Source organism: Pedobacter nutrimenti (genome assembly GCF_003208655.1).
GTDB lineage: Bacteria > Bacteroidota > Bacteroidia > Sphingobacteriales > Sphingobacteriaceae > Pedobacter > Pedobacter nutrimenti.
In genome coordinates this window covers 88,560-319,245 of record NZ_QKLU01000005.1, presented here as the reverse complement: position 1 = coordinate 319,245, position 230,686 = coordinate 88,560, and the positions used below count along the sequence as shown (strand labels likewise).

203 protein-coding genes, 4 tRNA genes and 1 pseudogene (2 of these 208 only partly in view) are annotated in these 230,686 nt (G+C 40.6%); 93 read left to right on the top strand and 115 right to left on the bottom strand.

What is annotated here, in order from left to right; genetic code table 11:
- Positions 1–1,095 carry the 5' portion of an Asp-tRNA(Asn)/Glu-tRNA(Gln) amidotransferase subunit GatB gene (gene gatB, locus B0O44_RS16275; protein ID WP_110832791.1) on the bottom strand. 369 nt of this gene lie to the left of the window's left edge, so 1,095 of the gene's 1,464 nt are visible here — the first part of the coding sequence; it begins with the start codon at positions 1,093–1,095; the stop codon falls past the left edge of the window.
- A gap of 191 nt (positions 1,096–1,286) precedes the next feature.
- Here gatB and B0O44_RS16270 point away from each other — a divergent pair, with 191 nt between their 5' ends.
- Entirely contained in the window at positions 1,287–1,784 is a 498-nt protein-coding gene (locus B0O44_RS16270) for a hypothetical protein (protein ID WP_110832789.1), read from the top strand.
- A gap of 560 nt (positions 1,785–2,344) precedes the next feature.
- Positions 2,345–2,689, top strand: coding sequence for a TfoX/Sxy family protein (locus B0O44_RS16265; protein ID WP_110832787.1), 345 nt, complete (start codon positions 2,345–2,347; stop codon positions 2,687–2,689).
- Between the two features lie 8 nt (positions 2,690–2,697).
- On the opposite strand, the gene B0O44_RS16260 is transcribed toward B0O44_RS16265, so the two are convergent.
- On the bottom strand, positions 2,698–3,759 hold the full coding sequence (locus B0O44_RS16260; protein ID WP_110832784.1) for a FecR family protein: 1,062 nt from the start codon (positions 3,757–3,759) through the stop codon (positions 2,698–2,700).
- Positions 3,760–3,941: 182 nt separating this feature from the next.
- Here B0O44_RS16260 and B0O44_RS16255 point away from each other — a divergent pair, with 182 nt between their 5' ends.
- Positions 3,942–5,078: a histidine decarboxylase gene (locus tag B0O44_RS16255; RefSeq protein WP_110832782.1), complete on the top strand. Its 1,137-nt coding sequence runs from the start codon at positions 3,942–3,944 to the stop codon at positions 5,076–5,078.
- A 54-nt stretch (positions 5,079–5,132) separates the two neighbouring features.
- Here B0O44_RS16255 and B0O44_RS16250 read toward each other — a convergent pair whose 3' ends face one another.
- Together B0O44_RS16250 and alaS are read right to left on the bottom strand one after the other, a co-directional pair.
- On the bottom strand, positions 5,133–6,116 hold the full coding sequence (locus tag B0O44_RS16250; protein ID WP_110832780.1) for an energy transducer TonB: 984 nt from the start codon (positions 6,114–6,116) through the stop codon (positions 5,133–5,135).
- 118 nt (positions 6,117–6,234) lie between these two features.
- Entirely contained in the window at positions 6,235–8,934 is a 2,700-nt protein-coding gene (gene alaS, locus B0O44_RS16245; protein ID WP_110832777.1) for an alanine--tRNA ligase, read from the bottom strand.
- Positions 8,935–9,050: 116 nt separating this feature from the next.
- Between alaS and B0O44_RS16240 the strand changes: the two genes are divergently transcribed.
- The 7 genes from B0O44_RS16240 to B0O44_RS16210 are packed head-to-tail and all read left to right on the top strand — an operon-like array spanning position 9,051 to position 18,848.
- The gene (locus B0O44_RS16240) at positions 9,051–9,386 is read left to right on the top strand and encodes a MerR family transcriptional regulator (RefSeq protein WP_110832775.1); all 336 of its coding nucleotides are present in this window, start codon (positions 9,051–9,053) and stop codon (positions 9,384–9,386) included.
- A 56-nt stretch (positions 9,387–9,442) separates the two neighbouring features.
- A complete protein-coding gene (locus tag B0O44_RS16235; RefSeq protein ID WP_110832774.1) occupies positions 9,443–11,506 on the top strand; it encodes a helix-hairpin-helix domain-containing protein in 2,064 nt (687 codons plus the stop codon).
- Positions 11,507–11,508: 2 nt separating this feature from the next.
- Positions 11,509–13,299 (top strand): ComEC/Rec2 family competence protein, encoded by a 1,791-nt coding sequence (locus tag B0O44_RS16230; RefSeq protein WP_110832772.1) that lies wholly within the window; start codon positions 11,509–11,511, stop codon positions 13,297–13,299.
- Between the two features lie 28 nt (positions 13,300–13,327).
- A complete protein-coding gene (locus tag B0O44_RS16225) occupies positions 13,328–14,107 on the top strand; it encodes an enoyl-CoA hydratase/isomerase family protein (RefSeq protein WP_110832770.1) in 780 nt (259 codons plus the stop codon).
- Between the two features lie 15 nt (positions 14,108–14,122).
- Positions 14,123–14,800, top strand: a complete 678-nt coding sequence (locus tag B0O44_RS16220) for a DUF4412 domain-containing protein (protein ID WP_110832768.1) — start codon at positions 14,123–14,125, stop codon at positions 14,798–14,800.
- Between the two features lie 6 nt (positions 14,801–14,806).
- The gene (locus B0O44_RS16215; RefSeq protein ID WP_110832767.1) at positions 14,807–16,672 is read left to right on the top strand and encodes an LTA synthase family protein; all 1,866 of its coding nucleotides are present in this window, start codon (positions 14,807–14,809) and stop codon (positions 16,670–16,672) included.
- A 1-nt stretch (position 16,673) separates the two neighbouring features.
- A complete protein-coding gene (locus tag B0O44_RS16210; RefSeq protein ID WP_110832765.1) occupies positions 16,674–18,848 on the top strand; it encodes a S9 family peptidase in 2,175 nt (724 codons plus the stop codon).
- A 33-nt stretch (positions 18,849–18,881) separates the two neighbouring features.
- On the opposite strand, the gene B0O44_RS16205 is transcribed toward B0O44_RS16210, so the two are convergent.
- The gene (locus B0O44_RS16205) at positions 18,882–19,598 is read right to left on the bottom strand and encodes a pirin family protein (RefSeq protein WP_110832763.1); all 717 of its coding nucleotides are present in this window, start codon (positions 19,596–19,598) and stop codon (positions 18,882–18,884) included.
- A 186-nt stretch (positions 19,599–19,784) separates the two neighbouring features.
- On the opposite strand from B0O44_RS16205, the gene B0O44_RS16200 reads away from it, so the two are divergent.
- A complete protein-coding gene (locus B0O44_RS16200) occupies positions 19,785–20,300 on the top strand; it encodes an Lrp/AsnC family transcriptional regulator (protein WP_110832760.1) in 516 nt (171 codons plus the stop codon).
- Between the two features lie 315 nt (positions 20,301–20,615).
- Here the strand turns inward: B0O44_RS16200 and B0O44_RS16195 are convergent, their stop codons facing one another.
- Both B0O44_RS16195 and B0O44_RS16190 read right to left on the bottom strand, forming a co-directional pair.
- On the bottom strand, positions 20,616–21,056 hold the full coding sequence (locus tag B0O44_RS16195) for an NUDIX domain-containing protein (protein ID WP_110832758.1): 441 nt from the start codon (positions 21,054–21,056) through the stop codon (positions 20,616–20,618).
- The gene (locus B0O44_RS16190; RefSeq protein ID WP_110832756.1) at positions 21,053–22,030 is read right to left on the bottom strand and encodes a cation diffusion facilitator family transporter; all 978 of its coding nucleotides are present in this window, start codon (positions 22,028–22,030) and stop codon (positions 21,053–21,055) included. The genes B0O44_RS16195 and B0O44_RS16190 overlap by 4 nt, the downstream gene beginning before the upstream one ends.
- A gap of 136 nt (positions 22,031–22,166) precedes the next feature.
- Here B0O44_RS16190 and B0O44_RS16185 point away from each other — a divergent pair, with 136 nt between their 5' ends.
- Entirely contained in the window at positions 22,167–23,363 is a 1,197-nt protein-coding gene (locus tag B0O44_RS16185) for a pyridoxal phosphate-dependent aminotransferase (protein WP_211321396.1), read from the top strand.
- Between the two features lie 69 nt (positions 23,364–23,432).
- Here B0O44_RS16185 and B0O44_RS16180 read toward each other — a convergent pair whose 3' ends face one another.
- On the bottom strand, positions 23,433–24,677 hold the full coding sequence (locus tag B0O44_RS16180) for an ABC transporter permease (protein WP_211321398.1): 1,245 nt from the start codon (positions 24,675–24,677) through the stop codon (positions 23,433–23,435).
- 184 nt (positions 24,678–24,861) lie between these two features.
- Between B0O44_RS16180 and queA the strand changes: the two genes are divergently transcribed.
- Positions 24,862–25,911, top strand: coding sequence for a tRNA preQ1(34) S-adenosylmethionine ribosyltransferase-isomerase QueA (gene queA, locus B0O44_RS16175; protein ID WP_110832752.1), 1,050 nt, complete (start codon positions 24,862–24,864; stop codon positions 25,909–25,911).
- Positions 25,912–26,024: 113 nt separating this feature from the next.
- A complete protein-coding gene (locus B0O44_RS16170; RefSeq protein ID WP_110832750.1) occupies positions 26,025–26,702 on the top strand; it encodes a 2-C-methyl-D-erythritol 4-phosphate cytidylyltransferase in 678 nt (225 codons plus the stop codon).
- Between the two features lie 21 nt (positions 26,703–26,723).
- Here B0O44_RS16170 and B0O44_RS16165 read toward each other — a convergent pair whose 3' ends face one another.
- The 6 genes from B0O44_RS16165 to B0O44_RS16140 form a co-directional block, all read right to left on the bottom strand.
- Positions 26,724–26,882 carry a lmo0937 family membrane protein gene (locus B0O44_RS16165; RefSeq protein WP_110832748.1) on the bottom strand — a complete coding sequence of 53 codons (159 nt, stop codon included), beginning with the start codon at positions 26,880–26,882 and terminating at the stop codon, positions 26,724–26,726.
- A gap of 127 nt (positions 26,883–27,009) precedes the next feature.
- Positions 27,010–27,231, bottom strand: a complete 222-nt coding sequence (locus B0O44_RS16160) for a DUF2795 domain-containing protein (RefSeq protein ID WP_008240955.1) — start codon at positions 27,229–27,231, stop codon at positions 27,010–27,012.
- Between the two features lie 84 nt (positions 27,232–27,315).
- Entirely contained in the window at positions 27,316–27,864 is a 549-nt protein-coding gene (locus tag B0O44_RS16155; RefSeq protein ID WP_110832746.1) for a cob(I)yrinic acid a,c-diamide adenosyltransferase, read from the bottom strand.
- Between the two features lie 6 nt (positions 27,865–27,870).
- Positions 27,871–28,629 carry an ABC transporter ATP-binding protein gene (locus B0O44_RS16150; protein WP_110832743.1) on the bottom strand — a complete coding sequence of 253 codons (759 nt, stop codon included), beginning with the start codon at positions 28,627–28,629 and terminating at the stop codon, positions 27,871–27,873.
- Between the two features lie 48 nt (positions 28,630–28,677).
- Positions 28,678–28,968: an Asp-tRNA(Asn)/Glu-tRNA(Gln) amidotransferase subunit GatC gene (gatC, locus tag B0O44_RS16145; protein ID WP_110832741.1), complete on the bottom strand. Its 291-nt coding sequence runs from the start codon at positions 28,966–28,968 to the stop codon at positions 28,678–28,680.
- On the bottom strand, positions 28,969–29,700 hold the full coding sequence (locus B0O44_RS16140; protein ID WP_110832738.1) for a lysophospholipid acyltransferase family protein: 732 nt from the start codon (positions 29,698–29,700) through the stop codon (positions 28,969–28,971).
- Between the two features lie 77 nt (positions 29,701–29,777).
- On the opposite strand from B0O44_RS16140, the gene trpS reads away from it, so the two are divergent.
- The 10 genes from trpS to B0O44_RS16090 all read left to right on the top strand — a co-directional run bounded on the left by trpS (position 29,778) and on the right by B0O44_RS16090 (position 42,877).
- Entirely contained in the window at positions 29,778–30,776 is a 999-nt protein-coding gene (gene trpS / locus B0O44_RS16135) for a tryptophan--tRNA ligase (RefSeq protein ID WP_110832735.1), read from the top strand.
- Positions 30,777–30,835: 59 nt separating this feature from the next.
- Positions 30,836–31,450 carry a deoxynucleoside kinase gene (locus tag B0O44_RS16130; protein ID WP_110832733.1) on the top strand — a complete coding sequence of 205 codons (615 nt, stop codon included), beginning with the start codon at positions 30,836–30,838 and terminating at the stop codon, positions 31,448–31,450.
- A gap of 1 nt (position 31,451) precedes the next feature.
- Complete coding sequence (gene kdsB / locus B0O44_RS16125; protein ID WP_110832731.1) at positions 31,452–32,177, top strand: 3-deoxy-manno-octulosonate cytidylyltransferase; 726 nt, start codon at positions 31,452–31,454, stop codon at positions 32,175–32,177.
- Between the two features lie 44 nt (positions 32,178–32,221).
- A complete protein-coding gene (locus tag B0O44_RS16120; RefSeq protein WP_110832728.1) occupies positions 32,222–32,755 on the top strand; it encodes a hypothetical protein in 534 nt (177 codons plus the stop codon).
- A 510-nt stretch (positions 32,756–33,265) separates the two neighbouring features.
- Positions 33,266–34,885, top strand: a complete 1,620-nt coding sequence (locus B0O44_RS16115) for a CTP synthase (RefSeq protein ID WP_110832726.1) — start codon at positions 33,266–33,268, stop codon at positions 34,883–34,885.
- 17 nt (positions 34,886–34,902) lie between these two features.
- Positions 34,903–36,702 carry a membrane protein insertase YidC gene (yidC, locus tag B0O44_RS16110; protein WP_110832723.1) on the top strand — a complete coding sequence of 600 codons (1,800 nt, stop codon included), beginning with the start codon at positions 34,903–34,905 and terminating at the stop codon, positions 36,700–36,702.
- A gap of 107 nt (positions 36,703–36,809) precedes the next feature.
- Positions 36,810–37,388, top strand: a complete 579-nt coding sequence (locus B0O44_RS16105) for an outer membrane beta-barrel protein (RefSeq protein ID WP_110832721.1) — start codon at positions 36,810–36,812, stop codon at positions 37,386–37,388.
- Positions 37,389–37,484: 96 nt separating this feature from the next.
- On the top strand, positions 37,485–40,322 hold the full coding sequence (locus tag B0O44_RS16100) for a S9 family peptidase (protein ID WP_110832719.1): 2,838 nt from the start codon (positions 37,485–37,487) through the stop codon (positions 40,320–40,322).
- Positions 40,323–40,407: 85 nt separating this feature from the next.
- Complete coding sequence (locus B0O44_RS16095) at positions 40,408–41,577, top strand: M14 family zinc carboxypeptidase (protein ID WP_110832717.1); 1,170 nt, start codon at positions 40,408–40,410, stop codon at positions 41,575–41,577.
- Between the two features lie 28 nt (positions 41,578–41,605).
- Entirely contained in the window at positions 41,606–42,877 is a 1,272-nt protein-coding gene (locus B0O44_RS16090; RefSeq protein ID WP_110832714.1) for a nucleoside recognition domain-containing protein, read from the top strand.
- 11 nt (positions 42,878–42,888) lie between these two features.
- Here B0O44_RS16090 and B0O44_RS16085 read toward each other — a convergent pair whose 3' ends face one another.
- Positions 42,889–43,140, bottom strand: a complete 252-nt coding sequence (locus tag B0O44_RS16085) for a hypothetical protein (protein ID WP_110832712.1) — start codon at positions 43,138–43,140, stop codon at positions 42,889–42,891.
- A gap of 102 nt (positions 43,141–43,242) precedes the next feature.
- Positions 43,243–43,683 carry a PaaI family thioesterase gene (locus tag B0O44_RS16080; protein WP_211321395.1) on the bottom strand — a complete coding sequence of 147 codons (441 nt, stop codon included), beginning with the start codon at positions 43,681–43,683 and terminating at the stop codon, positions 43,243–43,245.
- Between the two features lie 41 nt (positions 43,684–43,724).
- Here B0O44_RS16080 and B0O44_RS16075 point away from each other — a divergent pair, with 41 nt between their 5' ends.
- The 4 genes from B0O44_RS16075 to B0O44_RS16060 all read left to right on the top strand — a co-directional run bounded on the left by B0O44_RS16075 (position 43,725) and on the right by B0O44_RS16060 (position 47,128).
- Positions 43,725–44,135 (top strand): OsmC family protein, encoded by a 411-nt coding sequence (locus B0O44_RS16075; protein ID WP_110833053.1) that lies wholly within the window; start codon positions 43,725–43,727, stop codon positions 44,133–44,135.
- Positions 44,136–44,188: 53 nt separating this feature from the next.
- On the top strand, positions 44,189–45,571 hold the full coding sequence (locus B0O44_RS16070) for an exonuclease domain-containing protein (RefSeq protein ID WP_110832710.1): 1,383 nt from the start codon (positions 44,189–44,191) through the stop codon (positions 45,569–45,571).
- Positions 45,572–45,654: 83 nt separating this feature from the next.
- Positions 45,655–45,728 (top strand) — tRNA-Arg (locus tag B0O44_RS16065).
- A gap of 500 nt (positions 45,729–46,228) precedes the next feature.
- A complete protein-coding gene (locus B0O44_RS16060) occupies positions 46,229–47,128 on the top strand; it encodes a methyltransferase domain-containing protein (RefSeq protein ID WP_110832708.1) in 900 nt (299 codons plus the stop codon).
- A gap of 171 nt (positions 47,129–47,299) precedes the next feature.
- On the opposite strand, the gene B0O44_RS16055 is transcribed toward B0O44_RS16060, so the two are convergent.
- Positions 47,300–47,437, bottom strand: coding sequence for a JAB domain-containing protein (locus tag B0O44_RS16055; protein ID WP_262512046.1), 138 nt, complete (start codon positions 47,435–47,437; stop codon positions 47,300–47,302).
- A 128-nt stretch (positions 47,438–47,565) separates the two neighbouring features.
- On the opposite strand from B0O44_RS16055, the gene B0O44_RS25400 reads away from it, so the two are divergent.
- Together B0O44_RS25400 and B0O44_RS16045 are read left to right on the top strand one after the other, a co-directional pair.
- Entirely contained in the window at positions 47,566–47,814 is a 249-nt protein-coding gene (locus B0O44_RS25400; RefSeq protein WP_170123353.1) for a winged helix-turn-helix transcriptional regulator, read from the top strand.
- Between the two features lie 92 nt (positions 47,815–47,906).
- On the top strand, positions 47,907–49,223 hold the full coding sequence (locus B0O44_RS16045) for an alpha/beta fold hydrolase (protein ID WP_110832702.1): 1,317 nt from the start codon (positions 47,907–47,909) through the stop codon (positions 49,221–49,223).
- 116 nt (positions 49,224–49,339) lie between these two features.
- On the opposite strand, the gene B0O44_RS16040 is transcribed toward B0O44_RS16045, so the two are convergent.
- On the bottom strand, positions 49,340–49,906 hold the full coding sequence (locus B0O44_RS16040) for a Crp/Fnr family transcriptional regulator (RefSeq protein ID WP_170123352.1): 567 nt from the start codon (positions 49,904–49,906) through the stop codon (positions 49,340–49,342).
- A gap of 204 nt (positions 49,907–50,110) precedes the next feature.
- Between B0O44_RS16040 and nagA the strand changes: the two genes are divergently transcribed.
- Positions 50,111–51,226, top strand: a complete 1,116-nt coding sequence (gene nagA / locus B0O44_RS16035) for an N-acetylglucosamine-6-phosphate deacetylase (RefSeq protein WP_110832698.1) — start codon at positions 50,111–50,113, stop codon at positions 51,224–51,226.
- Between the two features lie 13 nt (positions 51,227–51,239).
- On the opposite strand, the gene B0O44_RS16030 is transcribed toward nagA, so the two are convergent.
- The 13 genes and pseudogenes from B0O44_RS16030 to B0O44_RS15970 all read right to left on the bottom strand — a co-directional run bounded on the left by B0O44_RS16030 (position 51,240) and on the right by B0O44_RS15970 (position 65,782).
- A complete protein-coding gene (locus B0O44_RS16030; RefSeq protein ID WP_110832695.1) occupies positions 51,240–52,115 on the bottom strand; it encodes a protease complex subunit PrcB family protein in 876 nt (291 codons plus the stop codon).
- Positions 52,116–52,182: 67 nt separating this feature from the next.
- Complete coding sequence (gene dnaA / locus B0O44_RS16025) at positions 52,183–53,613, bottom strand: chromosomal replication initiator protein DnaA (RefSeq protein WP_110832693.1); 1,431 nt, start codon at positions 53,611–53,613, stop codon at positions 52,183–52,185.
- A gap of 258 nt (positions 53,614–53,871) precedes the next feature.
- A pseudogene (locus B0O44_RS25305) lies at positions 53,872–54,219 on the bottom strand (carbohydrate porin); the annotation flags it as partial.
- Complete coding sequence (locus B0O44_RS25300; RefSeq protein WP_317047155.1) at positions 54,210–54,998, bottom strand: carbohydrate porin; 789 nt, start codon at positions 54,996–54,998, stop codon at positions 54,210–54,212. The pseudogene B0O44_RS25305 and the gene B0O44_RS25300, both read right to left, overlap by 10 nt.
- A 377-nt stretch (positions 54,999–55,375) precedes the next feature.
- On the bottom strand, positions 55,376–56,743 hold the full coding sequence (locus B0O44_RS16015) for an ATP-binding protein (RefSeq protein ID WP_110832691.1): 1,368 nt from the start codon (positions 56,741–56,743) through the stop codon (positions 55,376–55,378).
- Positions 56,744–56,752: 9 nt separating this feature from the next.
- Positions 56,753–57,439, bottom strand: a complete 687-nt coding sequence (locus tag B0O44_RS16010; RefSeq protein WP_245943682.1) for a response regulator transcription factor — start codon at positions 57,437–57,439, stop codon at positions 56,753–56,755.
- Positions 57,440–57,553: 114 nt separating this feature from the next.
- Complete coding sequence (gene dinB / locus B0O44_RS16005) at positions 57,554–58,657, bottom strand: DNA polymerase IV (RefSeq protein ID WP_110832687.1); 1,104 nt, start codon at positions 58,655–58,657, stop codon at positions 57,554–57,556.
- A 77-nt stretch (positions 58,658–58,734) separates the two neighbouring features.
- A complete protein-coding gene (locus B0O44_RS16000) occupies positions 58,735–58,914 on the bottom strand; it encodes a histone H1 (protein WP_110832685.1) in 180 nt (59 codons plus the stop codon).
- Positions 58,915–59,385: 471 nt separating this feature from the next.
- A complete protein-coding gene (gene uxuA, locus B0O44_RS15990; RefSeq protein ID WP_110832681.1) occupies positions 59,386–60,561 on the bottom strand; it encodes a mannonate dehydratase in 1,176 nt (391 codons plus the stop codon).
- A 114-nt stretch (positions 60,562–60,675) separates the two neighbouring features.
- Positions 60,676–61,521, bottom strand: a complete 846-nt coding sequence (locus B0O44_RS15985; RefSeq protein WP_394340874.1) for a S66 peptidase family protein — start codon at positions 61,519–61,521, stop codon at positions 60,676–60,678.
- A 280-nt stretch (positions 61,522–61,801) separates the two neighbouring features.
- On the bottom strand, positions 61,802–63,397 hold the full coding sequence (locus B0O44_RS15980; RefSeq protein WP_110832676.1) for an MFS transporter: 1,596 nt from the start codon (positions 63,395–63,397) through the stop codon (positions 61,802–61,804).
- Positions 63,394–64,455, bottom strand: coding sequence for an HlyD family secretion protein (locus B0O44_RS15975; protein ID WP_110832674.1), 1,062 nt, complete (start codon positions 64,453–64,455; stop codon positions 63,394–63,396). The genes B0O44_RS15980 and B0O44_RS15975 overlap by 4 nt, the downstream gene beginning before the upstream one ends.
- Position 64,456: 1 nt before the next feature.
- A complete protein-coding gene (locus tag B0O44_RS15970; protein ID WP_110832672.1) occupies positions 64,457–65,782 on the bottom strand; it encodes a TolC family protein in 1,326 nt (441 codons plus the stop codon).
- Between the two features lie 83 nt (positions 65,783–65,865).
- Here B0O44_RS15970 and B0O44_RS15965 point away from each other — a divergent pair, with 83 nt between their 5' ends.
- Positions 65,866–66,663 carry a helix-turn-helix domain-containing protein gene (locus tag B0O44_RS15965; protein ID WP_110832670.1) on the top strand — a complete coding sequence of 266 codons (798 nt, stop codon included), beginning with the start codon at positions 65,866–65,868 and terminating at the stop codon, positions 66,661–66,663.
- On the opposite strand, the gene B0O44_RS15960 is transcribed toward B0O44_RS15965, so the two are convergent.
- Together B0O44_RS15960 and B0O44_RS15955 are read right to left on the bottom strand one after the other, a co-directional pair.
- Positions 66,657–68,594: a KUP/HAK/KT family potassium transporter gene (locus tag B0O44_RS15960; RefSeq protein WP_110833050.1), complete on the bottom strand. Its 1,938-nt coding sequence runs from the start codon at positions 68,592–68,594 to the stop codon at positions 66,657–66,659. The genes B0O44_RS15965 and B0O44_RS15960 overlap by 7 nt on opposite strands.
- A gap of 157 nt (positions 68,595–68,751) precedes the next feature.
- Entirely contained in the window at positions 68,752–69,681 is a 930-nt protein-coding gene (locus tag B0O44_RS15955) for a helix-turn-helix transcriptional regulator (RefSeq protein WP_110832668.1), read from the bottom strand.
- Positions 69,682–69,788: 107 nt separating this feature from the next.
- Here B0O44_RS15955 and B0O44_RS15950 point away from each other — a divergent pair, with 107 nt between their 5' ends.
- Positions 69,789–71,204, top strand: coding sequence for an MFS transporter (locus B0O44_RS15950; protein WP_110832666.1), 1,416 nt, complete (start codon positions 69,789–69,791; stop codon positions 71,202–71,204).
- Between the two features lie 5 nt (positions 71,205–71,209).
- Here the strand turns inward: B0O44_RS15950 and B0O44_RS15945 are convergent.
- Both B0O44_RS15945 and B0O44_RS15940 read right to left on the bottom strand, forming a co-directional pair.
- Positions 71,210–71,280: transfer RNA gene (locus B0O44_RS15945), tRNA-Cys, on the bottom strand.
- 124 nt (positions 71,281–71,404) lie between these two features.
- Entirely contained in the window at positions 71,405–72,889 is a 1,485-nt protein-coding gene (locus B0O44_RS15940) for an aminotransferase-like domain-containing protein (protein WP_110832664.1), read from the bottom strand.
- 20 nt (positions 72,890–72,909) lie between these two features.
- Between B0O44_RS15940 and B0O44_RS15935 the strand changes: the two genes are divergently transcribed.
- The 11 genes from B0O44_RS15935 to nadC all read left to right on the top strand — a co-directional run bounded on the left by B0O44_RS15935 (position 72,910) and on the right by nadC (position 86,052).
- Positions 72,910–73,560 (top strand): hypothetical protein, encoded by a 651-nt coding sequence (locus B0O44_RS15935; protein ID WP_317047154.1) that lies wholly within the window; start codon positions 72,910–72,912, stop codon positions 73,558–73,560.
- The gene (locus tag B0O44_RS15930; protein WP_110832662.1) at positions 73,560–74,699 is read left to right on the top strand and encodes an aminotransferase class I/II-fold pyridoxal phosphate-dependent enzyme; all 1,140 of its coding nucleotides are present in this window, start codon (positions 73,560–73,562) and stop codon (positions 74,697–74,699) included. The genes B0O44_RS15935 and B0O44_RS15930 overlap by 1 nt, the downstream gene beginning before the upstream one ends.
- Positions 74,700–74,704: 5 nt before the next feature.
- On the top strand, positions 74,705–75,322 hold the full coding sequence (gene bioD, locus B0O44_RS15925) for a dethiobiotin synthase (RefSeq protein ID WP_110832660.1): 618 nt from the start codon (positions 74,705–74,707) through the stop codon (positions 75,320–75,322).
- A gap of 38 nt (positions 75,323–75,360) precedes the next feature.
- A complete protein-coding gene (gene bioB / locus B0O44_RS15920) occupies positions 75,361–76,350 on the top strand; it encodes a biotin synthase BioB (protein ID WP_110832658.1) in 990 nt (329 codons plus the stop codon).
- Positions 76,347–77,612 (top strand): adenosylmethionine--8-amino-7-oxononanoate transaminase, encoded by a 1,266-nt coding sequence (gene bioA, locus B0O44_RS15915; protein ID WP_110832656.1) that lies wholly within the window; start codon positions 76,347–76,349, stop codon positions 77,610–77,612. The genes bioB and bioA overlap by 4 nt, the downstream gene beginning before the upstream one ends.
- A 59-nt stretch (positions 77,613–77,671) precedes the next feature.
- On the top strand, positions 77,672–78,070 hold the full coding sequence (locus B0O44_RS15910) for a BlaI/MecI/CopY family transcriptional regulator (RefSeq protein WP_245943680.1): 399 nt from the start codon (positions 77,672–77,674) through the stop codon (positions 78,068–78,070).
- Between the two features lie 29 nt (positions 78,071–78,099).
- Positions 78,100–80,073, top strand: a complete 1,974-nt coding sequence (locus B0O44_RS15905) for a M56 family metallopeptidase (protein ID WP_110832654.1) — start codon at positions 78,100–78,102, stop codon at positions 80,071–80,073.
- Positions 80,074–80,116: 43 nt separating this feature from the next.
- Positions 80,117–82,570 (top strand): TonB-dependent receptor, encoded by a 2,454-nt coding sequence (locus B0O44_RS15900; RefSeq protein WP_110832652.1) that lies wholly within the window; start codon positions 80,117–80,119, stop codon positions 82,568–82,570.
- A gap of 176 nt (positions 82,571–82,746) precedes the next feature.
- Positions 82,747–84,753 carry an HD family phosphohydrolase gene (locus B0O44_RS15895; RefSeq protein ID WP_110833045.1) on the top strand — a complete coding sequence of 669 codons (2,007 nt, stop codon included), beginning with the start codon at positions 82,747–82,749 and terminating at the stop codon, positions 84,751–84,753.
- Positions 84,754–84,820: 67 nt separating this feature from the next.
- A tRNA-Ser gene (locus B0O44_RS15890) sits at positions 84,821–84,907 on the top strand.
- A gap of 305 nt (positions 84,908–85,212) precedes the next feature.
- Positions 85,213–86,052, top strand: coding sequence for a carboxylating nicotinate-nucleotide diphosphorylase (gene nadC / locus B0O44_RS15885; protein WP_110832649.1), 840 nt, complete (start codon positions 85,213–85,215; stop codon positions 86,050–86,052).
- Between the two features lie 109 nt (positions 86,053–86,161).
- Here nadC and B0O44_RS15880 read toward each other — a convergent pair whose 3' ends face one another.
- From B0O44_RS15880 to B0O44_RS15870, 3 genes are all read right to left on the bottom strand, one after another.
- Complete coding sequence (locus B0O44_RS15880) at positions 86,162–87,007, bottom strand: sialate O-acetylesterase (protein WP_110832647.1); 846 nt, start codon at positions 87,005–87,007, stop codon at positions 86,162–86,164.
- Positions 87,008–87,129: 122 nt separating this feature from the next.
- Positions 87,130–87,366: a helix-turn-helix domain-containing protein gene (locus B0O44_RS15875; protein WP_110832645.1), complete on the bottom strand. Its 237-nt coding sequence runs from the start codon at positions 87,364–87,366 to the stop codon at positions 87,130–87,132.
- A gap of 3 nt (positions 87,367–87,369) precedes the next feature.
- Positions 87,370–87,909 (bottom strand): DUF2975 domain-containing protein, encoded by a 540-nt coding sequence (locus tag B0O44_RS15870; RefSeq protein ID WP_211321393.1) that lies wholly within the window; start codon positions 87,907–87,909, stop codon positions 87,370–87,372.
- A 202-nt stretch (positions 87,910–88,111) separates the two neighbouring features.
- Here B0O44_RS15870 and B0O44_RS15865 point away from each other — a divergent pair, with 202 nt between their 5' ends.
- Positions 88,112–88,510, top strand: coding sequence for a hypothetical protein (locus B0O44_RS15865; protein ID WP_110832640.1), 399 nt, complete (start codon positions 88,112–88,114; stop codon positions 88,508–88,510).
- A 105-nt stretch (positions 88,511–88,615) separates the two neighbouring features.
- Here the strand turns inward: B0O44_RS15865 and B0O44_RS15860 are convergent, their stop codons facing one another.
- A complete protein-coding gene (locus B0O44_RS15860) occupies positions 88,616–89,605 on the bottom strand; it encodes a collagen-like protein (protein ID WP_146229854.1) in 990 nt (329 codons plus the stop codon).
- Positions 89,606–89,861: 256 nt separating this feature from the next.
- Between B0O44_RS15860 and B0O44_RS15855 the strand changes: the two genes are divergently transcribed.
- The 5 genes from B0O44_RS15855 to B0O44_RS15835 all read left to right on the top strand — a co-directional run bounded on the left by B0O44_RS15855 (position 89,862) and on the right by B0O44_RS15835 (position 95,182).
- Entirely contained in the window at positions 89,862–93,113 is a 3,252-nt protein-coding gene (locus tag B0O44_RS15855; protein ID WP_110832636.1) for a S41 family peptidase, read from the top strand.
- Between the two features lie 154 nt (positions 93,114–93,267).
- Complete coding sequence (locus B0O44_RS15850; RefSeq protein WP_110832633.1) at positions 93,268–94,203, top strand: ketopantoate reductase family protein; 936 nt, start codon at positions 93,268–93,270, stop codon at positions 94,201–94,203.
- Between the two features lie 52 nt (positions 94,204–94,255).
- On the top strand, positions 94,256–94,636 hold the full coding sequence (locus tag B0O44_RS15845; RefSeq protein ID WP_110832630.1) for a VOC family protein: 381 nt from the start codon (positions 94,256–94,258) through the stop codon (positions 94,634–94,636).
- Between the two features lie 22 nt (positions 94,637–94,658).
- A complete protein-coding gene (locus B0O44_RS15840) occupies positions 94,659–94,850 on the top strand; it encodes a hypothetical protein (protein ID WP_110832627.1) in 192 nt (63 codons plus the stop codon).
- A 38-nt stretch (positions 94,851–94,888) separates the two neighbouring features.
- A complete protein-coding gene (locus B0O44_RS15835; protein ID WP_110832625.1) occupies positions 94,889–95,182 on the top strand; it encodes a hypothetical protein in 294 nt (97 codons plus the stop codon).
- Positions 95,183–95,271: 89 nt separating this feature from the next.
- On the opposite strand, the gene B0O44_RS15830 is transcribed toward B0O44_RS15835, so the two are convergent.
- Positions 95,272–96,078 carry a DUF3108 domain-containing protein gene (locus B0O44_RS15830; protein ID WP_110832622.1) on the bottom strand — a complete coding sequence of 269 codons (807 nt, stop codon included), beginning with the start codon at positions 96,076–96,078 and terminating at the stop codon, positions 95,272–95,274.
- A 228-nt stretch (positions 96,079–96,306) separates the two neighbouring features.
- Here B0O44_RS15830 and B0O44_RS15825 point away from each other — a divergent pair, with 228 nt between their 5' ends.
- From B0O44_RS15825 to B0O44_RS15815, 3 genes are read left to right on the top strand one after another with little or no spacing between them, the layout of a single operon-like run.
- Complete coding sequence (locus B0O44_RS15825) at positions 96,307–97,335, top strand: sensor histidine kinase (protein WP_170123351.1); 1,029 nt, start codon at positions 96,307–96,309, stop codon at positions 97,333–97,335.
- Positions 97,332–98,042, top strand: coding sequence for a LytR/AlgR family response regulator transcription factor (locus B0O44_RS15820; RefSeq protein ID WP_110832616.1), 711 nt, complete (start codon positions 97,332–97,334; stop codon positions 98,040–98,042). The genes B0O44_RS15825 and B0O44_RS15820 overlap by 4 nt, the downstream gene beginning before the upstream one ends.
- A 54-nt stretch (positions 98,043–98,096) precedes the next feature.
- Positions 98,097–98,579 (top strand): hypothetical protein, encoded by a 483-nt coding sequence (locus B0O44_RS15815; RefSeq protein WP_110832612.1) that lies wholly within the window; start codon positions 98,097–98,099, stop codon positions 98,577–98,579.
- 69 nt (positions 98,580–98,648) lie between these two features.
- Here the strand turns inward: B0O44_RS15815 and B0O44_RS15810 are convergent, their stop codons facing one another.
- From B0O44_RS15810 to B0O44_RS15800, 3 genes are all read right to left on the bottom strand, one after another.
- A complete protein-coding gene (locus B0O44_RS15810; RefSeq protein WP_110832610.1) occupies positions 98,649–99,281 on the bottom strand; it encodes a DUF6266 family protein in 633 nt (210 codons plus the stop codon).
- A gap of 376 nt (positions 99,282–99,657) precedes the next feature.
- Positions 99,658–100,368 (bottom strand): DUF3667 domain-containing protein, encoded by a 711-nt coding sequence (locus tag B0O44_RS15805; RefSeq protein ID WP_110832608.1) that lies wholly within the window; start codon positions 100,366–100,368, stop codon positions 99,658–99,660.
- Between the two features lie 168 nt (positions 100,369–100,536).
- Entirely contained in the window at positions 100,537–101,364 is an 828-nt protein-coding gene (locus B0O44_RS15800) for a hypothetical protein (RefSeq protein ID WP_110832606.1), read from the bottom strand.
- 128 nt (positions 101,365–101,492) lie between these two features.
- Here B0O44_RS15800 and B0O44_RS15795 point away from each other — a divergent pair, with 128 nt between their 5' ends.
- Together B0O44_RS15795 and B0O44_RS15790 are read left to right on the top strand one after the other, a co-directional pair.
- Entirely contained in the window at positions 101,493–101,837 is a 345-nt protein-coding gene (locus B0O44_RS15795; RefSeq protein WP_110832603.1) for an iron chaperone, read from the top strand.
- Between the two features lie 105 nt (positions 101,838–101,942).
- Positions 101,943–102,434 (top strand): hypothetical protein, encoded by a 492-nt coding sequence (locus tag B0O44_RS15790; protein ID WP_211321392.1) that lies wholly within the window; start codon positions 101,943–101,945, stop codon positions 102,432–102,434.
- On the opposite strand, the gene B0O44_RS15785 is transcribed toward B0O44_RS15790, so the two are convergent.
- The 4 genes from B0O44_RS15785 to B0O44_RS15770 form a co-directional block, all read right to left on the bottom strand.
- Positions 102,372–102,893, bottom strand: a complete 522-nt coding sequence (locus tag B0O44_RS15785) for an FUSC family protein (RefSeq protein ID WP_110832601.1) — start codon at positions 102,891–102,893, stop codon at positions 102,372–102,374. The genes B0O44_RS15790 and B0O44_RS15785 overlap by 63 nt on opposite strands.
- Before the next feature lies 1 nt (position 102,894).
- The gene (locus B0O44_RS15780; RefSeq protein ID WP_110832598.1) at positions 102,895–103,332 is read right to left on the bottom strand and encodes a low molecular weight protein-tyrosine-phosphatase; all 438 of its coding nucleotides are present in this window, start codon (positions 103,330–103,332) and stop codon (positions 102,895–102,897) included.
- A gap of 10 nt (positions 103,333–103,342) precedes the next feature.
- Positions 103,343–104,365 (bottom strand): Gfo/Idh/MocA family oxidoreductase, encoded by a 1,023-nt coding sequence (locus B0O44_RS15775; protein ID WP_110832596.1) that lies wholly within the window; start codon positions 104,363–104,365, stop codon positions 103,343–103,345.
- Between the two features lie 132 nt (positions 104,366–104,497).
- Entirely contained in the window at positions 104,498–104,974 is a 477-nt protein-coding gene (locus tag B0O44_RS15770) for a hypothetical protein (RefSeq protein WP_110832594.1), read from the bottom strand.
- A gap of 367 nt (positions 104,975–105,341) precedes the next feature.
- On the opposite strand from B0O44_RS15770, the gene B0O44_RS15765 reads away from it, so the two are divergent.
- From B0O44_RS15765 to B0O44_RS15740, 6 genes are all read left to right on the top strand, one after another.
- Positions 105,342–105,896, top strand: coding sequence for a GNAT family N-acetyltransferase (locus B0O44_RS15765; RefSeq protein WP_110832592.1), 555 nt, complete (start codon positions 105,342–105,344; stop codon positions 105,894–105,896).
- Positions 105,897–106,002: 106 nt separating this feature from the next.
- Positions 106,003–106,569 carry an RNA polymerase sigma factor gene (locus B0O44_RS15760; protein ID WP_245943679.1) on the top strand — a complete coding sequence of 189 codons (567 nt, stop codon included), beginning with the start codon at positions 106,003–106,005 and terminating at the stop codon, positions 106,567–106,569.
- The gene (locus B0O44_RS15755; RefSeq protein WP_110832590.1) at positions 106,550–106,819 is read left to right on the top strand and encodes a hypothetical protein; all 270 of its coding nucleotides are present in this window, start codon (positions 106,550–106,552) and stop codon (positions 106,817–106,819) included. The genes B0O44_RS15760 and B0O44_RS15755 overlap by 20 nt, the downstream gene beginning before the upstream one ends.
- An 80-nt stretch (positions 106,820–106,899) precedes the next feature.
- A complete protein-coding gene (locus tag B0O44_RS15750) occupies positions 106,900–107,595 on the top strand; it encodes an ATP-dependent Clp protease proteolytic subunit (RefSeq protein ID WP_110832588.1) in 696 nt (231 codons plus the stop codon).
- Between the two features lie 124 nt (positions 107,596–107,719).
- Complete coding sequence (locus B0O44_RS15745) at positions 107,720–108,013, top strand: type II toxin-antitoxin system HigB family toxin (RefSeq protein ID WP_110832587.1); 294 nt, start codon at positions 107,720–107,722, stop codon at positions 108,011–108,013.
- Positions 108,014–108,023: 10 nt separating this feature from the next.
- The gene (locus B0O44_RS15740; protein ID WP_110832586.1) at positions 108,024–108,410 is read left to right on the top strand and encodes a helix-turn-helix domain-containing protein; all 387 of its coding nucleotides are present in this window, start codon (positions 108,024–108,026) and stop codon (positions 108,408–108,410) included.
- A gap of 42 nt (positions 108,411–108,452) precedes the next feature.
- On the opposite strand, the gene B0O44_RS15735 is transcribed toward B0O44_RS15740, so the two are convergent.
- The 7 genes from B0O44_RS15735 to B0O44_RS15705 form a co-directional block, all read right to left on the bottom strand.
- Entirely contained in the window at positions 108,453–108,656 is a 204-nt protein-coding gene (locus B0O44_RS15735) for a hypothetical protein (RefSeq protein ID WP_146229853.1), read from the bottom strand.
- 129 nt (positions 108,657–108,785) lie between these two features.
- Positions 108,786–108,977 carry a hypothetical protein gene (locus B0O44_RS15730; RefSeq protein WP_110832584.1) on the bottom strand — a complete coding sequence of 64 codons (192 nt, stop codon included), beginning with the start codon at positions 108,975–108,977 and terminating at the stop codon, positions 108,786–108,788.
- Positions 108,978–109,089: 112 nt separating this feature from the next.
- On the bottom strand, positions 109,090–109,530 hold the full coding sequence (locus tag B0O44_RS15725) for a hypothetical protein (protein ID WP_110832583.1): 441 nt from the start codon (positions 109,528–109,530) through the stop codon (positions 109,090–109,092).
- 24 nt (positions 109,531–109,554) lie between these two features.
- A complete protein-coding gene (locus tag B0O44_RS15720; protein ID WP_110832582.1) occupies positions 109,555–111,150 on the bottom strand; it encodes a SusD/RagB family nutrient-binding outer membrane lipoprotein in 1,596 nt (531 codons plus the stop codon).
- 7 nt (positions 111,151–111,157) lie between these two features.
- On the bottom strand, positions 111,158–114,472 hold the full coding sequence (locus B0O44_RS15715; RefSeq protein ID WP_110832581.1) for a SusC/RagA family TonB-linked outer membrane protein: 3,315 nt from the start codon (positions 114,470–114,472) through the stop codon (positions 111,158–111,160).
- 71 nt (positions 114,473–114,543) lie between these two features.
- Positions 114,544–115,566, bottom strand: coding sequence for a FecR family protein (locus B0O44_RS15710; protein ID WP_110832580.1), 1,023 nt, complete (start codon positions 115,564–115,566; stop codon positions 114,544–114,546).
- Between the two features lie 62 nt (positions 115,567–115,628).
- Positions 115,629–116,273, bottom strand: coding sequence for an RNA polymerase sigma-70 factor (locus B0O44_RS15705; RefSeq protein WP_146229852.1), 645 nt, complete (start codon positions 116,271–116,273; stop codon positions 115,629–115,631).
- Between the two features lie 230 nt (positions 116,274–116,503).
- On the opposite strand from B0O44_RS15705, the gene B0O44_RS15700 reads away from it, so the two are divergent.
- The 4 genes from B0O44_RS15700 (at position 116,504) to B0O44_RS15685 (ending at position 124,511) form a co-directional block, all read left to right on the top strand.
- Positions 116,504–119,599: a SusC/RagA family TonB-linked outer membrane protein gene (locus B0O44_RS15700; protein WP_170123350.1), complete on the top strand. Its 3,096-nt coding sequence runs from the start codon at positions 116,504–116,506 to the stop codon at positions 119,597–119,599.
- 17 nt (positions 119,600–119,616) lie between these two features.
- Positions 119,617–121,248: a RagB/SusD family nutrient uptake outer membrane protein gene (locus B0O44_RS15695; protein WP_110832577.1), complete on the top strand. Its 1,632-nt coding sequence runs from the start codon at positions 119,617–119,619 to the stop codon at positions 121,246–121,248.
- Between the two features lie 73 nt (positions 121,249–121,321).
- Positions 121,322–123,514 (top strand): GH92 family glycosyl hydrolase, encoded by a 2,193-nt coding sequence (locus B0O44_RS15690; RefSeq protein ID WP_110832576.1) that lies wholly within the window; start codon positions 121,322–121,324, stop codon positions 123,512–123,514.
- 28 nt (positions 123,515–123,542) lie between these two features.
- Positions 123,543–124,511, top strand: a complete 969-nt coding sequence (locus tag B0O44_RS15685; protein WP_211321391.1) for an endo-beta-N-acetylglucosaminidase H — start codon at positions 123,543–123,545, stop codon at positions 124,509–124,511.
- A gap of 74 nt (positions 124,512–124,585) precedes the next feature.
- Here the strand turns inward: B0O44_RS15685 and B0O44_RS15680 are convergent, their stop codons facing one another.
- The 9 genes from B0O44_RS15680 to B0O44_RS15640 form a co-directional block, all read right to left on the bottom strand.
- Entirely contained in the window at positions 124,586–127,636 is a 3,051-nt protein-coding gene (locus B0O44_RS15680; protein ID WP_110832575.1) for an efflux RND transporter permease subunit, read from the bottom strand.
- Between the two features lie 16 nt (positions 127,637–127,652).
- Positions 127,653–128,687 (bottom strand): efflux RND transporter periplasmic adaptor subunit, encoded by a 1,035-nt coding sequence (locus tag B0O44_RS15675; RefSeq protein WP_110832574.1) that lies wholly within the window; start codon positions 128,685–128,687, stop codon positions 127,653–127,655.
- 15 nt (positions 128,688–128,702) lie between these two features.
- Positions 128,703–130,046 carry a TolC family protein gene (locus tag B0O44_RS15670; protein ID WP_110832573.1) on the bottom strand — a complete coding sequence of 448 codons (1,344 nt, stop codon included), beginning with the start codon at positions 130,044–130,046 and terminating at the stop codon, positions 128,703–128,705.
- A 129-nt stretch (positions 130,047–130,175) separates the two neighbouring features.
- On the bottom strand, positions 130,176–130,790 hold the full coding sequence (locus B0O44_RS15665; RefSeq protein WP_110832571.1) for a TetR/AcrR family transcriptional regulator: 615 nt from the start codon (positions 130,788–130,790) through the stop codon (positions 130,176–130,178).
- Between the two features lie 80 nt (positions 130,791–130,870).
- Complete coding sequence (locus B0O44_RS15660) at positions 130,871–132,181, bottom strand: sensor histidine kinase (RefSeq protein WP_170123349.1); 1,311 nt, start codon at positions 132,179–132,181, stop codon at positions 130,871–130,873.
- Between the two features lie 158 nt (positions 132,182–132,339).
- Positions 132,340–133,392 carry a phytase gene (locus tag B0O44_RS15655; RefSeq protein WP_110832566.1) on the bottom strand — a complete coding sequence of 351 codons (1,053 nt, stop codon included), beginning with the start codon at positions 133,390–133,392 and terminating at the stop codon, positions 132,340–132,342.
- Between the two features lie 24 nt (positions 133,393–133,416).
- A complete protein-coding gene (locus B0O44_RS15650; RefSeq protein WP_110832564.1) occupies positions 133,417–134,670 on the bottom strand; it encodes a right-handed parallel beta-helix repeat-containing protein in 1,254 nt (417 codons plus the stop codon).
- A 51-nt stretch (positions 134,671–134,721) separates the two neighbouring features.
- Positions 134,722–137,484: a TonB-dependent receptor gene (locus tag B0O44_RS15645; RefSeq protein ID WP_110832561.1), complete on the bottom strand. Its 2,763-nt coding sequence runs from the start codon at positions 137,482–137,484 to the stop codon at positions 134,722–134,724.
- A gap of 235 nt (positions 137,485–137,719) precedes the next feature.
- Positions 137,720–139,363, bottom strand: a complete 1,644-nt coding sequence (locus B0O44_RS15640) for a tetratricopeptide repeat protein (protein WP_110832559.1) — start codon at positions 139,361–139,363, stop codon at positions 137,720–137,722.
- A 445-nt stretch (positions 139,364–139,808) separates the two neighbouring features.
- Here B0O44_RS15640 and B0O44_RS15635 point away from each other — a divergent pair.
- The 4 genes from B0O44_RS15635 (at position 139,809) to B0O44_RS15620 (ending at position 143,506) form a co-directional block, all read left to right on the top strand.
- Positions 139,809–139,882: transfer RNA gene (locus B0O44_RS15635), tRNA-Pro, on the top strand.
- A 247-nt stretch (positions 139,883–140,129) separates the two neighbouring features.
- Positions 140,130–141,644, top strand: a complete 1,515-nt coding sequence (locus B0O44_RS15630; protein WP_110832556.1) for a serine hydrolase domain-containing protein — start codon at positions 140,130–140,132, stop codon at positions 141,642–141,644.
- Between the two features lie 134 nt (positions 141,645–141,778).
- Positions 141,779–142,180, top strand: a complete 402-nt coding sequence (locus B0O44_RS15625; protein WP_110832546.1) for a hypothetical protein — start codon at positions 141,779–141,781, stop codon at positions 142,178–142,180.
- Between the two features lie 33 nt (positions 142,181–142,213).
- Positions 142,214–143,506 carry a hypothetical protein gene (locus tag B0O44_RS15620; RefSeq protein WP_110833031.1) on the top strand — a complete coding sequence of 431 codons (1,293 nt, stop codon included), beginning with the start codon at positions 142,214–142,216 and terminating at the stop codon, positions 143,504–143,506.
- Positions 143,507–143,646: 140 nt separating this feature from the next.
- On the opposite strand, the gene B0O44_RS15615 is transcribed toward B0O44_RS15620, so the two are convergent.
- On the bottom strand, positions 143,647–144,393 hold the full coding sequence (locus B0O44_RS15615; RefSeq protein WP_110832543.1) for a hypothetical protein: 747 nt from the start codon (positions 144,391–144,393) through the stop codon (positions 143,647–143,649).
- 369 nt (positions 144,394–144,762) lie between these two features.
- On the opposite strand from B0O44_RS15615, the gene B0O44_RS25095 reads away from it, so the two are divergent.
- Together B0O44_RS25095 and B0O44_RS15605 are read left to right on the top strand one after the other, a co-directional pair.
- Positions 144,763–145,830: a sensor histidine kinase gene (locus B0O44_RS25095; RefSeq protein WP_110832541.1), complete on the top strand. Its 1,068-nt coding sequence runs from the start codon at positions 144,763–144,765 to the stop codon at positions 145,828–145,830.
- Positions 145,830–146,597, top strand: coding sequence for a LytR/AlgR family response regulator transcription factor (locus B0O44_RS15605; RefSeq protein ID WP_245943678.1), 768 nt, complete (start codon positions 145,830–145,832; stop codon positions 146,595–146,597). The genes B0O44_RS25095 and B0O44_RS15605 overlap by 1 nt, the downstream gene beginning before the upstream one ends.
- Positions 146,598–146,615: 18 nt before the next feature.
- Here B0O44_RS15605 and B0O44_RS15600 read toward each other — a convergent pair whose 3' ends face one another.
- Positions 146,616–148,007, bottom strand: a complete 1,392-nt coding sequence (locus B0O44_RS15600) for a S41 family peptidase (RefSeq protein WP_110832539.1) — start codon at positions 148,005–148,007, stop codon at positions 146,616–146,618.
- Positions 148,008–148,083: 76 nt separating this feature from the next.
- Positions 148,084–148,785: an MgtC/SapB family protein gene (locus tag B0O44_RS15595; RefSeq protein WP_245943677.1), complete on the bottom strand. Its 702-nt coding sequence runs from the start codon at positions 148,783–148,785 to the stop codon at positions 148,084–148,086.
- Positions 148,786–149,034: 249 nt separating this feature from the next.
- On the opposite strand from B0O44_RS15595, the gene B0O44_RS15590 reads away from it, so the two are divergent.
- Positions 149,035–149,400, top strand: coding sequence for a VOC family protein (locus tag B0O44_RS15590; RefSeq protein WP_110832537.1), 366 nt, complete (start codon positions 149,035–149,037; stop codon positions 149,398–149,400).
- Between the two features lie 27 nt (positions 149,401–149,427).
- Here B0O44_RS15590 and B0O44_RS15585 read toward each other — a convergent pair whose 3' ends face one another.
- On the bottom strand, positions 149,428–151,773 hold the full coding sequence (locus tag B0O44_RS15585; protein WP_110832534.1) for a mechanosensitive ion channel family protein: 2,346 nt from the start codon (positions 151,771–151,773) through the stop codon (positions 149,428–149,430).
- A gap of 346 nt (positions 151,774–152,119) precedes the next feature.
- Between B0O44_RS15585 and B0O44_RS15580 the strand changes: the two genes are divergently transcribed.
- Positions 152,120–152,521, top strand: coding sequence for a hypothetical protein (locus tag B0O44_RS15580; protein ID WP_146229851.1), 402 nt, complete (start codon positions 152,120–152,122; stop codon positions 152,519–152,521).
- Positions 152,522–152,594: 73 nt separating this feature from the next.
- On the opposite strand, the gene B0O44_RS15575 is transcribed toward B0O44_RS15580, so the two are convergent.
- The 9 genes from B0O44_RS15575 to B0O44_RS15535 all read right to left on the bottom strand — a co-directional run bounded on the left by B0O44_RS15575 (position 152,595) and on the right by B0O44_RS15535 (position 166,483).
- Positions 152,595–153,332 carry a superoxide dismutase gene (locus B0O44_RS15575; RefSeq protein WP_110832530.1) on the bottom strand — a complete coding sequence of 246 codons (738 nt, stop codon included), beginning with the start codon at positions 153,330–153,332 and terminating at the stop codon, positions 152,595–152,597.
- 144 nt (positions 153,333–153,476) lie between these two features.
- Positions 153,477–155,876, bottom strand: a complete 2,400-nt coding sequence (locus tag B0O44_RS15570) for a glycoside hydrolase family 3 N-terminal domain-containing protein (protein WP_211321390.1) — start codon at positions 155,874–155,876, stop codon at positions 153,477–153,479.
- A gap of 62 nt (positions 155,877–155,938) precedes the next feature.
- Positions 155,939–157,678: a hypothetical protein gene (locus B0O44_RS15565; RefSeq protein ID WP_110832526.1), complete on the bottom strand. Its 1,740-nt coding sequence runs from the start codon at positions 157,676–157,678 to the stop codon at positions 155,939–155,941.
- The gene (locus tag B0O44_RS15560; protein WP_110832524.1) at positions 157,678–159,468 is read right to left on the bottom strand and encodes an alpha-L-fucosidase; all 1,791 of its coding nucleotides are present in this window, start codon (positions 159,466–159,468) and stop codon (positions 157,678–157,680) included. The genes B0O44_RS15565 and B0O44_RS15560 overlap by 1 nt, the downstream gene beginning before the upstream one ends.
- Positions 159,465–160,889, bottom strand: coding sequence for a GDSL-type esterase/lipase family protein (locus tag B0O44_RS15555; RefSeq protein ID WP_110832522.1), 1,425 nt, complete (start codon positions 160,887–160,889; stop codon positions 159,465–159,467). Before B0O44_RS15555 ends, B0O44_RS15560 begins: the two co-directional genes overlap by 4 nt.
- Before the next feature lies 1 nt (position 160,890).
- Positions 160,891–162,066 carry an SGNH/GDSL hydrolase family protein gene (locus B0O44_RS15550; protein WP_110832520.1) on the bottom strand — a complete coding sequence of 392 codons (1,176 nt, stop codon included), beginning with the start codon at positions 162,064–162,066 and terminating at the stop codon, positions 160,891–160,893.
- 18 nt (positions 162,067–162,084) lie between these two features.
- Positions 162,085–163,503 carry an alpha-L-fucosidase gene (locus B0O44_RS15545; protein WP_110833025.1) on the bottom strand — a complete coding sequence of 473 codons (1,419 nt, stop codon included), beginning with the start codon at positions 163,501–163,503 and terminating at the stop codon, positions 162,085–162,087.
- A 91-nt stretch (positions 163,504–163,594) separates the two neighbouring features.
- On the bottom strand, positions 163,595–165,472 hold the full coding sequence (locus B0O44_RS15540; RefSeq protein WP_110832518.1) for an alpha-L-fucosidase: 1,878 nt from the start codon (positions 165,470–165,472) through the stop codon (positions 163,595–163,597).
- Between the two features lie 141 nt (positions 165,473–165,613).
- Positions 165,614–166,483, bottom strand: a complete 870-nt coding sequence (locus B0O44_RS15535; protein ID WP_110833021.1) for an AraC family transcriptional regulator — start codon at positions 166,481–166,483, stop codon at positions 165,614–165,616.
- Between the two features lie 217 nt (positions 166,484–166,700).
- On the opposite strand from B0O44_RS15535, the gene B0O44_RS15530 reads away from it, so the two are divergent.
- Complete coding sequence (locus tag B0O44_RS15530) at positions 166,701–167,600, top strand: helix-turn-helix domain-containing protein (protein ID WP_110832516.1); 900 nt, start codon at positions 166,701–166,703, stop codon at positions 167,598–167,600.
- Here B0O44_RS15530 and B0O44_RS15525 read toward each other — a convergent pair.
- From B0O44_RS15525 to B0O44_RS15470, 12 genes are all read right to left on the bottom strand, one after another.
- Positions 167,597–170,152 (bottom strand): glycoside hydrolase family 95 protein, encoded by a 2,556-nt coding sequence (locus B0O44_RS15525; RefSeq protein ID WP_110832513.1) that lies wholly within the window; start codon positions 170,150–170,152, stop codon positions 167,597–167,599. The genes B0O44_RS15530 and B0O44_RS15525 overlap by 4 nt on opposite strands.
- Positions 170,153–170,164: 12 nt before the next feature.
- Positions 170,165–170,752: a LutC/YkgG family protein gene (locus B0O44_RS15520; RefSeq protein ID WP_170123347.1), complete on the bottom strand. Its 588-nt coding sequence runs from the start codon at positions 170,750–170,752 to the stop codon at positions 170,165–170,167.
- Positions 170,752–172,119 (bottom strand): lactate utilization protein B, encoded by a 1,368-nt coding sequence (locus B0O44_RS15515; RefSeq protein WP_211321389.1) that lies wholly within the window; start codon positions 172,117–172,119, stop codon positions 170,752–170,754. The genes B0O44_RS15520 and B0O44_RS15515 overlap by 1 nt, the downstream gene beginning before the upstream one ends.
- The gene (locus B0O44_RS15510) at positions 172,116–172,856 is read right to left on the bottom strand and encodes a (Fe-S)-binding protein (RefSeq protein ID WP_110832509.1); all 741 of its coding nucleotides are present in this window, start codon (positions 172,854–172,856) and stop codon (positions 172,116–172,118) included. Before B0O44_RS15510 ends, B0O44_RS15515 begins: the two co-directional genes overlap by 4 nt.
- 2 nt (positions 172,857–172,858) lie before the next feature.
- Entirely contained in the window at positions 172,859–173,647 is a 789-nt protein-coding gene (locus tag B0O44_RS15505; RefSeq protein ID WP_110832507.1) for an SDR family oxidoreductase, read from the bottom strand.
- Between the two features lies 1 nt (position 173,648).
- Positions 173,649–174,485 carry an amidohydrolase family protein gene (locus B0O44_RS15500; RefSeq protein ID WP_110832505.1) on the bottom strand — a complete coding sequence of 279 codons (837 nt, stop codon included), beginning with the start codon at positions 174,483–174,485 and terminating at the stop codon, positions 173,649–173,651.
- Positions 174,472–175,329, bottom strand: coding sequence for a fumarylacetoacetate hydrolase family protein (locus B0O44_RS15495; protein ID WP_110832502.1), 858 nt, complete (start codon positions 175,327–175,329; stop codon positions 174,472–174,474). Before B0O44_RS15495 ends, B0O44_RS15500 begins: the two co-directional genes overlap by 14 nt.
- A gap of 46 nt (positions 175,330–175,375) precedes the next feature.
- Entirely contained in the window at positions 175,376–176,140 is a 765-nt protein-coding gene (locus B0O44_RS15490) for an SDR family NAD(P)-dependent oxidoreductase (protein ID WP_110832500.1), read from the bottom strand.
- A gap of 10 nt (positions 176,141–176,150) precedes the next feature.
- Positions 176,151–177,815, bottom strand: a complete 1,665-nt coding sequence (locus B0O44_RS15485; protein WP_110832497.1) for a UxaA family hydrolase — start codon at positions 177,813–177,815, stop codon at positions 176,151–176,153.
- Between the two features lie 3 nt (positions 177,816–177,818).
- Positions 177,819–178,148, bottom strand: a complete 330-nt coding sequence (locus B0O44_RS15480) for an L-rhamnose mutarotase (RefSeq protein ID WP_110832495.1) — start codon at positions 178,146–178,148, stop codon at positions 177,819–177,821.
- Positions 178,149–178,168: 20 nt separating this feature from the next.
- Complete coding sequence (gene fucP, locus B0O44_RS15475) at positions 178,169–179,365, bottom strand: L-fucose:H+ symporter permease (protein ID WP_110832493.1); 1,197 nt, start codon at positions 179,363–179,365, stop codon at positions 178,169–178,171.
- A 151-nt stretch (positions 179,366–179,516) separates the two neighbouring features.
- Positions 179,517–180,650 carry a glycoside hydrolase family 88/105 protein gene (locus B0O44_RS15470; protein WP_110832490.1) on the bottom strand — a complete coding sequence of 378 codons (1,134 nt, stop codon included), beginning with the start codon at positions 180,648–180,650 and terminating at the stop codon, positions 179,517–179,519.
- A 240-nt stretch (positions 180,651–180,890) separates the two neighbouring features.
- On the opposite strand from B0O44_RS15470, the gene B0O44_RS15465 reads away from it, so the two are divergent.
- Complete coding sequence (locus B0O44_RS15465; RefSeq protein WP_110832488.1) at positions 180,891–182,417, top strand: hypothetical protein; 1,527 nt, start codon at positions 180,891–180,893, stop codon at positions 182,415–182,417.
- Positions 182,418–182,452: 35 nt separating this feature from the next.
- Here B0O44_RS15465 and B0O44_RS15460 read toward each other — a convergent pair whose 3' ends face one another.
- The 9 genes from B0O44_RS15460 to B0O44_RS15420 all read right to left on the bottom strand — a co-directional run bounded on the left by B0O44_RS15460 (position 182,453) and on the right by B0O44_RS15420 (position 193,794).
- Positions 182,453–184,897, bottom strand: coding sequence for an outer membrane beta-barrel protein (locus B0O44_RS15460; RefSeq protein ID WP_110832248.1), 2,445 nt, complete (start codon positions 184,895–184,897; stop codon positions 182,453–182,455).
- 21 nt (positions 184,898–184,918) lie between these two features.
- The gene (locus B0O44_RS15455; protein ID WP_146229850.1) at positions 184,919–185,749 is read right to left on the bottom strand and encodes a DUF4097 family beta strand repeat-containing protein; all 831 of its coding nucleotides are present in this window, start codon (positions 185,747–185,749) and stop codon (positions 184,919–184,921) included.
- A gap of 11 nt (positions 185,750–185,760) precedes the next feature.
- Entirely contained in the window at positions 185,761–186,627 is an 867-nt protein-coding gene (locus B0O44_RS15450; protein ID WP_110832244.1) for a DUF4097 family beta strand repeat-containing protein, read from the bottom strand.
- An 11-nt stretch (positions 186,628–186,638) separates the two neighbouring features.
- Positions 186,639–187,448: a HEAT repeat domain-containing protein gene (locus B0O44_RS15445; protein WP_170123346.1), complete on the bottom strand. Its 810-nt coding sequence runs from the start codon at positions 187,446–187,448 to the stop codon at positions 186,639–186,641.
- Positions 187,429–188,010 carry an RNA polymerase sigma factor gene (locus tag B0O44_RS15440; protein WP_211321388.1) on the bottom strand — a complete coding sequence of 194 codons (582 nt, stop codon included), beginning with the start codon at positions 188,008–188,010 and terminating at the stop codon, positions 187,429–187,431. Before B0O44_RS15440 ends, B0O44_RS15445 begins: the two co-directional genes overlap by 20 nt.
- 131 nt (positions 188,011–188,141) lie before the next feature.
- Positions 188,142–189,323 carry a glycoside hydrolase family 88 protein gene (locus B0O44_RS15435; protein WP_110832238.1) on the bottom strand — a complete coding sequence of 394 codons (1,182 nt, stop codon included), beginning with the start codon at positions 189,321–189,323 and terminating at the stop codon, positions 188,142–188,144.
- A 10-nt stretch (positions 189,324–189,333) separates the two neighbouring features.
- Entirely contained in the window at positions 189,334–191,487 is a 2,154-nt protein-coding gene (locus tag B0O44_RS15430) for a glycoside hydrolase family 31 protein (RefSeq protein WP_110832236.1), read from the bottom strand.
- 140 nt (positions 191,488–191,627) lie between these two features.
- Complete coding sequence (locus B0O44_RS15425; protein ID WP_110832234.1) at positions 191,628–192,059, bottom strand: CBS domain-containing protein; 432 nt, start codon at positions 192,057–192,059, stop codon at positions 191,628–191,630.
- A gap of 208 nt (positions 192,060–192,267) precedes the next feature.
- Complete coding sequence (locus B0O44_RS15420) at positions 192,268–193,794, bottom strand: hypothetical protein (protein ID WP_110832232.1); 1,527 nt, start codon at positions 193,792–193,794, stop codon at positions 192,268–192,270.
- 67 nt (positions 193,795–193,861) lie between these two features.
- Here B0O44_RS15420 and B0O44_RS15415 point away from each other — a divergent pair, with 67 nt between their 5' ends.
- The 6 genes from B0O44_RS15415 to B0O44_RS15390 all read left to right on the top strand — a co-directional run bounded on the left by B0O44_RS15415 (position 193,862) and on the right by B0O44_RS15390 (position 200,811).
- The gene (locus tag B0O44_RS15415) at positions 193,862–194,275 is read left to right on the top strand and encodes an EamA family transporter (RefSeq protein ID WP_110832230.1); all 414 of its coding nucleotides are present in this window, start codon (positions 193,862–193,864) and stop codon (positions 194,273–194,275) included.
- A 41-nt stretch (positions 194,276–194,316) separates the two neighbouring features.
- Positions 194,317–195,495 (top strand): acetyl-CoA C-acyltransferase, encoded by a 1,179-nt coding sequence (locus B0O44_RS15410; RefSeq protein ID WP_110832229.1) that lies wholly within the window; start codon positions 194,317–194,319, stop codon positions 195,493–195,495.
- Positions 195,496–195,499: 4 nt separating this feature from the next.
- Positions 195,500–196,420, top strand: coding sequence for a hypothetical protein (locus tag B0O44_RS15405; protein WP_110832227.1), 921 nt, complete (start codon positions 195,500–195,502; stop codon positions 196,418–196,420).
- A gap of 229 nt (positions 196,421–196,649) precedes the next feature.
- Positions 196,650–198,419, top strand: a complete 1,770-nt coding sequence (locus B0O44_RS15400; protein WP_110832225.1) for a peptide MFS transporter — start codon at positions 196,650–196,652, stop codon at positions 198,417–198,419.
- Between the two features lie 53 nt (positions 198,420–198,472).
- Complete coding sequence (locus B0O44_RS15395) at positions 198,473–199,963, top strand: peptide MFS transporter (RefSeq protein ID WP_110832223.1); 1,491 nt, start codon at positions 198,473–198,475, stop codon at positions 199,961–199,963.
- A 116-nt stretch (positions 199,964–200,079) separates the two neighbouring features.
- The gene (locus B0O44_RS15390) at positions 200,080–200,811 is read left to right on the top strand and encodes a polyprenol monophosphomannose synthase (RefSeq protein ID WP_110832221.1); all 732 of its coding nucleotides are present in this window, start codon (positions 200,080–200,082) and stop codon (positions 200,809–200,811) included.
- A gap of 5 nt (positions 200,812–200,816) precedes the next feature.
- On the opposite strand, the gene B0O44_RS15385 is transcribed toward B0O44_RS15390, so the two are convergent.
- From B0O44_RS15385 to proS, 4 genes are read right to left on the bottom strand one after another with little or no spacing between them, the layout of a single operon-like run.
- Positions 200,817–201,323, bottom strand: coding sequence for a YdeI/OmpD-associated family protein (locus B0O44_RS15385; RefSeq protein WP_110832219.1), 507 nt, complete (start codon positions 201,321–201,323; stop codon positions 200,817–200,819).
- Positions 201,324–201,337: 14 nt separating this feature from the next.
- On the bottom strand, positions 201,338–202,201 hold the full coding sequence (locus tag B0O44_RS15380; RefSeq protein WP_110832217.1) for a TIGR02757 family protein: 864 nt from the start codon (positions 202,199–202,201) through the stop codon (positions 201,338–201,340).
- A 6-nt stretch (positions 202,202–202,207) separates the two neighbouring features.
- Positions 202,208–203,347, bottom strand: coding sequence for a cystathionine gamma-synthase (locus B0O44_RS15375; protein WP_110832215.1), 1,140 nt, complete (start codon positions 203,345–203,347; stop codon positions 202,208–202,210).
- A 45-nt stretch (positions 203,348–203,392) separates the two neighbouring features.
- A complete protein-coding gene (gene proS / locus B0O44_RS15370) occupies positions 203,393–204,865 on the bottom strand; it encodes a proline--tRNA ligase (protein WP_110832213.1) in 1,473 nt (490 codons plus the stop codon).
- 104 nt (positions 204,866–204,969) lie between these two features.
- Here proS and B0O44_RS15365 point away from each other — a divergent pair, with 104 nt between their 5' ends.
- Together B0O44_RS15365 and B0O44_RS15360 are read left to right on the top strand one after the other, a co-directional pair.
- Positions 204,970–205,842 (top strand): hypothetical protein, encoded by an 873-nt coding sequence (locus B0O44_RS15365; RefSeq protein WP_110832210.1) that lies wholly within the window; start codon positions 204,970–204,972, stop codon positions 205,840–205,842.
- A 23-nt stretch (positions 205,843–205,865) separates the two neighbouring features.
- A complete protein-coding gene (locus tag B0O44_RS15360; protein WP_110832208.1) occupies positions 205,866–207,401 on the top strand; it encodes an OmpP1/FadL family transporter in 1,536 nt (511 codons plus the stop codon).
- A 44-nt stretch (positions 207,402–207,445) separates the two neighbouring features.
- Here B0O44_RS15360 and B0O44_RS15355 read toward each other — a convergent pair whose 3' ends face one another.
- Together B0O44_RS15355 and B0O44_RS15350 are read right to left on the bottom strand one after the other, a co-directional pair.
- Positions 207,446–209,257 carry a UbiD family decarboxylase gene (locus tag B0O44_RS15355; RefSeq protein WP_110832205.1) on the bottom strand — a complete coding sequence of 604 codons (1,812 nt, stop codon included), beginning with the start codon at positions 209,255–209,257 and terminating at the stop codon, positions 207,446–207,448.
- A 100-nt stretch (positions 209,258–209,357) separates the two neighbouring features.
- On the bottom strand, positions 209,358–209,837 hold the full coding sequence (locus B0O44_RS15350; protein ID WP_110833016.1) for a Dps family protein: 480 nt from the start codon (positions 209,835–209,837) through the stop codon (positions 209,358–209,360).
- Between the two features lie 175 nt (positions 209,838–210,012).
- Between B0O44_RS15350 and B0O44_RS15345 the strand changes: the two genes are divergently transcribed.
- Together B0O44_RS15345 and B0O44_RS15340 are read left to right on the top strand one after the other, a co-directional pair.
- The gene (locus tag B0O44_RS15345) at positions 210,013–211,383 is read left to right on the top strand and encodes a LysM peptidoglycan-binding domain-containing protein (RefSeq protein ID WP_245943676.1); all 1,371 of its coding nucleotides are present in this window, start codon (positions 210,013–210,015) and stop codon (positions 211,381–211,383) included.
- Complete coding sequence (locus B0O44_RS15340) at positions 211,373–212,014, top strand: uridine kinase family protein (RefSeq protein WP_110832203.1); 642 nt, start codon at positions 211,373–211,375, stop codon at positions 212,012–212,014. The genes B0O44_RS15345 and B0O44_RS15340 overlap by 11 nt, the downstream gene beginning before the upstream one ends.
- On the opposite strand, the gene B0O44_RS15335 is transcribed toward B0O44_RS15340, so the two are convergent.
- From B0O44_RS15335 to B0O44_RS15320, 4 genes are all read right to left on the bottom strand, one after another.
- Complete coding sequence (locus B0O44_RS15335) at positions 212,011–212,670, bottom strand: CoA transferase subunit B (protein ID WP_110832201.1); 660 nt, start codon at positions 212,668–212,670, stop codon at positions 212,011–212,013. The genes B0O44_RS15340 and B0O44_RS15335 overlap by 4 nt on opposite strands.
- A gap of 10 nt (positions 212,671–212,680) precedes the next feature.
- Positions 212,681–213,382: a CoA transferase subunit A gene (locus B0O44_RS15330; RefSeq protein ID WP_110832199.1), complete on the bottom strand. Its 702-nt coding sequence runs from the start codon at positions 213,380–213,382 to the stop codon at positions 212,681–212,683.
- 75 nt (positions 213,383–213,457) lie between these two features.
- Positions 213,458–215,833 (bottom strand): endonuclease MutS2, encoded by a 2,376-nt coding sequence (locus B0O44_RS15325; RefSeq protein ID WP_110832197.1) that lies wholly within the window; start codon positions 215,831–215,833, stop codon positions 213,458–213,460.
- A 3-nt stretch (positions 215,834–215,836) separates the two neighbouring features.
- Positions 215,837–216,298 carry a DUF4296 domain-containing protein gene (locus B0O44_RS15320; protein WP_262512047.1) on the bottom strand — a complete coding sequence of 154 codons (462 nt, stop codon included), beginning with the start codon at positions 216,296–216,298 and terminating at the stop codon, positions 215,837–215,839.
- Positions 216,299–216,488: 190 nt separating this feature from the next.
- Here B0O44_RS15320 and B0O44_RS15315 point away from each other — a divergent pair, with 190 nt between their 5' ends.
- The 5 genes from B0O44_RS15315 to B0O44_RS15295 are packed head-to-tail and all read left to right on the top strand — an operon-like array spanning position 216,489 to position 220,932.
- The gene (locus B0O44_RS15315) at positions 216,489–217,178 is read left to right on the top strand and encodes a YggS family pyridoxal phosphate-dependent enzyme (protein ID WP_110832193.1); all 690 of its coding nucleotides are present in this window, start codon (positions 216,489–216,491) and stop codon (positions 217,176–217,178) included.
- Positions 217,175–217,657, top strand: coding sequence for a GNAT family N-acetyltransferase (locus B0O44_RS15310; RefSeq protein ID WP_110832191.1), 483 nt, complete (start codon positions 217,175–217,177; stop codon positions 217,655–217,657). Before B0O44_RS15315 ends, B0O44_RS15310 begins: the two co-directional genes overlap by 4 nt.
- An 11-nt stretch (positions 217,658–217,668) precedes the next feature.
- Positions 217,669–218,484, top strand: coding sequence for a DUF3298 and DUF4163 domain-containing protein (locus B0O44_RS15305; protein WP_110832189.1), 816 nt, complete (start codon positions 217,669–217,671; stop codon positions 218,482–218,484).
- A gap of 2 nt (positions 218,485–218,486) precedes the next feature.
- Entirely contained in the window at positions 218,487–219,764 is a 1,278-nt protein-coding gene (locus B0O44_RS15300) for an aspartate kinase (protein WP_110832187.1), read from the top strand.
- Positions 219,757–220,932, top strand: a complete 1,176-nt coding sequence (locus tag B0O44_RS15295) for a THUMP-like domain-containing protein (protein WP_110832185.1) — start codon at positions 219,757–219,759, stop codon at positions 220,930–220,932. The genes B0O44_RS15300 and B0O44_RS15295 overlap by 8 nt, the downstream gene beginning before the upstream one ends.
- 71 nt (positions 220,933–221,003) lie before the next feature.
- Here B0O44_RS15295 and B0O44_RS15290 read toward each other — a convergent pair whose 3' ends face one another.
- The 5 genes from B0O44_RS15290 to B0O44_RS15270 all read right to left on the bottom strand — a co-directional run bounded on the left by B0O44_RS15290 (position 221,004) and on the right by B0O44_RS15270 (position 224,686).
- Positions 221,004–221,201 (bottom strand): cold-shock protein, encoded by a 198-nt coding sequence (locus B0O44_RS15290; protein ID WP_110832183.1) that lies wholly within the window; start codon positions 221,199–221,201, stop codon positions 221,004–221,006.
- 91 nt (positions 221,202–221,292) lie between these two features.
- Entirely contained in the window at positions 221,293–221,928 is a 636-nt protein-coding gene (locus tag B0O44_RS15285) for a peroxiredoxin (protein ID WP_110832181.1), read from the bottom strand.
- A gap of 53 nt (positions 221,929–221,981) precedes the next feature.
- The gene (locus B0O44_RS15280; RefSeq protein ID WP_110832179.1) at positions 221,982–222,908 is read right to left on the bottom strand and encodes a DUF72 domain-containing protein; all 927 of its coding nucleotides are present in this window, start codon (positions 222,906–222,908) and stop codon (positions 221,982–221,984) included.
- An 84-nt stretch (positions 222,909–222,992) separates the two neighbouring features.
- Positions 222,993–224,087 carry a S1C family serine protease gene (locus B0O44_RS15275; protein ID WP_110832177.1) on the bottom strand — a complete coding sequence of 365 codons (1,095 nt, stop codon included), beginning with the start codon at positions 224,085–224,087 and terminating at the stop codon, positions 222,993–222,995.
- A gap of 26 nt (positions 224,088–224,113) precedes the next feature.
- A complete protein-coding gene (locus B0O44_RS15270; protein ID WP_110833009.1) occupies positions 224,114–224,686 on the bottom strand; it encodes a sigma-70 family RNA polymerase sigma factor in 573 nt (190 codons plus the stop codon).
- A gap of 210 nt (positions 224,687–224,896) precedes the next feature.
- On the opposite strand from B0O44_RS15270, the gene B0O44_RS15265 reads away from it, so the two are divergent.
- The 3 genes from B0O44_RS15265 (at position 224,897) to B0O44_RS15255 (ending at position 227,283) form a co-directional block, all read left to right on the top strand.
- The gene (locus B0O44_RS15265; RefSeq protein ID WP_110832175.1) at positions 224,897–225,121 is read left to right on the top strand and encodes a hypothetical protein; all 225 of its coding nucleotides are present in this window, start codon (positions 224,897–224,899) and stop codon (positions 225,119–225,121) included.
- Between the two features lie 169 nt (positions 225,122–225,290).
- On the top strand, positions 225,291–226,637 hold the full coding sequence (gene purB, locus B0O44_RS15260; RefSeq protein ID WP_110832173.1) for an adenylosuccinate lyase: 1,347 nt from the start codon (positions 225,291–225,293) through the stop codon (positions 226,635–226,637).
- 97 nt (positions 226,638–226,734) lie between these two features.
- The gene (locus tag B0O44_RS15255) at positions 226,735–227,283 is read left to right on the top strand and encodes a NifU family protein (protein ID WP_110832170.1); all 549 of its coding nucleotides are present in this window, start codon (positions 226,735–226,737) and stop codon (positions 227,281–227,283) included.
- Positions 227,284–227,766: 483 nt separating this feature from the next.
- Here the strand turns inward: B0O44_RS15255 and B0O44_RS15245 are convergent, their stop codons facing one another.
- The 3 genes in view from B0O44_RS15245 to mtaB are tightly spaced (at most 31 nt apart) and all read right to left on the bottom strand, a layout consistent with a single transcriptional unit that may run on beyond the window.
- Positions 227,767–228,558 carry an inositol monophosphatase family protein gene (locus tag B0O44_RS15245; protein WP_110832166.1) on the bottom strand — a complete coding sequence of 264 codons (792 nt, stop codon included), beginning with the start codon at positions 228,556–228,558 and terminating at the stop codon, positions 227,767–227,769.
- An 11-nt stretch (positions 228,559–228,569) separates the two neighbouring features.
- A complete protein-coding gene (locus B0O44_RS15240; RefSeq protein WP_110832164.1) occupies positions 228,570–229,724 on the bottom strand; it encodes a prolipoprotein diacylglyceryl transferase in 1,155 nt (384 codons plus the stop codon).
- A gap of 31 nt (positions 229,725–229,755) precedes the next feature.
- A protein-coding gene (gene mtaB, locus B0O44_RS15235) for a tRNA (N(6)-L-threonylcarbamoyladenosine(37)-C(2))-methylthiotransferase MtaB (RefSeq protein ID WP_110832162.1) crosses the window boundary here: on the bottom strand, positions 229,756–230,686 show its 3' portion. It continues 389 nt past the right edge of the window; only the last 931 of its 1,320 coding nucleotides appear in the window; the start codon falls outside the window, past its right edge — the gene reads right to left on this strand; the stop codon is at positions 229,756–229,758.

Below are 230,686 nucleotides of genomic sequence, written 5' to 3'. Positions count from 1 at the left end.
GTTCAGCAAAGACCTGACCGGTCCAATCAACCAGTTGATCAGGCTTTTCTTTTGTCTGGTCAGACCTGAGGCCTGATTAAAATAAGCAAGCAGTTCAGTGTCTTCAGCAAATACTGCAGCCTCGGATGCGTTAATTCCATATTCGGCCATCAGATTTTTACTGATCTGGGCTGGTAAAGCGGGCATGGACAACTGTAGTTCTTTTAACCACTGATCTGAAATGACAATTGGCGCCAGATCGGGGTCCGGAAAATAACGGTAATCGTTTGCTTCTTCTTTACTGCGCATGGGTGAAGTACTCCCCTTTTCCGCATCAAAATTCAAAGTGCTTTGTACAATTTCCCCGCCCTTTTCAACCAGTTCCAGCTGGCGTTTAAATTCAAATTCCATTGCCCGGCGTACGTTTCTGATGGAATTGAGGTTTTTCACTTCACATCTGGTCCCAAATTGCTGCTGCCCTTTGCGGCGGATAGAGATATTTGCATCACAACGAAGACTTCCCTCTTCCATATTTCCATCACTTACACCGAGATGCCTGACCAGTTTTCTGATTTCTGTAAGCAAAGCAGCGGCCTCTTCAGCACTGCGTATATCGGGTTCAGTTACAATTTCAATCAAAGGAACTCCGGCGCGGTTCAGGTCAACAAAAGAATAATCATCATGCTGGTCATGCAGGCTTTTCCCTGCATCTTCCTCCAGGTGGATCCGGTTAATGCCAATCCGTTTCAGACTGCCATCGCCCAGGGTCAGTTCCACAAAACCTTCCCGGCAAATGGGCTGGTTGTCCTGCGTAATCTGATAACCTTTGGGCAGGTCCGCATAAAAATAATTTTTACGGTCAAAATAGTTCACCTGATTGATCCGGCAGTTTAAAGCAAGCCCCATTCTGACGGCTTTCTCCACAACTTGTTTATTGAGTTTTGGCAATGCACCCGGCAAAGCCAGGGAAACTGCAGAAATATGATGATTGGGTGCTGCTCCAAAAGCAGCACTGTCTGATGAAAAGATTTTGGTCTTTGTGTTAAGCTGTACGTGGATCTCTAAACCTGATACCAGTTCATATTCTGAAGGGGAAACTGCATTGATCGTACTCATTTATCGCATCAATTTATTATACAACATCATTTATAGCTCATGATGAAATTTAAATCTATACCAGCAAATATAACCAAAATAGTGGTATGAGCCGACTTATATAAAATAGTTACACTAAGCTGATCTTCTGATTAACATTCTTGGCATAAACTTTGAATCTCTTTATATACACACAAATAATAAACAAGGTTATGAAAAAATTAATCGTATTCGCATTGCTTGGTTTTGCTGCAGTAGCTGCAGTCCCAGCCAAGGCACAGGTTAGCCTGAGTATCAATATCGGTTCACAGCCGGACTGGGGACCAAGGGGTTACAATCACGTGGATTATTACTATTTACCGGAAGTACAAAGCTATTATTATGTACCCACCCGCCAGTTTATTTACCTAAGCGGAAGCAGGTGGATCCATGCACGCTCCCTCCCTTCCATGTACAGAGGATACGACCTATATGGGGGCCGGAAAATTGTAATCAACGGTGACCGTCCTTATTTAAGACATGATGTTTACAGAACCCGCTATGCAACAAATTATGTATACAACAGACCTCAACGGGTGGTTTACCGGGATTATGACAAACACGAATATAAAAGATACGAAAAGGAACAACGTCGTTGGGAAAAACAGGAAAGACACGACAGGGGCCATGACAATGGACGCGGCTGGGGCCGCGGTCGGGACCGTGATTAAGCTGTAAACAAAAAAGCATCCCTAGGGATGCTTTTTTTATGTCCTATCCATAAAATACCTCCGGTAAACAAAGCACTAAACAGGTTAATTTCTTTTTTAAAATAACCAGGTGGTCACTAGGTGCTAACAGGGTCTTAACAGGGTGATAACAGGGTCGTTTATATTGTTATTATCTAATGATCACCTGGTTATTTTACAATAAGTACATTGTTATTTTTAAACCATTCCACATACCTGATAAAAGCATTATTCCGCTGGGTATAGATTGCCTCTTTTCTACTGTTCTAAGCATTGAAGTGGCCTTCTATAAAATAAAAATGGCTTTCACCAAAAAATAATTATTTGAAAATCAATTAATTAAAAATTATTTTAAATTATCGCAAACTTTTTTGCAATGTGCTGCGTTATAGTTGCAGTTTGTTTGGTTTAGGTTGATCTGTGGTGGATTAACCATCTTTAAACAGGGATGACGCCCAACGTTCATCCCTGTTTCCTTTTTGGTAAAATACATGGATCTAACCAGCCTCATTTGATGACCTTTATCCTTAGACGTAAAAAATATGGCCTACGATGAATTATTTGCAAACCGCATCCGGGAAGCATTATTCGAACTGAGAGATTGTGAAGAAAAAAGAATGTTTGGCGGACTTTGTTTTATGCTTGAGGAAAAAATGCTGGTCTGCATCCGCGAAAACGATCTGTTGTGCAGAATAGGAAAAAGTCAGGCTGAGCTTGAACTACAGAACGACAGTTGCAGGCAAATGATCAGCAGAGGAAAGGTGATGAAAGATTTTGTCTATGTAGATACCATAGAAGTTAAAACCAGTCATGACCTTCAGTACTGGATAACCTTGGCTTTAAACTTCCATCAGGAAAATAAAATTGTGAAAAACAAAAAGGCCTGATCACCAGGTCATTTACTTTTTGCCGGTCTGACCACCACCTCTCTTCGTCCATCCTCCATTTTTCTGATCTTAAACCTCAGTTTCAAATAAGCCATCATTTCTAAAAATGTAGATGCACTGGCCTCTCTTCTCACTTCCCCACTGAATTTCAGGTCCGGCACCTCACCTTCATAAATTACATCTGCGTCATACCACCTTGACATCTGTCGCATAACATTTTTAAGGGAAGCGTTATTAAATTGAAAATATCCGTTTTTCCAGCTGACCGCTTCTTCTGGATGAACTTTTTCCAGCTTCAAACCTTTCTGATCCAGGACCGCCTGTTCCCCGGGCTCAAGAACAATACGTTTTTCAAGTCCCTGCGCCCTAAATTCTTCTAATTTTTCAGGAGACATCAACCGTGCCTGGCCACTGACCAGGGTAATGCTGGAAAAATGGTCATCCGCATAAGTGCTGATGTTAAAATTTGCATTTTCTGCTTCAATAATCTGTTTAGCCACTTTCACTTTAAAGGGGCTATGGCCTGTTTTTGCAATTTCAAAATAAGCTTCTCCCTTAAGCTCTACAATTCTGGCCGTATCCGAAAATTTCGCGGGATAACGCAAACTGGAAGCCGCATTAAGCCATACTTTTGTTCCATCTGCAAGAACCAGTTTATAGGTCCCTCCCCTTGGGGTAAAAATTTCATTATCGGCTACAGCAGAAGTTTCTGTAACCTGCCGGGAAGTATCGGCATCAGATAAACCCCTATTCAGCTCATAGATCAATTCTCCATTGATTTGACGGATCCGGACACCCTGTTGTACATCAATTTCTCCCCTGGATTGGGCTGTTAAAGAAATTTTAAACCCATTGCCAAGAATGAGTGTCGCTTTGGGCCCGCCAGCTTTAAAATCTGTATCTGCAGTATAGGATATGTTATCAAGATCAGGGTGGTTTTTATAAAAAGCCGCACCGATGGCTGTAGCCAGCAGGGCCAGACAGGCAATCAGCAGATACCTGAAAGACCAGCGCTTGTAAAAAGGGGGTAGCGGTGCCCCCGGGTTTTCTTCATTAAACTCTTCCTGCACTTCTGATTTTTTTTATTTGTCCAAAAATAAACAAATTTTCTTCTTTACCTACCTGGATTTTAGCGCTAAAAACAAATAAATATTTCGAATAAAATAAATATAAAAAATAATATACTTATTTTAAAAGCAAAAACAATATATCATTCTGATTTAACTAGCTTTGAGGATTAAATTTACGTAAAATGAAATCATATTCTCTATCTGAAGATGAAAATCAGCGGTTAGCAGTCTTGCTGGAAGAAGTTAAACACAATACGGAGTTATTTATGGGTTATCCGGTCTCCAAAGATTTTGACTACACCAGTTTATTGCCCTTTCTGAAATACCCGATGAACAACCTTGGCGATCCATTTGTGCCATCCACCTATGCCGTGGGTTCCAGAGCGCTCGAAAAAGAGGTTGTGGAATTTTTTGCTGAACTGTTCAGGGCAGAAAAAGACAACTGGTGGGGATATGTAACCAATGGGGGCTCTGAGGGCAATTTATATGGCCTCTATCTGGCCAGAGAACTCCATCCAAAAGGAATGGTTTACTATTCCGAAGCCACCCATTACAGCGTACAGAAAAATCTTCATTTGCTGAATATGGAAAACATCACCATCAGTACCCAGACCAACGGAGAAATGGATTATGAAGACCTTGAAAATACCATTCGAATGAACCGTCAGCTGCCAGTAATTATTATGGCAAACATAGGCACCACCATGACCGAAGCAAGGGATGATATTGGAAGGATTAAAGCTATTCTTAAAAAACTGGCCATTAAACATTATTACATTCATGCAGACGGTGCTCTTTCAGGAAGCTACAGTGCTTTTTTGGAACCCCGTCCTGCTTTTGATTTCGCCGATGGCGCAGACAGTATTGCCATTAGCGGTCATAAATTTATGGGAACTCCTATGCCTTGCGGGGTTGTCGTGGTTAAAAAATCTAACCGCGACAGAATTGCCCGTTCAGTGGCTTACATAGGCAGTATGGACACCACCATTTCCGGTTCCAGAAATGGGCACAGTCCTTTATTTCTTTGGTATACCATCAAAAAGCTTGGTATGGAAGGCTTAAAACAAAGGGCCTTACATTGCCTGGACACTGCCCGTTATGCAGAAGAAAAATTACATGAAATGGGAATACCAGCCTGGAGAAACCCCAATTCAATTACAGTGAACTTTCCTGAACCTGCTGCTGCCATCCGAAAAAAATGGCAGCTGGCAGCAGAATCGGGTTCTTCTCATATCATCTGTATGCCAAATATAGGCAAAAACCAGATTGACCAGTTGCTGCAGGAAATCAGAGAGAGCCAGTTCGAACTGACTACATAGGCCGACTAAAGTTTTACCCGGGAAAGATCAGCCAGCTGGTTTTTCCCGGGCCGCTTATCGGCCAAAGGAGAAAGTAACCGGCAGGTTGTACCTGACCCTTACCGGTATCCCATGTTCTTTGCCCGGCTTCCACTTGGGACAGTTTTTTAGGATTCGAAATGCTTCCTGATCTAAGGAAGGGTAAACCGAATTGCTCACAAGCAGATCCGTAACCTGTCCGTCTTTTTCCACCACAAAACTTAACCCAACCGTTCCGCTAATTCCTTTTTCTACCGCATCAGCCGGATACCTCAATCCTTTGCCAATGTATTTGTATAAGTCTTTTAATCCGCTTTCAAATTCAGGTTTTTCTGTCTCTTGCGTGTACACATAGGTATTTCCGTCTTTAACCCGTTCCCCCTTCTGCATTTTTCCATCCTCAAAAAATTCCTTATACTGGTCATTTCCAGAAAGACTTTTCATCTTCCATTCCCCAGTCTTATATCCGTTTGCATACTGTCCTTCAACTGTAAATTCATCCTTTTCTCCTTTTTGGTAAGTTTTTATAAAATAACCATTTCCGGCCCTAACCAATACCTTTCCTGTTGAGTCTGCCCAGTATATTAATTTTGACTTTGGCGGAGGTGCCATTTCCTGACCAGAATTACTTTCGACTTGGGGGGCTGGATATTCCCGCAATTCACGCAACTGCCCATCTGGGTAATAATATGAAGCCTGTCCGGTTATTTTTCCATGCAAATAATAAACAGAATCCATTCTTTTCCCCTGTTGGTTAAAAGTCCGGTAACTTCCTTCATAGACCAGAGGGAAAATTCTGGAAATATAACCCGCGACCTTTTCTGTTCCATCCGTATAATATTCTTTCAACTTAAAATGAGTGGAACCTGGATCAGGTTCCTGGATAATCCGGATAAAATCGGCACTGTCCCTTAATGTAACCTGGCGGCCATTATTTTTAAAAAAATAAGTATTCTGCCGCTGTGCCCTCACGGTATTCATCAAAAACAGCAATAACAATAAACTGAGTGTTTTTTTCATAAGAAACTGGCTTTATCCAATACAAATGTATTTTCCTTATATCAATAAATATTTAACAAAATATAAAAAAACCGCATATCTTTTAAGGGATATGCGGTTTTTTTATATTATGGAAACCTTAAGGGACCAATGTCTCAGCTTTTTTCAGCACAGCGGCAAGTCCGTCTTTATTTTTACCGCCGGCAGTTGCATAGAAAGGTTGCCCTCCCCCTCCGCCTTGTATATCTTTGGCCAGTTCCCTGACTATATTCGATGCATTCAGGCCTTTGCCTTTCACCAGATTTTCGGAAAGCATTACTGTAATTCCAGGTTTATCTTCTATTAAAGTTGTAAAAACCAGAAACAGGTCATCGACCATATCCTTCAGGGCAAAAGCAAGGTTTTTCACCGCATCAGCGCTTGGAAGGTCCACATGCACTGCAATCAGGTTAATTCCATTAATCGTTTTCAGGTGATGCACGATTTCATGTTTCAAATTGGCCGCCTGCTCTACAATGGATTTTTCAGCTTCCTTCTTCAATCTTGAATTTTCCTCTATCAGTGCGGACACCGCAGCGTTAAGATCTTTGTTTCCTTTTAGTAGCGCACGCAATTCGCTCAGTTCCCTGTTTTGCTCCAGGATAAATGCTTCTGCTTTATCTGCTGTAATGGCTTCAATCCTTCTTACCCCCGCTGCAACCGCACTTTCAGAAATGATTTTAAAATATCCGATCTGACCGGTGGCCTGCACATGGGTACCACCACAAAGCTCCTTGGAATAATGATCATCAAAAGTGATCACCCGAACAAAATCGCCATATTTTTCTCCAAACAAAGCGGTCACTCCACTGGAAATGGCTTGTTCATAAGGCACATCCCTTTCTTCCTTAAGCGGTATATTTTCCCTTACTTTCTGGTTCACCAGGTGTTCTATTTTGGCAAGATCTTCTTCGCTGATTTTCGCAAAATGCGAAAAATCAAAACGCAAATAGTCTGGATTGACCAGTGAGCCTTTCTGATTGACGTGGTTTCCAAGTACCTTTTTCAGGGCTGCATGCAGTAAATGCGTTGCAGAATGGTTGTCTTGCGACAATAAGCGCTTATCTTCATCAATAACTGCCCACATATCTCCTTCCAGGTCCTCGGGAAGGGTATCGGTATAATGTACGGTGACCCCGTTCTCTTTTTTGGTATCGGTTACTTCTACAAAAAACAAACGGCTGTGGTCTTCAATACGGCCTGTATCACCTACCTGACCACCACTTTCTGCATAAAAAGGGGTTTTACTTAATACAATTTGGTATTGTTCTTTGCCTTTAGCACTTACTTTACGGTATTTGATGATTTTTGTGGGTACTTCAAAATCATCGTAACCCACAAATTCGGTTTCCAGATCAGGATGAACAGCTACCCAGTCACCGGTATCGATGGCCGTTGCAGCCCTGGACCTGTCCTTTTGTTTGGAAAGCTCTTTATTATAGCCAGCCATATCAATGCTCCAGCGTTTTTCCCTGGCCATCAGTTCGGTAAGGTCAATAGGAAAACCATAAGTATCCTGCAGTTCAAAGGCAAATTCCCCTGAAATCAACATCTGATCCTTTAATATGCTGTATACCCAGGCATCTTCAAAAGATTTTTCCAGCTCAATGGCGTTTTCTGCCATCAGCGCTTCTCCCTGTTTTTTAGTATAATTTTCAAAACGCTGAATGCCGGTCGCCAGGGTCCTTAAAAAGGAGACTTCTTCTTCCAGGACCACTTTCTGCACAAAATCCTGCTGCGCCTGAAGTTCATCAAACACGCCTTTGAACTGTTCGGCCAGAACTGGCACCAGCTGGTTCAAAAAAGGTTCTTTCAAATCCAAAAAAGTATAGGCATAACGCACCGCGCGGCGCAGGATCCTTCGGATTACATAACCGGCCTTGTTGTTGGATGGCAATTGTCCGTCGGCAATGACAAAAGAAATTGCACGGATGTGATCGGCCATAACCCGCATGGCGATGTCTGTCTGTTCAGCCACTCCGTAAGCAATTCCTGCTTTTTTGGAAATAAACTGGATCAGGGGCTGAAAAACATCTGTATCGTAATTGGAAGCTTTACCCTGTAAAACCCTCACCAGACGTTCAAAACCCATTCCGGTATCTACGTGTTTTGCAGGCAATTGTTGCAGTGAACCATCTTTTAAACGGTTAAACTGCATAAACACGTTGTTCCATATTTCAATGACCTGAGGGTGGTCTGCATTGACCAGTTCTTTTCCTGAAACCGCGTTTCTTTCTGCTTCTGTTCTGCAGTCTACATGAATTTCAGAGCATGGCCCGCATGGTCCGGTATCGCCCATTTCCCAAAAATTATCTTTTTTGTTGCCCAGTATAATACGGTCTTCGGGTACAAATTGCTTCCAGATTTCAAATGCTTCAGTATCCCGGGGCAAGCCCTCTTTTTCATCTCCTTCAAAAATAGAGACGTATAATTTATCCTTTGGTATTTTGTAAACTTCTGTCAGCAACTCCCAGCTCCAGGCAATGGCCTCTTTTTTGAAATAATCTCCAAAACTCCAATTCCCCAACATTTCAAACATCGTATGGTGATAGGTATCAATCCCTACTTCTTCCAGGTCATTATGTTTACCTGAAACACGAAGACAACGCTGAGTATCGGCAACCCTTTTGTATTTTACCGGGGCCTCACCTAAAAACAAATCCTTAAACTGGTTCATTCCCGCATTGGTAAACATTAGTGTAGGGTCATTCTTGACCACTATGGGTGCAGAGGGAACAATATGGTGCTGTTTAGATTCGAAAAATTTTAAATAAGCGTTTCTGATTTCTTTTGCTGTCATCCTTCTAGTTTATGATGCAACAAAATTAAAATTTTATTGCGGTATTCTACTAAAATCCCTTTACATTTGAATACTTTAAATAAATGCTATAATCATCTAATAATCAACATCAAATTATGCCGTACAAAGAAAGGGAAATCAATAAAATGTATTACACTATGGGGGAAGTGACGGAAATGTTTGGTGTAAATGCCTCTCAGATCCGCTTTTATGAAAAGGAGTTTGATGTCCTTCAGCCTAAGAAAAATAAAAAAGGAAACCGTCTTTTTACCCCGGCCGATGTAGAAAACCTGAAAATCATTTTTCATTTGGTAGATGATAAAGGCTTTACTTTAAAAGGTGCCAAAGAGCATCTGAAAAACAACAGCTCTGAAGTCAAAGAGAACCAGAAAATCATCGATTCCCTCGAAAAACTGAAAGATTTTCTCCTTAAGCTGAATGAGGAAATTTAAATTTTAACAAAATTATTTTTTTTATTGAGAAATAAAGTATTGCTTGGAGTGTACATATGCTCAAAGCAATACTTTTGTACAGGACCTATGTGGTCCTTATTTTTTTCTATGGCCTGCCGATTTTTAACCTGCAAGCCATAGCGCAGCAAGGCAAAACCCTTGCCGACATCCTGCCTGTCCAGCAGCTGGAGCACCTTGAAGAAGATGATCTGGCCGACCTGGCAGAAAGATTGGAGGCTTATAGGAAAAGGCCTCTTGATTTAAATCACTGCAGTGCAGAGGAACTAAAAAAACTGCTGCTGCTTTCTCCCTTGCAAATCGCCAACCTTTTCAGGCACCTGCAGGAAAGCGGGCCCCTATTGGCCCTGGAAGAATTGCAGTCTATCGATGCATTTGAGGCTCAAACCATTGAAAACCTGCGTCCTTTTGTTCATTTGGGCACTTACTTCGGCCGGCATCCAATCCAGCTGAAAAAAGGTTTGCAGCAGGGGTTCAGCAGTCTGAACATCCGGTACGCACAGGTTCTGGAACAACAAAAAGGCTTTAAAAACCTGAGCAACAACAGCTACCTGGGCACAGCCGAAAAGATCCTGATCAAGTACAGGTTTAATTATGATCAGCACTTTCAGCTTTCCCTACTTCTGAAAAAGGATGCCGGAGAAGAACTTTTCAAAGGAAAAAACAAATATGCTTTTGACTTTATGTCCTTTAGTATCGGCCTTTCTGATGTAGGCCGGGTCCGAAAGCTGGTTATTGGTGACTACAGTCTTCAGTTTGGACAGGGCCTTAGCCTATGGTCTGGTTTTTCTTTTGGAAAAGGCCCTGATGTAACTGCCCCTGCAAAAAAGGATACGGGCCTGGATACCTACACCTCCAGCAATGAATATTCTTTTTTCAGGGGAATTGCCTCGACAATTGAGCTCTATAAAAAACTCAGCATCAGTCCTTTTATCTCTTACCTAAAAAAAGACGCCTTATTAATAAAGGAAAAAACCGGTGAATGGGGGCAACGCAATATGATCAGTAATGGATTGCACCGGACAGTTGCAGAGCTGGAACATAAAAATACACTGGGCCAATTGGTTTACGGAACAGTATTGCAATACCAGGACCGGCAATTTAGTTTTGGCAGCATCGCTTACCATTCCAGTTATGAACACCGCTTTACCAAAGGAACTTCTCTATACAAGGCTCAGGATTTCACCGGAAAAGACCTCAATAATTTGGGGCTTTATTATAATTATGCCATAAGAAATATGTATTTCTTCGGCGAATTTGCAAAAAGTTTGCCTGGGGGATTTGCAATGCTCCATGGTCTGCTGACCAGCATCAGCCCCCGCTGGTCGGCCGTATTGGTCCAGCGTTATTACACCGCCGATTACCACAGTTATTTTAGCCGGGCTTTTGGCGAAAACCCTCAGGCCTCGAACGAAAGGGGTTGGTACATCGGGGTCAATTACAACCCCAATCTGCGCTGGTCTTATGCTGCTTATGCAGACCTTTTTTATTTTCCTTCAAGCAAATACAGGGTTAACGGGGCTTCTTCCGGTATGGAAATAATGGGCAGGGCCACCTATCAGCCCAAGAAATCAATCCGCGTACGACTCAGCATAAAAACCCGAAAAGCACAACAGAATACAGATGAAAAAGTAAAAATAAAATACCTGGAAGAGCTGAGCAAACAAAACTGCCTGGCAGAAGTTGACTGGCGCAGCAGCCGGAAATTCAGTTTCCAACACAGACTGGAATTCTGCACCTATCAGAAAGGGAGATCCGCCCGGGAGTCTGGTTTTTTACTCAGTCAGGATGTGGCCTATTCCTTCAGTTCCCCTGCCCTGGTTACAAATCTGCGCCTGGCTTATTTTCATACCGATAGTTACAACAGCCGTTTATATGCGTATGAAGATGATGTGCTGCAAAGTTCTGGTTTTGGCATGTACAATGGAAAAGGGTTGCGCTTTTACCTGAACGTCCGCTATCGTTTCTCTAAAAAAATGAGTTTTTCGGGTCGATATGCCCTGTTCTTTTATCCTGGCCAGACCAAACTGGGTTCTGCAATGGATGAAATTGAGGGGCCTAAAAAATCTGAGGTCAAATTTCAGTTCAATTATCAGTTTTAGACATGAAAAGATGGCCTGTTTTTGCATATTTACTTCTTTTGCTGACAAGCGGTCTGCTCCTTGCTGCGGCTTTTCCGGTAAGGTTGTTCCCATGGCTTTCCGGATGGTGGTTGCTACTGGGGTATAGTTTATTCCTGTTTTTAAACCTTCGTTATACGGCCCTAAAACTTTATCATTTTAAAGGGCTCGTCCTGCTGACCGGCAGTTTACTTGTTATTGTGCTGGGCGCTTACCGCTACCTGCAATGTAAACAAGACCTTCAGTCAGATTATTTTCCCAACTATAAGCCCGATTGTATTAAAGTTTGCATAAATACAGAACCACAAATTAAAAATGGAGTAACCATTTTCAAAGCTAGGGTCTTGGAAGCCTTTGGCAAGGGGCACCATTACCCCTGCAGCGGAACACTTCTTGTAGCCCTTAAATCCAACTCATCTCCTGCACTGCAATACGGGGATGAATTGCTGATCAGAGCCAAATATAAAATTGTAGGGTCACCGGCCAATCCTTTTGAATTTGATTCTAAAGCCTGGCTAGGGGGCCAGAATATTTACACCCGATGTTTTCTGCAGCCCCGAGACTGGATATTAAAAAAACGGCATCAGGGCAATCCTTTGGTTGAATTCGCCTTAAATCTTCGCCAGCAGCAAATACAGGTCTACAGGAAATTGCTTAAAAATGAGGAAGCCTTTACCATTGCCTCCACCCTGATTCTGGGCTACCGCTCCGAGTTGAGTAAAGAAACCCTCGATACTTATTCCAGAACAGGAACCATACATGTCCTGTCGGTTTCAGGGATGCATGTGGGATTGATTTATCTTGTACTGCACTGGATGTTAAAGTTTATGGACCGCCGCAAAATACTAAAGCTGTTTAAATCTTTACTGATCGTGGGCCTGATTTGGTTTTACGCCTTACTGACTGGTTTTTCTCCTTGTGTTTTAAGATCTGCCATTATGATTAGCCTTTTTATTTTATCTAAAACGCTGCAGCGCCAAAGCAATGGCCTTAATGTGCTTGCCTTTTCGGCATTTTGCCTGTTGTTTTATGATCCTTTTATATTTTTTGACATTGGTTTTCAACTTTCTTTTTTATCGGTATTTGGCCTGATGTACCTCCAGCCCCTCATCCAGGCCTGGCTTAAGAGCAGACACCTGTTACTCAGAAAGGGTTGGGCCCTTATCGCCATGTCCCTGGCTGCTCAAACCGCTACCTTTCCCTTAAGTATCTATTACTTCCACCAGTTTCCGCTATACTTTATGCTCAGCAATCTTTTCATCATGCTGCCTGCCAGCCTGTTGATGTACCTTGGCATCGTATTGCTTTTACTGCGTATGCCCTTTCTGGCCACAATTTTTGAATGGCTGATCTGCAGCAGTAACCTGGTCTTAAAATGGATTGCTGAGCTCCCTTTTTCAAGCCTATCTGGCTTATGGATCACAAAAACAGAATTGTTCCTGCTTTGTTGCGGCCTGACCCTGATGGTACTGGGCCTGGAACATTATCAGAAAAAAACACTATTTGCCGCACTGACGGTATTGATCTTTCTGGAAATTTCTGTCGCCACGGCCAAAATTGACCATTACTGTCAAAAAAAACTTGTGTTGTTTAAACTTTCAAAAAATTATGCTGCTGCTTATATCAAATCTGACAAAGCAACGTTATTTACTGATGTTGATCCTAAAGGCATTGCATTCACCTATTCCATTAAACCTTGTCTGGATCAGAACCAGGTTACAGAAATTCATTTTAAATTTCACTACCCTGATGTAAAGAAAATAAAGCATCTTTGATGACACAAAGGCTTATTATTAATTTTTTATGACACAACCACTGGTTCTTTATTCTGTAGAAGACCGCATTGCTACCATATCTTTAAACCGGCCCGAAAAACGGAATGCCTTAAATCCTGAACTGGTTGCCTTGCTTACAGAGAGATTTTTGGAGGCTGCTGGTGATGAGCAGGTAAAAGTGGTGATCCTAAAGGCCGAAGGGGAAACCTTCAGTGCTGGTGCTGATCTGGCTTATCTGCAGCAGCTGCAACAAAACACCTATGAAGAAAACCTTCAGGATTCACAAAACCTCAGAACCCTGTTCAGCACCATTTATCATTTGCCAAAAGTGGTTATTGCCCAGGTAGAAGGACATGCCATTGCAGGTGGCTGCGGGCTGGCAAATGTTTGCGATTTTGTTTTTGCTGTTCCGGAAGCTAATTTTGGTTATACTGAAGTTAAACTGGGTTTTGTACCGGCAATTGTTTCTTGTTTTTTAATCCGTAAAATCAATGAAAACCTGGCCAGACGAATTTTGCTTACTGGCGAACTGTTTAATGCCCATCAGGCTTTGGATTATGGTTTGATAAATTTTGTAACAAAGAAAGAAGACATTCATCAAAACGCAAGAAATTTTGCATTAAATTTGTGTGGCAGTGCGTCTTTAAATTCACTTGGGGTTACTAAAGAATTGTTGGGCAAAACCACAAACGCCGGATTGGAAAAAAGCCTTGACCTGGCTGTAGGGATCAATGCCAGGGTAAGGGAAAGCGAGGACTTTAAAAAAGGCATTGCCTCTTTCCTTCATAAAGAAAAAATTAATTGGTAAATAAATAAGTATATTATGTTTAAATCAATAAAAACCGGCGTATTATCGCTCATCTTAATTAGTTCTGCCATTTACGCTCATGCGCAGAAGAAAATTGATCAGGGATCAATTGTTTATGGTATTGAATATGTTCTGACCCCGGAACAAAAGGCCGCGGTGGATGTATCTACGCTCCCTAAAGAAAACAAACTGGAGTTTAATGGCAATATTTCCAAACTGGGTATGGAAATGGGACCTGCAATTCTGACCATTTATAAGGACGGACTGAACAATACAGGCCTGCTTTTAATTGATATTCCAATTGCCCAGAAACAATATGCTGCAAAAATGTCTAAGGAAGACATGGAAAAACAAACCGGAGGCATTAAATACAGTGACTTCAAAGCGACAGGTGAAAAACAAACCATTTCAGGTTACAATACAGAAAAGTTTACTTACAAAGACAACAATGGCGTCGCTTATGAACTTTGGGCGACCAAAGACATCGAATTGACCCCAGGGGCAAACAATGTTGAATTTAAAGATGTAAATGCAACACCTATTAAATTTACAGTTACCCAGGGTGGTGTTAAAACGACTTTAACCATCAAAAGTATAAAAGAACAAAAAGCTGGTCCTTTCTCTTTGGATGTTCCTTCTGGCTATGAGCAAAAAACCATGGCAGAACTGGAGGCAATGAAAGGAGGGGGCTAATATTTAATGCTAAAAAGTCTTTTATTTTTTTTGCGGCTCTATTTGTTCTGGCTGCTGTTTTTTTTTACTGACCGTCTTTTGTTTCTGGTGTTTTATCACCAGAAACTTAATGCCATAGGTTTCGGGGAAATCCTTTCGACCTTTTACAATGCCCTTCCGATAGACCTTTCCACAGCAGGTTATATCACGGCTATTCCTTTGCTGGTTTATATTTACTGGTTGTTCAGGGGAAGGTTTGAAGTCGGGATGAAATGGCTCAGTGTATATAATATTGTCCTAATTGTGCTATTTAGTCTGATCTCGGTGATCAATTTTAACATTTACCGGGAATGGGGCACCAAACTAAATGCAAAAGCAATTGGGTTTGCATTTAGTTCACCAAATGAATCCATTGCCTCCGGCGCTTCCTCTCCTGTGGCGCCAAATCTTCTGCTGCTATTTTTAATGATCGCAACAGGATTAGTCCTTCAAAGGTTCCTGGTTTCCAAAAAATTAAAATTTGTCACCTTCCCGCTTTGGGCAAAAACAGGTGTGAGCTTTCTACTGCTGTTTTTTAATTTTTTCCTGATCCGCGGAGGCTTGGGAGCAACTGTCATGAACCAAAGTTCAGCTTATTTTTCTGACAAAATCATTTTAAACCATGCTGCTGTAAATACAGAATGGAATCTATTTGCCAGTGTAGTAGCTTCATTAAGCGCCCATAAAAACAAATATCTGTTTTACGACAAAGCGCAATCGGAACAAGAAGTCGCCGATTTGTATACAAGCACCAGTGACAGTACTATAAATATACTGAACACAAAAAGGCCTAATGTGATCCTTTTCATTATGGAAAGTTTTACTGCAGACCTGACCAAAACACTGGGGAACTATGATGACGTTACGCCTCATTTCGATAGCCTGGTCAATAAGGGTGTACTTTTCAGTAAAATTTACTCTACAGGAAACCGGACGGACAAAGGCATTATCGGAACCCTTGCGGGTTTTCCAAGCCTGGCTGCAGGGAATCTTGTAAAATACACTTCTAAAATGACCAAACTGCCCGCCATCTCTCAGGAATTTAGAAAAGCAGGTTATTCGACCGCTTTTTATTATGGAGGGGAATCGGAGTTTGACAATTACAAAGCTTTTATACTCAATCATGGCTATCAGAAACTGATTGACAAAAACAAGTTTAAAACCGAAGAACTGACCTCAAAATGGGGCGCCTATGATGGGGTTGTTTTCAACAGACAACTTACTGAGTTAAAAAAAACGGCAGAACCTTTCTTCAGTACAACCATGACGCTGACCAATCATGAACCCTTTGAGGTTCCCGGCAGCTACAAATTTGGAAAAGAAGATAACATTCAGCGTTTTAAAAGCACGGCCTTCTATACAGATTCCTGTATCAATGATTTTTTGCTAAAGGCCAAATCACAACCTTGGTATAAAAACACACTGTTCATTTTTATTGCAGATCATGGTCATATCCTTCCTAAAGAAACCAATGAAGTTTATATGCCTCAGCGTTATCATATCCCGCTGTTGCTTTATGGAGAAGTGATTAAACCAGAATTCAGGGGCAAAAAATTTGATCGGATTGGCAGTCAGATAGACCTCGCCTCTACCCTGCTCGGGCAACTGCAAATGAACAGCAAACAATTTACCTGGAGTAAAAACCTTTTGAACCCAAATACGAAAGAATTTGCATTTTTCAGCTGGGACAATGGTTTGGGCTTCGTAAAACCCGGACAGACCGTAACTTTTGACAATACCGGTAAAACAGTATTGTATAACGACGATAAAAAGGATAAAAAAAAGACGGATGAAACCCTTCGGTCGGGCAAATCCTATCTTCAAAAAGTATATCAACAATTTATAGAACTTTAACATGAAACTCTTAAACATTGCTTTTAAATTCGCCTTTGGGATTTGTGTGTTCTTTATATGTACACAGGCCAAAGCGCAAGGAAAAGGTGACCTGAACTGGACCAAAGAGGGGAACTCCTATTATGAAGTATCCGGTGGAGAAATTGTATCCATTGAACTTCCAAAAAGCGAAAGGAAAACAATTGTTCCTGCAAGTATCCTTTCTTTAAAAGGCCTATACCAGGGGAACATCAAATCTTTTCAGTTCTCGGAAGATGGTAAAAAAGCGCTGATTTTTACCAACAGCAAAAAGGTGTGGCGATACAAAACCAGAGGAGACTATTATGTTGCAGATATGACCACAGGTACCCTGGTCCAGATCGGAAAGGACAAGCCTTCTTCTTCCCTGATGTTTGCCAAATTTTCACCGGACGGTTCTAAAGTCGCTTATGTAAGCCAACACAACATTTATGTGGAAGATTTGCAAGGCGGCGGCAGTAAAGCCCTGACTACTGATGGCACAGACCGGATCATTAACGGGACTTTTGACTGGGTTTATGAAGAAGAGTTCGACTGCCGGGATGGTTTCAGGTGGAGCCCGGACGGATCTTCTATCGCCTACTGGCAGCTTGATGCCCGTAAAATCAAAAACTTCCTGATGATCAACAATACCGATTCTATTTATCCTTTTGTCATTCCGGTGGAATACCCTAAAGTAGCCGAAGATCCTTCTGCCTGCAGACTGGGCATTGTTGAGGTCAATACGGCAAAAACCAGCTGGTTACCGGTTCCAGGAGATAATGTACAGCATTATATTCCAAGAATGGACTGGATTCCCGGCAGCAGTGAGGTCATTCTGCAGCAGCTGAACCGTGAACAAAACGTGAGTAAATTATTCGTGGTTAATGCGAAAACCTTAGCGGTAAACAACATTTATACTGAAACAGATAAAGCCTGGGTGGATGCAGGAGAAGCCTGGAAATGGCTGAATGGCAATAAAGAGTTTATCTGGCTGAGCGAAAAAGATGGCTGGAAGCACTATTACAGGATCAGCAAAGATGGAAAATCACAGATACTGATCAACAAAGGGAATTATGATGTTATAGAAAGCTCCCTGATCGATGAAAAGAACAACATGTTCTATTTTATGGCCTCACCTTCTAATGCGACTCAAAAATATTTGTACAAAACCAAACTGGATGGAAAAGGAAAACTGGACATGGTTACCCCATCAGTTTTGCCTGGTACACACAGCTACGATATTTCACCAAGTGGCACCTATGCTTTCCATGTTTACCAAAATGCCAATTTAAGGCCAATCTCAGAATGGATGAACCTGAGTACAGGAAATCCATTGACCATGCAGGGCAGCATTACCAACCAGTTGGGCAAAAGCCATCCTCCTAAAAACAAAGTTGAATTTTTCAAGATAAAGACAGACGAAGGCATTGAGCTCGATGGCTGGATGAAAAAACCTGACAATTTTGATCAGACCAAAAAGTATCCTGTTGTTTTTTATGTGTATGGCGAACCCGCCACTCAAACCGTAACAGATACTTATGGGGCCGGCCGTAACTTTTTATATGCAGGAGATATGGCACAGGATGGTTATATCTATATTTCCCTGGAAAACAGGGGCGCTCCTGCACCCAAAGGAAGAGAATGGCGCAAAAGCATTTTTCAAAATATAGGCAGATTGAACATTAAGGACCAGGCTATGGCAGCAAAAAAAATATTGGAATGGTCATTTGTAGATAAAGACCGCGTGGCGGTATGGGGATGGAGCGGAGGTGGCTCTTCTACCCTAAACCTTATGTTTCAATATCCTGAAATTTATAAAACGGGTATTGCCATTGCTGCCGTTGCCAATCAACTGACCTACGACAATGTCTATCAGGAAAGGTACATGGGTTCTCCTTTAAAAACAAAAGAAGCCTATGTATTGGGTTCTCCAATAACTTATGCAAAGAACCTCAGGGGAAATCTGTTGTATATCCATGGCACCGGAGATGACAATGTTCATTACCAAAACGCAGAAATGCTGATCAACGAGCTTGTTAAAAACAGAAAAGTATTTCAGCTGATGTCTTATCCTAACCGAACCCATAGCATTAATGAGGGGGAAGGAACCAGTGAACATCTTGCTTTAACCTATACCAAATTTCTTCAACAGAATTGTCCTGCGGGAGGTAGATAATAAAAAAGGCAGCCCTGGTGGCTGCCTTTTTTATTAAACATGCATGGGGACTTCCATAAGCAACAACTCTGTACCCGGCTTTGCTTTAATTGTAAAATTTTCTGCATCCCAAATTCCGTATCCATCCCTGTCCTGCAATTCCTGTCCATTGATGGTTACCTCCCCTTTTAATACAAAAGCATAAACACCGTTTTCTTTCATTTTGATCTTATATTCCAGCTCGGTCTGCTGGTCGAACTTTCCAAGATGAAACCAGGCATCCTGATGGATCCATACACCAGCATCCGAAGGATTCGGAGATAGGATTTGTACCAGTTCGTTCGTTTTATCCCGATTTTCTATAACGATCTGATCGTATCTAGGCTCTACATTTTGTTCATTGGGAATGACCCAGATTTGCAGAAATTTAACAGCGCTTTTTGGGTCTTTATTAAACTCTTTATGATAAATACCTGTCCCTGCACTCATCACCTGGATTTCACCAGGTTTAATCACAGCCACATTCCCCATACTGTCTTCATGCTGAAGTTCACCTTCAAGGGCTATAGATATGATCTCCATGTTGTTGTGGGGATGTTCTCCAAATCCCATTCCCCCCTCTACATAATCATCATTTAAGACCCTTAATGCACCAAACTGCATTCTTTCGGGATTAAAATAATTCGAAAAACTAAAAGTATGATAACTTTTTAACCAACCGTGATCGGCTTTGCCACGGGTTCCGGCTTTGTGCAAAATTGTTTGTGCCATATCTTTTTTAAATTATATACACAAAGATACCAGGGCCCATTGGTATTCACATTGACATAGGATAAGAAGCAAGCACTCACATAAAGAAAATAAATTTTATAATAAATAAAAAAAATATTTTTATATTTAAAATTCAATTGATCCCCGTCATTGTAAAACCAGCAAATTTTTATTTAAATCAAACATATGGGGAAGTTTCAATTAGACAGCACAGACATATTTATTCTTAATTTACTACAATATGATGGTCAAAAGGTACAAAAAGAACTCGCAGGCCTTTTGAATATATCTGAAAGTTCAATTAATCAGCGTATAAAAAAACTCAAAAACGCAAATTACATCAAGTCAACGGTAGCCATTTTAAATCATGAAAAAATTAAACCTTGCATTGCATTTATTGAGATTACTTTAAAAAGCAATACCGCCCAGAACCTGCAGGATTTTAAAGAAACCATAAAAAACTATGTGGAAGTGCGCTTTTGCTATCACCTCACGGGCTCGGTAGACTTTTTATTAAAAGTGTTGACAAAGGACCTCTATACACACCATGAGTTTATTCAAAAGAAAATAAGAAAAATACCTTATATCGAAAAAATGAATGCCATGCTTATGCTTTCAGAAGATAAAAATGAAACAGCCCTTCCCTTAAACTTATTAATGGGGCTTTTTATGCTGATCAACAGCAGTATCTTTATGGACTAAGCTGTCCTTTCTGCCGGAATCTGCAGGTGTTTTCTCTTTAACCGGCTCAGGGGCACGCAGTCGTATTTTTGTATGGTCGCAGCTTTGAAGTGTAATGAACAATGCCAGAGCAGGTAACATCTTTTTCATAGATGGTTTATTTGTGAAATTCAAAATCCATGGCAAAGCTACTAAGTAAAATCCGAATAAACACCTTCCTTAAATAATTTTAAACATCTGTATATCAGAAAAATAAAACTGACTACAAAACTAATATTGTCAATTAAATATATTATTCAGCTGGATCATAAAATTCATAGATCAAGCTTGTCGCGTTTAAAAATCCACCTGCTGCAACAGAAGTTCTACCACTGTACGGTCAGTTTTAAAGGTTACATCCTCGGGCTTTAAATCTTTGAGTTTTATCCATCGGAAGGACTGTGTGCTGTTTTCAGCAAAATCAAAAACATCCGTTTTAAATGCCATCTCCAATGGGTCCAACGCTTTAACAAAATAATAAATACTTAAAATCTGGCTGTCGTTAAAAGAAGACTGTTCATAAAAATCGGTGGTATAAAAATGTTCCAACACTTCAATTCCGGCATTACATTCTTCCATAAACTCCCGTTTCAATGCATCTCTCAAGCCCTCACCAAGTTCAAGTCCACCTCCTGGAAATTTACTGAAACTTTTTTTTTCGGAATATTCATCGCTAATGAGCAGTCCTTTATCCGGATCAATCAATAAACCATATACCCTTACATTAAAATAACTCATTGGTCAAAATGCTTTTTATTTTTGGTTGCGTTTTCTATTGTCCATTTGATCTCTCCACTAAAATTTTGCTCACGGACCGGGCAGTCTTTTACTTTACAATAATGACAGCATTCCGGCAAACAAGGATCTGCGTGGATAAACAATTCTGTTGTCCGCCCGGCATGGCCATTGATCAAATGGTCAATCGCTGAAATTTCTTTATGCACATGGTTCAGGTCCAGATAATAAGGAAAGGTAAAATGACAATCGATGTGAATATCGGCCCCATATTGCTGTGCCCTTAAATTATGTACATCTATCCAGCCATCTTCCCTATTGTTCTGTAATACTTCAACAATATTTTTAACCAGGTCCACATTACTTTCATCCATCAGTCCCCCAACAGATTTCCGGGTAAGCTTGTAGCCATTGTACACGATAAAAATGCCCAGGAGAATGGAAATCACACCATCGAGCCAATAAATGGCTGTCAATTTGATTAAAATAACCCCCAGGACCAATCCACCACTGGTTACCGCATCGACCATTAAATGTTTACCATCGGCTTCCAGGGTTAATGAATTATGTTTTTTACCTGTATTGATCAGAAAATAACCGGCAAGAAGATTGACGACACCGGTTGCCCCGATAATCAGAGCCCCTTCAAAAAGTTGTTTAATAGGTGTGGGATAAATCAGGTCATGACTTGCTTTAAAAATAATAATGATACCGGCGATCCCAATAAGTACACCTTCTACAAATGCAGAAAAAAACTCTACTTTTCCATGCCCGTAAGGATGGTTCTCATCCTTGGGTAAAGTGGCCAGGTAAATGCTGTAAAAAGCAAAGGTGCTGGCCATCACATTTACAATGCTCTCGGCCGCATCCGTCAGTATGGCATTGGAATTGGTGATAAAATAAGCCGCAAATTTTGCCAGCATTAAAATTACACTAACACATAATGCGATCAGAATGGCCTTTTTTTTCGGGTGCAAGGTGTTTAAATTAGCTTATAAAAATACACTTTAACAAAGTAAATACACGAAAAAGTATTTTTTTTAGACTAAAATTCCCTTAGGTTTATATATTTGCTATCTCACAGAATTATATTTTGCTTTCGCACAAATCATTATGACATTTTTATCCAAGAGAATCAACAACCTCTCAGAATCACAGACCATCAAAATGGCCAAACTCGGCAGGGAATTAGCTGCAAAAGGGATTGATGTAATCAACCTGAGCTTTGGTGAACCAGACTTTTTTACCCCCGAGCACGTTAAAGAAGCTGCAAAGACAGCTATTGACGAAAACTATTCTTACTATACCCCGGTTTCCGGCTATCCGGAACTACGAAAGGCAATTGCAGAGAAGTTATCCAGGGAAAACGGTTTGTCTTATGGTTTTGATCAGATTGTGGTCTCTACTGGTGCCAAACAATCCCTGGCCAATGCGGTCATGTGCCTGGTAGACCCAGGAGATGAAGTCATTGTCCCAACACCATACTGGGTATCTTACTCTGAAATGATCAAGCTTGCAGAAGGTAAAACTGTTTTTATCGATGCAACCGTTGAACAGAATTTTAAAATTACCCCTGCACAGCTGGAAGCCGCTATTACGCCAAAAACAAAACTATTTATGTTTTCTTCCCCATGCAACCCAACGGGCTCTGTCTACAGTCGGGAAGAAATGGCAGCTCTGGCAGCTGTTTTTGAAAAACATCCGAACATTTTCATCTTATCGGATGAGATCTATGAACACATCAACTTTGTTGGTAAACATACTTCTATTGCCTCCTTTGATGCCATTAAAGATCGCGTAGTAGTGATCAATGGCTTTTCTAAATCTTATGCCATGACCGGCTGGAGGGTTGGATACATTGCTGCAAATAAAGAAATTGCCAATGCCTGTGATAAAATGCAGGGACAGATTACTTCTGGAACCTGTTCAATAGCACAAAGAGCAGCCTTAAAGGCCTACCAGGATGGCCTGGATACGGTACATGAAATGGTTGCCGAGTTTAAAAAACGCAGGGATGTGGTTTATGACCTTCTCAAGGCCATTCCAGGCATCAAAGTAAACCTTCCTGATGGTGCTTTCTATTTCTTCCCGGAAGTCAAAAGCTATTTTGGAAAAAGCACTACTGAAGGGCAAGTGATCAGCAATGCAGAAGAACTTTGCCTTTATTTATTGAATGAAGCTCATGTTTCTACCGTTACAGGCGAGGCCTTTGGCAATGACGACTGCATCAGGATCTCCTATGCAGCTGCAGAAGATAAACTAAGGGATGCTGTTTCCAGAATTGCGGCAGCATTGGCCAAATTAAAATAAACCATTCTTATTTTCAATAAAAAAGCCTGTTTTAATAATTAAAACAGGCTTTTTTATTGAAAATTCCCTTTAGGAACGTATGGCTTCAACCGGGTCGAGTTTAGAGGCAGAGTAAGCAGGCCAAAAACCTGAAATAGCTCCTATAAGTGCTGAAATTGTAATTCCGGTAAGGATATTTTTAAGGTCAAGAACAATCTTAACATCTACCAGATAGGTAAATACAAGGGTAATCATGTATACTAAAAACAAGCCCAATGCTCCTCCAAGCAAACATAAAGCAATTGCTTCAAACATAAACTGCAACAGGATAAAATAATTTTTTGCCCCAAGGGATTTCTGTATTCCAATAATATTAGTTCTCTCTTTCACAGAGACAAACATAATGTTGGCGATTCCAAAGCCACCTACCAGAATGGAAAAACCACCAATCACCCAACCTGCTATATTGACCATTTTAAACATCACGTCCAACTGATTGGAAAGAATAGTTGCTTTATTTAAAGAAAAATCATCTTCAGCCCCTGGTTTCAGACGGTGTATAGAACGCATCACTCCCCTCAATTCACTTTCTACTTCTTCCTGGCCTACATTTTCCTTACCCCTTACGGTAATTTGAGGTCCATACCTTTCATTTTCAACATCAAATAAACTTTTAGCGAGGTTAATCGGAATGAGAATATTTTTATCCTGGGACACCCCAAGCATGTCTTCTCCTTCTTTTTTAAAGACCCCCACTACAGTTAAACGGCGTCCCATCGTTTTAATCTGTTTGCCAACCGCAGATTCTCCCCCAAAAAGTCCCTCGGCAATATCTGCCCCAAGAATAACAACCGGTGAACCGGACTGTCCCTCTCCTTCCGTAAAATAACGTCCTTCCTGAAAGTCAAAATTCCAGGTTTTATTGTAATCCTGGGAACCGGCATTTAAGTTGACATTTTCAACAGAATTACTCCTGTATTTAACAATTCTTCCTCCGGATGAGGCCTCAAAAGCAATACCTTCGATATTTTCAAGACGATCTTTTAAAGCCATGAAATCTTTCATACTCGGTTGAGGCCTGTTTACATATTTCCACCAGGGATAATTGTCACCAAAGATCCAGGGCCATTTCTGAACGAACAACGTATTTGAGCCCAGTTTATCAACACTTTCCTGAAGCTTGTTGCGCAAAGTATCGACTGCCGAAAAAACAGAAATAATGGTAAAAATACCAATTGTAATGCCCAGCAGGGAGAGCATGGTCCTGAGTTTGTTTTGACGCAGGGCATCTGCAGCAAACCAGAAACTTTCACCTATAAGTCTAAAGATCATCATCATTTAGCATTTAGACCAAAACTACCTGAAAAGGTTACAGCTTATTTTGGTATATTAAGAAATACCTTAAAGAATTTGCCTCAAGATAAGAATTGTTTATAAATCATCGACCTATATAAGTATTATTTATAAATTAGGAAATTTATTTTGTAAATTTGCGCCCTTAATTATTACATCGAAAAATATGAAGTTATCTCAATTTAAGTTTAATTTACCTGAATCATTAGTTGCCAATAATCCTTCAGAACAAAGGGACGAAGCCCGTTTAATGGTTTTGCATAAGGATAGTGGCAAAATTGAACATAAAATATTTAAAGATGTTTTAAATTATTTTGATGATCATGATGTCATGATCCTGAACAATACAAAAGTTTTTCCTGCGCGTTTATACGGAAATAAAGAAAAAACCGGTGCAACTATCGAAGTGTTTTTATTAAGAGAACTCAACAAGGAACTTCGTTTATGGGATGTACTGGTAGATCCGGCCCGTAAAATCCGTGTTGGAAATAAATTATACTTTGGTGATGACGACCTTTTGGTTGCAGAAGTTGTGGACAATACGACTTCAAGGGGTCGTACCATCCGTTTCCTGTTTGACGGAACCGATGAAGAATTTAGAAAAAACATCGAAATTCTGGGCGAAACCCCACTGCCTAAATATATTAAACGTAAGGCGACTGCCCAGGATAAAGAGCGTTATCAAACGATTTTCGCAAAACATGAAGGCGCTGTTGCTGCACCTACTGCAGGTTTACATTTCAGCAGGGAACTGATGAAAAGACTGGAACTCAAAGGTGTTAATTTTGCTGAAGTTACTTTACATGTTGGTTTAGGTACATTCAGATCTGTTGAAGTAGAGGATCTGACCAAACATAAAATGGATTCTGAGCAATTTATCATTGAGCAAAAGGATGCAGACATTGTCAATAAGGCATTGGAGGAAAAAAGAAAAATATGTGCAGTAGGTACCACCTCTATGCGTGCAATTGAATCGGCTGTTTCTTCAGGCAGAACCTTAAAGGCCGCCAATGACTGGACAAGTAAGTTTATCTTTCCTCCTTATGATTTTAGTATTGCCAATTCCATGATTACCAATTTCCATACACCGGAATCAACTTTACTGATGATGGTAAGCGCTTTTGGTGGTTATGATTATGTAAGAAATGCTTATGAAGTCGCTTTAAAAGAGAAATATCGTTTCTACAGCTATGGTGATGCGATGCTGATCATCTAATTTGGCATTTAGTAAATTTTAATTAAATAGGAGATTCAGGCATCAGGCTTTAATCTCCTATTTTTGTATAAGCACCAGCTTAAGCTATTCCATAAACGAACAAAAGGCAAAGGATGAAATACTACGCAATAATTGTAGCCGGTGGCTCCGGAAACAGAATGAAAGCAGCGCTTGCAAAACAGTTTCTTTTGCTGCAGGACCTGCCCATATTAATGCATACCCTGCGTGCTTTTCATCATTGCAGCCTGCAGCCCGAAATTTTACTGGTATTAAATATACACCAGCATCAATATTGGGAAGATTTATGTGTAAAGTATCATTTTGACGTTCCTCATCAAATTATTAAAGGTGGTGAACAGCGCTTTCACTCTGTAAAAAATGGATTAAAGAACATTAAGGGTAAAGGCATAATTGCCGTTCACGATGCAGTCAGACCAATGGTGTCCCCGGCTTTAATTGAAGCTGCTTTCCATGCTGCGGAAGAAAATGGAAATGCCATAGCCGCCATCCATCCAACAGACTCCATACGCATTCAGACAACAGGAACTCATAATGAGGCCCTAAACAGGGACCAGGTATTCCTGATACAAACTCCTCAGGCCTTTCATTCCGATCAATTGAAAAATGCCTATAAATTACCTTACCGGAATGAATATACGGATGATGCCTCCGTTGTCGAGCGGGCTGGTTATCCAATTCATCTCATTGAGGGTGAACGCGAAAACATTAAGATAACCTATCCTCTGGACCTTGAAATTATCTCTTTATTAATGCATAAAAAAAGCTCCTGAAATTCAGGAGCTTTTTTTATGCTAAGCGGCCCGGTTAATGACCTTAAGGATAATTGCGATAACCGCAATAACCAATAAAATGTGAATCAAACCTCCCACGTCTCCAAAGCCGTGGAAAAAAAAGCCGATCACCCATAAGATGACCAATACAACTGCAACTAAATAAAGTAAGTTTCCCATAGTTTTAATTTTTGGTATTTATTTCAGTAGATTCTGGCATATGTTTAACAATTGCCAGTATTAGCTAAACAATCTTCGTTCCAAAAATAAAAAAGGCCCCGGTTCGCGGAGCCTGTAATGGGATTACTTAATATTCATCTTCATTAAAGAAGAAGTCATCCTTAGTTGGATAATCAGGCCATATCTCTTCAATAGTTTCATAAGGCTCACCATCATCTTCCAATGCTTGTAAATTTTCTATAACCTCTACAGGGGCACCAGATCTTATACCGTAATCAATTAATTCGTCTTTTGTTGCAGGCCATGGAGCGTCTTCCAAATGCGATGCGAGTTCTAATGTCCAATACATATCTTATACTATTAGTTATTCTATTTTATTTCCGCAAAAGTATATTAAAAAACTTGATGAAAACAAACTTTTTTTTCCACTTTTTTACATGCGCGGTATCCAGATGTTTTCTTCTGTTTTTGCATCCAGATTTAGTTTTCTTGCCAAAACAAATAAATAATCACTTAATCTATTCAAATAAATGGTCATTTTTTCGTCAACAAAACTTTCGGCAGCCAAATGAACGGTCAACCTTTCTGCACGACGGCAAATACATCTTGCAATATGGCAATACGAAACAACCGTGTTCCCTCCGGGCAATACAAAATGTTTTAAGGCCGGCAGAATTTCATTCATCTGATCCATTTCCTTTTCCAGCAGCTCGATGTCATCATCATGAAGATCAGGGATTTTCATTTTAGATTTTTCCGGATCAGCTGCCAATGATGCACCTACTGTGAACAGCCTGTCTTGTATCTCTTTCAATACCTGCTGGTGGTGCGTTTCAATAGATTGACACATGATTAAACCGATATAGGAATTCAGCTCGTCTACTGTACCATAACATTCAATACGAAGATGGTATTTTGGTACACGGGTACCTCCAATAAGAGAAGTTTGCCCTTTATCACCTGTTTTTGTATAAATTTTCATGCTGGTTTAACCTATGGTTTCAAAGTCGTCTCCTTTTTCATTCAGCACAGTGAGTCTGGGAGAAACCATTTTGATGTCTGTATTTTTGTAGTCATTTTCGATCAGTCCGTCACGCATACGCACAATACGGTGTGCGTGCTGTGCGATATCTTCTTCATGGGTCACCAGAATAATGGTATTGCCTTTACTATGGATTTCTTCCAGCAGCCCCATAATTTCTATAGAGGTTTTTGTATCCAGGTTACCTGTTGGCTCATCTGCCAGTATAATGGATGGATTGTTAATCAATGCCCTGGCCACCGCAACTCTTTGTCGCTGCCCCCCCGAAAGTTCATTGGGTTTATGCGTTACACGATTTCCCAGGCCAACGTTTTCCAGAGCCTGTTGTGCCCGTTTATCTCTTTCACTTTTACTTGCTCCGGCATAAATCAGTGGTAAAGCTACATTATCCAGGGAAGTCGATCTGGGAAGCAGGTTAAAGGTTTGAAAAACGAAACCAATCTCTTTGTTCCGGACTTCTGCCAGGTCATTATCGGTCATATGACTGACATTTGTACCATTCAAAAAATAATCCCCTTTACTTGGGGTATCCAAACACCCCAGAATATTCATTAAGGTCGATTTTCCCGACCCGGAAGGTCCCATAAGCGCCACAAATTCACCTTTATGAATATCCAGCGAAACTGACTTTAAAGCATGGATAACTTCTGTTCCAATAACGTATTTACGGCCTATATCTTTAATGTGGATTAATGGTTTTTCCATAGCTTTTCTTTGTTAGACAATCATCGGTATCTTTATGTTACAGGCCTTTTATTTTTCTATGATCTTAGGTACCATGAAAAACGACTCATTATGTTTTGCCGAATTCATTAGGCCTTCAGATACATTAAGGTCTGATTGAACAACATCTTCACGCCAGACATTCTGGTCGGGATTCATATAAACCAATGGTTTTACCTCATCGGTATCCAGTTCATTGAGTTTCTCCATAAAGGTAAGGATCTTACTCATTTCGTTCACCAGTCCCCCAATCTCTTCTTCCTTAACCTCTATTCTTGCTAAATCGGCTACTTTATATATGGTTTTCCTATCAATATTCATTTATATATGCATTTTACTGTTTATCATTTCAAAAACTTTCATTTTTAGCAGTTCGGTATCCTTTGCTCCAAAATTTTCGGTAGGAATTGCTTTATGGATGTAAATATCGCAAATCCCGGGACTACTTCCATATTTAGCACCATCGTCCCACATTTTCTTCCATACGTTACACATGGTTACCGGAACCAGTGGTGTTTTTTTCTCTATTGCAAGACGAAAGGGACCATTTTTAAAAGGAAGAAGCTTTGGCGGATAATGTTCCTCATCAATTTTCCCTTCAGGAAAAATAACCAGACTCATTCCTTTTTCCAGGTCCTCACCAGCCCTTTTAAAAGCCCTGAATGCAGATCTGTTGTTTTCCCTGTTTACCGGGATATCTATGGTACTGAAAAAGACCCTAAACATCGGATTACTTAGTAATTCCTCTTTTCCCATAAAATGAAACTTTCCACTGGCCAGCACACAAAAAATCATGATATCAAGATTGGAACTGTGATTGGCACAGTAAATATAAGTTTGCTCGCTGTTTAATTTTTCTTCATAAGTTAAACGGAAAAATATTCCTGTAAAAAAACTGCAAAGCAAGCTATTGAACTTCCTCAGCTTGTTCAGGGTCTTATATCCTTCGGGCTTTCTCGAAAAAATGTAATAGAAAGGATACAACAGCAGGAAGAAAAAGACAATGACAAAGACAGTATAAATCCGGTGAATTTTTTTTAAGCCCTTAATCATCAATTTCAAAAATAGTAAAAAACGGGATATGAGGGTAAAATTGCAATCCAAATCTTTTTTTTATTAATTTCGGCCTCATGAAAGAAACGGTTGTTAGTGGTATTCGTCCAACAGGAAAACTCCACCTTGGGAATTATTTTGGTGCAGTAACTAATTTTGTAAAAATGCAGTATGATTACAACTGCTATTTTTTTATTGCAGATCTTCATTCTTTGACTACACACCCTACTCCACAGGACTTACACGGTTATGTAAGGCATGTTTTAGTAGAATATCTTGCCTGCGGAATTAATCCGGAAGAAACCACCATATATATACAGTCGGATGTTCCGGAAGTTGCAGAACTCTACCTGTATTTGAACATGAATGCTTATATGGGTGAACTGGAACGTAGTACCTCATTTAAAGACAAAATCCGTTCGCAGCCAGACAATGTAAATGCAGGCCTTTTGACCTATCCGACTTTAATGGCCGCAGACATCCTGATTCACAAAGCAACAAAAGTTCCGGTAGGAAAAGACCAGGAACAACACCTTGAAATGACACGGACCTTTGGCAACAGATTCAACAGGCTGTACAATGCAGAATATTTTCCAGAAGCTTATGCCTTCAATTATTCAGAAAACCTGGTGAAAGTACCGGGCCTGGATGGAAAAGGAAAAATGAGCAAATCTAATGGTGAGGGAAGCTGTATTTATTTATCAGACAGTCCTGAGATTATACGTAAAAAATTATCAAGAGCGGTAACTGATGGCGGTCCGACCCAAGAGCATCAGCAAAAACCAGAAGCTATTCAGAACCTGTTTGATTTGATGAAAATAGTTTCCAGCCCCGATACTTTGGCTCATTTTGATGAACTTTACAACAAAATGGCCATCCGTTATGGCGATTTCAAAAAACAACTAGCAGAGGATATGATCCTAGCAAATGCACCAATACGGGAACGCATTGAAGAACTTTCCAAAGATACACTGTATTTGCGTCAGGTTGCCAAACATGGTGCTTTAAAGGCAAGGGAAAGCGCCCAGAAGACAATTAAAGAAGTCAGACAACTGATTGGCTTTAAACCATTTTAAACATCAGAAACAGAATACCGGGTAATTTACTATCTTAAGACTCTTCAAAAAAGTAAAATATGCACATAGCAATAGTTGGAAATATTGGCGCAGGAAAAACGACGTTAACAGGCTTACTGGCTAAAAATTATGGTTGGGAAGCCTTATATGAAGCGGTAGAGAATAATCCTTATCTGGAAGACTTCTACAGTGACATGAAACGCTGGAGTTTCAACCTTCAGATTTATTTTCTCAACAGCCGGTTCCAGCAAATTGTTGAAATTGACCACTTAAAGAGAAATGTAATCCAGGACAGGACCATTTATGAGGATGCGCATATTTTTGCGGAAAACCTTCATGAAATGGGCCTGATGACCACCCGGGACCACCAAAACTACAGGTCTATTTTTGACAACATCACTTCTTTTATTAAGCCACCAGATTTATTGGTCTATTTAAGGGCATCTGTTCCTACCCTGGTCAATAACATCCAGCGAAGGGGAAGAGAATACGAGGCAAGCATACGCATAGATTATCTTTCAAAACTAAATGAAAAATATGAGGCCTGGATCAAAGATTACCAGTTGGGTAAACTACTGGTATTGGATAAGGACAAATTAGATTTCACCAATAATCCCGAAGATCTTGGTACAGTGATCCAAGCAATAGAGGCCGAGATACACGGACTTTTCTAAAATGAAAACGCTAGGGATAATACCGTCAAGATATGCTTCTACCCGATTTCCGGGCAAACCTTTGGTAGATATCAAAGGCAAGACCATGATCCGAAGGGTTTATGAACAGGCCTTAAAAGCAAGTTCTCTTGATCATGTTGTTGTGGCTACAGACGATCAGCGCATTGCCCAGGAGGTTAAAAATTTTGGTGGTGACTTTATTTTCACCAGCGGCAGCCATCAAAGTGGTACCGATCGCTGTGCGGAAGTCATAGCTAAATTTGAGGGCTATGATACAGTGATCAATATTCAGGGTGATGAACCATTTATTGATCCTCAGCAAATTAACCTTGTAACCGCTTGTTTTCTGGATACAAATGTGCTTCTGGCCACATTGATTAAAAAAATTACAACCACCGAGGAATTGTTCAACCCCAATATCCCGAAGGTAATTCTGAATGCTGCCGGTGAGGCCATATATTTTAGCAGACAAACCATTCCTTACCTAAGAAGCCATCCCCAACAGGACTGGCTGGAGCACCATCATTTTTACAAGCATATTGGAATATATGGCTATGCCAGTAGTACTTTAAAAGAGATAAGTACATTAAAACCCTCTTCCCTTGAACTATCAGAAAATCTGGAACAGCTCCGGTGGATCGAGAACGGCTATAAAATAAAAACCAATATCACTACATTGGAGACCCTTGCCATTGACAGTCCTGAAGATTTGAAAAAGATCTTTTAATATTTAATTTAGTATCTTAAGGGCATAGCCATAAATATCAGCAGATGAAACCGGTCTTCTCTCTATTTCTATTATCACTGTTCTTTTTTGCCTGTACCTCTTCAGGTACCAAACAGCCATCAGAAAATACTTCTCAGGAAAAAACCGTGCTTAAATCCTTTAGTGATTCAAGTAAACTTGACACCTTTAAAGTGGGTCTAAGTGGAAATAAACCTAAGGATATGCTGCTGACTTTCCGCATCATTTCTTCGGATGGGAAAGAACTTTATCAAAAAGTCCTTAAAGCAACAGAGCTATTGGATAATTATAAGGAAACCCTGGACCTAAGTAAAGAAAAAGACCAGAAAAACTTTATGACAGAAGAATTAAATGAATTTCTGGACGAAGAAAATTTCCTGGAACCTGCAGTAACCCCCGAAGAAAAACCAGATCAGTATACCGCCGATAAATTGTTCTACGAAGAATTACAGAAATCGAGACTAAATGGCTTTAAATACAGGATCAGCAAAGAAACTAAAGTTTATATTGCCTGGTCGGTCAAAGAGCATAAAGTCAAAATTTATTACAAATGCTGCTGACACTTAGTGTAAGCTGACCAGCTTTGTTCCGGCAAATTAAATTTGGCAATCAAATGCCTATTTTGGCTTAAAATTCATTCGTATATTCCAAACATGCCGTAAAATTCAAGTTACAAACAAAATTAAAACAACTATAAATCAGACAGATACATAAAATAAAGACTTATGTTATAAAAATGTCAAAATAACTTATTAAAATTATATTAGTTTTACCTTAGTGTAATAAAAAAACAGGAACCAAAATCACAGTCAACCAAAACCGCATATTCTAACCAAATATAAATTAAAAGAGCGCCTGGATTCATCCAGGCCTTTTTTTTAAGAAAACCGACCTCCCCTCATATTTTACATAAATTCTTTATTTTATTTTTAAATGCCTGTTTTATTGGGCGTATTGATATATTTCAAAAAAGAAAAGTCTGAGTTCGCTTTTATTTACTAACTTTGTATCCCGTACAAAAGCGATAAGTAGAGCAAATTATTGCCCTCTTGTCTCACAAATTCACAAACATGACTAAGTATATTTTTGTTACGGGCGGTGTTACTTCCTCATTAGGAAAGGGCATCATCTCCGCCTCTTTGGCCAAACTTTTACAAGCACGGGGTTACAGGGTAACCATCCAGAAATTTGACCCCTATATCAATATCGATCCGGGAACACTAAATCCTTACGAACATGGTGAATGCTACGTTACTGAAGATGGTGCGGAAACGGATTTGGACTTGGGTCACTATGAGCGTTTTTTAAATGTACCAACCTCTCAGGCGAATAACATTACAACCGGACGTATTTATCAGAATGTGATCAATAAAGAGCGTCAGGGCGAATATCTGGGAAAAACAGTTCAGGTTGTTCCACACATCACCGATGAGATTAAAAGAAATATGCGCATACTGGGTGAAAGCGGACAGTACGATATTGTCATCACAGAACTTGGTGGTACAGTCGGTGATATTGAATCCTTACCTTTCATTGAAGCCGTGCGTCAGTTCAAATGGGAAGAAGGTGCAAATAACGCCATTGTGATACACCTTACCCTTATCCCTTTCCTTGCGGCGGCGGGCGAGCTGAAAACCAAACCGACACAACACTCTGTTAAAGCGTTACTGGAATACGGTATACAACCGGACATCCTGGTTTGCCGCACAGAGCAGCACATTACAATGGATATCCGTAAAAAAATCGCTTTGTTCTGTAATGTGAATATTAATGCGGTTATTGAATCCATTGATGCTTCCTCGATTTACTCTGTTCCATTGCTGATGATGAAGGAGCAACTGGACAAAACAGTATTGAGCAAATTAAAACTTGCCCAGAAAAACGAGCCTGATATGGAAAGTTGGAAAGATTTTCTGGGGCGTCTTAAAAACCCGACTTCTGAAGTCAGGATTGGTCTGGTTGGAAAGTATGTGGAATTACCGGATGCATATAAATCTATTATAGAAGCCTTTATTCATGCAGGAGCTAAAAATGAATGTAAAGTAAGGGTAGAATTCATCCATTCTGAAGGCATTTATCCCGATAACGCTAAAGAGAAACTAGGTCATTTAGATGGCGTATTGGTTGCTCCTGGCTTTGGAAGCCGGGGCATTGAAGGAAAAATCGATACCATTAAATACGTCCGGGAAAGTGAAACCCCGTTCTTCGGGATTTGTCTGGGTATGCAGTGTGCAGTAATTGAATATGGCCGCAATGTATTGGGGCTTGCCGGTGCGAATACCACTGAAATTGATGAGGACACCAAACACCCTGTCATTAACATGATGGAAGAACAAAAGAAAGTAACCAATAAAGGCGGCACCATGCGGCTGGGTTCTTATCCTTGTGATGTTAAAAAAGGGACTAAGGCTTATGCAGCTTATGGGAAGACGCATATTGCCGAACGTCACAGACACCGCTACGAATTCAATAATGCTTATTTAAAGCAATATGAAGATGCCGGTATGATCGCTTCTGGACACAATCCAGACAGCAATCTGGTAGAAATTATCGAGTTAAAAAACCATCCATTTTTTGTAGGTGGACAATTTCATCCGGAATTAAAATCAACAGTTGCTAATCCTCACCCACTTTTTGTTAAATTTGTCGCCGCTGCAATGGAGCATGCAAAGAAGAAAACAAACAAATAAGCGTTTAAATAACAATAATGGATAGAAATACATTTACAGGGTTGTTCCTGATTATGATCGTTCTGGCAGGTTCCTTTTACTTTTTCAAGCCAAGTGAGGCTGAATTAAAAAAAGAACAGGCCAGGGTCACTGCCGATTCAATAAAAAAGGCAGGGGTTAAAACTACACCTGCGGCTGCTCAGGCCGCAGCTGCCCCAACGCTGGACTCTGCAGCTTTAAAAGGACCTTTTGGTGCAAACATCAGTGGTACTGAAACCAAAAGTGTTTTAGAAAATGAGAAATTAAAATTAACCTTTACCAATAAAGGTGGTAAAATATTATCTGTAGAAATTAAAGGTGAAAAAACCTACAGGGGCCAGCCCGTTATTTTATTTGATGGAAATGCAAATAAATTTGGTCTTAACCTGAATATTGGCGGCAAACTGATCAGTACCAATGACCTGTACTTCAGCCCTTCAAAAATTTCAGGAACATCTCTAAGCATGCGTGCGACCTATGGAGAAGGCAAATACATTGAATATCTTTACGACCTGAAACCGAACAGTAACAATGTAGCTTTTAACATTAACCTGAACGGATTAAACCAGGTGATCCAAAGTAATAACGTTACTTTGAATTGGGAGACTGTCCTTCTGGAACAGGAAAAATCACTGAAAAATGAACAACGTTATTCTGCACCATATTACAAATATGTAGATCAAACGCCTGATCATTTAAATATCGCAAAAGATGTTAAAGAAGATCTGACCAAAGGAAAAGTGGAATGGATTGCCTTTAAACAACATTTCTTTTCGGGTGTTTTGCTTCCTAAAGATGGTTTTGAAAAAGGAAACCTGGAAGTGAAAGTAAGTACCGAACCAGGTCAGGTAAAATGGTATGCTGCAAATATGCAGATGCAATTTAACCAGCTGGCTTCTCAGAATTATGCCATGGAGTTCTATTTTGGCAACAACAAATTCTCTGAACTGAAAAAACAAGGACATGAAATAGAAAAACTGGTTGAAATGGGTTACTGGCCATTAAAGTACATCAACAGATTTGTGGTGTTACCGGTTTTCAACTTCCTGGAAGGTTTTGGCTGGAACTATGGATTGATCATTTTGGTGTTAACTATATTGTTAAAGCTCGTATTATCGCCATTGACCTATAAATCTTACGTATCCATGGCCAAGATGAGAATCTTAAAGCCTGAAATGGATGAAATTAAGGCAAAAGTTGGAGAAGATAACCCTACCCTGCTTCAACAGGAATACCTGAAATTGTATAAGCAGGTTGGCGTTAACCCACTGGGCGGTTGTTTGCCTATGCTTTTACAATTGCCTATTGTAATGGCCTTCTTCTTCTTTTTCCCTAACTTGTTCGAACTCAGAGGGCAAAGTTTCCTTTGGATGCATGACCTTTCTACTTACGATGACTTTATTAAGTTTGGTTTTCACCTGCCATTTATAGGCGACCACCTGAGCTTAATGTGTATCCTGATGACTGTATCCACATTGATTTATACCTATTTCAACAATCAGATTTCAGGAGCAACAGGACAAATGAAATACATTGGTTACATTATGCCAATTATTTTCCTTGGTGTGTTGAATGACTATCCTGCCGGTTTGAATTACTATTACTTCCTGGCTAACATGCTTACTTTTGGTCAGCAGTTCCTGATCAAGAAAATGGTTAACGATGAAAAAATTCATGCCATTTTAAAGGAAAACAAAAGCAAACCACAGGAGCCTAAGAAAAAATCTAAGTTCCAGTCCCGTTTAGATGATTACATGCGTCAGCAGCAACAAATCAAAGCTCAGGACAAAAAGAAATAATTTTAAGCTAAAAAATGACTGTAAAAAGATGCCCCAAAAGGGCATCTTTTTCTTTTTAAGCACTGCTCTACGAATTATAATATTATTTTTGAAAAAAAACACATTCAATGAAATTTTTCAGACTATTAAGTACCGGACTGCTTCTAAGCAGCATGATTAGCCTGAGTGCCATGGCCCAGGATAAAGGACAGGAAAAACCTCCGCGTTTTATTTTTTCACCTTCTTTTGAATTTCTAAGGTCAACTCACGGAAACTTTTTCAATGGCCCTTCACTGAAAGTGAATTACAATTCTTCCTCGAAGTTTAAACTTGGTATGGGGATAGAATATTCCAGCTCAGCGGTACACCATGATAATGGTTTTGTTTTATACGATGTCCGTTTTATTCCGGTTTACGCAAACCTCAAATATGAATTTTCTCAAAAAAGTAAATTCACCCCCTATGCAGAAGCTTCCCTTGGTTTGACTTTTGCCAAATACGATGAAGCCCCTGATGCCAACCCTACTGCCAAAACCAGGATTACTGAACAGGGATTTTATGCTTACGGTGGTTTTGGGCTAAAATATGCTGTTACGAACCGCGTTAAACCTTTTGTAGGTGTCGGATTGAAAGGCTTTCAGAATTCCTTTAACGACCTTGATGTGAACCCGCATGGCATTACCTTTCACGTTGGTGTCAGTTTCTAAAAACCATTGTAATATTTGCCATACATTTTCCTCTGTTCGGTAAAATATTTACAATTTTAACATTTACGTTTCCAACATTAAATTTAAAAATCAACTATGCAAAGAAACCTTACCTTTTTTCTACTCCTGTTTGTCAGCATGGCCTATGCGCAGAAAAGGCCTTTGGACCACAGTGTCTATGATACATGGGAAAGTATTGGTTCCAAACAACTCTCCAACAACGGGCAATGGGCAGCTTTTGGTGTCCTTCAGCAAGAAGGAGATGCAAATTTTTATTTTAACAACCTGATCAACAATACAAAAAAAGTAGTTCCTAGAGCAGAACTGTCTAGATTCAGTACAGACTCCAAGTATGCAGCTTTTTTAATTAAACCTTTATTTAAGGAAACCAGGGCTGCAAAAATCAAGAAAAAAAAGGCAGATGAAATGCCTAAAGACAGTCTTGGTATTTTAAACCTGAGCAACATGGCCCTTACAAAGGTGGCCAGGGTAAAATCCTTTAAACTCCCTGAAAATGGGAACGCCTTTCTTGCTTATCTACTTGAAAAACCTCAGGATACTTCAAAAAAAGTGAAAGCCGCTGAAGGAAGTAAAAAAGATGCAGCTGATTTTGCAGCAGAAGACGATAAAGAAGATAGCAAAGCAAAAGAAGGTACCGATCTTATTTTTAAAAACCTGGTTACAGGTACCGAAAGGAGTTTTAAATTTGTAACAGAATATGCCTTTAGCAAAAATGGAAAACAGCTTGCTATTGTCTGTTCAGGTTCTAAAAAAGACAAATCTGCCCCTACTGGCGTATTTCTTTTGAATACAGAAAAAGGAAGTTTAAAAAATCTCGTTTCTAAGAAAGGCAATTACAAAAACCTTGTATTCGACGAAGACGGTGAACACCTGGTTTTCTTGGGTGAAAGCAGTCCTGAAAAAGCAGAGATTAAAGATTTTAGCATTTATTACAACTCCCTGACGCTGGATACGGCCCAGGTACTGGTTGAAAAAGATTTTCCAGGCATGCCTTCCAAATGGGCGGTTAGTGGCGATGGAAAACTGACCTTCAGTAAAGACGGTGATAAATTATTTTTTGGTATTGCACCTGTTAAAAAAGCTAAAGATACTACACTCGTAGAATTTGAACATGCTAAACTGGACGTTTGGGGTTACAAAGATGATTATCTTCAGCCCTTGCAATTAAAAAATGCAGAAAGAGAAGCCAAAAGAAGTTACCTGACCTTTATTGACATTTTTAACAGTGATCCAAAAATTGTTCCGCTTACAGATCTGAAATTACCGGATGCAAGCATTGTGAATGAAGGCAATTCTAAATTTGTACTGGCTTCTACTGATTTTGGAAACAGGATCGCCTCACAATGGACAGGTTCTACGATCCGGGATTATTACCTGGTAGATGTTAAAACCGGAGCCAGAAAAAAAGTTATTGAAGGACTAAGTGGTTATGCGATGGCTTCACCGGGTGGAAATTATATCCTTTATTTTGACAAAAAAACTTCCAATTGGTACACCTATAATGTATTGACCACTAAAGTAACCCACCTGAACAATGGCCTGAATATCAAATTCGCTGAAGAAGACAATGATGTTCCGGATGATCCTGCAGCTTATGGTGTGGCTGGATGGACCGAAGAAGACAAAAATGTGTTGATCTATGACCGTTATGACATCTGGTCCTTTTCGCCGGACGGAAAATCTGCTGCCAAAAACATAACCAATGGGTCGGGAAGACAAAGCGGAATTACTTTCCGTTACCAAAGTACAGATCCAGAAGCACGCTTTATTAGTAAAAAAGGAGAAGTATGGTTGGCTTCTTTTAATAACAACACCAAAGAAAATGGGTTTTACCGCGCCAATATCAGCGACAATAAAAACCCTCAGCTGGTGGTTATGGCGCCTTTTAAATATTCCGCATTGGTTAAAGCAAAAGATGCTGAACGTTATATTTACGACAAAGGAAGTTATACGGCATCTCCGAATGTATTCGTATCAACAGATTTGAAAACAGAAACCAAACTGAGCAACACCAATCCTCAACAGCAAAACTACAACTGGGGTACAGCTGAATTGGTTAAATGGACTACACCAAAAGGCTTTAAGTCTGAAGGTATATTGTATAAACCGGAAAACTTTGATCCAAATAAAAAGTATCCGATGATCGTCTATTTCTATGAAAAACTATCGGATGGTCTGTACAGTTATAACGCCCCTGCTCCTACACCTTCAAGATTAAATATTCCGTTTTTCGTAAGTAATGGATATCTTGTTTTTGCACCTGACATCAGCTACGAAACAGGTCATCCGGGAAAATCTGCGATAGAATACATCAATTCCGGAGTGGAATCCCTTAAAAAGAACGCCTGGGTAGATGGAAACAAGATCGGTATTCAAGGTCAAAGCTGGGGCGGTTATCAGGTTGCTTACCTGATTACGCAAACCAATATGTATGCCGCAGCCTGGGCCGGTGCTCCTGTAGCCAATATGACATCCGCCTACGGTGGCATCAGATGGGAAAGTGGTATGAACCGTCAGTTCCAATACGAAAAAACACAAAGCAGAATTGGTGCAACTTTATGGGAAAAACCCGACTTGTATATTGAAAACTCACCTTTATTTGCATTGCCAAAAGTAAACACTCCACTGGTGATTATGGCAAATGATGCTGACGGTGCAGTGCCATGGTATCAGGGTATTGAAATGTTTACTGGTTTAAGACGTCTTGGAAAACCCGTATGGATGCTGAACTACAACAACGAAGCACACAACCTGGTACTCCGCCAAAACAGAAAAGACATTCAGATCAGAGAACAGCAGTTTTTTGATTATTACCTGAAAGGTGCTAAAGCTCCTGTCTGGATGGTTGGAGGTATACCTGCAACAGAAAAAGGAAAAACATGGGGTTTTGAGCTCACCGACGAGAAGCCCTGATTAAATAAAACTCATTAGATCATCGTCATTTCAAACAAAAATTATAGGTTTGAAATGACGATTTTTTATTTTAAAGCAATTTTCCATGCATATCCCTGCCATTCTTGAAGCTTATCCAAAATTTATCGAAACAAGGCTGCATAACCGTTTCTTTAAACACCATCATTTGCAACCCATCCTGGACGAACTTCCTTCTGAATTTGAATGTACAATTGCCGGCAATTCCTTTGAACACCGTACGATTAAACTGATAAAATGGGGCTATGGTCCTGTAAAAGTATTTTTATGGAGCCAGATGCATGGTGATGAAGCCACTGGTACTATGGCCTTGTTTGATTTGTTTCGCTTTTTACAAAATGATCTGTTTAACGAATTCACACAAAAATTAGCTGCGGACTGCACTTTGTATGTACTTCCTATGGTTAATCCGGATGGAGCCGAAAGGTTTAACAGAAGAAATGCACAAAAAATTGACCTCAACAGGGATTTCAAACAAACACTTTGCCCTGAAGCGCTCCTACTCAAACAACTCCGTTCCCGGCTAACACCTGAATTTGGGTTTAATCTTCACGATCAGTCCAGCTTATGGAGTGTAAAAAAAACCGGCAACCCAGCTTCCTTATCCTATCTTGCACCTGCTTTTGATGAATCTCTAGGTATAAATAAAACCCGTGAAAAAGCAATGCTGGTGATCGCAGATATATTTAAAACCCTTACTCCATATCTTCCCGGCCAAATTGGTCTTTTTGACGATGAATACGAGGCCCGGGCTTTTGGTGATAATTTTCAGCAGGCAGGAACATCAACAATTTTAATTGAAGCGGGTGGGCTTAGAGATGATCCGGAAAAACAATTACTCAGAAAATACTTTTTTCTGTCTATACTTTCTGGCCTGCATTCTATCCAAACAAAAAGCTATACAGCTCAGGGCTTGCAGGGCTATAGCTGTATTCCGAAAAACAATAAAGAAATTTTTCACCTGCTGATCAGAAATATTGTTGTTGATCAACTTCTGCTCAGTATTGGAATCAATTATGAAGAAACACCTGAAAAGGACGGCTGTTCTACCTTAAAATACTATTGTGTCCAGGATTTGGGTGACCTATCAGGATGGGGTGCTTATCAGACTTATGAAGATCCCGGCTATACCCTGGAAGGGACTATTGAACTTTATGAAAAAGCAAATTTTGACCTGAAAAAAGGAGAAAAAATAATTTTATCTTTCCGAAAGGGAATTTTACAATCAAAACTATAAATTTAGCCCCTTAAACTAAACCAAACGCATGGCATTAAGCAGAATCTGGTCAGCCTTTATCCTGGTCGCTATTGTAGTCGCAAGTATAAAATGTTTCTTTCTGGGTCAATCAGAAATTTTCAACTGGATGATCATAGGAAAAGCTGGCGATCCGGGCAATCCTTTAAAAGTGGATGGGGTCATTGAAACCTGCTGGACCGCCGTTAATATATGTTTGAAACTCATAGGAATCATGGCTTTGTTTATGGGCTTTATGAGCATTGCAGAAAAAGCTGGTGGCATTCGTTTATTATCCAGAATTGTTGGGCCTTTTTTTGCAAAACTTTTTCCTGAGGTACCTAAAGGCCATCCTGCTACCGGGCATATGGTAATGAATTTTTCGGCTAACTTACTGGGACTGGACAATGCTGCAACCCCTTTTGGCCTTAAAGCAATGGAAAGCCTTCAGGAGTTAAATCCCGACAAAAATACCGCCTCAAATGCCCAGATCATGTTCCTTTGCCTGCATGCCTCTGGTCTGACCCTTATACCGGTTAGTATTATAGCCATCAGGGCTTCGCTAAATTCAGCAAACCCAACAGATATTTTTGTTCCCTGTATGATTGCCACTTTTGTTGCAACCATAGCTGCCATGCTCATCGTGTCCTTTAAACAAAAGATCAATATCTTTCAACCCGTTATTCTGGGCTGGGTATTGGGCATATCGGCCATTATAGGCCTCATGGTTCTGTATCTTACTACCCTGAATACGGCTGCCCTTCAGTCTTTTTCAGGAATACTCAGCAATGGAATACTGTTGTTGATTTTCTTTTTGATCATTTTAGGGGGCTTGTATAAAAATATTAACATTTTTGAGGCCTTTGTAGAAGGTGCAAAAGGGGGCTTTGAAACAGCCATCAGGATTATCCCCTATCTTGTAGGCATGCTCATTGCCATTAGCCTGCTGAGAACCAGCGGTACATTTGACATGATCATTAATGGTCTTAAACACTTATGTACCATTATAGGTGCCGATTCCCGTTTTATAGATGGTATTCCAACTGCGCTGATTAAACCACTAAGCGGTGGCGGTGCAAGGGGAATGATGGTCGATACCATGACTACCCATGGGGCAGATTCTTTTGCAGGAAGATTGTCCAGCATCCTGCAAGGATCCTCAGACACTACTTTTTATGTAATTGCGGTTTATTTTGGTGCAGTCAATGTAAAAAACACACGTTACGCAGTAGGTGCTATGCTACTCGCAGATCTTGTGGGAATTATTACGGCCATATCCCTGTGTTACCTGTTTTTTGGATAAGTTTTCCAGATTCAGAAAGCCGGATTTGTTTCTTCTTTGCTGATGGTCAGGTGTCCGATAATCCGTTCCAGTACACCTGGTTCGACATTGGTGTACTTTGATGACCTCCAGGTAGCACTGGAGTCCAGCCATACACAAAAAGAATGATAGCCCTCTACAATCACAGCATAGGTTTCATGAAAATCATCATGAATTCTCATACAAAAACCTTTGACAGGTTTGCCCTGAACATTAAAATCGAAGTTCAAATAATTGCTTAACATCTTATATCTGGCTGTTTAACTGTATAACAAATCTTGGATTAAATTGTTTAGTCAATCTTAAGCCAGCAACAAGTTATTGTTAAGCACAAAAACAGGTATTGATTAACCTACATTAAGCATATTAGAATATCCTCTGGCAATTAATCTGTTTTTGGAAGGCAGGAATATTTCACACTGAAGATTAATGATGGCCCTTCCCTTTTTCACAATAGTGCTTTCCGCTTCAATCACATCACCCTGTTTGGCAGGAGCAAAATAATCGATCGCATTATTAACTGTAGTGTAAGCATTGGCTAAGCCCAAAGTGTAAACCGTAGCCCCAATAAGATCATCAATAATACCTGCTGTTACCCCTCCATGTAAAATCCCATAGGGATTGGTCATTTCCTTTCTGACGGTATAGCGGCACCTGAGCGACCCTGCTTTGGCAAAAACAACAACAGGTCTCAACCAGTTCATGTAATGGGAAGGCGAATTTATAACCTCCTGGTCAATAAAGTTTTGAAAAAATTTTAAACGCTCATTAATTTCTATTTGTTCCATTGCTCCTGATTAATCGTAAATTTAAACAATTAAATTCCATTATGAGAGAGAAACAAATTACCGCGGTAACAGAACTGGACAAATCACATTATAAAACAAAAGTTTTTTCGGGAGGCCATCTGATCTATGCTGATGAACCTGCAGACCTGGGTGGGACAGATGAAGGAATGCCTCCTGCTGCGCTTTTGCTGGCTAGTCTGGGCAGCTGTACAGCCATCACTATTCGAATGTATGCCGACCGAAAACAGTATTCGCTTGAAGCCATAAAAATTGAACTTGCAATTTGTAGTGAGGATCAGATTGATAAAAGCACCACGATAAGCAGACAAATTGAATTTACAGGATCACTCAGCCAGGAAGAACGTCAGCGCCTTTTACAGATTGCTGATAAATGTCCAATACACAAAATTTTAACAAATCCTATAAAAATAGAGACGGTAATGAAAGCATAAATAATATACTAAAAAAATTAGTATATTTACACAGAATTTAATCCTTTTTATTCATGCTATTTGCTGTTGTAGATATAGAAACGACCGGAGGTTATGCATCTCAAAACGGGATAACTGAAATTTCCATACAAATCCATGATGGCAATAGGATCATTGAAAGTTTTGAAAGTCTTGTCCGGCCCGATCATGCGATCCCCCCATACATAGAAGCTTTAACCGGGATCAGCAATGACCTGGTTTCAACAGCTCCAAAATTCGAATCGCTCGCAGGTAAAATCTACGAATTGTTACATGATAAGGTTTTTGTTGCCCATAATGTGAATTTCGATTTTTCCTTTATCAGACACCAGCTGGAGGAATCGGGTTATAAACTTCAGTGTAAAAAACTATGTACGGTTCGTTTAAGCCGCAAAATATTTCCCGGTTTCCCGTCCTACAGTCTTGGAAAGTTGTGTTTATCTTTAAACATCGAGCTCAATAACCGCCACCGCGCGGGTGGCGATGCAGCGGCAACTGCTGTACTGCTGGGCTTGCTGCTCAGGGCCGATCAACAAGGTTACATCTCCCAATCCCTGAACAAAGCTTCAAAAGAACAAGCTATTCCCCCAAATTTATCCGGATCTGCAATAGAGCGTCTGCCAGAAAATCCTGGTGTTTATTATTTTAAGGATCAAAAAGGCAAGGTCCTGTATATAGGTAAAGCTAAAAATCTAAAAAAACGGGTCTGCTCACATTTTACCGGAAACAACTCTGGAAAACAACGCCAGGAATTTCTAAAAAATATCTATGACATAGATTTTGAAATTTGTGGGACCGAGTTGATGGCTTTTATATTGGAAGCCACTGAAATAAAAAGATTATGGCCTGAAAACAACAGGGCTATGAAGCGTTTTGAACAAAAATATTCCCTTTTTTCTTATACAGACCAAAGAGGCTATATAAGACTTGGCGTGGACAAATTTAAAAAACAAGGCCCTTCCCTGTACAATTTCAATAGTCTTTCAGAAGGACATAGCCTGCTCAGAATGCTTATAAAGGAGCATTTTTTATGTGAAAGATTATGTTTTATACAAAAAAACAGGCTTGCCTGTACGGGCCATGAGGAAGGAAAATGTAGTGGTGCCTGCATTGGTAAAGAATCGGCCGCAGCCTATAATGTAAGGGTTAAATATGCCATCCGGCAACTGGAAGATATGCTTCCGACTTTTGCTGTCATTGACCAGGGCAGAACCGAAGATGAACAAAGCTGCCTTTGGGTAGAAAAAGGACAATTTTATGGCATGGGTTATATTTCTGCCTATACGGATGTAAATAATGCCGCGTTGCTGAAATCTACGCTATCTCCGCTTCCTTCAAATGATTATATCCTTAACCTCATCCTCTCCTACACAGCAGCCAACCCTGGAAAAAAGTTTAATGTAGAATTTTCGCCTTAGTATCAATTCCTTATAGACAAATCACAAAATAGATTTGCGGTTTTAAGGCATATCTCCTATCTTTGGCGCTCCAAGAAGGAAATGCCTTGGTAGCTCAGTTGGATAGAGCAACGGTTTTCTAAACCGTGGGTCAGGGGTTCGAATCCCTTCCAGGGTACAAAAAATGGCTAAAGCCACATTTGATTAAGGATTGCTCATCAAAAGCGATCCTTTTTCTTTATTGGACTGCTGCTCATTTTTATAAATGAAATTACAAAATTCCTATTAAAGGTCTCTGAAGATTTGCTGGCCTGTTCTCTTCACAATCAAAACCTCTTCCGTTAACACTTCTCGCCCCCAAGAACATATAGTTCCCTTTTACATATAGCAAATCATACGCCTTAAATATTTGACCTACTTTTAGCTCAAATGGGACAATTTTTTTTAAAAGGCTTTGTGCTTTTAACAAAGGAGATTGGAAATGATCCAAAAATACAAACCTATATTTTTAACAGGTGCTCCACAGCTTTAGATAGTGATCTCATTTTTTTGTTCTTCTTAAAATAATAAAGAAAAAATTTAGGAGGCACTAGTCTTTAGCCAGTTGACAATTGTACTTGTAGTAATATTATAGTACATTCAGCTTATAAGCTCTTTTTATTTAAAATTTAAAAATTTATGAAAATATTAAAACAAGATACCCCTCTTGATCGGATTAAAAAAAATGCAAAGAAAAAATTCAAAGCACTAAAAATTGACATTTTAAAAAAAGACATCAGCTATTTGTGTCCTCCAAATATCTTAAATGAATTTACCGCTGAAATAAGATCTATGGATGCTTTTTCAAAGTATAATTCACATTATGATTTTTTGAAAAATTTTGAAGATGCCATATTGAAAAATGTAAAGTCCAAGTATGTCCAGATTAATGGGAATAAATATCAACTTCATCGGTCTAATAGTGGAATCAACTTTAGGGAGTCATGTATTGATCTTAACAGCCATTTATCTTCTAGAATGAGATTCTGCCTTGAAGTAATTAATACTTATTTTAGTAAATCAAAGAATGTCTATCTTTCAGAACATCAGACTACGTTTCATAAACGTTTATCTGAATTAAATAACTACAATATTACAAGCAGTTGGTTTAATTCTGAGAGTATTTATTTTCAAGACTTAACGCAATTAAGTTATCCGGATAATCATTTTGATCTGTCACTTACTTTTGAAGATCTGGAACATATCCCAAATTATAAGCTAGCTTTAGCAGAATTATTTAGAGTAACCAAACATGGAGGAGCGGTACTATTAAGTGCACCATTTGCAACAAATAGCCAACAAAATATAATTCGCGCAAAATTATCAGATAAGGGTGAAATTGTTCATCTAATGAAGCCTGAATATCATGGGGATCCACTAAAAGAGGCAGAAGGAATATTGTGTTTTCAGCATTTTGGATGGGATTTTTTGGATGAATTAAGAGACGCCGGTTTTAGTGATGTATTTGCAGTAATAGGATACAATATCAACAAAATGATGCTTGGAAGACAGTTATTTATTATAGGAAAAAAGCAATAAATATTTCCAGATAAAATAAACCGCAGGTGAGCGGCTTGAATCCCCTTCCAGGATAACTTAAAAAGCTTTCAATGAAAATTGGATGCTTTTTTGTTTTTCAATGTCCGTTATTATTTGTTTTATTTAGCGTGCAAGTTTGTAAAATCTATTGGTTATTCAAAGATCAGAACTTTAAATCAATCCTTCATCATCAAAACTATAAAAAGCATTTTTGCTTACGATCAAGTGATCGAGTACCTGAATATCCAGCAACTTTGCACCCCGCTGAAATTTCCTTGTAAGTCCCATATCCGATTTGCTCGGCCGCAATTCTTCAATGAGTAATTGTCGCTCCCTTCATCAAGCATCGTGCCTGCGCCTTCTACCATTTCCAGATCATCAATTGAACCTCCCCTATTCTGGCAGATCAGCTTACGATCTGTCTCCTCTGGTCCTGCTTGGGATCAATCAGGACTATAATCGTCTTAGCACGCTGCAAAGGCCATCCTTTTATCAGCAGGCAAATACTGATCAATCAGTTAAGAGAACTGGAAGAAGATAAGATCTTAGAACACATTGTTTTTGCCAAAATTTCTCCCAAAGTAGACCATAAGGATGGAAAAACTCTTCTGCCGCTTATAAGTGTTATTCAGGAATGGGGGCTTGTCCGACTTGAAGCAAAATTAGTTTTGAATAACCTTCTATAATTTAACGAATATTAACTAATTCATTAGTCAGCCTTAAAACAAATAATATTATCTTTGGTACAGAACCAACAACTTAAATTTTTAAAAACTAAATGAAAAAAATACTTTTCCTAGTTTGTGCACTTCTCATCACTACAACTGCATTTTCTCAAAATATTTTAGGACTTATAGGCCGCTCACAGGATTTCTTCAAATTAATGGAAGACCAAAAATTTACTGAAGCTTATGCTTATCTGGATCCTTCGTTTCAATCAAAAGTTTCCCAGGATGATCTGGTTAAATTATGGACCAAATTAGCAGAAAACCTAGGTACAATTAAATCTCTGGATATGTTAAGCACTAAAACCGAGGGGGAGTTTTACGTGGTAACACTGGAAGGTAAATTCAGTAAGGCCGATCAGGATTTCATTTTGGGATACAATAAAGCCGAAAAAATAGTTGGCCTATTTTTGAAACCAAAATCAACTGCGGTATCCTATATCAAGCCGGCCTATGCCGATACTTCTTTATATAAAGAGAAAGAAATATACATTAAAACACCAGGTCATAGTCTGGTTGGCATATTGACCAGCCCAAAAAAAGGAAATAACTTCCCGATTGTAGTCCTGGTTCATGGTTCAGGGCCAAGTGATATGGATGAAACTATTGGTCCAAACAAACCTTTAAAAGACATCGCTGCCGGTCTTGCCGCAAAAGGTATTGCGTCCATTCGTTATGTTAAAAGAACCATGTTGTACCAGGCAGAATTTGGTAAATCTTTTACAGTTAAAGAAGAAGTTTTAGATGACGCGCTCGCTGCAGTTGCTTTGGCAAAGACCATTCCGACAGCAGACAAAAAGCAAATTTATGTTTTAGGTCATAGTCTGGGCGGTATGCTTGCTCCAAGAATTGCAACATTGGCGCCCGATCTGAAAGGTATTCTGTTACTGGCTGCACCAGCAGTTAAATTACCTGATCTGATCATTGAACAGAATAAATATATTGTGGAAGCTTCCAAAGACACCACGCTGGCCATGAAAAAACAGTTAGACACTGCAATAATGGAGGTCAGTAAGGCTAAGATATTTAAATTAGGAACGATAAAAGCAGACTCGGTTATCCTGGGGCTTCCTGCATCTTACTGGGTGGACCTGAATTCTTACAATCAGGTTGAAACCGCAAAAAAAATGGTAGCACAAAGAATTTTTATAGCACAAGGAGCCTATGATTTCCAGGTATCAGCAGAAAACTACAACATCTGGAACAACGCACTTGGCAAAAGAAAAAATGTAATGCTCAAGTTGTACCCGGACCTGAACCATCTTCTGAGTTCCCAACAAGAAAAGGGTACAGCAAAACAATACGATACCCCGGCGAACGTATCTCCAGTATTGATAAATGATATTGCAACGTGGATTAAGGCCAAATAAAAAACTTTTCAATACTTAGACTCAAAAAGAGCTTGTTGTGTTTCATTTAGATGAAACACAACAAGCTCTTTAAGTTTTAATACCAATTTTAGTTTATTCTTTATTTTTATAAAACATCAGCTTACTTTAAAACCGCTCAAAATTTCTTCCCGGACATCTAAATAGGAAGCCAGGATCTTGTCGGAAAGCCGATGGGCATATAAAGGATGTTCGGTAAGCAATTTCTCATAACGCTCTTTTTCTGAAAGTGTTTTCAGGTATTCTATTCTTTTGTCCTGATAAACATACATATACTCCAAAAGGCGCAGATAAAATCTTTTCCAGGCCGGAACCGTTTTAAGCACCTGGTAAAAATCAGAATAACCAATTGCCAATAATTCTGTATCCTCAACTGCTTCCACAAATTCCAAAGAGGGCCGCTGGGAAATAAAACTGGATATCGAAGTAACCATTGAATTTTCAAATCCTATATAACGGGTCATCTCTCTTCCATATTTATTCACATAATAGGTTCTTAAGCATCCCTTATTTACAAAGAAGAGTTCAGTACTGATCTCCCCTTCCGACAGGAGTACTGTATGAGAACTAACAGACTTTATATAAAACAAATCCACTATTTCATCAATCTCCTTCCCTGCTAAAGCAATATTTGTATTTAAGTAATTTCTTAATGTCTCTTTCACGATGATTACAATAATGAATAGATTAACAATACAATTATTAAATGCTAATTAGTCTTAACGACACCCGGCAATCTTTAAACTAAAATAATGATTTAAATTAGTCAGAACATTTCTATTATACAAAATGCCATGCATATTATACAAAATAAAAGCGCTTGTTTAAGCTACATTGTACTTTTGAACACGATAAATTTAGTTTTATAAATGGACCATATAATTTTTGCTTCGACGGTATATACAGGATCCTCCGTTCTTTACAATCAACTGATCCAAATAAAAAACGGGAGGATAACCGGCATCAATCCAGGCAACAAAACCGATGGCATAATTTCGGTCCATAGTATTTCTTCAGGTTTTACGGACATACATATTAATGGAGGAAGCCATTTACACTTCACTAAAAATCCGGAAGTAGCATCTGTCAGAGATATTGACAACTCGTGTAGTGCCTTAGGTACGGCCTATTCCCTGCCATCATTGATTACGTCTCCTCTGGAAAATATCATCAAAGGAATTGAAGCCATTAAAAACTACCAGCAGCAACACCCTAATGGTGGTGTTTTAGGAATGCACCTGGAGGGACCTTTCATCAATCCCTTAAAGCGGGGCGCCCACCTGCTGAAATATATACGGCTCCCCACTGATGGGGAACTTAAGGAAATTATCCACCACGGCAAGGACATTATAAAAGTAATGACTATTGCTCCTGAATTGTTTAACCACAAACAACTCGAACTGCTTTTGGATTCAGGGATTACCATTTCGGCCGGACATTCCAATGCAAATTTCAGCGATGCTTCCATGGCTTTTACGCAAGGTATCCATATGGTCACCCATTTATATAACGCGATGTCGCCGTTTTCCCATAGGTCACCGGGTTTAGTGGGCGCAGCATTTGACGCGGACCAGGTTTATACCCCCATCATTCCTGACGGTTTTCATGTTGATTTTGCAGCAATCAGAACAGCTTACCGCCTAAAAAAAGACAAACTCATCCTTATTTCAGATGCCTTGTTCACAGGCCAAAAATTACATCATTTTCAATGGGAAGAATTTAATGCTTCCCTGATCAACAATCAGTATATTAACTCAGAAGGGAATCTGGCCGGTTCAGCAATTTCTATTGGAGAAGCGGTGCATAATGCCGTATATAAGGTTGGTATCCCCATTGATCAAGCCATAGAAATGGTGACCATCCGCCCAGCAAAAGCACTGGGTATGGACCATTCTTTAGGCAAAATAGCGACTGGATATCCTGCACGTTTTACCGTTTTTGACGACTCCTTAAAAATTTTTAAAGTTTTGAATTACCGGGACTAATCAGAAATGCCTTTCAGTTTTTCTTCAAACCTACTTTATAAGCTGAAGAAATGAAAGTCTCCGCCTTCGGCTCGGTAACCACCTGAAGGTAAGCATTTCCCGGGGCAGGATTTATGAGCTTATAACGGACAACCGCTTCAGTTTTACTGATAAAATCAATACCTGAAATTTCAATCCCATAACCCGAATTTGGTTTTGGCCCTCTTGAAATCAGAATACGGTTGACCTCTGCATTTACAGCAGCAGAAGTTAAAACCACCTCATCCTGAACAGCAGTATCGGGATCCTCATTTTTAGGTCCGGAAGAATGCACAAATTTTTCTGCATTTTTTACCATTTTTAAAGCCTCCGCCTGAGTTATTGCAGCCTTAGGCCTGAAGTATCCTTTTTCCAGTGCAACCACATTATATTTAACCAAATCCTGCACAGCAGATGAATTTGATCCGGAGGAAAAAGCTGCAGCATCCTTAATGACAAGAAACATCATATTGGTTGGGTAATTTCCAGTCGATTGAATGACCTGCTGCAGCAATAAAGCAAACTGTTCTCTGCTCATCACAGCTGTAGGCTTCATATTACGCGGCAGCTTCATTCCATTATTTGCGGCGATGATGAGCGATTGGGCATAAGCAGACTGATCATCAGCATAAATAAAATAATCAGTTGCCTTTGGGGCCTTAATAAAGCGGATATGATCTATATTTAATTTAAGTCCTTTAACAATCATATCAATCCCTTGTTCATAAGAGACCGATTTTTTGGGCTTAGGCACCTCTTTTAAAAAAACTTCCGAACGAATCAGAGGTGAATTATTTTTTAGCTGGGTATCCTGATTATTTTCAAACATCAGGAACGCTAATGGCAGGATCAATACTGAAGATAAATTCATATTCCGGTAAATAATTATACAACGAATATAGTTATTTACCGGAAAATCACATTGCGATGAATCTTTCTTAACTCATTTTTAGTTTTTTCTCTATGTCATTGACATAGGTTCTGAATTTCTTATCGGTCTGGATCAAGTCTTCAACCGTCTGGCAAGCATAAATTACAGTGGAATGATCCCGGCCTCCAAAAAATGCGCCTATGGTTTTTAGGGATGACCTGGTCATTGCCTTTGAAAGGTACATGGAAATCTGGCGGGCCTGAACAACTTCACGTTTTCTGGTTGATGCCTTAAGAAGATCCATTGGAACTTCAAAATAATCGCAAACAAGTTTTTGAATGATGTCCATTGAAATTTCTTTGTTTGTATTCTTGATGAAGTTTTTCAGCATTGATTTAGCCAGCTGAAGGTCTATTTCCTTTTTATTTAATGTGGAATGGGCCAACAGGGATACCATCGCCCCTTCCAGCTCACGGACATTATTATTGATGTTATGTGCCACATATTCGACCACTTCTTCCGGCAGGTCAATACCATCCACATACATTTTCTTTTTCAGAATAGAGATTCTGGTCTCCAGGTCAGGTAACTGCAAATCTGCTGAAAGTCCCCATTTGAAACGGCTTAACAAACGTTCTTCCAATCCGGACAAATCTTTAGGTGCTTTATCGGAAGTAATGATGATCTGTTTTCCCGATTGATGTAAATGGTTAAATACATGGAAAAAGATATCCTGAGTTTTTTCTTTTCCTGCAAAATTGTGGACGTCATCCATAATAATCACATCCATGGCCTGATAAAAGTTTACAAAATCATTTATCGTATTGTTTTTTAATGATTCCACAAACTGCTGGCAAAACTTCTCACAGGAAACATAGATCACCAATTTATCAGGAAGTGTATGTCTAATCTGATTTCCAATTGCCTGGGCAAGATGGGTTTTCCCCATACCTGAAGGTCCGTAAATCATCAACGGGTTAAAAGATGTCTCCCCCGGTTTGGCGGCCACAGCAAAGCCTGCTGAACGTGCAAGGCGGTTACAATCACCCTCCACATAGTTCTCAAAAGTATAATTTGGATTCAGTTGAGGATCTACCTGGATCTTTTTTAGTCCTGGAATCACGAAGGGGTTTTTAATATCCCTGTTGATGTTTACAGGAACAGGCATACTTTGTTTTCTGTTGTCGGAACCATTACCGCTGGATGGCATTTTAGTTGTATAAGGTAAAACTCCGTTCGAAGACTGATCTACTACAATATTATATTCCAGTCTTCCCTCATCTCCTAATTGCAATTTTACAGTTCTGCGCAGTAAACTCACATAATGCTCTTCCAACCATTCATAAAAGAATAAACTTGGCACTTGTATGGTCAGAACTTTATCTTCAAGCTTAAGTGGTACTATCGGATCGAACCAGGTTTTAAAGCTCTGGGCCGGGATATTATCCTTAATAATTTGGAGACAGTTAGTCCATACTTGTGTACAAGTGTTATGCATATATATTCTTTAATTTTATTGATTTATTACTCAGTGACGCGAGGTCTGTCCCGTTGTTTGGGGATGCGAAGATCACAAAATTTACTAACATTGACTAGGAAAATTTTGTCTTTTTTCTAACTGATTCATTTGCAAAAGCATAGAAATTAATACAAAAAAATATTGTGGATAAGTTCCTGAAATCAGAAAAAATGTTAAGAATAATCCACAAAAAAAGCGGTCATAAAAGACCGCTTTCCCATAGCTGAGTAGAGCTATTTAAAACTCAATATGCCCCCTCAAGGCAAACACATGTACAGGCCCCCTGTCTTTATTATAGGCAGGATTATTTACAAACTGATAATCCCCTGTCAGCCAGAAATTTTTAGCCAGATGTGCATTATAATAAGTTTCTATAATCATTTCCTTTGCATAATTAAGCCTTCCGTCGCCAATAATAAACCCATATCCACCGGCAGCAATAAAGTCCTTATGTGGTGTCGAAAGACCATTGATTACAGCCGCCAGTCCAAATACATCTTCGGTACGCTTCCATTTTGTCCCTTTTAAAGACAAGCCAAGGCTTAAGGTATGGTCAATTTCTGTAAATGCCCAGGTTACATATTTTCCATCATTCCAACCGGCCCTGGCAAAAACCCCAGGTCGGCGGTCAGCTCCTGATCGCCACTAAATCCAAGTCCAAATTTACTTCCTCCATAAACCGTCCCTTCCGCCTGTCCGGAAATCACATTCAGTATATTGGTATTCCCATCTTTTAAAGCCTGCATGCCCTGCCCGTAAGAAGGGGCCCTGGATTGTGTATTGGTGACCAGCAAGCGCAATGTACCGGGTCTTTTAAAAAGATTGTTTCTCTCAATCTCAAATGTTTCAGAATGTGCCTCCCCAAATTTATATTCCATTTTTGGCGCATTGGCAATTTTCGGTGCTGCAACACTGGATAACCTTACAGCCCAGTTGGATTTCACAAATTCAATAACCACTCCCATGGTATAGCCCCTGGTATTTGCAGGGTAATCCCAAGCGCCATTGCCCATTAAAGACCAGTTGAAAAACTGGCTTCTTGGATCATGACTGTATTTATTGTTGTCAAAAAAATCACTGGCCGCAAATTTACCCGCACTAATGGTAATCCTGTTTTTAGGAATCCGGTCGGCAACCTGATTCACATCATCTGCAACCTCTTCATAGCCGGTATCTCCCAATGGAATGTGCTGCTGAAAATAAGCTCTTGCAATAAATATAGAAGGCGCAGCATTACCGACCCGGTATGTTTCGCCATTTAGAGCGCCAGCTACACCCACCGCAGAACTCAGGCCCCTGCCACCGGAAATCTCGGGGTTAAAATACAAAGCAGCCCCTTTCCAAAGCTTCCTGCCCAGAAACATGGTCGAGGTAATACTTGTCGCAGCGATTTCTGCGGTATCTGCAAGGCTGTTTTTACCAGAGTAAGGCGCTTTAAAGGCAGCATGATATTGGGAAATTACAGTGAGTTGAAAATGATTGGTCCAATTGCTCTTTTTAACCGTATCTGCTTTCTGGGCATAAATTGACCCTCCGGTAAAAATGAACAGTAAAATCGCTGTGTATTTTTTTTTCATCCTTAATATTTCTCTAATTTGGAACGCTTTATTAAAGTTTCCGGCTTTTTATTTTTAATTCTTTTCAGACCTCAGAAAATGCCTTTTCTGAATTGCCGCGCAAAGGTATAACAGTTAAACAACAGCTATTATTAGAAAATCATTAGAATTTTATTAGAAACAACCTAAAGATGAGGAATCTCTATGGTAAATACAGTTCCCTTGCCAATATCAGATTGCACAAAGATATTTCCTTTGTGCAGGGCAATTATTTTTTGCGTCATGGGCAAGCCTATTCCGTTGCCCTCTGCCATTTTCTGATTACTCCCCCGGTAAAATGGCACAAAGATATGAGAAAGGTCTTCCGGAGGAATCCCAATGCCTTTATCCGAGAATTTAAGAATTACATTGGCCTCCTGGAAAGAGATGGCTACCACACATTGCTTATCCGGTGAAAACTTACAACCATTTTCTATTAAATTCACAAATGCAGTCTGCAACAAATAGGCATTACCTTTAACAGAAATCAGGTCATCATCATCAAATTCCTTTTCGAATAAGATGTCAATATCATAATCCGGGTTGGTTTTCTGTAATTGCAGCTGAGCATCAAGGAGCAATTCATCCAAACGCAGCGCTTTGAAATGGATTTCAGAAAGATCATAGCTCGCTTTTGCAAAATCCAGCAGACTGTTAGATAATCTTGCCAGTTTTTTTGCATCCGATAAGGCCTGCTGCACAACAGTTTTATACTCTTCCAAACTTCTTTCCTTAATCTGGGAAAGTTCAAGCTCCGTAATAATGGCCGACAAAGGCGTCCTGAGTTCATGAGAGATGTTTGCGACAAAATGCTTTTGTGCATCAAAAGAATCTTCCAGCCGGTTGAGCATTTCATTAAAGGTACTGGAGAGTTGTGAAAGTTCATCCTTACTTTTATTTGTATCCAGCCGCAAATCAAGATTTGTAGCTGAGATGTTTTTCACCTTTCTGGTAATTTCACTTACCGGGGCAAAGGCTCTTTTTACAAAAAACCATCCGGCCAGGTAAATGATCAGGATGGAAAGCACAAAAACAATACAGATATTCGTCAATAGGTTTGACAATTTGCTATAACCATATTCGTCATAACCCGCCGCAGTAATGACATAATCCTTATCCTTAAAATGGTAAGAAATTCCAATCACCTGCCAGTTTTCCTGATAAAATCGTATTTCTTTTTTCTTTACAATTTCATCAATCATCCCTCTGGTCTCTTTCACAAAGTCCAGGTCTACGGCATCATGATACAATAGGTTAAAGGAAGTATCATATATCGCGACTTCTACTTCATTGAGAATTTTACGGTTATTACGGTATATGGTATGCAATGTACCGGCATCCACATGTGCATTCAAAAAAAGATTTACCTTGGTCAGTGCTTCTTTATTGAGCAGGTTATAAAACTCCTTTTCCCGGCTTTGTTTAGCAGAAAGATAAATATATGCTGCAAAAACCAATAATATCGCCGCCGTAATGAAAGTAAATAAAATGGTTAACCAGAGCCTGATTTTCATGTTTTTTAACTATGGTTCAGTTCTAAGTACAAAACCCATTCCTGATTTTGTATGGATCAGTTTCTGGGAAAAATCTTTATCTACCTTCTTTCTAAGGTAATTAATGTATACGTCAATAAAGTTGGTGCCTGTATCAAAATGTGTTTCCCATACATTCTCTGCAATTTCCATCCTGGACAAAACCTTACCCGGATTTTGCATCATGTATTCCAACAGCTTAAACTCTTTTGGGGTCAGGCCAATTTCCAGGCCATTTCTGGTAACTATTTTAGTATGAAGGTTCATTTCCAGGTCGGCCGTTTTCAAAACAGAGCCAGCAGGGTTTTCAATAGCCCTGTTGCGTTTGAGTAAGGAGCGGATCCTGACCATTAATTCGCGCATTTCAAAAGGTTTTACCAGATAATCATCCGCGCCTGCATCAAAACCTTCTACTTTATCGTCGGTTGTGCCCAGTGCAGTAAGCATTAATATAGGAACATCAGGGTTCTTTCTCCTGATTTCTTTACAAAGTTCCAGGCCACTGATATGGGGCACAATGACGTCTGTGATGATCAGGCTGTAGTTGTGATTTAGGGCCAGCGTTCTTCCAGTCAGACCATCGGTAGCCAGGTCTACTGTAAAATCGTGTTCTTCCAGGCCCCTTTTTATCAGTTCAGCCATCCGCTGATCATCTTCTATCAGTAAAAATTGCATCATAGCCTTTACGTTTATTCAACAAATAATTTGTCGCGACCCGACAAAAGTAGAGAATCTCCAGGCAAAATCAGTAAGACCATCTCCAATCCTGACAAATATTCTCTGCATCGAAAATCAGGGAAACAATCTGCCTTGATAACCTCTTCGCTCAAAAGGCAAAATGTCTTCGTCAAAATTAGAAACGGTAATTCCCAATAAACGTACAGCCTTTTCGGTCAGGTCTGCAGCGGCCAGCAGGTCCCTTGCTGCAGTGAGAATCACATCCCTACCAGAAATGGTTACAGGAAAAGATTTACTGCGGGTAATGGTTTTAAAATCACTGAATTTGATTTTTACAGTCACCGTTCTCCCCCTAAGCTGATTTTTTTCTATACGATCGGCAACTATTTTTGAAATTTTATCCAGTTCGGCATTCATTTCCTCCAGGTCGTAAAGGTCTTGTGCAAAAGTATCTTCGGCACCCACCGACTTTGTCTCCTGACGGCTTTCCACCTTCCGGTCGTCAATACCGCGCACAATTTTAAAAAAGAAATGACCGGACTTACCAAATAAAGTTACAAGTTCCAGTTCAGTCAGCTTTTTCAGGTCAGCACCGGTATGAAGGCCCCTGGCTTTCATTTTTTCAGCAGTTACCTTTCCCACACCATGAAATTTTTCTACTGGCAACTGCTCCATAAACCTTTCTATTCTTGAAGGTCCGATAAAAGTCAGACCATCGGGTTTGTTCATATCAGAGGCAATCTTGGCCACAAATTTATTAATAGAAACACCTGCTGAAGCCGTAAGCCGCAACTCGTCCCGGATCATTTTTTTTATCTGTCCGGCAATTTCAATAGCAGAACCTATTCCTAATTTATCCTCCGTTACGTCCAAATAGGCTTCGTCCAGTGAAAGGGGTTGTATTTCATCTGTAAAACGACTAAAAATTTCTCTGATGTGCATGGAAACTTCCTTATAGGCTGCAAAACGGGGCCTGACGAAAATTAACTGGGGGCAAAGTTGCTGGGCCCTTTTAGAAGTCATTGCAGAGCGTACCCCATAAGCCCTGGCTTCATAGCTTGCTGTTGCCACCACACCACCCCTGCCCTCCGGAGATCCACCAACAGCAATAGCTTTGCCCTGGTACTCGGGATGGTCCCTTTGCTCTACAGATGCATAGAATGCATCCATATCAACATGAATGATTTTACGATATGGTTTATCATCGCTGTGATCCATCACGGGCAAGGGATTCAAATATTCTTTTAACAAAAAAAGGTCCACTAATGCGGACCTTTTTTTAATTCTTTTTTAGCTTACTTACCGCTGTTTTTTTTGTCTGTTACTTCGGTACGGATTTCCTGAGCAAGAACTTTTAAGTCTTGCATTGCTTTACGCACTCTTGTACCGGCAGCGCCGTTACCTGCGTTATAAAATTTCTCTGCGTCTGCCTCAACTCCGGCAACTAGTTCTTTTAATTTTGAAAATTTTTCCATCGGATTTTGTTTAATTATATTTAATTAATGGGTTTAAAGATAATAATTATTGGATTTCAAACAAATCAATAACGTTGTTCCTGCAACTTTATGTTGCATCCACACAAAATTCCAAAAGCCATATTTTTTTAGCTTCACAGAACTTTCCCACCTTTCTGCATCCCTTCTGATGAAAACAAAAAACGAAGGAAACCTAAGCAAAACATCTGATGCTAAGAAAGATAAGAAAAAACAAACGCAAGAACAAACTTTGACCAAATACCACAATTCTAAAGGGTAAAAACAGGATTAACAAGTCCGTCTGGTTTAAAATTAAATTTTGAACCAGACGAAAAATAAAAACCATAAAATGAAAAAACGACCTCAAAGTGCCTAAAAATGATATTACACTTTCTAGTCAATGGTCTAAAATTGGCCTAAAAATAAACCCGAAACAGATTAAAGAAAGCGAAAAAAGCATCCGGACTTCATTTAATAAAGTCCGGTAATTCCAAGTTCCAATCCCCGTAATTCTGCCAAGCCACGTAAACGTCCAATGGCCGAATAACCCGGATTGGTTACTTTATTCAAATCGTCAAGCATTTGGTGTCCATGGTCCGGCCGGAAAGGAATTGGTATTTCCCTGCGCTGGTTTTCGGCAACAACCACTTTCATCACTTCATACATATTCACATCGCCGCCCAGATGATCCGCTTCATAAAAATTCCCTTCTTCATCTTTGGTTACGTTTCTCAGGTGCAGAAAATACACCCTGTCTTTAACCAGATCAAAAATATCACAAAGATCATTGGATTGTCCCGCCCCTAAAGAACCCGTGCAAAAACAAACGCCGTTAAAAGCTTTGTCTACACTCTTTAGAATATATTCAAAATCAGCTTTGGTACTTGCAATTCTGGGAAGTCCCAAGATCGGATAAGGAGGATCGTCCGGATGGATAGTCATTTTAACACCTTCCTGTTCACATACCGAGGCTATTTCATTTAAAAACCAACTGAGATTTTGTCTCAATCCCTCAAAACCAATGTTTTTATATTCGTCTATACTGTTCTGTAAGGCAGAAAGTTCAATTTCCTTTTCATTTGGAATCCCCATCAGCACATTGATTCTCAGCTCCTCCAATTCCTGTTCGGTTAAGGCCTCATATCTTTTTTTTGCTTTTTCAAGTATCACTGCCGAATAATCTGCTTCAGCTCCCTTGCGTTTCAAAATAAAAAGATCAAACACGGCCAGATCTGTCCAGTTGAAGTATAAAGCTTTTGAGCCATCGGTCATGGTCAGGTCCAACTGAGTCCTTGTCCAATCCAGCACGGGCATAAAATTATAGCAAACCGTTTTAATCCCACATAAAGCCAGATTTTTTAAACTGGCCCTGTAGTTCTCTACGTATTTTCCTGCATCAGCCCGACGCGTTTTAATTGCTTCATGAACAGGCACACTTTCCACCACTGTCCATTCCAAACCAGCAGCTTCAATAATAGCTTTGCGCTCTTCAATGTCTTTTACAGGCCAAACTTCTCCATGTGGAATGTGATGCAGTGCGGTTACAATTCCTGTTGCACCCGCTTGTTTAACGTCCTGAAGGCTAACCGGATCGGAAGGACCATACCAGCGCCATGTTTGTATCAATTTATGAGGTTTAATTGCCATAGTTTCAGTTTGAATTCAATAATACTCAAATTTTGATTGGCCGGAAGCCTGAAAATTTTAATTATTTACGGAAACGTTTCCGCGTAGAACCCCTCTAAAAGCTTATAAAATCAATTAACCAATGGATTTTAAACTGCTTCGGTCCCCTTCTACCTTCAGTAAATGTTTAACCCCACATTTCAGCGCAACATTATTCCGCTGATGTCCAACCGGAAAATCAAAACAGACCGGATAGTCGAATTCCTTTATTTTTTCCAGAACGATTTCCTGGACAGTTCTTCCGAATTCCTCGCCTGGATCATCTGGTTTAAGTTTGAAACCACCAACCACCAGACCCTTCAATTTTGAAAGTTTTCCATTGCGTTTTAAATTCCAGAACATCCGGTCTATGCCATACAAGTATTCTCCTGTATCTTCTACAAAAAGGATCTTTCCATCGGTTTGCAAATCTGAATGACTTCCGGCAAGGGTTTCAATAATGCTCAGGTTTCCACCAACCAATAAACCTTCAGCAGAACCCAGTTTGTTATGCGCATTAAAAGGCGCCAGGTAGCTCAGGTCATCACCAGCTAAAGCCTGTCGGATAGAAAGTATGGTTTCAATTTGTACAGGTTCCGCCAGGCTCCAGTCTGAAGGAAAACTATTACACATTTTAGAATGAAGAGAAGCAATTTTAAAGTTCCGGTCAAGATGACAATGCAAAACAGTGATGTCACTAAAACCAATAATCCATTTGGGCCTGGAAACAAAATTCTTAAAATCAAGTTGGTCAATGATCCTAACTGCCCCATACCCACCTCTGGCACACATAATGGCTTTCAGCCCCGGATCATCCAGCATCTGTTGAAGATCGGCTGCTCTTTCCGCATCAGTTCCTCCAAAGGTAAAATCCCTGGCGCCCACAGTTTTGCCTATTTTGCAATGAAAACCCCAGCTTTCCATCAGTTTAACCGCAGGCATGATCTCCTCAAGGGTAATAAAGCCGGCCGGACAGGTAATGCCAATCACATCTCCGCTCTTTAGATAAGGTGGAATCCGGTAAACCAATCTGCTTTCTTCTTTAACAGTGTTCCCTGCTGTCCAGCCTTCCAGCGAAGACAATGCGGCCGTAGCAAACACTGCAGAAGACAAAAATTTTTTTCGGTTCATGATTATTGGTCTGGTTAATCTTCCTTGCAATAATAATGAAAAACAACAAAATACCTTGGTCCGTCAATAAATCTGGTCGCTGTTCATCTTTCTAATAGGAAATGGGCGAAGGTTGTCTGGATTTTAGGTTAACAATGGTTCTGCTGATGTAAGGCGTCAATGCAATAATCAGGATCACCCCAATCAGCAGATAACTCACAAAAGTATAATAATCTACGGCCGACTTCATCTGCGCCTGAACCTCCACAGAACGGTTCAACAGGCCTTTTGCGATCTTCGTGGCCTGATCAGAGGGCAGCCCCTTTGTACCAAGCATTTTACGATAAAATTCCATACGGTCAACAGCAATCGTATTCAGGGTACTGAGCTGTTCCTGAAAACGATTGATATGGTTACTTCTGTTATAAAGCTGATAAAAGTTGATCAGGGCAATGCTGCTGCAAAATCCCAGAAACCTGAAAAACACCCCGACTGCAGAGGCCGTGCCCCCTAAACGGTCGGGCACTGCGGAAATTGCAAAAACAATGATCGGCGTCATCAGCATCCCCGCCCCAAGCCCCTGGACAACCAATGGCAAAACAAAGGAAGAAGCGTCTGCCTGTGCATTAAAAAGAAAGACCATCCAGACATGAAAAACGAGCAGCAGTAAAAAACCATAAATCCAGATGAGTCTTAATGGCCTTTTTAGGATCAGTAACCTGGAGGAAATGAGTACACTCAGCCCTATTCCAATAATATTAGACAACATCAGGTAAGCAATATGAAAAGGATCCATACCCAATACATTTGCAAAATACAAAGAAGTCATTGTCAATGCACCTCTTGCAATATACAGCACAAAAATCAGGAACATGCCCAGCACATAATTCCTGTACCGGAAAACCTCCAGGTTCTGGCTAGGCCTTTTGAGCTTTAACTGCCTGTAAATATGCAACAAGAATAGAAAAAAAATGGCTATGCAACTCCAGCGTATCCGCTGATCCTGTAACCAATAGTATTGCTGACCGTAAGACAACACATATCCGATCAGGGCAAGCAACAAAGCATACAACACAAAACTTGGCCAGTCCACCTGGTATAGAGGGATTTTTCGGTTCAGCCTTACCGAATTCATGATCATCAGCAATAAAACTGCACCAGGGACATAGCAAAACATAATTCCTTTATACAAAAAATTATAATCAAAGTTATCTACCACAGGGGCTGTCAACAGAATGGATATTGGTGTAATGCACAACAACATCCCATAAAAAACAGAATAGCCAATTTCTCTTGATCTTTCGTTCTCCAGCCTGCTAAAAATTAAAGTAATACAAATGCTTGTGGTACCACAATTTGCCATCCCTTGTATAAATCGAAATAGAAACAATACCGGTAAGCTCCGTGTCCTGTAACAAACATAAGACGTCAGTACCTGTAGCGCAATTCCCACGATAAAGTATTCCTTGCTGGCCAGATAAATAAAAAAACGTCTTTCCAAAGCAAAAAAACTGGCCACGGCAGCGTAAAACAAAATCATTGAATACTGAACATCTGCAGGTTCTATCCCATAAAAACCTGCGGCTGCCGTCGCATTTGCTGTAGATAGACCAAAAAGGAGCAAGCAAGGAAGAATCACCAGAAAAATCGTGATCCGGATTAACCATTCCGGAGCCCAGTGTTTAAATACAGGGACTGGCTTTCTCATTGATGTTTTGCAATTATCACATTGGCATTCATACCTGCCCTGAGTTTCTCTGCCTGATGCCCGTCTGTCAGCCTGATTTTTACAGGAATACGTTGTACAACCTTTACGAAATTACCTGTGGAATTATCTGGTGGCAATAAAGAGAATCTTGCACCTGTGGCCGGAGAAAGGGAAACAACCCGTCCTTCAAAATGCTCTCCCGGAAATGCATCCGTTTCAATGGAAGCTTTGTCCTGTAAATGCATGGCCGCAATTTGCGTTTCTTTAAAATTGGCAATTACCCATTTGCCAGCCTCCTGGTCCACAATAAAAGCCAGGGTCTGTCCTGCCTGGATCAGCTGGCCTTCCTGTATGGTCCTTCTTCCCATTTTTCCATGGTAAGGTGCAGTAATGACCGTATAACCAACATCAAGCTTATTTCTTTTCAATAAAGCTTCCCTCCTTTTGATCTCGGCCAGATAAACATCTTTTTGCGATTTAATGTCATTTACTTTTGAAACCGATGCCTGGTAACTGTTCAATGCCGATTTATACTCAGAATTTGCGACCTCCAAAGCGGCCTTACTGTTTTCAAGCTGCTGAAGTGTGGCAGATTCAACTTTAAATAATTTAAGATAACGATCATAATCCTGTTGTTGCTTCCAAAGTTTTGCTTTCGCCGAAGCGATTTGCGACTGACTGACATCAGCCACCTTTGCAGTGGTTTGTTCATTGCTTTCCATTACCCTGATCTGGGCTTCCGCATTCAGTAAAGCCGCTTCGGCTTCCTGTTCACTCAGTTTATATTCACTATTATCTATAATCAACAAAGTATCTCCTTTTTTCACTTCCTGGTTCTCTTCATATTTAATACTTCGGATATAGCCCGTCACCCTGGAAGTTACCGGATTGATGTACTCTTCTACCTGGGCATCGTTGGTTTCTTCATAGTGGTACAGGTCCCAAAGGGAAATACAGCCCCATCCCACAAGGATCAAAACAATAATGCCGGCAATCCAGGCGGTAATTTTAGTGATCAACTGATCGGTTCTGGTATAATTTTTTTTCTTAGCGCGCATGTTAAAGGTTACCTATAGCTTTTTGTAATTGATAATATTGTAATTGGGCTGCAATTTGTGCAGCAGCAAGATCAAAGCGGGTTTGCAGCAATTGTGTATCTGCATCCAGCAGATCTGTCAGCAGCGACAGCTGGTTGAAATACGTATTGTTTACAATTCTGAGGTTTTCTGTTGCCTGACTGATATTCTGTTTTGCAACCTCAATTCTAGTCACCGCCTCTTTATATCGCAGATAAGCTTCCTTCACCTGCTGACGGACTCTATCGGAGGTCTCTTCATGTTCTACCTCCTGACGCAGGTAGGCTATTTCTGCTGCTTTGGTTTTATGTTTATTGTGATAAAAAGCAGAAATTGGAAAGCTTGCTTTAATACCGCTCAAACCAAGACCATACATGGCAATAGAATAAGGGTAAAACTGAATCTGGGGATAAGAATAGGCATAATTTGCAAACAGGCCCAGTTTAAAAGATACATTTGCCTTTACACTCTTTAATTCCAACCTGGAAAGCTCGGTTTCCTTTTCGGAGATCCTGTACTCATAAGAATGATCTATAGCTTCCTCGAGGTATTCCGGATAAGTTTTTACCTTCAGTTCCTGCTGACCCGCAGCATCCGGTTCGGTATAAAAATCATCCCGCTCCCCCATCAGAATCGCTAGTTTCTGATTGACTATGGTGATATCATTTTGAATCTGGATCAGAGACATTTTCTGGCGGGACAATTTCAGTTCTGCCCGCAGCACATCGCTTTTCAGGACCACCCCATTTTTCATCAGCTGCCTGATCTCCTCGAGTTGTTTCTGCTGGTCCTGTATATCTTTCAGCATTAAAGCCTTAAAAATGTAACTTCTTTGAAGGTCCAGATAATAGGCGGCTGCTTTTAACCTGACTTCCGAGAGGCTAAGGTTTAATTGTTCCTGGGCAAGGGCCATTTTTTCTTTCTCTGTTTCTATTTTCAGATTGGTTTTATGACCATTATACAAATTCAGATAAGCCTTTGCTCCGAAACTATAAGAAGTATGGACTACTTCGAACTGGCTGTGGGCATGAAAAAGACCATTGTCATAGACAGGCATATTACTAACCCTGGCATATTCTCCTTCTGCTTCTATATCGGGCAAACGTTCGGCTTTGGCATCTTTAACCCCTTCTTTAGCCACCTCGACCCGAAGGTCCTGCATTTTTATATTTTTATTGTTGACTTCGGCCCTGCTCCATACCTCAGCAAGGGAAAGATGCGTTTTAACTGGATTTTGCTGAGCTTTGGTACAATTTATACTTAAAAAGAAGAGCCATAAAAGAGCGCAATATTTTTTAAAGGAATACATATTATTTATAGAATGTGCAAAGGTAAACAGAAGCCAATCCTGTAATTTTATCTATATTGCCAATTATTTGTCCATTCCAGCCAATGAACCTCCTGCAAACCGAAGAATATCTTCATGCGATAGACAGCAACCCGGATAGCATTTATGTGCTTCATGAAAAAATCGAAAGGAAACTACCTGCGCACGCTCATGTAAAAGGCCAGCTCACCTATGTTCAGGGGGGAATTGCTTACATCCACACCAAAAACATCAGTTACATTATACCCGCCAGACATTACATATGGGTCCCCTCCGGTTTAGAGCATTACCTGGAAGTACGTCACCAGGCCACCGTAACCAGAAATATTTATTATTACCATGATGGACAGGATAAGGACCCCTTTTATAACAACATGGGCATTTACCCAGTCAATAACCTGTTACTGGAAATGATAGTTTTTACAGAGAGGTGGAACGGACATATTCAGCCAGCCGATATTGTTCCCTTTCAATTTCTATCTTCCCTTAAAAATGTATTGCCCCAACTTAGTGTCAGAGCCTTCCCCATTACCCTTCCCACCACCTCGAATGAAAGGTTAAGACCTATAATTATTTACCTGAGCCAAAACTTTCATAAGCCGCTCAGCCTAGAAGAGATCAGTAAAAGATTTGGGATCGCTGAAAGGACACTTTCCAGGCTTTTTCAGGCAGTCATGAACATTTCTTTTTTGCAATACCTGAAAATGCTCAGAATGGTCCGTGCCATTGAGATGATGCTGCAAACCCAAAAATCAACCAGTGAAATTGCCTATGCAACAGGCTACAATAGTCTGGCGGCCTTCAGCAAGGCCTTTTATCAGCTGACCAATATCCGGCCTTCAGATTTCGGGAAAACTTACTGAATCCTTTTCAGTTCAAAATCAGTTGGAATATCGACCACCAGAGGGACTTTTTCAACAGTCACAAAACTCAGGTCAAGTCCAAAACCTTTTTCCTCCGGAACACTAAAGGCTTTCAGGATCTGGTAATAAACCATGGTACACCTTTCAATAAATTTCAAACTGTATGAAGTAGACATCACTTTTTCCACCACCACAAACCTGAAATCCCCGGCAATTTTATGTTCTCTTAAAGAATCGTACTTACTGGTAATGTCTATTTCAGAATTTTTAACCATATCTTCCACCACTTTTCTAAAAAGCACATTAATGCGCTGCTCCACCCTAAAGCCCAGTTTAAAATCCACCCGGATCAGTTTTCCTGCAATTAAAGGATCTACTTTATATTCCATGGTGTAAGGTTCATCAGTCACATCCACATGCAGCAACCAATAGACATCTGCCCGTTTAGGCAGTTTTTGGATAATGGAATACATAATGGAAGATTCAATTTCGGAATTAAAATTTGCACTGGTCAGATACACCAGCTGAGAAGCATATTTAGGAATACTGGTATCCTCACTGATTTTTTCCAGGATCGGATAATACTTTTCAATATCCACAAATTTCATATAACGGTTCCGGATCCGGCGCCCGTTGGCCCAGGCATACATGATCGAGAACAAAGACATCCCCAATAAAACAGTAAACCAGCCTCCGTGAAGAATTTTTGCTGCATTTCCCACCAGGAAGGTCAGCTCAATCACTCCATATATGGTCAGAAAGATGACAATCAGGTACATAGGGACTCTTTTGCGCATCAGGAAAATCGAAACCAGAATGGTGGTCATGAGCATCGCTACGGTAATGGATAAACCATAAGCAGCCTCCATATTTGTAGATTTTTGAAAGATCAGTACGACAATGATACAACCTACGCACAATACCCAGTTCATTGAAGGCACATAGAGCTGTCCTTTTTGGTTACTTGGGTAATTGATTTTCACTTTAGGCCACAGATTTAAACGTACAGCTTCTGAAATCAGCGTAAAGGAACCTGAAATCAAAGCCTGACTGGCAATCGCTGCAGCAACTGTGGCAATCGAAATGCCATAGATCAAAAACCAGTCCGGCATCAAATGGTAAAAAGGATTCACATCACCAAGGTGTGTGCCCTGAAGTTTCCAAAGCCAGACCCCCTGTCCCATATAATTCAAAATCAGACAGAGCTTTACATAAATCCAGCTGATCCGGATATTAGAACGTCCGCAATGTCCAAGATCTGAATAAAGGGCTTCTGCTCCAGTGGTACATAAAAAAACCGCACCGATAATCAGAAAAGCCTCCGGGTTGGTGGTTAAAATATGATAAGCATAATAAGGATTGATTGCCTTTAAGATGGCCGGATACTGCGCAACATAGACCAGACCAAGTACTGCAATCATGGTAAACCATAGCCACATGACCGGTCCGAAGGCCTTTCCCACCAAAGATGTTCCAAATTGTTGTAAAACAAACAGGATCAGGATAATACCAAGCACAATAGGAACTGTGGGTAAATCCTGATAAATAATACCTAAACCCTCAATGGCCGAAGATACCGTCACCGCAGGCGTCATAATCCCGTCGGCCAGTAAGGCCGCCCCGCCAATCATTGCCGGAATAATTAGCCATTTGGCCTTTCTTTTGACCAGGGAGTACAGGGAAAAAATTCCCCCCTCCCCTTTATTGTCTGCCTGAAGGGTAATGACAACATATTTTATCGTGGTCTGCAGGGTCAAGGTCCAGAAAATACAGGACAACCCACCCAGGATCAGATCGGCAGTAATGAGCCTTTCTCCGATGATTGCTTTAAAAACATATAATGGTGAAGTACCTATATCGCCGTAGATGATACCAAGGCTGATTAATAAACCAGCGGCGGATAGTTTATTGACATCTTTATGATTTGACATGCGTCCTTTTTTTTTAAAGTGGCCAAAGGTATAAATAGAAAAGTTATTATGAAGACTTTTTGTTTGAATAATTTCAAAGGAAAAAAACAAGTCCTTTCTTTCAACCAGCAAGCATAAATATCTATTAATCTGAGAATTCTATAACAACAGGGATAAATCACCTGCGAAGCGATCCGGGCAGATATCCGAAGTATTTTTTAAAAGCAGCAGTAAAGTGCTGTGTATGTTTATAACCTGAAAAGAAGGCAATTTCACCAATCTGTAACGGGCTTTCCAACAATAACTGTCTTGCTGCCTTCATCCTGAGCCCGGTAATATAACCAAAGACAGTTTCTCCAAACAAGGCTTTAAATCCGCATTTAAGTTTGGTCTGATTAATTCCTGCCATTTGTGCCAGCGAAAGGATAGAGCAATTTTCCATAAAATGAATGTCCAGATGATCCTTTATAAAAAAGAGAGCCTCTCTGTCCCCGGGATAGAGTTTAAAAGTACCATCCGTTTTTTCTGCCTGCAGCAGCTGGGATTGTAACAAAAGCAATTCGACCATTTTGCTTTCCAGATATAATTTCCTCAAAGCCCCCTTATATTCATTACAACCTACAAGCTCGGTCAGGAGCGAAAGCATTTTTGGATTTATAAAAGCCTTTTTCTGAAGATCTACGGCATCCAAAAAAGACACTTCGGTTCCAAACCAGGATTCAAAATACTCCATAGCAATAGAAATTTCAAAAAATGCGCCTTTGCCCTTGGCATTTGTAAAAACCTCATGATGATATTCCTGCCGCTGCTCCTTAAAAACAACAAACTGGCCCTGGTTCATATTGAGTTTTTGATGATCTTCGGTTAAACATGAACCAGACAAGCAGAAATGAGATACAACTGAGTCCACAAGCGGTACAACTGTATAAGATTTTGGTTTGGGGGATTGATATTTACCCCATTTCAAATGCCCTTTATCCAGAAATATATTGTGCAAATCCATCTTAAATCCATCCTGATCAGATTGCTCAGATTTTTGCAAAACACCAGAATCTGTACAGTCTCCGACCAGGTACACCTGCTGCCCCATTCTCATTTCATATTTCATAAAAACCCTTTCACGTCTTTATTAATTCTTTTCCCGTTAATCACAACCCTCAATAACTGCTCACTTTTGTTCAAAAATACACATTATTTAGAACAATTATAAACAACATGATTGAGGCTTTACCTAAATCCCACAAGTACCTTGCTTTATCGGCTCTTTTAACAGGAGCTTTCCTTCCTCCTGTTGACTTTTATGCTGTAAATCTTGCTCTCCCTTCCATTGAACATCACCTGCAGGCAAAACCCTCCGAAATTCAACTCATTATCTCTTTATATGCCTCTGCTTATGCGGTATTTCTCATTACAGGAGGAAGACTGGGAGACCTTATCGGACGAAAAAAAATGTTTATGCTGGGCCTGGCAGGCTTTATCGCGTCCTCTTCTCTTTGTGGCTTTGCCACCGACAGCGGCATACTGATCCTGGGCAGAATGTTACAAGGTATTAGTGGAGCTATCCTGGCTCCCCAGGTCATTTCCATTATCCGTGTTCTTTTTTCAGAAAAAGAACAGCCTTTTGCCATGGGCCTGTACAGTTTTACATTTGGGCTTGCGGCGGTGGCAGGTCAGCTGCTCGGAGCTGCTTTAATCCGCCTGAACCTGATGGGACTGGGCTGGCAAAGTATTTTTTTGATTAATATTCCCGTGGGCATTTTTGCCCTTTTGGGTTCCGCAAAATATTTACCCGAACAGCGGGCCGCTGAAAAAACCACTATTGATTACCTGGGTGTCCTGTTGCTTTCTATTACCCTTGGTTTACTGGTTTATCCCCTAACCCGCGGACAGGAAAGCGGATGGCCCCTATGGACCTTTATCAGTGCTTTATTGAGTATCCCCTGCGGGGGCTTGTTTATTGCTTATGAAAATCATTTGAATAAAAAGGGAAAAATTCCTCTGGTGGATTTCCGTTTGTTTAAAAACCATCATTTTAATCTTGGACTGATCATCTGTCTGTTGTTCTACAGCAGCAGTATTTTTTATCTTGCTTTTGCCCTACTCTTACAGGACGGTATGGGTTGGGATGCCTGGAAAGCAGGCCTGGCCATCCTTCCATTTGGTATTGGTTTTATCTCTTCCTCCCTTTATGCGGCCCCGTTAAGCCGATATACCGGCGACCAGATTTTAAACATTGGGTTGCTCTGTTATGTCTTCGGATTTGCTGTTCTTGCTCTACTGTTGTACAAAAACCAAATCATCAGCCCGGCGTTTTATGCCGGGCTGATGGCCTGCGGCACGGGTATGGGGTTAATTATTTCTTCCCTGGTCAGGATTATCCTCAAACGGGTCGAAATTAAATTGATTGGTCTGGCATCAGGACTGATCAGTTCCACACTCCAGATTGGTGCTGCCATTGGAGTAGCCGCAATTGGCAGTATTTTTTTTAAGGTGCTCGGTCAGGACCATAGTCTGAAATCCTATAGCCTTTCCTTTCAATACGTACTGTGGGTCCTGGTTGTCCTGCAGCTCTTTGCCTTTACCACAGGACTGGTGCTTATAAAAAGAACAAAACAAAAAACGCACCTTTAATTTCGACGTCATGGGTGGATTCGAACCACCGTGGAAGGTTTTGCAGACCCCTACCTCTCCTCTCGGCCACATGACTATATTGTGTTTTAGCAACACCGGGACAAATATAAAAAGATTAAATAATAAATACTACTAAATTAGTAGTATTTATTAAAACAAACTAAATACCAGACATTTAATTTTTAAAAAAGACAAAAGATTTAGTTTTTTTTAACGGCCCAGGTCAAAATTTCGACCGAACTTTCCAGCTCCTTCACAGACAAATTTCCAAAACCAAGCCGCATCGCGGTTACACTTTCTGTCTGATACAACAAAGTTTGGGGCAAATACAGATCTCTTGCTGCACAGTTTTTACTGATCCGCATCAGGTTCAAGCCAGGTTTCCATCTGGTCCACATGGCCAGTCCCCCTGGTGGAGCAGAAAAAGAAACTTCCTGTTCCAGCTGTGATTTTAACAGTTCACAAAAAATGTCCCTTCTCTCATGGTAAATCTTCAGGGCTTTTTTCAGGTGCCTTTGAACTTCCCCTTCTTCCAGCAATTCCGCCAGAGCTTGTTCCATCAGTACGTCCCCTTGCCGGTCTACAATCCCCCGGAGCTTGCTCAATTCAGTAATGAGATTTTCCGGAGCGACCAGATAACCAGACCTGAAACCCGGAGCAAGTGACTTACAAAAAGAACCAATATAAACCACCATTCCATTTCCATCTGCACTGGCCAGTGGTAAAACCGGACTGCTGCTGTAATGAAAATCATAATCGTAATCATCTTCCAGAATAATAAAACCATAAGTCACCGACAAACTTAACAGTTCCAACCTCTTCTTGGCACTCAATGTCACTGTAGTGGGATAATGATGATGGGGCGTAAGATATAGCATTCTTATTTTATGCTTTTTACAAAGTTGCCGTACAGCATCCACCGAAATCCCATCTTCATCTACCGGAACAGAAATCATCCTGGCTCCTGCTTTCTGAAAAATCATATTGGCCACATAATAACTCAAATCACCTACCACGACCAGATCACCCGCTTCCAATAATAAATCAGCTGCCAGATAAATCCCCATATCTATACCCCTGGTGGTCATCACGTTATTTTTCGAAATGTGAAGTCCCCGTGTATTGTTCAGGTATGCCGCCAGCATTTCTTTAAAATAATCACTCCCTTCAGAAGAAGAATACCCCAAATATTTCTGATTACTTCTTCTTTTCAGATTGGTGCCATATACCCTGGAAAGCTGGTCCAGTGGCGCAAGACGAACATCAGGCAAACCGTCAGTAAATTCCAGCCCATTACCTTTTATTCTTTGAGGAAGGTCAAGCAACATGCTTTTTTTAAAAGCATAACCGGTTGACTGCGGGTAGCTTGCCAGAAATTCTTTATTATACTTCAAGGGATCCGCTTCTTTTACCGGTGATTTTGTACCAATAAAAGTTCCCTTATTCGGCCTGATCTCTGTCCAACCCTGGGCATCCAGCTCATCATAAGCTGCAATAACTGTTTTACGGTGCACTTCAAGGCTTTCAGAAAGCAAACGGCTTCCGGGAAGTTGTATACCAGGCACCAGTACCCCCCTTTGTATCGCATTGATCAGCTGGTAAGCAATTTGCAGGTAAACCGCAGTACCTGACGTTCTGTCAAGATGTATTAAACTTTTGAAGGGTATTTTAACCGGACTACTCATAAACTAAAAACTGGAGCACTTTGACCATCCGGCAAGGTAGTAATTTTGAAGAAAAAAAGAATATGCCACTTCAGCAATTAATTGCATCACTGATCAGCAACGACATCCAGCATGCTAAATTTCTAAACACCTTATCTTATATGGAAAACAGCGGCGCCCGTAAAATCTCGGCAAGTGAGCATCCACAAAGTGTAAACAGAATGATTTTAAAGCATGCTGCAGAAGAACACCGTCATGCCTACTACCTCAAAAAACAGCTGGACAAATTAGGGCCACAACTTTGTGCCACCTATGCACCAGAAGAATTAATTGCTCCATCAGAAAGTCGGTTTTACCTGCATAAACTGGACATTTCAACTTCCAGATATTTAAAAAACAAGCTCGGCCTTAGCGGAAATGAACTTCGTTATGCAGCCTACCTGTTTGTCACTTATGTGATAGAACTTCGCGCAGACGAGCTTTATCCGGTTTACCAACAGGAATTAACCGCAGCACAAAATAAAATTACCGTTAAATCCATCATTCTGGAAGAAGCAGGGCATCTGGAAGAAATGACCGCACAGCTTCAGCATTTTTCAAAGGACTGGAAAAGCCATGCAGACCACATCATCGCCATAGAACAGCAGTTGTTCCAAAACTGGGTAAAGGCCATGCAACAAGCGATCAACTGATGTCCAAAGCACTTGCTAAATCCATGGAAATTTTAAGCAGCAGACTCCGGCAACGAAAAGAAAACGGCCTGTTCCGAAAACTGGACTTGTTACAGGGACTGACGGATTTTTGCTCCAATGATTACCTTGGTTTTTCGCGGAATGAAGCGTTGTTCAGACAGATAGAAGCTGCCAGAGCACAGTACAAACCTCAGGGACTGGGTGCTACGGGCTCAAGACTGATTTCAGGAAATTCAATTTTTGCAGAAGAATTGGAGCACTATCTTGCCGATGCCCAGGGCGCAGAAACGGCCTTATTATTCAATTCAGGTTATGCGGCCAACCTGGGCCTTTTCTCTGCAATTGCTCAAAAGGGAGATACCATTATTACAGATGAACTGATCCACGCCTCTGTGATTGATGGCTGCAGAACTGGTTTTGCAACAAGACTTAAATTCAAACACAATGACCTTCAAAGTCTCGAAGAAAAATTAAAGGCCGCAAGAGGCATTTGTTATGTAGCCGTAGAAAGCCTTTATTCAATGGATGGAGACATTGCCCCTTTGAAAGAAATTAACGGGCTCTGCAAAAAATACGGCGCATTGTTGCTGGTAGATGAGGCACATGCTTTCGGTGTATTTGGTAAAGGCCTTGTCTATGAACTGGGTTTAAGCAAAGAAGTCTTTGCAACTTTGCTGACTTTTGGAAAAGCCCTGGGTGGTCATGGCGCAGTTCTTCTTGGGCCCGAACTGCTGTACCATTATCTGATCAATTTTGCCCGTTCCTTTATTTACAGCACAGCTTTACCATTTGAACAACTGCTCCATATCCGTTGTTCCTATATATATCTGCATCAAAACAGGCAATTACAAACCTCGTTAAACCAAAAAACAGAATTTTTTAAAAACCAATTTGTGGGTACGGCATTTGAATACAGGCTTAAAAGCGGCCCGATACAACCTGTGCTTATTCCTGGCAATGAAGCCGTTAAAAAGGCCAGCAGGGAACTTCGAAAAATGGGTTTGGCGGTCTGGCCGATCCTCAGTCCGACGGTTGCCCCAGGCGCAGAAAGACTTCGCATTTGCCTGCACAGTTACAATAGTGCTGAAGAAATTGAAATGCTCGCTCATTATTTACTTCAAAACCCCTTGCCTATTTAATAATTATGAACAAAGATTTATTCGTTACAGGCATAGGCACCGGAATCGGAAAGACGATTGTATCGGCCCTGCTTACCGAGCAGCTCAAAGCCGATTACTGGAAACCCGTTCAGGCCGGAGATCTGGAACAAAGCGACAGCTTTACTGTAAAAAAACTCATTTCAAATACAAAAAGTATTGTTCATCCTGAAGCGTTCCGGTTTAAAATGGCCGCCTCCCCACATAAAGCTGCTCATTTTGAAGGGGTTCAGGTCCGCAGGGAAGATTTCAAGAAACCTCATACCCATAACCAGCTGGTTATCGAGGGGGCCGGGGGCCTCATGGTCCCTCTTTCCAATTCTTTTTTAATGATCGACCTGATCGAGTGTTTACAATGTGAGGTGGTACTGGTGATCCGGAACTATTTGGGTTGCATCAACCACAGCCTGCTTTCTCTGGAAGCATTGACCAGCAGAAATATACCCATCCGTCAAATCGTTTTTAATGGTGAAATGGATCCCCAGACAGAAGAAATTCTGCGTTTTCATTTCCCTGCCCATATACAAGCGGTAAAACTGCCTGAATTTGATATCCTCAACAAACAAACCCTTTTAGCCTGTGCTGCTAGTGTACCAATTCTTTAACGGGACACCTGCTCAGACTAAATAAAAATTTAAAAGCAATGACAACAGAAAAAAACATCAGGACCGACTGGAGCCTGGACGAAATCAAAGAAATCTATAATCAGCCTTTAATGGACCTGGTTTACCAGGCCGCTACGATCCACAGAACCTGGCATAAAGCCTCAGAAGTACAGGTTTGCACTCTTTTATCCGTAAAAACCGGTGGCTGCCCCGAGGACTGCTCTTATTGTGGTCAGGCTGCCCGTTACCATACAGACATTAAAGTCAAAGCCTTAATGTCCAGGGATGAAGTGGTATCTATTGCCAGCCGGGCTAAAGCAGCAGGCTCTTCCCGTTTTTGTATGGCTGCTGCCTGGCGCGAGGTCAGGGACAATAAAGATTTTGACCGGATCATTGAAATGGTACAAGGTGTGAATGAGCTGGGCCTGGAGGTTTGCTGTACGCTGGGCATGCTTACAGAAAACCAGGCAAAACGTTTACAGGAGGCAGGTTTATATGCTTACAACCATAACCTGGATTCCTCTGAAAACTATTATGATGAAATCATCACGACCAGAACCTACGGTGACCGTTTGAATACGATAAATCATGTGCGTAAAGCAGGAATTACGGTTTGTTCCGGTGGAATTATTGGTCTGGGTGAAAGCCACCAGGACCGGATCGGCATGCTGTTTACCTTATCGACCATGCCAAAACATCCCGAGTCAGTCCCTGTAAATGCACTGGCCAGGGTGAAAGGCACCCCTCTGGGTGACCTTCCTAAAACAGACACCTGGGAAATGGTCAGAATGATTGCCACGGCAAGAATATTAATGCCTGCATCCATTGTCCGTTTAAGTGCGGGCCGTGCTGAGATGACAGAAGAAGAACAAGCCTGGTGTTTTATGGCCGGTGCAAATTCTATTTTCACCAGTGAAAGTGAAACCCTGCTGGTTACACCAAACCCCGGATTACAACAAGATAAAAAAATGTTCGAAACCCTTGGACTGAGGCCAATGAACAGGGAAAAAACACCAGCTGCCCTATGACCTTATCCCAGCGGGACCAGAAAAGCATCTGGCATCCCTATACACAAATGTTAAGCGCCCCGCCTGCCATTCCAATTCTCAGGGGGCAGGGCGCTTACCTGTACAGCGATGAAGGAAAGCGTTACATTGATGCTGTATCCTCCTGGTGGGTTACCCTTCATGGACATGCCCACCCCTATATTGCCGGGAAAGTAAGCGAGCAGCTGCTTGAACTCGAACAGGTCATCTTTGCTGGTTTTACGCACAAACCTGCAATTGAACTCGCAGAGGCCTTGCTGGCACTACTTCCCGAAAAACAAACGAAAGTTTTTTATACCGACAATGGTTCCACAGCTGTAGAAGTAGCCTTAAAAATGTGTCTGCAGTTCTGGTCAAATCAAGGCCAGGTCAGGCAAAAAATTATAGCTTTTAAAAATGGCTACCATGGAGACACCTTTGGTGCCATGTCTGTTAGCGGAAGAAGTGCCTGGACAAAAGCCTTTGAAGACCTGCTATTTGACGTTATGTTTATCGACACACCAAATCAGGACAATTTGGCTGCCTTAAAAACATTTATTTCTACCCATGCCACAGATACCGCCTGTTTTATTTATGAACCTTTAGTTCAGGGTTCGGCCGGCATGCTCATGCACGAACCCGCAGCACTGGATGAATTGCTTGTACATTGCCATCAAGAAGGGATATTGTTGATACAGGATGAGGTTTTTACCGGTTTTGGCAGAACAGGACGCCATTTTGCTTGCGATTACCTCCGGCAGGCACCCGACCTGATGTGCTTTTCCAAAGGATTAACCGGCGGTACGATGCCTATGGGAATCACCACCTGCAGTGCTGAAATTTACGAAGCCTTTTTATCTGCTGACAAAACCCGAGCATTATTTCATGGTCATTCTTTTACCGCCAATCCCCTGGCCTGCAGGGCAGCACTGGCCAGTCTGGACTTGCTGCTCCAAAAAGAAACACAAGAGAATATTTCCCGGATTTGCAAGCAGCACAGGCAATTTAGAAAGCACATCCAAAATCACCCTAAAGTAAAGCAGATCCGTCAATTGGGGACAATCCTTGCACTGGAATGGGAAACGGGTACAGATTCATCCTATTTCCACGATCTCCGGGACCGCTTGTATACCTATTTTCTTGAGAATGGTATTTTACTAAGACCCCTTGGAAATATCATTTACCTGCTCCCTCCCTATTGCATTACAGACAAAGACTTGAATTACATCTACTTTACTATAGAAAAAGCGTTAAATATTCTGTAATTTTAAAAAATATTTTACCTAAGTATTGTTTCGTACGAAAACTTTCCTACCTTTATAACATGAAAGCTGGAAAAATGGAAGAAACAAAGAATTTCGAACCGACCAAAGCCGAACTGGAAATCCTCCAGGTGCTTTGGTCTTTTGGTGCTTCGACGGTAAGATTTGTAAATGACAAGCTCAATGAACAACGGGAAGTCAATTATACTTCTACCCTTAAGCTCATGCAGATCATGGCCGAAAAAGGCATTTTAAAAAGAGATGAAAGCCAAATGAAACACATCTATCATGTGGCCGAAAAAGAAGAGAAGACAAAGGATTTCCTGCTTGAAAAGTTTATTGATACGATGTATAATGGCTCCGCCGGACAACTGATGATGCAGCTGATGGGCAATAAAAAAACTTCAAAAGAAGATCTTCAGGCCATTAAAAGCCTGCTGGATCATTTAGATAAAAAATAAGAATTCAGAATAATTTAAGAACCACAATTATGGAATTTCAATTTATAAACCTGTTCCCCTCTAACTGGGTAAACGCGCTGGGACTTACCTTGTTCCATTCGCTTTGGATAGGGATTCTTCTGGCCCTTGTGACCAGTGCAATCATTTTATTCACTAAAAAAAGCAGTGCCCGTCTGCGCTATAACCTGCTCACGGCCACACTATGCCTTTTTGTCCTGGTCATGGGGCTGGTATTCATCCGTTCTATCGATGCACCAAAACAACAAACCGTATTGCCGCAAATCACCATGAACACGCCTGCACAGGTTTTGGCCCAACCTCCGGTTATTCCATCTTCAGAATCAGGTCTGGCCGAGCGGGCCAAAGAGGTGCTGAACTTATGGAGTCTTTATTCCTATCAAATTGTCATGATCTGGTTTCTGATCATCTGCGCAAAATGTATCCAGCTGGTTGCCGGACTGCACAGTGTACATTACCTTAAAAAGAACAATGTATTTGACCCGGGCCGTTATTGGGAAGATAAAATAACAGAGCTGTCTGAAAAACTGGGCCTGCAAAAAAGCATTCGCCTGCTGCAATCGGGGCTTGCCAAAGTCCCGATGACCGCCGGACATTTAAAGCCGGTGATCCTGATGCCCCTTGGTATGCTCAATGGTCTTTCTTTAGCTGAAGTGGAAGCTATTTTAAGTCATGAACTGGCACATATTAAACGCAGGGACTATCTGGTTAACATTTTACAGAGTCTTATTGAAATCGTCTTTTTCTTTAATCCGGCTATCCTTTGGATTTCCAGGTTAATCCGCGAAGAAAGAGAAAATTGCTGCGATGATTTGGCTTTAACCTGCACAGATAATAAACAAACCTATATTAAAGCCTTAATTTCCTGTCAGGAGTTTCAAAGTTTAAACCCTGAATATGCAATGGCCTTCAGCGGAAAAAGAGGCCAGCTATTAGGGCGCGTGAGTCGTATGGTCTTTAACAAAAGTGCTTCATTGAACAAAGTCGAAAAAACAGTACTGACCATCGTATTGATTTCCTCGGTTCTGCTCACTGCAGCATTTACAAAGGACAGCAAAACTGCTCCTGTCAAATTGGTTAAAAAGGAAAAAGCCCTGGAGTCTGTTGTAATCTTGCAGGACAGTACCAGAAAAATCAACAGCACCAAAACCTCAAAAACAATTACACCCGGTGCCCATAAAACAACAACAGCCACGCACAAAGAATACCAAAACGAAACTACAGTACAGCATAAACAGGAACAGATCAGGCTGCATCAGGAACAAATCAGGCTCAAACAGGAGCAGATCAGGATGGCACAGGAAGATTTGAGGATGGCAGCCGAGCAAAAAAGAGCGGAAGCAGAAGCCTTGAGGGCACAACATAACTCCAATGCCAATTACAATAAAGATTATCAGCGTTACGCCAAAGACATTGAACATTACAACCAACTGATCGCTGAATACAGTCACAAGACGGCTGCAAATGCAAATAAATATGCAGAAAAAGCCAATCAATATGCCAGGGAAATGGCTGTTTATACAAAACAACAGGAGAAATACAACAGGAAAGAAATTTCGGTCCCACCAACTGAACCGACGCCGCCAACACCACCGAGCCCATTAACCCCACCAACACCACCGACTCCGCCAACATTTTCAACACCTCCTAGTCCCCCTACACGTCCTGCGGGTTACAGGGCCGGAGACAATAACACTTCCAAAACGCGAAAAAGTTCCTCCCTTAGCACATCAAATACAAGTACTTCTGCTTTAGCCAAAACAAAAACTCCGGAAAAAGAACCCTCTATGGCCGATGCCATTGCCAGGACTTTATTAACAGACGGGGTAATCAGCCAAACCAGAAACCTGTCCTTTAAGTTTGACAAAGAAGAACTGATCGTCAACGGCGTCACCCAGCCAGCGCAAATCCATAAAAGATATGTTCAGAAATTTCTCAGGGACAACGTCAACAGAAAAATTGAAAGTACCACCACCACAGATTAATCCATAACCCAGAACGATACTTAACCGCTAAACTTCCAGACCGATGATCAAAAAATTAATGACCTTAGTTGTCATAGGGCTTTGTATTGCCCAATTTTCCAGCCTGGCCCAACAGAACAACCTCTCTATCTCCGGACAAATTAAGGACGACCAGGGAAAGGCTTTTGATCTGGCTACGGTCGCTTTATTTACCCTAAAAGATTCCCTTCTGGTAAAAACCATGTTTACAGAAAATGACGGGAAATTTATTTTTAACCAATTGAAACCAGGCACTTACCAGATCCGGGTCTCCTCTATGGGCTATTCCACTTACCGGAGCACTGCCCTTAATTTAAATACGACCACAGGCAATCTGAATCTGGGTGACCTAAAACTAATGAGCAGCTCCAAAGCCCTCAAAGAAGTCAATATTAATTTCCAGAAAGCCTTTGTGGAACGGAAAATAGACCGGACAGTGGTCAATGTAGATGCCCTGATTTCCAATGCAGGCACAACAGCCCTTGATGTACTGGGCAACGCTCCGGGGATCAGTATTGATCAGAATGGCAACATCAGCCTCAAAGGCAAGCAAGGGGTCAATATTTTCATTGATGACAAACCTACTTATCTTTCCGGGGCAGATCTGGAAAATTACCTCCGCTCCCTACCTTCTTCTGCCCTTAACCAAATTGAAATCATGACCAACCCTCCGGCAAGGTACGATGCTGCTGGTAATGCAGGGGTTATTAACATCAAAACAAAAAAAAGCAAACTTTCGGGCTTTAATGGTGGTTTAAATCTGGGCTTGACCCAAGGGGAAAAAACCAGGTCCAACAACAGCTTTAACTTTAATTACTACAAGGATAAGGTGAATATTTTTGGGAATCTCAGTTATAACCTCAACAACAGTTTTACCGATCTGGACCTGAACAGAACTTACAAAAACAGTGATGGCAGCCCAAAATCCTATTTTAATCAGAATTCTTACTTTAAAAGACATGGGAATACTTACAACATTAAAACAGGTTTGGACTATTATCAGTCAGACAATACCACCTGGGGCATTGTCCTGACCGGAATGAACCGCATCTCTTCCCAAATCAACGACAATACCAGTAATTTACTAAATCTTGATCATCAACCCTACTCTATTATCAAGGCAAAAAACCTCGACGATATCCATTATAAAAATGGTGCTGTAAATTTAAATTACAGACATAAATTTGGAAAAAGTGGTAAAGAATTAACTTTTGATGCAGATTATTTGGTTTACAGAAATCAAACCGATCAAACCTATTATAATGATACCTACTCCGGAAACAACCAATTGACTGATCAGGACAGGCTTAATGGCGATTTGCCTTCCAATATTGACATTTATACCTTTAAATCAGATTACTCACAACCTTTAAACAAGGAATGGAAGCTGGATGCGGGTGTAAAGTCCAGTTACATTAAAACCAATAATACCGCGACCTATCTCTACACCTATAAAGGGCTGACCTCACCAGATTACGAGAAAAGCAATCATTTTATTTACAAAGAGAACATCAATGCGGGCTATATTAACCTGCGAAAAGAAGGGAAAAGATTCTCTGTTCAGGCCGGATTAAGACTGGAGAATACTGTTTCAGATGGCCATCAGCTTGGAAATGTCCTAAAACCCGATTCCAGTTTTAGAAGAACCTACACCAGCTTGTTCCCAACCGTATATCTTTCTTATAAACTCGATACCATGGACCGTCATCAGTTTGGGCTGAATTATGGCAGAAGGATCGACAGGCCTTATTATCAGGACCTGAACCCTTTCTTTAATCCACTGGATAAATTTACTTATTATGTCGGAAACCCATTTCTTAAACCCGCCTTTACCCAAAGTCTGGAATTAAGCCATACTTACAAAAACAAACTCACCACAACAATAGGATATAGTAAAACAAAAGACGATTTCAATGAGACTATAGAAATTGTAGATGGTATTTATTACAGTCGTCCGGGTAATATTGGTACCAGGACACAAAAAAGCATTGCCATGGACGGCGGGCTAGACATCACCAAATGGCTTACTTTTCATGTCTATGCCGAGTACGGACAAATTCATTCTGAAACCAATTTTTACACAGGCTTTCTGGTTACAAACGGTGATTATTTCAGATCAAACGGAAATGTACAGTTTAAATTTGGCAAAGACTGGAGTGCAGAACTGAACTACAGATACCAGAGCAGGCAAAAGGAAGTCCAGTTTCTGATCGGTTCCGTTCATGATTTCGGAGCGGGTATACAGAAAAAACTATCTCCGAGTACCACTTTAAAACTGAGCATCAACGACATTTTCCGGACCCGAATTTATACCGGAGTTATTAACAACCTGGCCAATGCAGAAGCCAGCTGGCGGAACAGAGGCGATTTCAGAAATGCAGTACTCAGTTTCAGTTACCGTTTTGGAAAAGCCATTTCCAACAATCGCAAGCACGATGCCTCTGGTGCCGAAGCAGAACAAAACCGTGTAAAAAATTAAGTACTAACCACGCTTACAAGCTCATGCGAAGGTCATGAGCTTTAAAAAAGCCGTATATATTGATGAAATTATGTTAATTTTGAAAAAACTCAATCTTCATCATTTTGGCCAAGATCAAAAAAAATTCCCATAAGGTTCTTTACCGTAAGTACTCCTCCAATATTAAATATATTATGATGGGACTTACGGTATTGATCATTACCTTCTTTTTACCAAAGCAGCCAAGGTTCAGGTATGAATTTGAAAAAGGCAAGGTTTGGTTAAATAAAGACCTGATCTCTCCATTTAGCTTTGCCATTCTGAAAACCACACCACAGGTAATCATTGACAAGAAGGACGCACTGGATAATGTGTTGCCCATTTACAGGTACAATGCCGAGATGATCAATGGTATAGAAGAAGCATATGGGAATGAATTTGATGTAAAATGGAGTTCCAATACCTTTCCTGAAAATGAACGTCAATCTTATAAAACGAGTTCTTCAAACCTGTTAAGGGCGCTCTATGCCAAAGGCATAATTGCCCTTAACCCCAAACACCTGAACGGAAAAAAACACTATGACCTTTCTCTGATCAGCAACAATATTTCCAGGACCATCAGCAGTCAGGACATCTATACCGTCCAATCTGCGCTGGATTACTTTAAGAACAATTTTAAAGCCACCAATCTTAAAGTTAAGGAAGTAGTAGAGAACCTGGTAGAAGATCACCTGCAGCCTAACGTTATTTTCGACGAAAAATTAACCACGGTTGTCCAGAACAATACGGTGAACAGTTTATCGACCACACATGGCATGGTGCAAAAAGGCGAACTGATCATTGCAAAAAACAACGTGATAGACGACGATGCCTATCAAAAACTTCAGTCTTTTAAGGCCACTTATGAAGCGCAGACCAAAACCATCGGCGACAGCAAACTGGTATACCTGGGGCAGATTTTACTGGTCGGTTTTGTATTAAGCCTGCAAATGGTTTTCCTGTACCTGTTCAGAAAGGATATTTTTGCCGACAACAGACAGCTTTCCCTCTTGTTGCTGGTCATTACTTCCATGCTTTTGGCTTTAACCTGGGCCATAAAATTAAACCTGCCCAGTTTATACTATATCCCCTTTTGTATTGTGCCCATCATTATCCGGATTTTGTTTGATACCAGGCTTGCGCTTTACCTGCATCTACTGGTTATTTTAATTGCCGGCTTCTTTGTACCCAACAGTTTTGAATTTGTATTTTATCAGATCACAGCAGGTATGGTGGCCATTTACAGCATCCGCAACCTGATCAAAAGAGAGCAATTGCTTTTATCTGCCTTGTTTATCCTAAGCGCGTATTTCATTTCTTTTGTTGGCATCGGCCTGCTAAGAGAGGGTTCCTTCCGGGAAATTGAATGGGTCAATTTTGTACCATTTAGCGTAAGTGTATTGTTGTCACTTCTGGCCTATCCACTCATCTATGCTTTTGAACGGGTATTTGGAATCACTTCCGACGTTGCCCTTATTGAGCTGACCAACACCAATAATAAACTGCTTCGCGAACTTGCTTTCAAAGCACCGGGAACTTTTCAGCATTCCCTGCAGGTGGCCAATCTGGCCGAAGCGGCCATATTTAAAATTGGAGGAAATTCCCTGCTGGTCCGTGCCGGCGCCCTTTATCATGATATTGGTAAAATTGAAAACCCCCAGTATTTTATTGAAAATCAAAATACAGGTGTAAGCCCGCACGACAAACTGCCTTATGAACAAAGCGCACAGATTATTATTAAACATGTTCATAAAGGAATTGAAATTACCCGAAAACACCAATTGCCTGAAAGTGTAATTGATTTTATCCGCACCCATCATGGAAACACCAGGGTAGATTATTTTTACCAGAGCTTCCTGAAAAATTCTCCGGAAAAATTTGTGGACGAAAATACTTTCCGGTACCCGGGTCCTATTCCTTTTTCTAAAGAAACAGGTGTCTTAATGCTCGCAGATTCTGTCGAAGCCGCCTCAAGAAGTCTAAAAAATCCGGACGCCCAGAACATAAATGACCTGGTTGAACGCATCATTGACTACAAATTGGAACAAAATCAATTAGACAACTGCGATTTGACCTTAAAAGACCTTGAAACTATAAAGCTGATTTTCAAGACGATGCTCATGAGCATCTATCATGTGCGAATAGATTATTTACAAAGTGTGTAATTTTCTTTTGCAAATATCAATGAATTACTATATTTGCACTCCCTCAGCACGAGTAGCTGAGTAAAACGGAGGGATGCCTGAGTGGCCGAAAGGAACAGTTTGCTAAACTGTCGTACTGGCAACGGTACCGAGGGTTCGAATCCCTCTTCCTCCGCTAAAAGAGATGTTCAGAACTGAACATCTCTTTTTTTGTTTTAGATAAACGCCCGTTTATGTCTGCTTTAATACCGAATTTTTAGATAAAAAGCGGTTCGAAAAATCCCATGATTTCGTTAGATGAATGCTTTTTTGCTCAGCAAAAGGCTTAAAAAGCTTACAACCGACAGGTATTCAAAGGCCCTTTAAGCCTCAGCGTAATTTATTGGCTTAATCTCTGATTTATTTAAAGCCTTTACAAGGTGACAGTTATTATCATTAAGCCAATATTTACTAATTTTACCACCAAAAACAACAAGGCGCATGACAACACAGGAATTCATTGCTGCAGCATTGCTGGAAGATGTGGGCAGAGGCGATTACTCGACACTGGCATCCATCCCGGCCGGCACAAAAGGTAAAGCAGTACTCAAAATAAAGGAAGGGGGCATACTGGCGGGTATGCAGGTGGCACAGGAAATTTTCCATCACCTGGAGCAAGGCGCAAAATTTACCCCCTATAAAAAGGACGGCGATGCGGTGAAAGATGGCGAAACCGCATTTACCGTTGAAGCCAGTGTGCACACCATACTAAAGGTCGAACGCCTGGTGCTGAATTGCATGCAGCGCATGAGCGGAATTGCTACCCTAACCAATAGCTACGTTGACAAAATAAAAGGCTACAAAACCAAAATACTCGATACCCGGAAGACCACTCCGCTGTTCCGTGAATTTGAGAAGCAGGCCGTACGCATAGGTGGTGGGTACAATTTGCGCATGGGGCTGTACGATATGATCATGCTTAAGGACAACCACATAGATTTTTGCGGGAGTATTGAGCAGGCCATAAAGAAGACCAATGAGTACCTGCTCGCCAATAATCTCGACCTGAAAATAGAAATAGAGACCCGCAACCTGGATGATGTTCGCCGCGTACTGGAAACAGGCAATGTATACCGCATTATGCTCGATAACTACTCACCGGAATTACTGGAAGAGGCCATTGAAATGATAGGTGGCAGGTACCAGACCGAAGCATCGGGCGGTATCAACCTTGATAACATCCTATCCTATGCACGTACGGGTGTCGATTATATATCCTGTGGAGCGATCACAAATCAAGCAGTAAGTATGGACCTGAGTTTAAAAGCACAACTGGTATGATGCAAAAACACCTTATGCCTGTCATCAACCCGAAATCAGGTGTGGACAGGCATAAGGAAATAAAGAGCGCTATTGAGATGCACCAGGATCAGGGAGAACATCCATTCGGTTAGTCTTTCAACAGGGCCAGTTTTTTTTCCAGATCACTTAAGGATATTTGACCACGGGCAAAATCAATTTCCAACAATGAGCCCTGCTCTTTTTTCGTTAAAGGCCTGTCCTGTATCTTCTCGATGAGCTCCATCTCTTTAGAAAGTGGTGTCAGAATATTTTTCTTTTCGACGAAAGATTCGAAATACCGGATTCCAAATCTACGCTGCGATACCGCATCAAAATGAAGTCCATCCGCGTTGGCCGTTAATCCACTTGCTGTTACAAAATAGCAGTTGGGCATGGTTTCAGCGAATTCCAGAAGGAATTGATTGACCTGTTGATATTCAGAAAAATAATGGCCATATCTACCACTGCTTAAAAAATCGCCAAGGCCGCCAGCGATAAAAGGAATACCTGGTGCGTCAAGCTCCCGGCGGAAGGCCTCAACGATACGCTTCAACTTATCGTAATAAAGTGCAGAAAATCCAGCAAAACTATCATTTTCACCCTGATGCCATAAGATCCCAGTCAGTTTACTGGTCCTTAAAGCAAGTTTGGTCTGGAACACAGCGTTTTCAAAAAGTACTCCACCAACAGCCCAATCATCCAGACTGCTGCCCCCTTCAGCACAAGGTATTAAACCAATTTCTTCCTGATCGTTTTTTAATCTCCAGGCACCCGCAAATGATGCAGCAAGCCCTATGCCGGATGTAGGCCGGTCAAAATTAATTGGTTCTGTCATCGTTTGCCAGCGGCCATTCACCAACATTTTGATTTTATCATCATAGATTTGTTTAACATCATTCAAATATCCCCGCCCTGCCATATTGGACTGGCCGACCATTAAAAAGGAACTTATCATACTCTTTATATTTATATCAACTATTATTAGAGCGGCTATTTTTTCAAAGCCACAAAGCTATTTCGATTTTATTTATTATTTATTTAAAATCTCTTCATTACAGAATGAGATTCTCCAGAAAATCACCTCAGTTGCAGGGTGTTCATCCCCTCATTTTCTCTTTTATACTCTAAAATATCGGCCGGTTGGCAATCCAGTACTTCACAAATTGTTTCAAGCGTACTAAACCGTATAGCCTTTGCTTTACCTGTTTTAAGTATAGAAAGATTGGATAATGTCAAACCCACTTTTTCTGAAAGTTCATTTAATGACATCTTTCTTTTGGCCATCATCACATCAAGGTTTACTATAATTGCCATAATTTATATCGTTAACTCGTTTTCTGTTTGAATTTCAATTCCTCTTTTAAAAATATGGGCAATTACAAAAAGTATCACTGCCATAAACAGCCAGACATCAGCCCCGCCAATACGCAGGTCCTGTGAATCCGGCATCTTCACACCTTGTGCCGCGATCCATGCGCTATATTTGATCCCGTATGCAGAGAATAAGCCAATTCCTAATGCCAAATAAGATAAATAAAAAACAAAATGTCTAAGTTCTTTATTGAAAGGTTGATGAACATTCAGGTTCTTATTGTGCAAGGTTTTTATCATCAGAAAAAACAGCCAGGCCTTGATGACAGACACAATACCAACAATCAGGGTGAGCACAAAGAAATACCCGTAATTGTATTTATAGAGTTCAGATAAATCTACCTGTTGCCAAAGCCGCGGAATTATAGCGGGATTTATTATTGCAAAAACAGCATTTGTTATAAAAGCGCCGGCTTCAATACACAAACCAACAAATATAATCCAACAGAAGATCAGGAGCAGGTTCAATACCTGTTTTGTATTCATTTTTAATTCCATAACTGTTTAAATTTAATTTCGTATTCAAACATAATCAATATTTATTGATAATCAATAAAAAATAAACTTAATTCAATAATTTATTATTCCATAACAAAAAATAAACAAAACAACTACAACAATAAGCAAAGCCATTTGACCCGGCACGGATTTTGAACGCAAAAATGCATACCATCTAATCTTTAGGAAAATGAAAACCAAATTAATTTTTACCAGCGCATGTTTATTATTAATGTCTGCGATGAGCTATGCTCAATCCGTTGGCGGTAAAAAAGACAAACATGGCTGTTTGACTTCAGCAGGCTATACTTTTTCGATTCTGAAAAATGATTGCGTAAGGCTTTTCGAAGAAAAAATAAAACTAGATGAAGTGAAACCCAAAAAAAGCTACACTTCCTTTGCAGCAGTTATTTTTAGCGATGATCAAAAAAAAGCTGAAGTTTTTTTACCTGGCTTAAAAAGCAGCCTGATCCTGGCCAGAACAGGTACTAAGGGAAAATACGCCTGGAAAAGAGGAAATTTGACATTAAGTGACCAAAATGGATACGAGCTAAAACGGGGCAATGCCTTGATTTATAAGGCCAAATAAAAAAATGGTCTAACCAATGATTGTTCACCGGTTAGACCATAGTTTCTCTCTTATTGTCCTGTTGGGAAGAATTTATATAAGCAGAAAAACGAAAGATCAAATACCTTAATTATTCTTATTTGCCATCACCCCAAGAAATTTTGCGACGGCAAATCTGTCGTTTGGATCAATGCCGGCCTGGGAAAGTGAGCTGACTACAGTCCCAGTTGCCAGCACAATTTTAAATTTATAATTGTCCATGATATAAGTACTTAAAGTCGGGCTTTTCCCCTTAATCTCGGTAAAGAAAAAATGCAGCCGTACTTTTCCCACGAAAGTATCATAATAAAAATTGTAGTTAAACTGGTTGTCAAAACCTGGAAAAATAAAAGGAAGCGGAATCCAGGCATCGGTATTGGTCTGAGATTGGGAAGAGATATAGATCATTACAATACCGTTTCCACTCAGAAAATCTGAAGTAAGGGCAGCAGCTTTCCGGTCATAATACCTGCTGAACCAATTCGTATATCCCCCTGAACCAGTACTCATGCTGTAAGAAGAATTCCATAACCAGTCGCTGCTGCTTGTCGAAAAAACATCCATTTTGATGTTTGCATTTCCCATTGGCCCCTGCGGTCCCTGTAAAGCAGTAGGTACACCCCATCCGGAGCTTATTTTTGGCCCATACAAATTGTATGTCCCTTTATCCAGATAATAATCACCTGTTGTACCCAAATCTGGTGCTGGAATTCCTGTTCCGGATAAAATCGTTTTGCCATTGGTTCCCGCAGCTCCGGTTGCACCAGTCTGCCCAGTGGCCCCATTACTCCCGTTTAGTCCCTTTAGGTTTAACGAACTCCCCCAGCCAGCACTTGTTTTGGGACCATAAAGATTAGCTGTGCTTACATCCAGATAAAAGTCACCGTTATTGCCCAGTGTAGATGCAGGAGCACCTGTACCATTTAAAATCGTACTACCTGCTGGTCCGGGTATTCCCTGATCCCCTTTTGTGCCAGGATCGCCCTGCGGCCCTGTTTCCTTTTTACAGGAAGAAATTAAGGTCGTCCCGCAAATGAACATCGTTAAAATGAAATAAAGTAGTTTTCTTGTTTTCATAAATTCAGGTTTATTTAAACCATAAAATTCATCAAACAAGCCACCTTAAAATAGTACAAAAACGCCAATGATACATTTTGTTTTTCCTCTTCTATACAAAAACCCTGCAACATCACTCAAATACATGCGGTTAAACCGTAACAAATTCACGATCTGTATCTCTAATTTTTACAATTAATATCATTTAATCTTACTCCAATTAAAATATATTAATTGCATCTTTGTTGCATCTATAACTCTTAAAAAACTAACCTACATGAAAAAACTTATCCTAACTACCCTGTTTTGTTTTTCCATCGGCGCCTTGTTTGCCCAAATTGACCCCTTATGGCTCCGTTATCCGGCCATTTCCCCTGATGGAAAAAATATTGCCTTTGGCTACAAAGGAGATATCTATCTGGTGAGCTCAAACGGAGGGCAAGCCATTCCGCTCACTTTAAATGAGGCCCAGGATATGATGCCGGTATGGAGCCGGGACAGTAAAACAATCGCCTTTGCCAGCAACCGTTATGGCAATTTCGATGTCTTTACCCTACCTCTTACCGGGGGCACCCCTACCCGCTTAACCTTTAACAGTGCAAATGACTATCCCTATGATTTTGGCCCGGACAATAAAACGGTCATCTTTGGAAGTTCCAGAAATGCACCGGCAAAAAACGTCCGTTTCCACAGTCCCAGAATTTTTCAAAACCTGTATAGTGTAAATGTCAAAGGAGGAAAACCCATTCTAATCAGTGCAGCCGGTATGGAGCGTGCACATTACAATAATGATGGTTCCCAACTGGTGTTCGAAGACCGCAAAGGCTATGAAGATGCCTGGCGCAAACACCACGTCTCTTCTGTAACCCGGGACATCTGGACCATGGATATTAAAAAAAATACCTATACCAGGATCACCAGCTTTGAAGGTGAAGACCGGGAGCCCATTTATAGTGCAGATGATCAGTGGATCTATTTCCTGAGCGAGAAACAAGGGAACCAGAATTTATTTAAGATTTCGGTCAAAGCATCAGGAAATTACCAGCAGTTAACCACCTTTAAAGAGAACCCTGTACGTCATCTGAGCCGGGCATCTGACAATACCTTATGTTTTTCACAAGATGGGGAAATCTACACCTTAAAAGAAAATGGAAGTCCCAAAAAGGTTAAAATCAGTATTCTCAACGATGGCAGGGACAATATTGCCAGAAGAGAACCCGTAAACGGAAATGTAAGTGAATTTGCCCTGAGCCCCAACGGTAAAGAAATCGCTTTTGTAAACCGTGGAGATGTTTTCGTTACAAGCGTGGAAAGCGGCCAGACCAAGCAGATTACCCGCACTCCTGCACAGGAAAGAATGATCCAATGGTCCCCTGACAGCAAAAGCATTATTTATGCTACAGAACGTAACAACAGCTGGGACATTTACCGCAGCACCATCCTGCAAAAAGATGAGCCTTATTTCTTTGCCGCCACAGTCATCAAAGATGAGCCCGTCATAGATGGGCCTGAAGAACAATTCCAGCCCCTGTATTCTCCCGATGGCAAGGAAATAGCCTATGTAGAAAACAGAAATATACTTAAGGTCTACAACATCGCTTCAAAAAAGACCAGGACCTTGTTGCCTGAAGGTCGCAACCATTCGTACAGTGATGGGGACTGGAGTTTCCAATGGAGCCCGGACAGCAAATGGCTGATCACCGATGACCAGAACGGCCATATGTTTATGACCCATACGGCAATGATCAAAGCCGATGGCTCTGGAAAAATTTTCTATCCGGTCAATAGTGGTTTTGGTGAAGGGGGAAGCAAATGGGCATTAAACGGTAAGATGATGACCTGGCTGAGCAGCAGAAATGGATTAAAATCCCTGGCCACTTCAGGCAATGCAGAGGTAGACATCTATGGCGTATTCTTTGACCAGGAAGCGTACGACAGGGCCAATATGTCTAAAGACGACTTTGCCCTGCTTAAAGAACGTGAAGAGCGAGAGCAAAAAGAACAAAAAACCACCAAAGACAGTGCCGCCGTTAAAAAAACAAAAATTAAAACCGATACAGCGAAAAAGGCCTTCGAACCCGACTTTGACAACCTGGATAACCGAAGGGTAAAATTGACCATCAACAGCAGTTCTATCAGTGATTATGCCCTTAACCCAGATGCAAGCAAACTTTATTACCTGGCTTCTTTTGAAAACGGCTATGACCTTTGGGTAACCGATACCCGAACCCATGAGACCAAAATCCTGGCAAAAATGGGCGGTAGTCCAAGCGGTATTGAAATGAGCAAAGATGGAAAAACACTCATTTTGGGCAATAACGGGCGCCTGGTAAAGGTTGAAGCGGAAAACGGAAAAGTAACCCCTGTAGCCATCAATGGAGACATTACCATCGATGCAGCTGCTGAAAGAAATTTTATTTTTGAACACGCCTGGAGACAAGTCAAAGAAAAATTTTATGACCCAAAAATGGAGGGTGTAGACTGGAAAAGATATAAAGAAGTATACGCTAAGTTTCTGCCCTATATCAATAATAATTTTGATTTCCAGGAATTGCTAAGTGAAATGCTGGGCGAATTGAATGCTTCGCATACTGGCGGCAGATATAGCCCTGCTATTGCCAATGCAGACCGGACTGCAGCACTTGGACTATTGTATGACGAAACTTCAGCAGCTGACGGCTTAAAAATTACAGAAGTCATTGCTGGTGGCCCTTTAAGCGTAAAAACCAGTAAAGTAAAAGCCGGGGACGTACTTGAAAAAATTGACAATATGCCCTTAACTGCAGATACAGACTGGGCCCAGTTTTTAAACAATAAAACGGGTAAAAACATACTGCTGAGCTTTTACAACGAAGGAACCAAAAGCAGATGGACTGAAAAGGTAAGACCAATCAGTACCGGTGAAGAAACTTCATTGATGTATAAGCGCTGGATTAATAAAATGACTGAAATGGTAGACCGCTTAAGTGAAGGTAAAGTGGGCTACGTACATGTTGAAGGTATGAACGATGCCAGTTTCCGGGAAGTATATGATGTGGTGATGGGTAAAAACCTGGACAAAAAAGCGCTGATCGTAGACACCCGTTTCAATGGTGGAGGATGGCTGCACGATGACCTGAATACATTCCTCTCAGGTAAAAAATACCTCGAATTTGCGCCTCAGGGCAACCGCACGAAAGATGCAGAGCCTGCAAACCGCTGGCAAAAGCCCAGCTGTGTGGTCATGAACGAAAGTAATTATAGCGATGCCTTTATTTTTCCATACATCTATAAGCAAAATGGTATTGGTAAATTGATTGGAATGCCTGTTGCCGGAACCGGAACTGCTGTCTGGTGGGAAAAACAAATCGACCCGACCCTGGTTTTCGGAATTCCAATGGTTGCTACCTTAGGGAAAGAAAACCGTCCGACTGAAAATTTGCAGGTAGAGCCCGACATCAAGATACAGGTTCCTTATGAAGCTTATTTAAGCGGTTCCGATTTACAAATAGAAGCTGCTGTTAAAGAAATGCTTAAAGTAATTAAATAAGAAAATGCTGACCTCCAAAAAAGCAAGGCTGCCAAAATTGGTAGCCTTGCTTTTTTACCCCCCTTCCACAAATCTTACATCATTCTGAAAATTTTGCAAACTGAAACAGTTATTATTGATGTAAATCATTTCATCTCTTTAATGACCAAATCTCATGACCAAGGATCATATTTATATCATCGGCGCCGGTGCAGTAGGAAAAGTACTGGCAGTCGCACTTAAACTTAGCGGAAAAAAAGTAACCCTGCTCCGGGGAAGTGTAGACAAACAATCTGCCTACCTGGAAAAAATCCAAATTCTGCAAGACAACAAGACCGAACTGGAAGAAACTATTGAAATCAGTACCTTAAGCCATTTCCCGGAATTGAATGGAATTGTCATCCTGACCAATAAATCCTATGGCAACAAACAACTCGCAGAAACACTCCAGCAAAAAACCGGAACCTCACCCATAGTCATTTTACAGAATGGCCTGGGGATTGAACAGCCTTTTCTTGACCTGGGCTTTCCTGAAATTTACCGCTGCGTGCTTTTTATGACGAGTCAAAATACAAATGGTCAAAAGATCAGTTATAAACCCGTATCGGTTTCTCCCATAGGGACCATAAAAAGCAACAACAACCACTTACAGGAAATTGTGGAACAAATCAATACGGTCCACTTTCAGTTTAGGGCCGAAACTGATATTCAGCCTGTGATCTGGAAAAAAGCCATTATAAACAGCGTATTTAATTCCATTTGCCCACTGTTGGAAACAGATAATGGCATATTTCACCGTGACCAGGAAGTTCTGGAAATGGCAAAAAGGGTTATTGGAGAATGCCTTGCCATTGCCAGGGAAAAAGGCATTTTATTGAACGACCATCAGGTGCTGGAAAATCTCTTGCTGATCAGCAAATTTTCAGATGGACAACTGATTTCTACCCTTCAGGACATCAACAACAACAGAAAGACAGAAATAGAAACGCTCAATTTTGAGATTGTCCGCATTGCAGGTACCCTGCATAAAGAAAACCTGGTCAGGGAAACGAAATTACTTGGAGAGCTGACCAGAATCAAATCAGATTTAAAAAGAAACCCTGAATTGTAAACGGCAAAGATAATATCTATCTTAACCTCATAAAAACCAATCCATTCCGTTAATGAAACTGCAGCTGGAAACCATCATCATTTTTGTTCAGAATATTAACCGGCTTAAATCTTTTTATGTTGATCTTTTAAAACTCAATATCCTGGAGGAAATTCCCTCAGAATGGCTCCTTTTACAAGCTGGTGGCTGCAACATCGGACTTCATAAGATGGGTGAACACTACCCTAATAAAAGCGAAGGGGATTTCAAATTCGATAACAATACGAAAATTGTTTTTGAAACAGATCAGGACATCCGCAGCATCAGAGCAAGCTTGATGAATGAAAAAGTCCCCATGAAAGAGGTAAAAACCTTTGACAACTATCCATACTGGCTTTGTGATGGAGAAGATCCCGAAGGAAACGTATTTCAAATCAAACAAAGAAAAGTCTGATGAATTAAAATCTAAGATCAATATGAAAACAAAAATCCTGCTGTTTCTGCTTATTATTGCCCCTTACTCTTTTCTAAGTGCAAAGAAAACTGTTCCTGCAAAATCTTCGGCCACTAAACCCTGGCCAAAATCCCTGAGTACCCTGATTAAAGAGATCACACTGCAAAATCCCAATATTCATTTTTCAAAAAGGGAAAAACACACGACAAACTGAATAGTTATGTAGCAAATTATGGTGGTAAATTAAGCCTGATGATCTATGCAGACCATGACAGGCCCAAACTCGTTTTTTATATGGTCATTATGGATGATAAAGACCCGGGAATAAATGGTCGTTTAAAGGATGCGCACAACCTGATCCTGGCTACCTGGGGCGCCTCACGGGCAGACTGGATCACTGCAGAACTAAACCAGGTCAAGCAAAATGACCAACAATATCTTAAGATCCGCATGCCCGACAAGGAGGTTAAACTTGAGTTTGAATATCAGCCCGCGCGTAAATCCGTAGAGATCACCTTCAACCAAATACTTACCAAAAAACCTTGATAAAATCCTCTAATACAAAGGACATCTAAAGCAGCAGATGACCTTTGTATTAGAGAACAACAAAATAGGGACAGCAAATTTCTGTAATTTTATTTTTCAAATTTCCCTAAAAAATCTGCAGCACCCACTGGCAATTTGACCTTATAACCATACATGCCTGCATAAAAACTCTCTGATTTTAAGAACTCATGTTCCTTTTTACTGATCCAGAAAGTTTGCGTATAGTTCCCTCCTTTTGCAGAACCTTCAGTAAACAACTTCCAGCAATCAACTTTTTTATTGTCCAGTGTAGACAATAGCTCGGACCCGATTACTTTATACACCACAAATTTTGGTGGGTCCAAAGCCGCATCGTAAAAATTAATGGCAAAGGCCTTACCTTCGGCCAGGGGCAGCATTTCAAAGGTTTCGATATCCAGGTTCCAATTATAACTGGCTTCTTTAAAATCCAGAGAAAAAGCCTTGTGCACATTATTGGCTACGGTATCTGCTCCTGTGATTTTCTGATCGTTCCAGTTGTAGGCCCTAATTTTACTGATGCCGTGCTCGGCATGATAAACCGGCCCGAAATCGCTGGTCCGGTTAACAGAATAAAGTGATCGGTAAGCATTTGTATCGGCTCCAAACCACTGCTGGGAAATCGTAAAAACAGGCTCCCCATTTCTGTTTTCTTTCCGGACATTACGTGTCCACAACCAGAAATTAAGATTTTTGTTTTTTTTGGGAAACTGATAATAGATCAGGTATTGTTTTAAGCCCGGTTTTAAAACTGATGTCATTAAACGTTTATCCTTAACCCGGATGGTGTCCACCTGAGCCTGAACACTAAAACTTGCCAGGGCAAGCCATAAAGCAACCGTAAATAACCCAGCCGCATTTCTTAAAGTGATTTTCATATTTTTTGTTTTTGATGAATTGACCTGAAGTTTGTTTAATTTTCAAAACCTTCACAAGGATTTCAACATCTAGCTTAGTATTTACAACCACTTAACGGGAATTTTTAATCTTTGCTCAAATAGGCTTCCAGCTTTCAAAAAAAGGTCCTTGGGCCTCAATTATTGAATAGATCGGGCAAAGCATTGAAAAAGATGCTTCACAGCTCAAAAAGATCATTAAATTTGGGAATGCAGGTATTTTCCGGTCAAATAAAGGTTGTACAGGTACAATGGCTCATCTGGGTCACCGTCGCTTTATTAATTTTTTTCTCTCTGTTGCCCGGCGATGGTTTTGCCCAGTCTGCAGTTTATTCCCTAATCAATACCTTAATCTATGCAGCCATCATTTATGGCAACATCAGCTGGCTTTATCCCCGTTATTACGAAAAGGGAAATTACCTGACCTATCTGGCCGCTTCCATCGCTTTACTGCTGATCACCGGAATGCTAAGGGGATGCATATCCTGGGCCATCTATAATGCTTATTTTGCTCCAAAGCCCATTCCAATGAGCCCAAAAATCATGTTTAATTTTGTGATTGCCGGACTATTGGTTTTCCTGCTCAGCCACATTTTCCGGATTGCTATTGCTTATTTTAAACTGAAGCAGCAAACCGAAGATATTTTGCTTCAAAAAGGACAAGCTGAACTCCAGCTCCTCAAGGCGCAGGTACAGCCTCATTTTTTGTTCAACACCTTGAATAATATATATTATGAAGCTTACCGGGAAGCACCCCGTACGGCGGGGCTGATTGAACGCTTATCAGACATTATGCGTTATTTCGTAGACCAGAGCAATCAGGAACTGGTCTCCCTTCGAACAGAAATAGAATTTATTGAAAGTTATATAGAACTGGAAAAAATCCGCATCAGAAACAGTGCAGAGATTCATTTTGAAAAAAAATACGATCCCCAAACCCTTATTCCCCCCATGCTTTTAATGACCTTTGTGGAAAATATATTCAAGCACGGGATTGACAAATCAGGTCAGTCTAATCAGGTCAGCCTTTCCTTAATACAATCAGAAAAAGAACTGCGCTTTGAAACCTGTAACAAAATTCCTTACCGGCAGGAAGATTCCCTTTCCCTTGCAACCGCCGGTTCGGGGATCAATAACCTTAAAGAACGATTGCACCTGCTCTATGGCGGACGGGCAGAACTCCGCGCCCTGGCTGAAGATTCCTGTTATCGGAGCTTTTTAAAAATCCCATTATCATGAAACTTAGCTGTATCATTATTGATGACGAACCTAATGCAGTCGATCTGTTGGAACTGCTCATTCACCAAAGCTCAGAGTGGGTGTTGAAAGCCAAGTGCTATGACGCCCTGGAGGCGATGAATTTTTTAAAAAAGCAAGCGGTCGATTTTATTTTTCTGGACATCAATATGCCCCATCTTTCCGGAATGGAACTGGCCGCACTGCTTCCTAAAGAAACTAAAATTGTTTTTACAACGGCCTATTCGGAGTATGCTGCAGACAGTTACGCTTTCCAGACCATAGATTACCTGCTTAAGCCCATTACCCTGAAACGTTTTCTGTCTGCCATGCAAAAGATTGAAAACCATTTTCAGCCTGTTAAAATTCATTTACCCAGAATCGAACAAAATTCTTCTGACTATTTTTTTGTCAGATCAGGCAAAACATTTCATAAGATCCTGATGCGGGACATCCTGTATGTGGAGGGTGAAAGGGAATACATCAAACTGGTCAGTACAGACGCCCGTTTATTGATTTACCGCAGGTTAAAAGAAGTCGAGGTACAGTTGCCCCCACCTTTTATACGTGTCCACAATTCTTTTATCGTGAATACAGAGCGTTTAGATAAAGTAGAGGACAATCACATTTATATTGCAGAAAAACGAATTCCGGTTAGCAATAAATTCAGAAACCAATTCATGCAAATGATCAACGGACGCTTGTTTTAACAAAGAATCTGCAAAAGGTGCAACCTTCAGATAAAGCTTTGCGTCCTATGGGAAATGAGTATACACCTACCTTATCCCTTGAATATACACCGTCTTGATGATTATAAATCCAGGCCAGACTTGCAAAGCACTAACTGCTACAGGCTCCTTTGGCTGGATGATGGCAGTGGGCTCATCTTTTTGCAGCCCCATACCGATCTGTCCCTGAAGTTAATAGGCTCAAAGGGCTGGGCGATTCTATTTGGAGAGCGCCAATATTCCCGTTTCAAAAACCATTATGCCTTTTACATTCCTTTTCTTGAAAATAAACTGGCCAAACAGCAAATTATTATTCCATTAAAGAAGCAAATGCTTAGCCTGTTGGAAACTTATACCGGACAATTAAAATATACCCTTGATCAAAACCTGTCCCCGCTTAAGGCCCAGACCGAATTAAATCAGCTTTTAAAAGTAAGCAGTGAAGCCTATGATCAGATGCAAAGTATAATGACAGGCTTAAGTATAGGTTATGCTTTAAAACAGCCGCTTCAAAAATAAATTTTAAATCAGCATTCCAATCTTTTGATTGGAATGCTGATTTAAAACGCGCGGAGTTAACTCTAAAAATTACAGTTGTCCTAAATATAAACTGTCTGCACTTTTTTTTGCATTCAGAGAGACTAAGCCGACATATACCTCCAGGACTTTCCCTTTCATTTTTGGATTGAACTTAAACCGGCAGCAAAGGTCAGCCCTTTTTGTTCCGCCTATAAAACCATCCGTCATTTTAAGTTCCGGGCAAAACAGGACCACCAGGAGCTGATCATCATAACTTGCATGGGGAACCTGCTCTGATGCCCACTGCAATTCCAGCTCACCCGGGGTTTTTAGCTGTGCTGTTAACCCTGTTAAGCCGGGCAAAGAACCTTTGCTCAGCAGTACTTTTGAATAATCTACCCCAAGATTTGGGTAACAGCCTGTAACGGCATTTTTGTAATTGAAGGAAAAAGCTTCATTAATTTCTGTTCTGTTGCCTGTTATCTCTTTAAACCCAACCGTCACAAAGGGATGAAAAGGTACCAGCCATTCGGTAACAAACTTAAATTTCTGTTCATTCGCCAGTTGAGCAGCTGTTTTTGAAGAGTTCTTTTTCTTTTTAGGTAATGCGCGAAGGTAATACGTTTTTTTCCAGCTTGCACCTACCAGCGGACCGAGTTTACCTAAAATTGGTCCAAAAATTCCATTTTTCAATTTAGCCATGATCTTTTGTATTAAATGATTTAATGTTTAAACCGCATTTAAGACAGACGTTAAGGGTGACTTTAATGTTTACTTACTTGATGCTCATGATTAAGTCTGTATTCTACGGTTTTTTCCGCAGGAGATACGGCGCAGGTACGGCCCACACCAGGGACATCTCCGGCTTAGTTACCAACCAAACCTGAAGCATTCTTTAAATATTTTAAGCCGGCCGTTTCCATCTTCTTTTTGTACGGTATTCAAACTTATCCCTTTAAAGATTAATGGTTTTCGTTTTATGCGCTTTTTGCGTTACATGCGCTTTTTGCATTTTTTGCGCTTTTTGCATGACAAAAGAACACCCACCACAATAAATCACGGTTATTTCAGGATTATTTTAGAAGAGTTCGGCTAAAAAGCCTAAAAACAGGATGGCAAGGGAAAAAGTAACCACTCCCAATACATAAGCACAAAAAGCGATCAAATAGCTGCTTAATTTCTGTCTGTTAAAAAACTGTCCAAAGGCCCAGCAATAATAGATGATCATTAAAACACCCCCAATTTGCATTAAACCTAGTTTTGTTATTCCTTCAAGAAGAACAAACAGAGAAAGGATCAGCATCCCCATACCTATGGAGAAACACAACAGAATTAATATTTCAAAAAAATTATAGCCAGATTTTTTAAAAAACAATTTGAGCCAAAGGGATATAAACACCCCCATAATAATATTTGCATAACCATAATGATTTTGGATCCAGCTAAAAATTAAGCTTGTTTTTGATACTTCTGCCCCTTTAAAACTAATATACCCGTCTTCCATATGAAAAAAATGGGTGGTTAAGGTGTATATCAACGAGCAGATCACAATAAACAGAACTGGCTTTACAAGTTTGGCCCTCTCGTGGCTAAGAAATTCCCTTATACTTTGTCCCGGCCTGAGCAACAATTCTTTTATCGTAAACAATATACCTTTTTCAAAATGCAAAACATGTTCAATTTCATGTAGAATATAATGGGCGTCAATTCTTTTTGTGATGGCGGGCCTTCCACAATTGACACAATATTTACCTGTTAGTTGATCATTACAGCCGGTACAGTTGTTCATTAATATTTTTGGTTTGTTATTTACCTATCGCGTTAAAACTACAGAGACCGTTTAATGGACCGGTACTTTCATACCATTTTTAAACCCTCTTTCTGCTGCAATAAAAGTATTGAAAAATTACTAAATCCATAAGATCCATCTTTAAAAAAGATAGTATTGCAATACCCATCAATTCCTCTGCCTGATCCAACAACTGACTGACCTTACACTGGGCTCTCCTCTATCAAAACCAGCTTCTATAAATTTGAACTCCAAAGGCACATTGGATTGAACCCGAGGGGCTATATACAAAACAATGGCTTTGTTCAGCAGCATTAATAAAGCAAAGGAGCTGGCCTCTCCTATGCTGGCATGCGGGTTCACCTCCTCGCTGCTGTAAGTACTTGCCGCTTGTCTGTACAGATCTAAATAGGCTTTTCTGTCTTTGTTATAAGTTAAAAAGGCCTTTTCAAGCTCATCCCAGTCCCTTACCATCACGACATAAGTTGCATGCTGGGTAATCACCGTTGTGGAGACATTACTTTTATAATAATCAATCATGTGTTTAGGGCTCTTTGCCAAATCGAGGCTCCTGTTCAATTGATCTATCAGAATAAATACGTCATCCGGAGAGGGTGCGCCTTCTCCCGGGTGCAGATAAGTCCGGCCAATGGTATAACCATCTTTAGGGTTCCAGTAAAAATCAGCGTCCCAGGTATCTGTTATGCCTTGCTTTACCTTCGCCTGTTTATAGTTTAAATTTGTATTGTCTTTGCCCGGCAAAGCATCCAGATTGTGGTTTACCCCCCACTCTATACCATCCTGAAGGGTAAGTATATGTGCAGCTATAGATTTTAACGCCTCATTATTCTGCACAACAGACATTATTTTCATCTGTTTGCAGGGATCTGTTGGTCTCTTTACTTCATTGATTTGTCCCTGTGCCGACAGGTAAAAAAACATGGAGATCCAGCCAATGGCAATGAATTTCGGGTAGGTATTCTTGCTTGGTATCATGGAGGCAAAGTTAAGCCCGGACAGCCCGGCCGCTTGCTAAATAAAGTTAAAAAAAGTTAAGGAGCTGTTAAATTTAAAAGCTGTTCTAATAATTTTTTGATTAATTTTAAGAAAAGGAACCTAAATCAATGAATAGTGTAGATCAATATATACAAAGTTTTCCCGGTCCCATCCAGTTGATTTTAACACAGGTAAGGGAAACCATAAAAAAAAATGCGCCTCAGGCAGAAGAAAGCATAAGTTATGCGATGCCCGCTTATAAACTTAAAACCAGGCCGCTGATTTATTTTGCCGCTTTTAAAAAGCATATTGGTTTGTATGCGACGCCTTCTGCACACCGGGCTTTTTCCGACGCCTTGTCAAATTATAAAAAGGGAAAAGGTTCTGTTCAATTTCCAATTGACCAGCCCATGCCTTTGGACCTGATTGCCGATATGGTCCGGTTTAAAGTAAAAGAAAACTCCGGATCCTGAAAAAAACTGTTTTCATTTTATGAATTAAAAAGTAACCCTGCAGGTATATCTGAAGATTTATCGTAAATTCAATTAAAGCAAATTTGAAAGCCGGAAATCTGCATTATGGAAAAAAAAACACCTTCCTTCTCAGCAACCATCCTGTTTAATGTACTTTCTTTAGGTTTACTGGTTGGTTCATTTGACATTGCCACCCAGCTGATCAAATATTTTATTTCCACAGGAAAAAATCCGGTTATCATTTTTAAATACATCAGCAGTGGGATTTCTGGCCCCGGTGCAATTACAGATCAGGGTACAAATGTTATTTTGATGGGATTGTTACTACATTATGGCATTGCAATGTCCTTTACCATACTCTTCTGTCTGCTCTATTATCGCATAAAATGGATGTCAGCACATAAAATACCTACCGGAGTGATTTATGCCCTTTTTATCTGGTCGGTCATGAACCTTATTGTTGTTCCACTGAGCCAAACTCCTAAAGGACCTTTTAATGTCCTTCATGCCCTAACCGAACTGCTGATCCTGATTTTAATGATCGGACTGCCGCTTTCTTTTCTGACCGGTCGCATTGTTCCGGTTAAAGGACATTAATTTATTAAAAACAAGCGTCACCAGCAAGCCGGTCATACACCCAACCATTACACAACCCATGCGTTCCAGGGCGATGTGCCAGGTACTGTGCAACTGCTGTTCATGCACCATGACAATGACCAGTGCTGACAGCGAAGACCGCATAGCCCCTTTGAGTTTAAAACCGATCCCAATCAAAAGGGTAAGGGCAATTCCCACGCAAATCAGAAATAGATTTGGACGATGAAGCAGAAACAAGAGCAAACCAACTGAAGAACCCAGCACATTGGCTTTCATCCGGTCAAAGGCCAGCTGATTGGAATCGCTGTCGCCTGGCGCAATGACCAATACCACAGAAACCATGCTCCAGAAAAACTGCTGCCGGGGAAAATAATAATACAATGCATAACAAATGCACAAACCGGTAATACATTCCAGGATGTATATCAAATCGCTGCGTTTATAAAGTTTCTGTATCATTTTAAACCGAGGCCTGTTCAACAATCGTTCTGCAACGTTCTTCTATCAAACAAAACACCGGTTCAAACTGATCATCTTCCCAATAAGGATCGGGCACTTCTGCCCCCGGCAAAAACAACTGTACTTTTTCCCGTTCTGCATCTGTTCTGGCTTGCTGCAATACATCACGCAGGTTATTTTTATCCATGACATAAATCCGGTCAAAAGCATCGAACAGTCCGGCATTAAAATGCTGCGCCCGCTGGTTACTGATGTCAATATGGTGTGAGCGGGCTACTTTTACCGAGCGTTTGTCGGGTTGCTGTCCCACATGCCAGTTTCCGGTTCCGGCAGAGTCAATTTCCCAGTTTAACCCTTTTTGATCTGCCATATGCTGGAGTATTCCATGGGCCAGAGGTGAACGGCATATGTTTCCTAAACAAACCATTAAAATTTTCATACCTGTATGCTTATGTATTTTCTGAATCCAGTAACCGCAGCTGCAATAAGATCTCTTCTTCCTTTACAGGAAACAATGTATCGTTCCTGATGGTTTGGTAAACCGCATTAAACAGGGCATTATAATCGCCCTTTTCAGCAGGCACCCAGGTGGTGTTTTTTTCCTGGCCCAAACCCATTTGCACCAGCTTTCCTTCGCTGCCAGCAGGCTCCAGACCAAAAACCGCGTCCGAGGGCATCATACCTGCGTCAAGCTGGGCTTGTTGTACATCTGCAGACATTTTCACAAAACTTCCCAGGCTGCCATGGGCTACAAAAGCCGGCTGGGGATCTGCAATGAGCATCGCTGAACTCAGGTACACGTTTAAACCTTCCGGATAAACTAAATGAAGGTGAAAATAATCGTCTACCCTGGTAGCCGGCCGGTGCTTTGCCGTAGTTTTATGAAATTCAACGGGCTTGCCAAACAGTTCTATGGCATGGTCCAGCAGATGCGGACCAATATCATAGAGCAGGCCATTCCCCGGTATTTCCGGGTTCTCTTTAAAGGGTTTTGCCCCAATGGCCATTCTGTAGCGGTCCAGCCTCAAATGAACTTCCAGAAGTTTGCCCAAGCAGCCACTTTCAAGAACTTTTTTAAAGGATAAAAAACTACTGTCATAGCGCCGGTTCTGGTACACCAGGACTTTCAGGTCCAGTTTCTTCCCCAGTTCAAACAATGTTTTTGCTTCTGCCACATGGATGGCAGCAGGTTTTTCAATCAGAACATGCTTACCCGCTTTTAATGCGCTTTTGGCCAGATCAAAATGGGTATGATTTGGACTGTTGACAACAATCAATTCGATTTCCGGATCATTTAGCAAGGCTTCAACACTGCTGTAACTGATGACATCAGGATAATGCTGAGTAGCCTTTTTCTGCCCACGTTCCAATACCGCTTTAAACCTGAAAGCTGTATTGGAAGCCAAAAATGGTGCGTGAAATAGCCGGCCCGACATTCCATAGGCCATCAAACCGGTTACAATTGGATTCATTTTTTTTAATTTTATGCTATTTTCAGATGGAAATTTAACCTCCCTCCGGCATCAGACAAATATATAATATAGAATTCCTTCAGCAATAAAAAATAAAGCCTGCAGTTTTGTTTCTGCAGGCCCTAATCCGGCTCAGGCCGAATTGATTTTAAAGTGTTCTTTTAAAATCAAAAATACAAGCTGGTAAGTGTCAAGGGTTGTTTGTCCAAAACCAAGCCGCATTCTGGTCACTACTTTTTTTTGATCAAAAGCACAGTTCTTTGAAGGGTTGTATACACCCAGGTCCTTTAATCCGGGGATACAGGTGGAAAAATTTCTGGCTTTGAGCAGGCGGACCCAAACACTTAATCCTTTGGCGGGCAATTCCAGATTGCCAAAAAGCTTTAGTTGCAGGTCAAAAATTTCTTTAAGCCTCAACAGTTTTTCCCTGTAATACAGATCGAGCCGGTCCTGGTCCGGATCAAACGGATCTGACCGAATGGTCTGGACAAAAAAAATCAACCGTTCTTCTTCAGTTAATTGACGTCCCGGGTGCTTAAATTGTTTAAATTTTTGTAAAACCTCATGATTATAATCAGGGGTTTCATCTCCGAGGAAAAGAGAGTTCATAGTGGTTTATATATAAAAATAGAAATGATTTAGCGTTAAAAAGGCAATCACAGCTTTCCCATGGCAACAAAATGCCTTGTTGTTCTGAAAGAAAGCAGGGATAATCCTGTGGTGTTTTAAGCAGCGTTTAAATTCGTATCTTCATACAAAGTATATTCAATTACTTTGTTAAGAGCATCTCTGGTTTCACTAAAATAAAAATTATTGCTTCCTAAAGCACAAACCTGGATATATTTTAAATAAAGTTTAATATGAAGCTCGTTTTATACTTTCTATTTGATTAAAATTTCATCTCAAAAACCTAAAATGACAGTTTTCAAAAGGAGGACCACTAGGGCTTTTTACAAATTGATTTACCCATATTGTTATGATCAGCATTAAAGTATTAAACAGTTTCAGCCGCCAAAAACAGCTATCCTTTGGTTTCAATGGTTACCATTCCACAGAAATTTATGAACTTTCCAGGTCTGTCACTCCAAATGGCTTTAGGTTTGAGCTTGGCAGAACGGCTTTAAAAGAAGCCTACACCAAACAATGGACTTATACCAGGCAAGACAGCCTCCATTATCAGGAACTCATTTCGCAGGGGCTTTCTTTTGGGGCCTACGAAAATGATCTTCTGGTGGGTGTCGCCATTACCGAAAAAAAAAGCTGGAACAATTCCCTCTGGCTTGATTATCTGGAAATCGCAGATAGCTATAGAAAAAAAGGAATTGGAACCTTACTTTTAAATCACCTGACCCAAACAGCCAAAACGCATAAGTTTCGGCTGATCGAACTGGAAGTACAAAATACGAATGTGCCCGCTATAGATTTTTATTTTAAAAACGGGTTTGAGCTTAGTGGCCTGCACCTTTCTCTTTATGATCCCTCGGAAGTCCCTACACTCGAAAAAGCCCTTTTTCTGTCAAAAATTCTTTGATTGTTGTGGTTTGTCCATGGTGTAAAGGGCAACAAATTTTAATTATTTTGCAAATTTGGGTGATCTTTTGTCTTTAAAGCGCACTTATTATAAAAAGCAATTCATAATGACTGCAAAAAAAATAAAAGCAAATGAAAAAAGGACCGAGCGGGGCGCTCTTTTTTTAATGCTTTACAAAAAGGCCTTCCCCCTGGTGGCTGCGTACATCAGCAAAATGGGTGGCTGCGTTGAACAGGCCAGGGACATTTTTCAGGATGCCCTGCTCATCTATTACGAAAAAACAATAGCAGAACCGACATTAAACCTCAATTATAGTGAAAAGGCTTATTTGTTTGGTATCGCAAAACACCTCTGGAACAAAAGGTATAAAGAAAACCACCTGCAATCTTCTGTTGAGCCGATGCTTTTACCTTTTCTGGAATCTGATGTTGATGAACTGCCTGAAACAGAAATTTCCTCCCAAAAATTACTCCGGCTCCTCAGCAAGGCCGGGGAGAAATGCATGGCCTTGCTGAGTGCTTTTTATTATGAAAAACTGGACATGAACAGCCTTGCTGAACGTTTTGGTTTTTCTGGAGCACGTTCTGCTGCTGCCCAAAAATTCAAATGCCTTGAAAAGGTAAAACAAACCGTTAAACAAAAATCATTAAGTTATGAAGACATCCTGGATTGAACTGAGCTGGATTGAGGAGCAGCTTCTGGGTGATCCGAAACCGGAAGAAAAGCTCCTGTTCCAGGCTAAACTGCTCCTGCAGCCAAATCTAAAAGGAAGCGTGCAATGGCAGCAAAAAACCTATCAGCTGATCAGGGATTACGGACGTCAGCAGATAAGGCAGGAAATTGCCCAGGTGGCCCAGGAATTGTTTAGCGAACCTGAGCACTACTCTTTCAGACAAAAAATTAAACGTCTGTTCCAAAAATAATTAATCAAATTTTTTATCCTGTTTTAATTCCCTCTATAGGGGAACAGGATCCCCTTTGTGTAAATTTTAATCCATCTGACATGAACAATACTAAAGAATTTCGCTTGTATGCGGTAAAACACCATCGTTTAAATGGTTCCTATGTGGACCATTTTATAAACAAAACCAGTGCTTATGCCCCTGTTTTGGCAATGACCCCCTATATTACCGAAGAACGGCAAATGAATGTAGCCCAAATGGATGTCTTTTCCAGGCTGATGATGGACCGTATTATTTTTTTAGGAGAAGCGGTTGACGACAGAAATGCCAATGTCATTCAGGCGCAACTGCTTTTTCTACAATCTCTGGATGCCACAAAAGACATACAGCTTTACATCAATTCCCCTGGGGGCTCGGTTTATGCTGGTCTTGGAATTTATGACACCATGCAGTACATCGGCCCTGATGTGGCCACCATTTGCACAGGTATAGCCCTTTCTATGAGCGCGGTACTTTTATGTGCGGGCGCTGCAGGTAAACGCTGTGCTTTGCAGCATGCCAGGGTAATGATCCATCAGACTTCCGGAGGTGCCCAGGGCACAGCTGCGGACATGGACATCAGCATCCGGGAGGTCCTTAAACTCCAGAAAGAATTATACACCGTACTGGCCACGCACAGCGGGCAATCTTATGATACCATCCATGAAGCTTCCGGCAGGGACTACTGGATGACCGCCAATCAGGCGCTGGATTTTGGAATGATCGATGAAATTCTGCAGCGCCAGGGTCAGGGCTAAACGATTTTATACGTAAATAAAATGACTATCAATTCTGATAGCCTGATATTTACGGCATCACTGCAAAGTGTAAATTTCAAAATATGAAATTTATTTTATTTGTAAAAATACCTATACCTTTGTTATGGTTATACTATTTAAAAGAAAAGTCAGCAGCTTTGCAGAGCAGCATCCTGAATCTGAAAAAGCACTAAACAACTGGTACAAACTCGTTAAAGAAGCAGATTGGAGCAAACCGGCTGATATAAAAAGAACGTATAATCATGTGGATTATACAGGTAATGACAGATATGTATTTAACATTAAAGGAAACGAGTTCAGGTTAATCGCTATGATTTTTTTTGATAAGCGCACATTATTTATACGGTTTATCGGGACGCATGAAGAATATAGCAAGATAGATTGTTCAACCATTTAACTTCGTAAGTATGATTACAAAAATAAGAACTGAAGCCCAATACCATCAGATACTAGCCATTATAGAGCGTTACATTGAAAAGGCGACAGAGGGAAATGGTTTTCATTCACTTTCTAAGATTGAATCCGCTGAACTTGCAGCGCTAAGTCTTCTTGCAGAGCAATATGAAGATCACATTCTTAAAATTATGCCCATTCCTCTGAGCATAAATGTAGTGGTGCAACATAAAATTAAAGAACTTAACCTTACCCAGGCAAAACTTGCTGATTTGCTTGGCCTGGGTGCTTCAAAATTATCCCAGATCCTTAATGGGAAACGTGAACCAGATGTATCTTTTCTAAAGGCAGTCCATACCAAATTGGGTATCAGTGGTGATTTTTTATTGGAAAATGTTTAATATGCTGTACAAAAGGCCTTCTGTCCAGGAAGGCCTTTTTAATCAGTAAATATCGTCATCATCAAAATCATCATCCTCATCCCAATCGTCATCTGCATCCAGATCATCGGGATAAAGGCTATCCTCTTCTTCATCTTCGTCCCTGCCCGGGCTTCGTGAATTTCCGTTTTTTCCATCCAGATCTTCGTCCGGATCACTGTCCCGGCGCGGCCCCGGGAAATTAAGTTCAATTGACAGATTTTTCATGGCATTCCGATTTACATACAACATAAAAACAAATGGCTTTCCCACAGGTTTTAAAAGTGTTTAAAAAATAAGCAAACGGCCCTCCTGTGATCAGAAATTCAGGTGTTCTTTCTGCAGCAGAGCTATTTTTTAATCATTAATGGCGTCTTCAAGGCTGGAACCATCTTTAGTTAGTACCTCAAAGTGATTGGCTTTGGCCAATTTCAAAAGGGCTTTGATAAAATCCGTCGCACTCGGATAAGCACTCTTGTCGAATTTAAGAATGGTTTCGATCTTGTTGACGGCCTGAATGTATTCATCATTGATTTCTTTCTGGTTCATGTCTTTGTTTTTTAAGGTTTTTATGATGATTAATTGTATCTACAAGATACGAATTAAAATTTCCGAACCCGAAAAGGAAATCTATGTTTTACCAATTTTTAAAATAAAAAGCTCAGTAACGCTTCTTTGTCCAATGGATAAGCAGTCCGCTAAAATTTCCTTGAAAATAGTTCAAAAAGTCTTCGAGGTTCTCAAAACCATCGTTAACGGCCAGTTCCCGGATCTGTACTACGTCTAGTTCATGCCCGTCTATGTGAATTTCAGGTAGTGAATTTCCTATAGCACAAATACAGATGTTCTGTATGCCGGTACAGCGGATTTTCGGTCCGAAAGGAATTTCCTGACCTGCCGCAGTTGAAATACAAAAATCAATGACCATTCCTTGCTGCCACTCCGGGGCCCTGGGGTCGCCTGTGGCCTCCGCCCTGGTTCTTCGGATGGTATGGAGTTTAGGCTTTAAATCAGGCAGCCCCACAGTGCCCAGGGAAAGAAGGATTTTTTCCTTAAAAAAACTGGGTTTTCCATCAATTTCTGCAGTAAAGGATAAGTTCATTTGTACAAAATTAATCAATCCGGATTATTTGTCCCACCATACCCTGGAGGTCAGCACATCCCCTCCAGGCAAACGTGCCACCGCTGCTTTATAATTATCCGGATTGTTCAGGATCTCTGTAGAAAGATAAATCATCCTGCGGGGAATAGTCCCCCCTGTCACATTTCCCGGATAGTTAACCGGAACTAAAGCCGGATACCCCGAACGTTTCCAGTTGAACCAGTTTTCAATAAAGTTAAAGGTCGATCCGGTCAACAGCCAATACTGGGTGTTGATCATTTCAAATGCTTTTTCCGGAGTACTTTCGTCCAGCGGATGTCCGTTTACATAATCGGTAATGACCGAAGGACTGATCGCCGCCTGGCTGTCCAGCTGTGACATGGTTTGCAGGGCGGCTGAAAGCCCCTTTGCATAATGCTGTGCCGCCGTCCCAGAAATGTTCCAGCCCCTTTCTTTTGCTTCTGCCAGCAAAAATTCTGTTTCTGCGTAAGTCATGACAAAATTAGGTCCGCCCAACTTCAGATACACCGAAGTCACCGGACGGGAATATTTTCCAAGGGGTGCCACATCTGCTCCGGTCCCGCTTCCTCCTGGATATCCCGGACTGTTGCGGATGTCGGTTGCCCCACCCAGCAGGTCATAGCCATTGGGTAGCCCTGTTTGAAGGGCCGGATCCCGGTCTCCAGCAAGGTTTTCATTAATGTTATTGGCCAGGCCGGGCTGGGAAACCTCCGCAATAACCCCAAGACGGGGGTCACCTGTATTTCGCAGGCCATCAATAAAAGTTTTACTCCAGCGAACTTCCCTGTAATCGGATAAAGTTCTTAACGCCAGGGAAGTTCCATTTTGGCTATTGTAGTTGGAAGCATCTGTAGGTACAATGGCATTGTCCCCGATGTTTTCAAGCGTACCGCCGGCACTGGCTTTTTCTGCCCATTTCTGCGCAGTAGCTGCATCAATTTTAGTTAAACGCATGGCCATCCTGAGCATCAGGGAATAGCCGAATTTTTTCCATTTAACCACATCGCCCCCATAAATCAAATCGGCAGTGGCTTTCGGTTTTGTAGCATCCAGTTGCTTTATGGCATTGTCAAGATCATTAAACATCGCGTCATAAACCACTTTCTGCATGTCATATACCGGATATTTAACGCCAATCTGTGCCTGATTGGCTTGTAAATATGGAATATCACCATACATATCGGTTACCCGGTGCAGAATTAAAACCACCATGATGTCTCCGATACTGATCAGATTGGAATAAGCATCGGTGCTTTTTTGCAGCGCCAGACGCTGCATTTGCCGGATGGTTGAAGACTGTGTAAATCCCTGATCAAATATTCTCCCCTGATAATCTGTAAAATTGGCTGCATTGATGTATTTGTCACCATTGTTATAATAGTTATAGGTAGAAGCCAGGACCTGCATCATTGTACTTTGGTAGAGCAATTGGTAATAACCAATATTGGCATAGTTAAACTGGGCGGTGGACAATAAATTATTTGGATCATACTGATCGGAGGTCGATTTGGTCGGATCTGTATTGATTTTATCCAGCTGGCTTTTTGTACAGCCGGACCAGATACAAGCAAAAAACAAAAGGGTTAAAAATGGTTTCATCGTCTGCTTATTTAAATTTAAAATTCACATTAATTCCTATCGTCCTGGTCACCGGAAGAGAAGCCCCTTCAATTCCCGCATAATTTAAAATAGGTGAAAACTGCGATTCCGGGTCAATATTGTGGGTATATTTTAATAAAGTAAAAAGGTTGCGCCCAACCAGGTCAACAGCAATTGTTTTAAAGATCCTGGCCTGCTTAGGGATAAATGTATAGCCAAGGGTCAGTTGACGAAACTTAATGAAACTCCCGTTTAACACCGACAGGGCCGAAATGTTACTGGCCAGTTGCGGATAATACGTATAGGCCGGTACATTAATCGTGTTGACAGTGCCATCTTCCCGCACACCTTTGGCCACCACGCCATTTTCCCGTCCTTCAAGCGTGGCTTTGTTCAGGCCATAGGTATAAGAATAATTTTCACTAGCGGAAAGCACCTTATTCCCGAATTTAAAATCTGCCAGAAAGGACAGGCTAAAATTCCGGTAACGAAAGGTATTGCTCAGGCCACCAAAAAATGTGGGCAGTGTACCGCCCATGGGTTTAAATTCCCCACGTTCGGGGATACCGGTATTGTCAATAATAATATTGCCCTCAGCATCCCTTTTATAGTCATAGGCCATAATCTGGGTAATAGACTTTCCCACCACCATGGCCGTATTTGCATTCAGGGGTCTGTATTTTCCTGTCAGTATATACTGACTGGACCCATCGATGGAAACCAGCTTATTATGGACATGGCTAAAATTAAAAGCCAGGTCCCAGCTTAGGTTTTTATTTCTGACCGGGCTGCCGCTCAGCATAACTTCTACACCGGTATTCCGGGTTTTGCCCAGATTGACAAAAGAAGAGGTAAAACCTGTGGTCACCGACTGCTCTACATTGGTAATTTCATTTTTGGTAATGCGGTTGAAATACGTAAAATCCAGGCCCAGGCGATTGTTAAAAAAAATAAGATTGACGCCCGCTTCATATTCGTTGAGTACGAAGGGTTTCAGGTCAAAATTAGGCATAGACCTGGAAAAATTCCCTACTGGTATGCCATTAATACTAAAATCGGTAGAATAATAAGTCTGGGTAGTATAGGGCAGTGATGGCTCTCCACTGGTTTTGGCAAAACTCATGCGCAGTTTCCCATAGCTCAAAACAGACCATTTTAAAAGTTCTGAAAAGACTAAACTGCCTGAAACACCCGGCACAAAAATTCCACGGTTGCTGGAGGGCAGCGTGGAATAAATATCGTATCTGCCAGTTGTTGAAAAATTTAAAAAGTGTTTGTAAGAAAGGTCAGCAGTATAATAAACAGATTGAGTAACCAGTTTTGGAATTTCAAGCGTGGAATTAACACTTTGCAGGTTAGAAGGAATGTAGAGATACGGAATAATAAACTGTGAGCCAATGTAACTCAGTACCTCTGCCCTTCTTTTGCGGAAACTGCCTCCGGCAAAAACATCCAGCTTCAGATCCCCGGATAAACTTTTGTTCAGGGCCAGCAAAAAATCGGCATTCAATTCTGTTGTAGTTGCCTGCTTTTGTCCGTTTAAAGCCCCCTGCTGATTCACCGTAAAGGCAGTACCTGTTGGCACTACATTTAATAAAAAATCATCACTGTTGTCAAATCCAAATCGGCCTTGTACAGACAGTTGTTCCGAAAATTTATATTTTGCCGTTGCAGAAGTGATGAAACGGTTTCTTTTGGTTTCATTCACCTGCTTATTAATGGCAAAATAAGGATTGGTCTTATATTCATCATTGTTCCAGGGGGTTTCTTTACCTGTTTTGGGGTCATAGCCCGGGGCCAGACTCGCCTGATTGGCACTAACGGGAAGAAATTCTATACCGTAATTGGCATTCAAAGGCCCGTCGCTAAGGTAAGACCTGTTTTTTGTCCGCTCATAAATATAATTGCCGTTCAGGTTAAAACTTAACCTGGGGCTAAGATCATAAGAAAGGTTCAGGTTAAGGGTTTTGCGGTTTAAACCGCTATTTGGAAGAATAGAAGCATAATTCAGATCAGAAACTGATAAACGGTAAGTGGTGCTGGCCCCTCCACCCGAGGCAGAAAGGGTGTTGGTCACTGCTGGTGCATTGCGGTAAAATCTGTCTGCATTGTCTTTAACAGGTGAATAAGGATAAAATTTCCCATCAGACTGGATCACTGGTTTTCCATCCATTTTCTCTCCCCAGCTGAGCAAACCTGAAGAAATGGCCGTCCCCAGGTCGGAGGGTCTTTTATTCTGGGCCCCCTGTCCGTACACCTCCTGGAAGTCGGTATTGTTCACTGCGTGATCAAAAGAAAGATTAAAATTGTACTCAACAGATAAAGGTGAATGCTTACTGCCAGTTTTACTGCTGATCAGAATAACGCCATTTGCTGCCCTTGCCCCATAAAGTGCGGAAGCTGCAGAGCCTTTAAGTATGGTGATCGATTGAATGTCATCCGGATTAAGGTTACTGATCCCATCGCCGTAATCGGATCCGCCATATTCAGTTGGGCTTCCCCTTTGGGTATTGTCTACCGGGATGCCATTAAGGACAAACAAAGGAGATCCGGCACTCATACTGGCGGCTCCGCGAAGCAGCAAACGGGAAGAAGGGGAAGGTCCTGCAAAGGTCCCGCTGGTATTCAGACCTGCAACCCTTCCCTCCAGGCCGAGCACAAAATTGGCTTCCCGTGCTTTTGTCAGTTCTTCGCCCTTTATGGTGGCCACAGCATAACCAATTTTCTTTTCTTCTTTGGTGATGTCCAGTGCAGTCACCACAACTTCATGCAAGCGGTTGGAATCTGTTTTTAAAACCACTTCCGGCTGCTGTTCCAGTTGTTTAAAAGAACAGTCCCGGCTGATGTAACCGACGTGGGATATTTTAAGCAGCTGGGTACTTTCCAGGTTAATGCTGAATTTGCCTTCCGCATCTGAACGGGTTCCGTAAGGGCTCCCGATAATCCGGATGGTCGCATTTGGCAGCGCGTTCCGGTATTCATCCAGTACTTTTCCGGAAACGGTGTTTTCGACCAGTTTTTCGTGGGCTTCACTAATTACAATGAGATTATTCTGCAAAAGTGTAGAGGTAAATCCGGTATTTTCCAGTAAATCGTCCAGCACTTTCAGGGCTTCTTCATTTTTCACCTGCAGATTGATCCTCTTTTTAGGCAAATGGTCCTGGTTGTATACGAAATGATATAGCGTTTGTTTTTTAATGGCGTAAATGACCTTTTCAAAATCGCTGCCGTGCAAGTTTAGTGTTACCTTTGTCTGTGCATAAGCACCATCAAAAGAAAACGAAAGCACAAAAACAAGAAGCAGGATTTTGCTCAGCCTCATTGAGGAATTTTTACAGGTTAGAATTCCTGCCTAATTTCAACAATAAGAATGAATTCCGCTAAAGAAAATTTTTAATACAAATAAACACTATTGCCTTTTATCTTATAATTAAAAGGTGTGACGATCTTCAGGGACAACAACGCCTGTTCGAGGTTTTCTTTTTCAAACTCCCCGCTGAATTTAAAGTCCCGGATAGAATTTTTATTGAAAATGATTTTTACACCATACTTTCTTTCCAGATCATTGGCCAGGGATTCGAAGCTTTCATTTCTGAAAGCCAGTTTATTACTCATCCATAAGGTTTCCATTAAACTGCCTTCTGCTTCATTGTAATAGGTTTGGGTCCCCAGTTCATAGGTCCCGTCCTTAATCAGGATCTTGTCTTTGGGTTTCAGCATGACCGTAGCCGGGTTGTCCGGAAAGGTTACCTGTATACTTCCCCGGAGCAGGGTCGTCTGTTTTTCCCGGTCGTTTGCATAAGAACGGATATTAAATGCCGTACCCAGCACCTTGATTTTCATCTTTTCAGTATGTACAATAAAAGGATGCTGATGATCGGATACCACATCAAAAAAGGCCTCTCCGCTTAGATAAACCTCCCGGTTGCTGCCTTTAAAACTTTCGGGATATTTCAGTTTCGATGCAGAGTTCAGGGTTACTTTTGTTCCATCCGGAAGCGTTATTGAAGAAATCAGGCGGTTGGGCACCTGGATTTGTTTCCAACTGTATACGGTGTCTTCCGCAGAAAAGAACCTGGACAACGTAAAATGATACAATACGGCCAGCACACCAAATACCAGAAATACGGCAGCAACTTTAGTGATCCAGGAAAAATTAAACCTTGGAATTTTAATTTGTTGTTGCCCTTCTGCTTCTCTCCTGGGGATGTCTGTTTGACTTTTGATTTTTTCAAAAACCTTCCCTATATCCTCATAGGACTCCTCATTCTGCTTCCAGTAGCTTTTTAAAGATTCGTATTGCTTACCGTAAGACGCATTTGCGGAGATATAACCCTTGAATTCTGTCAATTCTGATGGTGATATTTCTCCTGCGAGCTTCCTGCTTAACAATTCTGTAAATCTTTCTTCTGTCATTCTGTTTTTATGCTTTTTAATCCAATATTAAAAAGCCTTTTTAGTATGAATACCTTTTTTATCTAAAAATGCCTACAAAGCTCAAAAAAAATATGCAGCATACATACCAGGGGCAATAAACTTATTGTTTTATTTCTGTTACTTTCTTTTTCATGGCCCGGGCTTAGATGCTGAAGTACAAGCCTCAGTTTATCTATTGCCCGGAACAATTGGGTCTGCACTGTTCTGGGAGAAATTCCAAGGATGTCAGCCACTTCCTTATATTTAAGGCCATTTTCCTTAATCAGCCGGAAAACCATTCGGGCCTGCATAGGCAGGGTTTCTATGGCCTGGTCCAAACGGTGGTGTAGTTCTTTGCGTTCCAGGATAGCAGAAGGATCAGCAACATCCACCAGACGCTGGTCTGTCGCATCCTCAATTTCCACCACCTGCAAACTGGAATATTTTTTATTGTATTTTAAGGACTGGTTTTTAACCGCAACAAAAAGATAAGTTTCCGGGTAAGTAATATGTTCCAGTGATTTACGGTTGTTCCAGCATTTGACAAAAATCTCCGAAACAATTTCTTCTGCAGCCTCCCGGTGCCTTGTATAATACATACAAAACTTAATCAGTTTGCCAAACATGGCATAATACAATTGCTCAAAAGCTTTTGTATCATCCTGCGTACAAACCTTTAGCCAAAGCCCATTGAGGTCCGTTTTCAATTTTATTACCTGGTTATTTTTGTGCAAAGTACAAGATTATATGCTCATGTACAAACTCCAATGTAAACGATTGCCCCTCAGGCACTAAGCGGTAAATTAAAATTATTTTAAAAAAAATGAAATTTCTTGTAGGCAATTTCCAGTTAAAGTGGGTCTATGACTTTATCACCCGTGCTGCGTCCCGGACAGCCGCCCGGGCTTATCAACAAAACAAATATAAACTTACGAGTATGAAAAAAACATTACAATGTACTTTTTTGCTGCTCTGTGCGACCGCAAGTACTTTTGCCGGTACTGCCACGGAAGCATCAGCAAAGGCCTTCATGCACCGCTCTGCAAAAATTGCTGCCAATTCCACTTTGGAGTTTAAACAAGATGCAGTTCAGGGAACAGTAAAAGACAATACCGGAACAACCCTTATAGGGGTTACCGTTGTTGTGAAAGGCACAAAAAATGGTACCCAGACCGACACCAACGGAAAGTTTTCCCTGATGGCCAAACCAGGCGATGTTCTGGTCTTTAGTTATCTTGGATACACCAGCCAGGAAGTCGTTGTAGGCACTACTAAAACGATTAATGTAACTTTAAACGTCAATGACAATGTACTCAATGAGGTGGTGGTTACTGCCCTGGGTATCAAAAAAGCCAGCAAATCTTTGACCTATAATGTACAGACACTAGGTTCCAGCACGGTTAATGATGTTAAAGACCCTAGTTTTGTCAACAGTTTAACCGGTAAAGTAGCCGGCTTGACTTTAACACATTCCTCTGCACCCGGCGGATCGACCAAAGCAGTTTTAAGAGGAAACAAATCTATTACGGGAAACAACAATGCCCTGTATGTTGTGGATGGTGTACCTTTGCCGAGCCTTTCCAGTTCGGCTTTATCTGATGGGTTCCAGCTTTCGGACAATGGAGACGGTATCTCCAATCTTAATCCCGATGACATTGATGAAATCAGTGTCCTGAGTGGTGCTTCGGCTGCAGCTTTATACGGTGGGCAGGCATCTAACGGGGTTATCCTGATTACCACAAAAAAAGGTAAAGCAGGTAAAACGACGGTAAATTACAATTCAAGTGTGACTTTTGACAAGCCGTTTATATTGCCTAAAGTCCAAAACACTTATGGTGCTTCCGCTCCGGCAGCTTTTGACGGATGGGGCTCAAAAGTAAGTACCCCGGGCAGCTATGACCCTAAAACATTTTTTAATACGGGTAAAACCTATACCAACTCGCTTTCTATTTCCAGTGGAACAGAAAAAAACCAGACTTATTTTTCTGCTGCGGCAACCAATGCGACGGGAATAATACCCAATAACAAATTAGACCGGTATAACTTCACTTTCAGAAATACAACTTCATTTTTTAATGACAAACTTACCCTGGATGCGAATATTGATTATACCTACCAAAATATGCTAAACATGCCCGGACAAGGTACATATTACAACCCTCTGGTTGGTGTATACCTCTTCCCTGGTGCTTCAGCAGATTTTAACCAATATAAAAATTTCGAAACTTTTGACGCGGTCAGAAACATTAATGTCCAGAACTGGCCATATGCCAACAATGACTTATCCCTTCAAAATCCATACTGGGTGGCCAACAGGAATCTTTTTGCAAATGAGCGAAACAGAGTAATGGGCTCCATGACTGCAAAATATAAATTCACCAGCTATTTGAATTTACAAGGCCGGATTAAGATGGACAAAACAAATGATTTTGGAACCAATAAAATCTATGCCAGTACAATTGGTACTTTAGCGGGCGCAAGTCCAAATGGTTTTTACAGGGAAATTAACGATTTAAACAGTCAGACCTATGCCGATTTATTGTTAAACTTTAATAAAACATTTGATCAGTTCAGTTTAACAGCCACTTTAGGTACCAGCATTCTGAACAGCAAACAAAGAACTACAAATATTGGCGGCCCTATAGATATCTATAAAACTCCAAATTTTTTCAGTCTTTATGCCCTCGATCAAACCAAACTGCAGATCAACAACCCGCCTTTTGGATTTGACCCACGCCCAGAATACCGCGAGCAAAATAAAGCTGCTTTTATGACCGCAACTTTAGGTTACCATAATTACCTGTTTTTGGATATGACTGCCCGTAATGACTGGAACTCTTCTTTGCCAAAATCATTTTTTTACCCTTCGGTTGGTTTAAGTGCTGTTGTTAGTGACATGGTTAAATTACCGGAAGCCATTTCCTTTGCCAAATTAAGATTATCCTATGCCCAGGTAGGTAATGCCATTCCTCCTCAATATGCTTATGCCGCAGCACCTGCAACCTACCCGATTTCTGGCGGCGCCATAAGCCTAAGCAGCGGAAAACAATTGGAAGGGCAATTAAAACCCGAGAAAACGAACTCTTTTGAGGTTGGGGCCGACTTGAAATTTTTCAGTAATAAACTGAACGTAACGGCCACATACTATACCACAAATACAACCAATCAGTTTTTCCGTTTACCAGCCCCTCCTTCAACGGGTTACACCTATGTTGATTTCAACGCCGGAAAAGTTAGAAACCAGGGTATGGAAACCTCTGTAAGTTCCAATGTGAATTTTGGTGAACTGATCTGGACGCCAACCGTCAATTTCTCTTTTAACCGCAACAAAGTTATTGAGTTGCTGCACAAAATAGATCCAACGACCGGACAGCTGGTAAATTATACTTCTTTTAAATTGGGAGGCAATACTTTTATTGAAGAAGGTGGTGCTTATGGAGACATCAAATTGAACGACTACAACCGTGATGCAAACGGCAATATTGTCCTGGACCAGGCTGGCCTTCCTACTTTTTCGAATAACCTGATTACGGTAGGTAATGTTAACCCTAAATATCAGTTAAGTTTCAATAACGGTTTTAATTATAAAAACTTTAAGTTGAGCTTTTTAGTGGATGGCCGTTTTGGCGGTCAGGTTGTTTCCAATACAGAAATGAAACTGGATCAATATGGTATATCACAGAGAACTGCTGATGCCCGTACCAATGGTACCTTAAAATATAATGGTAATGACATTACGCAGGCTTATTACAACCGCATTTCCAGCCAGTTGTCCCCTACCTATATTTATAGTGCAACCAATGTACGTCTGCGTGAGTTATCGCTGGGTTATACCTTCCCCGCTAAAGTGTTTAACAACAAAATCCAGGCCCTTCAATTGTCAGTTATCGGCAGAAACTTATGGATGATTTACAATAAAGCACCATTTGATCCTGAGGTCATTACTTTGACAGGAAATGCCTTCCAGGGTTTCGAAAACTTCTCTTCACCTAGTCTTCGCAGCTTTGGTTTCAGCTTAAAAGTTACTTTATAATACCTAAAGACAAACAGATGAAACACTTAAATATATTCAGTAAGCCAACCGCAATTTTTGCGTTGATGCTTGTAGTGCTATTTAGCGCTTGTAGAAAAAACTATGATTTGTACAATACAAATCCAAACGCATTAAGTCCTGACGACCTGAAAAAGGACAATCTGGGGGCCGGTACATTTATTCCGACCATGCAGGTCAATGTATTTTATAACTTTAAAAAAGACGACTGGAAGTATCAGGTCCAACAAAACCTAAATGCAGATGCATTTTCAGGATATTTTGCACCTGTTGGATTCGGGGACCAGAGTAATGCCAATTACAATTTAAATGTAGGCTGGAATACCTGGCCATTTAAAGTGGCTTATGAAGGAATTATGGGAAACTGGAAAGCTTTAAAAAGCTTTGCCTCAGGCGCCCAGGTTATCGCCGTATCGGATATTATAAAAGTAGAAGGCATGCACCGGGTGACCGATATTTATGGCCCTATTCCTTACAGTAAATTTGGTGTTAATGCTTTGGTTACTCCTTATGACAGCCAGGAAACCGTTTACAATACCTTTTTTCAGGAACTGGACAATGCGATTAAAGTCCTGAGCGATTATGTGGTTAAAAACCCTTCAGACAATACTTTGGCTAAATTTGATTTGGTATACAATGGCGATTACAAACAATGGATTAAGTTTGCAAATTCATTAAAACTACGCCTGGCCATCCGTATTGCTTACATTAATCCGGGCTTGGCCCAAACCAAAGCAGAAGAGGCAGTAAAAAATCCATATGGTCTTTTAACCACCCAGGCAGATAATGCCCTGGTAGTCGGTGGAAAAGGTGTGGTGACCAATAATGGTTTAAGGGTTGCAGATATTGATTACAACAATTCCCGTATGAACGCCTCTATCGAATCCATCCTTAAAGGCTTTAATGACCCCCGCTTACCAAAATATTTTCAGATCAATCCGAGTGCGGGCTTTAAATACGATGGAGTTGTAGGTGATTTCAAAGGCCTCAGGACCGGTATTGTGATGAACAATAAAACCTATGAAACCAGGACTTATTCTGTTAATCTAAATGAAAACACCCCTGTACAGTACATGTGTGCAGCGGAGGTTGCCTTTTTACGGGCAGAAGGTGCGTTAAGGAACTGGAACATGGGTGGTTCTGCTCAATCTTTTTACGAACAGGGAATCAGATTGTCCTTTGGACAATACGGACTAAACGGTGTGGATGCCTATATTGCCGACAACAGCAGTACACAGGCCAGCTATACCGATCCAACAGGTGTTACAGCAAATAACGTTGCCGCGGGTTCTCCATTATTAAGTACAACGACCATAAAATGGGACGAAGCGGCTTCCAAGCAGGTTAAATTAGAAAAAATCATCACACAAAAATGGATTGCCATTTACCCTGATGGACAAGAAGCCTGGTCTGAATTCAGACGTACAGGTTTTCCTAAAATATTCCCGGTGGTCAACAATGCCAGTGGTGGGCTGATCAGTACTCAAACGCAGATCAGAAGATTACCTTTTTCTGATGATGAATACAAAAGCAATACTGCCGAAGTTCAAAAAGCAATTGCTTTACTCGGTGGTGGCGCAGATAACGGAGGCACCAGACTTTGGTGGGACGTACCAAATAAAAATCTATAAACAGATACAAAAAGCGGTCCTAAACAGACCGCTTTTTGTGTTAGAAGCCCTATAAAAACCTAAACCGGCCTTCATGAAAAAAATCTATAAACATCTTTTATTCTTTGCTGCCCTCTTGCCTGCTTTGGCTTTGCATGCGCAAACTAAACTGACCCAATACGTAGACCCTTTTATTGGAACTGGTGGTCATGGCCATACCTTTCCAGGGGCAACGGTGCCTTTTGGGATGGTACAGCTTAGCCCCGACAACCCCAAAAAAGGAACCTCAGCATGGGACTGGACCAGTGGTTATCATTACAGCGACCACAATATTACGGGTTTTAGCCATATGCATTTAAGCGGCACAGGTATTGGTGACTGGTATGATATTTCTGTAATGCCCCAAACCAGGCTGACCAGGGACACCAGTGATTACGGGCTGGTGAGCTTTGACCATAAAAATGAAAAGGCCAGTCCAGGCTATTACCAGGTTAAACTGGACAATGGTATCCAGGTAAGTCTGACGGCCTCAGAACGTTGTGGCTTGCACCATTATAGTTTCCCGGCAAAAACAAATCCTGTAATTAAAATCGATCTGGGCTACCACATCAATTGGGACAAACCAACTGAAGCTTTTGTCAGGCAGCTCAATGACAGTACCCTGATTGGTTACCGCTATTCAACAGGCTGGGCAAAAACACAAAGGGTTTATTTTGCACTGAGAACTTCTGTTGCTTTTAAAAAGCTGGTTTTACAGGCCGATGGACTACCTGCTGCAATAGAAGTTAAAGGCAGTTCGGTTTTAGCCCAGCTCGTTTTTGCAACGCAAAAAGACATCCGGATGAAAGTTGCCTTATCAACTGTAAATACAGACAAGGCCCTTTTGGCTTTGGCAGAAATTAAAGGGTGGAATTTTGAAAAAGCAAAACAACAGGCAGAAGCCAAATGGGAAAAGGAACTCTCTAAAGTACAGATCCTCAGCAATGACCTTAAACTAAAACGTGTTTTCTACACCGCCTTGTACCATACCTGTATTGCTCCTACCCTTTATTCAGATGCAGACGGGACCTATCAGAACGCTAAAGGGGAAATTCACCAAATGCCAGCCGGACAACAACGCTATACCGTCTATTCCTTATGGGATACTTTTCGTGCCCTGAACCCTTTATTTACCATTACCCAAAAAGAACGTTATGCCGGAATGTTGAATACCATGCTGGCTTTTTATAAAGAAAATGGCTTGTTGCCTGTATGGGACCTGAGTTCGGACGAGACCAATACCATGACCGGTTACCACGCAGTACCCGTACTGGCAGATGCAATTTTAAAAGACATCAGAGGAATTGACCCGCAACTGGCTTATCAGGCCATGAAAAAAAGTGCCATGCAAAACATCAGGGGCAGTAATTTCTACAGAACCTATGGTTATCTGCCCCAGGATAAGTATGGCAGCAGTGTAACGATCACATTAGAATATGCCTATGACGACTGGTGTATTGCCCAGGTCGCCAAAAAACTGGGTTTCCCAAAAGACTATGAACTGTTTATGAAACGTTCTGCCTACTGGAAACCACTTTTTGATACCAAAACTGGCTTTGCCAGGGCTAAAAATTCTGATGGTTCCTGGGTGATTCCTTTTGATCCCTATTATTCAGAACATGATCCGGATAAAGCCATGTTTACTGAAGGAAATGCCTGGCAGCATACTTTTTTTGTTCCTCAGGATGTCAAAGGCCTTGCCGTGATGTATGGCAGTACTGAAAATTTTGTAAAAAAACTAGACTCCTTGTTTAGTGTCAGTTCAAAAATGACTGGGTCAAATCAGTCGCCTGATGTCAGTGGAATGATTGGGCAATATGCACATGGAAATGAGCCCAGCCATCACATTGCCTATATGTACAATGAAGCTGGCCAGCCCTGGAAAACGCAACAAAGGGTTAGAATGATCGTAGATTCCATGTATCATGATGCGCCTGATGGTTACGCTGGCAATGAAGATTGTGGACAGATGAGCGCCTGGGCGGTGTGGAGCATGGCAGGCCTGTATCCCATGAACCCGGCAAGTGGCGTTTATGAGTTTGGCAGTCCTTCTGCAGATGAAGTCCGCATTAGGATACCTTCAGGAAAGTTTGTCATCAGGGCATTAAACAATAGTAAAAAAAACATCTATATCCAGCAGGTAAAGTTAAATGGAAAAGCTTATAAAGCCCATTCTATCACCCACCAGGAACTGATGAAGGGAGGTTTGCTCGAATTTACCATGGGACCACAGCCAAAACTGAAATAACCAAATCCTTATACCTAAAATGAACAACATGAAAAACACAAAATCATCCCTTAAAATGGTTGCTGTTTCAACCACAGCGATCGTTTTAATGTTGCTTTCTTCCTGTAAAAAAGAAAGCAGTCAAAACGCCACAGCAATTGCGCCGGGCAGTGCTGCCACAGGCCAAGCGGTCCCCAATGCCCTGCTCATTGCAAAAACAGGCCCTAAAGGAGTTTGCTATGTAGAGGTCAACAGCAATGACCTGCGCAATGTCGGCAAGTATACCCTAAGCACAGGTGGACAACAACTATTTGATATTGCAATTATCTTTGCAGCCAATATCAATTACAACACCAGTACCAAAAAAGCCGTTTTGTTTTTTAATCCACAGGTGACCAATGTTTTAAACAATAAAGCAACCTATATTCAATCGCTGCAAAGCAAGGGGATTAAGGTTTTATTGTCTATTCTGGGAAATCACCAGGGTGCAGGAATTTCTAACTTCCCGAATCAGGCTGCTGCGCAGGCATTTGCCCAGCAATTAAGCGATGCAGTGACCACTTATGGTCTGGACGGAATTGATTTTGATGACGAATATGCAGATTACGGCACCAATGGTACCGGACAACCAAATTCAAGTTCATTTGTCTATCTGGTCACTGCATTAAGACAACTCATGCCGGGCAAGATTATTTCTTTTTATTATTATGGTCCTGCGGCTTCACGACTTTCCTATAATGGGGTAACAGTTGGTTCTAAAGTAGATTACAGTTGGAATGCCAATTACGGTACTTATTCGGTACCCAATGTACCCGGACTGGCCAAAAGTAATTTAGGACCGGCTGCCATTGACATTGCGAGCACCAGTTCATCTACAGCAAATTCACTGGCTACCCAGACTGTCAGCAATAATTATGGCATTTATTTGTATTACAACCTCACCAATAACGACAGCCACACCTATCTTTCCGGAATATCACAGGCCCTGCATGGCAGTGCCACTACTTATACACCCTAGATCTATCCCTGTTGAAAACAAAAAACCGCTTTCTGCAACCCAGAAAGCGGTTTTCTTCTTTTAAAGCCGGCTGTTTATTCCTGCACAACAGCGGGCGGCAGTAATTTATACATGACCGGAGTAACCAGTCTGGACAATAAGGTGGAACTGATTAGTCCTCCAATAAGTACCAGGGCCAAAGGGGAATACAGTTCACTATATTCTATAACCAATGGCAACAAGCCGCCAATAGCAGTTAATGAAGTGAGCAGAATGGGTACAAAACGTACCTCTCCCGCCTCGACAATAGCTTCTTCTATGCTCCTGCCCTGGGCACGCAGCTGGTTGGTAAAATCGACCACCAGCAGGGAATTTTTCACTTCTATGCCCACCAGTGCAATAAAACCAATGGTAGCAGTGAAGGATAGGGTCTCCCCGGCAAAGTAGAGCATAATCAATCCGCCCACAATCCCCAAAGGAATAACAGACAAAACAATGAGAATGCTTTTAAATGTTTTGAACTCCAGGATCAGTACACCCAGAAAACCAAATACCGTAACAATAAGGATCACGCCCAGATTTCCAAAACTTTCTTCTTTGCTTTCCTTTTCTCCTGCCACCTTAAAACTGAAACCTTTAGGGAATTTAAATGCTTCCAGCTGCGCTGTGATCTGTTTGTCCAGCTGCTGTACATTATACCCGGGCTTTACAAAGGCAGAAATGGTTACATAACGGTCCTTATCATAATGCCTGATCTGATTGGGTGAACTTTCAAAACCAACTGAGGCTACATTTTTGAAAGGGATGTTCGTCCCTGAAGCCGAAGGAACATATAAACGGTCAAACATCCCTACGTCCTGTATTTCTGCATTTCTGGGGATAGACACATTCACATTATAATTATCGGCTTTACCGGCATCTTCCCGGTAAGTGGCCACATTCAGTCCTGCAGCACCCAACCTGACTGTCCGGTCTATATCTGCTGAGGCAACGCCAAGCACTCCGGCTTTTTCTTTATTGATGCTCACCTTAAGATCCGTTGGTTTCACCAGCAAAGGATTATTTACATAGATGGTACCATCTACTTTGCTGATCAGTGCAGCAATTTCAAATGCGGTTTTGCGAAGGGCGGTCAGGTCATCGGAATAAATCCGGTAGGCCAATGGTGCCTCCTGTGGGGGGCCCTGTTCAAAATCTTTCACTTTTATTTTTGCTCCCGGATAATTTTCCAGTTTCTTTCTCAGCTTTTCAATTACAGCTACTTTTTCCCTGGTATGCAAACCCTCTACTTGCACAAAGATCTCTGCATAATTTTCGCTTTCATTATGCTGGCCTACATTGTAATAGATCCGGGGATTTCCCTTTCCAACGTTTGAGGCAAAAGAGCTGATTTCCGGGATTTGCTTTAAAACAGATTCTGCATATCTGGTGACCTTATCGGTGGCTTTCAGATTGGTGCCCTCCGGGGTTTCAATCTGGACCATAAACATCGGTTTTTCTGACTTTGGAAATAAACTGCTGCCAATAATGGGCACAAGAGCCAGGGAGCCTATAAAAATAGCCCCGATAATCAGTAAGGTAGGTAAAGGTTTATTCAGTGCAATGGAAAGCACTCTTCCATAAGTCGTGTGTATTCCTTTTTTCATGGCCCTGAGTAAAAAATTTCCTTCTTCACTTGCATGAGGCTTAAGGATAATACTGGCTAGAAAAGGGACTACCGTTAAAGATACGATCATGGAGGCCAAAATGGTCGTAATCACCGACAATGGCAGGCTCCTGATAAAATCCCCTGCACCTTCGGGAAGAAATACTATTGGCAGGAAGGCAAAAATAAGCAATACCGTACATCCGACTACAGCAATACCGATTTGTGAAGTCGCTTTAACGGAGGCTTCCACCTTACCATATCCCATCCGAAGGTAACGCTCTATATTCTCTACGACCACAATGCTGTCGTCCACCAGGATACCCAGTGCAACAATCATCCCTACAATACTTAACTGGTTAATGTTATAGCCCAGAAGGTTCATCAGGGTCAGTCCTATGGCCAGTGAAAGTGGAATAGAGATCATCACCACTACAGAGGCCCTGGTTCCAAGGGGCAGCAGGGTGAGCAGCACCAACAGAATCGCAATGGTAAAATCCCTTGTAAAATGGGAAAGCCGCACATCCACACTTTTTGCCTGGTCAAATACCTTAATCAGATCAATGTTATGGGGCAAAGTCTTTTTAAAGCTCGCCATTACAGGTTCTACTTTATCCTGCACACTTATAATGTTTTCCTTATCCTTCAGACTGGCATTTACAAAAGCACATCTGTAGCCATTGAGTCTGGTCAGGTGTGTTTCATCCTGATAACCCAGGCTAACATCCGCTACATCTTTCAGGTAAACAATTTTGCCGTTTGCAGTATAAACTACCGTATTTTTAATTTCATCCAGATTGCTGTAATTACCACTGGTTTTAATGTTCAGTTTACGGTCTGCAATGCTTACGCTTCCTCCCGGGATATTTACATTTTCACTTTGCAGGGCCGCAATTATAGTATTTTGAGTTAGTTTTTCCTGGGCTATTTTTTGCAGGTTCAGTTTTACGTTTACCTGATGTTCGGGAACACCGGCATAAGCGACTTTTTTTAAAGCCTGTATTTTTTCCAGGCGCTCTTTAAGGTCCTTGGCATATTTTTTTAAACTGGCATTAGAAGCATTTTCACTAACCAGGGCATACTGATAAATACTCACATCAGATGGCGTTTGTTTTTCTATACGGATTGCAGAAATATCCGCCGGAAGATCTCCCCTGAGACTATTGATCTCCCGGACAACTTCCTGGTATTTATCATCAGGATTGGTTCCGTATTTATAGATGACCTGCATCACAGCAAGCCCGTTGCTGATGTCGGTGGTCACATGTTTGATGTCGTCGAGCTCGTGGATCTTTTTTTCCATAGGATCAACCACCAGTTGTTCAATATCTTTTGGATTGGTACCCGGATAAACGACAATTACTGAAAACTGTGGGGCATGGACCTCAGGGTCCTCACTCCTTGGCATGGTCAGTAAAGAATAGATCCCAAGAGCCAGTACCGCAATGAAAACAATAAGGGTAAACTGATAATTTTTGACAGAAAATTCTGGTAATTTCATTTTTGAAATCTTTAGGTTATTGAACAATTTTTAGGGCTGATCCTTCAGTCAGGTAAGCTGAGCCTTCCCGGATCACCTGGTCGTTTGGAAGCAGTCCCCCGGATATAAAAGCTTTATCTCCTTTCAAATAAGCTATTTTAACTGCTTTTTTAAAGGCTTTATTGCTTACAGCCGTATAGACGAACGCACTATCGTTTTTTCCTTCCACAAGCGCATCCACAGGGAGGGACAATAGGTCCGTTTTTCCTGAAGGATAGATTTTTACTTTGGCAAACAGGCCTGAAAGTAATTTAGCTGAAGATGGCTCGAGCCTGATCTCTACCTGGTATAAACCTGAACTGCCGTCACTACCTTGTGCAATAGATTTCACTTTGCCGGAAAAGTTCTGATCAAAGGCATCAAAACTCACTTCTGCACGTTCATTCCCCTGGAGCCTGGCCCGGTCTTTATCTGTAATACCGCATTTGATGACCCAATCTTTACTGGCTATGCTGCTGACATACACAACAGGTGCCCCACCTGCAACCTGTTCACCTTCATTTGCCAGTTTTTTAAGGACCACCCCATCGGTATTGGAAATAATGTTCGATTGGCTGCTGTTGAAACGGGCAATATCCAATTGCTTTTTTGCAATGTTCAATGCAGTTTGTGTATTTTCCAATTGTTCCCTTGTACTTACACTGTCCCTAAAGAGGTTCGCTGTCCGCTTTGCATCTCTATTTGCTTTTGCATAATTTTCTTCTGCCTGATTAAGCTGGGCATCCACTTCTGTTCTGTTCAACAAAGCCAACAATTGTCCTTTTTTAATATGGTCCCCTTCCTTGACAAGAATTTTCTGAATAATCCCCCCGACCTTAAAGGAAAGATTGCTTTGCTGCTCGGAAGAAAGTAAACCAGAACTCTCCAGCGCTTCACTTTCATGAAGGGCTGCCGCCGATATGACCCTTACTGAAATGGCCTGGTTTGTTTTTTCAACCGGTTTAGCCGGGCGGCAGGCGGCAAATAGCACTCCGCTAATTAATATCAGGAGGATGTAGTTATTCTTTTTCATGATTATCATTAATATTTAAAGTTTGTAACTTGCGTTTGCCCTTTCCAGCTCCGTTTCACGGGTCTGTACATTGAAGTAGGCAATACTTTCTTTAAGCTGGTCATTGATCAGCCGGGTCTGGGCATCCAGTAATTCAAGATAAAGGGCCTGCCCCTCTTTATACAACCTTTGCTCATCTTTAAAATATTGTCCGGACAGCAGACTTTGACTTTTTGCCGCTTTATAGCTTTGCAATGCGGCCCTGAGTTTGTTTCTGGCAGTTTCAACTTCTAACTCCAGTTGTTGTTCTGCCATGTCTTTTTCAGCCCGTGAAGATCTGAGTTCCAGTTCAGCTTGTTTGATTTTGTTTTTATTTCTGTTGCCTGAAAAGATTGGCCAGGAAAGGTTGATTCCAAACAGATAATATGGAACATCTCGGTTTACTTTCAGAAAATCACCCTGAGCACCCAGGTCCAGGAAAGTGGAAAGCTTTGGGCGTATAAAAGATTTGTTTAGCCGCAAGGATAAATCATTAATTTGACTGACGGATTCCAGTGCCACCAATTCTTCCCTTTTCCCCGTAGCGGAATCTTGTCCCGCCGCCTTTCCTGCAGCTTCTACTTCAATTGCCACATTTAATGGCCGGTTCAGTAAAAAATTGAAATAGGCGGCAGCATTTAAAGACTGTGCTTTGGCATCCTCGAGTTGAGCCTGTAAGCCGGTCAGTTCGTTCTCTGCTCTGCTAATTACAGTACGGATGGCTTTTCCGTTTTTAACCAGGGTTTGATTGATCCTCAGGTTCTCCGCGGCAAGAGACAATCCGTTTTCCAGCACCTTTAAGGCCTCCAGGCTTTGCAGATAACCATAATAGGCCAGTTTAACATTTTTTATAAGTTCTCTTTTATATACAGCAAGCTCTGCCTGGCGCAAACTGATCTGCTCTTTTCGAATGCGACTGTTGTAAATAATTTCTGCATTGTAAAGGGGCAAAGTGGTGTGCAGCTTCGCATCGTAATAGTTGTTTGGGTTAAAAGTCTGACTTACATTTTCAACCTGTGGAAATTTCCCTGTACCGGTTAACGCATTTAAAGAATTATAGACAGGATTAAGCAGATCACCTATAGGAATCTGGATTTTACGTCCCCCACCGGAAGTCAGGTAAGAAGTATTGAATTCTACCTCTGGCAGAAACAAACCCTTCGCCTCTTTTAGGGCAAACAAGCTCTTTTCTACTGCAAAATCCTGTTTTTGCAGGCCAATATTATTTTTCAGGGCCTGCTCAATATAGCCCTGAAGAACATGTTGTGCAAAACCCACGGCAGGAAAACAATAAAGGCAAATACACAGCAGTATAGCCTTAATATTGATTTGTTTTATCATGATTTTATCATTGTTTATAAAATGAACACTGTTTATTTAGAGTTGTATTTTTTTCAGTTGTTACGGTAAAATTCAAAAAAAATAATCGATGGTTATTTAGTGAACACTGTTCATTTGATTACAAATTTTTTAGATTCTTAAATTTGCAATCAAATATTCCAGACTTTGGGACAATAAGATTTTACTTTGCTCATCGTCAATATCCAGGGACTTAAACCGCTCACGGATATGTAAAGAAGCCAAACCATGAACAAATGACCATACAGACATGGAGATCACTTTTGGATCTCCCGGTTTAATCAGTTGCTGATCCAGACATTCTGTTATGGTATTGACCAGATATTGAAAAGCATTGTCGCCGGCATCCCATTTGGAATGGCATTCGATTTCAGCCAGTGGAGCACGCATAATAAACATCAGGTCATAATAATCCGGGTTTTCCATTCCAAACTTAAGGTAGGTTTTTCCCATTTCCAACAGGCGGTCAAGCGGGTTAATGATGTCATTAAGGGTTGTAAATTCTTTACCCAACAACTCAAAACCATGCTCGTGTATGACGTAAAAAATCTCGTCTTTTTCTTTAAAGTACAGATAGATCGTGGCGGGGCTGTACTCAATATCATCGGCAATATTACGAATAGAGGTTTTATCATAGCCCTGTTCCAGAAAAAGACGCGTAGCTGATTCAATGATCAGTTTTCTTCTGTCAAGTTTATCCCTTTCTTTTCTGTCTTTAATTGCCATAACTATAATAACACTGCAAATATACTGAACACTGTTCATAAAATGCAAATAAAATATCCAACTGGTGTAAATTGGCCTTATTATCTATTAAAACAGATGGTAAATTCAGTACCTTTTCCAGGTTCACTGCTCACTGAAATCTGCCCTCCCATTGCCTCTATCTGGGTTTTGGTGATGAACAGCCCCAGGCCTTTGGCCTGGGCATGTGGATGAAAAGTCTGGCGAAGACCAAACACCTTATCTTTATGCAGGTTGAGGTCTATTCCTATCCCGTTATCCTTTACCCTAAGTATCACATGCTGTTCATTCCTACTGGATTCTAATTCAATAACTGGTCTTCTGTCTTCGGCTCTATATTTCAAAGCATTGGAAATCAGGTTAAGCATAATGCTCTCGAGGTACATTTTAGGATACAGGAATTCCGGCGCTTTAGAAAAATCTCCCTGGATAATGGCATTGGTTTCCATAATCTGTCCAATCAGAATGTCTTTGGCATTTCCCAATACCTGCTCGAAACTTAAAAGTTCAAGGGTTTTTCCGGAGTCTTCCTGGATTTTAAGGCTTTCTATCAGCTGGTCCAGGGTCACATTAAGGTGAGAAATCACTTTTTTAAAGTTTGCCCAGATGACTTCTTTTTCTTCCTTATCCTCTGTGCTTTGGTAAAACTGAAGTAAAATGTTCAGGTTGCCTACCGGTGAACGGAGGTTATGGGAAATCACATGGGCAAAATTCAGTAATTGTTTATTCTGATTGGTTAACTGGTCTGTCAGGATTTCCAGTCTTTTTTTACCTTGATTTAAACGGTCCTCAGAAGATTTTCTTTCGGTAATGTCGTAAACAAAGGACATCAGGTGGTCTTCCCCATCGAGTTTTACAGTTTCAAGGGAAACCAGACAATATTTAAAATTATTATCCCGGCCTTTGATGGTCAGTTCTTTGTTTCTGATGGCCCCATGAAGGTTGACCTGATTGGCAATGTCTTTCAAGTCTTTTTCCTCTATAATTTCCAGTTCAGAAGAGCGCCTGTCAATAATGTCTTCCGGAAAATAACCCAGAATATCCAGAAGGGCCTGGTTTACATCAACATAAACCCCGGTATCGCTTTTACTAATAGCGATACCGACCGGATTGGAATTAAAAATTTTTGTAAAGTTTTCACTTCCCTGTTTTAGATTTTCAATCCTTTGTTGTTTCAGATCATGCAGTTCCTGTTGCATATGTTTCAGAACCTGCTCTGTCTGGAGTCTTTCTGCATCTTCCAGCCATTTTCTTTTTCTCAGAATGGTGGTTAACAAAATTCCGGCAAAAAAGAAAAAAAGACTGCTCAGAAATACGGCATAGCCATTGCCCAGCAAAGTGCCTAAGAATCCAGCCAATACTAAATTAATCATTCTGTTATTTGTAGGGAACGCAATTAAATATCTGATCATCAACGACCATATAAATCAAAACTAAGCATTTAGATCCTTCTTTGAAAACAATTTCTCTGATATTCCCCACAAAAAAGCCTGCCTTCTATGGAAGGCAGGCTTTTTTGTGGGGAGAAAACTTATTTTCCTTTTATGCCTAAATCTTTACCGGCAATATCTTCCCAGCGGTAATAATGAAAAGTTTTATCGTCACTCATCACCACAAACAAACCATGTTTAAAGGTTTCGTTCAGTGGTACTGCCACCACATCAGAACCATCGCTGTGGGAAGCATTTACATTTACCGTTTTAAGAAGGCTATGCTCAAATGGTTTTCCGGGACTTCCTTCCCTTCTGAAAATCTGAAAGCGGTTGGCCCCCTGATCGGAAACCAGAATATACCCGGTTGTATCTGTCAATTTGTAAATGGAAATCCCTTCATGGTCTTCTGCAAAACCGCTGGTCCCGAACATGGAAAGTTCATCATTTCCTTTTTCAGGATCCGCATAGTACTGGCGTACACCGGTCTGCTCATCGGAATAATAAATATAGCCCAACTCATTATCCACCGCAATGGCTTCAATTTCTTTTTTACCACTGTATTTACCAAATTTTCGGACCAGACTAGCCTTAACATGACCTGTACCGTCATCTTCAAGCAGGTATTGCCATAAATATCCTCCTGTAGTCGGACCTGTTTTGCGTCCGGCAATCGCATACATTTTACCGTTTTTTGCGGTGTAAATGGCAATCCCCATTAAATCCCTGAAACCTTTTCCTTCTTCTCCTTCAAAAGCTGGGATACCGCCATTGTCTACAGGTTTCATATCAGGAAGTGAAAAAATACGCAGTTTATGGGTAATGCGTTCAGTGGTAATGGCTATATCCACAGGTTTTCCCCCCAATTGTAAGCCATAAGCAATGTCAACATTATTCGGCCGTTTCAAATCTTTGACAACCTGCACAATTTTTCCCTGAAGATCATAAACATAAAGTGCCCCTTGCTCCGATTTGTCGGTACCAACCACCAGGCTTTTTGAAGGATCGGCCGGATTTACCCATATGGCAGGGTCATCTGAATCGAACTGAACAGGCTCAGTGATGATTACGGGTTTAATGCTGGTATTATTTTGTGCGCAGGCCATATTTAAATGGAAAAGTAAAATGGCCCCGGTTATGATTAATTTATTCATTGATTTTAGTTGATGTAGATATGATTATTTTGTTCCGAAAGCGCCAATATAGGTGGAAGGTTCAGGAGATTTGTAAACCGTTCCGTTCATTTCCATACCAGCAGCGTGGTTGCGGGTAAAATTCGTTTTCCCTTTCGCCAAAGCAGGTGAGCCCGCATTTAGATGAAAATCCCAGGCCGTATTAAAATTTGGACTGCTTACCGGGTTATCCAAAGGGAAATTTGCAAACTTAGGGTCATTATCCCCGGCTTTCTTTCCAATTACATCATTTGTTCCTCCAATGATATCTGCCGAGGGCTGAAACTGGTTAACTGTAGTCTGGTCGTAACCATAATAATAGTTGTTGCTAAACAGGGACCTGGAATCTTCTGGTTTCTTGGTATCTCTTTTCACTCCAAAACGGGTATTTACAAACATGTTATTATAAACCTCCACTCTGACAGTTGCTTCTACCCAAATAGAACCACCTTTTGCTGTTGGTCTTCTCCAGCCGGTATTAACCATGGTATTGTTATAGGCAATAACATAAGCTTGTGGTGTACGGTCTCCAGCATTGGATAATTTTAAAGCATTGGTATTTGCACTGTATATTAAATTATAGGCTACATCGGCTACACATCCCGACTTAAGGTTAATGGCTTCTCCTCCAGTTAAACCTGTTGTGTAAAAAGTATTGTTTGCAAAAAGGACCCGCCCTCCGTCAATATAAGTACAATCCTCCTGCATATTTCTAAAAATGCTATTGGTGACAACCAGCTTGCCTTTTACATTGGAAAACCATAAAGCTGGTAGATTTTCGCCGGCAATGGCTTTATATAAACCCTGTTTCACCGAGGTCGATGCATCGGAAGTTGTTGAGCCACCATATTCTATAATAGCATGATCTAAAAGCAGTTCTGAACAACTTGGTGCCGCTAAAATTCCGCCCCATAATTTACCAAATTTCTTTGCATCTGTTCTAAAGGCAGGGTCCACGGTAAACCTCACCGGAAGTTCGGCAGTACCCTGTACATACAAATTACCTTTTATAATAATCTCTGGTTTGGCAACCGTATCCATCAGCACAGTTACGCCTTCTTCAATAATCAGAGATTTTCCTTCCGGAACAATAATGTCCCCTTTAATTACCTGAGTACTTCCTTTTTGCCATACCCCGGAGATTTCCCCGGTTACTGTACCATTCCCTGTATCTGGGTCTACATCACTATTTGCTTTTTTACAGCCAGTGGCGCCCATGATCACAAGAGCGGCACCTATTATTATCTGTTTAAATTTCATCTGTTCTTTTTTTGTTAATTTCAGTGGAGTTTTAAGCGCTCTCCTTGATTATTACAGTTTATAGCGTATTCCCAGCAAATAAGTTTGTTTATACTGGTCATCACGAATAATGGTTCTTCCCTCTTCTTGTCTGGCTATTCCGGCATCTGTGGGATTAATTCCTTTAATAAAAAGTCTTGACGGAGTGTTCAATAGGTTCCCGCCTTTTATAAAGACACTCAAGCCATTTTTAAAACCTTTTTCGACAGAAGCATCCAGTTGTATAAACCCTTCCTGCCATAAATCATTATCTAAAAATTGTGATACTGTGTTTATCCTTGGGCCCGTATAAGAGGCTGCAATTTGTGCATCCCATTTTTTCTTAGCGCTTTTATAAAGGAAAGACAGATTGGCCACATGCGCTGATTGTCCATAAAGTGGTCTTGTTTGATCCACCAGAATGTTTTTTGGCATTTGGTTTTCATCTATAATCTTTTTGCTCTTTGGCGTGGTAATACTGGAATGGGTGTAGGTGTAATTCGCCTTGATTCCGAATTTATGAATGAACTTGATGTAGTCAATTTCTAATCCATAATTACGCGCCACACCGAAATTACCCGGACTATAATAGGTATCCTGTCCGCGGGTTTCATCAGGTTTAAATATATATTCAATAGGGTCTTTTATCTTTTTGTAAAAAGCACCCACCAGGAGCTGGTCCCCGGCATTTGGAAAAAGTTCATAACGGATATCCAAATTGTCGGCAAGGGCCCTTTTCAAATCCGGGTTTCCTCTTTCCTGATATTCTTCGTTGACCACCTTTCCCGGAATGATTTCATAAAAACCCGGACGGTTTAAAGAACGAAAATAGGATGCCCTAAGGTTTTGGTGCTTGTTTAATTCATATTTTAAATTCAGACTTGGCAAATAATCCGTGTACACCTGGCTCCCTTTTGGAAATTTTTCTCCTGCAGGAAAAAGAAGATCATAACCCTGATTGGTGTGCTCTGCCCTCAGACCTCCAACAACCTGTAAATCTTTAACTGTAAATTTAAACATACCATATACCGCACTTGTCTGCTCTGAAGCATTATTCGTTAATGGATTACTTACACCCCCTGTCGGATTTTGAACCTTGAAATCAATTTGGGTGTAATTGTTAAAATCAACACCATACTTTGCAGCTGTATTTACCGGCGTTAGTGTATAGTTGTTGTAAAAACTGCTTCTCTGCTTATCCCGGTATAATCCGCCTGCAGAGAAATCTACTTTCGTTCCTGCAATATCTGCTGTATAAGTCACATCAAGATAAGCGGCCTTATCCTCGTCGGTATTACGTTCCCATCTGCTGCTGCTTGCATTGGTTTTAGCCACTGTCCTGCGGTCCTGAAAATTAACACGCTCACCGCTTAAACCAATAATAGTATTGTCCGGAACATCATTTTTTGCTGAGGAATACACACCAGACCACTGAATTTTTAAACGGCCATCCAGCAATTTATGGTCACCATGAAGGGTACTGTTGTAAATTTGCTGCTCTGTTAACCTAGAACGTGTGGTATAGCTTAACTGGGCATTTCCTTTAACCGGATCATAATCAGAGGAGAAATCGGTAGACAACACATCTCTTACCTGCTGATTGACTAAATTCAGATAAACATTGTACAGGCTAATTTTATGGTTTTGATTAAAAACATAATCAACTTTAGCATTCAATCCATAGCGTTTTTGCTGTTCTGAATATTGCCTTTCACTCAGACCGGTAACTCTGGCGTATTTGTTTGACGCATCCACAACAGCGGAATTGTAAAAAGTACTGTTTGAGCCACGATAGGTATTCTGATAACTTCCTGCAACAATAACACCCAGTTTATGATTTAAAAAACGTTGACCAACGGATAATCCTCCAATCAGGTTTGGTGCAGGGCTTTTCCATTTATAATCCCTTACTCCTTTTGGAAAGTCATTTTGTGTTGCATTGTAATTTTTACCATTAATCTCATAAGGGGATTTATAATTAATCCCTGAAGCATCGTAACTCATAAAGTTACGGTCCAAAAACATCTGGCTATAACCCGCTGCAAAATTTGCATTGACCTGCAAACGTTCAGGCGCATCTTTCATCACCATATTCACAACACCCCCCACCGCATCAGCCTCCATATTTGGGGTTAAGGTCTTATATACTTCTAACCTTTCCAACAATTCTGAAGGAAAAATATCCAGCGGAACATAACGGTATTTATTATCCGGACTGGGAATTTTAACGCCATTGACAAGGGTGTAATTATAGCGTTTGTCCATACCCCTTAAAATCGCATACTGTCCGTCACCGTTACTGTTTCTTTCAATGGAAACTCCGGAAACCCGCTGAATTACATTGGCAACAGTCAGATCCGGTGAAATTTCCATTGCTTTTCCCGACACCATATTGACCATTGGCACAGATTGCTGCTCTAACCTCCTAGCGGTTTTTTCTGCAGAACCGTCATGTTTGGCCTGAATAACCACTTCATTTAAATCTTTGCCATTTTGTTCTTCCAGATAGATCTTCAATTTGTCATTGTCTTCTTTCTGAATGTTCAGTTCCATAACCACCGTCTTGTACCTCAGGTAAGAAACCCTGAGTAGCTGGGCACCAAGTGGTACATGTTTTAATTCAAAAGAGCCATCAAGCCCTGTAGAAGTTACCAGACCTGTTTTATCCAGTTGGACAGTCGCCCCGATTAAGGTCTCTCCTGTTTTCCGGTCGTAAACCCGGCCTTTAATGGTCGTTGCATGGGCAGCTGTGAGCCCCATAAACAAAAAAAATACTGTTTGTAAAAGTCGATTCATTTTTTGAATAATTGATTGCCGTTTATTTTGACGTGGACAAAGGTGGGAAGCAGAAAGAGTGCTTTGAAAAAAGCACCGTATACAAAAAAGATACACTTCTGAAATGGGATATATGGGAAGGCAACATTAGTAAAAAAAACATCATAAAAAACTGAAAATCAAATCATTACAAAAACAAAAAACGCCATTACCATTTAATTAAGAGGGTGTTAAACAAATGTTAAGTTGCTTTTGATCAAATGGTCTCTACGAAGGAACTCAGGTTCTCCCCTGTTGGAATATTGAGTTTTTTGCGAAGCCGGTACCTTGCAATACGCAAACTATCCGGAGAAATCCCAAGAAGAAGGGCGATGTCCCTGGAGGCCAGGTTCATTTTAAGCAAAGCCAGTAGCCTCCTATCGTTAGCAGTGAGCTCTTCACTGTATTTTTTAAGATTGTCATAAAAACTTTGATGCACCTGTTCAAATATATTGGCAAATTCTTTCCAGTGCTGGTCGTTATTAAAGCTCTGCGTAATTTGCTGGACCATTTGCTGGAGTTGTTTTTTCTGATCTCTTTTATCTTCTTTAACCAATTTCTGGAGTTTTTCCCTGAGCTCTTCCAGCAATTGGTTATTCTGAATCAAGTTTAAAGTATGTGAGGTCAATTCTTTGGTTTTAAGTTCTAGTTGCTGCTTGAGGTTATCTTCTTCCAGTTGTTTGTTGCGCAGTTCAACCTGCATCAGGACTTTTTGCGCTTCATAAACATCCCTGCTTTTTTTTGCGATCAGCTTCTCATCTCTGATTTTAAGTTTTTGCCTGCTGAAAATGACCAAGCCCAATGTTACCAGAAGCACCAGTACAATACCTACAGAAATGGAAATGATGCGATTGGTTTTTCGGATGTTCTGTAAACGGATGATCTCATCGTTCTTTTTATCGGTATCGTACAGAACTTGTAAAAAAGAGGTTTGCTGGGTACCCTCCTTGGAATAAACTTCCAGGGCATATTTTCTGCTGAGCTCCAGATAATCGTAAGCACTGTCCAGCTGGTGCATGAGCCTGAATGTTTTTGCAATATCCCTGTAAGCGGCACCAATCTGATACAAATTATTTGTCTTTACTGCTAAATTCAGTGCCCTTCGGGTCTCTTTCATCCCTTCTGCGTATCTGCCCGTTTTTCTTAAAATATCCCCCAGGTTATTGATAACCTCTATACTGGCTACTTCATTATGATCTCTCTGATAAAGATTTATCGCTTTATTAAAACAGTAATGTGCAGAGTCATATTTAGCGAGATCTTCATAAATACTGCCCAGGTTCTCATAAATTTTAGCGGTCCCATTTTTGCTTCCTGCTTTCTGATATTCAGAAAGGGCCTGGTGCTGATAGTACTGGGCACTGTCATATTGCTGACGTTTTTCAAATAAATGCCCCAGGTTCCCTAAAGATTCAGCTATTCCAATCCTGTTGTTTACCTGCTTGTAAAGTATTAAGGCTTGCTGATAATGTTTCCAGGCCTGGTCATTTTGTTTATTATAATAAAAAAGCAGCCCCATATTGTTCAAAACAGAGGCCAGTTGCTGCATGTCTTTGTACTGTCTGAAATTCTTTTCGGCCCTCTGATAAAAATCAAGTGACTGGGCATAATGCCCCTGGTTAAAACAAACCTGTCCCATTTGCTGAAGACATACGCCTGCATTGTGGCTGTCCTTATTATTTTCCGCTGTTGCATAAAGTTTCCGGAGCAGCAGGAAAGCAGAATCGGGATACTGCCGCCCAAGTTGTTCTGTTATTTTTAAAATAGAACCATTTGCAGATTGTGCTGCACTCTTTAGTGTACAGAATTGTACCAGAGCAGCCCATATAAAAAGAAGCAGCCAGGGGTAACGGTTCGCCATAAGAATGGATTTGAATTTAGATCGGACAACTCCTGCAAAAGAAGTAATCCTATGTTACCTTTACATAAATTAAACTTAACCTCAACATTAAATTAATGTTTAGAACCTCTTTTATCCTAAAATAAACTCTGGTTTTCAGGAACGCTAAATTTATAATAAAAATTTTCTCCTTGAAAAAGAATGAATTAGCAATTCATCCCTTCAAAAAATGCGTTTAGGTATAAATATGTCCCTTTTTTATTTACCTTTGCATCGCAACATCGGGAAAGATATGCAGGAATAAACTAAACATTTATTCTATTTTGAAATACCAGTGAGTAATGTAAATCATCAGATTTTCTAAACCTCAAAAATATTTTAAAAAATATTTTTTTATTAAAGTAAAAGTTCTACTTTTGCAATCCCAACAACGAAGTAATTTAAAAAACAAGTTGTAAAACAAGTTCGGGGTGTAGCGTAGCCCGGTATCGCGCCACATTTGGGATGTGGAGGTCGTAGGTTCGAATCCTGCCACCCCGACTTAAAAAATGCTAACAAGCATCAAAAAACCTTAAAATCAATGATTTTAAGGTTTTTTTGTTTTGACAGATTATGGTCTCAAATTCTCATAGATAAAAAAAACACGTAAGGACGGAAAAGGTAGTAGAATAAAAAGGCTGAAACCTAAGCTGAGCATACCATATTCAAAATCAAGGTCTATTCCATTAGAACATAATGGAAACTAGTTTATAAATAGGTATAGTTAATTTAACGATCAAAAACGATAATGAAAAAGAAGCTTTTACTATGTCTTATCTTAGTTTTCGTTTACTCGGAACACGTTTTTTCACAGTCACAAAATATTAAAAACAGCAATGAGTTTTCTGATTTTAAAACAGGGGAACCTGAAGAAGAAGGTTTTTCCTCTCTTAAATTAAACGAGATATTCCCCTATGTCAGGACACAACAGGTAAATGTTCACAGCCTTATGATCATAAGGAATGATAAGATAATCTTTGATGCCTACTTTTATCCTTTTACTAAAAGTTTGCAACATGATATCGCATCCTGTACAAAATCAATCACCTCTTTATTAGTAGGCATTGCCATAGATAAGAGGTTTATCCCTAACGAAAATGAATTAGTCAAAAATTATTTTCCGGAAATTAAGTCCTACAGCAAGAACTTCCAAACTTTAACCATAAAAGACTTACTTACCATGACCTCCGGTTTGGATTGCGGATCTGACAATGAGGAAACTGTATTATCCGGGCTTTTTAAAGCATCCGATTGGCCGGCATATATTTTTAACATTCCAAGCACCAACACACCTGGGAAGCATTTCTCTTATTGCAGTTGTAATTTCTACCTGCTTGCCGAGATCCTATACCGTTCTACAAAGTTATCTCCGGAAAAATTTGCAGATAAATACCTGTTTAAACAAATGGGGATTAAGAATTTCTATTGGACGAAAAATAATAAGGGTGTTAATTACGGGTGGGGAGATCTGGCCCTCAAGCCATATGATATGGCTAAAATAGGACGTTTATTATTGAATAATGGGAAATGGAATAGCGCCCAGCTTATTTCAGCGAATTATATCAAGAAAGCAACCAGCATACAAATCCAATTTAGTAACCATAAAGGCTATGGCTATGGATTTTGGGTTGATAATGACCATTCCTTCAATGCCGAGGGCCGGGGCGGGCAAAAAATTCACATAGATAGACTATATAATGCCATTGTCATTGCTACCGGAGGTGGTTATAACTGGGATGAAAAAGGAGGATTAAGTGATCTTATTGGAAATTCAATTCACTTGGATGCTTTAAGTAAAAATCAGCTTGCCTACGATAGTTTAAAAGTAGCTGTTGCCTATGCAGCAAAAATGAGCGGCGTTCTGCCCGTTGAAAGTTTAACAAACACTCGTCAGGATAGCTTATTCAACCGTACGCTGATTTTTGAAAAAAACAGCCTGAATATTTCGACGGCCCGGATCATCACCTCTGGTTATACTGATACGCTATTCAGGATCACCAACTCAGCAGGGAAAGTTGTCAATTATCCATTAGGTATAGGAACAAAATATCGTTATTTTAAGGATCCTTCTTCGAACCATATCTATGCAATTAGAGGTTATTGGAAATCGCAAGATGACTTCGTAATAGATTTTAATACGTTAACAAAAATTAATAACTATACAATTAATTTCATATTAAAACATGAAGAGAATCAGGTAACGATTAAAGAAGGGACTCAGGCCATAAATGATACAGTGCGAGTTCACTTTGACGGAAATTAATAAGTTTGCCATTCACAATGGTCAATACTGAATTCCCCCTTTGTTTAGTATTTTTAGAGAAAATAACACTTGTGAATTCACTATGCCGCCCGTGATGTTGCGAAAACCAAAAACGAACAAAACAAGAATAAAAAATGAAATTTAAACCTCTCCTGCAAACTAAATATTTATGGATTACCATAATTGTCCTTTCCATTATTGCAATAGCATTTAAATCCGCTTACAGACAATATATCTACGCAAATAAGATTAACGATTATGGAATTGCAGATTCTTCACCCAATTTTTTTGCAGGACTGATTATTGTATTCTTCTATTTCACTCAATACCAAAAGTTAACCTTAAAAAAGCACGCAATATTTACCGTTGTAGGGCTTGTTGGCTATGAACTCATTCAAGGAAGCATTTTTAAACATAATTTCTTTGACTATAAAGATATTTTTGCTTCACTTTTTGGCGCTTTTATAGGTTACTTAATAGGTTCGAAATTTAAATCCGGACCTATTTTCAATGATCTGGAGACTGAAAAAAAGTAATAAGCACCCATGGTAAAAACAAACAATTCAACAATGAAGCAGACAATTTTAACAGGTCTGTCCTTTTTACTTATACAAAGCGCAAGTGGACAAGAAAAGCAATCTTTACAAAAGAATATCCCCATTTTATTTAACGAGATAAAAGTCGAAACAAAAAGGGGTTATGGTCTCTGGAACAAAAATTTATACGGTCCTATACTTTTGGTTGATCCTAAAACCCGGGAAGTGTTTGCAAACGAACCCGATACAGCTGGTCTTTTAAAATACCATGGGGGTACCTTTTCAGGGGTATTACCTCCCAACATCAATATTGCGAATACCGCTGTAAATTTTAGTGGAAAAAGATGGGCAATGCTCATGCTACCACTTTCTCAAAACAAAAAAGATAGAATCAATTTACTTGCCCATGAACTATTCCATACTGCACAACCTTCCTTGGGCTTTGTTCTTTACAATCCCGAAAACAATCATCTTGACCAAAAAAATGGGAGAATATACCTACGTTTAGAATTAGAAGCACTTAAAAAGGCTGTCCAATGCTTTACAAAAAAAGAAGTACAGCAATATTTGACCAACGCCCTGACCTTTAGAAAGTACAGACATCTACAGTACCCCGGATCGGACACCACAGAAAACCTATTAGAAATAAATGAAGGAATTGCGGAATTTACAGGAGTAATTGTTAGCGCAAGAACTAAAAAAGAGCAAACAGAACACTTTGTAAATGGTTTAAGTACTTTTTTAAACAACGCGACTTTTGTTCGTTCTTTTGCATACCAGACAGTCCCTATTTATGGTTATTTGCTTTTCGGTAAAAACAAGAACTGGAATAAAGAAATCACAATTAAAACAAATTTAACCGATTATTTTATTAAGGCCTTCAATATTACCCTACCCAGCAACTTAAAAGAGTCCGTAGAAAGATTATCCAACAGCGATGATGGAAAAATGATCATTCAACAAGAGACAGCAAGGGAAGAAAAAACAAAAAAGCTAATTGCTGAGTATAAATTCAAATTTATTGAACAACCTCATTTTGAAATACAATTCGAGAAAATGAATGTTTCGTTCGATCCAAGGAACATTATGCCAATAGAAGATAAAGGAACCGTTTATCCCAGTATTAGGGTTACTGACTTATGGGGTATTCTGACCGTTGGAAATGGAGCCTTAATGAGTGCAAACTGGAATAAAATCTCCCTAACAAATCCAGTCAAAATAGAAGAAAAAAAAATAACAGGTGACGGTTGGACCCTTGAACTGAATGATCGTTATACTGCTAAAAAAGATGAAACCAGTGGTAATTATAAACTGATTAAGAAATAGAAGCCTATTTGGAAACAAGTACAAGCCATATCTTTTCAATTCATTCTGATTTCTGAGCTCCCTCCTCTGTCTTTTTGGCTTATAAAAAGCCTTTAAACCATGGGTTTAAAGGCTTTTTATTTCAAACCCAATGGTAGTTGTTACTTTTTGGTATAATTAGAATACTCAGAAGTTGTCTGTACGTTGACAGCCTGTCCAATAAACTTAGCTTGTATATTAAGGTCCTGGCTTATTGGAAAATAACGTTTCGCCTGTTCATTCCTTGTATATTTTATAATAAGATCAAATTTTTCTGCATTTAGAATTTTAATTTTTATTGGTCTTTCATTAATGGCCTGAACTTGCTCTAGCTTCTTTGTCCTAAGATTTATTGTCATATATAGCCTACAGTCTTTCATAAAAGCAGCGTCTTTGGAAACAGTATTTGCATCTTGTTTATAGCTGATCACCAGATAATCTGATGATTCTTTCTCAATCTTGTAGCTTGACTCATCTGCCTGTTCAGATCCACTGGGTTTACTTTGATTTTTTCTAAAGGTCTTGATGTCTGATTTTGAGGGTGATTTCCCATCAACAGAAACCACATTCCATTGCTCTTCCCCGGCACCGGATGGATCAAATCTGGCTACAGTAGTGGTTTGTTTTCCTGCTGCCGTGGTCGTTTGCCTAAAATCGAAAGCATAGTCTTCCGGTGGCTGAAGATTACCCGTATTGAGCATCCCCGCATCAATACCGTGTTTAGAAAAAGCATCCAGTACCACCGATTTCTGAGCAGACACAGTAGGTGCAGAAATCACTAAAAGAAAAAGAGCTATTAATGTTTTACGTAGACCATCGGGTAATCCAAACTCCATTTTCGTCATTGTAATTACGTTTTTGTTTTTCATTTTTTATGTTATTTATTGTGCTGCAAAACTAGATCGGGTTAAAACCAATTGACTTTATTTTTTGAATGAAACAGCAAAAATCTTTAGTGAATCGTTGATCGAAGGAATTGAACTGATGGTCGATTCTTTGAAGATATTCTACTTTATAAGCCAGATGTCTTTTAACTACAGTTATCTAATAAAAAATTTAAAAAGAAGACAAATAGAGCATAATTTTGGTCTTTCAAGCCCGAGAATAGCGGACACGATCAAACATCAAGACTTTACATATGTAAAATCTTAAAATAAAGCAGAGCTATCATTAAAGGGCTTTGACTTTGGAAAAGCTAAAGAAAACAATAGACTACACAAAAAACAAATTATGTATTGATGAAAAAGACCAGACAAAAGCGTTTACTAATGATTGTATTCACTTTTATAAGTTCGTACCTAACAACCTTCATTACATTGCCTTATTCCTATTGGAAAGAATTTGCTGCTTTGCCTGTTCGCTATATCGTCATGGATATTACGATCAATCTGTTGTTTTGTATTATTGTTCTGGAATTAAGTTTGTGGATAGATAAGAGGTTAAACAAAAAAATCCCCTGGACGGTGAAGCCCTTAAAACGTTTATTCACCCAAACCTTTTTCCAAATTCTAGGTGTACTCTTCCTCATCATTTGTCTGACATGTATTTATTTTCTATTTGTTAACCCCCAAAACACTCATCAACCTCATGTTAGCTTAAGGCAAGGATTATACACGCTTATTTCTATCATTGTATGGGCTTTGATGATTAGTGCCTTTAATACCGGAGATTATTTGCTGACCAACTGGAAAACGGCTACTAAAAAAGCAGCGGATTTTGAAATAAAGGCTGCCCAAAACAAACAACTTGCTGCAGAAACAGAATTGCTGGCCCTTAAACTTCAACTTGATCCCCATTTTGTTTTCAATAATCTAAGCGTACTTTCTGAGCTCATACTGAAGGATCAGCAGTTGGGATATGAGTATACCGAAAATTTCGCAAAAGTTTACCGGTACCTGTTGATCAATTCAAAAAAACAGCTGATCTCTTTACGTGAAGAACTCAAATTTCTAAATGCCTATCTTTTTCTGATTAACAACCGGATGGGAGGAGGAAGCATTTTCCGGATTAATATCGATGAATCCAAACTGGATAGACTGATCCCCCCTGTCACACTTCAACTTTTCATTGAAAATGCCATCAAATACAATAGGACCGAAGAAGAAAATCCTTTGGTTGTAGATATCTATTCTAATGATTATGATGAATTGGTTGTATCAAATACTTTGCTACCTTTGATTAAAAAGCCCCACTCTACTGGCTTAGGTCTAAAAAATATCGCCGATCGTTACGCTCTATTAAGTAACATAAAGCCAACAGTAGAGAAAACCGACAAAACTTTCACTATAAAAGTACCCCTTATCTAATGAATATACTAAATAAGGTATTGATCCTGGAAGATGAGAAACCCAATTCCGATCGTATAAAAAGACTAATTTCCGAAATAAGGCCAGACTTAGAAATCGTTGGTGTTTTAACAAGTATTCAGAAGACAATAAACTGGCTCACAGAAAATAGCTGTCCTGATCTGATCATGATGGATATTCAATTGGCGGATGGTATAAGTTTTGAAATATTCCATCTGGCAGAAGTCAAATGCCCGGTTATCTTTACAACCGCATATAACGAATACGCTGTCCAGGCATTTAAGTATAATAGCCTGGACTACCTCCTCAAACCAGTTGAAAAGGATGAACTGGAAGCTGCGTTTACAAAATTTGAAAATTCTACCAAGACATCGGGCCCTCAGTCCTCTCTGATCGAAGAATTACTGAGCCGCATCCAAACAAAAGAATACAGATCCCGTTTTTTTCTGCCCTACAGAGATGGCTATAGAAAGATCAATGTACAGGATATTGCTTTTTTTTCGTCGCAAATGACCATTACATATGCAAATCTGGCCAATGGAGAAAAAATTGTCGTCCCTCAAACATTGGAAACCCTTGAACAGGAATTGGAACCTAAAAACTTCTTCCGGGTAAACCGCCAGTATATCCTACATGTAAATTCCATTGAAAAAGTTCACAACTTTTTTAATGGAAAATTAAAACTAACGGTAAAAAATTGTCCGGATACAGAAGTTATAGTCAGTAGAACAAAAGCACCTTTGTTTAAAACGTGGTTAGATTATTAGTTTAAGATGGTTTTATTTTTATCTGCTCACTTTACCAGAGATTTTATCAAGTGCAAGGTCAGTAAAATAACCTCCAACATAAAAACTATTATAAAACTCCGTTCGGTTTCTCGGATAATTCAACTCGTAGTTTACCGGAAGACCTATTCCTTCATAAGTTTTTCCATTTGGGTCAGTGTAAATTTCATTCGACAAACTAAATTCCCATCCATTGGGAAGTTTTTTCCACAATATTTCTGAGAAAATGCCTGCTGTACTTGAGCCTATTGTTATAATATTGGGATAGCCATGTGCACCTAAAGCAAAAATTTCTGCAGCACTTGCTGTTCCGGCACTTAAAAGCAGATAAACTTTGCCTTTATAATTTTTGTTAGCTTTTTGCAGTATATATTCCTGCTGTGTGGTATAACCAAAAGGAGTTTTAGCCTTTATGGAAAGAACAGGTTTATTTTCATTAACAAAATAACTCAAAAGCTTCAAAGCCACCGTCTCTAAGCCACCCCCATTAAACCGAAGATCTATAACCATGGAATCAGATTGCCCTATATCATTCAAGACCTTCTCCATAATCTTATCCACCCCGGCACACTCGTCATCAAATTGGACAAGCGCTTCTTTGGATGCCCTGACCCTATCATAGTTTTCTGTAAAAGTGGAATGATGCTGTTCAACAGAAGAAATGTAGTCAGAAAAATTGTTCATATCCTTAATAAGCACATAACCGATCTTACTGTTTTTTATTTTCCCCCATTTGATAACCCCGTCATTATAGGATTGTACGTTTGTTAGATACCTATCCTGTATATCCATGATGATATTATCCTTCTTCCTTAGCATTCCAGGATTTTTTACAACTATTTTCGTTTTCAGGGAATCCGGAATTTCCATTCTGATATGACCATCACCTATTTTTTTGACAATTTCAAGCAATATATCTGCGAATTCTTTTTCTGTTCTTATTTTTCTTACCCTTGGCAAGTAATTTTTATAAACTTGCTTCCAGTTCAAATTTCTCTCCCGGAAAAAGGCATAATTATCGTGAAAGGTTTCCCAGAAGACCTTAAAATTCTCCTCATACGAAGTAGGCATTTTGACAACAGTCCTGCACGTGGACGGCAATGAATCAATCCTTTTAAAATGATAATTTACAATTCCACCTGGATTAAGAATAAGTTTGTCTTTATTTAAAGAAACGACTTTAAATCTTCCACTGAATTTCCCTTCTACCAGCTTTTTACACTCCGTCTGGTTCGTATTGTAATAGGTATAGGTAGAATCATCAATTTTCAGGTATCTTCCATAACCCTCTTGGATCCAGTTTGTATTTTTCAGGAGATTTTTGAGATTTTGCTGAGCTTCGGCACATAAGCTGATCAGAACTATACAAACAGTGAGCTTGAAGTTTATCATATTTTTAAAGGATAAATACGTGTAAATTATCGATGTTCCTATAGGACACCGTCTTAAACATTTTGTTGCATTTTACTTACCGCATTTTTGAGGTTATTTCATTTATTCCCGTCGTTATTTTTAATTCATCGATAGCCTGCAGGATTTTAGATATTGGAGTTTTATGATCAAAAGTCAGGGTTAACTCATCTGTGGCATTTTCATTGCTGCAATGAATCAGAATTTCACTGGCAACCAACTCATTTTTGACCATAATTCCTTCTATTTGTGCCAATTTTATGATCTTTGAATTGTACAGAACGACCAATGTTCTCCCCTTTATACTTTTTAAAAATCTCTTCTCAAATGGTTTTATCAATGCCAATATGACAAATATTAACGCAGTGGCAATAATAGCGGCGACATACAATCCTCCACCCACTGCCAGTCCTATACCGGCAACACTCCATAATCCAGCTGCAGTAGTCAACCCTCTTATGATTTGTGGCCTGAGAAATAAGATAGTGCCCGCTCCGAGGAAACCTATTCCACTAATTACCTGAGCGGCAATACGGGATGGATCCAAGACAACTGAAGGTTGTCCGAGAATATCCTTAAATCCAAATGCAGACACGATCATCATCAAAGAAGCCCCAACACAAACGAGCATGTGCGTTCTCAACCCTGCTACACCATCTTTTCTTTCCCTATCCCAACCGATCAGTCCACCAAGTGTTGCTGCAACAAGTAATCTGATTACTATTTCTTCATTACTTAAACTATAATTATGTACCATCATACTTTTCCTTTATTGTTTTCTTTGAAAAGACAATCCCAAAAATCTTATATCTCCATCCATATCCCGCAGAGACATCTTGTTTTCATTTTTTATTAAACAAATGAAACGTTTTAATGTGTTCAACAGATAAACAAATACAAGTGCCTGACACAATAAAATCTTAAATATAATGCTTTGAAAAAATCAAGAAGAGATCGTCATAATAACGCATTTAAAAATTTTATTTGTTAAGTTTATGATCATTTTTTTATGAAAGCTTTAAGTACCGCAATTGTCGTTCATGTTTCTGATTTGAATACCTCCTTACAGTATTACAAATCTGTTTTAGGTTTTAAGGAAGATTTCAAATTGGAAACCTATGCCGGTCTGGTTATGGATGAGGTCTGTATCCATTTAAGCGGCCCGACAAATCCAGGTAGAAAAAAAACAATTGGCCAGGCCCATTTTTGCATAAACTGTGATGAAGTTGACACTTATTTTAATGAAATCTCAAAAAATGGTGCAATTATAGATGTTCCACTTGAAGACCGTTACTATGGAATGCGCGATTTTGCTGTCCATGATCCAGATGGGAATACCCTCGTTTTTGGCACCGAACTGCAAACCGGTTATTAAAGTTTTCTCTGGCCCGCTGAATGGCCCTTAAGTTAAAACAACATTACTTAACTTAAAATTCCTATAGAGCGCAAGACGAACATTACTGATCCCCTCTTCTGTTCTATAAATGTTACACCAGAATTTCAAACCAATTTCATAGTTGTCTTCTGCAACAGCATGATAAAAAATCTGTGGCTCTTTTTCTGAATAAACCATTGGAACTTCTCCGAGGCTTTGTTTAATAACTTCAGAAATACTTTCTGCCAGAATCAGCCCGTTAAGCTTGAACCTTAACTCCACCATTTTAAAATTATTAGAATAGGTCCAGTTTGTGATATTCTGAGAAAGTATATTGCCATTAGGAATAATAATCTCAGCCCCATTGGCCGCATCTATTTTGGTGGTTCGAAGGCCCATTGATTTGACCCTCCCGGATTGTGAGCTCACTTCAATCACATCTCCCACGTGTATTTCCCTGTCAAAAATAAGAATCACTCCTGAGACGAAATTGTTTACTATGTTTTGAAGTCCTAGCCCCACCCCAACTCCTAACGCACCTATCACAATGCTGAGTTTATCCAGAGGCATGCCTGAAGCGGCTATGGCTAAAAGATAACCTGACACAAGAACAATCAACCGGGTTACAAGAAGTTTTGAATGCTGACGTTTATTGACATTTTCTGCATCTTGATCATCTACTTCTCCAAAAAAATAAGCGACATACTTTTGAAGCAGGTGTGCAATCCATACAATGATAAAAAAGAGCAGCACACTCCCCATGCTAAAAGTAATGTTACCAATGGTAATGGCTTTACCCAAAAGATCAGAAAGCGCCCCTCTAAGTGCCTCCCATGTATTCAGATTTGCGGCTATTACAATAACCCACATACTGATGATCAACAATAAAAATGGTTTTCTTAAATTCCGGGACAGGCTTTCGAAATCAAAAATGTTTTCTATTCCTCTTTTTATCCTTATGGAATAGATTTGAAGCAAAATTATTTCAATGGTAATTTTAAGAAAAACAGACAAGATAATGATTTGAGTTAATGTAATCATTGCTGTCAGGCTAAGTGTATTTGCCAATGAAACTCTTCCAAAAAGATTAAAGACCAGAGCAAGGAAATTGAATACAATAAAAATCCAGTTGGCCAACCTGAACAAGACAGGTAACCCAACTTCTTCTTTAAGAGATTTTTTCAATTGCAGCCGTCCATAAAACAAACAAAAGAGATTAATAAGCAAAAGTAGGCTACGTTGCCAGAAACTCACTTTTACAAAAAGATCCAGAAAGCAGATCAGGAGAAACAACAAACTTAAAATTGCCCAATTCCGTGCCAGCAAAGATTTACCTTCCTTTTTAAATAAAAAGAAAATCACTATTAATAAAACCAGATGTAAAAAATCTATATAAATTGCTGGTGCATATAAATTACTAACAATCAACAAGTTCAAACCAAATGCAAATAGAGGAAGTAAAATTCCTTTATCGAGATAGGAAAAATGAAACATTTCCAAAGATTTTAGTTTTTCTCTTTTGTCTAAATGGCGCATATTTCGTCTTATCCAGACATAAAAAAGGGCCAGCACAAGCAACAAAAAAAACAAATTACCAGAAGTATAGGAAAAGTAATAGGAAAAAGCAGCCTGCTCCAATTCAAATTTACCTCTTATATTAGATGCACTCAAAGACTTCTGTAAACCAGTTCCGGTATCCCATATGGATGGATACTCATCTCCGAAAAGGGTAATACCAGACTTGCCTAGTTTATCTTTCACCTGCATCTGGGCTTTTGAAACCGTCATTTTTCGACGTACAGTTTCTCTTTTCTTCAAATTCAAAGTCCTCATGTTATTTTTAAATAGGCTATCCGTGCTTTTGTATTTAAGCTTCAAACCATTCAGTTCGTTCGCAAATTGCCCACGGATGAGACTATCTTGAATTAATTTGATAAAAACCGCGTCTTTCCCTATGGCAGTAACCTTGTCCATAACCTTTTCCAAATTTCCCGTTATTGAATTGAGTGTTTTATTCTGTCCTTCAATCTGTGTTTGGAGTTCCTGTAAGACTTTCCTGTACATCTGCTGATTACGTACATTGTTGCTTGTTTCTCTTAAGTTGCCGACAATTAGATGGAGACTTTTTTGAGTTTCCTCCATTTCTCCAAATAAGAGGAAAGTCCCGGCCCCGAATTCAGCTTCCGTATAGGAGGCATCCAACAATTCGCTGATTCTTTCAATAGACAACAAATAGTCATTATAACTTAAGGTATCCTTTTCGGCAAATAGGTTTGGCCGGTGCTTTTTGGAAGAAATTGTCTGAGCAAAGCCTGTTTTAACAAAAAAAACCAGAAGAAGAAAAACAGCTAAACTGAAAAAATGCTTTAACATAAGGCCCTAAGATTTACTGGTGAGCCGCAATTTTAATGGAAATCCTGTTTAAATGAACGATCTAAAACTGTAATTTATACGAAACACTATTTCAAACAGAGAAAACCCTATATTTTAAATGACAAACTCAGTAAAACAGTATATGTTTAAACAATTCAGTTTAATTGAAATAAGCCAATCTACCAACATTTAACATTTTCTTAACAAACCAATACTTTGAAAATGAAATTATTAATCACTACATTTGACTTATTAAATAATTATTTAACAATTTAAATAAAAACAAAGTTATTCTCAATTTATGCTCCCCGGCCATTAATGGAGTATGCTTATTAAACTAAAAAAAATGAGAAAAACAACGTTAATCCAGCTATTTGGAGTACTGTCCCTGGCCATCACCTCCTGTGCCCCGACTTATTACGGAAAAACCTATGCGCCCACCCAAAATGTGGATGTTTACATGGATGCCGCCGATGTGAAAAAGCCATACACAACAATGGGAACGGCGGATAATGACATCGGCCCGGAATCTATGGAAAAGTCTCAATCCCGTTTAATGCAAATGGCCCAGCAAAAGGGTGCTGACGGTATGATTATAAAGGTAATAGAGAAAGTAACTGGTTCTACCGAAACCACTTCAGGAACAACAAAAAAGGGCGATCGGGAAAATAAACACAATTCCCAAACCCAGGTCAGCAATCATACAGAGAAAAGAATGATTGCCACCTTTATCAAATATGGCAATTAAGTAAAAACAAAACAGGTATTGACCTTAAAGTGGCCAATACCTGTTGTTAATGGTATTTATCTTAAAAGAGACTTTAAACGAAACGTTTGGAAACCGCATCCCAGTTTACGACATTCCACCAGCCTGCAACATATTCATTTCGTTTGTTTTGATACTTGAGATAATAAGCATGCTCCCAAACATCAAGCCCAAGTAATGGTAGCCCTTTAACGGGAACATCATCCATAAGAGGATTATCCTGATTTGGGGTAGAGGTAATTTTAAGATTTTTATTCTGATCGCTAATTAACCAGGCCCAACCAGAACCAAAACGGCCCATTGCAGCCTGGCTAAACTGGTCTTTAAACTGATCAAAAGAGCCAAAGGATTTATCGATCGCCTGTTTAAGTAAACCCGATGGCGCAGCTGCCCCACCCCCCTTCATGGATTCCCAGAAAAAATTATGGTTCCAGGCCCCTCCTCCATTATTTCTGGCTTTTGCTGAAAGGCTGGAAGCCTGCGCAAAAAATTCGCCCTCATTTTTAAAATTAAGATGCTCGGCCACTATGGCCTCATTTACATTTTTCACATAGGCCGCATGGTGTTTGGTATAATGGATTTCCATGGTCTTTGCATCAATGTAGGGTTCGAGGCCATTATAACCATAAGTTAAAGGAACCTGTGCAAATGCAAGTGCATTTTTTTTCTCTGTTTTTGTTTTTGGAGTTTCGTCTGCAAAGACATCAAAAGGCTTTAACATTGGTAAAACAGCCGCTCCAATGGACAACTTAAAAGTGTCTTCCAAAAATTTCCGTCGATTATTTGTTTTCATCTATCGATATTTATGAATGTTCCTTCTGTTCGCCGGAACCATGGATCATCCAAACACCGGCTTCTACTCAAATTTAAGGTATTCAATTGAAAACAAATTCTTCACACTAAACTATTCAATACTATGACTTTAGCATTACAAAAACTACTTCAGGATCACTCCGGGCTCAACTACAGTAAACTCTTTTTTTAACCGGATATCCTCAGATGAATTCCCAATCATGACCTGAAATCTTCCAGGCTCTACTGTCCAGTTCATATTCTTGTCCAATAAGGCAAGATCATCCGGATGCAGGATAAACTTAAGTGTTTTACTTTCACCTGGTTCGAGGCTCACCCTTTCAAATCCCCTCAATACCGACTCATAGGTGGTTACGCTACTAACCTCATCTTTTAAATACAGCTGCACCACTTCATCTCCCTTTCTCTGTCCCGTGTTTTTCACTTCCACGCTCACCTGAACATCGCCCTGCGCATGAACTTGCTGGGGTCCCACCTGAAGGTTGCTAAATTCAAAAGTAGTATAACTCAGCCCATAACCAAATGGGTATAGCGCCCCAAGAACCCTTGTTTTTCCAGTGCCATTGGGGTCGTCCTTTTTACTTTGTCCGGCCTGTGAACCTGGTTTAAAAGGAAAGTTCAATTCAATCTGACCGATAGATTTTGGAAAGGTCATAGAGAGTTTTCCGCCAGGGTTGTAATCTCCAAACAAAGTTTCCGCAACTATCTTTCCTGCAGAGGGGCCGGGGAAACCAGCCTGAAGTATAGCGGGTAAATACCTGTTTTCCCAGTTAATGGTCAGTGGCCTTCCATTGACCATAACCATTACTACAGGTTTACCAGTCGCATACAAAGCTTGCAGTAATAAAAGCTGATGCCCTGGTAAGTTTAAACCTGTTCTGGATTTGCTTTCGCCAACCTGCTGATCACTTTCACCAACTACTGCAATAATAACATCGGCATTTCGGGCTTTGACAACCGCAGCTTGAATTTGCTCTTGCTCTGCCTTTGTCAGTTCGGCCGGAATAATTTCCGATTCCGGCCATTTGGCATCAATGACTTCACATCCCTTTTCATAACTAATGATGGCCTTGTCTTTCGCATAGGTCTTAAGTCCCTCCAGGATAGAAGTTACAGGATTGTTGGAAGGTCCGTAACGACTTGTTGTATAATTCACTTCTTCGGCTAAAGGGCCCGTCACCAAAATGTTTTTATAACGGCTTATATCTAAAGGAAGGAGACCTTTATCATTTTTCAGTAGCACCATAGACTCTCTGTTCAGTTGCAGGGCGATTTCTTCATCCGCTTTGGTATGTACCTTCCGGTCTGCCGAACCCGGATCCTCTACATAAGGCCGGTCAAACAGCCCGAGCTTAAACTTTACCCTCAATACATCCCCAACCCGTTCATCCAGTGTCTTCATGGATACTGCACCCTCTTTAACAAGTGCCCGTAGCGGCATAATAAAAGTATCTGGCATATTAAACTGTGTCCTTACATTCAGGCCTGCTTCAATAACCTGCCTCACTGCTTCCTTATAATCTCCGGCCACATGATGTTTGCTGGAAAGAAATTCCACAGCTTCACTATCCGAAACCACATAACCATTAAAACCGTACTGTTTACGCAGCAATTCTGTCAGAAAATAATAACTTCCACTAACAGGTTCCCCGTCCCAGTCGTTATAACTGCTCATTACGCCCATTGGATGTGCTTCCTGGATCACCCTTCTAAAAGGATAAAGAAACATCTGATGTAGTTCCCTTGGTGCCACATGCGGGTCCGTACGGGCATTTCCGTCTCTTCCACCCTTTGGAACACTATAAACGGCATAATGTTTTAAGGTAGCTGCAGCCCCCTGGTCCTGGATCCCCATGGTCATTTGTTTGCCCAGCTCTGCAATCAAAAAAGGATCTTCAGCATAACATTCCACCACCCTGCCCCAACGCTGGTCTCTGGCTACATCAAGAATAGGTGCATATACATTGGTATAGCCCAGTGCCCTGGCTTCCCGCCCTACAATGCTTCCTGCCTTATAAACCAGCTCCCTGTTCCAGGTACAACCTATGTTAATCGGCGCAGGAAGAGGAGTGGCACGATCATGACATAAACCATGAATTCCTTCATTGGTAAAATCCACCGGAATACCCAATCTGGTTTCTTCAACAAACCATTTTTGTATGGTATTAATGGCATTGGCATGCTTGCTGAAAGGATAAGAATAAGTTGTTACCGCTTTTTTGTTATACGCAAGACTATTGAGTTCTTCGTCTATGTTCGCAATACCATCTTTCCATATTTTTGTCTTCCATTCTGCAGTAGGCATTTCATCTTTCAGAAATCGTCCGTAACCATAAAGTGTTGCCGTTTGGCAGGTTTTTTCATCAAGTGTCATCTGACTTAACAAATCTTTTATCCTCAACTCGACCGCCTTGGAAGGATCTTCAAAAACATCCATTTTTCCATTCTTATTAAAGTCTACCCAACCTTTATGGTAGATATTTTTTTGCTGACCAAATAATATTTGGCTTGTAGTCAGTGCCATACAGGCAAGGAGAAATGTTTTTTTACAAAAAATCATATATATTTAAAAATCAAATATTTAAATCAATCAACTAAATTACTAATTAGTCTGTATTTATTTACTGCCGCTTCCATCCCAACTGAATTGTGATAGCCCGGAGACTTAAAATCAAAAGCGTAAGGCTGGTATAAAGTAGCACAATCCGCATGGTCTTTTTTTAACTGACGGTACATTTTCCAGGCTTCATCATACCGCAGAACAGCGTTTCGTAATGCTCTTTTATCGTATGTTCCTGTCTGGTCCCCGACATAGCCCAAAGCCATAATGCTCCAGCCTTCTGCAATGATCTGGTGCAACAATAACCCATAATCAGAAGATACGGAAAGATAGGATTGATCTGCTCTATTTTTCAACTTTATCTCCCGGCTCAGCTTACTGATCTGTTCCCATAACCGGACTGCTTCATGTTTTTCTGAAACAGCTTTATCAAGTTCTCCCCGCTGATACAATGTTTTAAATGCTGTAACCAAACGACCTGCATCTGTACCGCTCAGGAATTCGTCGCGCATCCACCAAACCCAATTGTTATCCCAGTTTAAAACGGCGCTATTGTGCCCCCTTAAAACCGCTCCTGCGGAAAGCAAGCAAAGTTTCCTGAATTTTTTCCGGTCTGTCCCCAGTATGCCATTTTCATCCATAAATTGATTGAACACCTCCAGTTCTGTTTGTCTGGTGTTTTTTGCCCAGTGGCTCAACACATAAGTATTGAGTTTCATCCAAAATTCATTACTGACATAAGGTCCCAGCCATCCACCTCCTCTGGACCAGGTCCACACTCCCCTGAAATTGGGATTATCCTTCAGATCATTCAAAGATTTATAACCTGACTGAGGTTTATTTGTACTGTATTCCTCAAAACCATCAATCACACCCTGAGCAATATAATTTGGATAAGCGCCTTTACCTTCATATTCCCGTTGGCATTGTACTTCAACAATTTGAGAATGGTCTCCTATACCTAAAGTACGGTTAAAATCTAAAGTTCTTTGGTAATCACCAGATGTATGTTTAATGGAGAACACCAAATCCGGATGAGGCTCAATCTGACTGGTCACTTTCAGATAAACATCTGGTTTTTCATGCATCCCTGCAGACAACCAGGTCCGGTAAAAAATCATTTTATGGTGCTTTACACAAACTTCTTCACGCAACAGACGAATGAGTTTCAAATGACTTTCAATTCCTTTTGTAATGGGGTTATTTCCTGTATGATAAGGTACATTATTCAAATAGGTTTCACCCGTGCGGATCACCAGTCCGTCGAGTTCCGGAAAAGTCTCAAACAATTCCTCCAGCATTATTTTATGAATTTCTATCGTTTTAGGCCGTTCAAATGAAATCTTCCCTTTCTCATCGCAAATTTCATCTTTATATAATTCCACCAACCTCTTGGGCAACACAATAATATCTGTAAAATAATAAGCTTTAAGACCTGCCTGGTGTGCTGCTTTAATATTTTCACGGATACGCCTTGCAGCTTCCATTACCCAAACCCTCTGCTTTGATCCTTCAGGAAAAATTTCAGGGTTCAGCTTGTCAAAAGTCAGGGCAGCGTGGGCAAAAACAAAATCGTTAAGCACCTGACCATTGAAACCATAACTCTTTAAATAGGATGGATTTGAAAAGAGGGTTTTGGTCAGCGGCTCTCCCGGATTGTGATGCACCATATCCAGGATAAAAAAGGGTTTTGCTACCTGGGCTGTGCCTTTGACACCAAACAAACAGAAGGCAATAAGACAAACTAAAAACAGACTCCTTGGCATTATTTAATGGGTACTAATAAAACAGACTTCAATTTAAATAACTCCTTTCCGTTTTGGACTGGGCTTATCGATAAGCTATATTCTCCAGCCCGTTCCACAGAAATGATTGCAATGGCATGGGGAATAAACAGTGGAGCGCTTTTTTCAAATTCTGAAGTACGAAGGGTCCTGAACAGATATTCTTTTCCGTTAAAAGCCATTTTCCCCTCCTGTCTGGAACTTTCTTGAGGACAAGCATACTCGAGTTCCACCTTGTAATCTCCGGGCGCCGTAACCCTTATTTTAAAGACCGCACTATCATTGGTTGTTTTCAACCCCGTAATACAGGTGGTATGCTTCCAGTCCCCATAGTAATGGCTATAGGTCAAACTCTTTACTTCCGCTGATCCATTTACTTTAGCGGAAACGGCATTCAGGCTGTTCTGTTCAAACTCCGGAGACACGGTGCTGGTCTGATCCTCTGAACGATCTGTCATCTTTCCCTGGTATTCCACAACAAATACCCGGTCTGGGCTTATGACCTGGAATTCCGACAGGTTGATCAGCAGGTCTGATCCTTTTTTTATCCATTTTACCTTAGCTCCTCCATCCAGGGCATAAACAGTTTTCACCATTGCGTTAAAACCAGGCACCAGCAACTGGCCATTGTCAGGCCGGTTCAGTACATGAAGAAATTGTTTACCTGCTTTACTTGTGGTCACGCCCCAGGGCTGTGCCGGCACCAGACCATAGCTAGTGGCATAGATACTTTCTCCATTTTTTTTCAACCAGGCCCCGGTTTCCAAAAGGTACTTAACGGAGTAAACAGGTATATTTCCGGTACCATCAGGTCCTACGTTGAGCATAAGATTTCCTCCTTTTGAAGCAACCCTGGCCAGAAGCTGAATAAGTTCTTTCGGAGATTTAAAGTTCATGTCATGCTTTATATAACCCCAGGAATCATTATGAGTATAAATAGATTCCCATACCATATCCTTCACAGGGACATCCGGAATTTCAGAATCTCCAAAGTCCCGGTAATCACCCAGGCCCTGTCCTACCCTGCTGCTGAATAAACTTCCTGGCTGCAACTGGTGCAGGCTGTCCACCAATTGCTGGGTCTGCGCTTTGCTAAGCCCTCCAGGCATATCAAACCAAACGATGCCTAATGGTCCGTAATTACTCAGCAACTCTTTCAGTTGTGGTATGGCTTTTTGCCTGTAGTATTTTTGATAGTCCTTTTTCGATTCTTCAAAATCCCAGCTGTTCTTTCCTCCGTCGGGCTCATGCCAGTCAATAAACTGGGAATAATAGAAACCAAAGGGAATATGTTCTTTTTTGCTGGCTTCTGCCAACGCTTTCATAGGATCCTTTTTATAGGGCGTCGCTTTTACAATATTGAAATCACTTACCTTTGAATCGTACATCGCAAAGCCTTCATGATGTTTTGCGGTAATCACCATGTATTTAATGCCGGCATCTTTTGCCAGTTTTGCCCATTGATCTGCATTAAAATTAACCGGATTAAAACGCTCTGCTTCCTTTGCATATTCAGCAGCAGGTATTTTAGCCTGGTTCATAATCCACTCCCCACTGCCATAATATCTTTTTCCCTTCCACTCTCCTGCCAGTTTAGAATATAGCCCCCAGTGAATAAACATGCCAAATTTCGCTTCCTTAAACCACTTCAAATTGGGATTTTCTTTTCCGCTGACCCTTTTATCCCACATCGCAGGATCCTGCTCCTGGGCGTACAACTGCCCGGTTAAAAGTACAGATAAGGCCAGTACAATTTTTATTTTTCGGTTCATAAAGATGAATTTGACTTAAGGATAAAACTTATAATAGGCTCCGGATTGGGAAGGCTATGGGGATGATGTTTTCCTCCCGGTTTATGAATCAGGGTAATCTTTCCACCGGCCTTCAAAATGAGTTTTTCAAAGACAGCCGTATTCTCTTCAAATGGAACCAGTTCATCTGCATCTGCACAAACATGCAACAAAGGATAACCACCTTTCACAATCAGACTGGTTTTATGGATGGGACTTTCCAGAGAAGCTTTTGCCAGCTCATCGGTAGCATAGCCATAGTCCCTTTTAAAAATTTCCCATTCTTTTTTACTTCCCGGGCCTTTTCCAAAACCACCCGGCCAGCTGTTCATGTCCAATACCGGATTGTCCGCATAGACACAAGCTACTTTTTCCGGATTGACCGCAGCCCAATTATACGCATATACTGCTCCCCGGCTCATTGCCTCTAATACGGCCTTAGGACCCAGACCTAATTTCCTAAGGTATTTGTAAAAATCATTCCACACCAAACAGGCCTGGGCATTGCCAAACAATTCTGAAACATCACAATACACCAGGTGATACCCTCTTTCCAACAAAGCAATATCGGTTTGGGGCTCATGTCCCCAAAAGCGGGAACGCCAGACCCAGGGCTGCCCTTTGGCTGAAAACTTAGGCTGAACTAGATGTGCCTTATGCCCCTTAAATAAAAATTCGTTATCCTTAAAGCCATAAAAAGAACCTGTTATAACTTGCCCTTTGAGTTTTCCGGACAAATTGAAATCTGAACGCTGTACATTCAAAATCTGTTCCTTTAACCTTCCGGCAATAACCCCTGCCCCGGTTACATTGGGATGTATTTTATCTGGCAATAAATTTTCCTTATCCAGAAAAAGGGAATGCAGGTCTATGATTTCCACACCTTCTTCATAGGCCGCCAGTTGTAAGGCCGGAATAATTGATTTTTTGATGGCAATGTCCCATATCTGACTGCTGTCTGTAGTAAAAGCAGCTATAGGTGTAAGCAAAATGATTCTAGGCTTTGATTTAAGGTCCCCAAAGGACCTTATCATTTCTTTACAATTGATTTTCAATTCCGGATAAAAACTACGGTTGATCAATTTGCTGTCATTGGTTCCCAGTTTGATCAGTACAATTGCGGGTTCACTGTTTAAAGCTTCCTGGTACGCTGGTGTTTTCCAGTAAGGTTTATTTCCATTTTTAAGCAAGGTTGCGCCACTTACCCCAAAATTCATAACCTGGTAAGCTGGTCCCAGCATTTTTTGCAATTGAGCAGGATAAGATTGTACCAACCGGTCCGGCAATTTAGAACCATAGGTAATGCTGTTCCCAATACAGGCAATCCGTATTTGTGCCCGAAGCTTCTGCACCAGGCACAGCAGCATCAAAAAAGTCAAAAGCTGATATTTTAAGACGTTCATTTTAATTCACTAGAAAATTAACTACTCTTAGTGCATGCCCTTTTGAATCGGGATTTCTGGCTTTACTGATTTTCCCTTCCAGCCGATGAGTACCCTCTCCAAGATCATCCGCAAGAAGGACATACCAGGGAAGGTGCAGGTTTTTACTCCAACGCGTATAAAAGTCTATGACAGGATATTGTTTTCCATCAATCCAGTATTCCAACATCCCTGTATCGGGTCCCGCAAGCATGGCCAGACCAATTACTGCTCCTTTAAAATCCAGTACAAATGAGGCCCCTGGAGTTTTGCCTTCCAAAACAGGCACGTGCACAAAACCACTCCTGGTTCGGGCGCTATCTGAGGGGGACCAGTTTTTATTTAATACAAAGCCATTCAACTGAACCGCTTTACCTGGAGAAAGATAGTCTGCCCTGCTGTAATTTCCTTTATCCATCACTTCAAGTAGCCCCTCAGATTTTATATCATGATCATACCCGGTTTGCTGAAATAAAATTTTCATGGTATGTGCGTACAACTCCTGGCCAAAGGGAGATGGGTGCAGGTTCTTAAAATCTTTCTCCCAGCTAAATTCTCCAGCGGCAATCCGGTCGCTGACTTCTCTGGCAAGGTTTATAAAAGTCAAATGGTAATGCCGGGCCATTTCCTGATGTACCCTTACCTCCAACGGAATTTTCCCTTGCTGGTAATCTTTCATTTTATCAGGATCGGCAAATGCCATCATAACCAGATCCATATCTGGATTAATACTTCTGGAATGCCTTATAATCCCCTCCAGAGCCCTTCTTTGCACTTTTTCCGGGGTCCCGTTACCGCTATCGTTTACAGCCGATTCAACAAACATCAAATCGGGAACATTCATTTCCAGAACATCATGTTTTAAACGGAATGCATGTGGCAGGCTGCCTAATGAAGGGATACCTGCATTGATAAAATTAAAAGAAGTTTCAGGGTACTGCTCTCGCAGGTAGTCCATAATCAAAGCCCGCCATCCTTTCATATCCGTAATAGAACCACCCAAAAAAGCCACACAAATGGCTTTTTTGTTTTTAATGAGCTCCATAGAATGGTTAAGGTTACCATAACTACAGATGTAATCCTTACTATCCAGTTGCGCTATAGCCGAAGTTGTCAGCAGGACATTAAAGAACAGCAGCAAGATATATTTACGTCTCATCAGCTATTGGAACAACATTTAATCCAATGCCCCGCTTTTCATATTCCCGCCTTCCAGTGCTTTAGCCTTAATTTTGCCTGTAACTTCTATTTTGATCACCGATGCAATTGCGTCCGGTGCCTGTGAAGGCACAACAATTGTATTTCCTTCAAATTTCAATTTTTGCTTATTCGCAATCACTGTAGCCGATTGAATTTTATTTTCCAGACCAGAAATCTCCAGTTTACCGTCTTTTGGCCAATTGAATACCGTTAAGTATAATACTGTGCCTGTCGGTCCTTCTTTACTGGTGATCCGGCCCCAACTCACTTCTTCTAATGGATTGGCCTTTGTTGCATAAATGGCCTCCCCGTTAGTTTTCATCCACTTGCCAATCTCGCCAAGACGGTCGATACTTTCCTGAGGAAAAGTCCCATCTGGTTTTGGCCCGACATTTAACAAGTAATTACCTCCTTTTGAAGCAATATCGGCAAGGTTACGGATCAGTGTTTCGGTGCTTTTCCAATTGGTATCTTTGGTCCTGTACCCCCAGGTCCCATTCATGGTCATGCAGGTTTCCCAGTCTTTTCCGTCAAGGTCTTTTCTACTTGGTATTTTTTGTTCCGGAGTTTTGGTATCCCCTGGAAAATTTGGTCTTTTTAAACGATCATTTGTAATGATACCAGGCTGGAGTTTTAAAACATCCTGAAGTTTCTGGGCAGCCTGATCGGTCATATTTGTAGGCGTATCCCACCATAATACGGCGATATCTCCATAATTACTTAGTAATTCCTTTACCTGGGGAACTGAAACCTTGTCTATATACTGATCAAAGGTTGCTGTTTCCTGCGCTGGGTCCCAATGTCCATTATGCGCTTGCGTATAAGCATCTATCTGAGTAGAATCGGGATTTGCCCAGCCTTCTCTCATCAATTTTCTGGCGGCAGCTCCCCCTGGATTGTTCCAGTCTTGGGCATGTGAATAATAAAAACCCAGTTTTATTCCATATTTTTTGCAGGCTGCTGCCAGAGGTTTCAACAAATCTCTACCATAAGCTGTTGCATCAGCAATGTTCCATTTACTGGCATCGGATTTAAATAAAGCAAAACCGTCATGATGTTTCGCAGTAATGACAATGTATTTCATTCCTGCATCTTTAGCCATTTTTACCCAAAGATCAGGGTTATAACTGGTCGGGTTAAATTCCTTGGCTTTAGCCTGATATTCGGCCACCGGAATTTTAGAACGGTTCATAATCCACTCTGCCCCACCTCTGGTTTGTTCATGACCATGATAAACACCGGCCCATTGTGCATATACCCCCCAATGGATGAACATTCCAAAACGGGCTTCACGCCACCATTTCATTCTTTCGTCTTTAGACAGTTTTCCCTGGGCAAACAGCATCTGACTACAGGTCAGCAGCAAAATCATTATGGTTATTGTGGTTCTTTTCATTTGTTCAGAATTGATCATCTATAAATTTACTTTATTTAAGTCTGCAAGGTTTTAGTCCCTTGGCTTATTATTAAACAATATGTACATAAAATCAAGGCACAGGAACCAGTTCCAGCTCCAGTAACTTCATCACCTCTGTTTTCGGTTTCTCAACAGCTTTTAAACTCAAATGATGTAATCCGGCATCCAGTTTGATTTTACCCAAACCTTCCCGCACTGGTTCTGTGCTTTTTGGTAGGCTTAAGGTTTCTTTTTGAGCATTGGACTGATCTGCCTGAAAAACGTATTTACTGCTATTCTCAGTTGGAATGTATTTGATAAACACCTGATATTCCGCCGCAGCAGATGTTTTAAAATTCCAGGAGATGCTTTGGGCAGTTGTTTTCCAGCCGTCTACATAATACTTATTGGTTTTACCATCCCCAAATTTAAAACCCTGTCCCTCCAGCACTGCATCAAAAGCAAGCAAACGCGTACTTAAACCTGCATAGGCGACCAACCTCATGGAGTCTACTTTAAGCTTCTCTTTTAAAGGCAATACAATTACAGTGTTCAAACTATCCGGCATTACAGAAGGCAAACGAACAAGCACCTGGGATCCATTCTGTTGAACGGAAAGTTCTTTTTTTGATGGATCCGAAAGAAAATAAGGTTTTCCCACACCACTGACGATTCCTCCAACAGCAAGCTGGCCGTTAGCGGGCCAGTTGAATACATGTAGATAGAGTTTATTTTCTCCCAGGGTCGTTACCCCCCAGCTTTGCAAAGGCAAAGGAGTTTTAGAGGCCTTATATATACTTTCACTATTCTTTTTATTCCATCCAGCTATGGACTCCAGAATTCTGGTGTCCCTGGAATCAAAAACACCATTCCCCATTGGACCGATATTCAATAACAGATTCCCCCCCATTGAAGCAGACTTTGCGAGTAACCGGACAAAAAATCCGGCAGATTTATGGCTATGATCATTTTTTGAATACCCATAAGATTCATTGGTTGTTGGAATCGCTTCCCAGTCTCCGTTCACTGGTGCGAATTCTGCAGGCCTGTCCCCGGTATTTTTATAATCGCCATAATTTGTATTTCCATTCCTGGCCAGCCTTCCGTTTACCACAACATCAGGATCTGCTTTGCGTATGGCTTCCAGTATCCTCAGGTTCTCTGAAAAAGGAAGTTTATGTGGTGTATCAAACCATAAGATATCAGGATGGTACAAACGGATCAACTCCTGAATTTGAGGAATTGCTTTTTCGTTTACATATTTAACAGCTTTAGGCAGCCAATCCGGGTGCTGGTCGTACCAGTTCGCACCACCAATCAGCCTGTCTCCACCAGGGTTCTGATACTCCCAGTCATTTCCCGGTGCATCCGGATCTTCCCAGTCAAAAGCATGTGAATAATAAAATCCGAATTTCACACCATATTTTTTTGCTGCCGCAGCCAGTTCTGCCATCGGATCTCTTTTAAAAGGTGTCTGCGCAGAAATATTAAATGAAGAAACTTTAGAAGGGTACATCGCAAAACCGTCATGATGTTTAGCCGTTATGATCAGATAATTCATTCCCGCATTTTTAGCCATCCTGACCCATTTATCCGCATCAAATTGCTCAGGGTTAAAATGATGTGCCAGATCAAGATAATCCGCCCTGGAAATTTTCTCCTTCCGCATCAGATGCTCAGAATAGCCATTCACATGTTTTCCTTTCCATTCTCCTGCTGCCTGGGAATAAACACCCCAATGAATAAACATTCCAAACTTAGCATCTCTCCACCAGCGAAGCCGCTGATCATGTTTTTCCATAGAAAGTTTCCACCAGCCATTTTCTGCTTTATTTATTTCTTTCTGATCCCTTAACTGGGCTTTATTGTACATATCCTTATCTTCGTCGCCCTGGACCTGGGCAGTTGCAGCTGCACTTAAAGAAAGCATAAAGCCCAGGGTAATGGCTCTAGAGATTGAATGGTTCATGGTCTTTTGGTTTGGTGAGGGGGGCAAATAAGCAATAAAAAACAACTATCCATTTCCCATATTTAGCTTTAGATTCAGCTATTTTAGCAAAACAAATAGTTGTCAGGTAAATTTCAAAACAGGTATTTAGCCTGTAATTGCTTAGGAGGCCATAAATTCTTTCTGATAAGTCAATGGACTTTTCCCAGTAATGCCCTTAAAACACTTATGAAAACTTGCAAAGTTATTAAAACCGCTTTCATAACATACTTGTTTAATATTTAACCTATTATCAATTAGCAATTTACATGCCTGACCAACCTTAATTTCAGTTAAAAACTGGGAGTAGGTTTTTTGTGTAAAGGACTTAAAATACCTGCAGAAAGAATTAGGGCTAATTCTGGCAATATCAGCAATCTCTTCTAAATGAATTTTATTCCGGAAATTGGCAAAGGTATAATCGTAAATATCTTTAATCCTGTCGTTGGTGATTTCCTCTTTGACCTGAGAGAAACCGATAGAAGACAAAAGTTCCAACTGATCACATTTACTAATTTCCAGCAAGGCCTGAATCAAATAAATGATCCGGTCAGTTCCTTCTGCTTTCAACATATGCCCCAATATATCTGTTACTTTTTTCTTGTTTTTTCCTTCTACCTTAATTCCCCGTTTTGCTTTTTCAAGCAGGTCTTTGAGTGGCTTGTTTTCAGGAAGGTTCAAAAAATACTCCCCTAAAAAGCTCTCCGAAAAATGAGCAACCCTTACATCTGCATAATTCCCCGACTCTCCTTCTGTAAAAGACTCATCAAATCTCCAATAATGTGGTAAATTAGACCCAACCAGAACCAAATCTCCTGACTGAAAGTCGGTGATGCTGTCCCCTACAAATTGCGCACCCCTGCCTTTTACAAAATGAATGAGCTCAACTTCCGGATGATAATGAAACTTGTTATTCATACTTGGTTTCAAATCATGACGTACACTAAAAGACTGGGTAGGATTTTTTGAAATTTTTAGTAATTGTGGTTTCATACGCTCTGCATTTAATCCTTTGCATTGCTGGGTCCGGAAATCTCTGGCTAAAAGAAAATTGGCCATAAAGATTTTACAGAATATCGGCGCCCGCGCAATTCTCAAAAGGTGTTAAACTTTATATTTGGTTTATATTTGTTTTTTAAAGTTGATAAACTTATTTTGAAATAGAGTTGTCTATTCTGAGCAAAAATATGTACAAAACAAACATCATAAAATGAGAAAGATCAGTGAAGAAATAAAAATTGATCCTTCTGATGTACATCAGAATTTTAAAGATGTTAGTGTTAAACTATTTTGCTGCCGCTATTGGATTCTGGAAGAATGGGAATGTAACGATCTAAAAGTACCCTTCTGGAGAATATATCATAATTCCATCTCTGGCTCAACCATTAACTATAAAGACAAAACCATCCAGCTGAACGAAGACATGCTGCTCATTATCCCGCCCAATACCTCCTTTTCCTCCCAGTTAAAACAAAGTAACAGCACGGGAGACGAATCCATTAAAGGCAGAAAGTTTGGAAGGAACGATCATCTGGAGACCTTAAAGTCCAGAGGGAAGGTAGACCATCTTTTTATCCATTTCTCTCTTGGTTATCCCCTGGACTTTGTGAACAATGGCATCCATGAAGTAAAATTCAATGCCAACAACAGCCTACTTCTTGCTCAGATCAAGGAAGCCTGTATTGCAGACAGGATAACCAGTTTTCAGGAATGTTTAAGAACAAAACAACTGATTGCCGACTGTTTGCTTCAGCTCCCCAATGACATTTGGGAATCCGGAAATATTGACCACAGGATACTGAAATCAATCAAATTCATAGAGCTTCATTTCAAAAAGAAAATCACCAATGAGCAGCTTGCAGATGCGGCCAACATGGCGACCAATTCCTTCGCAAGGCTTTTCAAATTGAGTACTGGTATTCCTACACAACAATATATTCTAAAACTGCGCATACAGGCCTCCTGCAACCTGATGCACCACAGTAATAAATCACTGGACGAAATTTCTTTTGAATGCGGTTTTTCAGACCGGCATCATTTTTCCAAAATCTTTAAAAAAATACTGAAAGTCAACCCTTCAGATTACAAAAGACAGTTAAAATTGGTTTAAACAGCCGGCACTATGGTATAAGTTTTTCCTTTTTGCGTGTCAAAACGGATCAGATATTTTCCAGGGACATTGATCTGCTGAAGTCCCGCTCCGGCAGCTTTTTCATATTTCCCAGAAGAAACATTGTTCAGGAGCAGATTATTTCCCCCAGTAATGGTTTTTACCTCTACAACCTTTACAGGTGTATTACTGCGGAGCAAGCATATACCTCCTGCATTGGAAAGAATTTTGGCACCGGAGAGTTTCCCTTTCGCCCATTTCAGACTGACCTCAAAATTTCCACGGGCTTTAATGCCTTTAATTTCGCCTTCCGGCCAGGCATCAGGTAGGGCAGGTAATAAGCTGATGTCACCATTGTGGCTCTGCAGCAACATTTCCGTTATTCCGGCCGTTGCACCAAAATTACCATCGATCTGGAAAGGTGGATGGGCATCAAAGAGATTTGGATAGGCCCCTCCTCCGCTCATCTGTTCTTTTTTCTGATTTGGATCAATATAATTTAAACCCGAAAGGATCATTTTGTAGGCGTGGTTGCCCTCCAATAACCTGGCCCACCAGTTGATTTTCCAGGCCATTGACCAGCCTGTACTTTCATCTCCCCTGAAAATCAGAGATTGTTTTGCCGCCGCGGCAAGTTCAGGGCTTTTCGCAGGACTGATCTGGTCCCCTGGATATAAACCAAAAAGATGTGAAAGGTGACGGTGTTTATCTTTTGGATCATCCCAGTCATTAAACCATTCCTGCAATTGCCCGTAACGGCCAATATGATAAGGATAAAGCAAGGGAATGACCTTTTCAAGTTTTCCCCTGAATTCCGGATCTGTGTTTAAGATTTCTGCAGTTTTGACCGTGTTGGAAAACAGTTCCCTGATGATAGACATATCCATCGTGCTCGCCTTGGTCAGCTGGTATTCTTTTCCCTCTATTTTAACGGTATTCTCAGGAGAGGTTGAAGGATTGGTAACATAATAAACAGTGCTATTATCTTTCACCAACCAGTTAAACATAAATTCTGCGGCCCCTTTCATTAAAGGATAAGCTTCTTTTTTTAAAAACTGCACATCTCCTGTAAATTGATAATGCTGCCATAAATGCTGTGAAAACCATGCACCTGCCATCGGCCAGGCCGACCATCTTGGCATCCCTTTTGGATCCCAGTCATAACCGCCCGGAGGAGAAGTTTTTGCCCAAAGATCTGAGTTGTGATGTGCCACCCAGCCTTGCTGGATATTATAATTTACCCTGGCTGTTTTAGCCCCGTTAATAGCCAATTCCTTCATAAAATTAAAAAGCGGTTCATGACATTCTGAAAGATTGGTATTCTCTGCCAGCCAGTAGTTCATCTCTGTGTTGATATTGGTGGTATAATTACTTCCCCATGGCGGTTGTACCATATCATTCCAGATTCCCTGAAGATTTGTTGGCCGCCCGCCCTTTCTTGAAGCGGAGATCATCAGGTATCGCCCAAACTGGTAGTAAAGCATTTGAAGATGGTTATCCGAAGCACCTTTATTTAAACGGATCATTCTTTCATTGACCGGAAGTTTCATGGCTTCTGCATTCACAGGCAAATTAAAGGTCACCCTTTTAAACAAACGCTGGTAATCCTTAATGTGTGCTGTTTTTAAAGTCTGGTAATCCTTAACGCCTGCTTTAAGCATATTTTGTCCAGCTTCCAGGGCCGGGTCTTTTCCCTCCAGACCAGGAGATTTATCAAAACCATTAAAACTGGTACCCGAACTAACAAACAGGACCACTTCATCTGCCCCGTTAATGTTCAACACCTCCCCGGCCCGTTTGACAATACCTCCGGTGGCCAGTACTTTAAGATGAATCTCGAAATTCATACCCTCTCCTTTCCAGTCATCATACTCCACCTGCTTTTTTTCGTAGTCCCTGTTTGCAACAAATTTTGGTGCTTTTCCTCTTAACACCAGTTCTTGTCCGGAAGATTCCCGGATCAGATATTTCAGTTTACTGCTAAGACCTGCATCCAGATGAATTGACTTTTTCCGGTCAGCACTGATTTTAATCACCAGTACTTTATCCGGATAACTGATAAAAGATTCTCTGGTATATGTAATACCCGCAATTTTATAGACCACTGTTGATAAGGCCTGATTTAAGTCCAGCATCCTTTTATAGGAAACCGTAGCTGAATCTTTTAACTTAAAATCCAGTGAAAGGTCTCCCAGAGGAAGGTAACGTGCAGAATAAGGCCCTTGCATTTTTTTCCATAATTTTGCAGCCTCCTCATATTTCCCTTCAAAAACAGCCTGTCGCACTTCCGGTAATACTGCAGGTCCGTTGGGATTATTTCCATCCTCCGGACTTCCAGACCATAAGGTATTGTCATTCAACTGAAACCGTTCCTTACCAATTCCTCCGAAAACCATAGCTCCAAGACGGCCATTCCCTAAAGGCAGAGCCTCTTCCCAGGCTGCAGCAGGTTTAGTATACCAAAGTTGTAAGCCGGGGTCTTTAGATTGTGCATAAACACTAACTTTCAAGCCGAGTAGAACCAATAGGGTACAGATTGCAAAATTCTTCATTCTTAATGCGTTTTAATTATGGAATAAGTATACAGTAAGGCTTCTGGGGCCATGGGCACCAATCACCAGGCTTTGTTCTATATCGGCTGTTTTAGATGGACCGGCAATAAAAGTCCCAAATCCACTTTCATCAACCCGGATATTCTGGTAAGCATGATTCATGGTTGCGACAATATTTTTCGCATTCAGGATCAGGACCAGGTGCTGGGTAATAAAAGGCAGGAGCCTGTTGACCATGGCATTTTCATCAAGCCATATTGCTCCATTTTCTGCAACACCCAGTGCTCCGCAAAGATAAACACGGTTTAAATGCGCAAGTTCAACTGCAGAAGCATTTTTAAACGGGGCTAAGCTTCCCTCCTGTTGTCTAAAGGTATTTAGGACAAATTCCCCATCCTGATCTGCTTTGGAAATAGATTTTAATATTTCTTCTTCGTTTTTAAAATGGATAATTTCTCCCCCTATCTTTTTCAATACCATTTCAAAAGCAGCCACAGGATCCGGGTATTGGATCAGGCTGTCAAAATCAATAAAAGGCAATTGTGTCAGGGTCGGTTGATTTTCTGCCGTCGCCTGAAGGATCCGGTTTTTTGAGCTCATCACTTTCTGTTTTTCTGATACCATTCCCTAAAACTCTCTTCCGGGGCTTGTGGCATATCCCGTTGCTTGTACCAGGGGTTTAAACTATTATTGACCACAAATGGGGCATATTTTAAAGCCACTCTACCCATTTTTCCTGCTAACCTGTATAGTGTGGGCTTTGAAAGTACCAGCGTCATTGCGGCCATCCCTGTTTTTTTTGAAGAAGGGACATGCCCTTCCTTCACCAGTACCTGTCTCCATTTATACAGTTGTTCATGGATGTCTATTTTCACAGGACAAACGTTGCTGCAGGAACCGCAAAGTGTTGAAGCAAATGGTAAGTCTGCGTTGGCCTTCATATCGATATTTGGATTCAGAATAGAGCCTATAGGCCCTGCAACCGCTGTATGATAACTGTGCCCTCCACTTCTTCTGTATACCGGACAGGTATTAAAACAAGCCGCACAACGTATGCATTTTAATGAATTTCTGAAATCGGCTCGACCTAATTGTCTGCTTCTTCCATTGTCAACGATAACCAGATGCATTTGCTGTCCCGGTCTGGGCCGGTGAAAATGACTGGAATAAGTCGTGATGGGCTGTCCGGTTGCACTTCTCGCCAAAAGCCTCAAAAATACTCCAAGGTGCTCTGCTTTTGGAATCAGTTTTTCAATACCCATACAGGCAATATGTATATTTGCCGCATGGGCACCCATATCCGCATTTCCTTCGTTCGTACAAACCACAAAACCTCCCGTCTCCGCAATTGCAAAATTAACACCCGTAATGGCCAGTTCAGCACCTACAAAATAATCCCTTAAATGTTGCCTGGCCGATTCTGTTAAATATTGAGGGTCATTGTTTCCTTTTTCTGTATCAAGAAATTCATTAAAGGTATCACTTACATCCTCTTTTTTAAGATGGATTGCGGGCAACACAATATGGCTTGGTGCTTCCTTGCGCAACTGAACAATTCTTTCTCCTAAATCGGTATCAATAACTTCGATACCCTGGGCTGCTAAATACGCATTCAGATGGCATTCTTCTGTAAGCATACTTTTACTTTTGACCATCCGGCAAATTTTTCCTTCTTTGATGATCTGATGGATAATCTGGTTATGTTCGACCGCATCCATGGCCCAGTGAACCTTTATGCCATTTTTTAAGGCATTTTCTTCAAATAGCGCTAAATATTGGCTCAGATTGGAAAGTGTATGGTTTTTAATTCCGGAGGCCCAGTCCCGCAGCTGTTCCCATTCCGGAAGGCCTTGGGCAGCAAGGTCCCTTTTCTGACGAACAAACCACAGCGTTTCATCATGCCAGTCCGTTCTGGCTTCATCGCGAATGAAGGCTTCTGCTGCCTGGGCATGTTCCATAGCTTTCATAGCGGTTGATGATTTAAAATTTCAGCTATATGGATAATTTTAAGACTGCTTTTCTGACGTCGCAGGATCCCTTCCAGATGCATCAGGCAGGAAAGGTCGGTAGCAGTAATGTACTGCGCGCCGTTCCTGAGATGATCTGAAAGCCTGTCTTTTCCCATTTTTACGGATACTGCTTCTTCGGTCACACAAAAGGTTCCGCCAAAACCGCAGCATTCATCTTTTCTGTTCAAAGGAATCAGTTCCAAGCCTTTAACCATCGCCAGCAATTTTTCCGGTTTAGAAAAAGCCGGTGCAACCAGTTCTGTCATCTGTGAAAGTTTAAGCCCACGCTGGCCATGACAACTTTGATGGAGTCCAACTTTAAATGGGAAACTCGCTGACAACTCATTTATTTCTAAAATATCAGTTAAAAACTCGGTGAGTTCATATAGTTTTTCCCGGATAGCTTTTGCCTGCTGATCATGTCCGGATAAGTGAAGATGCTCTTTCAGGTGCATCACGCAGCTTCCTGAAGGACAAACTATATAATCAAAAGAAGAAAAATTCTCTATAAATAAACGGTTACAACCTGTGGTCAGATGTTCAAATCCGGAATTTGCCATGGGCTGACCGCAACAGGTTTGGTTTTTAGGAAAATAAACCTCCAGTCCCATTTTTTCCAGAAGCTCAAGAGCAGCTACAGCGGCTTTTGGATAAAACTGATCTATATAACAAGGTATGAACAATCCAATTTTCATGATTAAAGCTTATTGATCGCCCGGTCAAGATGGACGTATCCCCCGTCTACATACACCAATTGTCCTGTGGTATGACTTGACCTTTCAGACAACAAAAAGACTGCGGTATTTGCAATTTCTTCTGCACTGGTCATTCTGTTGCCTAATGGAATCTTTTGCAGAATAGACTGAAGCTTCTCTTCGGGATGCTCTACAGAATTTAGCCAGGTCTGATATAAAGGGGTAAAACATTCTGAAACAATTACAGAGTTTACCCGGATACCATAGGGCAATAACTCCACTGCCCATTCCCTGGTTAGTGCATTTCTTGCGCCGTTGGCCGCTGCATAACCCGAAGTCCCTCCCTGACCAGTCTCAGCAGTCTTTGAACCTATATTTACAATGGCCCCTCCCGATTTTTTTAAAGCCGGTAATGCAAAATGGGCCATCAGATAGTAATGCACAACATTTTTATGCAGGCTTTCCATGAAACCCTCGTAAGTTCCGTGTTCCAGTCCTACACCATCATTTACCCCGGCATTATTCACCAGGCCATCAATACGGCCAAAATCCCGGATCACCTGTTGAACAGCGGCCTCACTTTCACGGGGATTTTTCAATTCTGCCCGGATCTGATAAGCTTCTGTCCCCTCCTTTCTCAACTGATCTGTTAATTTCAGGTTATCGGATTCATTTCTGCCAATAATTACAGGTAGTGCCCCTTCCTGCGCAAGCAATCTGGTAATGGCTTCTCCAATCCCCTTGGCGCCACCTGTGATGATAATGACTTTATTTTTTAACTGTAAATCCATGTTATTTCTTTAATTTATAGAACCTGAGTGCATTACCACCCCAAAACTGTTCCTGTTCCTGTTTTGAAAATTCAGCCATGTAGTTGTTCATTGCTGTGGTGACCTGACCATAAGTTGCTGCCAGGCGACATACCGGCCAATCTGATCCAAAAAGGATCCGGCCAGGTCCGAAAGCTTCAAACAATACATCCAGATAAGGCCGAAGATCTTCTTCCTTCCAGTATTTCAAATCTGCCTCGGTCACCATTCCGGAAGCTTTGCAAAACACGTTATCCCTTTTACCCAGCTCAAGGATATCCCTGCTCCATTGCCTGATGTTTTTATTTCTGATATCTGGCTTACCAAGATGATCCAGTATAAATAACTGCTGTGGAATGGCCGAAGCCAGGTCTTTAGCATAGGTTAACTGATCAGGAAAAATCAACAGGTCATAGGTATAATCGAAACGGCTCAGTGTCCGGATACCATTTATGAAATCAGGCCGGAGCATCAGTGCCCTGTCTGCTTCAGATTGTAAAATATGCCTGAAGCCTTTTAGTTTGTCATATTTTTTGTATTCGCTAAGCTGCTCCTGCAGGTCAACGGCCTGAAGATCCACCCATCCGACAACCCCTTTAATAAAGGGGTAATTTTCGGCATTTTTCAATTGAAACCTGTTTTCTTCAGCACTCTGATCCGACTGGACCACTACACTGCCTGCAAAACCATAATGCTGCAGGATAGATAAAAGATGTTCCGGCAAAAAATCATCCTTAAGGATGTTCATACTTTCATTTATCCAGCCATCCCGTTGCGGATCATATTTCCAGAAATGCTGATGCGAATCAATTTTTAACATAATTTTTAAGCTCCTGTCTGGAAGTTCCCAAACCCTCTATGCCCAACTCAACCACATCTCCCGCTTTTAGATATACCGGAGGATTAAAACCCAAACCAACGCCAGCTGGTGTTCCTGTAGAAATCACATCGCCCGGTAATAAGGTCATAAACTGACTGACATAGGAAATCACAAAAGGCACATCAAAAATAAAATTGGAAGTATTACCGTCCTGCATCATCTTACCATTTACGCTTAACCACAAGCGCAGGTTATTGACATCTTTAATTTCTTCCGCTGTAGCCAGAAAAGGGCCTAATGGGGCAAAAGTATCACAACCTTTTCCTTTATCCCAGGTTCCATTTCTTTCGATCTGAAATTCCCTTTCAGAAACATCATTGTGCAACACATAACCTGCAACATAATCCATCGCTGATTCTTTTTCTACATAAGAAGCCTTTTTACCAACGACAACCGCAAGTTCCACCTCCCAGTCTGTTTTTACAGAATTTTTTGGAATCACAATATCATCAAAAGGGCCTGTCAAAGCAGTCGTGGATTTCATAAAAATTACAGGCTCAGGCGGAATCGGGGCATTGGTTTCTTTAGCATGGTCTGCATAATTTAAACCAATACAGACAATCTTAGATGGCCTGGCAATGGGAGAACCCAATCGTTCCTGGTCTGAAATTACCCTGAGTTTTCCTTCTTGTTCCTTTAGAAATTTTTCCAGTCTTTTTAGTCCGTCGTTTTCAAAAAATGTTTCGTTATAATCCTCTCCAAAAGCCGAAGTATCATATTTAATATCATTAACAATTACTCCCGTTTTTTCTTTACCTGCAAGGCCCCATCTGATTAGTTTCATTTTATTCTTTTTTACTTTTACTTATTTTCAAACAACTTTCAGTTGCTTAGTTATTCAATTTAATAAAACCTCCGTCTAAGGGATAGTCATTTCCTGTAATAAATCCAGCTTCCTGGGAACATAGGTACAAAGCCAAAGCAGCAACCTCTTCGGGTTTCCCCATTCGTCCCACAGGCTGGCTTTTTGACAATTTCTCAAAAATAACATCCTCCTGCCCGGCATAATTTTTAGCAATAAAGCCATCAACAAAAGGGGTGTGCACCCTTGCAGGTGAAATGCTGTTACATCGAATATTGTCCTTCATATAGTCTCGTGCAACCGACAAGGTCATTGCAAAAACAGCTCCTTTACTCATGGAATAAGCAAAACGGTCGGTAATTCCCACCACAGCAGCAATTGATGCCATATTCAGGATCACTCCTGCCCCCTTTTGCTTCATCTGAGGAATTGCAGCATACAGACAATTATAAGCGCCTCTGACATTCACATTAAAGACCTTTATAAAATCAGCTTCTGCCGTTGTATCTGCTGTACCAATATGTGCAATGCCTGCATTATTAACCAGGATATCGGTATTACCAATCTGACTAAATGTATCCAATACCTGCTGCTGATTACTCACATCACAACCATACACAAATGCTTTCCCCCCGTTATTCTTAATTTCTGATGCAGTTTCTTCTGCAGCGGCGGCGTTCAATTCTATAATATGTACCTGTGCACCTTGTTTTGCAAAAAGTACAGCGATGGCTTTACCTATTCCACTGCCGCCACCGGTAATCACTGCCGTTTTTCCCTCTAAACTAAACATATTGATCTATTTATAATGAAACTCCTCTCTTCCACGGAATAAAATCATCCTGACCCAATTCCACTGCTTTTGGCTTTAGTCGTCCGCTGGCCACCTCTATCACATAATCAAGTATTCTTTCTCCCATTTCTGAAATGCTTTCTTTTCCTTCTATAATGGTCCCACAATTGATATCTATAATATCAGGCATTTTCTCATATAACCTGGTATTTGTCGAAAGTTTAACGACCGGACTGATGGGGTTTCCTGTTGGTGTGCCCAAACCTGTAGTAAACAAAACGATATTGGCTCCCGCAGCGACCTCTGCAGTCGTACTTTCCACGTCACTTCCCGGGGTACAAAGTAAATTCAGTCCGGCTTTGGTGATTTTCTCCGGATAATCCAATACTGCAGTTACCGGCGAAGTTCCGCCCTTTTTCGCTGCGCCGGCCGATTTGATCGCATCAGTGATCAGTCCGTCCCTAATATTTCCAGGAGAAGGATTCGCATAAAAACCCGAACCACTTGCTTCAGCCAGTTCATTATACCTTCTCATTAAGCCCATAAATGAAGATGCAGTTTCTTCGTCCACACAGCGGTCACTCAACTCCTGCTCTACCCCACAAAGCTCCGGAAATTCAGCAAGGACAACGCTTCCTCCCAATGTAACGAGCAAATCCGATACATGTCCAAGGGCAGGGTTTGCCGAAATTCCTGAAAACCCATCTGAGCCTCCACATTCCAAACCAATACAAAGCTTGGCAAGCGGAGCGGGTTGTCTTTGCTGTTTATTGGCTTCCATCAAACCACAAAAAGTTTGTTTCAGGGCTTCCTGCAGTAATTTACTTTCTGTCCCAATTTTCTGTTGTTCAAGTATAAATAATGGTTTACTAAATTGCGGGTCCCTTTTTTTAATTTCTGCCTGCAGAATACTCGCCTGCGCATGCTGGCAACCCAGACTCAGCACGGTTGCCCCCGCGACATTGGGATGGGTTATATAACCAGCCAATAATCCACAAAGCGCATCCGAATCCATTCTTGTACCCCCACATCCCATATCATGGTTCAGGAATTTAATACCATCTATATTTTTAAACAGTTTTTTAGATGTTGGTCCAGCCGAAGAAGCCTGTAAATCTGCCGATAAAATCTTTTCCACTGAACTCCCGGCATGGTACAGGTCGATCAGGTGGTCCACCTCATTTTCATAACTTTTTGCTTTTTGGAAACCCAGTTTTGCAACTAAGGCGTCCTTCAAAACATTAATATTTCGGTTTTCACAAAAAACCAATGGAACAACAATCCAGTAGTTTGCAGTTCCGACTGATCCGTCTGTTCTGTGAAAACCTTCAAAATTCCTATCCTTAAACCTGGAAACATCGGGCTGGGTCCATTCGGTTTTTCTTTCCGAAAGCTGAAAATCCCCGGCGGCGTGTTTAACATTGTCTACCGTGATGGCTGCCCCAAGAGGTATAAAATCCGCTGCTTTTCCTACTAAAACCCCATACATAAAGATCTCTTCATCTGGAATCATGTCAGAAACTGTAAATTTATGCTTCGCCTGCACTGCAGTGTGCAATTTAAACAGTTGATCATTGTAACTAATCTCTTTACCTTCAGGTAAATCCTCCAGGGCCACCAGCACATTATCTGCAGGGTGTATTTGTATATATTGGGTAACTTTTACTCCGTTCATAAATTACAATTGAAATATCCTGCTCATCAATACCCATTTTTCTCCGGGTTTTGCCCCTGGAACAGCTTGCTGGTATTTCCACATCAGTTGTTCCCAGTCCTGAACCCTGGCATTCGCCTGGTCCATTTTATTTTTTTTTTCAAAACTAAAAGCACCGTTTACCTCCATAATCATCATCAACCGGTTACTGAACCTGTAAATTTCCATCATTTCAATACCACTGTCTTTAATGCTGGAACTTATTTCCGGCCATATTTGCTGGTGCCATTTTTCATATTCTTTGATCAGGCCGGCATCATCAACCAGATCAAGCGTTAAGCAGTATCGTTCCATGAGGTATAGTATCGTTTATTTTATTTATTTACTTTATAACCCCTGAGTCCGTAAAAGAAAACCACTACAAAACACATCAAAGGCACCAGATAAGATACCGGGGTAGAATATTGATCTGCCATTAAACCCATTACATAAGGCATCAATGCGCCACCTACAATTGACATAATGACAAAGGAGGATGCTTTTTTGGTATGTTGTCCCAAATCTTTAATGCTTAAAGCAAAAATAGTTGGAAACATAATGGACATAAAGAAAAACAAAGCCATCAGCGCATATACTGAGATCCATTCCTGCTTCAGAATTACCAATACACACAGAAATACATTAATCACCGCATACAAAGCCAATAATTTATTGGCAGCAACGACCCGCATTAAAGCAGTACCAACAAAACGCCCAGCTGTAAACAAAATAAGTGCAATGGACAGTAATTTGGCCGCTTTGGCATTGTTTATACCGACCCCACTTTCCGTACAGTAATTGATAAACAAAGCTGCTATTCCCACCTGGGCAGCCACATAAAAAAACTGGGCTATAACACCAAAAGTAAAATTGCTATGGCTGAACAAAGGCTTGGCATTGAGTTTTTCAGAAGTGACCAACTCACTCTCTTTAATTTCGGGTAAAGTAGTTTTAATAAAAATACCAGCAATCAGCAATACAATGATCCCGATCAGTACATAAATTAGTTTCACCGAATCCAGGTTCCCTCCATTTGACTCGCCGCTATTTCCAAAAAACAGATATGATGCCAATATAGGTCCTAAAAAAGAGCCTACGCCATTAAAACACTGGGAAAGGTTCAACCGGTTTGCAGAAGTTTCCGGCTTTCCCAATACGGTCACATAAGGGTTTGCCGCTGTTTCCAGACAGGCAAGGCCAGAAGCCAGCACAAACAAAGCCAACAAGAAAAAATTAAAACTGGATTGCTCTGCTGCCGGATAAAACATAAATGCCCCGGCCGCATAAAGCAACAATCCAAGGATCACCCCTTTTTTGTAGCCGTATTTATTCATAAATATTCCTGCAGGCAATGCAACAAGAAAATATGCACCAAAATAAGCAGCCTGTAACAAGGTTGAACGGCTTTTGGTAATGTTCAGTGTTTCCTGAAAATGTTTATTCAGTACGTCTAACAAACCGTAAGCAAATCCCCATAAAAAAAACAGGGAGGTAATCATAATAAATGGAAACAGGTATTTATTTCTGGACATAAAATGTGTTTGTTGTTCAAAGAGAGTAAAAAAGAAACAGTTATGATAAATGGATGTTGCCAAATCGTTCTGTTATATTGGCATTTTTTTGATAAAAACTGCGAATAAACAAAATGAATCGATTTCGTAACCTGATTTTACCACAGAATATTTACTGAAGCAAGGCTGCTGCCGACCAAAGAATTGGCGCCTGACCGTGTAAATCACCTGTCAGCCTTTTGCGATCCAAATAAAACTGCCGGCTTGTATTTTTATTGGTCCCTTCACAAACATCTTTTACCTCATCATTTCCATCTATGTATCCAACCAGGGCAATCCATGCTTTTCTTGCCGCAGGTCCGTAGGTTTTTGCATCCAGCCATCCTTTTTTCACACCAGTAATCATCGCATAGGTAAACATTCCGGTAGAAGAGCTTTCTTTCCAGGATTCTGCATCATCAACCAACTGGCGCCACATGCCATCTTCAGCCTGGTGCTTTAGCAATGAAGCCATCATCATCTGATAACCTTTCATAATCCTTGCCCTTTCAGGATGATTTTTGGGCAACGAACCCAGCAATTCTGCCATGCCTGCAGCCATCCAGCCATTCCCCCTGCCCCAGTAAAAAGGCGCCGTTGGCGCGTGATAAAATAAACCATTGGGTTTTTGCAGGGAGTCCAGATATACCACCATTTCTTTTGCAGCACGGTCAATATACTTTATTTCACCAGTGGCAAGATAAGCCTGGTTTTGCAAGGCTGTAATCATAAACATATCATCAATCCATAACCGGGTTTGCCAGGTTAACCCTTGCTTGTAAAATTCATGGGAAGCTGCAACTACTCTTGGTCCTTCCGGTGGCCCCCACTGTTTATCTGCAATTCCTTTTCCAAGGTCCAGGTATTTTTGTTCTTTTGTCTGAATATAGAGTTGTAAAGGCACCGAGCCAAATACAGAATAGTCAACATGATCCGGAACAGGAATCAGTTTTGCTTCAGGTCCGAAAAATGGTTCAAACCTTTTTGCCAGCTGGCCAAGCAATTCCTTATCCCTGCTAGCCCCTGCAAATTTCAGGGCACCATACCAGGTACAGCTTTCCGGATAGGTAATGACCTTTGGCGGGGTTGGTCTGCCAAAATTCGTATGAGGTGTAGCAATAAAATGGGCAGCTATCCTTTTTCCAACTTCTAAAGGCGCATATCCTGATGGCCAGTTCTTAAGATCATTTTTGTTTTGGGCAAAGCTCGTACTGACCAGTAATAGTCCGGCAGCAAACAGGGAGGCTTTAATAAATTGAGTATTCATGATGTGGTCAGTCTTTTGGTTTAGCTTAAATCTAAGAATCAATTCTGCAATAAAGCCAAATTCGAACTGTGATTGTTTTGCCCATTTAGCTTATTATTCAGCTCTTTTGTCAGCCCTTGCCCCTGGTCAATGCGCAAAGACTTTCCCTTAGCCAAAATAATTGAATACTATGCTCTTGAACTGAAAAAATGAATCCCCTTTTTACATTAAAATTAGAGTTTAAAATTTCAGGAACCCACCATGACCACACTCAAAAACCACCGTTTACACTTCGCCATCATTCTGCTTGCTTTATTTGCCTTTAAATTCAGCACTAAAGATCCCTGGCAATCTAAGTTATTAAGCATCCAAGAGGATGGCAGCCTGGTTTACCACCCCGATGAAAAAGGAAATACGATTCCTGATTTCAGTTTAGTTGGCTATCACCACAGTGACAAAGAAATCCCAAGCGTTAAAGTAGTAAAAACCATCTCCCCAAATGGCACAGATGATCAGAAAATCATTCAGGATGCCATTGATGAAGTTTCTGCGCTCAATCCCGATGCATCGGGGCTTAGAGGGGCGATCTTGCTTAAAAAAGGAACGTGGAAGATCCCGGAAAGCATTTTCATCAAAACAGGAGGTATTGTCCTCAGGGGAGAAGGTGATACCGAATCCGGGACTAAAATTCTGGCTACAGGTAAAGGCCAGCGCTCGCTTTTTAAAATAAGTGGTTCCGGAAAGCCCCTGCCCATTGAAAGTTCAAGAACAAAACTCTTTGAAGATTTTGTTCCCACAGGCAGTTTTTCCGTGAAGGTTGAAAATGCTTCTGCTTTTCGTCCAGGTGACCAGATTATCCTTTATTATCCAGGAAGCCAGAACTGGATTACAGACCTTAAAATGGATCAGATTGTAGAACGTCAGGGAACCAGGCAGTGGAAGCCTGAAGAATACAATCTTGGATTTCAGAGAGAAATTACCGGGATTAAAGGAAATGAAGTGTTTTTTGATAACCCTGTTGTGATGGAAATCAATCCAAAATATACACAGGCCAGCCTGTTTAAATACAAATTCGAAGGAAGGATCAGAGAAGTTGGTATAGAAAACATGTATTTTGAATCTGAATTCCAGGACGACAAAGATGAAGATCACGGATGGATCGCTATAGATTACAATGCGATAGAAAATGGCTGGATTAGAAATATAACTGCCAGGCATTTTGGTTATGCCGCTGTAAGCCTTGGCGATCAGGCCAAAAACATAACCGTAATGGACGCCGTTTGCCTGGATCCTAAATCTATTGTTACCGGTGGAAGAAGATATTCTTTTAACAATAACGGACAATTAAACCTCTTCATGAGAATGAAAACAACTTATGGCAGGCACGATTTTGTAACAGGAGCAAAAGTTCTCGGCCCGAATGTCTTTCTGGATGGTCTTGCCAGTCATTCACAAAGTGATATTGGCCCACATCACCGCTGGTCCGCAGGCACACTTTACGACAACATTATTACCGACGGCGATATTGATATCCAGGACCGGGGCAACTGGGGCAGCGGCCATGGTTGGTCTGGGGTTACGCAGATCCTATGGAACTGCCAGGCAAAAAAAGCAGCAGTACAAAGTCCATGGGTATCCGGATTTAACTACGCTATTGGTTTACAGGGACAGAAATATGAAGGACGTTTCTCCGGAAGAAATGACGGGATCTGGGAAGGCCTGAATAAGCCTGGCTTAAATCCTGCGTCCTTATATAAAGCCCAGCTGGCTTTCAGAAAAAAGAAATAAAAAAAGGCCTGAATGTACATTTCAGGCTTTTTTTTTTATTTCACTCTTCCTTGTTCAGCCTCACTGCTCCCTGTATCCCGTTTTTTAGCACTGCTTAATGCCTGCCCAAAATTGTAGGTAAAACCAAGTGTCAGTGACTGGGAATCAAAATTGTTTTTATAAAAGGCTTGTGCTCCCGGAATGCCATTAATAGTCCCCTTAGAGATGTAACTGTTAAAGATGTCTCTGACACTTAATTTCAGGGAAGCCTTATTCTGCAGGATTTTTTTCTGAATACCAGAATTCAATTGCCAGCGGGAATCATTTACAAATTGTCCACTTGCTCTTCTGCCAAAATAAAACCCACTGAGCTCTGCACTCCAGCCATCAGGAAGCATAAACTGCTGGCTGGAATTGAAGGACCAATAAGTAGACGAAGCCGTAAAATAACGACCATATAACAATCCTTCAACGCTATTTCTGATGACTTCGGTATAAGCATTCAACGTCCAGAATTTTAAAGGTTTTAAGGCCAGGTTCACAGAGACTCCATAATTGGTTTCCGTTCCCATATTCCCTGTCCTGCTGATAAAAATATCACCTTTTTGTTCTATTCTTTCATTAAGCGCATCGGTAATGTAGTTATAAGAAATAGCAGTAGTGAGCACACTTTTATAACTGTAGGCCAGTTTATAATTATTAAGGAACTGTGGCCGGATATAAGGATCTCCGGCAAAATAGGTGTACTTGTCCACCAGAAAAATAAAAGGATTAAGACTTCTGTAATTTGGACGGTCAATCCGCCGCCCATAAGAAACGATCAATACATGATGACCTGCGGTATCCAATTTATAAGATAAATAAGCCGTCGGAAAAAGATTGGTGTAATGTTTTGTAAAAGCAGAATCCGGTCGGCTGACATTTCCCAATTGATGACCAAAACCATTTGTGTTTTCCAGCCTCAAACCTGCTTTGATGTCAAAGCGCCGAAAGGACCTGGAAAAACTAACATAAGCCGCATTGATGTTTTCTTTGTATAAAAAATGGTTGGTTTTGTCGTTAATGGGAATATTTCCCCCATCAGTCTGATCAAAATAACTGGCTGCATTGTCTGTACTGATGTAGCTGGTTTTAATCCCGGTCTCCAGTTTGCTTTTGTCTTTAAAAGGAAGTACATAGTCCGATTTGAACGCATAAATATCTATATCCGATGGCAAACGATCGCTGATGAGTTGAAACCCCCTGGGGTCGCCGCTGGGATAATAGCTATTGCTTTGAAAGCTTTCATCTGCCCTTGAGGCATAATGTATATAATCGAAATCAAAACTAATGGACTTCCCGGTACTGTCAAACTGATGGGTATAGTTCAGTCCAAGCCCTCCTTTACTGAACTTGTTTTTTGAGGAATTAATAGACACCAATGTCGAATCCAACATTCGGGAACCGTTTAGCAGCATCGTATTTCCATTTGCATCAGATCTGCCAGGTGATAAAAGGCCGGTTAACACTACACCCCAAGTCGTTTTTGGTGACAAGTAATAATCCAAACCCAGTTTTAAATTGCCATTATGATTTTTATTTCTGAAATAGGTTTCCTGACTAAATACGGAATTCAAACTTCCATCTGCCTTAAAATACGCTCTTTCTATTCCAAGTTTGCGATAAGGGTCATTATAACTGTAAGCAGCATTCGCAAAAAAATTAACCTTAGGTGTCCGGTAGTTCCAGTTGAAGCTTTCACTGGTCTGCTGGTATTTGGCCAGACGATAACTTGCAGATAAAGACCCGTTGGAGCCCGACATTTGGGACTTTTTAGTTTTAATATTAATCACCCCGCCATTGCCCGCAGCATCGTATTTGGAGGGAGGATTTTCCATCAGTTCAATTTTGTCTAAAGTTCCCGAGGGTAAAGCCCGCAGGTAGGCAGCAAGATCGGCAGCCGACAGGTAAGTCGGTTTATCGTCAATTAAAACCATCACCCCATTTTTACCCTTAAAGCTGATGTTTCCATTTTCATCCACAGACACACCTGGCGCTTTCTCCAGCACTTCCAGCGCATTGGATCCCGTATTAGAAATCATAGAACCCACATTAACCACTGTCCTGTCAATTTTGTTTTCAACAAAACTCTTCTGCGCTGTTACATTTACTTCTTTTAAGGTCACATCTGTTGATTCCAGCATCACCGGGGCCAGTTGGACTGAAGACTGGCCGTCCGAAAGTTCAACAAGAGTACTTTTATAAATTTTAAAACCAACAGCACTGACTGCAAAAGTATAATTTCCAGTTTTGATGCCTTTAAAAACAAAGGAACCATCTGCCTGGCTCAGCGCACTAGCCAGACTAAGACCATTCTGAATTAATACAACTGAGGCACCATCAACTGCTTTTTTATGCTTATCCTGGACCTTTCCGTTGATGACTCCCGGACCCTGGGCAAAGCCAAATGTATAGGCAATACTCATCCATACGGTCAACAGGACCGATATTTTCACATTCATAAATTCTGGGTTGAGGCTTATTTATTTTGTCTTGCGGACATAAATATTACCGTTCATATTTTTCATCAGCATTTCCGGGCCACCGCCATTAACTTTTCCATTTAGCCAGTCATTCAAATGGATCCGGAACAATCCCTTTTTCTGATTTTGTTCAGTGGTAAGCTTTCCAGCTTCGGCGACAATATTGAAATCACTGTAAATTTCACCCCTATCTGACTTCAGTTTCAAATTGGCCTTTAAATTTTCAGGAAAACTCACATCAACGTGACCGTTAAGTGTAGAAAATGCCATTGAGGCCTTAGGATCAATACTCCTAAAACTCACCACAATATTTCCATTAATGGTATTGGCCACAACCGAGCCTGCAACTTTGTTTATCTGGATTGCACCATTTACATTTGTCGCTTCTATATTACCATTTACATTACTTACGGTAATATCTCCATTATTTACTGCTTTCAGTTTTAAGCTCAACTCTGTCAGCGGGACTTTTAAGGTCAGGTGATGCAATTGATTTGGCAACCTGGACCTTACCTTTACCACATTATTGTTTACTTCTGCGGTCACATCAGCCTTATTGTCCAATGTATAGCGTTTCATACCAGCAGGATTTTCACTTTCTTTAGCCCTTTTATTCTCCTCCTCTTCTGTACGAACATTTACAATAATTTCCTTGCCCTCATAGCCAACAATGGTAATAGAGCCCCTCAGCAAACTCACTTCAAGCCTGTAAGGTTTTCCAGGCTCAGTCAAAGGAACATTTAACTGATCTTTTGCTCCTGTTTGGCCTTGACTGATCAAACTTGATACAACCAGCAATAGCACTGAAATTCCAATTTTTAACATCTTCATCGCTTTTATTTTTAAGACTGTTTTTTTAATATAATATCACCGTTGAGCGTTTCGAACTTAAATAATTTCCCTCCTGAACCAATCCTCATATCAGAGTTTTTGTTCATTTTGTATAAGGTTCCTTTATCTGTCTTCTCTGTACTCTTGCTGACTTCAGCAGGAAGTACGGACAGGTTCTCAAAATCGGTATAAAATGCACCCCGCATGCTTTTCAAACGGAGATCCGCAGAGAGGTTTGCAGGATAAATGACCTTAATCTGCCCGTTTATAGTCGCATAAGTGGAGGCATCTGAAGGACTGCTCAGGTAATCTGCACTAATGTCGCCGTTAACCGTGCGTGCATCTGTCACCCCTTTTATCTTATTCAATGAAATCGACCCGTTAATATTTCTCAGGTGCAATGGCCCGTTAACCTGGTCCACGGTGATCACTCCTTTATTAATGGTAGATAAATTCAGTGACATGTTCATCGGTACTTTGATTACAAATTCAAGAGCAAAACGATATTTCACTTCCCGGTCGCTCCCATCTCTCCAGCTTTTACGTGGTCTGGAATCCTGAGGATCTGCAATATAAGCAGTAATACTGTCTCCTTTTTGCTCAAATGCCAAACGGAATTCTTTTTTGCCGGTTTCCAGCATATCCTGACTTTTGGCCGAAATGGTTTTATCTACTTCAATCACAACTTTATCTCCGGAATAACCTTCAACTTTAATGGAGCCCTGTATATTGTATACCGATAATACACTTTTGTTTCCAGTTTTACCTACTGTAAATTCTTTTGTAATGTGCTCACTAAACTCCTGAGCTTTTGTAAATAATGGGGCACAAAAAAGCACCCATCCCCCTAAAAGGGATATCAATACTGTTGTCTTCATAAAAATTTTGTTTAAATCAGGTTGGTTATGGTTTCTTTTATTTTATCCCTGACCATATCGTTCAGGTCTCTTTGTTCAAGTAACTTTTTTAACGAGCCCACAGCCCGTTTTTCCTGTAATTTCAGCATCACATCGGCCAGTGCAGCCTGCACCAGAGGAGAATCCTGGGTTACAATGGATTTGACAAGTCCCTCCCTTACTTTCGGCTGGTCTGCAAACCTGGTCAATGCTTCCAGGGTCATCAGTCTGACATTATCATTTGAATCGTTATTTAGCGTTGCAAACAAAGCATCCACCACTTCCTGGTTAACATCTTTAATCTCATTGGTATACCCAATGGCTTGAATCCGTTTGGAAGCGGAGGGATCATTTAAAAGAGACAGCATTGTTGTTTCTTTCAATTCCTCTACCTCTGAGGAAAGCGCAGCCAGATGTTCCCTGTTCACTTTGCCGGTCTCCTTATGACTGAATATATAACCTAAACCCAATCCCATCAGCAACAGTACCACACTATAGGCCATCTGGAACTTTGGTTGCAGGCTCCAAAGCTGTTTAATTTTTTTACTCAGACTTTCAAATAGACTTTCCTTTTGTCGGGAGGCAATTTTATAATCTTCCAGCATTTGCCCAAACCGGATGTCCATTGTGGCCGAAGGTTCAGGTATTGTAAGCGCTCCTATCCTATTCCACAATGCCTGTTCTCGGGCAAGTTCTGCGCTGCAGGCCTCGCATTGTATCAGGTGCAGCTCAAATGCCTCGCTTTCTGCCGAAGTCATCTGGCCATTGATCCAGTCTGTAATTTTATCTTTTTTGCAATTCATCACCATCCTGTTTTGTATTCACCTTTGCATATATTTCCTTTAACTCATTAATCGCCCGGTGGACCCTGACTTTGACCGCTCCTTTTGTAATATTCATTACAGCCGCGATCTGATGATACTTCAATTCCTGCAATTTACTCATTACCAAAACCTCCCTGTGGTCAGCGTTTAACCTGTTCAATGCATTTTGCAATGTATTCAGGTCTTGTTTCCGTTGCAGATCTCCATCAGCACTTTCACCGTTCCCCATCTTTTCGGAGAAATCAGCGATGTCGTACCTGTTTCCCATTCGCTTATCTTTCTTTGCCTGATCCTTCAAGACATTCCGCGCCAGGTGGTACATCCAGGTTTTAAACTCACCCTCTCCGCTAAAACTATGGCTGTATTTCAGCATCCTGTAAAAAACAATCTGAACCATATCCTCACTAGCTTCCCTATGATTGCTCATGTGGAATAGAAAGCCATATAAAGCACGGCTATGTCTCTCAAATAGCAATCCCATTTTATCGGGATCCCCTGCTTTCACCTTAAGCATGATCGCATTATCACTTAGTATATTCAAGCAGTCTGTTTGGTTAATTTGGCTTATAAACTCTGGTCTTAAAAAAAGGTTACAGGAATATAGGATTTTATTTTTCAAAAAAAACAAAAAGCCCCTGAAGGAATCATCAGGGGCTTTTATGGGTTCTTTTTTTATAATTTAGATTTTCGGGTCAATGCTTCCAGGTAATAATAATCAGCATAGGAAAGTGGTACATCAACCTCGCTGTTAGAAGGTTTGGATCCCGTACTCTGCAACAGGATAAAACCTTTAGCGGAGCCTTCAGGAGCAATATACTTTGTACTTAAACTGTACAGGATCTGATCCGCTTTTTGAAGATAAGATTTACGGTTGCTTTTACTGTAGCCACTCAGTTCATATAAGGCCGAAGAGATGACTGCAGCGGCCGAAGCATCTCTTGGTTCATCTGGAATAGCCGGGGCATTAAAATCCCAATAAGGAACCAGGTCTTTGGGCATGTTCGGATGGCTAAAAATAAAACGGGCAATATGTTCTGCCTGTTCCAGATAGGCGGTGTTATGAGTATAACGGTAACACATCGTATAACCATATAGCCCCCATGCCTGTCCTCTTGCCCAGGCAGAAGCATCACTATAGCCCTGGTGTGTGGTTTTCTTTAATACAGCTCCCGTATTGGGATCATAATCTACAACATGATAAGAACTGTAATCTGCTCTGAAATGGTTTTTCATAGTTGTATTTGCATGACTGACTGCTATTTTATGGAAAGAAGAATCACCTGTAAGTCTGGTTGCTTCAAAAAGCAGTTCCAGGTTCAGCATGTTGTCTATAATGGTTGGGTTCTGCCATTTGTCTTTACTATGGTCCCAGGAACGGATTACGCCTGTTTTCGGATTAAAACGTGTAGATAACGTTTTAGCGGAGGCCATCAATACCTCTTTATAATGGGCATCTTTGGTGAGCTGATAGCCCGTACCTACGCTGCAGTATATTTTAAAACCCATATCATGGGTTGTACCATTGTCTTTTTCTTTTTCGATACCAGCGGTATATTTTTTTGCTTCTTCTTCTCTTTTCGCCAGATGGTCATGCCCATACAAATACCATAAAACACCAGGAAAAAAACCACTGGTCCAATCTTTGGAAGCAACCAGTTTAAGCGCTCCTTTTTCCAGTGTTCTGGGAGAAACCAGGTTCGCATTGGTTTTGGAAACAAGTTCACTGAGCATCAGGTCTGTTTGCTTTTCAGCATGCTCAAATGCTTTTTTAACATTAACTTTTTGCGCTTTTCCCATCTGGGCCGTCATAAGGAACAGGAGTACAAACCCCGATGCATTTCTGATCAATCTCATTTATTTTAATTTATGGTTTAGTCATTTGCTTAAAAACTATTTTACCTATGGTATTAGGCTTTCCTTTCGGGGCATCTGCGATGCTTCCTTTTAAAACACCGCCAGAAAGTGCTACCTGAATTTCCCTGAAACTATACTGTCCTTTCTCATAATTATAACTCTCCCCATCATCATCATACAAAGTGTATTTTCCCGGAGCGGTTCCATAATACCGAATTTCCAGGTCTGTTTTTTCATTTCCCCTTGGTGCATTCAACCTGGCTTTCATCATTGGTATAATTCCACCATCTTTTACATAAACAGGAATTTTATCTAAACCAGGTTCTACAGTAATTACCTCTCCGTCCCCTGCGTACGCGCCAGTAAAAAAATCGTACCACTTCCCTTTGGGAAGTACAACTTTACGACTTTTTTGTCCGGTGAACAAGGGAGCAACCAAAAGATTTTCACCAGCCATATACTGATCTTTAATTTCCTTGGTCAGTGCTTCTTCATAAGGATTATCTTCAAGATTCGTTTTGTTTTTGATTTTTACAGCTTCGGCAGAAAATCCGTCTTCAAGGGACATTCCCCGAAAAGGGGGGAGACCTTCAAAATGATATTTTGCAAACTCCGAATACCAATAAGGCATCATTTCCATTCTCAGCAACGCCATTTCTTTAACTTGTAAAGCCACCTCAGGGAAGGACCAGGGCTTGGTACTGCTAGACCAGGCATTAATCATGGCCATTGGGGAAAAAATCACTGTCTGCATCCTTCTGAGCCATTCCTCCGGATTTTTAGAAGCCCTGACTTCGGGGGTCCACAATACTCCGGAATACCCACTGTTAATTAGGGCTGTAATAAAATCCTCATGATTGTAATAATCATCATAAATCACATAAGGAAAAGAATTGGCACCGGCGTTAGAAGCCCTGACCAGGCCATAAGTCCGTTGGTTAAGCTTTTTGAACATTTCTGTACTATAGCGTTGCATCAATACCCCATAAGTTTGTCTCATTTGTTCCGCACTAATACCAGATGGGAAAGTAGCGACATCCGGCCATAAGTAATGATCGTATCCATCTACTTCATCAATCTTATAACCACTTACACCAAGGCTAACCTGGTCTTTTTGCATTTGCCCAAACAGAATGTCCCTGGCCTGAGTTGTCTGTAAATCCGGGACTACTCCTGACCAAACTGTATGTGAACCCGTAAAAGGTAATATTTTCTGATAAAAAGAAGCGTCTGGAGATATGTACGGATTTGTCCAGAGGTTTAACCTTACCCCTTTGTTCAACAGACCAGTCACAAAAGATTTAGGGTCCGGGTATCTGCCCTTATCCCATTCAAATGTACATGGATAAGATTTGCTTTGCCAACCTGGCTCCAGACCTATAAAATCCAAAGGGTAACCTTTCTGCTTAAACTCCTCTACTTCCTTTTCTACATCTGCAGCAGTGTACAGGCTTTTTACGCGTTGCGTAAAACCCAATCCCCATCTGGGAGGTAAAGGGCCCCCTCCAAAAAACAAATTATAACGCTTAATTGCATCCAGGGGTTTGGGGCCAGAGAAAACAAAAAACTCCAGGCCCTGGGCAGCAACCAATATTTCTACGGCATCCGAGTAGGGACGGGAAGTCCAGGCTTTATCTGTATTTCTGTCTTTAGCTTCACCAGCATGATTGCTGTCTTTTCTCACAGCAGTGCCCACGTAGATATCTATGTAACGGCTGGTATTGATAAAAATACCATAACCTTTTGAAGAGACATAAAAAGGAACGGGTGCATGTGTTCTTCCATTATCTTTTCCACCGAAATGATCAACGTGCAGGCGCAGTACTTTTCCCCTTTGATGTATAGTTTGAAAATTAAGCCCAAGTCCGTAAATCTGTTCTCCTTTTTCCAGAGGCAGTCTTAAATAGGTTTTTCCATCGATAATTTGCGTTTTAATTGCTTCTTTTCCGATTGGAAAATCAGTTTTAGGTAGTTTTTGAAGACCTTCGGTAAAAGGTTCGGCACCAGATGCCTTAATCAAATCATAGTTTTCTACTTTTCCAGTCTGGCCTTTCCATATTCCCGGCTGAACTTCTGTCCAGTTCAACTCTTGAGCCCGGGCACAAAAAAATGAACAGAAAAAAACAAGAAAAATGATCAATAGTTTGAAACGGATCGCTGTCATTTAAAAATGTGGTTTAAATTTGGTCAGATTAATTCAGTACGCATTAACTTTCAAAGAAAACTATTTCGCTGAATTATTTCTACCTGTTTTAAACCAGTCATTCAATCATTTTGGCATTTTAAGAAAAAGATTCTGCTTTGTTAGCTGTTGATATAGCTTTCCAGTGCATTTATCGTATGTTTTTGGTCTTCAATAATAAATTTCACCACATCACCAATAGATACCATGCCAATCAATTTTCCGTTTTCAACAGCAGGTAAATGTCTGATGTGCATTTCTGTCATTCTCATCATACAATCTTCAATGCTGTCCGTTACTTTCACGGTTACCGGATTGGCTGTCATCACTTCCGAGATTTGAGTGTCCAGAGAAGATTTCCCATGAAGTATAATTTTTCTTGCATAATCCCTTTCGGTAAATATGCCCAGCAGATGCTGGTCCTGGTCCATAATCAGTAAAGCGCTAATGTTTTTTTCCATCATTACTTTAAGTGCATCCAGAACAGATATTGCTGCGGTAACTGCAAATATTTCTTTTGATTTTGTACTAAGCAACTGTTGAACTGTTTTCATGGTCTTGAGTTTTTAAATGACAACAATTAATCTATAGGGATGAGGATTGAACCCAGTACCCTGACATCCATCAAAGAACTGGTTTTTAATATCTTGTATTAAAATTAGTAAAAAAACACATCATATCAAAATACCAAAAAATGATTGCCTTACAATCAGATGAAGCCTTCTTCCCCTATTAAAAAACCGTACCGGGGAACAGCCCTCCCTAGGCCTTGGGATTACACAACAGAAAAATACGACCGTCCCTGAATTTGTAGGTATGAAGTAGTTTTCTATGTTTAAGAATATCGGGCAGGCTGATCAGCTCAGGGTCATCAATCTGGTTAAACCAGATCACATAGTGTATACCTTCTTTATAAAACGCCTCTGTATAATCTTTATAAACACGCTGAGGAATTTCATCCGCCCTTAACCCCCCGGCATTAAAATAAACGGCCTCATGTGCATTGGAATAAATTTTATAGCCAGAGTTCAGAAAACCTGGATGCGCTGCCAGAAAATTTGCTGTCGAAGAATTTTTCCAGGAATTATCCGTGTATCCCGGAATCCCGTTATCTACTGCATCGCGGTACATTTCTTCCAGGTGAACAATGATTTTGTACTGCAGCAGCAACAAGAACAAAGTCAACATCACGATGCCCGTTTTCCTCGCCAGTGGCTTTAAGCCGGAAAGCCAAAATGGAATCCAATAGCTTACTGCCAATAAAACCGGTATAAAAACGGGAACCATCAGGCGGTTGTTGATTCCTTCAAAATGAGAAAGCGTAGAAATACCGATGATGAAAATTGAGTAGACCACTACAAAAGCAGCCGTTATATTTTGCTGACTGGAATATTGCTGTCTGCGGACGCACCTGTAAAAGAACATGAATGTTAAAAAAACAAACACCGACAGCCCGGTAATTACCCCTGTCGTGTACTGTTCATTAAATACCGGGAACCAATTGCACAATACCTTGCCATAGTAGCTGATGTTATCCATAACGTGTGTTTGCCCAAATTGCCTTGGTCCGGTCAGGGATTTACCAAGCACATGATTACGAAGCAGGTTCAGGACAAGAAAAGCAAAGGAAACCATGCTGAACAGAAACAAGTGCCCCAACTTTTTTCTGATGTTAAAACCTGGGGCAAATAAAATCAGCAGGCCCGCGGTACCGGTTAAAGTAATACCAGCATACCTTGTGGTGGTCGCCAACCCTGCAATGCCTGCGCACAACAACAAATAAAAAACAGATTTATGGTTCAGGTACTTTTCCAGGCATAAAAAAAAGAGCAGACTAAACAGCAGTAATAAGGTTTCTGACCACAGCATCCCGTACACCTCTGTTAATGCAGGGCTAAAAACCAGCAACAAAAGTAAAATACGCCTGTACCAGGCAGACTTCAACTGACACCTTTTAATGACATGACTGGAAAGCAGAATAAGTAATGCCATCATCAGGGCATTTAAAAAAGCAGCTGCAACAACAATATCTTTTCCGGAAATAAACATCACCACACTTAAAAACATGGGATAAAAAACCGGGAAGGCAATCAGGGGTTGCAGGTTATAATCCAGCATTTGATGGTGCTGATGAATATTCCTTGCTGTACTCAGATAAGCGATAGAATCGGGAGAAATGCCAATTCCATTCCGCCCGGTAAAAATCAATATGCTGAAAAAAGCAAGTAAAGAAATGATTATGGAATCAAAATTGCGGTATATATATAATACAATCTTATTTTCAGGCATGGTCAATGAATTGGCAGACGAAGTTACAAGTTTTAATACATTAGACGGATTTTAAAATCATCAGCTTATGTGGTGGATATATGCATTACTCTCTGCTTTTTTTGCTTCTCTAACTGCAATTTTCGCAAAAATCGGGGTCACTAACGTCAATTCAGATCTCGCGACCGCAATCAGAACAGTGGTCATTTTACTCGTTGCATGGGGCATTGTTGCTTTCCGGGGTGAGCTTAAAGGAATTACAGAACTGACCAAACACAATTTGCTTTTCCTGTTCCTTTCAGGTCTGGCCACAGGCTTGTCCTGGGTATTTTATTTTAAGGCATTGCAGATGGGCAAAGTTTCACAGGTAGCCCCTGTTGACAAATTAAGTGTCGCGCTGACCATATTGCTTTCCTTTTTAATTTTAAAGGAAGCCATTACCCTTAAAGTACTTGCTGGTGCCCTGTTAATTATTGCAGGAACTATTGTTCTGATCACTTAAACTTACTTAACTTTGTCTGCAACCAATTATAAATAATACGAATGAAAGAAGTAGTGATTGTTTCTGCCGTCAGAACTCCAATAGGAAGCTTTGGTGGCTCATTAGCCAGTTTATCAGCACCTCAACTTGGTGCTATTGCCATAAAAGCAGCCATTGAAAAGGCTGGTATACAAGCTTCTGACGTTCAGGAAGTTTTTATGGGAAATGTACTTTCCGCAAATATAGGTCAGGCTCCGGCCACCCAGGCTGCAAAATACGCAGGTCTTCCGGACCTTCCGGCAACCGCTGTAAACAAAGTTTGTGCCTCGGGAACAAAGGCCATTATGCTCGCTGCCCAGAGTATCGCATTGGGCAATCAGGACATCATTGTTGCCGGAGGAATGGAAAGCATGAGTAATGTTCCTTACTACCTGGATAAAGCCCGCAACGGCTATCGTTTAGGTCATGGTCAAATCACGGACGGTCTGGTCAAAGATGGTCTCTGGGATGTCTATAATGACTATCATATGGGTTCTGCTGCCGAACTTTGTGCAACTGATTGTGAAATCAGCCGTGAAGCTCAGGATGCCTTCGCCATAGAATCTTATAAAAGATCACAGGCTGCCCAGACAGCTGGAAAATTTAAGGATGAAATTGTACCTGTTGAAGTAAAAGACAGAAAAGGTGAGGTTACTTTGGTCAGCAATGATGATGAACCTTTTACCGTTAAATTTGAAAAAATCCCTGGTTTAAAGCCGGTCTTCAAAAAAGATGGTACAGTCACTGCTGCAAATGCGTCAAATTTAAATGATGGTGCCGCTGCATTGGTTTTAATGAGTGCAGACAAAGCAAAAGAATTAGGTATAAAACCACTTGCCAAAATTTTGGCTTATGCAGATGCACAACAGGCACCGGAATGGTTCACTACCGCACCTTCCAAGGCCATTCCACTTGCGCTTCAAAATGCCGGAAAATCAATAAATGAAGTTGATTACTTTGAAATCAATGAAGCATTTTCGGTCGTTTCCCTGGCCAATAATAAATTACTTGGCCTGGATGACCTAAAAGTTAATGTAAATGGTGGTGCAGTTTCATTGGGACACCCCCTTGGTGCTTCAGGAGCAAGAATTGTAGTGACCCTGCTCTCTGTATTGGCTCAAAACAATGGAAAAATTGGTGTTGCCGGAATCTGTAACGGAGGTGGCGGCGCAAGTGCACTTGTGGTTGAAAGCGTCAATTAAAATTATGCTTAATTGTAAAAAAAGCATTTTAACTTTTATATTTTTATGCTGTGCCCTAATCAATGCCAGGGCACAGCATACTTTTAATTCCGGTACCTCACGTTTAAACATGCTGCAGGATTCCCTGTTGCGACTGGAAAGACTGGTTCAGGACGCCCCTTCCAATACCGAACGTTTTGCAGATAATGCACAGTTTGTTAAAACATTAGTAAAAGCATTAAAAATCCCCGGCTCCTATAATTTCGGGTTTGATTCGGTCAAATACCTGTCCATTGTAAAGTCACCGGATAAAGCTTTCAGAATATTTTCCTGGGCTGTTGCGGCCGATGATGGTACTTATCGATTTTTTGGTGCGATACAAATGGCGACTAAAGATGGCCAGTTGAAATTATACCCCTTAATAGACGCAACGGAAGAGATTAAAGACAACAATGAGATCACTTCCAATAAAAAATGGTTTGGCAGCCGTTATTATGAAATTGTACCGGTGGTCAATAGTGGGAAACAAACTTTTTACATACTTCTGGGCTGGAAAGGCAATACCATTAAGACCACAAAAAAAGTTATTGAAATTTTATCTTTTGAAAAAGATGAAGTAATTTTTGGTAAAAATGTTCTGGAAAGCACAAAAAACGGCCCGTTCAAAAACCGGATCGTTTTTGAGTACAATAAGCTCAATTCTATGACATTGAGGCTGGATAAAACGGTCGGCATGGTGGTCTTTGATCATTTAGTACCTTTAAGTCCTGATATGACCGGTAATTTTGAATATTATGGTTCAGATTCCAGTTTTGATGCCTACAGGCCTGTTGGAGGCCATTTAAAGCTCGTAGAGAATGTTGAACTCAAAAATAATCCAAACGAGAAAGACGAACTTTATACAGATCCAAAAAATAAAAAAATCACCCCAATAAAGAAGCTCTAGAGCTATATAACCTCCTTTTTATATAAGTTAAAAATTTGTGAGTTTGGCTTCATGTACCTATCTTGCGCGATGGTTTATTTCAATAACACACAAACTTTATCTCTGACAGACCATTTGAAACATTTTAGAACAGTAACTATCCCTCTAAAAAACAAGAGATTATTCTCCCTATGTTCATTTTAAACTAACTGAAACCTTTCAATAAATTACTACACAAAAAAACCAACACATGAATGCACGAAATTTGGAGAGTCCAAATAATTTTTTTGAAAGTAAGGTCTTAGGACATCCAGCCGGGCTGTTTGTCCTTTTCTTTACAGAAATGTGGGAAAGATTTTCTTACTATGGAATGAGGGCCTTACTGGTACTTTTTCTCACGTCATCGATTATCGGAGATAACCCCGGTTGGGGATGGCCAAGGGCACATGCACTTGCCATTTATGGTTCCTATACAGGTCTGGCTTATTTAACCCCCATTTTAGGCGGATATATAGCAGATAAAATTATCGGATACAGATGGGCCGTCCTTGTCGGCGCATTGATCATGACCCTGGGCCACCTTTCGATGGCCATGGAGTTTCACCATGCCTTCATGTACCTTGGTTTAGGCCTTTTGGTTATTGGAAATGGTTTTTTTAAACCAAACATGACTTCAATCATTGCCCAGATGTATAAAAAACATCCTGAGAAAAAAGATGGTGCTTATACCATATTCTACATGGGCGTAAATTCAGGGGCTTTTTTAGGAATGTTGCTTTGCGGTTATATTGGAGAGAATCCTGAATGGGGATGGTCTTATGGATTTGGATTGGCAGGTGTATTTATGTTTATCGGCATGCTGCAATTCTATTTCACACAAAGAATTTTCGGAAACATCGGCTTAAAACCTGTTAAAAACCAGACAGAGGAATTTGAAGAGACTCCTGAGGAATCCACCAGGAATCCTTTTTCAAAATTTGACCTGGTTTTAATTGGTCTGATTTCGGTAATTGGCCTGGCCTGGATCATTAATGATCCTATTTCAAAAATAACGAATTTCAGCCTGTTCAATTTTAAAGTAGGCAGTTTGGACGGCAGTAATTTTGTCATTCTGATTGCCCTGCTCCTATTCGTTTTTACCTTGATTAAAAGGATTTCGCAATACACACCGGTGCTAAGGGACAAAATGATCGCAGTTATTATCCTGGCTTTCATCACCATCTTTTTCTGGGCTTCATTTGAACAAGCTGGTGGTTCTATGACCATCTTCGCGAAAGATTATACCCAAAGGGTGCTTACCGGGGATTCTAAAATTATTTTCAATGTAGTCAATACCTTGATCACCGTCATTCCTCTGGTTATTATATCTTATGTGCTCATTAGGCTATTTGCCAAAACTTTTGGCAAGTATGCCCTTGGAAACATCATTCTAGCTTCGGGTTTTGTCATCATCTGGATTATTGTGATCTACATGCTGAAGCAACAATATTCAGAAGTAAAATCTGAAGTTCCAGCCACCTGGTTTGGAATATTAAACTCTTTATTTATCATCAGCTGCGCACCTATTGTTTCCAAATTATGGAGCAGTAAATATAACCCTACTGCAACCTACAAAAATGGATTTGGTATGATCCTGCTCGGTATTGGTTTCGCTGCCCTTGCCTATGGCGCAAGTTCTATTCCCCAAGGTGCAGCTGTCGCTTCGGTAAGTATGGTTTGGCTTGTAATGGCTTATTTTTTCCATACCCTAGGCGAGTTGTTTATTTCACCAGTAGGTCTTTCTTATGTAAGTAAACTGGTTCCTGGTCGTATGATCGCCATTATGTTTGGCATCTGGTACCTGGCCATTGCCATTGGAAATAAAATTGCAGGTACCATGGGCGGAATGATCGATGAAATTACTTCTAAATATTCTATGTCCACTTTCTTTTTGATCTTTACCTTTATCCCTGTCGGACTGGGCCTGATCATTATGATGCTGACCCCTGTTCTTAGAAAATTAATGCACGGCGTAAAATAATAAAAAGGAAGCCCCGGATATACCCGGGGCTTTTTTAAATTAAAGAAAATACAATGCAAAAAGAGATTACACTGGATGAGATCCAGAATTTTGAAGGTAAATACCCAAAACAGCTCTGGTCGCTGTTCCTGGTGGAAATGTGGGAACGCTTTTGTTTTTATGGGATGAGGGGGATGCTGACCATTTTTATGATTGACAAAATTGTAGGACTTTCCCTTTCCGATAAAGATGCCAACTTAAAGTATGCAGCGATACAATCTTTTGTTTATGCCTTTACTTTTCTGGGGGGTATTTTTGCGGATAAAATTCTGGGTTTTAAAAAGTCATTGTTTTTCGGTGGAATGGTTATGATCCTGGGCAACCTGATTATCGCCACTTCTCCAAAAGAATTCTTTTATATTGGAATTACCCTTTCTATTATCGGAACAGGCTTCTTCAAACCAAATATTTCTTCCATGGTAGGGGATTTATACAAGGATGGAGACAGCAGAAGAGATGCAGGTTATGGAATGTTTTATGCAGGCATCAATATAGGTGGGTTATTGGGCGGGGCACTTTGCGTATACCTGGGAAAATATGTTTCCTGGAATTATGCCTTCCTGGCCGCCGCGATTGTAATGATCCTTGGACTGTTAACATTTTTAGTGACTAAAAAGAATTTAGGTCCTATTGGTGACTCCCCCTTAAAAGAAATGCCGGTGAGCAAAAAGAGGATCCGGGAAATTGGGGTGTATATCTTTTCTTTGATCTCTATCCCCTTGATCCTGATCATGGTGCAAAACACAAAGTATACCGATTATTTCATGTATACGATTGCCCCGGTCTCTATCCTATATTTTCTTTACGAAACCTACAGGGTCCAGGACAGGAAATTTCAGTTAAAGTTGCTGGCAGCCTTTATATTTATTTTTCTGTATTTCTTATTTAATGCCATTTTTGAACAGAGCGGAGGTTCTCTTTCTCTTTTTGCAGAAAGAAACCTAAGCCATACCCTTTTGTTTTTTAACATTGATCCAAATGTCATCAACAACAGTTCCAATTCCTTCTTTGTGATTGTATTCAGTCCATTGGTAGGTTTATTATGGCTTTGGTTGTCTAAGAAAAAAATGGAACCCAATTCCATTATTAAGTTCGGAATCGGATTCCTGTTTCTGGCTGCAACTTTCTATACTTTCTTTTACACCCGTTTCCTCGCCGATGCAAACGGGATCACTTCATTAAACCTGTTTACCTTTGGTTATCTGTTGATGACCCTTGGTGAACTTTGTCTGGGACCAATCGGAATGTCCCTGGTTACAAAACTTTCTCCAAAAAGATTAACCGGAATGATGATGGGAATGTGGTTTCTGGCCAGCGCCTTCGGACAATTTGCTGCCGGTAAACTGGGTGCAGACATGTCTGTCACTGCTGATGCCTCCCTGGTGGAAAAATTACATTCTTATACTGCCGGTTATTACCAATTAGGTATTTATGCAGCCATTGCCGGCGTATTTTTAATTATATGCTCCCCTTTAATTAAAAAGCTGATGCAGGGGGTAAGTTAAGCCTTCAGTATTTAACATATTTTAACCCTGTAAACCCCGACGTTTACAGGGTTTTTCATTTTTAATGTTTAATTTCGGCGAAATATACAGTCATATCTTAAAACCATCGATAAAAAGTGTCAGACAGTTTAGTTATTATTCCAACCTATAACGAGAAAGAGAATATTGAAAAGATCATTAGAAAGGTTTTTTCCCTGAGCCACTTTTTTGAAATACTAATTATAGATGATGGTTCTCCAGACGGGACGGCTGAAATTGTAAAAAATCTTCAACAGGAATATCCAGCGCTTCACCTGGAGCAAAGAACGGGAAAATTAGGGCTCGGCACCGCCTACATTCATGGTTTCAGATGGGCCTTAAAACACCCTTATCAATATATATTTGAAATGGATGCAGACTTTTCCCATAATCCGGAGGACCTGGTCAGGTTAAGGGAAGCTTGTGTAAAAGGCGCCGATGTAGCCATAGGTTCCAGGTATGTACGGGGTGTTAATGTGGTCAACTGGCCTATGAACAGAGTGCTCATGTCTTATTTTGCCTCTATGTATGTACGCTTCATTACCCGGATCAGTATTCAGGATGCTACCGCAGGGTTCAAATGCTACAAAAGAATAGTTCTGGAAACCATTCCTCTGGATAAGATCAGATTTGTTGGCTATGCTTTTCAGATTGAAATGAAGTTCACAGCCATTAAATATGGGTTTAAGGTGGTGGAAGTACCCATTATTTTCACCGACAGAACTGAAGGTGTTTCCAAAATGAGCACGCGGATATTCAGAGAAGCTTTTATTGGGGTTATTCAAATGAAAATCAGCAGCTGGTTCAGAAATTATTCCAGAAAAGCCTAAATTTTCTATTTTTCCTTTCCCTCTCTCATCATTTCCCCAAAGCTTAGGCTACGGTCCATGGCAGAAACGATTTTTACCAGTCTTTTCGTTCTGGTTGCTTCTGTCTTTGCTGAATTCAGCCAGTTGATGTACCAATTCTGATGAGATTTGGGCAGTTTTAAAAAACGTTCCATCAAGGCCTCTTCATCGGAAAGACAAAGTTCCAAGTCCTCAGGGATTTCAATTTTAAAGGTTGTATCCTCCTCAATAACCAGGGTGACCAGGGCACCAGCTTCCTTTTTAAGCTGTTTACGCAAACTGGCTTTTAGCGCAATGATGAAATCGCCTTCTCCCATAGGTACAGTAGCCATACCTACAATGGGCAAATCATCTATTTTCCCTTTCAATCTGAAACTTTTTCTACAACCAGGTTTCAGTTCTGCTGCTATGGCCTGGGGAATAAAGACATAACTCCAGCCCGTCTTCTCCCCCATTTCATTAAATTTTTCTATTTCAGCTTTAAATGTGATCATAAAACATAAAAAAATTAAAATTTTTCTTCAACCCCAAGCCCGAATAAAGCAAAATCATATTTAACCGGATCCAAAGGATCAAAATGTTTTAGTTCGGCGGTCAATTCTTTTGCCGTCTGCCAGTCTGTTTGTTTTCTGGAAATCAGTCCCAATCTCCTGGCAACCCTGTCTACATGAACATCACAGGGGCAAATCAAGTCTTTAGGCTGAATGATGTTCCAAATTCCAAAATCAACCCCCATATTGTCTTTTCTGACCATCCAGCGTAAAAACATGTTCAACCGCTTACAGGTCGATTTCTGTAGAGGAGAGGAAATATGCTTAATGGTCCTGCGCGGAAAATCGGGCAGGCTAAAAAAATAACGCCTGAAATGATTCAGAGCGGATTCCAGATCCAAAGGGTTCTTTTTTAATGCGGACAGCATACAGGCGGCAGAGGTATAAACAGTTGCATCTTCAGCCTCTTGTCCCTCTTCCAGAAATTCGGCTCTGAACGGGGATTCAAAAGGCAAAAATGCAGTTTCCAGACTGTCCGATCTTTGATAATGGTTTTTAAAAAATGCTGCAAAGTAAAGCAGGTCGGTATCATTAAAGGTACGGTGCTTAAAGCCCAGTAAGGCTTTAAGGTCCGGTTCTGAATGGCCTGTCATAAACTGGTAAGGTTCATTGTCCATTCTTTCCAACAGCTCTGTACATTTACTGATAATGGTTTTACGTTGGCCCCAAGCTAAAATTGCCGCAAAAAATGCGGCAATTTCAATATCCTGTTTTTTTTGATACCTGTGGGGTATACAAATGGGATCATTTTGAATAAAACCAGGCTGGTTATATTGTGCAGCCTTAACCTCCAAAAAATCCTTGAGTTCTAAAAATTCCAAGACCTTCTATTTAAGTGCTTGTTCCAGATCCGCCAGCAGATCATCTATATCTTCCACACCAACACTTAAACGAAGCAGGTTATCAGTTACACCAACCTTTTCCCTTTCTTCTTTTGGAATAGAACCATGGGTCATCGTGGTTGGATGATTGATCAGGGACTCTACGCCACCCAAAGATTCTGCCAGGGCAAAAACCTTAAATGAAGAAGCTACCTTAAAAGTTTCCGCAAGATCTGCCCCCTTTAAAGTAATGGATACCATCCCTCCAAAACCACGCATTTGTTTTTTGGCAACATCATGGTTGGGATGATCCTCAAAACCAGGCCAGTAAATCTTGTCAATTCTTGGATGATTTTTCAGATAATGTGCAACCTTCTCGCCATTTTCACAATGTGCCTTCATTCTCAGGTGCAACGTTTTAATCCCCCTCAATACCAGGAACGAGTCTTGTGGTCCAGGTGTTGCCCCACAAGCGTTATAGATAAACCAAAGGTCTTTATACAACTGGTCATCGTTGACCACCAGCGCCCCCATAACCACATCAGAGTGACCACCTATATATTTAGTAACGGAGTGCATGACGATATCTGCACCCAAATCCATTGGGTTTTGCAGGTAAGGAGAAGCAAAAGTATTGTCAACGGCAAGGATCAGCCCATGTGCTTTGGCAATTTTAGAGACCCCTTGGATATCAATAATTTGCATTGTTGGATTGGTTGGTGTTTCAATCCAGATCAATTTGGTTTTATCTGTTAAATGCGGCAGAATATTTTCTGGTTTCGACAAATCAAGGAAATGGAATTTAATACCGTATTTTTCATACACCTTTGTAAATATCCGGTAAGAGCCGCCATATAAGTCATTACCAGTAATCACCTCATCACCGGGTTTCAGCAATTTCAAAACCGTATCTGTAGCCCCCATTCCACTAGAAAAGGCAAGACCATATTTCGCATTTTCCAGCGCAGCCAGACAAGCTTCAAGCGCTTTTCTGGTTGGGTTGGTTCCTCTTGAATACTCAAATCCCTGATGATCACCTGGCGATTTTTGCCAATAAGTAGAGGTCTGATAAATCGGGGTCATTACTGCCCCGGTACTTGGATCCGGCTCCTGGCCAGCATGTATAGCTTTTGTTGCAAATTTCATTTTACTCTTTTTATAACAAACAGATTAAAACCCGTTTAAGTTTGATTAATAGGCCCGTGCAAAAAGTACTCTCTGGATAGAAGGTTTACCTGAATAAATACAAACTCCTTCTTCCAGCTTATTGTCCAAAGGAATGCACCTGATGGTTGCCTTGGTCTCTTCCTTAATTTTTTGTTCCGTTTCAGGTGTTCCATCCCAGTGCGCAGCAATAAAACCCGCCTTGGTATCTAAAAGTGTCTTAAACTCTTCATAAGAATTGGCTTCTGTAATATGCTCTTCCCTGTAATCCTTTGCCTTTTTATAAATGTTTTCCTGTATTTCTTCCAGTAACTGTCCAATATAAACATCAAGTCCTTGCTGTTCAACTGTTTGTTTTTCTTTAGTATCCCTTCTTGCAATTTCAACTGTGCCATTCTCCATATCTCTTCCGCCTATAGCCACTCTCACAGGAACCCCTTTCAATTCATATTCTGCAAATTTGAATCCGGGGCGTTGTGTATCCCTGTCATCATATTTCACAGAAATGCCTTGCGCTTTTAACTTAGGAATCAGTTCATCCACAAAATTGCTGATGTTTTTCAGATCGTCCTCTCCTTTGTAAATTGGTACAATAACCACCTGTATTGGCGCCAGTTTTGGAGGCAGAACAAGGCCAGCATCATCACTATGCGCCATAATCAATGCTCCGATCAGGCGTGTGGATACTCCCCAGGAGGTGGCCCAGACGTGCTCTATTTTACCTTCTTTATTTGTAAATTTCACGTCAAATGCCTTGGCAAAGTTCTGTCCCAGAAAATGAGAAGTACCTGCCTGTAAAGCTTTTCCGTCCTGCATCAATGCTTCAATGCAATACGTATCCAGTGCACCTGCAAAACGTTCGTTAGCTGTTTTACGGCCTTTTACAACCGGAAGGGCCATCCAGTTCTCTGCAAAATCTGCATATACATCCAGCATACGTTCTGTTTCTTCAATCGCTTCCTGAGAAGTAGAATGGGCCGTATGTCCTTCCTGCCATAAAAATTCTGCAGTTCTTAGAAAAAGTCGGGTGCGCATTTCCCAGCGGACCACATTGGCCCATTGGTTGATCAGCAAAGGCAGATCCCGGTAAGATTGTATCCAACCTTTATAAGTGTTCCATATAATGGTTTCAGAAGTAGGCCTGACGATAAGCTCTTCTTCCAGTTTTGCTGTTTCGTCTACAATAATGTTTCCTGCACCATCATTTTTAAGACGATAATGCGTCACTACGGCACACTCTGTAGCAAAACCTTCAACATGGGAAGCTTCCTTAGAAAAATATGACTTTGGTATGAATAACGGAAAATAGGCATTACTGTGTCCTGTATCTTTGAATTTTTGATCCAGTACAGACTGCATTTTCTCCCAAATGGAGTAACCATATGGCTTTATGACCATACAACCCCTTACATCTGAGTGATCTGCCAGATCTGCTTTTATAACAATGTCGTTATACCACTGGGAATAATCTTCTTTTTTGCTTGTAATACCTTTGCTCATAGCTGAATGGAACGTTTTTTGTGTTAAATAACTTGTATCGTAGGTCACAAATTTATAAATTTATACCTATAAAAATTGTAACACACACAAACAATTAACATACGATGAAACCTATACGATTATTAACCGGTTTGCTGGCTGCAGCGACGGTGGTCATTGCCTCCTGTTCAGCCCCCAGGTTAGCCCAACAGGGCAGCCACAATGATGATGTTTACAACTCCGTTGCACAAGCTCAGGAGTACGTACAACCACAACCAAGTCAAGCCTCCCAATACAGGGACGATTCACGTTCAGGAGATGACTATGGAACAAGTGATCCTTATTACGATATGGATTATAGTTCCCGCATCAACCGTTTTTATTATGGAAGTCCGTTCAGAGGCTATTATGACCCTTATTATTATGATGGTTATTATGGCTACAATTCAGGATGGGGCCTTGGCTCAGGCTGGTCTGTAGGACTGGGCTTTGGATGGGGATGGGGTAATTCCTATTTTGGAAATTACTGGAACCCTTATTATGGTGGCTGGGGAATCTATTCTCCTTACTGGGCATATAATCCTTACTGGGGCGGAGGCCTCTGGGGAGGTGGCTGGTGGGGCGGTGGCTGGGGAGGTGGATATTATCCATCTTACAGACTTCCTGGAACAACTACCTATGGGCCAAGACCGAACAGAAGTGGTGAAAGAGGTTATCCCTCCGGTTCATTTAATGGGTATACCGGAAGAGGTGCAATAAGGACAACCAATGGCATCATTTCCTCCGACAGGAGCAGATCAGAAAGATCAAACCCAAATATGGGAAATTATAACCAGGGCAACAGAGGTTCAAACCCTTATGTAAACCAACGTGGTCGTACAGAGAGTTATAATCCTCCAACCAGATCCGAAAGACCAAGTTATACTCCTCCTCCTTCTAACAATGGTGGCGGCGGCGGCGGTGGCGGCAGAAGTCAAAGAAGCGGTGGTAGAAATTAAAATTTAAGGTCAAGAATTAAAAGATGAAAAAATTCGTTACACTACTTGGATTAGCTATGGTAGCTAGTACAGGAATAACATATGCTCAATTTTCAACCTATGCTCAGGATGCACTTCGGTTCTCGCAAACTAATTTTGGAAGTTCAGCACGCTTTAAAGGATTGGGAAATGCCCAGACCAGCTTAGGCGGAGACATCAGCTCAATAGGAGGAAATCCTGCTGGTTTGGGTATGTTTACTCGTTCTGAATTCAGTTTTACACCTGAATTTAACAGCGTGAGTTCCAATGCCAATTATTTTGGCCAAGGCACAAAAAGCTCTAAGGATAAACTTAATTTAAATCAGGCCGGTGTTGTCTGGTACAACCCGGTGATCCGGCCCAAAGGAGCTGATCTGAACCAGGGTGTCATCAGTTTTGTATGGGGCATCGGTTACAACAGGAATAATGATTTCACAGGAAATTATAGCTTTGGAGGTAAAAACCCAAATAACTCCTTTGGTGATTTTGCCGCTGAAAATGCAACTAATTTTGGCCAGACCCATTCCCAGTTTACCAATGGTTCACTCAGAAAAATGGCCTACGATAATTTTTTGATTAATGAAACCGGTAATACAGGCACCTTTACTTCAGCAACAAGCAGTAAAAACAATCTTCAGAACTACAACCAGGTTAGGTATGGTTCTACTTCTGAATTTAATTTTGCTGGGGCTATGAACATCTCCAATCAATTTTACCTGGGTGCTTCCATTGGTTTTGTCAATGTCCGTTATGGATATGATTCTCAATTTACAGAGTCAGGAACAATTACTTCCACTCCCCAGCAACTCCCTACCGATCCTAAGGTTGGAGATGCCTACACCCTATCCTATAGACAAAGTCAGTCTGTTCGGGGAAATGGAGTAAACGGACGTCTGGGCTTAATTTATAAACCAATAAATGAGGTTAGAATTGGGGTTACTTATCAGACACCTACCTGGATGCATATGGAAGATGTGACTTCTGAGGTACTCGATACACGTTATACTTCTGCAAATACAAGTTATACCAATGTTCAGAATAATTATGTTTTTCAGTATAACCTGAGAAACCCTTCTAAAACTTCATTGGGTGCAAGTGTAATTCTTGGGGGTAGTGCTTTATTGACTGCCGACGTGGACTATGTTAATTATGCGGGTATTAAATTAAGTAATGCAGCAGATTATTACGCTCCTGAGGAGATCAATAATAATAACATGGATGTTAAGGATTTTTATACGCACGCCTTTAATTACAGGGTTGGAGCAGAATACAAGATAGATCCTTCCTTCACCATAAGAGCTGGTTATGGTATAAATGGTACACCTTATAAAGATGATAAAGATAACCTGTCTCAGACCAAATACTTTAGTGGAGGTCTTGGTTATAAAATCAATCAGTATTATATAGACCTGGCTTATCAAAGAGTCCAGACCAATCAAACTTTCAGTCCTTATACATTCAATAACCAATCTTTAGACCCAGTTGCAACAGCAAAAGTCGATAGAAACAATGTTTTCCTGACTTTTGGAGTGCGGTTCTAAGCCAGAATAAAAAAGGCCCTGTCTATTGAACAGGGCCTTTTTTATTATTTTAACTTCAAGCGGTTTATTTTCCTTTCGACCTCCTGGTCTTTAATCAGTTCCGGTGCATGATGTGGTTTCTTTCTGGCATCAATAATCAAAGCCCCTTTACACCCCCAGTGTTTATCCTGGGTAAAACTATTTACCCCCTCTATATCAGCCGCGGGATTACTCCTGGTGAAAGTTACCCAAACCAGGTTATTGATATTTTCTGCAGTAAATGCAGCATCGTCACAACAAACAACCAGAACAATGCCTTCCATATCCTGAACTTCCAGCTCCTTTTTCAAAAGCAGGATCTCTTCCCGGGCTTTTTCTTTATTCTTGTAAGCAGTTCCCGAAAGCACCAGAACACCGGGCATCGCCATTCGAAACTCTGAAAAACAATTTTGCAAATTAAATCCTGACGGGAGCGCTGATTCTAATTTTCTTTTAACAGGTCCCGCTGCAGCAAAAACAACTTTGGAGCCCGAATTAAGTCCTTCCCCACTGTAATCCAGGGTATCAATCGTAGTTTGTGTATAAAAATGAAGGTCTCTGGTCAAATCAATTCTCTCCAGGACATGTTTCAGAAAAGCATTAATATCGTGTGTGTGCAGCCTTTCATCATCCTCTTTTGCCGCAATGAACAGATATTTGGCAAGGCTCAACTGGTTTTTGCCTAAAATATGATTGGCAATGGTTAAAATTTCCTGAGGTCTTCTTTCCTTTAAATAAGGTGTATACCGTTCACTTCCAATTGCAAAAAGCAAAGGATGAACCCCCGCAGCATCCACAGCATTCACTTCCTTTAGTCCATGAATTTCCTGTGGCAGCGCCGATCCGGCAATCTCATGGATTAATGCCCCGAAGCTGGTATCTTCCTGAGGTGGTCGCCCGACCACTGTAAAAGACCAAATGGCATCTTTACGATGGTACACATGGTGAACTTTCATTAAGGGAAAAGGATGCGTCAGGCTATAATAGCCCAAATGGTCTCCAAAAGGGCCTTCCGGTTTATTTTCATGAGGATAAACGGTGCCAGTGATCACAAAATCTGCGTCTGCAGAAATACAAAATCCTTCTTCATCATAAAAATACCTGAAACGCCTGTTTCCCAATGCTCCCGCGAAAGTGGCTTCAGAAAGTCCTTCCGGCAAAGGCATTACCGCAGCCAGTGGGTGTGAAGGAGGGCCGCCAACAAATATGCTGACTTTAAGCGGCTGTCCTTTTGCATTTGCCTTGGACTGATGAACCCCGATCCCTCTGTGGATCTGGTAGTGTAAGCCAATTTCTTTATCCTGAACATACTCATTCCCCGAAAGCTGTATCCTGTACATCCCCAGATTTGCACTCATTATACCTGGTTTGTCCGGATCTTCTGTATAAACCTGTGGCATGGTAATAAACGGACCTCCATCCATTGGCCAGTTTACAATCTGAGGAAGACTACTGATGCTAGTTTTACTAAAGACCGACTTAAACAGGCTTTGCTTTAAGGGCAATGCGGATAAAGCAGTCAGGCCTGCGCCAGCAAATTTAAAAGGATTTTTTAAAGCTTTCATGGGATCTGACCTCAGAGACACCAATTGCTGTACCTTTTCCAGGCTATCCCTGAACATAAATTTAGAGCGCTCCAGGGTACCAAATAAATTAGAAACTGCTGGAAATGGACTTCCCTTAACATTTTCAAATAGTATAGCAGGTCCTTCTTGTTCAAATACACGCAAATGAATTGCCGCCATTTCCAGGTAAGGATCAACTTCTTCTTTAATCCTTAAAAGATGTCCATGTTTTTCTAAATCAGAAACGCATTCTGCTAAGCTTTTATATCCCATTTAGGCCAAAGATATCAAACAAATTTTGTTTTCGGCAATTCCCACAAAGCACAAAGGCCATGTCCGGGACATGGCCTTTGTGCTTTTAAACCGCATGCGCTTATTTTTTATTTGCAAAAGAACGCAGCATCCAGGTGTTTTTTTCCTTGAACTGCATAAAGCGGTTCACCATATCATTGGAACCATCATCCCCAGCTTTATCTGTTGCCTCCAACAACTCTCTTTCAAGTTGGATCAAATGGGCCATATCTTCCAGTACCGCATCTACCATATCCAGATCTTTCATTCCTATAGTATTCACCTCCTTTATAGAAGACTCTTTGATATAATCTGCAAAACGGCTGTGCGGCGGCTTACCCAAAGTCAATACCCGCTCTGCGATTTCGTCGATGGTCAATTGTGCATTTGTATAAAGTTCTTCAAATTTAAGGTGCAAGGTAAAGAAATTCTGTCCTTTAATGTTCCAGTGACAGCCTCTTAACTTCTGGTAATGAACATGATAATTTGCCAGATAATCATTGAGCATATCTACTACCGGTTTCACCTTTTTTTCATTCAAACTTATTTCCTTAGCGTCCATAATAATTGTTTTTATTTTATTGATCGTATATAAAAATACAACAAGCATTTGGCAGAAAAGTTTTCAGGAAAAACAATTCAATACAATACCAAAGACGATTTCCCGTTTTCTTTACATAATTTAAGCTTCTAGAATTTATTCGTATAATTGCCGGGATTAACTTGATTAAACATTAATGCAAAAATATTATATACTGGCCCTGTTTGCCATATTTTTCAATATATCAGAAAGTTCTGCCTCCCTTGGCAGGGACTCCATTGGAGTAGAAAATTTAAAAGGTAAAAAACTTATCGTTCATCAGGTGGTCCAGCACGACACTTATTATTCGATTGGGAGAAGATACAATGTTTCCCCAAAGGACATCATGAATTTTAATGAAAATAAATACCTGCAAATTGGGGTAGTCATCAAAGTGCCCACTAATATCCCTTTTAAAGAAGAATCAACACCTGTACAAGCTACAAAGAACAATAAATCAGGTACTGCTTCCCCTGCTGGAAATTATACAGAACATACCGTCCAGCCTAAAGATAATCTGAACAGACTGGCACAAAAATATGGAACAACCGTGGAGGAGATCAAAAGAATTAATGAACTCAGTACAGTTAACCTTAAAATTGGCCAGATCTTAAAAATGCCGGCTCAGGAAGGCGGGGAACAAAAGGCAGCTGAAGCAAAAGAAGAAAGACCATCCCGACGCGAAGAACCTGCAAAAAATGCCGAAACAACTGTCGCAGGGAATGGCGGTACTTACATAGAACATGTCGTTCAGCCAAAAGAGAACCTCAACATGCTCGCAGAAAAATACGGTACCACTATAAATGAAATCAAAAGAATTAACAATTTAAATAGTTCGAATCTGAAAATTGCACAGGTTCTTAAAGTACCTGCAAAAGCAGGCCTAGAAGAAAAGGCAGTAGAAAATACACCTGTTAAACCAGCAGAGACAACCAAAACGGTCACAACTCCCGTTGCAGTACCTGCAAACCAGCCATCGGAAGAATTTGTAGAACATACTGTAGCCTCCAATGAAACCATTTATTCCATTGCCACCAAGTATGGGATGACCATGGACCAGTTGAAGACCAAAAACAAACTTGACGACAATGCCCTCAGCGTAGGACAGAAATTATTGATCCGCGGACAGTATCCTGTTAAAAAACCAGTTGCACCACCTGTAAACAATGCAGAAGCCGATACTTTATCCTCTATTAAAAATCCTTCATTAAAATATGCACCAAGCCGTTATGGCTTAAACCAGATTGATGAAAAAGGTACGGCAATGTGGATCTCCGATCAGGATCTTGACCCAAGTAAAATGCTTGTATTGCACCGCACTGCACCAATAGGAACAGTGATCAAAATCACCAATCCGATGAGCAACCGCTCTACCTTTGCCAAGGTTGTTGGTAAATTTACAGAGAATGAATCCACAAAAGATGTTATAATTGTAATGACAAAAGCAGTTGCAGACGCATTAGGTGCTTTAGATAAAAGATTTTTTTGCAATTTAACTTACAGCGGACAAGATAATAATGAACAATAAGCCTTTCATTATCGGGATTGCAGGTGGCAGCGGATCCGGTAAAACTTTTTTTTTGAATTGTTTTTTACACCATTTTAAAAATGATGAAGTTACCCTGGTTTCACAGGATGACTATTATATTCCCGCAGGGGAAATGACACAGGAAGAAAATAAATTATACAACTTTGATCTTCCCTCTACCATTGACGATGCTCAGTTTACCCTGGACATCAAAAAGCTCCTTAAAGGCGAGGTCGTTTACAAAAAAGAATACAATTTCAACAATCCTCTCGCTGTTGTTAAAATTCTGGAAATCAATCCGGCACCAATCATCATCGTAGAAGGGCTTTTCATCCTTCACTTTAAAGAAATTGCAGAATTACTGGATCATAAAATCTTTATAGAAGCCGACGAAGAAGTCGCCCTGGACAGAAGGATCAGAAGAGATGGCAATGAAAGGGGCTACCCTGAAGAAGATGTTTTATACAAATGGCATAACCACGTTATGCCATCTTATAAAGAGTTTCTTCTTCCTTACCGTGAAGAATGTCAAATGATCGTTTCCAACAACCTGAATACTTCAGAAGAAATCATTGCAGTAACAGAAAGTATCGCAAATGATCTGAAGCCTAAATTCTGTAAAAAGGATTAACCCAGATCCATTTCCGGAGTCTGGTCATCAGCGATCAGTCTGCCTGAGGTAGAAGTTTTAATATAATCGACACTGACACCCGGTGCTCTTTCCAATAATTTGAACCCACCCTCAGGCAGAACATCCAGAACAGCGAGTTCGGTTACAATTTTTTTAATGCAACGAACCCCGGTCAATGGTAGCGTACAAGCTTTTAATAGTTTGCTTTCTCCGGCTTTATTTACATGCTGCATTGCGACAATGATGTTCTTTGCAGAAGCGACAAGGTCCATAGCTCCTCCCATACCTTTCACCATTTTACCCGGAATTTTCCAGTTCGCAATATCACCATATTCTGAAACTTCCATTGCACCAAGAATGGTCAGGTCAATTTTCTGACTTCTGATCATTCCGAAACTCAATGCAGAATCAAACACAGAGGACCCTGGCAATGTGGTAATGGTTTGTTTCCCCGCATTAATTAAATCAGCATCTTCTTCCCCTTCAAAAGGAAAAGGCCCCATTCCCAGTAAACCATTTTCAGATTGTAACACCACATTAATTCCATCTGGAATATAATTGGCAACCAGTGTCGGTATACCAATACCCAGATTTACATAATAACCATCTTTTATTTCTTTTGCGATGCGTCTCGCAATTCCGTTCTTATCCAGCATAGTATTTGTTTTAATTTTTGGTCCTGACCGTACGTTGTTCAATTCTCTTTTCGTAATCAGTACCCTGAAAAATGCGGTGTACAAATACGCCAGGGGTGTGAATCTGATCCGGATCCAGCTCCCCTGCCTCTACCAGGATTTCCACTTCTGCAATGGTTGTCTTTCCGGCCATAGCCATAACCGGGTTGAAGTTCCTGCTGGTGGACCTGTAAATCAAATTACCAGCTGTATCCCCTTTCCATGCCTTTACGATTGCAAAATCAGCGTCAAAAGCATATTCCATCAGGTAATCCTTTCCATTAAAATTCCGTACTTCTTTTCCCTGGGCAACTTCAGTTCCTACGCCTGCAGGTGTAAAAATCGCAGGCATACCATAACCTGCCGCCATACAACGGGTCGCTAAAGTCCCCTGAGGAATCAACTCAACTTCCAGTTCACCGCTTAGCAACTGCCTTTCAAATTCTGCATTCTCCCCGACATAAGAGGAGATCATCTTTTTGACCTGGCGCTGCTGCAGCATCAAGCCTATTCCAAAATCGTCCACTCCCGCATTATTGGAAATACACGTCAGGTTTTTTACGTTCTTTTGAACAAGGGCATGAATACAGTTTTCAGGGATTCCGCATAAGCCAAAGCCCCCAAGCATTAAAGTACTACCGTCTTCTATATCCCGGATGGCCTCCCCGGCCCCCGATACAACTTTATTGATCATATATTTGGTTTGAATGCTAAAATTAAAAAAACTCTACCGGACTTTGTTAGTCCGGTCCACAAATCAGGCTTAAGATTACTTCAAATAAACATAGGTAATTCCATCCCCCCCGCGGTCTGCGTGTTCATCTTCAACCCGGGTTACCTGGCTATACTTTTTTAGGTACTCCCTGATCAGTTTACGCAAAATACCATCTCCTTTTCCATGAATCAGTTTGATAAAAGGAAAACCCAACATCACAGACCGGTCCAGGTATTTTTCCACCTCTTGTAAGGCATTTTCCCCTCTCATTCCCCTTAAATCCAATTCCGCATTAAAAGAACTGATCGCTTCAGAAATACTTCCGGAATAAGAATTGGCCTGAATGGCTTTTCTTGCCTGGGTATTACTGATCTTATGCGCCCTGTTCTTTTTGATCACAGACCTCAGGTCTCCCAATGCAACAACCAGGTTGTCCCTGTTTATTTCAAGTACCTGTCCGGTTGTTTCACTATTGTTCAGCTGCACCCAGTCACCGACCTCTATAGGTCCATCCAGTTTTTGGGCCGGTAAAACTTCTTTCTTCTCTTCTTTGACCTGGTTTTGAACCAAAACTTTCTCGAGATTTTGCCTTAATTGTTTGGTGACGACTTTATCCGCCTGCTTTTCCTTGATCTCTGCAATGGTATTTTCAACCAGCTTATTCGCATTTTTGATGATGGCCTGGGCTTCCATCTTGGCCTCTTTCATGAGGCTTTTTTTGTTCTCTTCCAGAAAAAGTTTCAACTTCTCATTTTCTGCCACCAGGTTCTTCACTTTATTCTGCTGGGTGGAAAGCTGTATTTTGGTGTCGTAAATTTGTTTTTTCTCCCGCTCAAGATCGACCAGCAAGGTATCTACCCGGTTCTGGTTGCTGCCAGTCTTTTCTCTGGCCAGCTTCAATACTTCCGGCTGCAAACCAATGTTCTGTGCAATTTCAAAGGCGTAGGAGCTCCCAGGTTTACCTACTTCAAGGATATAGAGGGGCTTCATTTTGTCATTATCAAATAACATGGAAGCATTTTCCAGTCCAGGGGTACTTCCTGCAAACAACTTCAAATTCGAATAATGCGTTGTAATTACCCCCCTGACCTTTTTGTTGTTCAGTACTTCCAGAACAGCCTCCGCCATCGGACCGCCGAACTGAGGGTCCGTTCCTGTACCAAATTCATCAATCAATACCAACGATTTCGGCGTGGCGTGCGCAACAAAATACCTCATCTTTGTCAAGTGTGCGCTATAGGTACTCAGATCACTTTCAATAGATTGATCATCGCCTATATCTGCAAAAATCTGATCAAAAATCCCAACCTCACTCGATTCATGAACCGGGATCAGCAATCCGCTCTGCAACATGATCTGCAACAAGCCAACTGTTTTCATACAAACAGATTTTCCTCCGGCATTCGGTCCTGACACCAGTACAATCCTTAAATTTTCATGAATTTGTACATTTAAAGGAACCACCGTTTTCTGATCCGCTGCAAAAGAAAGAAATAAGAGCGGGTGCCGGGCATTGACCAGTTTTGTTCTCGCCTCTTTCACCAGTACAGGCATATCTGCTTCAATTTCAATGGCAAAAAGAGCCTTCGCCCTTACAAAATCCAGTTTGGTTAAAAAACCATGATAAGACAACAACAAAGGGGTATAAGGCCTGAGTTCATTTGTCAGGGCAATCAGGATCTTAATGATCTCCCGTCTTTTATCAAACTCCAGGTCCCTTAATTTATTATTCAGTGTAAACACTTCTTCCGGCTCCATATAAACGGTTTGCCCGCTTGCAGACTCATCATGTATAAAGCCTTTAAGTTTACGTTTGTTTTCAGCCAGTAAAGGGATACAAATCCTTCCATCCCGGACCGTCAGGCTGCCATCGGCCACCCAATTATTTCCAAGGGCCTGTTTGTAAATCGAATCCATTTTTTTACGGACCTCCTGTTCTCCTTTTGCCAGATCAGTGATGATCTGGAATAAAACAGCAGAAGCATTTGGTTTGATCTTTCCTTTGGCATCCAGAACCGTCTCTATTTTTCGCAGAATATTCTTTTCGATGGGAAGGTGTTCAAAAAGCGCTTCGAGGTTCGGATAAACCTCTTTTCGTTCATCAAAAAAGCGGATTACAGAAAACACCGTCTGCAGAGAGGTATACATCTGAAACAATTCTTCTTCAGAAAGATAGGTCCCTTCTACCCTGATTTTATCGGCAAGACTTCTGATGTCAAAAAAAGAACTGATTTGCAGGGGTTCCTGATTTTCAAGGATACTTTTAAACTCTCTGGTTTGTCTTAAAAACTTATTAATCTGGTCATACTTGGTCATGACCTGCATTTTACTCACCAATTGCTGTCCCATAGGACTTAAGCAATTTTTATAAATGAGCGCCCTGATTTCATTGAAACCTAAACGCTCTAAACAATTTTCCGGATATAACATGATTTACTTCATCACAGGCCTGCGTTTAAGCTGGTCTGATTTTTTCTTTTTCTTTAAAGAGAGGCTGTCAGAAATACTATCCTTTTTCAGCACCTCATTTAATTTGATTTTGGCTTTTAAAGAATCTGTTTTAAGTTTTTTCTTAGCGGCCAGGGCTATGGAATCTGCCTCGATTTTATCTAATTTTGTTTTTACCTTTTTAAGGTCTTCCACAATTTTAAGATACATGTCGTTCATCAGATCAGGATTTTTATAATAAAAATCCATGCTCTTGTTATATTGAACAGAATCCGTTCCAAATTTTTTATACACACCTTTATAAAAGGATGCGGCAACTTTTTTTGCTGAATCTGCATTGGTGATGGTACTGATATAACCATCTGTCATATGTATATTGTATAATATTTTTTGCATTTCCTCAGGCTGTATTATGTCTTTTGGGATCTTCGGTTTACAACCCCACATCAACACCGGCAGTATTCCCAGCAACAAACATCTTTTCATTTTAATCTATTCTTTATCTTTAAGCTTAACCGCTCAGCGTAACCTTTGTTTTGCCAGCAAAAGGTTATAAAAACAAGATCCTGCTTTAAATAGGATCATTTGTTACTGCAAATTGCGCTAAGGTTGTTAATTTTACCAAAAATACTGATAAATGAGCATAGCCGATAACTTATTAAAATATAAAAAAGAAATAGAACAGAGTTCAGCAAAACTTGTCGCTGTTTCTAAAAACAACGAAGCTTCAGCAGTCCTGGAAGCTTATGATGCTGGTCAAAGAATTTTTGGCGAAAACCTGGTCCAGGAACTTGTAGAAAAACAGGCTCAGCTACCAAAAGACATACAATGGCACCTGATTGGTCACCTGCAGACCAATAAAGTAAAATACATTGCTCCTTTTATCAGTCTGATCGAATCGGTCGATAGTCTGAAACTGCTCCAGGAGATTAATAAACAAGCCTTAAAAAACAACCGGGTCATTGATTGTTTACTCCAGATTTATATCGCCGATGAAGAAACTAAATTTGGACTTGGTTTTGATGAGGTTATAGAATTACTCCGTTCGGATGAATTTCAAAAATTACAAAACATCCGGATCAGGGGACTGATGGGAATTGCCACCAATACAGCATCTGAATTACAGCTGCGAGCAGAATTTCAGGAACTTAAAGTCTTATTCGAGGGCATCAAACTGACCTACTTCCGGAAAGATGAAGCTTTCAGTGAGCGCTCAATGGGTATGTCCGCAGACTATAAAATAGCTTTAGAGGAAGGAAGCACCATGGTACGCATTGGAACAAATATATTTGGAAAAAGAAAAATCAAACATTTTAAAGCAGAATGAGCATCCTTATACGTGAGTCGCAGGAAAAAGACTGCCCGGCCATGATGGAACTGATCCATGAGCTGGCCCTGTACGAAAAATTACCTGAAGAAGTAACTGTAACTTTAGAAGAGTTTGCTGATGCAGGTTTTGGAGAAAAGCCGGTTTGGAAGGCATTTGTTGCCGAAAACCAGGACCAGATTATTGGTTTTGCCTTGTATTATATCCGTTATTCCACCTGGAAAGGGCGCCGCCTGTACCTGGAAGATTTTATCGTCACTGAAGCTTACAGAGGCAAGGGCGTTGGCAAGCTCCTCTTTGAAAGGGTCATAAAGGAAGCCAAAGATAAAAATTTCACAGGCATGGTCTGGCAAGTGCTGGATTGGAACGAACCCGCCATTCGGTTTTATAAAAAATATAATGCTTATATTGAATCAGGCTGGCTGAATGCTTCTTTTTCTGCCGGCCAAATCAACGGCACAAACTCAGAAACTCTTTAAAGATCATATCTATGAAAAAAATAGCGGCACTATTGATCATCTCGGGCATAATGGCTTGTCAGAGTGAAAAAAAAGGTAACCATACCACCGATTCTACAACTGCAACATCAGGCCTTACAGATACTTTAACTTTCAAATATGATTCTGTTAAAGTATACAGCAAACTCCTGCCTGCCAATGAAAAAAAATCAGCCGATACCTCTAAGGCCAGTGTGCGTTATCCGGTTTTTACCAATAAGGGCATCAATACTTTTGTGCAAACCTATGCACTTAAAACCAACGGCCCCGACGAACCTCAGTACAAAAGCTATAAAGAAATGGCAGATGGTTTTATAAAAGGTTTTGACGATTATAAAAAAGACAATAAAGAAGATCAGCAGGCCTGGTTTAAACAAATTGAAATCCGTGTATTGCCCCAGAGAAAAAATTATCTTCCCCTGGAATATACTTTTATTGACTATGCCGGCGGTGCACACCCCAACTCGGCGGTAATCTTTGAAAATTACAACACCTCCAGTCAGCACCGGATCACTTTAGACTCCCTTATTGATAAAGCAAATATGCCGAAACTGACTAAAATTGCTGAAAAGATCTTTAGAAAAAACGAACATCTGACCAGTACACAAAGTCTGGCGAATAGTTATTTCTTTGAGAAGAACACTTTTTCGCTAAATCACAATTTTACAGTAACCGATAAAGGCCTTAAATTTTTATACAATCCTTACGAAATCAAAGCCTACGCAGCCGGCAGAACCGAGCTATTGATTCCTTTTGAAGATATTAAAGACATTTTAAAACCCAATTCAATTCTACCCGCACTTAAATAAATATGGAAGTATACAAGTTTGGCGGAGCATCTGTTTCCAGTGCAAAATCCATTCAAAACATGGCTGCAATTGTAAAAAACGCAGCAAAAGACCATTTACTGATCGTCATTTCTGCGATGGGCAAAATGACCAATAAACTCGAAGAACTTAGCAACTCTTATATCAGCAACGATTCCCCTGCTGCCCATCAACATCTGGATGAAGTAAAAGCCTACCATTTTGGCATTTTGCATGAACTATTCTCCAATCCCCATCATCCGGTATTCAATGAAGTTTCCAATGCCTTTGTAGAAATAGAATGGCTTCTGGAAGAACAGGCCAGCGATGCCCCTGACTATATCTATGATCAGATCGTTTCTATCGGAGAAATCGTATCCACCAAAATTGTCAGTGCCTATTTAAAAGAAGTAGAATGTGAGGTAACCTGGGCAGACGCACGAAATTATATACAAACCGACAACAGCTATCGTGAAGCCCTTGTTGACTGGGACAGAACATCGGCCGAAATCCAACAGCATTTATTGCCTTTGTTAAAAAAATCAATAGTGGTTACCCAGGGTTTTATTGGTGGAACCAGTGAAAATTTTACCACCACTTTAGGCCGGGAAGGTTCTGATTATTCTGCGGCAATTTTCGCGGCCTGCCTCGATGCAAAATCCTTAACCATCTGGAAGGATGTACCTGGCGTGCTGAACGCCGATCCAAAATGGTTTAATGAAACGGAAAGAATTCCCCAATTGTCTTACCATGATGCCATAGAACTAACTTATTACGGGGCAACGGTTATCCATCCTAAAACCATAAAACCACTCCAAAACAGAAACATCCCCTTGTATGTACGGTCTTTTCTGGATGCGCTGAGCCCGGGGACTGAAATTACCGCACTCAACTCCCCGCTACCGGTTCCCTCTTTTATATTTAAAGTCAATCAGGTATTAATTTCTATCTTTCCAAAAGACTTTTCCTTTATTATCGAAGAGAACCTCAGTGGGATATTCAATCTTTTTCACAAGCATAAGGTCAAAGTCAACACCATGCTCAATTCTGCAATTAGTTTCTCGGTAAGTGTGGACCATGATGAAAAGAAAATACAGGACCTTATTGCCGAGTTGTCTGTACATTATAAAGTAAAATACAATACCGGTCTTGAGCTGGTGACCATTCGATATTATAATCAGGATACCATAGACAGGGTTACGGTTGACAAACAGATCCTTCTTGAAGTAAAAAGCCGTCATACCTGCCAAATTGTAATGAAAGATCTTTCGACCATTGAATAAGGCTGTTTTAAATAAAGAAGTTCAGGACTACATCAACTGCCATTTGCAAGCTGACGTTCATCAGCTTGCAATGGCCAAAAGCCCTTTTGCAGAAGTGTCTTCCAGGGAACTTGCCACCCAGATTTCAGCGAAGAGAAAATCAGAAAAAAAACTCCCGACCTGGTATGCCACCCCTTTTATTTATTATCCCGAACCCTTATCTATAGAACAATCCTCTTCCGAAAAAACAGCCGCTTATAAAGCAAGTCTCCTTGCAAAGGGTTCTGTTCTGGACCTGACAGGAGGATTCGGGGTCGATAGTTATTATTTCTCCAAAAGAGCAGAACGGGTGGTCCATTGCGAAATCAATACCGGGCTCTCTGAAATTGTATTCAATAACCTGAAAGCTTTAAAAACGCCAAACATAGAATGCATTGCCGGAGACGGACTGGCCTACCTCAAAAGTATTCCGGATTATTTTGGCAGCATTTATATTGATCCGGCCAGAAGAAGCCATTCAGGAAAGGTCTTTATGCTACAGGATTGCACACCCAATGTCATTGAGCATCTTGATCTGCTTTTAAACCGGGCAACAAGGGTGATTCTTAAAGCTGCTCCCCTGCTGGATATCAGTGCAGCATTAAAGGAGCTTTCTCATGTAGCCCAAATACATATTGTCAGCACCAAAAATGAATGTAAAGAGCTTTTGTTTATACTGGAAAAGGATGCCAAAGGACCTGTAAAAATCACCAGCACCGCCCTCAATGACAGCGTCAAACAATTTAGTTTTAGCAAAGAAGATCCGATTGAGATTCATTTTCCATCCGCAGTTGCTACTTACCTGTATGAGCCAGATGTTGCCCTGCTCAAAAGTGGAGGATTTTACCAGATCGCACTGCAATATGACCTACTGAAACTGGAAGAACAAACACAGCTGTATACCTCTGAGGAATATAAGCCAGAATTTCCTGGAAGAATTTTTAAAGTTGAAGAATTACTCCAAGCCGCAGACCTCAAGAAAAATAAAAACCTCAGCGGAAATGTTATTGTCCGCAACTACCCTGCTAAAGCAGAAGAGCTGGTTAAAAAATATAAGATCAAAAGTTCAGATGAAGATTTTTTACTTTTTACCAAAACAAAATATACAGGCCTGCAAATTATCAGGGCAAAAATCCTTCAACATTATTAAAAACAGATATAAAAACAAAGCGCTGCTTTTTTATAAAAAGCAGCGCTGATATATCGATTGGAATGGCTTAATTAAACTTTTTTTACTTTAACAGCTTGCAAACCTTTTTTTCCTTCAGCTATCTCGAATTCAACGTTATCATTTTCCTGTAAGCTGTCAATACCACCCAGAACATCTTTAAAATGCACAAAAATGTCTTTATTGCCTTCATAAACAATAAAGCCATATCCTTTCTGAGTATTAAACCATTTTACTTTTCCGGTATTCATAATTTTTAGTCTTAGATATAAATAATAATTTGTTTTTCAGTTCTTTAAATTATTACTAATACTTAAAGAAAACAAAATTTTTGAAAAATTATTATTTATTTGGTTGAGGGGTTGTTCTTAAATAAGGTTTGATAACGGTATGTCCTTTTGGAAAACGTGCAGGAATGTCTTCTGTTTTGATGCTGTTCACCACAATTACATCTTCTCCGTCCTGCCAGTCCGCAGGTGTAGCCACACTATAATTTGCCGTCAGTTGCAGAGAATCAATTACCCGGAGCACTTCATTAAAATTTCTTCCTGTAGAAGCCGGATAGGTAATGATCAACTTTACCTTCTTATCCGGAGAGATGACAAACAGGGAACGGACGGTTAAAGTTTCTGAGGCATTCGGATGAATCATATCATAGGCATCTGCTATTTTTTTGTCCTGATCGGCAATAATCGGAAATTCAACAGAGGTCTGTTGCGTTTCATTGATATCATTGATCCAGCCCCTATGCGACTCTTCTGAATCCACACTTAACGCAAGAACTTTAACATTTCTTTTTTCAAATTCATTTTTTAAGGCTGCAGTACGCCCTAATTCTGTTGTGCATACCGGTGTGTAATCGGCAGGGTGAGAAAATAAAACACCCCAGCTATCACCCAGGTATTGATAAAAGTCAATATCCCCTACAGATGTTTTCGCCTGAAAGTTTGGAGCAGCGTCTCCTAATCTTAAACTCATAATGTTGCGGTTTTTAGGTCTGAAAATTATTATCTACAAATTTAGTATACAAATTAGAACAATTCTCTTTGTTTTGTAATAAAATTTATTTCCGGTATTTGACTGCCCAAATAGCTGTTAAACTGTTTTATCGTATAATCTGCCAATATAGGGGTATCCTTTTCATCATGCTGGTGCAAAAAGAAATAGGTTTTTTCCAGTCCTCTCTCCTGCCAGGTCTTAATTCTTTGCACCCATTGATCAATTCTGCTGAAATCTGAGGCCTGCTGTACCTGTCCGTTACCTACAAAGCGGATAAAGATTTCCGGAATGGTCAACTCCATATGAACACAGTCCCTTCTTCCGCTCGCATCTGTAATCACGGCCCCTTTATTCAGCTTGGAAAGCATAACAAACAGTTCTTTTCTAACAGAAGGAACCGAAAACCAGTCGGGATGACGCAATTCCACAAAAACCTTAAAATCTTCTGGCAGGCTACGCAGATATTGCTCGAGAACAGGCATATTGTTTGGCCCAAAATTATCTCCCATCTGTAAAAAACATGGCCCCAGTAAACTGCCAAATTCACTAATGCCGGAAATGTATTGATCTGTTGCTTCTTCCGCATTTTTTAACCTTTTCAGATGGCTGATGATCTGCGGAAATTTAGGACAGAATAAAAAGCCATTATTAGCCCCTGCTTCTGCCTTTTCTTTCCATTTGCGGACCATATCAACTTTGGGCATGCTGTAAAATATCGCATTCATCTCAATGGAATTGAAATGTTTGGCGTATTCATCCAAAAAGTTAGCCTCTTTTGTTTTAGGAGGATAAATCATATCGACCCATTCCTTTCTGCCCCACTTGGCACAGCCAATATAAAAAGCCGGATCTTTAATTTGATTTCTTCCTTTCAGGGTAATCAGCGTTTGTTCTCCATCTTGCGGAAAAGAAAAATCAATCCCTGGCACTTCATTTTCTAATACTTTACCAAATTCCATACCCTAAATGTATAAAAAGAAAAACCCCGAAACCAATAGAAGTTCCGGGGTTTTTAAAATTTATACGATTAAGAAATAAATCCTTTAATTATAGACTTTAATCATAAATACATAATCCTGTATTTTTGCCACCTGTTTTGTTCTGGTCAATCCCTGCAAAGGACTTCTTTTCACAGAAGCCGTTTTCCGGCCTAAGGAATCTGAAGGAATTGCATTCAGGGCATCAAGCACATATTTGGACTTTACGGCAAAAGCAGCACCATCTACCTGGTTCTCTTTTGCACTGATCACTCCAATTACATTTCCCTGGTTGTCCAGTAAAGGTCCTCCGCTATTTCCGGGGTTTACAGGAATAGACACCTGATAAGCGGTTGTATCACCCGCATGTCCTGTTCTTGAACTGATATAACCTTCACCCAAAACCGCATCATCTTTAGGAAATCCAAGTGTATATACGTTCTCTCCCATTCCAATACTGTTTCTTTTCAGCTTATAAGGTAAAGCCGACAAGGATGAAAAGTCTTTATCTACAATTTTAATGATCGCAATATCATACTGAGGGTCCTGATAAACAACCTTTGCTTTAAAAGAATCTCCTTTGCTATTTTGAACATATACAGAATCAGCGCCGTTTATAACGTGCAAATTGGTACATAAATAACCATTCGGGGTCAGTGCGAACCCGGTACCACCAAACTTGGCAGGCCTTACAGGCGCAGTATCTGCTTTACTGCTGTTTTTAAAGTTCCGGATCAAAGTACTCTGGGATTTCTGGATTTTGGCCAGTTCCCGGCGCATCATTTCATAACTACCGTTCTGTTTGGTATTGTGCTGAACAGAATAAACCGCTACCATTGCCAATAAAACAAAAGAGGCCGCTATAGCAATTGCTGATTTATTTTTTCGCCATAAATTGATCAGTAAAGAAGGATGAGGTTTCAATTCTTCCGTTAATTGGGCTGTATCCATTTGCTGGTGTGCCGCATTCATCTGTTCCTTTAAAGACAATACCTGGCCATATTCCTTTAAAGAATCCAGAAAAAATTTATGTGCCACCACTTTATGATCAACTGAAGGATCAGTACTACGAAGCTGTTCAAAAGCTGTAGCTTCCGCCTGGGAGAGTTTTCCCATCAGGTAATCTTCAATAATTGATTCTAATTCTATTTCGTTCCTCATTGTAATAAATTATATCCCGGCCATCTTTAACTGCCAAGACCAAAAAACAACTTCTTCAACCTTTGCAGACATTTATATTTCTGTGTCTTTGCATTATCTGTATTGGTGTAACCAAATTTTTCAGATATGTCTTGCATAGACAAATTATGAATATAAAAGTCCTGAATAATGGTTTTGCAAGGCTCACCTAAATGGAGCAACGCCTCCTGCATTTTTTCAAACTGCTTATCTTTCTCCTCATGCCGTTCCAAATCTGTTTCCACCGCTTCGATATCTTCAAAGTCTGTAACGTTAACTGCTTTTTTGCTTTCTTTCGATAGCTTTTTCAACCAGATGCGTCTGCAGACAGAATATATATACGTTTTTAGTTTGCTGCTTAATTCAAAATTACCGCCCTTAATTTTATTATATAAAATAATAATGGCCTCCTGATACACATCTTTTGCATCCTCCTGCTCACCGTTATTATTTAAAATAAACTGCAATACCATCGGGTAATACCCCACATACAATTTATTAAGCGCATCTTCTGAGTTATTTAGTATCCCTAAAACAACCTCTCTATCTGTTGGAACTGAACTGCTTAACTTCTTACTCACCAATTAATACTTTTTTATGTGAATGGTAACCCAATTATAAATAAAAATTTTACTTTTGTGCCACTTTTATCTTAATACCCATTACAGATAAACAGTGACCCAAAAACAACAAAAAAAATATTTTTATTTTTTTTTCAAATTGAGGGTTACCTTTTAAAGTTACCGGTATTAAGATGTAAAATTAATTAATTATTTAAAACGGAAATTAGAATGAAAAACTTATTTAAATTTGGCTTTTTAGCTTTAGCTTTATCTTTATCAGTAGCTGCTTGTAACTCTGAGAAAAAATCTACTGGTGCTGATTCATCTGCACAAGATTCTTCAGCTATCAAAGCTGATACTACAGTTAAAGCTGACACTACAGTTAAAGCTGATACTACTAAAAAAGATACTACAGTTAAAACTACTACTACTAAAACTGAAGTTAAACACTAGTCAAAAGTATTTTCAGAAAAAGGTCCTGAGTTCGCTCAGGACCTTTTTTTTGTGCTTGTTATTGTCAGCAAGCTAGCTTAGCTTACACTACAGGGCTTGCAGCCCCATATTCCCTTCCCGAAGTCCTTAATAAATGTTACCTTTGCGGCTGTAAAAACATTCTCTATACATGAACTTATCTCCGCTTCAAGCCATATCACCCGTTGACGGCCGCTACAGGAACACCACGCAGTCCTTAGCTGCTTTTTTTTCAGAATATGGCCTAATCAAATACAGGGTCTTTGTTGAAATAGAATATTTCATTGCACTTTGTGAAACCGGTTTGCCGGGGCTGACCGATTTTGACCAAAGTAATTATCCAAAACTCCGTGCCATTTATGAACAATTCGGAGATCTGGATGCGACAGAAATTAAAGATACAGAGAAGATCACCAACCATGACGTAAAAGCGGTAGAATACTTTATTAAAAAGAAATTTGATCAGCTCGGCCTGCATGACTTTAAAGAATTTATCCATTTTGGATTAACCTCACAGGACATCAACAACACGGCGATTCCTTATACCTTTAAGCTGGCTTTAAACGAAGTATATTATCCCAGCATCAGCTTACTGATCAGTAAACTCAAAGAACTGGCAACAGAATGGAAAGAAGTACCTTTACTTGCCCATACCCATGGACAACCGGCTTCTCCTACCAAACTGGGTAAAGAATTTTTAGTTTTTGCAGAAAGACTGGAGGTTCAGCTTGATAACCTGAAAAACATTCTCAACAATGCAAAGTTTGGTGGTGCCACAGGAAATTTCAATGCCCATCACATTGCTTATCCTTCGGTAGACTGGGTAAAATTCTCCAATCATTTTGTCAATGAAATTCTTGGTCTAAACAGAGCCCAGCATACCACTCAGATCGAACATTATGATCAGTTTGCCGCGCAATGCGATGCCCTAAAAAGGATAAACAATATCCTGATCGACCTGGACAGGGACATCTGGACCTATATTTCCAAAAACTACTTTAAACAAAAAATCAAAGAAGGTGAAGTCGGATCTTCTGCAATGCCTCATAAAGTCAACCCTATTGACTTTGAAAATGCAGAGGGCAATGCAGGAATTGCAAATGCCTTATTTGAATTTTTTGCTTCAAAACTTCCTATTTCCCGTTTACAACGGGACCTGACAGACTCAACCGTATTGAGAAATGTTGGTGTACCTATGGGCCATACCCTGATTGCAATTACCTCTACCTTAAAAGGATTGAATAAAATTCTGCTCAATAATGAGGCTATTGCAGCAGATCTGGAAAATAACTGGGCCGTTGTTGCAGAAGCCATACAAACGGTTCTTCGCAGGGAAGCCTATCCAAATCCTTATGAAGCTTTAAAAGACCTGACCCGTACCAATCAGAAAATCACTGCACAGACCATGTCGGTATTTATTGACGGCCTTCAAATCAGTGAAGCGTTAAAAGCAGAACTAAAAAAAATCACGCCTTTTAACTATACCGGAATATTTTAAGGTCCTATTTAGAAGCGCTTTAAATTAATGACCTAAAACAGACATCAGGATCACGCTTTAAATCAGTAATTATTTATTTTTGTAATAAAAAAAGACAATGACGATCAACGTATATACAGAACAAACCCCCAATCCTGCTACAATGAAATTCATGGTCAATAAATTATTGATCAATGGCAGTGAAGATTTTGCAAGCAAAGAAAGTGCTGAACATTCACCATTTGCAAAAGAATTGTTCAAGTTTAACTTTGTTAATGGTGTATTTTTCGCAAGTAATTTTGTGACCATTACTAAGGCTGAAGATGCAGAATGGGCTGATATCGAACCGATCCTGAAAGAATTTGTTAAAGGCGCAGTAGAATCAGAATATAAAATCAAAGAAGAAAGCAATGAAGCGGTCAACTTTGAGGGAACCGATCTTGAAATCAAAATTCAACAGATCTTACATGATTATGTACGTCCTGCAGTAGAACAAGATGGTGGTGCCATCACTTACAAATCATTTGATGAAGGTGTGGTTACTGTAGAACTCAGAGGATCATGCAGCGGCTGTCCTTCTTCTACCATCACTTTAAAATCGGGTATCCAAAACCTGTTGCAAAGAATGGTACCAGAAGTGAAAGAAGTCGTTTCGGAAGCTTTATAAAATCCTATCTCATAGAAAGAGGGCCGGTTTTAGTAACCGGCTTTTTTTTTGAATCAAAAGTCGGTTATTGACCTGTTATAAAACGAATGGACTGCAAGGTTGGCCAGTTACAAATGAGGACCTACTACAAATGAGAACTGTCGCTCTTCCAGGACTGGCGCCTGCACAGGCGCTTGAAGAAAGCGCAGCGCAGCCGAGGTCCTTCCACAGCGCAGTTCTCATTTGCCTAAAATTTAGCATTGAAATATCCTCCCAGCATAAACATCTAAACACCCTACCCAACAAACCAGAAAAGCAAACACCCACAGCATAAACACCTAAGCACCCTGCCTATAAAAAAGCAACCTCCCTGCATGGTCCTCCCTCCCCGTGTAAAATTTCAAGGGAGTTTGGGGTGTCCGGAGAGGGGTATTGGCTGGTTTGCCCGCCCTTCAGCGGGCCTAATCAGGCGCAGCCCGAACGGATACCCCAAACTCCCTTAAATTATTTGAAATATTTTTTCATGGTTTGCAGGATCTCCTCATTGACCAGTGCATTTGTTGCCAGAATTTCTCTTTTCTGAATAAACTCCTCACCACCACTAAAATTCAGAATGTTTCCACCCGCCTGTTGCACAATATAAGCGCCACCTGCAACGTCATAAGCATTCAAATTATACTCAAAAAAGGCATCAAATCTTCCGCAAGCCACGTAAGCCAGATCCACTGCTGCCGAACCAATCCTTCGCAAGCCATGACAGCGCCTCATCATTTCAGAAAACAAACGCATGTAGGCCTCCTGTTTTTCAAACTCGTAGTATGGAAAACCTGTAGCCAGCAAACAATCCGATAGACGGTCCCTGCCGGAAACCCGGATCTCTTTATTGTTCAGGTAGGCGGCCCCACCCTTATAACTGTAAAACATTTCGGCCCTGTTGATCTCATAAACTACGCCAAGTACCGGTACATTATTTTCATAAAGTGCAATACTGATAGAATAGGTAGGGATCCCATGGATAAAATTAGTGGTCCCATCCAGAGGATCTATGATCCAGTCAAAGCTTTCGCCCTTGCTGTTTACTGTTTCCTCTTCAGTGATAAAACCGGCGCCAGGAATTAATTTCGATAAATTATAAACCAGCTGTTCTTCTGCTTTTTTATCTACGTAAGAAACCAGATCGTTCAACCCTTTAAACTCGATGTTTTTTACATCAAAGTTCATGGATTCTTTTCTGATAAAATTACCGGTCAATCGGGCAATGGCGATTACCTTAGTACATAATAATTCGTAATTCAATTGCTTTTATTTTAATATGCAGCGTTCTTCTCTTTGTTTTTCAAAGAATAAGTAACCAGCAATAAGCCCCCAATAAATAATAAAGAAGAAATCAGTTCGGCCTGGGTAAACGAAATACCCGCTACCGTATATTTGGAATTTACACGGATCAGCTCAATAAAAAACCGTTCCACCCCGTTCATCATCAAATAAATACCAAACATCATGCCTGGCAGTTTAATCCTGTCGCGGATTTTCCAGAGAATAAGGAAAAGGATAAAACAAATCACCACCTCATAAATTGGCGTAGGAAAAACCGGCAACGGCAGTTCATTACAAAATTTACCACTGCAACCAGGTATAGGATTGCCCTCCATGGCCACATTATTTGGATAAGTATAGGCCCATAACCAGTCAGGAAGCCAGGAAAACGGTTTTGGATGTGTATTTACAATCCCCCAATCCCCGTCACCAGACATATGACAACCAATACGCCCAACACTATAGGCCAGCATCATACCCGGTCCGCCCACATCCAGCATATGCAAGGGTTTAATTCCATTTTTATTGGCAATATAAATTACTGCCGCCCCACCACAAATCAGCCCTCCGTAAAAGGTTAGCCCGCTAAAAGACAGCAAACCGCCAACAGGATCCTGGATAAAGGTATCCCAGTGTTCCAGATTATCAAATATTTTTGCACCAAGAAAGCCCCATACTGCAGCCCAGACAATCAGGTTTCCCATTAACTGATAAGGATGTTCAGTAACTTGTACAGTTTTGGGCTGAGGAAGTTTATGTTTACCTTTTTCCTTATAATCCCAATAAGCAAATAAACCTGCAAAAAACAATCCGCCCAAAAGGTTTCCCTGTACAGAGAGCAATACAGTTTGGGCATCACTGACAAAAAGCTTATAGTTCAGCAAGGCGTACACCAGCTTATAGCCAATCAGAAAACCAAAAATCCCATTATAAACGAGTTCTGTACTGGTGGCAGGTTTCCCGATCACCACGCTTTTTTTTATAGGATGAAGGATTCCTAAAGCTTCTTTTCTTTGAAGTTCCTTTGTAAAGGCCCAATAACCCGCAATAAAAGCCAGGGCAACAAACACACCAAAAGTATTAAAAGGCAAAGGCACCTGGATGCCAAAAAGATATTCTATAAAATGAGATACAGTAGGAAACATACAGATAAAAAAGTTTTATGCGAATATAGGATTAATGCGCTAAAACCTGTTCTGTTTCCGTAACTTCTACTTCTCCTTCTGCGGTAACCGACACCAGGTTTACCGATTTGATCTCATTGACCATTACCGGATCGTATTTAGCGCGTACTTTCACATAATTCCTTGTAAAGCCATGCATAAACCCACTTTTCTGATCATCTTCAAACAGCACTTCCGCTATAGTCCCTATCTGAGAATCGTAAAACGCCCTTCTTTTCTTTTCAGAAAGAATATGCAGCATTTTGTTGCGGTCGGCCCTTGTACTTCCGGTAACACTTCCCTTCATCTGCGCAGCGGCAGTCTGCTCCCGTTCAGAATAGGTAAACACATGCAGATAAGAAATATCCAGGTTATTAAGGAACTGGTAAGTATCTAAAAAGTCTTCATGCGTCTCACCAGGAAAGCCAACAATCACATCCACACCAATACAGCAGTTGGGGATCAGGGACTTAATGGTTGCTACACGCTCTGTGTAGAGTTCACGCTGGTACCTTCTGCGCATTAAACCCAGAATTTTATTCGATCCGGATTGCAGGGGGATATGAAAATGAGGTACAAACCTTTTTGACCCTGCTACAAACCTGATAATTTCATCACTTAGCAAATTAGGCTCTATGGAAGAAATCCTGATCCGTTCTATGCCCTCCACTTCATCCAGCGCTTTAACCAGGTCAAAGAATTTATCTTCGCGCTGACCATTCCTGATACCAAAATCACCCAGATTAACCCCGGTCAGGACAATTTCCTTTACCCCGCTGGCAGCAATCTGTTTGGCCCGGTTCAATACGTTTTCAATGGTATCGCTCCTGCTTCCTCCCCTGGCCAGTGGTATGGTACAATAAGTACATGGATAATCACACCCATCCTGCACCTTTAAAAAGGTACGGGTACGATCTCCAATGGAATAGGCTGCTATAAAATTA

Bases quoted from the DNA above. Each gene is read 5' to 3' on its own strand.
- B0O44_RS16270 (WP_110832789.1), top strand. From the start codon at position 1,287: ATGAAAAAATTAATCGTATTCGCATTGCTTGGTTTTGCTGCAGTAGCT.
- B0O44_RS16265 (WP_110832787.1), top strand. From the start codon at position 2,345: ATGGCCTACGATGAATTATTTGCAAACCGCATCCGGGAAGCATTATTC.
- B0O44_RS16255 (WP_110832782.1), top strand. From the start codon at position 3,942: ATGAAATCATATTCTCTATCTGAAGATGAAAATCAGCGGTTAGCAGTC.
- B0O44_RS16250 (WP_110832780.1), bottom strand. From the start codon at position 6,116: ATGAAAAAAACACTCAGTTTATTGTTATTGCTGTTTTTGATGAATACC.
- alaS (WP_110832777.1), bottom strand. From the start codon at position 8,934: ATGACAGCAAAAGAAATCAGAAACGCTTATTTAAAATTTTTCGAATCT.
- B0O44_RS16240 (WP_110832775.1), top strand. From the start codon at position 9,051: ATGCCGTACAAAGAAAGGGAAATCAATAAAATGTATTACACTATGGGG.
- B0O44_RS16235 (WP_110832774.1), top strand. From the start codon at position 9,443: ATGCTCAAAGCAATACTTTTGTACAGGACCTATGTGGTCCTTATTTTT.
- B0O44_RS16230 (WP_110832772.1), top strand. From the start codon at position 11,509: ATGAAAAGATGGCCTGTTTTTGCATATTTACTTCTTTTGCTGACAAGC.
- B0O44_RS16225 (WP_110832770.1), top strand. From the start codon at position 13,328: ATGACACAACCACTGGTTCTTTATTCTGTAGAAGACCGCATTGCTACC.
- B0O44_RS16220 (WP_110832768.1), top strand. From the start codon at position 14,123: ATGTTTAAATCAATAAAAACCGGCGTATTATCGCTCATCTTAATTAGT.
- B0O44_RS16215 (WP_110832767.1), top strand. From the start codon at position 14,807: ATGCTAAAAAGTCTTTTATTTTTTTTGCGGCTCTATTTGTTCTGGCTG.
- B0O44_RS16210 (WP_110832765.1), top strand. From the start codon at position 16,674: ATGAAACTCTTAAACATTGCTTTTAAATTCGCCTTTGGGATTTGTGTG.
- B0O44_RS16205 (WP_110832763.1), bottom strand. From the start codon at position 19,598: ATGGCACAAACAATTTTGCACAAAGCCGGAACCCGTGGCAAAGCCGAT.
- B0O44_RS16200 (WP_110832760.1), top strand. From the start codon at position 19,785: ATGGGGAAGTTTCAATTAGACAGCACAGACATATTTATTCTTAATTTA.
- B0O44_RS16195 (WP_110832758.1), bottom strand. From the start codon at position 21,056: ATGAGTTATTTTAATGTAAGGGTATATGGTTTATTGATTGATCCGGAT.
- B0O44_RS16185 (WP_211321396.1), top strand. From the start codon at position 22,167: ATGACATTTTTATCCAAGAGAATCAACAACCTCTCAGAATCACAGACC.
- B0O44_RS16180 (WP_211321398.1), bottom strand. From the start codon at position 24,677: ATGATGATCTTTAGACTTATAGGTGAAAGTTTCTGGTTTGCTGCAGAT.
- queA (WP_110832752.1), top strand. From the start codon at position 24,862: ATGAAGTTATCTCAATTTAAGTTTAATTTACCTGAATCATTAGTTGCC.
- B0O44_RS16170 (WP_110832750.1), top strand. From the start codon at position 26,025: ATGAAATACTACGCAATAATTGTAGCCGGTGGCTCCGGAAACAGAATG.
- B0O44_RS16165 (WP_110832748.1), bottom strand. From the start codon at position 26,882: ATGGGAAACTTACTTTATTTAGTTGCAGTTGTATTGGTCATCTTATGG.
- B0O44_RS16160 (WP_008240955.1), bottom strand. From the start codon at position 27,231: ATGTATTGGACATTAGAACTCGCATCGCATTTGGAAGACGCTCCATGG.
- B0O44_RS16155 (WP_110832746.1), bottom strand. From the start codon at position 27,864: ATGAAAATTTATACAAAAACAGGTGATAAAGGGCAAACTTCTCTTATT.
- B0O44_RS16150 (WP_110832743.1), bottom strand. From the start codon at position 28,629: ATGGAAAAACCATTAATCCACATTAAAGATATAGGCCGTAAATACGTT.
- gatC (WP_110832741.1), bottom strand. From the start codon at position 28,968: ATGAATATTGATAGGAAAACCATATATAAAGTAGCCGATTTAGCAAGA.
- B0O44_RS16140 (WP_110832738.1), bottom strand. From the start codon at position 29,700: ATGATTAAGGGCTTAAAAAAAATTCACCGGATTTATACTGTCTTTGTC.
- trpS (WP_110832735.1), top strand. From the start codon at position 29,778: ATGAAAGAAACGGTTGTTAGTGGTATTCGTCCAACAGGAAAACTCCAC.
- B0O44_RS16130 (WP_110832733.1), top strand. From the start codon at position 30,836: ATGCACATAGCAATAGTTGGAAATATTGGCGCAGGAAAAACGACGTTA.
- kdsB (WP_110832731.1), top strand. From the start codon at position 31,452: ATGAAAACGCTAGGGATAATACCGTCAAGATATGCTTCTACCCGATTT.
- B0O44_RS16120 (WP_110832728.1), top strand. From the start codon at position 32,222: ATGAAACCGGTCTTCTCTCTATTTCTATTATCACTGTTCTTTTTTGCC.
- B0O44_RS16115 (WP_110832726.1), top strand. From the start codon at position 33,266: ATGACTAAGTATATTTTTGTTACGGGCGGTGTTACTTCCTCATTAGGA.
- yidC (WP_110832723.1), top strand. From the start codon at position 34,903: ATGGATAGAAATACATTTACAGGGTTGTTCCTGATTATGATCGTTCTG.
- B0O44_RS16105 (WP_110832721.1), top strand. From the start codon at position 36,810: ATGAAATTTTTCAGACTATTAAGTACCGGACTGCTTCTAAGCAGCATG.
- B0O44_RS16100 (WP_110832719.1), top strand. From the start codon at position 37,485: ATGCAAAGAAACCTTACCTTTTTTCTACTCCTGTTTGTCAGCATGGCC.
- B0O44_RS16095 (WP_110832717.1), top strand. From the start codon at position 40,408: ATGCATATCCCTGCCATTCTTGAAGCTTATCCAAAATTTATCGAAACA.
- B0O44_RS16090 (WP_110832714.1), top strand. From the start codon at position 41,606: ATGGCATTAAGCAGAATCTGGTCAGCCTTTATCCTGGTCGCTATTGTA.
- B0O44_RS16085 (WP_110832712.1), bottom strand. From the start codon at position 43,140: ATGTTAAGCAATTATTTGAACTTCGATTTTAATGTTCAGGGCAAACCT.
- B0O44_RS16080 (WP_211321395.1), bottom strand. From the start codon at position 43,683: ATGGAACAAATAGAAATTAATGAGCGTTTAAAATTTTTTCAAAACTTT.
- B0O44_RS16075 (WP_110833053.1), top strand. From the start codon at position 43,725: ATGAGAGAGAAACAAATTACCGCGGTAACAGAACTGGACAAATCACAT.
- B0O44_RS16070 (WP_110832710.1), top strand. From the start codon at position 44,189: ATGCTATTTGCTGTTGTAGATATAGAAACGACCGGAGGTTATGCATCT.
- B0O44_RS16060 (WP_110832708.1), top strand. From the start codon at position 46,229: ATGAAAATATTAAAACAAGATACCCCTCTTGATCGGATTAAAAAAAAT.
- B0O44_RS16045 (WP_110832702.1), top strand. From the start codon at position 47,907: ATGAAAAAAATACTTTTCCTAGTTTGTGCACTTCTCATCACTACAACT.
- nagA (WP_110832698.1), top strand. From the start codon at position 50,111: ATGGACCATATAATTTTTGCTTCGACGGTATATACAGGATCCTCCGTT.
- B0O44_RS16030 (WP_110832695.1), bottom strand. From the start codon at position 52,115: ATGAATTTATCTTCAGTATTGATCCTGCCATTAGCGTTCCTGATGTTT.
- dnaA (WP_110832693.1), bottom strand. From the start codon at position 53,613: ATGCATAACACTTGTACACAAGTATGGACTAACTGTCTCCAAATTATT.
- B0O44_RS25300 (WP_317047155.1), bottom strand. From the start codon at position 54,998: ATGTTTCTGGGCAGGAAGCTTTGGAAAGGGGCTGCTTTGTATTTTAAC.
- B0O44_RS16015 (WP_110832691.1), bottom strand. From the start codon at position 56,743: ATGAAAATCAGGCTCTGGTTAACCATTTTATTTACTTTCATTACGGCG.
- B0O44_RS16010 (WP_245943682.1), bottom strand. From the start codon at position 57,439: ATGATGCAATTTTTACTGATAGAAGATGATCAGCGGATGGCTGAACTG.
- dinB (WP_110832687.1), bottom strand. From the start codon at position 58,657: ATGGATCACAGCGATGATAAACCATATCGTAAAATCATTCATGTTGAT.
- B0O44_RS16000 (WP_110832685.1), bottom strand. From the start codon at position 58,914: ATGGAAAAATTTTCAAAATTAAAAGAACTAGTTGCCGGAGTTGAGGCA.
- uxuA (WP_110832681.1), bottom strand. From the start codon at position 60,561: ATGGCAATTAAACCTCATAAATTGATACAAACATGGCGCTGGTATGGT.
- B0O44_RS15985 (WP_394340874.1), bottom strand. From the start codon at position 61,521: ATGCCTGCGGTTAAACTGATGGAAAGCTGGGGTTTTCATTGCAAAATA.
- B0O44_RS15980 (WP_110832676.1), bottom strand. From the start codon at position 63,397: ATGAGAAAGCCAGTCCCTGTATTTAAACACTGGGCTCCGGAATGGTTA.
- B0O44_RS15975 (WP_110832674.1), bottom strand. From the start codon at position 64,455: ATGCGCGCTAAGAAAAAAAATTATACCAGAACCGATCAGTTGATCACT.
- B0O44_RS15970 (WP_110832672.1), bottom strand. From the start codon at position 65,782: ATGTATTCCTTTAAAAAATATTGCGCTCTTTTATGGCTCTTCTTTTTA.
- B0O44_RS15965 (WP_110832670.1), top strand. From the start codon at position 65,866: ATGAACCTCCTGCAAACCGAAGAATATCTTCATGCGATAGACAGCAAC.
- B0O44_RS15960 (WP_110833050.1), bottom strand. From the start codon at position 68,594: ATGTCAAATCATAAAGATGTCAATAAACTATCCGCCGCTGGTTTATTA.
- B0O44_RS15955 (WP_110832668.1), bottom strand. From the start codon at position 69,681: ATGAAATATGAAATGAGAATGGGGCAGCAGGTGTACCTGGTCGGAGAC.
- B0O44_RS15950 (WP_110832666.1), top strand. From the start codon at position 69,789: ATGATTGAGGCTTTACCTAAATCCCACAAGTACCTTGCTTTATCGGCT.
- B0O44_RS15940 (WP_110832664.1), bottom strand. From the start codon at position 72,889: ATGAGTAGTCCGGTTAAAATACCCTTCAAAAGTTTAATACATCTTGAC.
- B0O44_RS15930 (WP_110832662.1), top strand. From the start codon at position 73,560: ATGTCCAAAGCACTTGCTAAATCCATGGAAATTTTAAGCAGCAGACTC.
- bioD (WP_110832660.1), top strand. From the start codon at position 74,705: ATGAACAAAGATTTATTCGTTACAGGCATAGGCACCGGAATCGGAAAG.
- bioB (WP_110832658.1), top strand. From the start codon at position 75,361: ATGACAACAGAAAAAAACATCAGGACCGACTGGAGCCTGGACGAAATC.
- bioA (WP_110832656.1), top strand. From the start codon at position 76,347: ATGACCTTATCCCAGCGGGACCAGAAAAGCATCTGGCATCCCTATACA.
- B0O44_RS15910 (WP_245943680.1), top strand. From the start codon at position 77,672: ATGAAAGCTGGAAAAATGGAAGAAACAAAGAATTTCGAACCGACCAAA.
- B0O44_RS15905 (WP_110832654.1), top strand. From the start codon at position 78,100: ATGGAATTTCAATTTATAAACCTGTTCCCCTCTAACTGGGTAAACGCG.
- B0O44_RS15900 (WP_110832652.1), top strand. From the start codon at position 80,117: ATGATCAAAAAATTAATGACCTTAGTTGTCATAGGGCTTTGTATTGCC.
- B0O44_RS15895 (WP_110833045.1), top strand. From the start codon at position 82,747: ATGGGACTTACGGTATTGATCATTACCTTCTTTTTACCAAAGCAGCCA.
- nadC (WP_110832649.1), top strand. From the start codon at position 85,213: ATGACAACACAGGAATTCATTGCTGCAGCATTGCTGGAAGATGTGGGC.
- B0O44_RS15880 (WP_110832647.1), bottom strand. From the start codon at position 87,007: ATGATAAGTTCCTTTTTAATGGTCGGCCAGTCCAATATGGCAGGGCGG.
- B0O44_RS15875 (WP_110832645.1), bottom strand. From the start codon at position 87,366: ATGGCAATTATAGTAAACCTTGATGTGATGATGGCCAAAAGAAAGATG.
- B0O44_RS15870 (WP_211321393.1), bottom strand. From the start codon at position 87,909: ATGAATACAAAACAGGTATTGAACCTGCTCCTGATCTTCTGTTGGATT.
- B0O44_RS15865 (WP_110832640.1), top strand. From the start codon at position 88,112: ATGAAAACCAAATTAATTTTTACCAGCGCATGTTTATTATTAATGTCT.
- B0O44_RS15860 (WP_146229854.1), bottom strand. From the start codon at position 89,605: ATGAAAACAAGAAAACTACTTTATTTCATTTTAACGATGTTCATTTGC.
- B0O44_RS15855 (WP_110832636.1), top strand. From the start codon at position 89,862: ATGAAAAAACTTATCCTAACTACCCTGTTTTGTTTTTCCATCGGCGCC.
- B0O44_RS15850 (WP_110832633.1), top strand. From the start codon at position 93,268: ATGACCAAGGATCATATTTATATCATCGGCGCCGGTGCAGTAGGAAAA.
- B0O44_RS15845 (WP_110832630.1), top strand. From the start codon at position 94,256: ATGAAACTGCAGCTGGAAACCATCATCATTTTTGTTCAGAATATTAAC.
- B0O44_RS15840 (WP_110832627.1), top strand. From the start codon at position 94,659: ATGAAAACAAAAATCCTGCTGTTTCTGCTTATTATTGCCCCTTACTCT.
- B0O44_RS15835 (WP_110832625.1), top strand. From the start codon at position 94,889: ATGATCTATGCAGACCATGACAGGCCCAAACTCGTTTTTTATATGGTC.
- B0O44_RS15830 (WP_110832622.1), bottom strand. From the start codon at position 96,078: ATGAAAATCACTTTAAGAAATGCGGCTGGGTTATTTACGGTTGCTTTA.
- B0O44_RS15825 (WP_170123351.1), top strand. From the start codon at position 96,307: ATGCAGGTATTTTCCGGTCAAATAAAGGTTGTACAGGTACAATGGCTC.
- B0O44_RS15820 (WP_110832616.1), top strand. From the start codon at position 97,332: ATGAAACTTAGCTGTATCATTATTGATGACGAACCTAATGCAGTCGAT.
- B0O44_RS15815 (WP_110832612.1), top strand. From the start codon at position 98,097: ATGAGTATACACCTACCTTATCCCTTGAATATACACCGTCTTGATGAT.
- B0O44_RS15810 (WP_110832610.1), bottom strand. From the start codon at position 99,281: ATGGCTAAATTGAAAAATGGAATTTTTGGACCAATTTTAGGTAAACTC.
- B0O44_RS15805 (WP_110832608.1), bottom strand. From the start codon at position 100,368: ATGAACAACTGTACCGGCTGTAATGATCAACTAACAGGTAAATATTGT.
- B0O44_RS15800 (WP_110832606.1), bottom strand. From the start codon at position 101,364: ATGATACCAAGCAAGAATACCTACCCGAAATTCATTGCCATTGGCTGG.
- B0O44_RS15795 (WP_110832603.1), top strand. From the start codon at position 101,493: ATGAATAGTGTAGATCAATATATACAAAGTTTTCCCGGTCCCATCCAG.
- B0O44_RS15790 (WP_211321392.1), top strand. From the start codon at position 101,943: ATGGAAAAAAAAACACCTTCCTTCTCAGCAACCATCCTGTTTAATGTA.
- B0O44_RS15785 (WP_110832601.1), bottom strand. From the start codon at position 102,893: ATGATACAGAAACTTTATAAACGCAGCGATTTGATATACATCCTGGAA.
- B0O44_RS15780 (WP_110832598.1), bottom strand. From the start codon at position 103,332: ATGAAAATTTTAATGGTTTGTTTAGGAAACATATGCCGTTCACCTCTG.
- B0O44_RS15775 (WP_110832596.1), bottom strand. From the start codon at position 104,365: ATGAATCCAATTGTAACCGGTTTGATGGCCTATGGAATGTCGGGCCGG.
- B0O44_RS15770 (WP_110832594.1), bottom strand. From the start codon at position 104,974: ATGAACTCTCTTTTCCTCGGAGATGAAACCCCTGATTATAATCATGAG.
- B0O44_RS15765 (WP_110832592.1), top strand. From the start codon at position 105,342: ATGATCAGCATTAAAGTATTAAACAGTTTCAGCCGCCAAAAACAGCTA.
- B0O44_RS15760 (WP_245943679.1), top strand. From the start codon at position 106,003: ATGACTGCAAAAAAAATAAAAGCAAATGAAAAAAGGACCGAGCGGGGC.
- B0O44_RS15755 (WP_110832590.1), top strand. From the start codon at position 106,550: ATGAAGACATCCTGGATTGAACTGAGCTGGATTGAGGAGCAGCTTCTG.
- B0O44_RS15750 (WP_110832588.1), top strand. From the start codon at position 106,900: ATGAACAATACTAAAGAATTTCGCTTGTATGCGGTAAAACACCATCGT.
- B0O44_RS15745 (WP_110832587.1), top strand. From the start codon at position 107,720: ATGGTTATACTATTTAAAAGAAAAGTCAGCAGCTTTGCAGAGCAGCAT.
- B0O44_RS15740 (WP_110832586.1), top strand. From the start codon at position 108,024: ATGATTACAAAAATAAGAACTGAAGCCCAATACCATCAGATACTAGCC.
- B0O44_RS15735 (WP_146229853.1), bottom strand. From the start codon at position 108,656: ATGAAAAATCTGTCAATTGAACTTAATTTCCCGGGGCCGCGCCGGGAC.
- B0O44_RS15730 (WP_110832584.1), bottom strand. From the start codon at position 108,977: ATGAACCAGAAAGAAATCAATGATGAATACATTCAGGCCGTCAACAAG.
- B0O44_RS15725 (WP_110832583.1), bottom strand. From the start codon at position 109,530: ATGAACTTATCCTTTACTGCAGAAATTGATGGAAAACCCAGTTTTTTT.
- B0O44_RS15720 (WP_110832582.1), bottom strand. From the start codon at position 111,150: ATGAAACCATTTTTAACCCTTTTGTTTTTTGCTTGTATCTGGTCCGGC.
- B0O44_RS15715 (WP_110832581.1), bottom strand. From the start codon at position 114,472: ATGAGGCTGAGCAAAATCCTGCTTCTTGTTTTTGTGCTTTCGTTTTCT.
- B0O44_RS15710 (WP_110832580.1), bottom strand. From the start codon at position 115,566: ATGACAGAAGAAAGATTTACAGAATTGTTAAGCAGGAAGCTCGCAGGA.
- B0O44_RS15700 (WP_170123350.1), top strand. From the start codon at position 116,504: ATGAAAAAAACATTACAATGTACTTTTTTGCTGCTCTGTGCGACCGCA.
- B0O44_RS15695 (WP_110832577.1), top strand. From the start codon at position 119,617: ATGAAACACTTAAATATATTCAGTAAGCCAACCGCAATTTTTGCGTTG.
- B0O44_RS15690 (WP_110832576.1), top strand. From the start codon at position 121,322: ATGAAAAAAATCTATAAACATCTTTTATTCTTTGCTGCCCTCTTGCCT.
- B0O44_RS15685 (WP_211321391.1), top strand. From the start codon at position 123,543: ATGAAAAACACAAAATCATCCCTTAAAATGGTTGCTGTTTCAACCACA.
- B0O44_RS15680 (WP_110832575.1), bottom strand. From the start codon at position 127,636: ATGAAATTACCAGAATTTTCTGTCAAAAATTATCAGTTTACCCTTATT.
- B0O44_RS15675 (WP_110832574.1), bottom strand. From the start codon at position 128,687: ATGAAAAAGAATAACTACATCCTCCTGATATTAATTAGCGGAGTGCTA.
- B0O44_RS15670 (WP_110832573.1), bottom strand. From the start codon at position 130,046: ATGATAAAACAAATCAATATTAAGGCTATACTGCTGTGTATTTGCCTT.
- B0O44_RS15665 (WP_110832571.1), bottom strand. From the start codon at position 130,790: ATGGCAATTAAAGACAGAAAAGAAAGGGATAAACTTGACAGAAGAAAA.
- B0O44_RS15660 (WP_170123349.1), bottom strand. From the start codon at position 132,181: ATGATTAATTTAGTATTGGCTGGATTCTTAGGCACTTTGCTGGGCAAT.
- B0O44_RS15655 (WP_110832566.1), bottom strand. From the start codon at position 133,392: ATGAATAAATTAATCATAACCGGGGCCATTTTACTTTTCCATTTAAAT.
- B0O44_RS15650 (WP_110832564.1), bottom strand. From the start codon at position 134,670: ATGAAATTTAAACAGATAATAATAGGTGCCGCTCTTGTGATCATGGGC.
- B0O44_RS15645 (WP_110832561.1), bottom strand. From the start codon at position 137,484: ATGAATCGACTTTTACAAACAGTATTTTTTTTGTTTATGGGGCTCACA.
- B0O44_RS15640 (WP_110832559.1), bottom strand. From the start codon at position 139,363: ATGGCGAACCGTTACCCCTGGCTGCTTCTTTTTATATGGGCTGCTCTG.
- B0O44_RS15630 (WP_110832556.1), top strand. From the start codon at position 140,130: ATGAAAAAGAAGCTTTTACTATGTCTTATCTTAGTTTTCGTTTACTCG.
- B0O44_RS15625 (WP_110832546.1), top strand. From the start codon at position 141,779: ATGAAATTTAAACCTCTCCTGCAAACTAAATATTTATGGATTACCATA.
- B0O44_RS15620 (WP_110833031.1), top strand. From the start codon at position 142,214: ATGAAGCAGACAATTTTAACAGGTCTGTCCTTTTTACTTATACAAAGC.
- B0O44_RS15615 (WP_110832543.1), bottom strand. From the start codon at position 144,393: ATGAAAAACAAAAACGTAATTACAATGACGAAAATGGAGTTTGGATTA.
- B0O44_RS25095 (WP_110832541.1), top strand. From the start codon at position 144,763: ATGAAAAAGACCAGACAAAAGCGTTTACTAATGATTGTATTCACTTTT.
- B0O44_RS15605 (WP_245943678.1), top strand. From the start codon at position 145,830: ATGAATATACTAAATAAGGTATTGATCCTGGAAGATGAGAAACCCAAT.
- B0O44_RS15600 (WP_110832539.1), bottom strand. From the start codon at position 148,007: ATGATAAACTTCAAGCTCACTGTTTGTATAGTTCTGATCAGCTTATGT.
- B0O44_RS15595 (WP_245943677.1), bottom strand. From the start codon at position 148,785: ATGATGGTACATAATTATAGTTTAAGTAATGAAGAAATAGTAATCAGA.
- B0O44_RS15590 (WP_110832537.1), top strand. From the start codon at position 149,035: ATGAAAGCTTTAAGTACCGCAATTGTCGTTCATGTTTCTGATTTGAAT.
- B0O44_RS15585 (WP_110832534.1), bottom strand. From the start codon at position 151,773: ATGTTAAAGCATTTTTTCAGTTTAGCTGTTTTTCTTCTTCTGGTTTTT.
- B0O44_RS15580 (WP_146229851.1), top strand. From the start codon at position 152,120: ATGAGAAAAACAACGTTAATCCAGCTATTTGGAGTACTGTCCCTGGCC.
- B0O44_RS15575 (WP_110832530.1), bottom strand. From the start codon at position 153,332: ATGAAAACAAATAATCGACGGAAATTTTTGGAAGACACTTTTAAGTTG.
- B0O44_RS15570 (WP_211321390.1), bottom strand. From the start codon at position 155,876: ATGGCACTGACTACAAGCCAAATATTATTTGGTCAGCAAAAAAATATC.
- B0O44_RS15565 (WP_110832526.1), bottom strand. From the start codon at position 157,678: ATGCCAAGGAGTCTGTTTTTAGTTTGTCTTATTGCCTTCTGTTTGTTT.
- B0O44_RS15560 (WP_110832524.1), bottom strand. From the start codon at position 159,468: ATGAACCGAAAAATAAAAATTGTACTGGCCTTATCTGTACTTTTAACC.
- B0O44_RS15555 (WP_110832522.1), bottom strand. From the start codon at position 160,889: ATGAACGTCTTAAAATATCAGCTTTTGACTTTTTTGATGCTGCTGTGC.
- B0O44_RS15550 (WP_110832520.1), bottom strand. From the start codon at position 162,066: ATGAGACGTAAATATATCTTGCTGCTGTTCTTTAATGTCCTGCTGACA.
- B0O44_RS15545 (WP_110833025.1), bottom strand. From the start codon at position 163,503: ATGAAAAGAACCACAATAACCATAATGATTTTGCTGCTGACCTGTAGT.
- B0O44_RS15540 (WP_110832518.1), bottom strand. From the start codon at position 165,472: ATGAACCATTCAATCTCTAGAGCCATTACCCTGGGCTTTATGCTTTCT.
- B0O44_RS15535 (WP_110833021.1), bottom strand. From the start codon at position 166,483: ATGAAACCACAATTACTAAAAATTTCAAAAAATCCTACCCAGTCTTTT.
- B0O44_RS15530 (WP_110832516.1), top strand. From the start codon at position 166,701: ATGAGAAAGATCAGTGAAGAAATAAAAATTGATCCTTCTGATGTACAT.
- B0O44_RS15525 (WP_110832513.1), bottom strand. From the start codon at position 170,152: ATGAAGAATTTTGCAATCTGTACCCTATTGGTTCTACTCGGCTTGAAA.
- B0O44_RS15520 (WP_170123347.1), bottom strand. From the start codon at position 170,752: ATGAGCTCAAAAAACCGGATCCTTCAGGCGACGGCAGAAAATCAACCG.
- B0O44_RS15515 (WP_211321389.1), bottom strand. From the start codon at position 172,119: ATGAAAGCTATGGAACATGCCCAGGCAGCAGAAGCCTTCATTCGCGAT.
- B0O44_RS15510 (WP_110832509.1), bottom strand. From the start codon at position 172,856: ATGAAAATTGGATTGTTCATACCTTGTTATATAGATCAGTTTTATCCA.
- B0O44_RS15505 (WP_110832507.1), bottom strand. From the start codon at position 173,647: ATGGATTTACAGTTAAAAAATAAAGTCATTATCATCACAGGTGGCGCC.
- B0O44_RS15500 (WP_110832505.1), bottom strand. From the start codon at position 174,485: ATGTTAAAAATTGATTCGCATCAGCATTTCTGGAAATATGATCCGCAA.
- B0O44_RS15495 (WP_110832502.1), bottom strand. From the start codon at position 175,329: ATGAAACTAATCAGATGGGGCCTTGCAGGTAAAGAAAAAACGGGAGTA.
- B0O44_RS15490 (WP_110832500.1), bottom strand. From the start codon at position 176,140: ATGTTTAGTTTAGAGGGAAAAACGGCAGTGATTACCGGTGGCGGCAGT.
- B0O44_RS15485 (WP_110832497.1), bottom strand. From the start codon at position 177,815: ATGAACGGAGTAAAAGTTACCCAATATATACAAATACACCCTGCAGAT.
- B0O44_RS15480 (WP_110832495.1), bottom strand. From the start codon at position 178,148: ATGGAACGATACTGCTTAACGCTTGATCTGGTTGATGATGCCGGCCTG.
- fucP (WP_110832493.1), bottom strand. From the start codon at position 179,365: ATGTCCAGAAATAAATACCTGTTTCCATTTATTATGATTACCTCCCTG.
- B0O44_RS15470 (WP_110832490.1), bottom strand. From the start codon at position 180,650: ATGAATACTCAATTTATTAAAGCCTCCCTGTTTGCTGCCGGACTATTA.
- B0O44_RS15465 (WP_110832488.1), top strand. From the start codon at position 180,891: ATGACCACACTCAAAAACCACCGTTTACACTTCGCCATCATTCTGCTT.
- B0O44_RS15460 (WP_110832248.1), bottom strand. From the start codon at position 184,897: ATGAATGTGAAAATATCGGTCCTGTTGACCGTATGGATGAGTATTGCC.
- B0O44_RS15455 (WP_146229850.1), bottom strand. From the start codon at position 185,749: ATGAAGATGTTAAAAATTGGAATTTCAGTGCTATTGCTGGTTGTATCA.
- B0O44_RS15450 (WP_110832244.1), bottom strand. From the start codon at position 186,627: ATGAAGACAACAGTATTGATATCCCTTTTAGGGGGATGGGTGCTTTTT.
- B0O44_RS15445 (WP_170123346.1), bottom strand. From the start codon at position 187,448: ATGAATTGCAAAAAAGATAAAATTACAGACTGGATCAATGGCCAGATG.
- B0O44_RS15435 (WP_110832238.1), bottom strand. From the start codon at position 189,323: ATGAGATTGATCAGAAATGCATCGGGGTTTGTACTCCTGTTCCTTATG.
- B0O44_RS15430 (WP_110832236.1), bottom strand. From the start codon at position 191,487: ATGACAGCGATCCGTTTCAAACTATTGATCATTTTTCTTGTTTTTTTC.
- B0O44_RS15425 (WP_110832234.1), bottom strand. From the start codon at position 192,059: ATGAAAACAGTTCAACAGTTGCTTAGTACAAAATCAAAAGAAATATTT.
- B0O44_RS15420 (WP_110832232.1), bottom strand. From the start codon at position 193,794: ATGCCTGAAAATAAGATTGTATTATATATATACCGCAATTTTGATTCC.
- B0O44_RS15415 (WP_110832230.1), top strand. From the start codon at position 193,862: ATGTGGTGGATATATGCATTACTCTCTGCTTTTTTTGCTTCTCTAACT.
- B0O44_RS15410 (WP_110832229.1), top strand. From the start codon at position 194,317: ATGAAAGAAGTAGTGATTGTTTCTGCCGTCAGAACTCCAATAGGAAGC.
- B0O44_RS15405 (WP_110832227.1), top strand. From the start codon at position 195,500: ATGCTTAATTGTAAAAAAAGCATTTTAACTTTTATATTTTTATGCTGT.
- B0O44_RS15400 (WP_110832225.1), top strand. From the start codon at position 196,650: ATGAATGCACGAAATTTGGAGAGTCCAAATAATTTTTTTGAAAGTAAG.
- B0O44_RS15395 (WP_110832223.1), top strand. From the start codon at position 198,473: ATGCAAAAAGAGATTACACTGGATGAGATCCAGAATTTTGAAGGTAAA.
- B0O44_RS15385 (WP_110832219.1), bottom strand. From the start codon at position 201,323: ATGATCACATTTAAAGCTGAAATAGAAAAATTTAATGAAATGGGGGAG.
- B0O44_RS15375 (WP_110832215.1), bottom strand. From the start codon at position 203,347: ATGAAATTTGCAACAAAAGCTATACATGCTGGCCAGGAGCCGGATCCA.
- proS (WP_110832213.1), bottom strand. From the start codon at position 204,865: ATGAGCAAAGGTATTACAAGCAAAAAAGAAGATTATTCCCAGTGGTAT.
- B0O44_RS15365 (WP_110832210.1), top strand. From the start codon at position 204,970: ATGAAACCTATACGATTATTAACCGGTTTGCTGGCTGCAGCGACGGTG.
- B0O44_RS15360 (WP_110832208.1), top strand. From the start codon at position 205,866: ATGAAAAAATTCGTTACACTACTTGGATTAGCTATGGTAGCTAGTACA.
- B0O44_RS15355 (WP_110832205.1), bottom strand. From the start codon at position 209,257: ATGGGATATAAAAGCTTAGCAGAATGCGTTTCTGATTTAGAAAAACAT.
- B0O44_RS15350 (WP_110833016.1), bottom strand. From the start codon at position 209,837: ATGGACGCTAAGGAAATAAGTTTGAATGAAAAAAAGGTGAAACCGGTA.
- B0O44_RS15345 (WP_245943676.1), top strand. From the start codon at position 210,013: ATGCAAAAATATTATATACTGGCCCTGTTTGCCATATTTTTCAATATA.
- B0O44_RS15340 (WP_110832203.1), top strand. From the start codon at position 211,373: ATGAACAATAAGCCTTTCATTATCGGGATTGCAGGTGGCAGCGGATCC.
- B0O44_RS15335 (WP_110832201.1), bottom strand. From the start codon at position 212,670: ATGCTGGATAAGAACGGAATTGCGAGACGCATCGCAAAAGAAATAAAA.
- B0O44_RS15330 (WP_110832199.1), bottom strand. From the start codon at position 213,382: ATGATCAATAAAGTTGTATCGGGGGCCGGGGAGGCCATCCGGGATATA.
- B0O44_RS15325 (WP_110832197.1), bottom strand. From the start codon at position 215,833: ATGTTATATCCGGAAAATTGTTTAGAGCGTTTAGGTTTCAATGAAATC.
- B0O44_RS15320 (WP_262512047.1), bottom strand. From the start codon at position 216,298: ATGTGGGGTTGTAAACCGAAGATCCCAAAAGACATAATACAGCCTGAG.
- B0O44_RS15315 (WP_110832193.1), top strand. From the start codon at position 216,489: ATGAGCATAGCCGATAACTTATTAAAATATAAAAAAGAAATAGAACAG.
- B0O44_RS15310 (WP_110832191.1), top strand. From the start codon at position 217,175: ATGAGCATCCTTATACGTGAGTCGCAGGAAAAAGACTGCCCGGCCATG.
- B0O44_RS15305 (WP_110832189.1), top strand. From the start codon at position 217,669: ATGAAAAAAATAGCGGCACTATTGATCATCTCGGGCATAATGGCTTGT.
- B0O44_RS15300 (WP_110832187.1), top strand. From the start codon at position 218,487: ATGGAAGTATACAAGTTTGGCGGAGCATCTGTTTCCAGTGCAAAATCC.
- B0O44_RS15290 (WP_110832183.1), bottom strand. From the start codon at position 221,201: ATGAATACCGGAAAAGTAAAATGGTTTAATACTCAGAAAGGATATGGC.
- B0O44_RS15285 (WP_110832181.1), bottom strand. From the start codon at position 221,928: ATGAGTTTAAGATTAGGAGACGCTGCTCCAAACTTTCAGGCGAAAACA.
- B0O44_RS15280 (WP_110832179.1), bottom strand. From the start codon at position 222,908: ATGGAATTTGGTAAAGTATTAGAAAATGAAGTGCCAGGGATTGATTTT.
- B0O44_RS15275 (WP_110832177.1), bottom strand. From the start codon at position 224,087: ATGAGGAACGAAATAGAATTAGAATCAATTATTGAAGATTACCTGATG.
- B0O44_RS15265 (WP_110832175.1), top strand. From the start codon at position 224,897: ATGAAAAACTTATTTAAATTTGGCTTTTTAGCTTTAGCTTTATCTTTA.
- purB (WP_110832173.1), top strand. From the start codon at position 225,291: ATGAACTTATCTCCGCTTCAAGCCATATCACCCGTTGACGGCCGCTAC.
- B0O44_RS15255 (WP_110832170.1), top strand. From the start codon at position 226,735: ATGACGATCAACGTATATACAGAACAAACCCCCAATCCTGCTACAATG.
- B0O44_RS15240 (WP_110832164.1), bottom strand. From the start codon at position 229,724: ATGTTTCCTACTGTATCTCATTTTATAGAATATCTTTTTGGCATCCAG.